Here is a 225,643-nt window from a genome sequence, read left to right as displayed (position 1 = left end):
GCTTCGTCAGGGCAGGCCGCCGACGGCGCTCGCGCCCCGGCCCGGTCCGCCCGGTGCCGGGATCATGCCAAACCGGGGTGCGGTCCGCCCACCCCCCGGTCCGGCCGGCTTCGCCGACTACCCGCTCAGCCGATGGGGCTGACGATCCATTCGCCGCGCCGCATGACGCCCTTCAGGTCGAATTCGGCGTCCAGCACGACCAGGTCGGCGTACTTGCCCGGTTCCAGGGAGCCGACCTGGTCGTAGAGGCCGAGGAGCCTGGCCGGGTTCGCGGAGATCGCCTGGACCACCGATTCCACCGGCAGCCGGTCGATGGTGACGGACCGTTTGAAGGCGGTGTCCAGGGTGAGGGTGGAGCCGGCGATGGAGCCGCCCTCGACCAGCCGGGCCACCCCGTCCTTGACCTCGACCTCCAGCGGGCCGAGGTGGTAGGTGCCGTCGCCGAAGCCGGCCGCGTCCATCGCGTCGGTGATCAGCGCGACCCGCTCGGCGCCGGCGTGGTGGAAGGCCAGTTCCAGGGCGGCCGGGTGCAGGTGGGTGCCGTCGTTGATGAGCTCGACGGTGACCCGCTCGTCCTCCAGGAGCGCGGCGATCGGGCCGGGCTCGCGGTGCGCCAGGCCCGGCATCGCGTTGTACAGGTGGGTGGCGACGGTGGCGCCCGCGTCGATGGCCTGCCGGGTCTGTTCGTACGTGGAGTCGGTGTGCCCGATCGCGGCGATCACCCCGTGGTCGGCGAGCAGCCGTACGGAGTCCAGGCCGCCGGGGAGCTCGGTGGCGAGGGTGACCATCTTGGCCGTTCCGTGCGCGGCGTCGACCAGCTTGCGGACCTCGGCCGGGTCGGGGTCGCGGAGCAGGGACTCCTTGTGCGCGCCCTTGCGGCAGGGGTTGATGAACGGTCCCTCGAAGTGGACGCCCGCGATGTCGCCCTGCTGGGTCAGTTCGGCGAGCAGGCCGGCCCGGCGGGCCAGTTCGTCGAGGTCGCCGGTGACGGTGGAGGCGATCAGGGTGGTGGTGCCGTGCGCGCGGTGGGTGCGGACGCCCCGGAGGACCTCCTCGGCGGTGCCGGAGGTGAAGGAGGCGCCGCCGCCGCCGTGGTTGTGCATGTCCACGAAGCCGGGGACGAGCCAGTGGCCGGAGAGGTCGAGGTGCGCCGCGCCCTCGGGTGCGCTGCCGGCGATCCGCTCGCCGGTGACGATGACCCGGCCGCCTCGGACGGTGCCGGTGGGCAGCACCACCGTGGCCCCGGAGAGAACGGTGCTGTGTGCGCTTCCGGACATCAGGCAGGTACCTCCGTGGCGAGTAGGTCCCAGGCGAGCAGCCCTGCGCCCAGGCATCCGGCGGTGTCCCCGAGGGCCGCCGGCACGATGTGGGGGAGCCGCTGGAACGTCACGCGTTCCCTGACGGCCGTCCGTAGCGGTGTGAACAGGGTTTCCCCGGCCTCGGCGAGTCCGCCACCGATGATCAGCGTGCGCGGGTCCAGCAGGGTGAGGGCGGTGACCAGGCCGTCGGCGAGGGCGTCGACGGCGGTCTGCCAGACCCGTGCGGCCGCCGGGTCGCCGGAGGCGACGGCCTTCGCGCAGTCCGCGGCGTCCGCGCCGGGGGCGCCGGAGGCGGCCGCCCAGGCGCGGGAGACGGCGGCGGCGGAGGCCAGGGTCTCCAGGCAGCCGCGCTGGCCGCAGCCGCACTCGGGGCCGCCGGGGCGGACCACGATGTGGCCGATCTCGCCGGCGTACCCGTGGGCGCCGGCCTCGATGCGGCCGTCGATGCCGATGGCGCCGGCGATGCCGGTGCCGAGCGGGACGAACAGGAAGCGGTCGGCGTCCCGGCCGGCCCCGATGCGGCCTTCGGCGAGGCCGCCGGCGCGTACGTCGTGGCCGAGGGCGACCGGGATCCCCGCCAGGCGCGCGCTGAGCAGCTCGCGCAGGGGGACGTCACGCCAGCCGAGGTTGGCGGCGTAGACGGCGATGCCGCGGTCGGCGTCGACGATGCCGGGGACGGCGACGCCGGCCGCCGCGGCGGCGGTGCCGTACCGCTCGGCGCCCAGGGCGCGGAGGTCGGCGGCGAAGCCGAGGATCGACTCGACGACGGCGTCGGCGCCCCGGTCGCGGCCGGTCGCGCGGCGCGCCTCGTGCAGCAGGGAGCCGTCCTCGGCGACGAGGGCGGCCTTCATCCCGGTGCCGCCCACATCGAGGGCGATGACGTGTTTCACGGGTTTCACGGTGGACAGTCTCGCGTGCCGGAAGGGGAAAGGTCTAGTCCATTGAGGGGGTTTGTTGAGCGGCCATACAAAAGGACCGCTCCGGTTGTGGGTGAACGGCCGAAGTGGTGTAGACCTTATGAGCATCGTACGGACAACCTGGGGTGGATCGAGAGCTGTGCAGGGCCGTTACCGAAAGGCCGCCGCGACGGCTGCCGCGCTGTGCCTGACCATGACGCTGACGGCGGGCTGCGGAGCCCTCGCCTCCAGTGGGGACAACGAGGTGACCCTCCGGGTCGTGGCGGCCGACTACGGCGACAGTCCGCAGAATTCCTCCGCCGCCTACTGGAAGACCCTCGCCACCGACTTCGAGAAGGCCAATCCGGGCGTCAAGGTCGACGTCAGCGTCTACTCCTGGTCGGAGGTCGACGCCAAGGTCGCCGAGATGGTCGAGGCCGGCAAGGCCCCGGACATCGCGCAGATCGGCGCCTACGCCGACTACGCGGCGGACGGGAAGCTCTACCGGGCCGACGAACTGCTCTCGGTCCGCACCGAGGCGGACTTCCTCGGGCCGCTCGCCGACGCCGGCATGGTCGACAAGGTCCAGTACGGCATGCCGTTCGTGGCCAGCACACGACTGCTGTTCTACAACCGCGCGCTCTTCGCCGAGGCGGGCATCACCGGCAAGGGCGAAGGCGCCGAGTGGCACCCGAAGACCTGGGCGGACCTGGAGTCGGCGGCGAGGAAGCTCAAGGCGAAGGGCGTGAAGACGCCCTTCGCGCTGCCGCTCGGCCGCGAGGAGGCCCAGGCCGAGACCATGCTGTGGCTGCTCGCCGGCGGAGGCGGCTACACCGACACCGAGGAGCGCTACGCCATCGACTCCCCGGCCAACGTCCGCACCCTCGAATGGCTCCGCGACAAGCTCGTCGAGCCCGGCCTGACCGGCCCCGTCGAACCCGGCAAGCTGGACCGGCAGGCCGCCTTCGCCGCGTTCACCCGCGGCGAGGCCGGCATGCTCAACGGGCACCCCGCCCTGATGAAGCAGGCCGAGGCCAAGGGCGTGGCGTACGGCATGGTGCCGATGCCCACGGTGGACGGGGAACCGCACTCCACGATGGGCGTCGCGGACTGGGTGATGGCCTTCCGCAACGGCCACCGCAAGGAGGCCGGCAAGTTCCTGGACCACCTGTTCACCACGGAGAACGTCACGAAGTTCACCGAGACCCACGGCCTGCTGCCCGCCACCACCAGCGGCTACCACGCCATGGAACGCGGCACCGGAGTCCACAGCGGGCGGCTGCGCACCTTCCTGCCGGCCCTGCCCACCGCCCGGCTCTACCCCGTGAACAAGAAGTCCTGGGCCGCCGTCAGCGAGGACGTCAAGCAGAACATCGGCTCGGCCCTGCGCCCCGCCCCGGCCTCGCCGGCCAAGACGCTGGAGGAGCTCGCGGCGAAGGCCCACGCGGCGGACGGCGGCCGCTGACCGGCCGCTGACCGGCCGCTGACCGGCCGGCGGCCGGCCGCCGGGGTCGGCCGCCGGGCAGGGCCGTCCGGGTGTCGGAGCCCGGCGATATGTTGGACCGTATGACCGCCGACGACCAGCCGCCGCTCTCGGAACGCGAAGCCGCCGTGCTCGCGTACGAGGGCCGCAGCTGGCCCGGTCCGGGCGCGAAGGAGCGGGCGATACGCGAGGGCCTCGGCCTGACCCCGGTCCGCTACTACCAGCTGCTGAACGCCCTCATGGACGACCCCCGCGCCCTGGCCCACGCCCCGGGCACGGTCAACCGCCTCCGCCGCATCCGCGACGCCAGACGCGCCCGGCGCTGACCGCCCCGGCGCGGGCAACCCCGCCGCCGTGTGGGCAGTCGTCCCGCCCCGGTGTGGGCAGGCGTCCCGCAGGGCGGGACGGGTGGGCACACCGGGACACCCCCGCCCGGCGGCTTGTACCCCGCCCAGCCGGAGCCCGGCTCGGGCCTGAAGCCCGCTCCGCGAGCCAAGCCCCCCTTCCCGCGAACCCTGGGCGGAGCACATGGCCCCCCGGTAGGGTCAATCGCATGGGGAGCCATCCGCACGACCTGCCGATGCCCGTCACCGCCGCCGGACGCGAGGGCCTGGAAGCCCTGCTCCGCGCACCCCGCCGTTCCGTGGTCGCGCTCGACTTCGACGGCACCCTCGCCGACATCGTTCCCGACCCCGACCAGGCCCGCGCCCATCCCGGCGCCGTCCCGGCACTGTCCGAGCTCGCGCCGAAGGTCGCCTCCGTCGCGGTGATCACCGGCCGTCCGGCCGGGGTCGCCGTCCGCTACGGCGGCTTCGCCGGCGCGTCCGGCCTGGAGCACCTCGTCGTGCTCGGCCACTACGGGGCGGAGCGCTGGGACGCGGTCAGCGGCAGTGTGCAGGCCCCCGCCGAGCACCCGGGCGTGGCCGCGGTCCGGGCCGAGCTCCCGGGCTACCTCGACTCCATCGGCGCCTGGCAGGGCACCTGGATCGAGGAGAAGGGCCGGGCCCTGGCGGTCCACACCCGCCGCACGGAGGACCCGGCCGCGGCCTTCGCGGCCCTCCGAGAACCGCTCGAAGAGCTGGCGCGCAAGCACGGGCTGATGGTCGAGCCCGGCCGCGCCGTCCTGGAGCTCCGCCCGCCGGGCACGGACAAGGGCGTCGCCCTGACCGAATACCTCGCCGAGGTCGACGCGGAGGCCGTCGTCTACGCGGGCGACGACCTGGGCGACCTCGCGGCGTACGCGGCAGTGGAAAAACGCCGCGCCGACGGCCGGCCCGGCCTCCTGGTCTGCAGCGGCTCCGCGGAAGTGCCCGAACTGGCCGCCCGGGCCGACCTCGTCCTGGGCGGCCCCGCGGATGTCGTCGCCTTCCTCTCCGCCCTCGCCGCGGCCGTCGTCTGACCGACCGCGCCCCCCTAGGCCCTACACCGCGCGGAGCGCGTCCAGCTGGGCCTTGAACCAGGCCGAGGGCGGGAGCGCGGTGGCGGCGGCAGCCAGCCGTTTCGTACGGTCCGCGCGTTCCGCGGCCGGCATGGACAGGGCTCGGTGGAGGGCCTCCGCCGTCGCCGAGACGTCGTACGGGTTCACCCCGAGCGCGTCCTCGCGGAGCTCCGCGTACGCGCCCGCCTCCGTCGACAGCACCAGCGCGCAGCCCTGCTCGGAGACCACGGGGATCTCCTTGGAGACCAGGTTCATCCCGTCCCGCAGCGGATTGATCAGTGCGACGTCGGCCAGCCGGTAGGCGGCCAGCGACCGCGCGAAGTCGTCCTGCACGGAGACCAGCACCGGCTGCCAGTCCGCCGTGCCGAACTCCGCGTTGATGTCCAGCGCCAACCGGGAGACCGCCGCCGTGTAGTCCCGGTAGACCGCCAGGTCCTGCCGGGAGGGGTAGGCCGAGGCCAGGTGGACCACCTCGCCGCGCCACTCGGGGTGCGCGGCCAGCAGCTCCCGGTAGGCGAGGAGGCCGCGGACGATGTTCTTCGAGAGTTCGGTGCGGTCGACGCGGACGATGGTCTTCCGGTCGCCGATGTCGGCCCGCAGCGCGGCCAGCCGGTCGTCCACCTCCGGCCGGTGGGCCAGCCGGCGCAGTTCCTCCCCGTCCACTCCCAGCGGGTACACCGCCACCCGGGTGCTGCGCCGCGGCCCGCCGGCCCGCCGGTGGTGCACCCCGCGCCAGGGGTCCCCGGTCGGCCAGACCCCGTCCGCCGTGCCGCTCGCGCTGTCGATGTGCGCGCCGCGGATGAACGCCGCCGACCATCCCCAGGTGTGGAAACCCAGCTCGTCGGCGCCCAGCAGGCCCCAGAGGAGTTCCTCGCGGATGTCGTCCGGGAGCATCCACAGCTGGTCGGCCGAGGCCCACGGCGTGTGCGTGAAGTGGGAGATCCGCAGGTCCGGCCGGAGCTCCCGGAGCATCCCCGGGACCAGGGACAGCTGGTAGTCCTGGACCAGCACGGCCGCGCCCTCGGCGGCCTCCGCCGCCAGCGCCTCCGCGAAGGCCCGGTTGTACGTGCGGTACGAGGCCCAGCGGCGCCGGAACTCCGCGTCGAAGACCGGCGCGTGCGGGATGTCGTACAGCCCGTGGTGGGTGAACCAGAGCACCGAGTTCGAGATGCCGTTGTACGCCTCGTGGTAGACGTCCGGGTCGATGACCAGCATGCGGACGCCCGGCTCGGACACGCCCCGGCGGACCGCCTCGCGGTCGCCCTCGCTCAGCGCCGCGCAGATCCACAGGGCGTCCGGCTGCCCGTCGAGCGCGGCGGACAGGCCGGAGACCAGCCCGCCTCCGCCGCGCCGGGCGCCGAGTGTGCCGTCGGCGGAGAGGTCGTACGAGAGCGGGCCACGGTTCGCTGCGACGAGGAGCTGGGAAGCCATGCGGCGAACCTAGCCCGGCCCGCGCTCGCTCAAACGTCCGTTGCGCCGGGTTGTGGGTGGTGTGGCCGTCCTCACGCGACGCGGCGGGACGGGTACTCCTCGATCTCGCACATCGGCGGCCGCTCCTCCGTGTCCACCGGGTAGGTGTGCGGAACGAAGCCGTCCGGGCCCCGCTCGAACTGGGTCAGGACCGGCCGGACCAGATGGCCGCGGGACAGCCGTACCTGTGCGGTGCGGTAGATCGCGGCGGCCATCCGGCCCAGCGCACGGCCGTCCTGGTGGCGGTGCAGCCGGACGCCCACGTCGACCTGCGCGAGGGCGTCCAGGCCGACCGTGTGCAGTGCGTCGACGAGCAGTCCGAGCTCCACGCCGTAGCCGACCGGGAAGGGGAGGCGTTCCAGCAGGGACCGGCGGACGGCGTACTCGCCGCCCAGCGGCTGCACGAAGCCGGCCAGCTGCGGCCAGTGCAGGTTGAGCAGCGGGCGGGCGACCAGCTCGGTCACCCTGCCCCCCTGTTCGGCCGCACCGGGACGGCCGCCCGCCGCACCGGGACCGCCGCCGGCGAGCGGGCGGTCGTACATCGCCTTGACGAACTGGATCTCCGGGTCGGTCAGCAGCGGGCCGAGGATCCCGGAGACGAAAACGGAGGAGAAGTCGCGCAGATCGGCGTCGACGAAGCAGACGATGTCGCCGGTGGTCGCGAGCAGCGAGCGCCACAGCACCTCGCCCTTGCCGGGCAGGGCGGGTATCCGGGGCAGGATCTCGTCCCGGTGCACCACGCGGGCGCCCGCCTTGGCGGCCACCTCGGCGGTCCGGTCGGTGGAACCGGAGTCGATCACCACCAGCTCGTCGACCAGAGGGACCGGCAGCCCGTCCATCAGGTCCCGCCGGATCACCTCGACGATCTCCCCGACCGTGGGTTCCTCGTCGAGTGCGGGCAGCACCACGCTGACCGTCGTCCCGGCCGCCCGCTTGGCGGAAAACAGCTGGTCGAGCGGCCTGTCGGCGGCGGACCAGGAGCGGTCTGCCAGCCAGCGCTCCACCTCTTGCAGCACTCCGGTACTCCCCAAACGTGATCCATCTCGCGGTTCGGACAGCTGTCTCACCCGCCCGCACCTTCGGTTACAGTCTTGAACAACGCGCTGGACCTCCGCATGCCGGGGTACGGCGCAGACAAACGCCCGGGTGCGCCATAGAGCGCGCGGCCCGGAGCCATACCGCTCATCCAGAGGGGCAGAGGGAAACGGCCCGTTGAAGCCCCGGCAACCCTCCAGTCGGTCTCGCGATGCGTCACGCAGCGAGGTCCCCGGCTAGGGAAGGTGCCAAATCCGTCTCGTGGCGAAGTGCGTCACGAGGAAGATGAGGAGAAAGGGCCTCGCCATCATGGCTGCACAGACTGTCGCCACCTCTGTCGATCTCGGACCCGCCGCCGCGCTTTCCTGTCGCGAGTGCGGCACCCGCTTCGACCTCGGCCCCATCTTCGCGTGCGCCGAGTGCTTCGGCCCGCTCGAGGTGGCGTACGACCTGCCCGTCGGCACTGGATCTCCTGAAGACGTCGAGGCCCTCCGCGCCGCGATCGAGGCCGGCCCCAACAACATCTGGCGGTACGCCCCGCTGCTGCCCGTCCCGGCCGACGTGGCGGAGAAGCCGAACCTGAACCCGGGCTTCACCAAGCTGGTCCAGGCCGACAACCTGGCCAAGGAGCTGGGCGTCACTGGCAAGCTCTACGTCAAGGACGACTCCGGCAACCCGACGCACTCCTTCAAGGACCGCGTCGTCGCGATCGCCGTGGAGGCCGCCCGCGCCTTCGGCTTCACCACCCTGTCCTGCTCCTCCACCGGCAACCTGGCCGGCGCCGTCGGCGCCGCGGCCGCCCGCTCCGGCTTCCGGTCCTGCGTGTTCATCCCGCACGACCTGGAGCAGGGCAAGGTCGTCATGGCCGCGGTGTACGGCGGCGACCTGGTCGGCATCGAGGGCAACTACGACGACGTCAACCGCTTCTGCTCCGAGCTCATCGGCGACCCGCTGGGCGAGGGCTGGGGCTTCGTCAACGTCAACCTCCGCCCGTACTACGGCGAGGGGTCCAAGACCCTGGCGTACGAGATCTGCGAGCAGCTCGGCTGGCAGCTGCCCGACCAGATCGTGATCCCGATCGCCTCCGGCTCGCAGCTCACGAAGATCGACAAGGGTCTGCAGGAGCTCATCAAGCTGGGTCTGGTCGAGGACAAGCCGTACAAGATCTTCGGCGCCCAGGCCGAGGGTTGCTCGCCCGTCTCCACCGCCTTCAAGGCCGGTCACGACGTGGTCCGCCCGCAGAAGCCGAAGACCATCGCCAAGTCCCTGGCGATCGGCAACCCGGCGGACGGCCCGTACGTGCTCGACATCGCCCGCCGCACCGGGGGTTACGTGGAGGACGTCAACGACGAGCAGGTCGTCGAGGCCATCAAGCTGCTCGCGCAGACCGAGGGCATCTTCGCCGAGACCGCGGGCGGCGTGACCGTCGGCGTCACGAAGAAGCTCATCGAGAACGGGCAGATCGACCCTGCGCTGACCACCGTCATCCTCAACACCGGTGACGGCCTCAAGACCCTGGACGCGGTCGCCGGGGACACCGGCCAGACCGCCGTCATCCGCCCCAGCCTGGACGCGTTCCGCGCCGCCGGCCTGGCCTGACCACCCCCTACGCACTACCGGAAAGGCAGTGTCGCCATGAGCGTCAACGTCCGCATCCCCACCATCCTGCGCACCTACACCGGCGGCCAGGCCGAGGTGCCCGCCGAGGGCACGACCCTCGCCGAGGTCATCGACTCCCTGGAGCAGAACCACCCGGGCATCGCCGCGCGCGTCCTGGACGACCAGGGCAAGCTGCGCCGCTTTGTGAACGTCTACGTCAACGACGACGACGTGCGCTTCGAGGGCGGGCTGGAGACGGCGACGCCGGACGGTGCCGGAGTTTCCATCATCCCGGCCGTCGCGGGCGGCTGCTGAATCCCGGCGCCATTACGGCGACCTGATGCCGGCTCGGCGGTGAAGCCTCGGTGACCCGTCGGTAGCTGACACGCGCAACCCCTGAATTGCCCCTTCCGCAAAAGCGGAGGGGGCAATTCTGCTTGATTGGGCGCGGTAGAGTTGGGGAAGCCCCCTCCGCTGTTCTTGCCCGCCGCATATGAACGGGCGCTTCCATGGTCGACATCGGGCCAATGTGCGTGTGCGATATGGGGCATTGGCGCCTTCTGTCAGGCCCGTGTTGCCCAGGAGTATGGCAAATTTTCCGACTATTTCGGCCTTTCCGCATGTCCAGATTTCTCGTCGGAATGACCTGTTGCAGACAGCTCCGGTCCGGATACATTCAGCCGCGGTCGACGCGTTCCGACGCAAGTTATGACCCGGGATCGCGAAGTGTGATCCTGCGCAAGGGCCAGTAATAGGGGAGTTAGGCATGGCTCAGGGCACCGTCAAGTGGTTCAACGCGGAGAAGGGCTACGGCTTCATCGCGGTCGACGGTGGTGCGGATGTGTTCGTCCACTACAGCGCCATCCAGATGGACGGGTACCGCACCCTTGAAGAGGGTCAGCGGGTCGAGTTCGAGATCTCGCAGGGCCAGAAGGGCCCGCAGGCTGACATGGTCAAGCTCGCGCAGGTCTGATCCAACGGCGTTCGACCACCGACAGACGTACCCGCGAGGGGCCCGTATCCCGGACAGGGATGCGGGCCCCTCGCGCGTCCGCCGGTGTCCGCCGGCGCTCCTGCCTGAGTCTTGTCCGGGCGATGTCCACAGCTCGCCTGACTCGCTTGCGCCCACCCGTCGCCCGACCGCCACCCCTCAATGAGCCTGCTTCGCAGGCGCTTGCACTCGAGGGGGTCGAGTGCTAATCATTGGCGTTAGCACTCTCCGGGTGAGAGTGATAAAGACGAGGACCGAGTCGGTGAGGCTCGCGGGCCGGGCGGGAAGGAACCGTCAGGTGCGCAAGCCGTCCGTCGCGGGCGCCGGGCGCGGTCCGAAGGCAATCCACCCCAGTCCGGGAGGACCACTTCACATGGCCAAGATCATCGCGTTCGACGAGGAGGCCCGGCGCGGTCTCGAGCGCGGCATGAACCAGCTCGCCGACGCCGTCAAGGTCACGCTTGGCCCCAAGGGCCGCAACGTCGTCCTCGAGAAGAAGTGGGGCGCTCCCACGATCACCAACGATGGTGTTTCCATCGCCAAGGAGATCGAGCTGGAGGACCCGTACGAGAAGATCGGCGCCGAGCTGGTCAAGGAAGTCGCCAAGAAGACGGACGACGTCGCCGGTGACGGTACGACCACCGCGACCGTTCTGGCCCAGGCCCTGGTCCGCGAGGGCCTGCGCAACGTGGCCGCCGGCGCCAACCCGATGGCCCTGAAGCGCGGCATCGAGAAGGCCGTCGAGGCCGTCTCCGGCGCCCTGCTGGAGCAGGCGAAGGATGTCGAGACCAAGGAGCAGATCGCTTCCACGGCCTCCATCTCCGCCGCCGACACCCAGATCGGCGAGCTCATCGCCGAGGCCATGGACAAGGTCGGCAAGGAAGGCGTCATCACCGTCGAGGAGTCCAACACCTTCGGTCTGGAGCTCGAGCTCACCGAGGGCATGCGCTTCGACAAGGGCTACATCTCGGCGTACTTCGCGACCGACATGGAGCGCATGGAGGCGGCGCTCGAGGACCCCTACATCCTCATCGTCAACTCCAAGGTCAGCAACGTGAAGGACCTCCTTCCGCTGCTGGAGAAGGTCATGCAGTCCGGCAAGCCGCTGCTGATCATCGCCGAGGACGTCGAGGGCGAGGCCCTGTCGACCCTGGTCGTCAACAAGATCCGCGGCACCTTCCGCTCCGTCGCGGTCAAGGCCCCGGGCTTCGGTGACCGCCGCAAGGCCATGCTCGGTGACATCGCCATCCTCACCGGCGGCACGGTCATCTCCGAGGAGGTCGGCCTCAAGCTGGAGAACGCGGGCCTGGACCTGCTCGGCCGCGCCCGCAAGGTCGTCATCACCAAGGACGAGACCACGATCGTCGACGGTGCCGGTGACAGCGACCAGGTTGCCGGTCGCGTCAACCAGATCCGCGCCGAGATCGAGAACTCCGACTCGGACTACGACCGCGAGAAGCTGCAGGAGCGCCTGGCGAAGCTCGCCGGTGGCGTTGCCGTCATCAAGGCCGGTGCCGCGACCGAGGTGGAGCTCAAGGAGCGCAAGCACCGCATCGAGGACGCCGTCCGCAACGCGAAGGCGGCCGTCGAGGAGGGCATCGTCGCCGGTGGTGGCGTGGCCCTGCTGCAGGCCTCCTCGGTCTTCGAGAAGCTGGAGCTCGACGGTGACGAGGCCACCGGTGCCGCCGCCGTCAAGCTGGCGCTGCAGGCCCCGCTGAAGCAGATCGCCGAGAACGCCGGCCTCGAGGGCGGCGTCGTGGTGGAGAAGGTCCGCAACCTCACCCCGGGTCACGGCCTCAACGCCGCCACCGGCGAGTACGTGGACCTGATCGCCGAGGGCATCATCGACCCGGCCAAGGTGACCCGTTCCGCCCTGCAGAACGCGGCCTCCATCGCGGCCCTGTTCCTGACCACCGAGGCCGTCATCGCCGACAAGCCGGAGAAGGCCGCGGCCGCTCCGGGCGGCATGCCGGGCGGTGACATGGACTTCTGATCGACGCCTCCGGGCCCGATCAGCCGTTCCTGATCCGAGGGCGGTATCCCCATCCGGGGATACCGCCCTCGGGCGTTCCGGGTGTCCAGGCGGGTGCGTTCAGCTAGCCTTGGCATAAAGAATCGCTCCATTCGTATGCCTGGAGGTCCCGATGTCGCGCACCATGGTCGACCTTGATGACGCATTGCTCGCGGAGGCCGCCGAAATACTGGGCACCACGACAAAGCGGGCCACCATCAATGGAGCACTGGCGGAGTTCGTGGCGGCGGCCCGTCGGCGCCGCTTCGTGGAGATGCTGGAGGAAGGCGCGCTCGACGACCTGGGAAACCCCGCGGTGATGGGGGAGGCATGGCGGTAACCCGGTACCTCGTCGACAAGAGCGCCTGGGCGCGCTTCAAGCATCCCGAGGTGAAGTCCCGGCTCCTTCCACTCATCGAGCGGGGGCTGGTGGCTACCTGTGCGGTCGTCGACCTGGAAGTCCTCTACAGCACGCGGAACGCCGAGGACCATGCGCGTGCCCGTTCCGCCCGGCTGGGATTCGAGTGGCTGCCGCTCACGGACGAGATCGGAGCGCGCTCGGTCGAGGTCCAGGCGCTGCTGGCGCAGAAGGGGCACCACCGTGCGGCCTCGGTGGCGGACCTGCTCATCGCGGCCACGGCGGAACAGCACGGTGCGACCGTGCTGCACTACGACGCCGACTACGACACCATCGCGGCCGTCACCGGACAGCGGGTGGAGTGGGTGGCCCCGCCCGGGTCCGTACCGTAGCGCCCGGGCGGGCGACCTGGCCCATTGTGAGACGGGGGATGCAGGGGCTGGTGGTCACCTGGTTGACTCGGGGTATGAGCGAGCACACCCCGACCCCCCTCTTCGTCAAGATCTGCGGGCTGAAGACCGAGCTGGACGTCGACACCGCCGTCGAGGCCGGGGCGGATGCCGTTGGGTTCGTGTTCGCGCCGGGCGGCCCCCGGGCGATCGACACCGCCACCGTGCGCCGGCTGGTCGAGCGGGTGCCGGAGCGGGTGCTGACCGTCGGGGTGTTCCGCAAGCAGCCCGTCGAGGAGGTCCGCCGGCTCACCGAGGAGAGCGGCGTCCGTGCCGTCCAGCTCCATGGGGACGAGGGGCCCGAGTACTACGAGGCGCTGCGCGCCGAAGGCCGGACCCTGCTCCGCGCCACTGCCGAGCGGGTCGGCAAGGCCGGCGAGTACGGCGAGGACCTGCTGCTGATCGACGCCCCCGACCCGGGCTCCGGCAAGCCCTGGAACTGGGGCGCGGCCGACTTCACCGCCCCCGAGGGCCACTGGCTGCTGGCCGGCGGCCTGAACCCGGGCAACGTCCGCGAGGCCGCCGAGACCACGGGCGCCTGGGGCGTGGACGTCTCCAGCGGCGTCGAGAGCGAGCGCGGCGTGAAGTCCCCGGACCTGATCCGCGCCTTCATCACGGCCGCCCGCGGTCACTGACGGAGCCGCCCCCCGCCGCCGGGCCGGCACAGGTTCACGCTGATCCACTGCCCTCCGGTGGGCAACCTCGGCTACGACGATCCGTCCCACGCATCGCTCAAGGCGCGGCCCCCCGAGGGCTGCACGGTCAAGGAAATGGACGGGTATCTCGGGCTGCGCTGCGAGCGCCCGGGGGCCCGCTTGCCGGACGCCGTTGCCGACACCTGCCGGGAGGTCAGGTCCGAACACGGCCTGCTGCTGAACGACCTCGGCATCGAGAAGCTGTGGGAGTGGTCCGAGGACGGGACGGACGGATGGGGCGCGGAGATCGTGGGCCAGCTCCTGCTGATGGCCGCCGAGCGCGGCCCGCGGCTGGGCTACAGCTCGGACGACCTGGTGCGCTTCCTGCGCGATGTGACCACCGGACACTGATCCGGGCCCACAGACCGGTGCGCCCTGACGGCCGGCGGAGTTCGGTACAAGAGGGCATGGCGGCCCGAGGCAGCAGGGCCGAGAAGGATTCGGTGGTGGTACGGCACGGGGCCGTGGACGGCGGCGCGGTGGCGGGTCACCCGGTCCTGGACAGCTGCCCTGCAGGAGCAGCGGTCGGTGGAGGAGGTGCCCGGCAGTGGGCCTGCCGGAAGATCGGGGTGTGATGCGCTCGGCCCTCAGGCCGAGGCCAGACCGGTATCGGATCGGTTGAATCGGTCGGACCGGTCAGGTCAGGTCAGGTCAAGTCAGGGTCAGCGGGGTGACGGAGTAGCCGTTGGCTGAGCTCGACCGGAGTGCCTGCGAGAGCAGGGCGGAAGCTTTGGCGCGGGCTTCGGCGTTGGTTGCGGCCCGTACGAAGAGGACGACGTCCATTCCCTGCCGTGCGGCACGGACCCGTACGTGTTCCAGACCGTGTTGTGGGCCGGCGTGCGCCCAGAGGGCGTCCTGGAGGAGAGAGGCTTCGCCCTCCGTGCCAGGCGCTCCCGACGAGTGGTCAGGGGCAGGTGGACGAGGAGCATGGACTCAGTCCCAGCCGAGGCCGTTGCTGACGGCCGAGGTGTGGGTGGAGGCCGCCGAGGCAGGGGCCACGTCCCAGCCCAGTCCCGTGTTGATGTAGAGGGCGCCGCCCAGGAGGGTGGTGAGGAAGGCGGCGGTGAGGTTGCGAGAGGTCTTGGACATGGCTGTGCCCCCGGGTCGGTGAGAAGAGTTGATTCAGGACGGTCGGGCGGGCGCCCGTCCGGGCCCTTTTCTGGGGCCCGGCCGGGGAGTTGAACAGCGAGACGGCGGCACGGGCGGCCCTGGACGAGTTGGCCGATCTTGAACTCCTGCGGGCCTCGCGGGACGTCCCGGGCACGATGCGGGCGGTCAGTCCGGAGGTGGGCCTCCAGCTGATCCTGCGCCGCCAGGAGGAGGACCTGCTGCGCCGCCAGCAGGAGCTCGCCCGGAGCAAGGCCGCCGCGGCGCGCGCCGTCGCCGAGTACGCCGATCTCCGGCCGAACACGACGGTCGACAACACGGAGCGGCTCGTCGGGCTCGACGCGATCCGGAGCAAGCTGGAGGTGCTCGGCAGGGAGGTCTTCCGCGAGTGCCTGTCCGTGATGCCCGGCGGCGCGCAGTCAAAGGCCAGCCTCGACGCATCGCGTCCCCTGGACGAGGACGCGATGAACCGGGGCGTCTCCCTCCTGACCCTCTACCAGGACAGTGTCCGGAACGACCCCGCCACCCTCGCCTACGCCCGGTGGATGACCCGCGAGGGCGGACTCGTCCGCACCTCCCCGGTCCTGCCGCCCCGCATGCTGGTCCTGGACCGTGAGGTCGCCCTTCGTCCCGGTCGATCCGGCCAACACCAAGCTCGGAGCCCTGTGCACCCGGGAGCCGGGCATCGTCGCCACGATGACCGCCCTGTTCGAGCAGGCATGGCACAACGCCGTCCCGCTCGGCGCCGACCGGACGGAGCCGGCCGAGACCGGGCTGACCCCGGGCGGGAAGGAACTCCTCAGTCTGCTGGCCGGCGGCCTGACCGACGAGGCCGCGGGCAAACGCCTCGGGCTGTCCCTGCGCACCGTACGGCGCCAGATGGCGGCCCTGATGGAACGCCTCGGCGCGTCCAGCCGCTTCGAGGCCGCCCTCCGGGCGGCCCAGCGGGGCTGGCTCTGACGGAACGGCTCAGAGGCTTGTGACGAACGCGGTCCAGGCGGCCGTACGGAAGGTCAGGTGCGGGCCTTCGGGCTGCTTGGAGTCGCGGACGGGGACGATGTCGGGATGGCCGTCGGCGACTTCGAGGCAGTTGCCGCCGTCGCCGCTGTGGGTGGATTTCCGCCAGGTTGCCATCTCGACGCAGCTGCCGCCGCTGCCGTCGCTGTAGCTGGACTTGTGCCAGGTGGCAGTCGACAGGTCGTACTCAGGCTTGTGCGTCATGCTCGTACCCCTCCACCACGGACTCGATCAGGGCCAGTGATTGCGCGGGAGGCAGCGAACCGGCCGTGAGGAGATCGTAGGTCAGGGAGTGACGGGAGACCGTGGCTGGATCGTCGAACAACTGGCCTGTTCCGTTGCCCTGGATGTATGCGAGCGGCGCAGCGTCGTCAAACGACATCAGCTGCAAGGAGCCGCCCATGGCCGCGTGTGCGCCAGCACTGAACGGGAGTACTTGCACGATGATTCGACGGGAGCGGGCGAGGTTGACGATGTGGCCGAGGGCCTCTGTCATCACAGCCGCGCCACCGACCTTGCAGCGGAGCACGGTCTCGCCGAATACGCACCACAACAGTGGTGTTGTTGGGTCGGAAAGGAGAGCGGCGCGTGCGAGTCGGTGTTCCACCAACTCGTTGATGGCTGCCTCCGGCGCGGTCGGCTGGTAGGCGCGGAACACCTCGCGTGCATACGCCTCGGTTTGGAGCAGCCCAGGGATCAGCAGGGGCGCGTACTCGCGGATGGTGTTCGCCAGTGCCTCCGCCTCCGCCGCAGCCGCGAAGTGGTCCGGGTACTTGGACTTCGCGGCCGCGCCGCAGTTGCGGGCGAAGAAGCCGCCCGTGTCGAGGATGTCGTCGATCTGGCGGGCGAGTTCGAGGTGCATCCGGCGGGTGCCGGCTTCGAGCTGACCGATGAACGAGCCGCTGACGAAGAGCGGTTCGCCGAGTTCGGCCTGGCTCTTCCCGGCGCGTTCGCGGGCGACCCGCAGCTCGGAGCCGAGCAGGGCGCGTGGTGAGGAGGAGGGATCCAGGTTCTTGCTTGCCATGGCAACTCCCGGGCCAACATCTGCCGTTGTTGTGTGGCCGTCCTTGAAAGGCTACCGAGCCCATCGCCACGCTGTGTGCGGAAGTCGGATACACAGAGTTGAGAGGTGGTACGTCGTGGTGCTGACGCCGAGGGAGCGGGTCCAGGCGGCCGAGGAGGCCGTGGCTCAGCTGAAGGGTGCGCTGGACGGGGTGGGTGTGGTGTTCCCGTCGCTGGGGGTGGAGCCGGTCTCGGCCGCGGGCTCGTACGGGCTGCCGCTGGTCGAGCTGGGGCGCTGCAATCTGGACACGGCGCTCAGGCTGGCGGCCGTACTCCACGAGCGGGCGCACCCGAGTCCGCACCCGGCCATGTGACGAGAACGTCCGGATCGCCCATTCGGGAAGCGCGCAGACGTTTCTTCCTGAGCCGGGCGGGTGACGGGGCGGATCACCGTGCGTGAGCGGGGAAGTCCGGGGCTGTCCCGGACACCACTCGCTCCAAGGAAGGCAGGCGTGAGGCCACGGCCGTTGCCTACGCGGAGTGCACCCTTCCCTAGGCGTCCACGCGGCTCGTTGCGGGGCTCGCCGTTCCCTCGGCGGAGGGGGCGGCGGGCGCCCCGGCCGGGTCGAGAGCGTCGAGTTCGGCGAGCATCTGCCGGGTGAAGCCGAAGAAGTACGTGGCGAGGAAGCCCACCAGGTAGCCGGTGAGCAGGCCGCCGATGTAGATCGCGAGGGTGGTCAGCGGGCCCGGGCTGCCGTCCAGCAGGGGGAACAGGGCCCAGCCCGAAGGGCCGATGGCGGTGGCGCCGAAGGACGCGCCGAGCTGGTGGAAGAGGCCGATGAACGCGCCGCCCGCCGCGCCGCCCGCGCAGGCCGTGACGAAGGGGCGGCCGAGGGGGAGGGAGACGCCGTAGATGAGGGGCTCGCCGATGCCGAGGAAGCCGGCGGGGAGGGCGGACTTGATCGTGCTGCGGATGGAGCCGTTGCGGGGGAGGCGGAACCAGATCGCGACGGCCGCGCCCACCTGGCCGGCGCCGGCCATGGCGAGGATCGGGAGCAGGACGGTGTGGCCCTGTTGCTCGATCAGGGTGGTGTGGATGGGGATCAGGGCCTGGTGGAGCCCGAGCATCACCAGGGGGAGGAAGAGGCCGCCGAGGACCAGGCCGGCGAGTGCGCCGCCGGTGGAGAGCAGCCGGTCGGCGGCGGTGCCGATGGCGGTGGAGACCTCGCCGGCGACGTACATCAGGCCGAAGAGGGTGACCAGGCCGGAGAGCAGCACGGTGAGGGTGGGGGTGAGCAGGACGTCGAGGGCCTCGGGGACCCAGGTCCGGCACCACTTCTCCACGTACACGGCGAGCAGGGCGGCGGCGAGCGCGCCGAGCACGCCGCCCTGCCCGGGGGAGAGGGACAGGCCGAAGGCGGTGATCTTCGCGACGCCCGGGAAGACGATGACGGCGGCGACGGCACCGCCCAGGACCGGCGTCCCGCCGAATTCCTTCGCCGTGTTGTAGCCGACGAAGACGGCGATCAGGGACATGAAGCCGGAGGCGATCGCGGCGAGGGCGGGGACGATCTCGGGCAGCAGGCCCGCGTTGGCGAGTACGCCGTTCAGGCCCGCGATGATGCCGCAGCCGATCAGGGCTGGGATCAGGGGGACGAAGACGTTGGCGATGCGGCGGAGGAGGAGTTTGACGGGGGTGGCGTTGCGTGCCTTCCGGGCCGCCTTCAACGTGGCGCCCCGGTCGGCCAGTTGCCCGGCGGTCAGGGGGTGGGGCGCGTTGCTTCCGGCGCGGGCTTCGGTGACCAGCGCTTCGAACTCGGGGGTGACGCGGGCGACGGTGCCGGGACCGAGGACCACCTGGTACGTGTCGTCCTCTACGACGCCCAGCACGGCGGGGAGGGCCTTGAGGGCTTCGTCCTGGACGAGGGAGCGGTCGTGGAGGGTGATGCGGAGGCGGGTCATGCAGTGGGCGACGGCGGCGACGTTGGCTGCGCCGCCGACGAGGGGGAGGATCGCTTCGGCTGTGGCGCGGTGGGGGGTGTCTGTGGACATGGCGGTGCCTTGCTGTGTGTGGGGGGCGGAGGGGAGCGGGCTTCGGCTGGGCGGGGTGTGGGGTGGGCCGCTGGGCGGGGTGTTCCGGTGTGCCCACCCTCCCCCAAGCTCTCGACTTCGCTCGAGCAGGGGGGACCCCCATCGCCCTGCGGAGCGCCTGCCCACACCGGGGCACCTCCGGGGTCAGCGGGCTTCGGTCAGGGCCAGGGCGAGGGCCGGGCGGAGGTGGCCGGCGCTGGCGGTGAGGAGGTCGGCGGCGGTCTTCGCGTCCACGCCGCCGAGGACGACGAGGATGGCGTGCTTCACCTCGCCGCCGGTGGCGGTCAGGGCGGCCTCGATCTCCTCGTCCGGTGCGCCCGTCGCGAGGGCGACGATGCGGCGGGAGCGGGCGCGCAGCTTCTCGTTGGTGGCCCGGACGTCGACCATCAGGTTCCCGTAGGTCTTGCCCAGCCGGATCATCGTGATCGTCGAGAGCATGTTCAGCACCAGCTTCTGCGCGGTACCGGCCTTCAACCTGGTCGAGCCGGTGAGGAGTTCCGGGCCGGTGACCACCTCGATGCCGTGCTCGGCGGCGGCCGCGAGCGCGGAGCCGGCGTTGCAGGACAGGCCGACCGTCAGCGCGCCGAGGGCGCGGGCGAACTCGACGGCGCCGACGGCGTACGGGGTGCGGCCGGAGGCGGAGATGCCGACCACCGTGTCCTGCGCGGTGAGCCCGAGGCGGGTGAGGTCGGCGGCGGCGAGTTCCGCGGAGTCCTCGGCGCCCTCGACGGCGGTGACCATGGCGGCCGGGCCGCCCGCGATCAGCCCGACCACGTCGGCCGGGTCGGTGTTGAAGGTGGGCGGGCATTCGCTGGCGTCGAGCACGCCGAGGCGGCCGGCCGTACCCGCGCCCGCGTAGACGAGCCGGCCGCCGCGGGCCATGCGGGCGGCGATGGCGTCGATGGCGGCGGCGATCCTCGGGAGTTCGGTGGCGACGGCGGCGGGGACGGCGGCGTCCTCGGTGTTCATGGTGCGGGCGATGTCGAGGGTGGGGAGGCGGTCGATCCCGGCGAGTTCGGGGCGGAAGGCCTCGGTGGTGAGGACGTCGAGCTGGGCGCGGAGTTCGGCGTACGCGGGGGCCGGCGGAGGGCTGCCGGGGGTGCCGGGGGTGCCGGGGCTGCCGGGGGTGCCGTTCATCAGGGGTGGGCTCCTCGTGGCTCGGGGACACCTCGGATACGGAGAGCGACGCATCGCGGCTTCATGGTGACAGTGCCGGGCCGCCGGTGCGGGTGGGCCTGCCGGGCGGCTGTCCAGGTGCCGGGCTTTGTGCGCCGGGAATCCCCCATTGGGAGGGGGTAGGGGTCAAAATGGCCACATGGACCACGCGACCCCCTTGGAACAGGCGCTTCACGCCGCCCGCGCTCTTGTACTCGCCGATCTCGTCGCGGGCGAGGTCGCCGAGGCCGATGTCGTGTCCCTCGTCGAGGACTCGGTCGTGCACCGCCGGTGGTGGGTGGAGCAGTGGCCCGAGGGCGCCGGCTACCTTCCCGGGCTGATCGCCCAGGACGTGCAGGACGCCCTGCTGGAGAAGTACGGCCGCTGGCCGCTCTGTCCGGTCTGTTCCCACGGGGATCCGCACGCGCTCGACGTGGAGCCGGAGTTGGGGCCGGATCCGCACTGGGTGTGCGGGAAGGCGGGTGTGAAGGTGGCGTCGGTGGGCGCGCTGGGCCCGGTGATGGGCGGGTTCGGGCGGTTCTCGGAGTGACGCTCTACATCGACCCGCCGACTTGGCCGGGCCACGGCCGCATGTGGTCGCACCTGGTCAGTGACGTCTCGTACGAGGAACTGCACGCCTTCGCGGCGGGCATAGGCTGCCCGCCGAAGGCGTTCGAGCGGGACCACTACGACGTGCCGTCCCATCGCTACGCGGACGCGGTGGCGGCGGGCGCGGTCGAGGTCGGCAGCAAGGAGCTGGTCCGCCGGCTGACGGAGGCGGGACTGCGGCGGCCGAAGGGCCGTCCGGCGGCCTGACGCCGGCGGCCCCATCACCCCTGCGAGGGAAGGAACGCCTTGAGTGACGGGCCGGACGCTACGGTGGAAGACATGACTGCCATGCCCGAGTGGATGAGCCCGCCGCGGGCCGAGGGCTGGTTCGCGGAGGATCTCGACCACCTCCCGGAAGCCCCTCGGCACACCGAGCTGATCGACGGAGCACTCATCTTCATGATGTCTCCCCAGCGGTCGTGGCACGGCCGCCTCGTCACCTCGCTCACCCACCGCCTCATGGCCCAGGCCCCGGACGGGTTCGAGGTGGAGCGGGAGATGACGATAAGGCTCGACAAGCGCAACCGCCCCGAGCCCGACCTCCTGGTGACGACATCCGCGTACGACCCCGACCGGACCTGGTTCGCCCCGGAAGACGTCCAGCTCGTGGTCGAGGTCGTGTCTCCTGAGTCCGCGCACCGCGACACCACCGTCAAGCTCCGCAAGTACGCGGAAGCGAGGATCCCGCACTACTGGTGCATCGAGGACGACCACGGCGCGCCCGTCGTGCACGTTTACGAGCTCGACGTGCCCACCGGTGTGTACGCCCCGGCAGGGATCTTCCGTGAGGTCCTCAAGCGCCCGGTCCCGTTCGGCATCGAGCTCGACCTGTCCACGCTGACCCCCTAGGACTGCCGACCGCCGCCGCTACGCCAGTGCCTTGCGCCACTCCTCGACCGCCGCTGCCGAGACGGGGCCGGACCAGCCGTCCGGGCGGGCCGCGCCGCCGATGTGGAAGGCGTCGATGCCGGCGTCCCGGAGCACCGGCAGGTGGTCGAGGGCGAGGCCGCCGCCGACCATGATCTGCGCCTGGTAGCCGGGCTCGCCGGTGCGTGCCGCCTCCGCCAGGAGGACCGGCAGGCCCGCGGTCACGCCCTGCGCGGAGCCCGCGGTCAGGTAGGTGTCCAGGCCGGGGAGGTCCGCGAGGGCCTTGCGCAGCTGGTCGCGGTCGGCGGCCCGGTCGATGGCCCGGTGGAAGGTCCAGCGGCAGCCGTCCAGTTCGGCGAGGACCTCCTCCACGGCGGCCAGGTCGGGGGCACCCTCCGGGTCGAGGAAGCCGAGCACGAACTGGTCGGCGCCCTCCGCGCGCAGCGCCCGCGCCTCGGCGGCGAGGGCGGCGACCGCCGCCGCGTCGCCGGCCGCGAAGCCGTCGGACATGCGGAGCATCACGCGCAGGGGGATGTCGACGGCGGCGCGGATCGCCGCGAAGACCGCACGGGGCGGAGTGAGCCCGTCCGCAGCCATGTCCGTGACCAGTTCCAGCCGGTCGGCTCCACCGGTCCGGGCCGCGACCGCGTCCTCCGCGTCGAGGGCGATCACCTCCAGGACTGCACGGTTGCTCATCTGATCCCGTCCTTCGAAGTAGGGACAATAGGTCTAGTCCAATCTCCAGAGTACGGGGCCCCGCCCAGGCTTCACCAGCACAATCACGCCACCGCCACAGGGAGACCACAGGCGCACAGCACAATGACCGCATGCACACCGACACCGCGCAGCTGGAGCGGCAGCTGGCAGCCGCCTGGAACGAGGCCGCCACCGCGGCCGGCGCCCGGCGCGACCCCGCGCCCTACGCCGCCCGACTGCTCGCCGCCTGGGCGGAACCGCAGCGGCGGTACCACACCACCGCGCACCTCGCCGCCGTCCTCGCGCACGTCGACACGCTGGCCGGGCACGCCGCCGACGTGCACGCCGTACGCCTCGCCGCCTGGTTCCACGACGCCGTGTACCGGCCGGACCGGTCCGAGAACGAGGAGCGCAGCGCGGTCCTGGCCGAGCGGGCCCTGCCCGAGCTCGGCATCGACGAGCAGCGGACCGCCGAGGTGGCCCGCCTGGTCCGGCTCACCGTCACCCACCACCCGGCGCCCGGCGACACCAACGGCGAGGTGCTCTGCGACGCCGACCTGGCGGTGCTGGCCGGGGACCCGGACGCGTACGCGGCGTACGTGGCGGCCGTACGCGACGAGTACGCCTTCGTACCGGAGGACGCCTTCCGGTCCGGCCGGGCGGCCGTACTGCGGCAGCTGCTGGACCTGCCCCGGCTGTTCCGTACGCCGTACGGGACCGCCCGCTGGGAGGCCGCGGCCCGCCGCAACCTGGCGGCCGAGCTGGCCACGCTCATCGAGCCCTGACCGGGCCGGGCCGGCCGGGCCGGGCCCGGCCCCGGGAGCCGCCACCGAGCTGACGGACCAGGGCGAGGGCGGGAATGGGACGGGCTTCGGCGGGGTTGATCGCCTTCATGCCCACACATGCCGAACGCCCCCGAATGCCCGTGGCCGTCTACGTCCTCGGCCTGTCCGTCTTCGCGCTCGGCACGAGCGAATTCATGCTCTCGGGGCTGCTGCCGCCCATCGCCGAGGACATGGACGTCAGCATTCCGCGGGCGGGCCTGCTCATATCCGCCTTCGCCATCGGCATGGTCGTCGGCGCGCCGCTGCTGGCCGTGGCCACCCTCCGGCTGCCCCGCCGGACCACTCTCATCGCCCTGATCAGCCTCTTCGGGCTGGGCCAGGTCGCGGGCGCCCTGGCGCCGACGTACGAGCTGCTCTTCGCCTCACGGGTGGTCGCGGCCCTCGCCTGCGCCGGCTTCTGGGCGGTCGGCGCGGCCGTGGCCATCGCGATGGTGCCGGTCGACTCCCGGGCCCGCGCCATGGCCGTCATGATCGGCGGCCTGTCCATCGCCAACGTGCTGGGCGTCCCGGCCGGCGCCTTCCTCGGCGAGCACCTGGGCTGGCGCTCCGCGTTCTGGGCCGTCGGCGCCGCCTCCGCGGTCGCCCTGGTCGGCATCCTGCTCCGGGTCCCGCGGATCCCGCTCCCCGAGACCCGCCCGCGCCTCGGCCGCGAGCTGGGCATCTACCGGGACAAGCAGGTCTGGCTGTCCATCGGCGTCACCGCGCTCGGGGCCGGCGGCGTGTTCTGCGCCTTCAGCTACCTCGCCCCGCTGCTCACCGACGTTGCGGGGCTGGAGTCCGGGTGGGTGCCGTGGGTGCTCGGGCTGTTCGGCGTGGGCGCGCTGATCGGCACCACGGTCGGCGGGCGGGTCGCGGACGCCCACCTGTTCGGCGTGATGATCTGGGGCATCGTCGCCTCCACCGCGTTCCTGACCGCGCTGGCGTTGTTCGCTTCCGCCGCGGTGGCGGCGGTCGGGCTGTCCTTCCTGCTCGGCGTCTCAGCCTTCTTCACCGCGCCGGCGCTGAACGCCCGGATGTTCAACGTGGCCGGTGCGGCGCCGACGCTGGCCGGTGCGACCACGACGGCGGCGTTCAACCTGGGCAACACGGGCGGGCCGTGGCTGGGCGGCACGGTGATCGACGCGGGCCTCGGCTTCGCGGCTACCGCCTGGGCGGGCGCCGCCATGACCGTGACGGCCATCGCCCTCGCGGTGGCCGCGATGCGGCTGGACCGCGGCAGTGCCTCCCGGGTCGTCACCGGCTCCCGCGAAGCGGCGGTGGCCACCGAGGGCGTACGGGCGTCGGGGTAGTCCCTGCCCCCTCGGTGTGGGCAGGCATCCCCCCCGGTGTGGGCAGGCGTCCCGCCCCGGTGTGCGCAGGCATCCCCCCCCCGGTGTGGGCAGGCGTCCCGCAGGGCGATGGGGGTCCCCCTGCTCGAGCGAAGTCGAGAGCTTGGGGGAGGGTGGGCACACCGGGACACCCCGCCCAGCTCGCCCCAGCCCGCCCGTAACCCCGCTCCGGGGTTACGGGCGAAGCCCCGCGACAGGGCAGGGGCTCGGCCCGGCCCCCGCCAAGGCGGCCCCGGGGCCGAAGCCCCGCTCAGCCCGCCAGCGCCGCAGGCAGTGGCGCCGCGTGGACCGCAGTCAGCCCCGACACCGCCCGGGTCAGGCAGACGTACAGCCGGCGCAGTCCGGTCCGCTCGTCCGGCTCCCCGTCGACCACCGCGGCCGGCTCGTCCAGCACCACGTAGTCGTACTCCAGGCCCTTCGCCAGCGAGGCCGGCACCAGCGTCAGCCGGGATTCGGCGGTGGTCTCCTCGCCGGGGGAGAGGTACGGCAGCCCGGCCGCGAGCAGCGCCTCCCCCAGCAGCGGGATCCGCGCGTCCGCGGCGATCAGCCCGATCGACCCCTCGTGGCGGAGAGCCGCGCGGCAGGCCGCGACCACCGTCCCGGTGAGCCCGTCCGCATCCGGGACCGCGGTCACGACCAGCGAACCGGGCGTCTCACGCACCGAGGAGACCGCCGTCAGACCGGGAGAGATCGCCGGGAGCAGGCGGGAAGCGTACGCGATCACCTCGCGCGGCACGCGGAAGCCGGCGGTGAGTTCCTCCAGCACCGCCTCCGGCTTGCCGAGGTGGGTGAGCGCCTCGGACCAGCTGCGGGTGGCCCACGGGGTGGTGCCCTGGGCGAGGTCGCCGAGGACCGTTGCCGAGCCCGTGGTGCAGCGGCGGCCGACCGCCCGGTACTGCATGGGGGACAGGTCCTGGGCCTCGTCGAGCACGACGTGGCCGAGGGAGGGGGTGCGTTCGACCAGGTCGGCGGCCTCGTCGATGAGGACCAGGTCGGCCGGGGACCATTTGGCGGACTTCACGCTGCGGAACGGCTTCGGCCACAGCAGCAGCTTCTGCTCGTCGGCGGTGAGGATCCCCTCGGCGTGCTCCGCGAGGAAGTCGGCGTCCGAGAGCAGCCGCAGCACCAGCTTGGCCGGGTCCACGGCCGGCCAGATCTGCTTGACGGCGGCCTTCACGGCGGCGTTGCGGGCCACCGCGTCCTGGACCCGGTCGTCGGGGGCCTCGCCGGCCTGTTCCATGCGGACCAGCACGGCGTGCGCGATGCGCTGCGGGAGGGCGTCGCGGGCGGCTCCGTAGCGGATCTCGCGTTCGCGCAGCTCGGTGACGATCTCCTCCAGCTCGTACGCCGGAACGCGCCAGCGGCGGGAGCCGCGGACCACCATCAGGGCCTCGGCGGGCGGGCTGACGTGCGAGCGGACGGCGCGGCGCAGCACCTCGGCCATCCGGGCGTCGCCCTTGACCACGGCGGTCTCGGCGGGGTCGGTGGCACGGACCGGTGTGTCCTCGCGGCCCACCAGGTCGTCCACGGTGGCCTGCTTGACCTCCAGCTCGCCGAGGGCGGGCAGGACCTGCTCGATGTAGTGCAGGAAGGAACGGTTCGGCCCGATGACCAGGGTGCCGGTGCGGGCCAGCCGCTCGCGGTGGGCGTAGAGGAGGTAGGCGACCCGGTGCAGGCCGACGGCCGTCTTCCCGGTGCCGGGGCCGCCCTGCACGCAGACGGAGCCGGACAGGCCGGAGCGGACGATCTCGTCCTGCTCGGGCTGGATGGTGGCGACGATGTCGCGCATGGGGCCGACGCGGGGGCGTTCGATCTCCTGCTGGAGCAGCTTGGAGACGGCGGCTGCCTCTTCGGGGTCGGAGAGGTGCTCGTCCTCGTAGGCGGTGAGGTCGCCGCCGGTGTAGCCGAAGCGGCGGCGCAGTGCGACGTCCTGCGGGTCCTTCTTGGAGGCGCGGTAGAAGGGCTGGGAGACGGGGGCGCGCCAGTCGATGACCATGGGGTCGCCGTCGGCGTCGTGGACGTGCCGGCGGCCGATGTAGAACTGCTCGCCCTCGGCGCCCTCGGCGAGGTCGGCTCCGGGGGCGTGGAGGTAGTCCAGCCGGCCGAAGAAGAGGGGCGTGTGGGCGAGGTCGGCGAGAGCCTTGATGCGGTCGTCGATCTGCGCCTGGAGGACGATCGCGTTGACCCAGTTCGCCGTGACGTCGCGGATGTCGAGGGCCTCGACGTCCTCGCGCATGGCGCGGAGCGCGGCGCGGGAGGCGGCGAGGTGCGCGCGCTCGCGGCCGAGGGGGCCTGCTGGGCCGACGGTGTCGGCGGTGTCGGCGGTGTCAGCGGGGCCGGCCTGCCGGTGGACATCGGCGGCGGGGGTGGCTTCGGGGACGTGCGCGGGCACGGACTGCCTCCTGCTCTCCTGCTCCTGGACGTGCGCGTTCGGTCGTTCGGCCGTCCGGTTCCGACCGGACGGCGGCACTCCCCGGTGATGGCGGCGGTGGGGGCCCCTGCTCGAACGAAGCCGAGAACTTGGGGGGAGGGCAAGAGCGGAGATTCTAGTGGGGCGGGTCGTGGGGCGCGAACGGATTTCCCGGCGTACCCCTAGGGGACCGTACGGGTGTAGTACCGGAGGACGTCAGACCTGGGAGTGACAGCGGGGGGTGGAGATTAGCTCCGAGGACCGATGTGCGGGGCGGCCGGGCGCAGCACCATGGATTCATGAGCACCGCAACTCTTACCCCGAACCAGGGCGCCCGCCCGAGCGGCGCCACCGCCCTCTCCGACTCCCACCCGCGGCACCGTTTCGGCAACCTGCTGCGCGCGGCGAAGGTCTTCGCCACGAGCGCGTTCAGCGTCGCCCTTCTGGGCGAATACGGCGAGGAAGCCGGCGTCATACGCCGATGAAGCCGGCGTCATACGCCGATGACGCCGGCTCCGGCCACTCGGGAACAGGAGGAGAGGGCCCGGCGACCCCGTCGTGCGACTACTCCACCGGCGTGCAGTAGACGGCGACGTTGGCGGTCAAGTCGCCGTCGGTGGGGTTCCGGAAGACGACGACCCACGTGTTTACGTCTTCGCGGATGTCGCCGTCCACTTCGAGCGGGCTGCTTTTGACCCAACCGCCGGAGATCGCGATCTCTCCCGGCTCGCACGACGCGGTACCTTGCGTGCTGCCCGAGCGCGCCGGCACCGTGACCAGATCTCCGAACCTTTGCCTCACATCGGCGATACCTGGCGAACCCGTAGGGCCGGTGGGGCCAGTCGGCCCCGCGGAGCCGGTGGCTCCTGCCGGCCCGGGGGCGCCTGACGCACCTGTCGGGCCGACGGGCCCTGTCGGACCTGTGGCGCCCGTAAAACCCGCGGGTCCCTGACCCCCGGTCGGCCCCGTGGCTCCGGCGGTCCCGGTCGCTCCAGTCGGCCCTATCGCTCCAGCCGGCCCCGTAGCTCCGGCCGGCCCGGTCGGCCCGGTGCCACCCGGTACACCTGGCTCGCCCTGCGGCCCGGTCGGTCCGGCGAGGCCGGGCTCACCCGTGTCGCCTCGGGGTCCGGGCGGTCCGGGAGGGCCGATCGGACCTGTCGGCCCGGTGGGCCCGACGCGTCCGTGCACGCACTGATCCTTGTCCCCACCCCCGCCCTCGGGCAGGGCCCTCGGCGTGGTGCGGGACGGCTTGCAGTCGTCGCCGCCTCCGCGCGCCGACACGACCGTATCCGTTGCCGGCCGGGCGTACCCGGCGGCGACTCCCGAGGTCGCCGTCGCGAGCACGACGGCGATCGACGCCATGGTGCCGCCCAGCACGACCGCTCTCTTCGGGAGCGGCCCGAGGACCGGTCCCTTCCGGCGTTGGTGATCCATGCAGTCTCCCGTGGGATGAATCTTGCGATGATCCGACAGGCAGACTGCGCGGTCCCCGATTCACACCATGCGCAGGACACCCGGAATCGCCCGAAGACCAACCATCCGGCGGGCATCGCATCGCCGGACGGCGTTGGTCGCGGGAGGCCGTCCGAGCCGGTCAGTTCTCCTTGAGGACCTCGTCGGCGTCCATGATCCGGTAGGCGTAGCCCTGTTCCGCCAGGAAGCGCTGGCGGTGGGCCGCGAAGTCCTGGTCGATGGTGTCCCGGGCCACCACCGAGTAGAAGCGGGCCTCGTGGCCGTCCGCCTTCGGGCGGAGGACCCGGCCCAGACGCTGGGCCTCTTCCTGGCGGGAGCCGAAGGTGCCGGAGACCTGGATGGCGACGGTCGCCTCCGGCAGGTCGATGGAGAAGTTCGCCACCTTGGACACGACCAGGACGCTGATCTCACCCTGGCGGAACGCGTCGAAGAGCTTCTCGCGCTGCGCGTTGGAGGTCTCGCCCTTGATCACGGGTGCGTCCAGGTGCTCGCCGAGCTCGTCGAGCTGGTCGATGTACTGGCCGATGACCAGCGTCTGCTCGCCCCGGTGCTTGCGGACCAGGGCCTCCGTCACCTTCCGCTTGGTGGCGGTGGTCGCGCAGAAGCGGTACTTCTCCTCGGTCTCGGCGGTCGCGTAGGCGAGCCGCTCGCTCTCGGTGAGGTTCACCCGGACCTCGACGCAGTCCGCGGGCGCGATGTAGCCCTGTGCCTCGATCTCCTTCCAGGGGGCGTCGAAGCGCTTGGGCCCGATGAGGGAGAACACGTCGGACTCCCGGCCGTCCTCGCGCACCAGGGTGGCGGTCAGTCCGAGCCGCCGCCGGGCCTGGAGGTCGGCGGTGAACTTGAAGACCGGCGCGGGCAGCAGGTGCACCTCGTCGTAGACGATCAGGCCCCAGTCCCGGGAGTCGAACAGCTCCAGGTGCGGGTAGATGCCCTTCCGCTTCGTCGTCAGCACCTGGTAGGTGGCGATGGTGACGGGACGGATCTCCTTCCGGGTGCCGCTGTACTCGCCGATCTCGTCCTCGGTCAGTGAGGTCCGCTTGACCAGCTCGTGCTTCCACTGGCGGGCCGAGACGGTGTTCGTCACCAGGATCAGCGTGGTCGCCTTGGCCTCGGCCATCGCGCCCGCGCCGACCAGGGTCTTTCCGGCGCCGCAGGGCAGCACGACCACGCCGGAGCCACCGTGCCAGAAGCCGTCGACGGCCTGCCGCTGGTAGGGGCGCAGCTGCCAGCCGTCCTCGGCCAGCTCGATGGCGTGGGCCTCGCCGTCGACGTACCCGGCGAGGTCCTCGGCCGGCCAGCCGAGCTTGAGCAGGGTCTGCTTGATCTGCCCGCGCTCGGAGGGGTGCACCACGACGGTGTCCGCGTCGATCCGCGCGCCGACCAGCGGGGCGATCCGCTTGGACCGGAGGATCTCCTCCAGCACCGGCCGGTCGGTGCTGGTCAGCACCAGCCCGTGGGTGGGGTGCTTGGACAGGGTCAGCCGCCCGTAGCGGGCCATCGTCTCGGCGACGTCGACGAGCAGCGCGTGGGGCACGGGGTAGCGGGAGTACTCCACCAGCGCGTCCACGACCTGCTCGGCGTCGTGCCCGGCGGCCCGTGCGTTCCACAGGCCGAGCGGCGTGATCCGGTAGGTGTGGATGTGCTCGGGCGCGCGCTCCAGCTCGGCGAACGGCGCGATGGCGCGGCGCGCGGCCTCGGCGAGTTCGTGGTCGACCTCCAGGAGGAGGGTCTTGTCACTTTGAACGATGAGAGGCCCGTTCACTCACGTACCTTCCTGCGTGGGGTGGCCTCCCGGGTGCGGACGGCCAAACCTCCAGTCTGCCGCATCCGCGACGGTTCGGTGGGGGTGGTGGCCTCCCGGCCCCACAAGCCCCGCTACCGCACGACCGGCCCGCTCCCGGCCCGCCAGTCGTCGAGGCGCCTGCGGAGGGCGGCCACCATGGGCTCCCGGCCGGTGTTCTCCCGGCCGGAGTCTTCCCGGGAGCGCCGCCGGCGCCCTCGGCCGCACCGTCATCCGGAAATGGCGGTATCCGGACACCGTTTCCGGATAGTGCCGGTGACCGGTCCCGGGGTTCACTGGTTGCGGTGCGTGGTGTGCGTGCGGCGTCGGGGGACGGCACGCCCACCACGCACCGTCTGTGACGGGGTCTCCCCGTACGCCTTGCGGTAGTGGCCGGTGAAGCGGCTCAGGTGGGTGAAGCCCCGGCGCAGGGCCACGTCCGTCACCGTGCCGGTGGCCCGCCCGGCGGCGATGGCCAGGAGGTCGTCGCGCGCCAGGTCCAGCCGGACCCGCCGCAGGTAGGCCAGCGGGGTCGTGCCGAGGTGGGTGCGGAATCCGTCCCGCAGGCTCCGCGGGCTCACCCGGGCGGCCCGTGCCATGTCGGCCACCGATATCGGCTCGTGGGCGTGCTCGGCGCAGAAGTCCGCGGCGCGGCGCACCGCGCCCGGCAGGACGGCCGGGCCGAGGCCGGCCACCGTGCCGGTGAGTTCGTGGGGCTGGGCGTCGAGCAGGCCGTTCACCAGCAACTGCTCGAAGTGCCCGGTCGCCAGCGGGGAACGGGCGGCCAGGCCGGAGGCGGCGAACTCGGCGAAGGCCCGGACGAGGTTCAGCCAGGCGCCGACCGTGCCCAGCCGGTGGTCGAAGACCGGGGCGAAGAAGAGTGGCGCCCGCGGCCGTTCGCCGAGCCGGACGGCCAGCGCCCGGTCGAGCACCGGCCGCGGGATGATCAGGACCAGGTTCACCGTCCCCGCGTTCCGGTGCATCGCCGGACGCCGGCCCGGCCCGATGACGCCGTGCGCCGACGAGGGCAGCGCCATGCTGTCCACGGTGACCTCGCCGGCCCCGACGAGGAGGACGTGGACGTTGTAGAAGTCCGGCAGCGCCCCCGGGGTGGCGCCGGTCCCGCTGCCGTAGCCGAGTTCGTACAGCGCGATCGCGCCCTGGTGGAGGCACCGGAAGCTGCCCTTGACCGGGTGGTTCTCCTGCAGGGACATCCGGTGCAGCGCGAACCGTGTGCTCACCAGCTGGTGCAGTTCCTCTGCGTCGCCGCCGTGGAAGAGGAGGCCGCGGGCCTCCGTCACTCCGCCCGGACCGACTGTGCTGATGGTGGACATGTCCTCGCCGCCTGGTGCTTCTCCGTCGCGGGCGGGAATCTACCGGATTCTTGGATTCCGGGTTACTCCGGCCGATCCACGGGACGGCGGATCACGCAGGGTGCCACGAGGGCAACTCGGCCGATACCGGCTATACCTGATCCTCCGCCAGTTCTGCGACGCCCGTGATGCGGTGCAGCGCGTACGTGCGCACCTCGTCGGCGGTGTGGTCGTAGCCGGTGACGAAACCGCCCTCCACCCGGACCGGGGCGATCACCCGCTGGCTGGCCGCACCTTCCGCGTTCACGTAGCCGATCCACACCGCCGAGCCTGTCAGGGCCGCCGCCTGGACCGTGGCCAGGGTCTCCGCGGCGGTGGTGCGAGGCAGTTCGCCCGACCCGGACCCCGACGCGGGGGCGGAGGAGGAAGAGGACGCGGATGCGGAGGCGCCCGAGGCCGCCGCGCCGGTGCCCGCCGGCTCCTTGCGGACCGCCGTCGCGGCCGCGTCCCCCGCTCGGATGGCCCGTACGGCCGCCCCCAGCAAGACCGCGTCGGGCACCGGCGGTCCGTCCGGGACCGGCACCGGCGCGGTGCGCGGCGGGGTGCGGTGCACCTCGGCCCGGGCGACCAGCACGTCGCCGGTCACGGACTCGGCGGCCGGGGCGTAGCCCATCGCGCGCAGGCCGTCGAGCAGGGTGGTGGGGTCGGCCTGGGCGGCCAGCACGGTGGGCGCGAGGCGGCGCAGCCCGAGGGCCGCGGACCGCTTGTCGGCGAGGATCTCGTTCAGCATGCCGTCGTCGTCGCAGCGGACGTAGGAGGAGGCGGCGCCCACCCGCAGGTGCCCGTGCCGCCGCGCCACGTCGTCGATCAGGTAGGCGAGCGGCTGCGGGACCGGGGTCCGGCTGTGTTCGGCCAGGAACGCGTGCAGGTCGGACGCGGTCCGTCCGGCGTCCAGGGCACGGCGCACCGAGGCCGGGGTGAACCGGTACACGGTCGCCCCGCCCTTCGACTCCACCACCGCGAGCACCGCGAGGGTCTCGGCGAGCGGCCGGTTCAGCGGGCCGGGCGCCACCGCGGTCAGATCGGCCTGGAGCAGCACGTGGTCGACGGGCTCGGGCAGCAGCGGCGCCAGCAGCGGGGCGGGGTCCTCGCCGGCCAGCAGGGCCCGGCCGGGCGCGGCGAGCGCGCCGCGGCCGGTCACGCCGAGCAGTTCGGCCTCGTCGAGCGTGAACCGGGCCAGCCGGCCGCGGAGTTCGCTGGTCGCGCGGACGGGGCGCTCCCAGGCGAGCCGCTCCAGGAGCGCTTCCGGGGAGGCGGCGGCGCCCTCCGGGAGTGCGGCGAGGAGGTCCAGCACCCGGTGCCGGACCTCGGGGGCGGCGGACCGGTCCAGGTCCGGGCCGAGGGCGGACAGCGTACGGCCCTTGGCGTCCTGTTCGCCGACCACGCCGGCGGTCCGGGTGGCGGGCAGCCAGGCGGTGGCGAGCACGGCCCAGCGCTCGTGGGGCGGGAGTTCGGCCCAGTCGTCGTAGGCGGGGGTGGGCGCGTACCGCTCGTCGGCCTCGCCGTCGCTGGCCAGCAGGCCCGCCGCGTGGGCCAGTTCGATCCAGAAGGCGGCGACGGACTCGGAGGTGTCGAGGGCGGCGGCGGTGCGCTTGAGATCACGGACGGCGAGGCCGCCGGCCCGCAGGACGGCGGGGCCGTTCCCGTGTTCCCAGGAGGCGAGCAGTTCGTCGACGGTGGCGAGGGAGGTGAGGGCCTGGCCGGCGGCGTTGGCGTCCACAAGCTGTGGACGGTGGGTCTGCGCGGGCTCCACCGGCGGCGGTACGGGCTCGGGGCTGCGGTGCGCCCGCCCGCCGCGCAGGTGCAGGGCGACCTCGCGGGGCAGTACGACGGTCCGGGCGGTGGCCGGCAGCAGCAGGCCGCGGTCGCGCAGCCAGCGGACGGGCGGCGCGGGGTTCGGGGTGACCTCCCCGTACGGCGGTCCCCAGACCAGGCGGTCCAGGACGTGGTGCGCCTCGGCGGGGGCCTCGTCGAGCAGTGCGGACATCCGGACGGGGTCGGTGAACAGCGCGGTGAGGGCGGCGACGGCCGACACCGGGTCGTGGGTGGCCGGTAGTCCGGCGGCGGCGACGATCTCCTGCACGCGGGTGGGCGACATGCGGGCGGTGGCCTCGGCGACGGTCGGTCCGAGTCCGGTGGGCGAGGGGCGGGAGGGCCCGGGCGCGAGCAGCTCGCGGGCGGTCCGCACGAGCCGGAGCCGGTCGTCGCCGCCCCAGACGACGGCCTGGGTGCGGAGCAGCTCCAGGGCGGCGGGGAGGGCGGCGCGGATGGCCTCGGGGAGGGCTGCGGGCTGCTCGGCCTGTTGGGCCTGCTCGGCCTGTTGGGCCTGCTGGGCCTGTTGGGTCGGGCCGGCGGGTGTTGCCGGGTCGGTCGGGGCCGCCGCGCCGGTTCGGTCCGCCGCGTCCGTGTGGTCGGCCGGGGTGGCGTCGGCGGCGTGTTCCGGGCCGTAACCGGTCAGCAGGGTTTCGAGGGTGGCGTAGTCGCACGGATCCGGGGCCACGGCCAGGGCCTCCGCCACCTGGAGGGCGAACCGGTCCAGGCGGTCCAGCGCACGGACGACCGAGGCGCGGGTGCCGGCGCGCGTGGCGAGCTGCGTCAGGTCGCCGGGGACCGGGTTCAGCAGGTCCGGGCGGCTGTGCAACAGGGCCGCGAGGCCCGCGTCGTCACGGGCGCGCAGCGCCTCGGCGAGGGAGCGCGGTGCGGTCCCTGCGGTGCTTGCCTCGGGCACGTTCGCCTCCTGGTCGCGTCGACCGGTCGTGCCGGTTCCCATCCGGCCAACTTATCCGCTGTGCCCCGGCCGACTCCACGCCCGCAGACGCTACGGTCGGTGCGGGGGGCCGGGGTCGGGGTCCGGGAAGGCAGTGAGGGAGGAGCCGGGGCATGGGGATGGAGAGCGAGCATCTGGTCTACGAGTACCTGAGCCGGGTCGGGGACCTGGCGCAGAGCCGACAGCTGCCCTCCGCGGACCGGATACGGCTGGTGGCCCGGCTGCGGGACGAGATCGACAAGCACCGCGCGCGGTACGAACCCGAGAGCCCGGTGACGGTACGCCACGTCCTGGAGCGCATGGGCACCCCCGAGGAGGTGCTCGCCACGCACGCGGGCGGGCCGGGGCCCGAGCCGTGGCCGCCGGGCGCGGCGGGTGCGGCGGGCTCGTCGGACTCGTCGGGTGCCGTGGGTGCCGCGGGGCGGACGACGGCGGTGCCCGAGCAGCGCAGGCCGGAGGCGGCCGAGGCAGCCTCCCCCTCCCCGCCTTCCGCGCAGGCCCCGCCCGACCGGCCCGCCGCGGGTGCGCCGCCGCACCTGGCGGGGCTGGACGAGCTCGGTCCCTCGGGCGACGCGGAACCGGACTGGTGGCGGATGGGCCCGAGCCCGTACCGGGACGGGCCGGAGGTCGAGGGCTTCGTCGGCGGCATCGAGTACCCGGCGCGCCGGGTACTCGACCCGGACCGGGAGGACCCGGACGCGAGGGCCCTCACGAACGGGGCCGATCCGGCGGCCGGGACATCGCCCGGGGGCGCGGAGGGCAGGCCTGGCGCCCTGGCCGTCGTACGGGCACTGCTGAAGCGGCGGGCCGGGACGGCGGAGGCGGCGCCCGCACCGGGCAAGGCGACGGCGTCGCCGGGTCCGAAACCGAAACCGCACGGCTTCCTGCTGCTGGCCGCGGCGGTGCTGGTGGCAGGCGTGGCCACCGGGCACTGGATGCTGCTCGCCCTCGGCTGGCTGTGCGCGTACGGATCCCGGGTGCTCGGCCCCCGCGAGCGGAAGGCGGTGGTCTTCGGGCTGCCCGGCGCGGTGGTGGCCGGGGCGATGGTCTGGCTCTGGGGGAGGGCCGACGGCCGCTGGGGCGAGGCACTCGCCGAGGGCGAGGCGGGACCGGCGTTCCACGCCCTGCTGCCGTGGATCGTCCGCGGCGCGGCCGTCGCCTCGGCGCTGTACCTGATCTGGCGCTCCCGCCGCCGCTGACCGGCCCCTGGGGCCGATCCGGCGGTGCTCCTGCGCTCTGCGCTGCGGTGGGTCGGGCCGCCCCGCGCCGCCCGTGCCGGCTGCGGCGTTCCCGCTGCGCGGAGCCTTGCCCCCACCCCGCCCCTTCCCGAAACCGGGGCCTGCGGGCCCCGGCCCCCGCCTGCGGGGCTCCGCCCCACACCCCGAGCGCGCTGCGCGCCCGCCCCGTCGCCTGCGGCGCGGGGCCCCCGGCCCCGCCCCCGTTGGCGGCTTCGTCCCGTCCCGGCGCCTGCCGCCGGGCACGCGCCGGGCCCGCGGCCCGCGGCCTCCGCCCGTGGGGCTCCGCCCCCGCACTCAGAGCGCGCTGCGCGCCCGCCCCGGCGCCTGCGGCGCGGGCACGCGTGCCGGGCCTGCGACCCGGGCCCCCGCCCATGGGGCTCCGCCCCCGAGCCCGTGCTGGCGGCTGCGTCCCCGCCCCGGCGCCTCCGGCGCGGGGAAAGTGCCGGGCCTGCGGCCCGGGCCCCCTCGTGGGGCTCCGCCCCACACCCCGAGCGCGCTGCGCGCCCGCCCCGGCGCCTGCGGCGCGGGCACGCGCGCCGGGCCTGGGGCCTCGGGGCCCCGCTCGTGGGGCTTCGCCCCCGTAGCCCGTGGGGAGCCGCTCCCGTCCTCGTGGCCTGCGGGGCAGGGACGGGCAGGAACGGACCCCGGTCACCGCGCCCCGAGGGCGCTGTGCGCCCGCACCCCGTTGTTGCCCGGTGGCCACCCGGGCGTCATCCGGGCGCGGCCGGGGGCCCTGTACGGGGCGGCACAATGGCTGGCATGACCCTTACCGTCGGCTTCGACCTCGACATGACCCTCATCGACTCCCGGCCCGGTATCAAGGCCACCTACCAGGCGCTTTCGGCTGAGACGGGCAGGTTCATCGATGCCGACCAGGCCATCAGCCGGCTCGGGCCGCCGCTGGACGAGGAGCTCGCGTACTGGTTCTCGGCCGACGAGATCCCGGCGATGGCCGACCGCTACCGGGAGATCTATCCCACGTACGCGATCGAGGCGACCCCGGCCATGCCGGGTGCCCGCGAGGCCGTCGAGGCGGTGCGGGCGCTGGGCGGCCGGGCCATCGTGGTCACCGCCAAGCACGAGCCCAACGCCCGTCTGCACCTGGAGCACCTCGGCATCGAGCCGGACGCGGTCATCGGCTGGCTGTGGGCGGAGGCCAAGGCGGGGGCGCTGCGCGAGTACGGCGCCCGGGTCTACGTCGGCGACCACGTCGGCGACGTGCGAGGCGCGCGCACGGCCGGAGCGGTGTCGGTGGCGGTGCCGACCGGCCCCTGCCCCGAGCCGGAGCTGCGTGCGGCGGGCGCGGACGTGGTGCTGCCCGACCTCACCGCCCTGCCGGGCTGGCTGAAGGAGTACGTCGCCGAGCAGGTCGTCTGATCACGCGCTCCACCGCACCTGCCTTCGCGGGTGCGTCCTATGCCTCCTGTGAGGCCCGGGCCGCCTTTCGCTGGGCCGCCGCCGAGCGGAGCACCCCGGCGCCGGCGAGGGCGAAGCCGACGCCCATCAGCATGCACAGCGCCCATGCGTACGGCGGCAGCGGATCGGTGCCCAGGAAGAGCGGGGCCATCGTCGCCAGGGTGGCCACGGCGCCCAGGATGAACACGATGCCGCCGGCCTTGACCAATGCGTCGCCGGGCCGCGCATCGTCGGCATGAGGAGTAGCAGTCACCCCACCAGGGTAGTTCCCTGGCCGAAGCGGGCCTCCAGGAAGGACCGGGCGACGTCTTGTCAGTGGCTCCGGGACCATTAGCCTGGTGGTTGGCGGGTCACCATGACCCGCTGCACTGCTATCCGGAGCCAGTCAACGGCGATTCGGACCCGACGAGCACAAGGACAGAGGACGGACGTGCCTACCGGCAAGGTCAAGTGGTTCAACAGCGAGAAGGGCTTCGGCTTTCTCTCCCGTGACGACGGCGGAGACGTCTTCGTCCACTCGTCGGTGCTCCCTGCCGGGGTCGATGCCCTCAAGCCCGGCCAGCGCGTGGAGTTCGGCGTGGTCGCCGGCCAGCGTGGTGACCAGGCGCTTTCCGTGATCGTGCTGGACCCGGCGCCGTCCGTCGCGGCCGCGCAGCGGCGCAAGCCCGACGAGCTCGCCTCCATCGTCCAGGACCTGACGACCCTCCTGGAGAACATCACCCCGATGCTCGAGCGCGGCCGCTACCCCGACAAGATGCACGGCACGAAGATCGCCGGCCTGCTGCGCGCGGTCGCGGACCAGCTCGACGTCTGATCCCCGCCCGGACGTTCAAGGTCAAACGACTGCGCCCCGTCGCTCGAAAGAGTGGCGGGGCGCAGTCGTTCGTACGTAGTACGGGGCGGGGGCCTACGGGAAGTCGAGAGCGCCCGGCGCGATCGGCGGCACCAGGCCCTCCGCCGCGGCCCGGGTCAGCAGGCCGCGCACCGCCGCGTACCCGGCGTCGCCCAGGCCGGCCGTGAACTCGTTCACGTACAGCCCGATGTGCTGGTCGGCGACCTTCGGGTCCAGCTCCTGCGCGTGCGCCCGTACGTACGGCCGGGAGGCCTCCGGGTCGTCCCAGGCCATCCGGACCGAGGTCCGGGCCGCCTCGGCCAGCGCGTGCAGGGTGCCGGTGCCCAGCGAACGCTTCGCGATGATCGCGCCGAGCGGGATCGGCAGCCGGGTCGTGGCCTCCCAGTGCTCTCCCATGTCGGCCAGCGAGTGCAGCCCGTAGTCCCGGTACGTGAAGCGGGCCTCGTGGATCACCAGACCGGCGTCGACGCGACCGTCCCGGACCGCGGGCATGATCTCGTGGAACGGCAGCACCACGACCTTCCCGACCCCGTCGGGCAGCACGTCGGCCGCCCACAGCCGGAAGAGGAGGTAGGCGGTGGAGCGTTCGCTCGGTACCGCGACCGTCTTCCCGGTCAGGTCCAGCCCCGGCTCGCGGGTCAACACCAGCGGGCCGCACCCGGTGCCGAGCGCGCCGCCGCAGGGCAGCAGCGCGTACTCCTCCAGCACCCACGGCAGGACGGCGTACGACACCTTCAGCACGTCCAGCTCGCCGCGCTCCGCCATGCCGTTGGTGATGTCGATGTCGGCGAAGGTCACGTCCAGCGCGGGCGCGCCGGGGACCCGGCCGTGGGCCCAGGCGTCGAACACGAAGGTGTCGTTGGGGCAGGGCGAATAGGCGATCCGCACGCGGTCGCGCACGGCACTGGCACTGGCACTGCTACTGCTACGGGCACTACCGGTGGTCATGGCGTTCTCCCCAGTTCGCGATTACGGGTCCCAGCACGCGGAAGGCCGCCGACAGCGCGGCCAGGGCCTCGCCGATCCGCCAGGCGTCCCGGTCGCGGGGGCCCACGGCGTTGGACACGGCACGGACCTCCAGGACCGGCAGTCCGTACGCGGCGGCGGCCTCGGCCACCCCGAAGCCCTCCATGGCCTCGGCACCGGCCATCGGGTGCCGTTCGCGGAGCTCGGCGGCGCGGGCGGCGGTGCCGGTGACGGTGGAGACCGTGAGGACGGGTGCGAGCAGCGCGCCGGTCGCCTCGGCGGCGCGGGCGGCCAGCTCGGCGGGCGGGAGGTGGGTGTTCCGGCCGAAGCCGAGCGCCTCGACGGTCAGGAAGCCCTCGGGGGTCTCGGCGCCCAGGTCGGCGGCGACCAGGGCATCGGCGACGACGAGCGAGCCGACCGGGGCGTCGGGCTGGAACCCGCCGCCGATCCCGGCGGAGACGACGAGCCCGTACGGCGCGCGCAGGTCGGCCACGGCCAGGGCGGTGCCGGTCGCGGCGGCCGCGGCGGCCGGGCCGACGCCGCCGACGAGGATGTCGACGGCCAGGGCCGGCAGGTCCCGGCGGACCACCCGGTAGCCGGCCGGAAGCAGGCGCGGCTCGTCGTCGTGCATCGGATGAGGGTCGATGCCGGAGGCGACGGAGTCTGCCTCCGCCGCCACCGCGGTCACGACGAGCGCGCGCACGTCCCCGTTACTTCAGCTTGAGCGTGTACGACCAGACGGCGAGGGGCTTGCTGTCCTCGGAGAGCTGGACGATGCTCAGCCGCTTCGAGGCCGGGGCCTCGCCCTGGCCGCCGGTGGCGAAGATGTCGGCGTTCGGGAAGCTGCGGTAGGTGTTCGACGACGGGTCGGTGATCGGCTGGCCGTCGAGGACCGCCTGCCAGCGCTTGCCGTCCTCGACGACCTCCGGGTCGACGCCGAGGCGGAGCGTGTCACCGCGGGCGTACTCGATGTCCTTGGGGCCCTTGATGTCGGTCAGGCACTGCTGGACCTCCTCCAGGGGCAGGTCCTTGCCCTTCTTGCCCGCGCAGAGGGCTTCGGTGGAGACCGACGACGTGCCGACCGTGACGGTCGCCAGGGGCGTCGGCTTGTCGCAGGCGGACAGGACGAGGAGGCCGGCGGACACGGCCCCGAGGGCCGCGACGCTGCGGCGGGCCCTACCCGAGATAAGCGGTGCGGTCATGAGCCGAAGGCTATCGGTCCCTTCGGGCGCGCCGCCGCACGGGGTGGCCCGCCCCGCCGAGACGTGGCGCTGCCTTCGCCGTCCGCGGCGTTCCGCGGGCTGTGCCTTCCCGCGCCCTCCGCCGAGGCGTGGGCGGGCGTTCCGCAGGGCTGTGCCCTCCCGCCCCGGTGGGGCGGCTCCACCGAGGTGTGGGCGGCCGGACGGGGGCCGGTACGCACGCCCCACACGGCCGGCGGGACGGGGCCGCCCGCCCTGCCCTCACGGCCGAGGTAACGGCCGCCCGGCGGGGCAGGGGTCAGGCCAGGCGGGGGGAATGGTGGGGGGAGAGGCGGAGGCCGCGGAGGGCCATGGTGGTGCCCGCGGTCAGGAAGGCGGCGGCCACCGACATGCCCAGGGCGCCGTTCAGGGGGAGGGATATGCCGATCGCACCGCCGAGGACCCAGGCCATCTGCAGGGCGGTTTCCGAGCGGGCGAAGGCGGACGTGCGCACGCGCTCCGGCACGTCCCGCTGGATCATCGCGTCCAGCGACAGCTTCGCCAGCGCCTGGCAGAACCCCGCCGTCGCCCCCAACAGCGCCACCATCACCCCGCTGAAGAACACCGCCGCCAGCACCGCCACGCAGAACGTCAGGCACAGCACCGTCGCCACGATCGCCTCCGGTGCCCGTGCCCGCAGCCACGCGCCGACCGCCGTCCCGCAGGCGTTGCCCACCCCCGCCGCGACGCCCACGATGCCCAGCGACACGACCGCGCTCTGCCCGGCGAGCGGCTGCTCCCTCAGGAGGAAGGCGAGGAAGAAGATCAGGAAGCCGGAGAGGCAGCGCATCGCCGCGTTCGCGCACAGGCCGCAGAGGACGGACGGGCCGACCGTCCGCAGGCCCGGTCTGCTCCGCCCCGGCGGCCGGGACGTCGGCGGCCCGGCCGCAGGCTCTCCGGGCGCCGGCTGTCCGTTCCGGTCCGGGTCCGCCGTGCGGTCGCCGTCGCTCGGGGCCGGGTCGAGGCCGGTCCGGTCGTGCGCGGTCAGCCGGGCGCGGCCCTCGCCCTTCGCCTCGTCCACCCCGTGCGGCAGGTGGAACGCCGCGAAGGCCCCGGCCAGGAAGATCACACAGGCGCCGTACAGCGGCCACTGCGGCCCGATCCGGTGCAGCAGCGCGCCGGCCGGCGCCGCCGTGCCGGTGGCCAGCAGACCCGCCAGGGTCACCCGCGAGTTCGCCTTCACCAGGGAGAACCCCCGCGGCAGCAGCCGCGGCACCACCGCGCTGCGCACCACCCCGTACGCCTTGGATGCGACCAGGACCCCCAGCGCCTCGGGGTACAGCTCCAGCCCGCCGGTGGCGACCGCGCCGGACATCAGCACCGCGAGCAGGGCCCGCGCCAGCATCGCCGCCGCCATCGCGGCCCGCCGCCCGTGCGGCAGCCGGTCCAGCAGCGGCCCGATCACCGGGGCGAGCAGCACGAAGGGGGCCATCGTGATGGCGAGGTACAGGGCCACCCGGCCGCGTGCCTCGTCCGTGGGCACCGAGAAGAACACCGTCGAGGCCAGCGCCATGGTGATCATGACGTCCCCGGCGCCGTTGATCGCGTGCAGCTCGATCAGCCGGCCCAGGCCGGACTCCCCGGCGCCCTGCGCGTGCGTCGCCCGGCGGATCCCCCGCGCGGTACCCCTGATCGGCCGCTGCAGGGCGCGCCCGACCGCCCGGCCGGCCCGTCGGACCCGGCCCGGCCCGTCGCCGGACGACGACCGTACGGGTGCCACCCGGCCATACTGCCCCAGCGGAACGCCGCCGACCCTTCCCTTGCTGCGCCGGGGGGACCCCCGTCCGGCACCGGGGCGCCGGGTTCCGGGCTCCCGCGCGGCGCGGGCGAGGGCGCGGAGCGCCGGACCGGATGTCCGCGAATCGGACTTGCATGTGGGCGCAGGGCTTCGGACCAGGTAGCGTGCCTAGCGCGCCACCGGCGGTTGCTCCTGGCCGCGCGCCTCTTCGGCATCCCGCAGAATGGATGACAGAAGGTGCGCCCCGGACCCGACGGGCGTGGACGTCGACGCGGCCCTCTGGTCCGCTCCGCCCGCGCCACGCTGGGAAACGGAACCGACGGGTCGTTGAGAACGACAAGTACGGACGGCGCACTCGTGAGACGGCGTAGGAGAGAACGAGACAGTGAGTGCTGCGACGACGCGAAGCCGTACTAGCCGTACCCCGCGTACCCCCGACCGCCTGTGCGCCGAGGCGGTGGACCTCGCCCGAGCGGCGGCCGAGGAGGTGGCGGCGCCCGGCACGATCGGGGAGCACGTCGAGGTGGTCACCGAGGGTGACCGTGTCGTCACTCACTTCTTCGAGTGCGGGGAACCGGGCTACCGGGGCTGGCGCTGGGCCGTGACGGTCACCCGCGCCTCCCGCGCGAAAACCGTCACCCTCGACGAAACGGTGCTGCTGCCGGGTCCGGACGCGCTGCTCGCCCCCGAATGGGTGCCGTGGAGCGAGCGCCTGCGGCCCGGTGACATGGGCCCCGGCGACCTCCTCCCCACCGACGCCGAGGACCTGCGCCTGGAGCCCGGCTACTCGGGCGAGGACGCGCCGCCGCCGAACTCGGTGCTGTCCCAGGACATGGCCGAGCTCGCCGACGCCGAGGACGCCGCACTGACCGACCGGGTCGTCGTGCCGGAGCGCGGCTCCATCAGCTCCGTCGCCGAGGAACTCGGCATGCGCCGCGCCCGGGTGCTGTCCCGGTACGGTCTGCACACCGCGGCCGACCGCTGGGACGAGGCGTACGGGGCGAAGACCCCGATGGCGCAGGCGGCGCCCGCCAGCTGCGTGTCCTGCGGCTTCCTGGTGAAGATCGGCGGCTCGCTGGGCCAGGCCTTCGGCGTCTGCGCCAACGAGTTCGGCCCGGCCGACGGCCGCCTGGTCTCCCTCTCCTACGGCTGCGGAGGCCACTCCGAGGCCGCCGTCATGCCGAAGCCGCCGCGGCCCGCGCCGCCGGTGCTGGACTCCATGCGGGCGGACGAGTTCGCGCTGCGTCCGGCCCCGGACGAGGGCTCGGTCCCGTCGGGCGACGTCGCCGCCGCGGACCTCGGCCACAGCTGACCCCGCCGGTCCCGGCCCTCCGCCGGGTCCCGGCCGTCCTCGGGGGCCCGGTTGCCCGCCCGGGCCCGTCCGCGGCCCCGCCGGGTGCGCGCGATCAGTGCGTCCAGCGACAGCTCGGGCGTGCCCGCGAGCACGAGCGGCAGCCAGGCCATCAGGTACACCAGGTCGTTGCCGAAGTAGTACGGCGTGGCCGACCAGCTGACGGTCAGCCACAGGCTGAGCGATATGAGCGCGCCGCCCGCCGCGGCGGCCCGGCCCAGCAGCCCCGCCAGGATGCCGAGCCCCGCCGCGAGCTCGCCCAGCGCGATCGCGGTGCCGAAGGCGACGGGGGAGTCGAGCGCCAGGTCGACGAGGCCGGGCACGGCGGCCGCGTCCCGTACGGCCTCCATCTGCTGCCCGATCGAGCCGTCCCCGGCGGCACGGAGGAACGCGGAGTCCGTCAGCTTGTCCAGGCCGGCGTAGACGAAGGTGATGCCGAGGAACAGGCGCGGCGGCAGTAGGGCGAACTGGGCGGCGCGTTCGCGCAGCCCCGGTGTCGTCGAGGTCATGCATGTGACACGGTGAGCGGCGCCCGCCGGTTCGGCCGCGGGACCGGAATGTCGAGACGGGTTGTCGGGACGGAATGTCGAGACGTATTTCCGTCAGGTGTGAACCGGCCCTCCGGGTGGGACGTGTTGGCTGCGGGGCCCATGGGGCCCCGGGGTCACAGGCAGACGAGAAGGAGACATGGCATGGGTGACACGACGCGCCGCCGTACCGTGCTCGCCGCGGGCGCCGCGGCCCTGGCGGGCACCGCGCTGACCGCGTGCGGCAGCGAGGACAAGGCCGGAACGGCCGGGGAGGGCGGGGAGGCCGGCGGCACCACCCCGCAGGCGGCGGCCCCGGAAGCCGGACAGGCCCTCGCGAAGACCTCCGAGATCCCCGTCGGCGGCGGCAAGGTCTTCAAGGACCAGAAGGTGGTCGTCACCCAGCCCGCCGCCGGCGAGTTCAAGGCGTACTCCGCGGTCTGCACCCACCAGGGCTGCGCGGTGACCGGGGTCAAGGACGGCAAGATCGTCTGCCCCTGCCACCAGAGCTTCTTCAAGGTGGAGGACGGCTCGGTCGCGAGCGGGCCGGCCACCCGCCCGCTCCCGGCCGCCAAGATCGCCGTGACGGGCGATCAGATCATCCTGGCGTAGGACGGATTACCGCTCCGGGCGCAGCGGACGCGAAGCCGCGGCTCAGGGGACGTCCTCCGTGATCGGGACGGGCGTCCCCGGGCCGGACCCGTTGAGCCGGTTCCCCTCCCGCGCGGCGCCGGCCGTACCTCCCCCGTCGTCCATCGAGGCGAGCAGCTTGCGTGCCAGCCCCAGGCCCGTGCCGCCCATCGTCAGGGCCTTGGCGAACATGTCGGCCATGCCGTCGGCGCCGTTGAGCAGCACCATGTGCTCCACGTTGCCGAACGCGGACGCGCCGGCCTCCACGATCTTCGGCCAGTTCTCGGCGAGTTGCTGCGCGACCACCGCCTCCTGGTTCTCCGCCAGCGCGGCCGCCCGCGCCTTGATCGCGTCGGCTTCCGCGAGCCCCTTGGCCTTCGCCGCCTCGGCCGCGGCCAGGCCCTTGGCCCGGGTCGCCTCGGCCTCGGCCTCACCGGTGGCCCGGGTCGCCTTGGCGTTGGCCACGCCGCGCGCCTCGGTGGCCGCGGCCTCCGCCTCGGCCGCCGTCCGCACCGACGTGCCCTCGGCCGCCGCGGCCAGCTCGGTCTCCCGCGCCTTGGCCTCGGCCGCCGAGATGCGGGCGTCCCGCTCGGCCTCCGCGAGCGTACGGGTCTCGTACGCGAGGGCGTCCGCGGGCTTCCGTACGTCCGCCTGCAGCTGCTGCTCCTTCCGCCGCGCCTCCAGCTCCGCGACCCGGGTCTCCTGGACCACGACCTCCTGCCGGGCCGCCGCGTCCGCGAGCGGGCCGGCCTGCCGGGCCGAGGCCGACGCCTTGTCCCGTTCGGCCTGGTAGCCGGCCTGCAGGATCTCCGAGTCCCGGGTGGCCTCCGACATCCGTGCCGCCGCGGCCTGTTCGGCCTCCGTGGCCATCCGGTTCGCCTCGGCCTGCGCGATCCGCGCGTCCCGCTGGACCGCCGCCGCGTGCGGCATCGCCATGTTCTTGATGTAGCCGGTCGGGTCCTCGATCTCGTGGATCTGCAGCGAGTCGACGATCAGGCCCAGCTTCTCCATCTCGGTGCCGCAGGCCCCCCGGGTCTGGCCGGTCAGCTTCTCCCGGTCCCGGATCATGTCCTCCACCGTCAACCCGCCGACGATGGCGCGGAGATGACCGGCGAACACGATGTGCACCCGCTCGGGCATGATCTTCTGCTGGTCCAGGAAGCGGCGCGCCGCGTTGGCGATCGACACGTAGTCGTCGCCCACCTTGAAGATGACCACGCCCTTCACCCGCAGCGGGATGCCCTGCTGGGTCACGCAGTCCACCGACAGCTGGGTCTCGTTGAGGTCCAGGGAGAGTTTCCGTACCGCCTGGACGCCGGGCAGGACGAGGGTTCCGCGTCCGGTGACGATCCGGAACCCCATGCCCTCGCCCAGCCCCTCCGTCTTGTGGGTGGAACCGGAGATGATGAGTGCCTCGTTCGGTTCGGCCACTCTCCACATCAGCTTGAACAGGCCGATCAGGCCGAGAACGGCTGCGAGCACCAGGCCCGCCACGACGCCGATCGTCATCGGCATTCGCCCCCTTAGTGCGGTGCCGTACGGTTCGGCACCGGTGAAGGGGAGTGTGCGACCTGTCACGCGCCGGGACCAGATGCCGGGAGCACCTTGTCGCCGTCCTGATACGCACCGCACGCGACCGCAACACGGCCGGTCACGCGCCGGAGCGAGCGCCGGGGCCAGCGCCTGGAACCGACCGTGCCCCTCAGCGGTCGTACGCGGCCGTCACGTAGACCGTCCGCGGCGGCAGGTACTCCACCACCGTCACCACCCGCCCGGTCTCGATCCGCTCCTCGCCGAGTGCCGGGTAGGCCAGGAAGTGCTCGGCCCCGCCCCGGATCCGCACGATGACCTCGCCGACCAGCCCCGGCCCCACCGTGCCGGTCACCCGGCCGGTCAGCCCCACCATGTCCTCGTCCATGCCCCCGCCCCCACCCGCTCCCGCGCCCCCGCCCAAGTCGGCCGCTCTGTGCGGAGGTTACCCCCGTGACCGGCGGAACAGCCGCCGTCCGCCCAGCCAGAGGGCGACCGCCCCGCCCAGCACCAGCGCGCCCAGGGTGAGGTTCCCGCTGCCCGGGTCCTCCGCGGCCTGCCCGCCGCCGGGACCGGCGCCGCCGGGCTTGGCACCGGGCCTGGCGGCGGGCTTCCCCGAGGCGCCCGGGGAGCCCCCGGCCGACGGCGGCACCGGGACGGCCACGACCTCGCTGCGCGGGCCCTCCGCGCCGAACATCAGCGCCGAACCGTCCGCCGAGTACGTCACGGACTCCGCCTGCCCCTGCCAGGGCGCGTCCACCCGGTCCCCCTCGCCCACCGGCCTGCCGCCCTCGAAGCGGTACGTACGGGCGAACAGGTAGCCGCGGACGGCCAGGCGGGTGCCGTCCGGGGAGAACGCGCCGTCCGTCACCCACGGCAGGGCCGCGACCCGCCGGAACACGTTGGAGCCGCCCGTGGCCAGCTTCGCCGGGCCTTCGTAGAGCCCGCCCTTCTCCTTGTCCTTGCTGGCGATGTAGACCCGCCCCGTCTTCGGGTGCACCATCAGGGCCTCGGCGTCCCGTGGGCCGTCCGCGTACGTCACGGTGAACTGGGTGGCCTTCACCGTGGAGTCGCCCAGCTGCTTGGGCTCCGGGAAGCGGTAGATCCACACGTGCTTCCAGGTGCCGTTGCGGTTGTCGCCGATGTCGCCGACGTACAGCTGCCCGTCCGGGCCGAGGGAGATCGCCTCGACGTCGCGCGGCTGCCCGATGCCGGTCAGCGTGACCCGGGCGACCGTACGGCCGGTGGCCGCGTCCACGCCGTAGACGTAGGGGCCGTCCTCGCTGTCGTTGTGCGTCCAGTACACGCCCGGGTGGATCCGGCTGGCGGCCAGGCCGCTGGACTCGGTGATCCGCGGGTCCTCTATCACGAAGGTCTGCGGCGCCCCCTCCGCGAAGGCCGTCGACGGGACCAGGGCGAGGGCGGCGGCGGCCACGGCGGGCACCACGGCGGCGGGCAGGGCGGCGGCGGACGGAAGACGCATGCTCCCAGCGTGCCAAAGTGTCCGGTCGCACGGCGGCAGGGCCGGAGGCGTTTCATGTCCGTCGGCAGCTTCGTCGGCAGCTCCATGACCATCGGACGCGGTGCGCGGTGCGCGGGGCGTGTGCGCCGGGGTGTCCGGCATCACAGCGGCACGGCCGGTCCGATCCACGATGATGTCGGGATGCGTTTCATGTTCGTCGGCGACTCCATGACCATCGGACGCGCCGGCGACTACACCTGGCGCTACCGGATGTGGCAGCACCTCAACACCACCTTCGGTGGCCCGTACAAGATCGTCGGACCGCGCACCGAGCTGTACGACACCTTCGCCGACGCGCCGGTCTCCCACGACTACGCCGACCCCGGCTTCCCCTCGCACGCCCGCCGCCACCTGGCCGGCTGGGGCGAGGGCTGGCAGCACATGGCCCCGGTCGCACGGGACACGGTCGCCGCCCACAAGCCGGACGTCCTGCTGATCTCCCTGGGCCTGATCGACCTCGGTTTCTACACCGACGCCCAGCAGACCGCCGCCAACGTCCGTGCCTTCGTCGCGGCCGCCCGCGAGGCCCGCCCGTCGGTCCGGATGGTGCTGCTGCCGGTCATCCCCAACAGCCGGGCCGAGGCGGACGCCGAGTTCGCGGCCGAGGTGGCCCGCTTCAACGAGCTGCTCGCCAAGGCGGTCGCCGACCTGTCGACGGACGCCTCCCCCCTCCTCCTGGCGGCCCGCCCCGAGGCGTACGACATCCACTACGACACCTACGACGGCACCCACCCCAACGCCTCCGGCGAACACCGCCTGGCCGGGGAGTTCGCCGCGGTGATGCACCAGGCGTGGGGCATCGGAGGTGTGTACGAAGCCCGCGTGTCCTGACGGCCGGTCGTATCGTTGTACGTGGCGACTGCCTGCAACCACGCGGCTGCGGGGAGGAGCGCCACGATGACCGTCGTAGAGAACGACAGGATCGAGATGGCCATGAGCGACACGGAACCGACCCTCGATGAGATCTTCGAGTGGATCGAGAAGGCGTTCCCCGAGGGATATCGGATCGACGTTGTCGAGGGGAACATTTTCATGTCGCCGCAGCGCCAGACCCACTGGCAGATCATCTTCGACGTTTGCCGGCAGCTGGCGACCAAGTACCCGATGAAACGGATCCTGTCCGACGTCCGGATCGACTACCCGGGCTATCTCAACGGGTTCTGCGCGGATGTCGTACTGCTTCGTGAGGGTGCGGCGCTGGGTGAAGACGGGCGTTACCCCTATGAGGACGTCATGTTCGTCGGGGAGGTCGTCTCGAAGCGGACCGGGATGAACGACTACGGGCCGAAGAAGGAGGCGTACGCCGAAGCAGGCGTGCACGTCTATCTGATCGCCGACCCGTACACCGGAAGGTGCAAGGTCTACTCGAACCCCAAGGACGGCGAATACATGAGCGAGTTGAAGTTCGACTTCGGCGACGCCATCGACCTCACCGATACGGACCTCGGGGTCACCCTGCGGACCGACGAGTTCCCTCGCGACTGAGCCCTGGCATCCACTTGCCTCGAGTGGACTCCAAGCAGTTGGCTTGGGAGGCATGGAGTACACGCAGCTCGGACGCACCGGACTCAAGGTCAGCCGCCTCGTCCTCGGCACGATGAACTTCGGTCCCCAGACGGACGAAGAGACCAGCCACGCCATCATGAACGCGGCCCTCGACGCCGGTCTGAACTTCTTCGACACCGCCAACGCCTACGGATGGGGCGTCAACAAGGGCCGTACCGAGGAGATCATCGGCTCCTGGTTCGCGCACGGCGCGGGCCGCCGCGACAAGACGGTGCTCGCCACCAAGGTCTACGCGAACATGGCGGCCGACGGGGACGCCTGGCCCAACCACGACCGCCTCTCCGCCGTGAACATCCGGCGCGCCGTGGAGGCCAGCCTCCGCCGGCTGCGCACGGACTACATCGACCTGTACCAGTTCCACCACATCGACCGGCTGACGCCCTTCGAGGAGATCTGGCAGGCCGTGGACGTCCTGATCCAGCAGGGCAAGATCCTCTACGCCGGTTCCTCGAACTTCCCCGGCTACAAGATCGCCCAGGCGAACGAGACCGCCGCCCGCCGCGGCATGGTCGGCCTGGTCAGCGAGCAGTGCCTGTACAACCTCCACGAGCGCCGCGCCGAGATGGAGGTGATCCCGGCCGCGCAGGAGTACGGCCTCGGGGTGATCCCGTGGTCCCCGCTGCACGGCGGGCTGCTCGGCGGAGTGATCAAGAAGGAGGTCTCGGGCGGGCGCCGCGCCGAGGGCCGGACCGCGGAGGCGCTGGCCGACACCGCGGTGCGGGCGAAGGTGCAGGCGTACGAGGACCTGCTCGACAAGCACGGCCTGGAGCCGGGCGAGACGGCCCTGGCCTGGCTGCTGACCCGGCCCGGGGTGACCGGCCCGATCGTGGGGCCGCGTACGCCGCAGCAGCTGGAGAGCGCGCTGCGGGCGCTGGAGCTGGAGCTGGGCGGGGAGGTGCTGGCCGGGCTGGACGAGATCTTCCCGGGCCCGGGCCCGTCCCCGGAGGCCTTCGCCTGGTGACGTGCGCAAGAGTGACCTGCACCGGGTGACCCGCACCGGGTGACCTGCGCCGGGGCTCCGTTCCGGGCCGGTTCGCCGGCCCGGAACGGGGCTACTTCAGGGCCGATGTGAACGCCACGAGGGCGAACATCAGCACGAGCACACCGGCCATCACACGGTTTCGGGTCTTGGGATCCACGCATCGAGCGTAACGAATGGCGTGGACCACACCCCACCCGCCCGGTGGCCGGGGCCCTCCCCGTCCGGCGGACGGCTGCCTCACCCGACCAGCGGCCAGGACCGCAGGACCTCGTAGCGGGGCCTCTCGCCGGGAACGCCGCTGGTGGGGAGGTTGCTGCGGACCAGGTGGAGCTGTTCGACCCGCCACGGGGTGCCCTCGAAGCCGTCGAGGGCCTCCAGGTAGGGGTGCAGATCGGTGTGCTCGCCCTGGATGCCGCGGGCGAGGGTGAGGTGCGGGGTGTAGCGGCGGTGCTGCTCCATGGCCACACCGGCCCGCCGGGCCGCGGCGTCGGCCCGCTCGGCGAGCATCCGTACGCCGTCCAGCGAGCCGGCCGCCCCGATCCACAGGGCGCGGTTCCCGAAGTGCCCGCAGCCGTGCAGCCGGAGCCGGAAGGGCGCGGTGTGGTGGGCCGCGCGTTCCATGCGGGTGTCCAGCTCGGGCAGGAGCCGCTCCTCCACCTCGCCCATGAAGGCGAGGGTGAAGTGCCACCCCGGCTCGCCGGTCCAGCGGAGCCGGCCGGCCCGGGGCAGCGCGGCCACGGCCGCGCGCAGTTCGGCGATGGCGGCCTCGGGGGGCAGCACGGCGGCGAACAGTCTCATGCCGCGAGCGTAGCCCTGCGGGGGGCCGGTACGAAGGCCACGCCGTGCCGGGTGACGCTCAGCCGCAGGTCGCCGACCCGGGCCAGGACCAGGCCCACCACCACCGCCGCGGCCAGGGCCACCGCGCCGCCGGCGGCCATGCCGACGCGGGCGCCGTAGTGGTCGGTGACCCAGCCGACGAGCGGTGCGCCCACCGGGGTGCCGCCGGTGAACACCATCATGAACAGGGCCATCACCCGGCCCCGCATCTCAGGGTCGGTGGCCAGTTGCACGCCGGAGTTCGCCACCACGTTGACCGTGAGGCCGAACATCCCGATCGGCACCAGCAGGGCGGCGAACAGCCAGAAGCCGGGCACGAAGGCGGTGACCACCTCCAGGGCGCCGAACAGCGCGGCGGCCGCCACCAGCACCCGCAGCCGGGACGGGCCGCGCCGGGCCGCCAGCAGGGCGCCGGCCAGGGAGCCGACGGCGATCAGGGTGTTGAACAGGCCGTAGGTGCCGGCGCCGCCGTGGAAGACGTCGTCGGCGAAGGCGGACAGCCAGATCGGGAAGTTGAACCCGAAGGTGCCGATGAACCCGATCAGCACGATCGGCCAGACCAGGTCGGGGCGGCCGGCGACATAGCGCAGGCCCTCCCGGAGCTGGCCCCGGGCGCGCGGCTGGACGGTGCTGCGGTGCAGCTCGGCGGGGCGCATCAGCAGCAGTCCGGCGACCGGGGCGGCGTAGGACAGGCCGTTGAGCAGGAAGGCCCAGCCAGATCCGAAGGCGGTGATCAGCACACCGGCGACGGCGGGGCCCACCAGGCGCGCGGACTGGAAGTTCGCGGAGTTCAGGCTGACCGCGTTGGGCAGCTGTTCCGGGCCGACCATCTCGGCGACGAAGGTCTGCCGCGCGGGGTTGTCGACGACGGTGACCAGGCCGAGCAGGAAGGCGGTCAGGTAGACGTGCCACACCTGGACGTGACCGGTCAGGGTCAGCACGGCGAGGGCGACTCCGGTGACGCCCATCGCGGCCTGGGTGGCGATCAGCAGCGGCCGTTTGGGCAGCCGGTCGGCGAGGACGCCGCCGTAGAGGCCGAACAGGAGCATCGGCAGGAACTGCAGGGCGATGGTGATGCCGACGGCGGAGGCCGAGCCGGTGAGGGAGAGGACGAGCCAGTCCTGGGCGATGCGCTGCATCCAGGTACCGGTGTTCGAGACGACCTGTCCCGTCGCGAAGAGCCGGTAGTTCCGGACTCTCAGCGAGCTGAACATCGAGTGTTTGGTGGTGGATATCGGCCCGGGTGCGGAGTCTGCTCCGTTTCCCGTACTCAAGGGCTTTCGCCTCCTCGCGTCGTGCTTCCTACAGGTGCGCGAGCTTTTCCAGGACGGGCGCTGCCTCTCTCAGCTTCGCCCATTCGTCCTCGGTCAGCTCGGCCGCGAGCCCGGCCAGGAAGGCATTCCGCTTGCGGCGGCTCTGTTCGAGCATCACCTCGGCCTGCTCCGTCTGGGTGACGACCTTCTGTCGGCGGTCGTCCGGGTGCGGTTCCAGCCTGACCAGACCCTTGGCCTCCAGCAGCGCGACGATGCGGGTCATCGAGGGCGGCTGGACGTGCTCCCGCCGGGCGAGCTCACCGGGGGTGGCCTGTCCGCAGCGGGCGAGGGTGCCGAGGACCGACATCTCGGTCGGGCTCAGCGATTCGTCGACGCGCTGGTGCTTCAGGCGCCGGCCCAGCCGCATGACGGCCGAGCGGAGATCGTTCACGGCGGCAGCATCGTCGCCATGGGAGAGATCAAGCATGTTCTTTAGAGTAACTCATTACCCTGCCTAAAGAACAATCGGTTCCCCAACCGGAACACGGGCGTGCGTCCGTCACACCCGCAGTCACTCGTACGAGTGAGACGGCTGCTGAAAGCGGCCCGCGCCCGCACCCCGTGCCCCGACGCTTTCGCCATGGGGACACATGTGCTGAGCATGCGCATAGACGGGGAGCTCCTGGACCGCCTCCGGACTCATGCCGCCAAACGCGGAATGAGCGTCCAGGACTACGTGGTCCGGACGCTCATTCGCGACGACTTCGACGAGCGCTTCAAGGCGGCGGTCGACGAGACGGAGAAGTTCTACGGCCTCACCTGAGGCCCGGCCGGGTCAGGTCAGACCCAGCGCCGGCATCGCGTAGTAGAAGACGAACACCGCCGACACGACGTACATGGCCGCCGGCACCTCGCGGCCGCGGCCGGTGGCCAGCCGCAGGGCGCTGAAGGCGATGAAGCCGATGCCGATGCCGTTGGTGATCGAGTAGGTGAAGGGCATCATCACCATCGCCAGGAAGGCCGGGACGGCGATGGTGAAGTCGCTCCAGTCGATGTCCTTCACCGAGCCCGCCAGGATCAGGAAGCCGACGGCGACCAGCGCCGGGGTGGCGGCCTGGGACGGAACCATCGTCGCCAGCGGGGTGAGGAACAGCGCGACCGCGAAGAGGCCGCCCGTGACCACGTTGGCCAGACCGGTGCGGGCGCCTTCGCCGACGCCCGCGGTGGATTCCACGAAGCAGGTGGTGGCCGAGGAGGAGCTCGCGCCTCCGGAGGCCACGGCGAGGCCGTCGATCAGCAGGACCTTGTTGATGCCGGGGAAGTTGCCGTCCTTGTCGATCAGCTTGGCCTCGTCGCCGACGCCGAGGATCGTGCCCATCGCGTCGAAGAAGCAGGACAGCAGGACGGTGAAGACGAACAGCAGGCCGGTCAGCAGTCCGACCTTCCCGAAGCCGCCGAACAGGCTCACCTGGCCGATCAGGCCGAAGTCGGGCGCGGCGACCGGGTTGCCCGGCCACTCCGGCACGGTCAGCCCCCAGGCCTGGCCCGGCAGTGCGGTGACCGCCTGGACGGCGACCGCGGCCACGGTCATCACCACGATGGAGATCAGGATCGCGCCCGGCGTCTTGCGGATCAGCAGGGCCAGGGTCAGCAGCACGCCGAGGACGAAGACCAGGACCGGCCAGCCGTGCAGGTGCCCGTTGCCGCCGAGCTGGAGCGGCACTGTGGTGTGGGCGGCGTCCGGGATGCGGGTGACGAAGCCGGAGTCCACCAGGCCGATCAGCATGATGAACAGGCCGATGCCGATCGCGATGCCCTTGCGCAGACCCAGCGGGACGGCGTTCATCACCCGCTCGCGCAGGCCCGTGGCGACCAGCAGCATCACCACGAAGCCGGCCAGGACGACCATGCCCATCGCGTCCGGCCAGCTCATCCTGGGGGCGAGCTGGAGGGCCACGACGGTGTTCACGCCGAGGCCCGCCGCGAGCGCGATGGGGACGTTGCCGATGACGCCCATGAGGAGCGTGGTGAAGGCGGCGGTCACCACGGTGGCGGTGACCAGCTGGCCGCCGTCGAGCTGGTGCCCGTACATGTCCTTGGCGCTGCCCAGGATGATCGGGTTCAGCACGATGATGTACGCCATCGCGAAGAAGGTGGCGAAGCCGCCGCGGACCTCGCGGGCCACGGTCGAGCCGCGCTCGGAGATCTTGAAGTAGCGGTCCAGTGCGGAACTCTGCTGCCCGGCGGGTGCGGGGGAGTGCGACGCCGGGGCGGTGGGGGCCGTGGTGCTCATCCGGTCCTCAAGGGGGTTCGTTTTGTGGGTTCGCATGAGCGAAACCCTTCAGACGCAAACCGTTTCAGTATGAACACATGAACGAAGTGACGTCCATCTCCGCGCGTAGAACCTCTCATGGCGCACCTAGACTGGCCTCATGGCCGGATTTCTGAAGGCGCCCGTGAGGCACGAGGCGCCTGAGCCCCTCGAAGGGCCCGTGGTGGCGACCATCGTCGGCGGGACGATCCTGTGGTTCGCCATGTTCCTGGTCCAGCTCCCCTTCTACGGCTGGTTCGCCGACCGGGACCTGCTGTGGTGGGTGTGGACCTGCGCCGCGGGCGCCGGGCTCGGCCTGATCGGCATCTGGTACGTCCGCAAGCGCGACGCGGCGATCAAGCGGGACGCGGCGCAGCGGGCCGCCGACCCGACCGCCGAATGATCCCGACCGCCGAATGATCCCGGCCGCCGAAAGGTCCCGGCCGCCGAAAGGTCCCGGCCGCCGAAAGGTCCCGACCGCCCAATGATCCCGACCGCCGGATGATCCCGGCCGGCGGGCCGACCGGCGAATGATCCGGCTCATCCTGAAGTCGGATCTTCAGACATTTCGGCGGGTGGGCGGTCGCCGACGCGCTTAACGTCGGATGCATGACGCAGCGGGCAGGAATCGACCACGAAGGCCCGGACCGGGGTCCCGCCATCGACGCCGGGGCGGAACTCGACCCCGTCCACCCGGTGGCCCTGCCCGCGCCGCGCTTCAAGCCGGACGGCCTGACCACCGCCGAGGTCGCCGAACGCGTCGCCCGCGGCGCCGTCAACGACGTACCCGTCCGCAGCAGCCGCTCCACCGCCGACATCGTCCGCGGCAACGTCTTCACCCGGTTCAACGCCATCATCGGCGTCCTCTGGGTGGTCATGCTGTTCGTCGCGCCCATCCAGGACAGCCTCTTCGGCTTCGTGATCATCGCGAACACCGGCATCGGCATCGTCCAGGAACTCCGCGCCAAGAAGACCCTGGACGGCCTGGCCGTCATCGGCGAGGCCAAACCCAGCGTCCGCCGCGACGGCACCACCGCCGAGATCTCCACCTCCGGGATCGTCCTCGACGACGTCATCGAGCTCGGGCCCGGTGACAAGGTCGTCGTCGACGGCGTGGTCGGCGAGGCCGACGGCCTGGAGATCGACGAGTCCCTGCTCACCGGCGAGGCCGACCCCGTCCTGAAGAAGCCCGGCGACCAGGTCATGTCCGGCTCCTTCGTGGTGGCCGGCGGCGGCGCCTTCACCGCCACCAAGGTCGGCCGCGAGGCCTACGCCGCCCAGCTCGCCGAGGAGGCGTCCCGGTTCACGCTCGTCCACTCCGAGCTGCGCTCCGGCATCTCCACCATCCTCAAGTACGTCACCTGGATGATGATCCCGACCTCCATCGGCCTGATCATCAGCCAGCTGATCGTCAAGGAAAACAACCTCAAGGACTCCATCGCCCGCACCGTCGGCGGCATCGTCCCGATGATCCCCGAGGGCCTCGTCCTGCTCACCTCCGTCGCCTTCGCCATCGGGGTCATCCGGCTGGGCCGCAAGCAGTGCCTGGTCCAGGAGCTCCCCGCGATCGAGGGCCTGGCCCGGGTGGACGTGGTCTGCCTGGACAAGACCGGCACCCTCACCGAGGGCGGCATGGACGTCACCGAGGTCCGCACCCTCGGCGGGGCGGAACCCGCGTACGTCAAGAAGGTGCTCGGCGCCCTCGGCGAGTCCGACCCCCGCCCCAACGCCAGCCTCCAGGCCATCATCGACGCCTACCCCGACAGCGAGGAGTGGCGCTGCACCGAGTCGCTGCCCTTCTCCTCGGCCCGCAAGTACAGCGGGGCCAGCTTCACCGAGGGCGACGGCGAGGGCTCCACCTGGCTGCTCGGCGCCCCCGACGTCCTCCTCCCGGCCGGGGACCCCACCCTGGAGGAGATCAACCACCTCAACGAGCAGGGCCTGCGCGTCCTGCTCCTCGCCCGCTCCGCCCGCGAACTCGACGCCCCCGACGACGGCCCAGTCGCCGCCGGACTCCGGCCCACCGCGCTGGTCGTCCTGGAACAGCGGCTGCGCCCGGACGCCGCCGACACCCTGCGCTACTTCGACGAGCAGGACGTCCAGGCCAAGGTCATCTCCGGCGACAACGCGGTATCGGTCAGCGCGGTCGCCGGGAAGCTGGGCCTGCCCGGCGCGGAGAACACCGTCGACGCCCGGCGGCTGCCCGCCGAGCAGGACGCCATGGGCGAGGAACTCAGTCGGAACGCCGTGTTCGGACGGGTCACCCCGCAGCAGAAGCGCGACATGGTCGGAGCGCTCCAGTCCCGCGGCCACACCGTCGCCATGACCGGCGACGGCGTCAACGACGTCCTCGCGCTGAAGGACGCCGACATCGGCGTCTCGATGGGCTCCGGCTCGGAGGCCACCCGCGCCGTCGCGCAGATCGTGCTGCTGAACAACTCCTTCGCGACTCTGCCCTCCGTGGTCGCCGAAGGCCGCCGGGTCATCGGCAACATCACCCGAGTCGCGACCCTCTTCCTCACCAAGACGGTCTACTCCGTCCTGCTCGCCGTCCTGGTGGTCTGCTCACAGGTGGAGTACCCCTTCCTGCCGCGCCACCTGACCCTGCTGTCCACCCTCACCATCGGCGTCCCGGCCTTCTTCCTGGCCCTGGCCCCGAACAAGGAGCGCGCCAAACCGCACTTCGTGAAACGGGTGATGCGGTACGCCATCCCCGGCGGAGCGATCGCCGCCGTCGCCACCTTCGTCACCTACCTGGTGGCCCGTGCGCACTACAGCGGCGAAGGCGCCCTGGAGGCCGAGACCAGCGCGGCCACGCTCACGCTGTTCCTGACCTCCATGTGGGTCCTGGCGATCATCGCCCGCCCGTACACCTGGTGGCGGGTGGCCCTGGTCGCCGCGATGGGACTGGCCTTCCTGATCGTGCTCGTCGTGCCCTGGCTCCAGGACTTCTTCCAGCTCAAGCTGGTCGGCACCACGATGCCGTGGACGGCGGTCGCCATCGCCGCCGGCGCCTCCGTCCTGATCGAGGCCGCCTTCCACTGGGTGGACCGGAAGTTCCCGGCCTGAGAGGTGCCCCGCGGACGTACGGGCGTACGTCCGTACGGGCCCACGGGCATGCGTACGGGCCGGCGTAAGCGCAGGCGTGCGGACGGCGGGATTCCGCTGGGCCATTGGAAGGCGGGCGCTGTGTGTCGGCGTTCCCGGCCCGACCCGACGACGATGTTCCGCACCCCCGCGGCCGGCGGCACGTTCCGCTCGATGGCGGCCGACTGGACCAAGGCCTTCTGACCCGGGAGGCCGGTCTGCCGGTCGCCGCAGTGCGCGGGGCCGCCCCCAGGTGCGGCCCCGCGCCCGCGCACGGCCGGCCCGGGAGCGCCCTTCGGATCAGGCCGGCGGGGCGGGCAGGTTCCAGCGCTGCCAGGAGTTGTTCCCGCAGTCGCGGACGTTGACCCCGGCGTGGTTGCTCGGGTCACCGTTGTTCTGGACGCCCACGCACTGCCAGTTCACCTCGCTGCGCAGCCAGTCGCCCTCCTTCTTCCAGCGCTGGTTGGCCAGGCCGTGGCAGTCGCCGACCGCCTGGATCGCACCGTTGAGCTCACCGTGCCGCAGGTCCAGGCAGTGCAGTTCGGCGACGTTGACGAGCTTGCTGCCCTCCCAGTACCAGAGCTGGTTGCCGGTGCGCCGGCAGTCCGCCACCTCGACGTTGTCGCCGTTGGTGGCCAGACACCTGCCGTTCAGCTGGGTGGGGATCTGGAAATAGCCCTGCGCGTGCGCGGGCGGAGCGGTGGTGAGCAGCGGCAGCGCGGACAGGGCGAGCGCGGGAAGCACCCGCTTCAGGTTCTTGATCATGTGCATCGGTGTAGTGGCCGAGCCCCGGCCGCCGACAGGGCGGGTTGCGCTCCTTCACCCGTCCGGACCAGTGGATTCACCGCAGAAACGATCACCGGCCGGCTCGGGGCGGGGCCCGCCGTACGGACCGGCCCCCTGCCCGCGACGCAGGGCGGGGAGGCCGGCCGAACCGGCGGGAACCGGCGGCCGGGTCAGTCGAACCAGCGGTCCCGGGCGAGTTCCGCCGTCCGGGACGGGTCCTCCAGCAGGGCAGCCACCTCGAAGCGCCGCGGCCACTGGCCGGCCGCCCAGGCCAGGCCCGCCGCCACCCCCTCCAGGGTGGCCGCGTGGAGCACCCCGTCCCGGGTGAGGCGCCAGTCCAGCTCCACACCGCCCGCCACGAGCTCCTCGTGCTCCAGGTACGCCGCCGGGGTCGCCGGACCCAGCAGCACGTGCACCGACTCCGGTACGTCGTGCTCCTCGCCCGGGGTGGTGACCTCCGCCGGGACCGTCTCCGAGAGGCGCCGCACCTGGAGCAGATCGGCCAGGTCGGCGGCCCGGGCCGGGGCCACCGGCAGCAGCGGCAACCCGGCCGTGAGCGGAAGCAGGTCCGGGGCGTCCGCGACCACCGCATCCGCCGCGTCGGCCACCACCACCTCGCCGTCCACCACCGCGCGCAGCTCGTCCGGGAGCGTGACCTGCTCCGGGTCCAACTCGGCCAGCGCCCCGTAGAGGGCGTGCAGCTGCCGTCCCGTCACCTCGCGGTCGGGGTCGGCGAGCCGCCCCAGCAGCTCGGCCGCGCCGCCCGGTTCGTCGAGCAGCGCCGCCACCGAGGTCCGTACGCCCAGCGCGCGCAGCACCTGCTCGTCCTCAAAGCCCGTGGCGTCCGCCGAGGTGTACAGCCCCTCCAGCAGGGGGTCGCCGCCCGCCGCCCGCAAGCCCGCCGGACGGCGCCCGTCGAGCACCGGGTGGTCGCGCAGCCACCACGCCGTGTACGGGCGGACCGTCTGCGTGGTGCCGTCCGGCAGCAGCACCCGCACCGGCTGGGTCAGCGCGTCCCGCAGCGGCGGCTGGGCGAGCATGGCGAGCGCCTGCGGCCAGCGGTCGTCGTCCACCAGGTCCAGGTCCCGTACGGCCACCAGCTCGGTCGCCACCGGCGGCACCGATGTCTCCGGCAGCTGGTCCAGCACGTCCTCGCACCACACGTCGACCGCGTCCAGCAGGCCCACGTCGTCCGGCTCGGCGAAGTCGCCGTCGCGCGGCTCCAGTTCGTCCGGGTCCAGCACCACGTCGGCGGCCCGGACCAGCTGGAACCCGGCCAGCACGCCGACCGCGGTCAGCGGCTGCTCGCCCCAGCGGTCCGCCAGCTCCTGGTCCACGTACGGGAGTTCACCCTCCCGGATGACCGACGCGAACGGCGAACCCGGCAGCAGGAGCTCACCGGCCGGGGTCGGCTCCCCGTCCTCGTCGGGCAGCGCCAGCGCGCCCAGCCACGGCTCGTCGCCGGGCATCAGGTCCGCGTCCCGGACCAGGCCCAGCACGACCTCGGCGAGCTCCTCCGGGTCCGGCGCGTCCTCGTCCCAGATCTCACCGGCGTCCAGCGAGGCCGCGACCGCCGCCCGCACCTGCGGGGTGGTCAGCACCGCCCGCGGGTTCGCCGGGATCGCGCCGAGCTTCTCCAGCAGCGGGTGCGCCGCGTCCGGGTGCGCGATCTTCAGCCCGAGCCGGGCCAGGCCCGGCGGGGTGTCCGGGCCGGGCAACAGGATGTGCCGGGGGCCGATCGCCGTGCGCGGCCCGGCCGGGACCTCGCCCTCCTCGACGGCGAGCGGCACCGGAAGCCCGCTCAGCCGGTCCGGGTCCACCCCGGCCAGGCTGTCGTACAGCCGGTACCACCACTGCGGGGACCGCTCCACGCCCGCGATGCGCTCGATGGCGTCCCCGAGCGGCAGCCGGCCCACGCCCAGGGTGCGCAGCTCGGGGCGGCGCTCCAGCCCGGCGGGCAGCAGGGTCGGCAGCACCTCGGCGAGCACCGCGACGGTGTCGGCGCCCGCGCCCTCGACCACCTCGGCCTCGAACGGGCGCAGCGCGGTGAGCTCCTCCGACGGGGCCGCCGGAGCCAGGAACGCGGTCCGCGGCAGCCGCTCCAGGACCGCCGCGCGCAGCGCCCCGTCCAGCTCGCCCTTGCCGAGCCGGCCCGGCACCAGGTCGATGAGCGCGGTGCTCACCGGCTCCCAGCCGCCGAGGAGTTCGGCGTAGGCCTCGGCCGCCCGCGCCACCAGGAAGTCGGTCAGCGGGCCGGGCGCCGGGTGCCGGCGGGTGGTGTCGAGCGGGAGCGAGGCGATGAGCAGCGCGGGGATGCCGAGGGGCTCGTCGGTGGGGGTGGGGGCGTGCACCACCGGCGCGGTGTCCGGCCGTACGGGCGCGCCCTGCGCGTCCACGGGCACCGCCCACGACACCGTCCACGCGGGCCGGAGCCGTTCCTCGACGGGCCGGTCGGCGAGCAGCCCCCGGTCGAGGGTGCCGGTGTGCCGGACGGTCCGCCAGCGCCGGACCTCGGTGCCCTCGGCGGTGCCGTCGCTGATCTCGGTGTACGGGCCCTCGGTGCGGCGGCGCAGGGTCCGCACCCCGGACGGGGTCTCCACGACCACCTCGGCCAGGCCGGGCAGGGTCAGCAGCAGCGCGTCGTCGATGCCGGCGAGCAGGCGCTCGGTCAGGTCGGCGGCGGCCGTGTCGCGCAGCGGCAGCACCACCACGGTGTCGTAACCCTCGGGGGCGGTCCCCTCGGCGGGCAACGGCAGCCGGAGCAGCGGAACATGGCCGTCGCGGCGGCGCAGTTCGTCGCCCAGGCCGGGGCTGGCCTTCGCGGTGTCCGCGGCCAGCTCGCGGGCCTCGGCCAGCGACCAGCGGACCCCGCCGTGCCGGCCGATCACGGCCGGCTCGTCGGTGACGGCGAGCACCGCGGCGAAGCCCACGCCGAACCGGCCGACGCTCTCCGCCGCGGTCTCCCGCTTGGCGGAGGCCCGCAGGGTGCTCAGCGACTCCACGCCGGCGGCGTCCAGCGGGGCACCGGTGTTGGCCACGGCGAGCGCGCCGTGCGGGTCGTCGCCGTCGCCGGGGTGCAGGGTGAGCCGGAGCCGGCCGGGCACCCCGGCGCGGGCGGCGGCGTCGGCGGCGTTCTGCGCCAGTTCGACGACGAGGCGGTCCCGGTAGCCGCCGAGCGCCAGGTCCTCCTCGGCGTTGGCGTCCTCGCGGAACCGGGCCGGGCCCGCACCCCAGGCGTCGAGCACCCCGCGTCGCAGCCGGGCCGTGCCGAAGGGGTCCGTGCCACTCCGGGCCGCCGTCACTCGTACGCTCACGCCGATGCCTCCTGTCGTACCGGGACCCTGAAGGTATCGTGCGCGGGCCGGGCCCTTCCGCGGGGGAGTGCGCCCTGCGCCTTGCCGGTGGGATGGGCGAAGACCACCGCGTTGGAGTCCCTTCGGGGGCTGCCGGGCCGAGCCGGTGATCAGACGGGATCCGCCTGCCGGGGCGCGGGGGTGCCCGCCTCGGTGGCGAACCTGACGGTGTCGAACTTCCGGCCGCCGGCGAAGGCGTCCACGCCGTAGTGGCCGGTCCGTACGTCCCGGGCGACGACGGCGGTGCCGGTCCACGTGCCGGCACCGGTCTTCCTCGGGTCCACGTGTCCGCCGGCGAAGGCGGCGGAGCTGACGAAGGCGTTGTGGCGGGAGGTCCGGTCGGTCCGGTCGGTCCGGTCGGTGCTGACGACGACGGTCACCCGGTCACCGGGCCGTCCGAAGTCGGTGGACAGCCACAGCCGGTCCTCGGCCGGCTGGGCCGCGCGGGCCTGCACGTTCAGCTGGGCGGAGGCGCTGACGGGGGTGCCGTCGGCGGTGGTGCCGGTGACGGTGACGCTGTAGGCGCCGTCCCGCACGCCCTTCACCTTGACGGCGGCCGTCCACAGGCCGGGTCCGGCGGGCCGGAACGCGGTGCCGTCCAGAGCCTGGGAGGAGAGGGCCAGTCCGGTGGTGCCGCGGGGCGCGCCGACCGTCAGGCGGACCTCCTCACCGGGCGCGGCCGTACCGCCGGACAGCCGCACCTCGGCCGGCGCGGTGCGCGCGTGCGGGACGGCGGGGGCGGCAGGGGCGATGGGGGCAGGGGCGATGGGGGCGGCGGGTATTCCGGCGGCGAACGCCGCGGTGGAGGCCGCGACGGAGAGGCCGAGGGACAGCGTCGTGACGAGCGCGGCAGCGGGGACGGCGAATGCCTTGCGCATGGAGTTCCTCCTGTACGGGCGAGCCGGGCCGATTTCCCGACACATCAGACATGAGGGACATCCCGCCCCGGTGGTTGCCCGGACCCGGACATTCAGGACCAAAGTCCCGACCGGCATCCGACCGCCTTGAGAGCTCGGGCGGGGGCGGGCACACGGGACGGCGCCGCCCGGCCGGCGAACGGGGAAAGCGCGAAGCCCCCGTCCCGCGCGGGACAGGGGCCTCGGTGCCGCTCGGCGGGAGCGTCGGAGCCGCTCGATCGCCTGGTCGAGGATCAGAGCCGCTCGATCACCCGGTCGAAGGTCGGAGCGGCTCCATCACCCGGTCGAAGGTCAGAGCCGCTCGATCACATAGTCCACGCACGCCGTGAGCGCGGCCACGTCCGCCGGGTCGATCGCCGGGAACATGGCGATCCGCAGCTGGTTCCGGCCCAGCTTCCGGTACGGCTCCGTGTCGACGATCCCGTTCGCGCGCAGCGCCTTGGCGATCGCCGCCGCGTCGATGTCCTCCGAGAAGTCGATCGTGCCGATGACCGAGGACCGCTTGGCCGCGTCCGTGACGAACGGCTCGGCGTACTTCGACGCCTCCGCCCAGCCGTACAGGTTCGCCGCGGAGGCCGCCGTACGGGAGGTCGCCCAGTCCAGGCCGCCCTGGTCGTTGATCCACTCCAGCTGCTGGTTCAGCAGGAAGAGGGTGGAGAGCGCCGGGGTGTTGTACGTCTGGTTCTTCAGCGAGTTGTCGATCGCCGTCGGCAGCGAGAAGAACTCCGGGACGTGACGGCCGGACGCGTGCACGCGCGCGGCGCGCTCCAGCGCGGCCGGGGAGAACGCGGCCAGCCACAGGCCGCCGTCCGAGGCGAAGGACTTCTGCGGGGCGAAGTAGTAGACGTCGGTCTCGGTGATGTCCACCGGCAGACCGCCGGCCCCCGAGGTGGCGTCCACCAGGACCAGCGCGCCCTCGTCGGCACCCGCGACCCGCTTCAGCGGGGCGGCGACACCGGTGGAGGTCTCGTTGTGGGTGAACGCGTACACGTCCACGCCCGCCTCGGCGACCGGCTCCGGGTGGGTGCCGGGGTCCGAGGAGATCACGGACGGGTCGGCCAGCCACGGCGCGAGCTTGGCGGCCTTGGCGAACTTGGAGGAGAACTCGCCGAAGGTGAGGTGCTGGGACTTGTTCTCGATCAGCCCGTGCGTCGCGATGTCCCAGAAGGCGGTGGAGCCGCCGTTGCCCAGGATCACCTCGTAGCCCTCGGGAAGGGAGAAGAGGTCCCGGATGCCCTGGCGCACGGAGCCCACGAGGTTCTTGACCGGGGCTTGGCGGTGGGAGGTACCGAGCAGGGAGGTTCCGGTGGCGGCCAGCGCGTCCAGCGCTTCCGTCCGCACCTTGGAGGGGCCCGCGCCGAAGCGTCCGTCGGCGGGCTTGATGTCAGCGGGAATCTGGATCTCAGCCACGAGCGGAGCGTATCGGGTCCGCGCAGGCCAGGCCGCGTGACGTCCAGCGGGTGAGACGGGAACCATCAGGTCGTGAACAGCGGACCGGCGCGGCGGGCCGGGGGGATGATGGCGGGATGACCGGTCTTGAGACGGCCCTGCGAGCGGCAATACGGGGCGAGGTGGACTTCGGTACGACCGCCCGGGCCCTGGTGACCATGGACGCGTCCAACTACCGCCGGGTACCGCTGGGCGTGGTGGCCCCGCGCGACGCGGAGGACGTCGCGGCGGTCCTGGCGGTGTGCGCGGAGGCGGGGGTCCCGGTGGTGCCGCGCGGCGGCGGTACGTCCATCGGCGGCCAGGCCACGGGCGTCGGCGTGGTGCTCGACTTCACCCGCCACATGGCCGGGCTGCTCTCCCTGGACCCGGAGGCGAAGACGGCGGTGGTGCAGCCCGGCCTCGTCCTGGACGCGCTCCGGGCGGCCGCCGCCCCGCACGGACTGACTTTTGGACCGGACCCGTCCACGAAGTCCCGCTGCACGCTGGGCGGGATGATCGGCAACAACGCCTGCGGGCCGCATTCGGTGGCCTGGGGGACCACGGCGGACAACGTGGCCGAGCTGTCGGTACTGACGTACGGGGACGGCGGGGGTGGTGGGAGCGGCGGCGTACGGCGGATCGGCACCGGTTGGGCGGGCGCCCCGCCGCGCCTGGAACAGCTCATCACCTCCCACCTGGCCCTGCTCCGCACCCGCATGCCCGCCGACTTCGGCCGAAGGGTCTCCGGCTACGCGCTGGACGCACTGCTGCCGGAGCGGGGCGTGCGGCTGGCGCGGGCCTTCTGCGGGAGCGAGGGCACCCTCGGGGTGGTGACGGAGGCGGTGGTCCGCCTGGTGGAGACGCCGCGCGCACCCGCCCTGGCGGTGCTCGGGTACGCGGACGAGAGCGCGGCGGCGGACGCGGCGGCCGGCCTGCTCCCGTACGGGCCGCTGACCGTCGAGGGCATGGCGGCGGACCTGCTCGGCGGCGACCCGGTGGGCCTGCCGAAGGGCGGGGCCTGGCTGTTCGTGGAAATGCCGGACGCGGGGGCGGCGCGGGCGCTGGCCCGGGCGGCGGACGCGGTGGAGACCGTGGTGGTCGCGGACCCGGCGGGGCAGCGGGCGCTGTGGCGGATCCGGGAGGATGCGGCGGGCACCGCCACCCGGCTCCCGGACGGCACCGCCGCCTGGCCCGGCTGGGAGGACTGCGCGGTCCCGCCGGCCCGGCTCGGGGCGTACCTGCGGGAGTTCCGCGCCCTGACCGCCCGCTACGGGCTGCGCGGAGCGCCGTACGGGCACTTCGGCGAAGGCTGCGTCCACGTCCGGCTGGACTTCGACCTGGCGGGCGCGGACGGCGTGGCCCGCTACCGGGCGTTCTCCTCGGACCTCGCGGACCTGGTCGTCGCGCACGGCGGCTCGCTGTCGGGCGAGCACGGGGACGGGCAGGCCCGGGCGGAACTCCTGCCGCGGATGTACGGGCCGGAGGTCGTGGCCCTCTTCTCCGCGTACAAGGACGTGTGGGACCCGGCGGGCGGCATGAACCCCGGCATCCTGGTCCGCCCGGCCCGCCTCGATGAGAACCTCCGCTTCGCCGGCCTGCCGGAACTCCCCCTCGCCGAGGAGGTGGCCCGCTGCGTGGGCGTCGCCAAATGCCGTACGCCGACGGCGCCGGGCGGGGGCGTGATGTGCCCGTCGTACCGCGCGACGGGAGAGGAACGCCATTCCACGCGGGGGCGGGCGCGCCTGCTCCACGAGATGCTGCTGGGCGCGCCCGGCGCGCCCGCCGTGGACGGCGCACATGGTCCGGTGATCGGGGACGGATGGCGCTCGGAGGAGGTCCGGGAGGCGCTGGACCTCTGCCTGAGCTGCAAGGGCTGCCGCAGCGACTGCCCGGTGGGCGTGGACATGGCCGCGTACAAGGCCGAGTTCCTCCACCACCACTGGGCGGGCCGTGTCCGCCCGCTCGCCCACTACGTGCTGGGAGGCCTCCCGGCCTGGCTGCGCCTGGCCGCCGCGCTGCGACTGACCCGCCCGCTGAACGCGCTGTCGCGCATCCCGGGCATCGGCCGCCTGGCCGGCCTCACGCCTTCCCGCCCACTCCCGCCCCTGGCCGCGACCCCCTTCACCCAGTGGTGGCACCGCCGCCCCACACCCCTTCCCACCGCGTCCGATGACCCGACTCCGCCGCGTGCCGGGGAGGGGCCGGGGGCGCAGCCCCCGGAGGGGCCGGGGCCGCGGCCCGCGGGGGCGGGGTTTGGGGCGGAGCCCCGAGGTGGGTCCGGGGCGGAGCCCCGGGAGGGGGCTGGGGGCGGAGCCCCCGGTTTCGGGAAGGGGCGGGGAGGGGAGAGCCGCCCGCAGGGCACGCGCGTCGCACTGTGGCCGGACACGTTCACCGAGTACCTCGCGCCCGAGGTCGGGCGGGCCGCGGTGCGGGTGCTCGAGGCGGCCGGCCTCGACGTCGTCCTGGCCGGAGATCAGGGCCGGGGCCGGGGCCGGGGCTGGGGCCCGGGCCGGCACCAGGGCCAGGGCCAGGGCCAGGGCCGGAGCCAGGGTCACGGCGAAGGCCATCGCCCCCGCCCCGGGCACATCTGCTGCGGCCTGACCTACGTCTCCACCGGCCGCCTGGACGCCGCCCGCAGGGCAATGCGCAGGACCCTCGACACCCTCGGCACCCCCCGGCACCCCCTCATCGTCCTGGAGCCCAGCTGCGCCGCCGCCCTGAGGGACGACCTGCCGTCCCTCCTCCCCGACGACCCGCGCGCCGCCCGCCTCGCCGCCTCCGTACGCACCTTCGCCGAGGCCCTCGAAGAGTTCGCCCCCGACTGGCAGCCGCCCCGTGTCGACCGCCCCGTGGCCGGCCAGACCCACTGCCACCAGCACGCCGTACTCGGCGACGCCGCCGACCGCCGCCTGCGCGAGCGCGCCGGTCTCACCGGCGAACTCTCCGGCGGCTGCTGCGGCCTCGCCGGGAACTTCGGCTTCGAGCCCGGCCACCACGAGGTCTCGGTCGCCTGCGCCGAGGAACAGCTGCTCCCCGCCCTCCGCGCCGCACCGGACGACGCCGTGATCCTCGCCGACGGTTTTTCCTGCCGTACCCAGGCCGCGCAACTCGGCCCCCGCCGCGCCCGCCACATCGCCGAGGTCCTGGCGGATGCCCTCGACGGCACGTTCGACGGCACGTTCGACGACATGCCCATGTAAGGCAAAACACGGCCGCATGCTCCTTACCGTGGGCTTAGGCTGGATGAATGACCAGCACCACCCCCGCCGCGAGCACGGCCCCCGTTCCCACCCCCTCCGGACCCGCCCCCGCGACCTCCGGCCGCCCCGGCGGGTCCGCCCTCGGGCCGGTGGGGCTGGTGCTCGCGGCAGGCGTGTCCGTGCAGTTCGGCGCGGCGCTCGCGGTCATGATCATGCCGAAGGCCGGCGCCGCCGGGGTCGTCTCGATCCGGCTGGCCGCCGCCGCTCTCGTGCTGCTGCTCCTGTGCCGGCCGAAGGTCCGCGGCCACTCCCGCGCCGACTGGGGCACGGTCCTCGCCTTCGGCGTGGCGATGGCCGGCATGAACGGGATGTTCTACCAGGCGGTGGACCGCATCCCGCTCGGCCCCGCCGTCACCCTGGAGGTGCTCGGCCCGCTCGCGCTCTCGGTCGTGGCCTCCCGCCGCCTGGTCAACCTGCTCTGGGCGGCCCTCGCGCTCGGCGGGGTGGCCCTGCTGTCAGGCCACGGCGGCGGCTCCGGTTCCGGTGCCGGCCTCGGTTCGCTCGATCCGGTCGGCGCCGCGTTCGCGCTCGGCGCGGGCGCGATGTGGGCGGCGTACATCGTCTTCAGCGCGCGGACCGGACGGCGGTTCCCGCAGGCCGACGGCCTGGCGCTGGCGATGGCCGTCGCCGCGGTGCTGTCCCTGCCGATCGGCGTGGCGGACGCCGGCTCGGCCCTGCTCGTGCCGAGCACGCTGGCACTGGGCGTCGGAGTCGCCGTGCTGTCCTCCGTACTGCCGTACACGCTGGAACTGCTCGCCCTGCGCAGGCTGCCGGCCCCCACCTTCGCGATCCTGATGAGCCTGGAACCGGCCATCGCGGCCACCGCCGGCTTCCTGGTGCTGCACCAGGCGATGTCCCTGACGGACGCCGTCGCGATCGCGCTGGTGATCGGGGCGAGCATGGGCGCCGTACGCGCGCAGACCCGGGTCAAGGCTCAGGCCGGACTCCCGTAGCGCGCCGCGAGGATCCGGACCGCCGCCGCGATCCGCTCGCGCAGTTCGGGCGGGCCGAGGACCTCGACCTCGGGGCCCATGGCCAGGAACCGGCGGGCCGCGTCCTCCACCGACTCGATGGGAAGGGTGGCCCGCACCCAGCCCGGATCGCCGCTGCCGCTGCTGCCGTCGCCGCCACCGTCGCTGCCGCTGCCGCTGCCGCCGCCGTCGTCCGGCGCGCCGTGCGCCAGGGCCCGTGCCTGCGCCCTGGTCAGCTGTGCCGCTCCGCGCGGGGAGATCCGTACGACCGCCTCCGCCTGGTGCAGCCTGCTGTGGAAGTCGCGCTGGGCCGCGCCCCAGTGCGCCGCCAGGTCGAACTCCTCGGGGACGTCGAACGCGGCGCCGGTCTCGGTCAGCGCCAGGATCTGGTCGACCCGGAAGGTGCGGGGCGCAGCCGCGGCGGGCGCGGCGGGCATGTCCGGAGCGTCGGCGGCGTCGGAAGAGCCGGGGGCGTCGGGGGTGTCGGGGGTGTCGGGAGCGTCCGGAGCCGCCACCAGGTACCAGCGGCCCGCCTTCAGCACCAGCCCGTACGGCCGGATCCGGCGGTCCACCTCGTGCGGCTCCCGCCAGCGGCGGTAGCGGATCTCGACCACCCGGCTCTGCCAGACCGCGTCCGCGACCTGCGGCAGGTACGGGACCTCCACGTGGTCGGCGTACCAGCCGGGCGCGTCCAGGTGGAAGCGCAGCCGCATGCGGTCGGCCTGCGCCCGGAGCTCGGGCGGGAGCGCCGCCCGCAGCTTCAGCTGGGCCGCGGACAGGGCCCGGCCCAGCCCGAGTTCGGCGGCGGGGCCCGGCAGACCGGTGAGGAAAAGGGCTTCGGCCTCGCCGGTGCTGAGGCCGGTCAACCGGGTCCGGTAGCCGCCCAGCAGCCGGTAGCCGCCGCTGCGGCCGGCGTCGGCGTAGAGCGGGACCCCGGCCGCGCCCAGAGCCTCCGCGTCCCGGTAGACCGTACGGACCGACACCTCCAGCTCGGTCGCCAGCTCGGTGGCGGTCATCCGGCCCCGGGTCTGGAGCAGGAGCAGCATCGAGAGGAGTCGGCCGGCCTTCACTGACACATGATGTCAGTGGACCGTCCGTAGCGTGCCGGGCATGAACGATTTCGACTTCCTCGCCGGTGAGTTCGACGTGGTCAACCGCCGGCGGACCGACTTCCTCGACCCGAAGAGCGCGTGGGAGGAGTTCCCGGCGGTCACGCGGGGCTCCCGCCACTTCGGCGGCGCCGCCAACTTCGACGAGATCGAGTTCCCGACGGAGCGGTTCGGGGGGCTGACGCTGCGGCTCTACGACCCGGTGCGCGAGACGTGGTCCCTGTACTGGGCGTCCGGACGGACCGGGACCCTCTTCCCTCCGGTGACCGGGCGGTTCCGGGACGGGCGCGGGGAGTTCCTCGGCGATGACACCCACGACGGCACGCCGGTGCGGGTGCGGTTCGTGTGGAGGGACATCACGGAGACCTCGGCGCGCTGGGAGCAGTCCTTCTCCACCGACGGCGGGGAGACGTGGCTGCTCAACTGGACGATGGACTTCACCCGAAGGGTCTGAGTCCTGCGGCCTTGGGCCCGGTACCCAGGACCCAGGGCCGGCACGAACGGCGGTGGTCGTGCCGGCGGCGGTGGCGGTGGTGATGCGGTGGCCATGGCAGCGTTCTTCCGCCAAATCATGCAAGCGTGCTTGATTGTTTTCCGGTGCGCTGCCAGTCTTCCCCTCACGCCGCAGTCGTCCCCGAGGGGAGCGCACCGTGCTCGACCCGTTCGTTGCCGTCCGGTCCGACCTCCGAGAGGAGGGGCGTGAACTGGATCTCCTGGTAGGCGAGTTGGGAGAGGGAGGCTGGGCCGCGAAGACTCCGGCGCCCGGCTGGACCGTCGCCCACCAGATCGCCCACCTGGCCTGGACCGACCGGGCGGCGCTGCTGTCCCTCACCGACGCCGCGGGCTTCGCCGCGCTGACGGAGGTGGCGCTGGCCGCGCCCGGCAGCTTCGTCGACGACGGCGCGGCCGAGGGCGCCGCGCTGCCGCCCGCCGCACTGCTGGCCCGCTGGCGGTCCGGGCGCGCCGAGCTGGACGCGGCCCTCGAAGCCGCCGCGCCGGACGCCCGGTTCCCCTGGTTCGGGCCGCCGATGAAGGCCGCGTCGATGGCCAGCGCCCGGCTGATGGAGACCTGGGCGCACGGCCAGGACGTGGCCGACGCGCTCGGCGTCCGCCGTACGCCGACCGACCGGCTGCGCCATGTCGCCCGGATCGGCGTACGGGCCCGTGACTACGCCTTCGCCGTCCGCGGACTGCCGGTGCCGGAAGCGGAATTCCGGGTGGAGCTGACGGCTCCCGACGGGGTCTCCGTATGGGCGTACGGACCGCCGGACGCGGTACAGCGGGTCAGTGGGCCGGCGCTCGACTTCTGCCTGCTGGTCACCCAGCGCGCGCACCGCTCCGACGTCGCCGTGACGGCGGCGGGGCCGGACGCCGGCCGTTGGCTGGACATCGCCCAGGCGTTCGCCGGACCGGCGGGGCAGGGCCGGGAGCCGGGAGCCCGCTCGTGACCGGGCCGGATCCCTCCGGCCCCGGGGACCGTGACCCCGGCCCCGGGGACCGTGACCCCGGCCCCGGGGACCGCGACCCCGGCCCCGGGCGCCGGCCGCTCCGGATCGGCAATGCCTCCGGTTTCTACGGTGACCGGCTCTCGGCGATGCGCGAGATGCTGGCGGACGGGCCGCTGGACGTGCTCACCGGCGACTACCTCGCCGAGTTGACGATGCTGATCCTCGGCCGGGACCGCCTGAAGAACCCGGACGCCGGGTACGCCAAGACCTTCCTCCGCCAGCTGGAGGACTGCCTCGGCCTGGCGCACGAGCGCGGCGTACGGATCGTCACGAACGCGGGCGGGCTCAACCCGGCGGGCCTCGCCGCAGAAGTCCGCGCCCTGGCGGACAAGCTGGGGATCCCGCTGGCGGTGGCGCACGTGGAGGGCGACGACCTCATGCCGTACGGGGCCGGGGCCGGGGTGCTCACGGCCAACGCCTACCTGGGCGGCGCGGGGATCGCGGCCTGCCTGCGGGCGGGCGCCGACGTGGTGGTCACCGGCCGGGTCACGGACGCGGCGCTGGTGAGCGGGCCGGCGGCATGGTGGTTCGACTGGGCGGCGGACGACCACGACCGGCTGGCGGGGGCGGTGGTCGCGGGACACGTACTGGAGTGCGGCGCGCAGGCCACCGGCGGCAACTACTCCTTCTTCACCCGGCACGACGTGCGCCGGCCGGGGTTCCCCCTGGCGGAGATCGCCGAGGACGGCTCCTCGGTGATCACCAAACACCCGGGAACGGGCGGGGCGGTCACCACGGGCACGGTCACGGCACAACTCCTCTACGAGACCCAGGGAGCCCGGTACCTCGGCCCGGACGTCACGGCCCGGCTGGACACGGTCCGGCTGTCCCCGGACGGCCCCGACCGGGTCCGCGTCGACGGGGTCCGCGGTGACCCGCCGCCCGATTCGCTCAAGGTCGGGATCACACGGCTGGGCGGGTTCCGCAACGAGGTGGTGTTCGTCCTGACGGGGCTGGACATCGAGGCCAAGGCGGCGCTGGTGCGGGAGCAGCTGGCGGGGCCGCTGGCGGGGGTCGCGTCGGCGGAGTGGACGCTGGCCCGTACGGACCACGAGGACGCGGCGACGGAGGAGACGGCCAGCGCGATGCTCCGGCTGGTGGTGCGGGATCCGTCCGCCGAGTGGGTGGGGCGCGTCCTGACGTCCGCGGCGGTGGAACTGGCGCTGGCCGGCTACCCGGGCTTCCACGTGACGGCTCCGCCGGGGGCGGGGCAGCCGTACGGGATCTTCGAGAGCGGTGCCGTGCCGGCGGCTTCGGCGCGTCATGTCGCGGTGCTCCCGGACGGCACACGGGTCGCGGTCGTGCCGCCTGCCGCTGCACGGCTGGATTCCCCCACCCCGCCCCTTCCCACTGCGCTCGATCACGCGGCTCCGCCGCGTGAGTGGGCCGTGCCCCCGCCCCCCTCCGGGGGCTCCGCCCCCGAACCCCTTACGGGGCTGCGCCCCGAGCCCCCGGCGGCCTCCGCGGAGCCGGGGGATCGGGACAGCGGGGGCTTCGCCCCCACACCCCCACCGGGGCTGCGCCCCGACCCCCAGCCGGGGCTGCGCCCCGACCCCGCCGCGGGGCTCCGCCCCGCTCCCCGACCCGCTCCGGGGTCGGCAGCGGAGCCCCGGCAAGGGGGGCCGGGGGCGGAGCCCCCGGTTTCGGGAAGGGGCGGGGAGGGGGAAAGCCCCGCAGGGCACAGCAGCGCGCCGCACGCCCACGCCCCGCACGCCCAAGCCCCGCAGGGCCAGGCACGGAACACCCCCGCCCAAGCCCGGCAGGGCAAGGTCCCCCACACCCGCGCCCCCCTGGGCGCCATCGCCGGGGCCCGCAGCGGCGACAAGGGCGGGGACGCCAATGTCGGCGTGTGGGTGGAGAGCGACGAGGCGTACGCATGGCTCGCGGACACGCTCACCGCCGCCCGCTTCCAGGAGCTGCTGCCCGAGACCCGCGGGCTCGTCGTCACCCGGCACGCCCTCCCCAACCTCCGCGCGCTCAACTTCACCGTCGCCGGTCTCCTCGGCGCCGGCGTGGCCGCGGGCCACCGCTTCGACCCCCAGGCCAAGGCCCTCGGCGAATGGCTGCGGTCCCGCCACCTCGACATCCCCCGCCACCTGCTCGCCCGGACCCAGGAGGTCAGCGCATGACCCGGCTCGGCACCCGCGTCGACCCCGGCGACCCCGATCACCTCGCCCACCGCGAGGCCGCCCTCGGCCGCCTCGCCGAGCTCGACGCCGAGCACGCCAAGGCGCTCGCCGGCGGCGGTGAGAAGTACCGCGACCGCCACCGCGGCCGGGGCAAGCTCCTCGCCCGTGAGCGGGTGGAGCTGCTGCTGGACCCGGACACCCCCTTCCTGGAGCTGTCCCCGCTGGCCGCGTACGGCAGCGACCACCCCGTCGGCGCCTCCGTCGTCACCGGAATCGGCACCGTCGAGGGCGTGGAGTGCCTGGTCGTCGCCAACGACCCGACCGTGCGCGGCGGCGCCAGCAACCCCTGGACCCTGCGCAAGACCCTGCGCGCCAACGAGATCGCCCTCGCCAACCGGCTGCCGGTGATCAGCCTGGTCGAGTCCGGAGGTGCGGACCTGCCCTCCCAGAAGGAGATCTTCATCCCGGGCGGTGCGGTCTTCCGCGATCTGACCCGGCTGTCCGCCGCCGGGATCCCCACCGTGGCCGTGGTCTTCGGAAACTCCACCGCCGGTGGCGCGTACATCCCCGGCATGTCCGACCACACCGTGATGATCAAGGACCGTTCGAAGGTGTTCCTCGGCGGCCCGCCGCTGGTGAAGATGGCCACCGGCGAGGAGAGCGACGACGAGTCCCTCGGCGGCGCCGACATGCACGCCCGGACCTCCGGTCTCGCCGACTACCACGCCCTCGACGAGCAGGATGCGATCCGGCAGGCCCGCCGGATCGTCGCCCGCCTCAACCACCGCAAGGCGCAACCCGATCCGGCCCCCGCGCCGGAGCCGCTGTACGACGCGGAGGAGCTCCTCGGTATCGTCCCCGCGGACCTGAAGACCCCGTTCGATCCGCGCGAGGTCATCGCCCGGATCGTGGACACCTCGGACTTCGACGAGTTCAAGCCGCTCTACGGGCCGAGCCTGGTCACCGGCTGGGCCGCCCTGCACGGCTACCCCGTCGGGATCCTCGCCAACGCCCAGGGCGTGCTGTTCAGCGCCGAGTCGCAGAAGGCCGCGCAGTTCATCCAGCTCGCCAACCAGCGCGACATCCCGCTGCTCTTCCTCCACAACACGACCGGCTACATGGTCGGCAAGGAGTACGAGCAGGGCGGCATCATCAAGCACGGCTCGATGATGATCAACGCGGTGTCCAACTCCCGGGTGCCCCATCTGTCCCTGATCATCGGCGCCTCCTACGGCGCCGGGCACTACGGGATGTGCGGCCGCGCCTACGACCCCCGGTTCCTGTTCGCCTGGCCCAGCGCCAAGTCCGCCGTCATGGGCCCCCAGCAGCTCGCCGGGGTGCTGTCCATCGTGGCGCGGCAGTCGGCCGCCGCGAAGGGGCAGCCGTACGACGATGAGCAGGACGCGGGGATGCGCGCCTTCGTCGAGGCGCAGATCGAGTCGGAATCCCTGCCCATGTTCCTCTCCGGGCGGCTGTACGACGACGGGATCATCGACCCGCGCGACACCCGCACCGTCCTCGGCCTGTGCCTGTCGGCCGTCCACAACGCCCCCGTCGAGGGCGCCCGCGGCGGCTTCGGCGTCTTCCGGATGTGAGCCCGTCCATGACCACTGCAGAGAGCACCACCCCCACCCCCATCACCTCGCTGCTCGTCGCCAATCGCGGCGAGATCGCCGTACGGGTGTTCCGCACCGCCCGGGCCCTCGGGCTGGACACCGTCGCCGTCCACTCCGATCCCGACGCCGGGGCCCTGCACGTACGGGAGGCGGACGCGGCCGTCCGCCTGCCCGGCGCGGCCCCCGCCGACACCTACCTCCGGGGCGAACTGGTCGTCGCGGCCGCGCTCGCCGCCGGCGCCGACGCCGTCCACCCCGGCTACGGCTTCCTCTCCGAGAACGCAGGCTTCGCACGCGCCGTCACCGAGGCCGGCCTGGTCTGGGTCGGCCCGCCGCCGGAGGCCATCGAGGCCATGGCCTCCAAGACCCGCGCCAAGGAGCTGATGCGCGCCGCCGGGGTGCCGCTCCTCGAACCCGTCGACCCCGAGAAGGCCGGGCCGGCCGATCTGCCGCTGCTCCTCAAGGCCGCCGCGGGCGGCGGCGGGCGCGGCATGCGCGTCGTACGGGACCTGGACCGGCTGCCCGCCGAGCTGGACGCGGCCGCCGCCGAGGCCCGGTCCGCCTTCGGCGACGGGGAGGTGTTCGCCGAGCCGTACGTGGAACGCGGCCGCCACGTCGAGGTGCAGGTGCTCGCCGACGCGCACGGCACCGTCTGGGCGCTCGGCACCCGGGACTGCTCCCTGCAGCGCCGCCACCAGAAGGTCATCGAGGAGGCCCCGGCCCCGGCCCTGCCCGCCACCCTCCGCGAGACCCTGCGCGAGGCAGCCGTCGCGGCCGCCCGTGCCGTCTCCTACCGGGGCGCCGGCACCGTCGAGTTCCTGGTCACCGCGGACGGCCGCCCGTACTTCCTGGAGATGAACACCCGCCTCCAGGTGGAACACCCGGTCACCGAAGCGGTGTTCGGCGTCGACCTGGTCGAGCTGCAGCTGCGCGTGGCAGAGGGCCACGCCCTGCCCCCGCAGCCGCCCGCCCCGTCCGGTCACGCCGTGGAGGCCCGGCTGTATGCCGAGGACCCCGCCCGGGACTGGCGGCCGCAGACCGGAATCCTGCACACCCTCGCCGTGCCCGGCACCGTCCGCGTCGACACCGGGTACGCCGACGGCGACCCGGTCGGCGTGCACTACGACGCCATGCTCGCCAAGGTCGTCGCGCACGCCCCGACCCGCGCCGAAGCCCTTCGCGCCCTCGCCCACGCGCTGTCCCGGGCCAGGATCCACGGCCTCGTCACCAACCGCGAGCTCCTCGTCCGCAGCCTCCGGCACCCGGAGTTCGCCGCCGCCCGCCTCGACACCGGCTTCTACGACCGCCACCTCGCCGAACTCACCCGCACCGCGGACGCCGCGAAAGCCGAAGGACCGGCCGGCCCCGGCCTGGCCGCCGTGGCCGCCGCGCTCGCCGAGGCCGCACCCACCCCCGGAGCCCCGCTGGCCGCCCGGCTCGGCGGCTGGCGCAACCTCCGCTCGCAGCCCCAACTGCGCCGCTACCGGGCCGCGGACGGGACGGCGTACGAGGTCCGCTACGTCCAGACCCGGACCGGCCCGCCCGTCCTCGTCGACCATCCCGGTGTTCGAGTGTCCGCCGTCGGTCCGGACGCGGTCACCCTCGAAGTCGACGGCGTCCGGCGGGTGTTTCACGTGAAACGCAATTCGAACAACGGTGAGGGATCCGAGATCTACACCGACTCGGCCCTCGGTGCCCACACCCTCACCCCGCTGCCCCGTTTCGAGGAACCCGGGGACCACACCGAACCCGGCTCCCTGCTCGCCCCCATGCCCGGCACCGTCGTGCGCGTCGCCGAGGGCCTCGCCCCCGGCTCCGCCGTCACCGCCGGAACGCCCCTGGTCTGGCTGGAGGCCATGAAGATGGAGCACCGCATCCTCTCGCCCGCCACCGGCACGCTCACCGCGCTCCACGCCGTCCCCGGCCGGCAGGTCGAGGTCGGCGCCCTGCTCGCCGTCGTCCAGGAGGAACCGCAGTCATGAGCCCCACCAGCCCCACCAGCCCTGCCGGCCCTGCAGCTCACACTCTGGAATCCGAAGAGCACAAGGCCCTGCGCGCCGCCGTCGCCGCCCTCGGGCGGCGCTACGGGCGCGAATACCTGGCCCGCATCGCCCGGGAGGGCGGCCGCCCCGACGAGCTGTGGGCGGACGCCGCCAAGCTCGGCTACCTCGGGGTGAGCCTGCCCGAGCAGTACGGCGGCGGGGGCGGCGGCATCGCCGAACTCTCCCTCGTCCTGGAGGAACTCGGCGCGGCCGGCAGCCCGCTCCTGATGATGGTGGTGTCCCCCGCCATCTGCGGCACGGTCATCGCCCGCTTCGGCACCGAGGAGCAGAAGCGCACCTGGCTCCCCGGCCTCGCCGACGGCAGCCGCACCATGGCCTTCGGCATCACCGAACCCGACGCCGGCTCCAACTCGCACCGCATCACCACCACCGCCCGCCGGGACGGCGAGGACTGGATCCTCACCGGACGCAAGGTGTTCATCTCCGGTGTGGACCTCGCCGACGCCACACTGATCGTCGGCCGGACCGAGGACGCGCGAACCGGCCGGCTCAAGCCCTGCCTGTTCATCGTCCCGCGCGACGCCCCCGGCTTCACCCGGTCCGTGATCGACATGGAACTCCAGGCGGCCGAGAAGCAGTTCGAGCTGGTCCTGGACGAGGTACGGCTGCCCGCGGACGCGCTCGTCGGCGACGAGGACGCCGGACTGCTCCAGCTGTTCGCCGGACTCAACCCCGAACGCATCATGACCGCCGCCTTCGCGATCGGCATGGGCCGCTACGCGCTCGCCAAGGCCGTCGACTACGCGAAGACCCGCCAGGTCTGGAACGAGCCCATCGGCGCCCACCAGGCGATCGCGCACCCCCTCGCCCAGGCGCACATCGAGCTGGAACTCGCCCGGCTGATGATGCAGAAGGCGGCCCACCTGTACGACAGCGGCGACGACCTGGCCGCCGGAGAGGCCGCCAACATGGCCAAGTACGCTGCCGGAGAGGCCTGCGTACGGGCGGTGGACCAGGCGGTCCACACCCTGGGCGGCAACGGCCTCACCCGCGAGTACGGACTGGCCGCCCTGATCCCCGCCTCCCGGGTGGCCCGGATCGCCCCGGTCAGCCGCGAGATGATCCTCAACTTCGTCTCGCACCAGACCCTGGGCCTTCCCAAGTCGTACTAGGCCGCATCAGGCGGCACACCGCACCCGGCAGTACGCCGTACCGGAAAGGACGGGCCTTGAACCCGATCGTCGGATCCGCGCACGAACGCGGCGTCACCACGCTCACGCTGGACTCACCGGCCAACCGCAACGCGCTCTCCGCGGACCTCGTCGGCGAGCTGCGCGCGGCGCTGGCCGCGGCCGGCGCGGACCCGGCGGTCCGGGCGGTGGTCCTCACCCACGCCGGGGGCACCTTCTGCTCCGGCGCCGACCTCAAGTCCCCGTGCGACCCGGCCGACTTCCTGGCCCTCCTCGACCAGGTCACGGGCCTGCCGAAGCCGGTCGTCGCCCGCGTCACCGGACACGTCCGGGCGGGCGGCCTCGGCCTGCTCGGCGCCTGCGACATCGCCGCCGCGGGACCCGGCTCCACCTACGCCTTCACCGAGACCCACCTCGGGGTGGTGCCGGCCGTGATCTCCGCGCCGCTGCTGCCCCGGCTCGACCCGCGCGCCGCCGCCCGCTACTTCCTGACCGCCGAGCCCTTCGACTCCGCCGAGGCCACCCGGATCGGCCTGCTCACCCTGCACGCCCAGGACGTGGACGAAGCCCTCGCCCCCGTCCTGGAGGGGCTGCGCAAGGCCGGTCCGGAGGCCCTGGAAGCGACCAAGCGGCTGCTCGCCGCCCCGGTCCGGGCCGCTCTGGCCGAGGACGGCGAACGCCTCACGGCCCTGTCCGCGCACCACTTCGGCTCCGCCGAGGCCCGCGAGGGCATCACCGCCCGCTTCGAACGCCGGAGTCCGTCGTGGGCGCTTTGACCGAAGGGCCCAGGCAGGCCCGGACCGAGGAGCCCAAGCAGGCCCGCAGCCGCACCACCCGCCGCAGACTCCTCGAATCGGCGGTCTCCTGCCTGGCCGAACAGGGCTGGGCGGGCTCCACGGTCAGCGTGGTCGCCGAGCACGCGGGAGTTTCGCGCGGGGCCGCCCAGTACCACTTCCCCACCCGCGAGGACCTGTTCACCGCAGCCGTCGAGTACGTCGCCGAGGAACGCTCCGCCGCACTCCGCGGCCTGTTCCGGCCGGCCCCGGCCCCCCGCCCGGAGGTCGTGGCGGCCTTGGTCGACCTCTACACCGGCACCCTGTTCCGGGCCGCCCTCCAACTGTGGGTGGCCGCCTCGTACGAGGAACAACTGCGCCCTCGGGTCACCGAACTGGAGGCCCGCGTGGGCCGGGAGACCCACCGCATCGCGGTGGAGCTGCTCGGCGCCGACGAATCCGTGCCCGGGGTGCGGGAGACCGTCCAGGGGCTGCTGGACATGGCCCGCGGCCTGGGCCTGGCCAATGTCCTGACGGACGACACCGCCCGGCGCACCCGCGTGGTCGCCGAGTGGGCGCGGATCATCGATTCGGCCCTGGGCGACGGAGGGGCACCGGTCTAGGCCGGGGCCGGAGCCGGAGCCGGAGCCGGAACCGGAACCGGAACCGGTCCGGGGGTCCTTGACGGCCCGGCTATTCGGCCGGCGGCTTCGTGTGCAGGACTTCGCGGGCCTGGTCGGCGGCGCGGGCGATGCTCTCGGAGACGAAGGCTACGAAACGGGCGATGTTTTCGAGACGGGTGGCGGCCGGGGTACCGGGGAGGAGGACGCCGACGCCCGCCCGTGCGGTCTCGGCGAGATGGGCGGCGCCGCGGGCGCTGGCCATCATCGACTGGTACATGACGTCGTCGTCGACGACGTAGCGCTCGCGGCGTCGTTCGTCGCGTTCCCGGCGGACGAGGCCCTGACCGTCCAGGAACGCGATCGCCTTGGAGACGGACGCCGGGCTGACCTGCAGGCGCTGGACGAGTTCGGACGCGGTGAGGCTGCCCGCGTCGGTGGTGTAGAGGCAGGTCAGGACGCGGGCCATCATCTTGGGCGTGCCCGACTGTATGAGGACGGTGGTGAACAGCTCCTCGTACGCGCGCACCGCCTCGGGGTCGCGCCCGTGGGCGGGCGGAGGCGTCGTGGCGTCCCGGGGCGCGGCCTGCTTGCGGCGGCGGGCGCGGTGTTCGGTGGCCCGGTGGGCGAGTTCGGCGCGGTAGGCGGTAGGCCCGCCGTTGCGCATCACCTCGCGCGTGACGGTGGAGGTCGGGCGTTCCAGGCGCCGGGCGATCTCGGCGTAGGCGAGCCCGTCGGCGAGTCCCAGCGCGATCTGCCGGCGCTCGGGCTGGGTGAGTCTGCCTCCCGGCATCGTGGTCTCCTTCACGGTGTTGCACGGCCCCTGGCGTGTCCAGCATAGCGTTCGCCCTCATTTCATTGCAACGAGCGAAGAGGTTTCGTTGCGTTAGATCGCAGAACCGTTGCAATGATTACCCGTCATCTACCTGCACTGATACAGATTCTGCGCATCGAGCCTGTTGCTCGTACCGCGAACGCAACTTAGCTTTTCTCCTGTCGGAAACGCCGACGGCAAGCACCGAAGACCAGGAGAGACACCATGCAGAAGTTCGCCACCACCGCCGCCATCGCCGCCGTCCTGAACATCCCCGCCGGCCGCGTCCAGTTCATCGCCGCCGACCGCGCCGACGCCACCGTCGAGGTCCTCCCCGTCAGCAGCTCCAAGAGCGCGGACGTCAAGGCCGCCGAGCGCACCGAGGTCTCCTACGCCGACGGCGTCCTGCGCATCACCACCCCCGAGGCCGAGAACAAGATCCTCGGCCAGTCCGGAGCCGTCGAGATCACCGTCCAGCTCCCCACCGGCTCCCGCATCCAGGGCAGGACCGCCGCCGCCGAACTCCGCGGCGTGGGACGCCTGGGCGAGGTCGACTTCGAATCCGCCCAGGGCACCGTCACCCTCGACGAGACCTCCGGCGCCCGCCTCACCCTCCAGGCCGGCGACATCACCATCGGCCGCCTCACCGGCCCCGCCCAGATCAGCACCCAGAAGGGCGACCTGAACATCACCGAGGCCACCGCCGGCACCCTCACCCTGCGCACCGACCACGGCGACATCACCGTCGGCGCCCCCCGCACCACCTCCGCCACCCTCGACGCCGGCACCACCTACGGCCGCATCCACAACACCCTCACCAACACCCAGGGCCCCGACGCCGCACTCACCATCCACGCCACCACCGCCTACGGCAACATCACCGCCCGCAGCAACTGAACCCACCCCCAACACCACCCACCTCAAAGCCCCGAGAGAGGAAGACCACCATGAGCGAGTCCCTCCGCACCGCCGCGAACCACCCCGGGCAGGACCGCCCGGAGCTGCAGAAGGCCATCCAGGAGTTCGTCGATTCGGGTTTCGCCGGGATACAGATGCGTGTCCGTGACGAGCGGGGCGAGTGGGTCGGCAGCGCCGGGGTCCGCGAGCTGGGCGAGACCGCCGTGCCGCCGACGGACGGAAGTTTCTGGGTGGGCAGTTGCACCAAGACCTTCACCGCGACCCTGGTGCTGCAACTGGTGGCCGAGAACGCGGTAGGACTGGACGCCCCGGTGGCCGACCACCTGCCCGGGCTCGGGCTGGACCGGCGGATCACCGTACGGATGCTGCTGGGCCACACCAGCGGTGTGTTCAACTACACCGGCGAGTACTACGCCGACGGGACGGTCGTACCGGGCATCCCCGCCACCGGCAAGGAGTGGGTGGACAGCCGGTTCCGCGACTACCGGCCGGAGGAGCTGGTGAGGCTGGCGCTGGCCAAGCCGCCGCGGTTCGAGCCGGGGGCGGAATGGAGCTACTCGAACACCAACTACACGCTGGCGCAGTTGCTGATCGAGGCGGTCACCGGCCGCCCGTACGCCCAGGAGATGGAGCGCCGGATCCTGCGGCCGCTCGGCCTGCGCGGCACGGAAGTGCCGGGCACCCGGACGGAGCTCCCCGGCCCGCACGCCCACGGCTACTGCCGCTACGAGGACGCCGGTCAGTGGAAGGTGGCCGACGTCACCCGCCAGAACCTCTCCCTGCTGCCGGCCGCCGGCGACCTGATCTCCACCACCGCGGACCTCGGGACCTTCTTCTCCGCGCTGATGGGCGGCAAGCTCCTGCCGGCCCCACTGCTGGAGGAGATGCGCACGCCGGACCCCAGGAGCGGCGGCCTCGGCTACGCCCTCGGGCTGTTCGAGCAGGACCTGGGCCCGGAGTTCGGCGGCACCGTCCACCACCACAACGGCAGCGCGCCGGGCGGCTACGGGGCGCTGATGTACGGCACCCCCGACGGCAGCAGGACCCTGACCGCCTCACTGACCATGGGAGATGCCGACATCGACCCGGTGCAGGTGTTCCCGACGGCCTTGGACGCGCTGCTGAAGACGGTGTTCCGCGCCGGACGGGCAGCGGGCTGACCGGCCCGGCGCCGGACCCCGCTCAGCGGTAGACGTGGGTCACCACCAGGCCCGCGGCCGTCACCGCCGCCAGCCCGAGCAGGTCCACGCGGGCCCACGGCGGGCGGCCCGGGGCCGCCCCGGCCCCCTGGGTGCCACCCGCCCCCGGACTGCCCTTGACGAGGACCACACCGGCCCGTGGCCGGGACCGGCGCCACAGCGCGTGGAGCACGATCCCGACCAGCAGCAGGGCGAGGAGGTCCCAGAACAGGGCCCTCATGAGCACGGCGGCGGCCAGGTCGCCGAACCACCGGGCCGCCGCCCTCAGTGCACGGCTCACGCGCCGCCCACGATGTCGGCGTAGCCCTCGATGTCGCGCGGGTCACGGCGGCCCGGGCCGATGTAGCGGGCCGACGGGCGGACCAGACGGCCCGTCCGCTTCTGCTCCAGGATGTGCGCCGACCAGCCGGCCGTACGGGCGCAGGTGAACATCGAGGTGAACATGTGCGCCGGAACCTCGGCGAAGTCCAGCATGATGGCGGCCCAGAACTCCACGTTCGTCGCCAGCACCCGGTCGGGGCGCCGCGCGTGCAGCTCCTCCAGCGCGGCCTTCTCCAGCGCCGCGGCCACCTCGTAGCGGGGGGCGTCCAGTTCCTTGGCGGTACGGCGGAGCACCCGGGCGCGCGGGTCCTCGGCCCGGTACACCCGGTGCCCGAAGCCCATCAGGCGCTCGCCCTTGTCGAGGGTCTTCTTCACGTACGCCACCGCGTCACCGGTGCGCTCGATCTCCTCGATCATGCCGAGCACGCGGGACGGCGCACCACCGTGCAGCGGGCCCGACATGGCGCCGACGGCGCCCGACAGCGCGGCCGCCACGTCGGCGCCGGTGGAGGCGATCACGCGGGCCGTGAACGTCGAGGCGTTCATGCCGTGCTCGGCCGCCGACGTCCAGTACGCGTCCACCGCCTTCACGTGGCGCGGGTCCGGCTCGCCCCGCCAGCGGATCATGAACCGCTCGACCACCGACTCGGCCTTGTCGATCTCGCGCTGCGGCACCATGGGCAGGCCCTGCCCGCGAGCGGACTGGGCGACGTACGACAGCGCCATGACCGCGGCGCGCGCCAGGTTGTCCCGGGCCGTCTGCTCGTCGATGTCGAGCAGCGGTTTCAGACCCCACACCGGGGCGAGCATGGCCAGCGCCGACTGCACGTCCACGCGGATGTCACCGGAGTGGACCGGGATCGGGAACGGCTCGGCGGCGGGCAGTCCGGGGTTGAAGGCACCGTCGACCAGCAGGCCCCACACGTTCCCGAAGGACACGTGACCGACCAGGTCTTCGATGTCGACGCCCCGGTAGCGGAGCGACCCGCCTTCCTTGTCGGGTTCGGCGATCTCGGTCTCGAACGCGACGACCCCTTCGAGTCCGGGTACGAAATCGGACATCAGGCGGCTCCCTTATAGGTAGTGCGAACACGCGCGGCTCCCGGCGTGGTTCGCGGTCCGGCGCGGTCATCCCCGTTGATGCCCGGAAACGGCCGTCGGTCACCCACTCGGGTACCAGCGGACCGGCCCCAAGATTTTGGCGGCTCCCGATGGCCTGTGGAAGCGTGACATACGGCACACCCGCCTGGCCACCACGATGCCGCACGGCGATGTCCCGGCGGATGCACGGGGGATGCGCGGCGGATGCCCGGCGGATGTCCGGGCGGCCACGGCCGGGCCCGGAACGCCCGGAGACGCACTGGGGCAAGATGGCCGGGTGACCGACCAGGACCTTGATCCCGCCTCCATGCGCAAGCAGTACCGTTCGGAGATCGTCACCGAGGACAGTCTCGCGGCCGATCCGATGGACCAGTTCGCCCGCTGGTTCCAGGACGCGGCCGACGCGCACGTCTTTGAACCGAACGCGATGGTCGTCTCGACCGCGACGCCCGACGGCCGTCCCAGCTCGCGGACGGTGCTGCTGAAGCAGTTCGACGAGCGCGGCTTCGTCTTCTTCACCAACTACGGCTCCCGCAAGGCGCGGGAGATCGCCGAGAACCCGCACACCGCGCTGCTGTTCCCCTGGCACCCGATCGCCCGGCAGGTCGTGGTGACCGGCACCGCCGCGCGGGTCGGCCGGGACGAGACGGCGGCGTACTTCCGGTCCCGTCCGCACGGGTCCCAGCTGGGTGCCTGGGCCAGCGAGCAGTCGCGGGTCGTCACCTCTCGCGCCGAGCTGGACCGCAGGTACGCGGAGCTGGCCGCCCGCTACCCGGAGGGCGAGCAGGTGCCGGTGCCGACGGAGTGGGGCGGTTTCCGGGTCGTGCCGGAGATGCTGGAGTTCTGGCAGGGTCACGAGAACCGGCTCCACGACCGGCTGCGCTACGTCCGCGAGGACGGGGGCTGGCGCGTCGAGCGGCTCTGCCCCTGACCGGCACGGGCGCCCCGGAAACGCAGACGACCCGCGGGCTCGGAATCCTCTTCTGCAGTAAGAGGAGCCGGTCGGACGTACCGGCGAGCCCGCGGGTCGGGTGACTGCTAGGGATTGGGCCGGCGATCGAAGCCGGCACCGCACTGGGTGCGTGCGACGACGGGCGCTAGCCCGCAGTCACCTCACGCGTCCGGATTTCATACATTTCCGGGATCACCTCCTTTCAGTGTGCGGCCACTGTAGGCACGCCCCCGCGGCCGGTTCAACGGAATTAACGGGGGCACTCCGCAGCGTTCCCGGATCGCCACGGATCGCTTCCGCGAGGTCCGTGCGCACGGCCGACCGGGTGCGTCACGACCGGGGGCGGCGCAGGCGGCGCAGGCGGAGGCGGCCGGTCCGGGCGGTCCCAGGGATTTCCTCCGACGGAATCCCGGGAATGCGGTGTGGGCTGCGTCACGTTCCAGTTGAATGATCTGACGTGCCGCACACGCGAACACCTGCAGGGGGTGCCAGGTGAGTGCTTCCGGACGTGGTGAGACCACCGACGATCTTCTAGCCGCCTTGCTCGACGGCATGGACGCGGCGCTCTGCGCCTTCGACTCCGGAGGGGTGATCACCCACTGGAACCGCGAGGCGGAACGGATCCTGGGCTGGACCGCCGCCGAGGCGGTGGGCCGCCGCGGCTTCGCCGGCTGGGCGGTGCGGGAGGCCGACGCCCCCGACGTGGAGACCAGACTGATGTCCGCGCAGGACGCGCCGGGCCGCCAGGTGCACGAGTTCGCCCTGCTGACCAAGGACGGCGGACGGGTCCTCGTACGGACCCAGTCGGCCGGGGTGCCGGGCGCCGACGGCAAGCCGGCCGGGGTGTACTGCGCCTTCAGCGAGGTGCACGCGCAGATCGACCTGGAACGGTCCATCGCGCTCAGCGAGGCGCTCATGGACGACGCGTCCTGGGGGGTGGTGCTGATCGACGTGGACCTGCGCCCGGCCGTGGTGAACGCGCACGCCGCCCGGGCCTTCGGGACCGGCCGGACCGCGCTGTTGGGGCGGCCGCTGGGCGAGCTGCTCAACCAGGGCGCGGAGGAACTGGAAGGCGCGCTGCAGCACGTGCTGGCGGAGGGCGCGCCGCCCGCGCCGGTGGAGCTGTGGGTCTCCGTACGCGCCCCGGAGGGCGACCGGCGGCGCTGCTGGCGCTGCGGGTTCCTGCGGCTGGCCTCGCCGCTCGCGGAGGAGCCGGTGCCGCTCGGCGTGGGCTGGCTGTTCCAGGACATCACCGAGGCCCGGCAGGTCGAGCTGGACGCGGCGCAGCTGCGGTTCCGGTCCAATCAGTTGCACCGGTCGGGGCGGGCCGCGGCGGAGTGCGAGGACCCGGCGGAGGCGGCCGCGGTCCGGCTGGAGTTCGCGCTGGCCGGGTTCGCCGACCACGTGCTGGTGGACCTCGCGGTGGGGGAGCGGCTGGTACGGGCGGGCGAGGCGCCGTCCGGGACGCCCCTGCCGCTGCTGCCCGGACCCGGGGCGATCCCGCTGCGGTACGAGGAGGGCCACCCGGCGCTGCGGGCGCTGGACCGGATCGGCCCGGTGCGGGTGACCGCGCCGCGCGCCGATGGCGCGGCGCCGGCCTGGGCGGTGGCCCGGCACTGGCCGGAGGGCGTGGCGCACGCCCTGTGCACGGTGCTGCGGAGCCGGGGGCGCAGCCTGGGTGTGCTCACGTTCCTGCGCGGGCCGTCCCGTCCCGCCTTCGAACGCGCGGACGCCCTCTATGCCGAGGAGATCGCCTCCCGGGTGGCGGCCGACTTCGCCGCCGCGACCGCTACCGCGCCGTAGCCCCGGCAGAACCGGCACGGCGTACCGGGAGCGGGCGGCGCCGCGGGGTGCCGAAGGGCGCCGAGGGGTGCTGCGGGGCGCCGAGGGGTGCTGCGGGGTGGCAGAGGCACCGATGGAGGCGCCGACGGAGGCGCCGACGGAGGCGCCGACGGAGGCCGACGGGCGCCCGAGGCTTCAGTGCCGGAAGAAGATCCGGTCGCCGTACTGCGCCATGACCCGGCCGTTCCACTCGTGGCCGCCGTCGACGTTGCCCGAGCGCAGCATCGGCGGTTCCAGGCCGCGCGCGGCCAGCTCGCCGGCCGCGGTGGCCATCACCGCCTGCATGATCGCGCTCGTGACCACCGTGGACGCGGGCCCGAACGGCGCGTCGATGCCGTCCGCGGTCAGTTCGGCGTCCCCCACGGCGATCTTGCTGTCCAGCACGATGTCGCAGTGGTCCTTGAGGAAGGTGCCGGAGGCGTGCCGCGAGCTGGTCTCCGTGGCGTAGGCGACCGAGGTCACCCCGATCACCGTGAGCCCGAGGGCGCGGGCGCTCTGGGCCATCTCCACCGGCAGCGCGTTGCGCCCGGACAGCGAGATGATCACGAGTACGTCGCCCGCCGAGGCCGGGCTGTTGTCCAGTACCGCCCCCGCCAGGCCGTCCACGCGCTCCAGCGCGCTGCCCAGCGTCGCGGGCATGACGTCCACGCCGGCCGTGCCCGGCACGGCCAGGAAGTTCATCAGCGCCAGGCCCCCGGCCCGGTACACCACGTCCTGGGCGGGCAGCGAGGAGTGTCCGGCACCGAAGGCGAACAGCCGGTTGCCGGCCGCGACGGCGTCCGCGATCGCGGCTCCGGCGGCGGCGATGCCCGCGGACTCCTCGTCCCGGACGCGCTGGAGCAGCCCGATCGCGGCGTCGAGGAACTGACCGGCCAGCTTGCTCTCGCTCATGCGCCCAGAGCCCTTCCTGTCGGTGGGTGGCGTGGTGTCCGCCGCTCACCGTGCGGTCTGGACCAAGGGCGTGTCAATACGGGCGTCAATCGCGAAACCCGGGGCACCCGGCGGAGTCGGCGCGCACACTTGAGTGGATGCCCGGCGTCTTGCAGTTTGGCGGCACGGGACGGTTGTCGGCGCTCTCCGGCACAATTGGGGGCAGGGCCAGCGCACGCTATCCGAGGGGCACGAATGTCCGGACTGATCGACACCACGGAGATGTATCTCCGTACCATTCTTGAGCTCGAAGAGGAAGGTGTTGTCCCCATGCGCGCCCGGATCGCCGAGCGGCTCGACCAGAGCGGCCCGACGGTCAGCCAGACGGTGGCGCGGATGGAGCGCGACGGCCTGGTGGCCGTCGCGAGCGACCGGCACCTGGAGCTCACGGACGAGGGCCGCCGCCTGGCGACGCGCGTGATGCGCAAGCACCGGCTCGCCGAATGCCTGCTGGTCGACGTGATCGGCCTGGAGTGGGAGCAGGTGCACGCCGAGGCCTGCCGCTGGGAGCACGTGATGAGCGAGGCGGTGGAGCGGCGCGTGCTGGAGCTGCTGCGCCACCCGACGGAGTCGCCGTACGGCAACCCGATCCCGGGCCTCGAGGAGCTCGGCGAGAAGGCCGAGGCGGACCCGTTCCTCGACGAGGGCATGGTCAGCCTGGCGGAGCTGGACCCGGGCAGCGAGGGCAAGACCGTGGTGGTGCGCCGGATCGGCGAGCCCATCCAGACCGACGCCCAGCTGATGTACACGCTGCGGCGGGCGGGCGTGCAGCCCGGTTCGGTGGTGAGCGTGACGGAGTCGCCGGGCGGTGTGCTGGTCGGCAGCGGCGGCGAGGCCGCCGAGCTGGAGGCGGAGATCGCCTCGCACGTGTTCGTCGCCAAGCGCTGAGCCGTCCGGTCCTGCGCTGAACGGATGCCCTCGGACGGGGGCGGCCCCGGCGCCTCGCGGCGCCGGGGCCGGTCCTCCCCTGTGCTGACCCGGAGCCCCGAGCTCCCAGGGTCATCCCCTCGGACCGTCTTCCCCGAGCGGCCCGCCTCCCTGTAGAAGATCTCCCCTCGGCAGCGGCGGCCAATCCTTGAGCAAGGTCACTCGAAAGAGGGGTCTTGCGGGCGGGACGGGCATTTTCGAATACGGGTTCGATACGCTGGCGGCGGGCACGAAGGGGGTGCATCTGCGGTGGTACAGCGCTTCGATGTGACAGGAGCCGACGGCGTACGCCTGGCCGCCTGGGAGTTCCCGGAACCATCCGACGGCGTCGGCGGGCCACGCACGGAACGCGACACGGGCCAGGGCTCCGGACCGGGCTTCGGATCGGACCCGGGACAGGCCGCCGGCGCGCGGGGCGGCACCCACGACGCCGGGCCGAGCAAACCGGCCGCACTCTTACTCCACGGCCTGATGGGCCGCGCCCTGCACTGGGCCGGCACCGCCCGCTGGCTCTCCGCCCGGCACCGCGTGATCGCCCTCGACCAGCGCGGCCACGGCGACAGCGAGGCCCCCGTCCACGGGCCCTACACCCGCGAGGCCTTCGTCGCCGACGCCGAAGCAGTGATCGAAGGGCTCGGCCTCGCCCCCGTCACCCTCATCGGCCACTCGATGGGCGCCCTCACCGGCTGGCAGCTCGCCGCCCGCCGGCCCGACCTGGTCGGCGCCCTGGTCATCTGCGACATGCGCGCCTCCGCCCTCGGCGCCTCCTCCCAGCGCGACTGGGAGGAGTGGTTCCACCGCTGGCCGCTGCCCTTCCCCAGCCAGGACGCCGCCCGCCGCTGGTTCGGCGAGGACGACCCGCGCGTCGAGCGCCCCGACCCCGGCCGCGGAGCCTTCTTCGCCGAGGTCATGCACCAGACCGAGGACGGCTGGCGCCCGCGGTTCTCCCGCCACCAGATGCTGGTGGCCCGCGAGACCTGGGTGCACGACGCGCACTGGGAGGAACTCGCCCAGGTCAGCTGCCCCACCCTCGTCGTCCGCGGCCTCGACGGCGAACTCGGCCGGGCCGAGGCCCAGGAAATGGTCCGCGTCCTCCCCGCCGGCCAGTACGCCGAGATCCCCGACGCCGGCCACTACCTCCACTTCGACCAGCCGGCCGCCTGGCGGGCCGTCCTCGAACCCTTCCTGGCCGGCGTCCCGGCCGGCACCTGATCCACAAAGACTCCCAACACTGGGGAAAGCAACCGTGGTTGACCTAGGCTGCTGCGGTGGGTGGCATAGATGTGGGCAACGGTGTGGTCGGAGCGGTCCTCGGCGTGGTCTTCGCGACCCTGTTCCAACAGGGTTTACAGGACGCGTGGTTCAGGCTCCGGCGGAAGTCGGCCGGGAAGGTCCGCAGCATGACCTTCCGCGAGGAGCAGAGCCGGGCGTGGTCCACCTTCGCCCTCGGCCCGCTGCGGACCTCGGCCCTGATCATCGAGGGCGACGGCGACCGGGCCATCGCCCCCGAGGCCGTCCACATCCAGGTCCTCGGCGAGGAAGTCGAGCTCCCCGACGGAATGGCCGCCTGGCGGGACGAGATCGCGGCCGAACGCCACGACCCGCCGATCTGGAACGGCGCGCGCTACGCCGTGGAGTCCGTCGATGTGTCCCGTACCCCACTGGAAGAGAATCCGGAGGTCCACATCCGGCTCCGGCCCACGGACTACCACACCTTCCTCGCCGCCCAGCAGCTCGACCGGCGTCTCCCGGACGGCACCACCCCCCGGACCCGCTACCTCGACCCCGAGCAGCCCCTGACCGCCCCCGCCTTCCTCCACTGCAGCTTCGCCATCAACGTCGCCGTGGTCACCAGCGATCACCTGCTGGTCGTGAGCCGCCGCAGCGAGCGGGTCCGGATGGCGCCCGGAGTCTGGAACTCCTCCGTCAACGAGGGGCTCGCCCGGGGGATCGACTCGGCCGGCCGCAACGCTCCCGACCTGCACTCCGCCGCCCGTCGGGGCATGCGCGAGGAACTCTCGCTGGAGCCGCACGAATACGCGCTCGAACTCCTGGCCATCGCCCTGGACGTCGACCGGCGGCACTGGAGCGCCCATTTCTACGCCCGGCTGACCGAGCTCACCGGCGACCGGCTCCGGGACCGGATGAGCCGCGGGGTCGCCGACCGCTGGGAACACCAGACCATGGAGTACGTCCCGTTCCGCCCGGCCGACGTCACCCGGTACCTGCTCCGCCCGGACCGTGTCCACAACTGGGCCCCGCTGGCCCCGGCCCTCTTCCACCTCGCCCTGGTCCACGTCCACGGCCGCACCTCGGTGGAACGCGCCGAGGCCCAGGTCCTCCGACGGCTCTGACCCGGACCGCTCAGCCCTTGCTGACCGCGGCCAGGATCTCCGGCAGGTCCCGTGCCACCTTCGGCGCGGCCATGCGCAGACCGGCCCAGGCGAGCAGCGCCCCCCAGGCGATGCCCGCCGGGAGCACCAGCCACAGCAGTTCGTGGTGGTCGGACATGCGCAGGCCGACCACCAGGGCGATCAGCGGCGCGCACAGCAGCGCGGACCCGAATATGCCGCCGAAGATGCTCGACACGGCCAGACCCGCCTGGCCCGGGACCACGCTCTTGAACGCGCCCTCCTGCGGGATGGAGTACGGGGCGTACGCCGAGGACAGCGCGCCCGTGCCCAGCATCGTGCCGAGCAGGCCCAGGGCCAGTCCGAGCGCGTCCGGCAGGGTCGCCCAGTCGTCGAGCAGCCAGGCGGTCACCACGGTGATCAGCACCGTGTACGGGAGGGTGACCAGCAGCAGCGCCGCCGCCCGGGCCCGCAGTTCGGCGTAGGCCTCGCGCGGGGTGGAGATGGTCTGCGCCACCATCCAGAACGCCGAGGTGTCCTGCCCGAACTGGTTGTACATCAGGGCCCCGAGCATGCTCGCCCCGAAGCAGCAGAAGTACACCGAGCCCGTGCCCTGGAGGGCGTTGAAGACCGGCACGATCGCGCCGATGGCCAGACCGCTGATCCAGCCGGCCTTGGTCTTCGGATCCCGGAAGCCGTAACGGAGGGTCCGCTGCATGACCGCGCCGGACCGGCCGCCGGGCAGCAGCCGCCACAGGCCGCTGCCCGCCGCACGGTCCCGGGCGGGTGCCGCGGCCGCGATCGTCGACCCGTCCGGCGTGACCATCAGACGGGTCAGGCTCCGCTCCCAGGAGACGAGCAGCGCGAACAGCGCCAGCAGGGTCACCGCCAGCTGGGCCGCGGCCTTGCCGTACGCGCCCTCGCTCGCCGAGTCCACCATGCCGAGCGCGGTCGCCGGAGGCAGCCAGCCCACCACGGCCGCCGCCGGCCGCAGCGCCGTGAGCCCGCCGGGCTCGGTCAGCCGCTGGACGGCGAAGTTGATGAACTGTGCCCCGATGGCGATCAGCAGACCGCTCAGCACGGCCAGGTCGCGGCCCTTGCGGCTGCTCAGCAGCCGCACGTTGGCGGCGGCCACCGCCCGGGCCAGCCCCACACAGCCGAGCAGCAGCAGCGGGACGGCGAGTACCCCCGCCGCGACCCCGGCCGGGCCGTCCGCCACGGCGACGACCGAACCGACCGCCAGGCAGGCGGTGAACAGCGGACCGATGCCGACCAGCGAGGAGACCAGCAGCGCCCGCACCAGCGGCCGCGGCCGCAGCGGCAGCATCACGAGCCGGCTCGGGTCCATGGTCTCGTCCGCGCCGCCGAACAGCAGCGGCATGACCGCCCAGCCCAGCCCCATGATCCCGGCGAGGACGACGACGACCGTGGCGGCGTGCGCACTGCCCCGCAGCACGGACAGGACCAGCACCATCAGTGCGGCGACCACGAGCGCGGAGGTCAGCGAACCGATGAAGGCGGCCTTGCGCTTCGCGGAGCCCTTCAGGCCGTTCCGCAGCAGCGACAGCTTGAGCCGGACGAAGATCCGGGTCAGCGGGACGGCGGGCAGGCCCGCGCCGGCCGTGGCCGGGTGCGTGCTCATCGGGCCGCCGCCGTTCCGCCGCCCAGCCAGTCCAGGGAGTCCCCGGGGGCGTGCCCCTGCGCGCCCACCAGTTCCAGGAACGCTTGCTGCAGCGAGGGTGCCGCGCCGCGTACGTCGGCCAGCGGGCCGGCCGCACGGATCCGTCCGGCCGCCATCACGGCGACCCAGTCGCACAGCGACTCGACCAGTTCCATGACGTGGGAGGAGAACACGACCGTGGCCCCGGAGCGGGTGTAACGTTCCAGCACTCCGCGGATGGTCTGCGCGGACACCGGGTCCACACCCTCGAACGGCTCGTCCAGGAACAGCACTTCCGGGTTGTGCAGGAGCGCCGCCGCCAGGCCGATCTTCTTCCGCATGCCCGTCGAGTAGTCCACCACCAGTTTGTGCTGGGAACCCGCCAGGTCCAGCACCTCCAGCAGCTGGGTGGCCCGCTTGTCGGTCTCCTCGCCCGGCAGGCCCCGCAAGCGGCCCGTGTAGCCCAGGAGTTCCCGGCCCGACAGCCGCTCGAACAGCCGCAGCCCCTCCGGCAGCACGCCGATCCGCGCCTTCACCTCGGCCGGGTCCCGCCACACGTCGTGGCCGGCCACCTCGACCCGCCCCTCGTCCGGCCGCAGCAGGCCGGTCACCATCGACAGGGTGGTGGTCTTCCCCGCGCCGTTCGGGCCGACCAGGCCGATGAACTTCCCGGCGGGCAGCTCCAGATCCACCCCCGCGACTGCCGTCTGTTCCCCGAACCGCTTCCACAGTCCGGTGGTCCGTACCGCGGGGACGGCGGTCGTCGCCGCCGTCCCGTCCGTCGCAAACGCCTGGTCAGGCATGCGCCGCCCTGCCTCTCGTACTGTCCCCCGTGGTCACGTCTCACGATACGAGCGGGAAACGGGGCGAGCGCATGACGAATGTCATCGACCTGCGCGGACGGTCAGGCCTGCCGGGCCCGCGCCGCGGACGCCTCCCGCCCGCACGCGTACGCCAGCGGCGAGATCAGCTCCTCGATGTCCGGCAGCCAGCGGTTCGCCGGAGTGGGCCGCCGCGCCCACTGCACCGCACCGCGCCCGCCGTACCGGGTCGGCGGCGCGGCCACGAACTCTCCCTCGCCGCGCGTCAGCAGGTCGATCGCGGCCGGTGACCAGCCGAGCCGGCGCACCAGGTCCGGGACCTTCACCCCCGCGCCCGGCAGCACGAAGAACAGCATCCGGCGGTCCGGCGTCAGTGTCACCGGCCCCAGGGTGAGTTCCATCCGCTCCATCCGCGCCAGCGCCAGGAACCCGGCGGACTCCGGCACGTCGATCGCGTCGAAGGTCCGGCCGGTCGGCAGCAGGATGGACGCCTTGGGGTGCTTGGCCCACATCCGGCGGGCCTGCACGGCACTGCCGGTGGCCTGCGCCGCCCAGTCCTTCACGGCGGGGTGCGCACCGGGGGCCGGGCAGTCCGGCTCCCCGCAGGAGCACAGCTGTCCGCTGTCCCCGGCCTCCAGCCAGGTTCCGGGGAACACGTCCCAGTGCCGCTCTTCCGCGTACCGCACGGCATGGTCGAGCAGCGGCTCGCCCCGCTGCGTGGGGATGGCGGCGGCGTCGGACTCCGTGACTGTCATGGTCTCTTCCACGACCATCACAACTGTGGCTGTCACGGGGGGTTACGGTCCCGAAACGGCCGGGTGACGGAGCATCGATCCTGCATGCGGGGCGCACCGGTGCACGGGTGGGGGCGCGCGGGGGGCCGGGGAGCCGGGGCTGGGTAGCGACACAGCGCAGAGCGGAAGATTCCCCGGCATTCTCCGCAGACCGCCGGGAAGTGATCAATGGAACGATCACCCGCGGCCACAGGGGGTTTCTCATGGCAGCCAGGCCACTCGTCGCCCGTCAGCCGAACGAACGGCTCCAGGCGCTCATCCAGGAAGCCGGGTGCTCCAACGCCGGGCTAGCCCGGCGGGTCAACATGTGCGGCGCCGAACACGGCCTCGACCTCCGCTACGACAAGACCTCGGTGGCCCGCTGGCTGCGCGGCCAGCAGCCGCGCGGCCGGGCCCCGGGGATCATCGCCGAGGCACTGGGCCGAAAACTGGGCCGGACCGTCACCATCGACGAGATCGGCATGGCCAACGGCAAGAACCTCGCATCCGGGGTGGGCCTGCAGTTCTCCCCGACCGTGGTCGGCGCCATCGAGCAGGTCTGCGAGCTGTGGCGCAGCGACGTCGGCCGGCGGGACTTCCTGTCCGGTTCGACGGTCGCGGCCTCGGCCCTGGTCGAGCCCAGCCGGGACTGGCTGATCACCGGTGCCGACGTGGCGGTGGCGCGGTCGGGCGGGTCGCGCGTGGGCATGTCCGACGTGGAGGCGGTACGCGCGACCACCGCGGCCCTGGTCGACCTCGACCACCGGTTCGGCAGCGGCCACGTCCGCCCGGTCGTCGTCCACTACCTCAACAGCGTGGTGTCCGGCCTGATCGGCGGCTCGTACCGGGAGCCGGTCGGGCGGGCGCTGTTCGCGGCCGTGGCCCGGCTGACCGAACTCGCCGGCTACATGGCGGTGGACACCGGCCAGGCCGGCCTGGCACAGCGCTACTACATCCAGGCCCTGCGGCTGGCGCAGGCGGCCGGGGACCGGGCGTACGGCGGTTACGTGCTGGCCGCCTCCATGAGCCACCTCGCGGCCGAGCTGGGCAACCCGCGGGAGATCGCCCAGCTGGCGCGCGCGGCCCAGGAAGGCACCCGGGGCCAGGTCACCCCGCGTGCCGAGGCGATGTTCTACGCGGCCGAGGCGCGGGGACACGCCCTGCTCGGCGACGCGCGGGCGGCCGCGGTGCTGTCCTCGCGGGCGGTGAGCGCGCTGGAGCGGGCGGAACCGGAATCAGGGGACGATCCGGAGTGGATCCGGCATTTCGACGAGGCCTACCTGGCCGACGAACTGGCGCACTGCCACCGGGACCTCGGGCAGGCCGAAGCGGCCGCGCGGCGGGCGGAGGAGGCGTTGCGTGCGCTGCCCGCGACGAAGGCCCGCAGACGAGCCATCGGCCTGCTGCTGCTGGCCTCCTCGCAGGTCCAGCAGCGGGAGGTGGAGCAGTCCTGCGCGACGGCCACCCAGGCGGTGGAGCTCCTGTCCGGGCTCCGCTCGAACCGGGGCGCGGAGTACCTGGACGACTTCCGGACCCGCCTCGATCCGTTCCGGGACGAGGCCGCGGTTCGCGAGTTCAGCTCCCGGCTGGCCCCCGCCGCCTGAGGCGCGGCCGGCCCGCGCGGACCGGGGCGGAAACACCCCGCGGGGCCGCTCGGCGACCGGGTTCTCCCCGGCCGCGGGCGGCCCCCGAGGGCCGCGCGGTCCGCGCGCACCGGGTAGCGTGACCCGACGGTTCCGAAGGTTCGGGCAGTCGGAGGAGGATCCCGGTGACGCAAGGCACACAAGGCGGGTACCCGCACGAGGGTGCGCCGTGGGGCCCGCCGCCCGCCGCCGCCGATCCCCAGGCGTACGGCCATCCGCCCGCGCACGAGGCGGCCACCCAGTACATCGCGCCGGTCCCGGACGGGACGCCGGGGTACGGCCATCCGCCGGCCGCGCACGAGGCGGCCACGCAGTACATCGCGCCGGTCCCGGCCGAGGCGCCGGGGTACGGCTATCCGCCGGCCGCCCACGAGGCGGCCACCCAGTACATCGCGCCCGTCCAGGACGGCGCGCCCGGGTACGGCTATCCGCCGGCCGCCCACGAGGCCGCCACCCAGTACATCCCGCCCGTGCCGGCCGCGCCCGCCGGGCCCGGCGGTGCGGACGCGGCGGCCACGCAGTACATACCTCCGGTGCCCGCCGGCCCCGGGGGCGCGGACGAGGCGGCCACCCAGTACATACCTCCGGTCCCGGCCGGCCCCGCCGCGGCGGACGAGGCGGCGACGCAGTTCCTGCCGCCGGTCCCGGCCGGTCCGGACCCCGGGCACCACGAGGCGGCCACCGCGTTCCTGCCGCCGATCGAGGAGCCGGTGCTCCGGCAGCAGCCCCCGCAGGCCTACCCGCCGCCGCGGCCGGAGCCGAACCGGCAGCGGTTCCAGCCGCCGGGGCAGCTCCCCCAGCAGCACCAGCACCCTCAGCAGCACCAGCCGCCGTACCCGCAGCAGCAGTACGTCCACGAGGAGGCCGAGCCCCCGCGCCGCGTCTCCGGCGGGATCATCGCGGCCGGGGTCATCGGGCTGGCCGTCGCCGGTCTCGGTGTCGGCGCGCTGCTGAGCGAGCCCGGCAAGGCCCAGAACAACGACCCCGCAGCCGTGTCCTCCGTACCGTCGCCCACCGGCTCCGCCGCGAGCGCCGCGGAGGCCCCCGTCGACCCGGCCCGCTCCCAGGCGGTCCAGCTCGACAAGCTGCTCGCCGACAGCAACGACAGCCGGGCCTCCGTGATCAAGGCGGTGGACGACATCAAGGGCTGCCGGAACCTGGACCAGGCCGCCGTGGACCTGCGTGACGCCGCACGGCAGCGCGACGAGCTGGTGACCCGGCTCCAGGACCTCAAGATGGACGAGCTGCCGGACCATGCGCGGCTCTCGGCCTCGCTCACCAAGGCATGGAAGTCCTCCGCCGCGGCCGACCGTTCGTACGCGGACTGGGCCGAGGACGTCGCCGACGGCAAGGGCGACGACGGCAGGGGCGACAAGGACGACGACAAGAGGATGTGCAAGGACGGGAAGGCCCGTGGCACCGCGGACGCCGCCGCCGGCAACAAGTCGAGCGGCGAGGCCACGAAGGCCAAGGAGCAGGCCGCCGTCCTCTGGAACCGGATCGCCGCCAAGTACCAGCTGACCAAGCGCGACAAGACCCAGCTCTAGCCCGGCCGCGCCTGCCGGATCGTGCCGGGCCGGGTTCCGTCGCGGGTGGGTCAGCCGGTGGTCGGGGCCTGCTCCATGGTCTCCGTCATGTCCAGCGCCTGCTGGCCGGGCTGGGCCACCAGCCGGCCGGCCTGCACCACCTGGAAGGTGACCTGTCCGTTGACCAGCCTCGGGTAGCCGCGGACGGCCCGCATGTCCTGGAAGCGCCAGCGCAGGTCCGGGGTGAGGCCGCCGGTGCTCATCCCCTCGGAGTTGTTCAGGACCCGGGAGAGCCGGCTCGCGGTGACCTCCTCCTCCCCGATCCGCTTCACGGCCTCCGTGAAGACGGTGTACGCGATCCAGGTGGTCTGCGTCCCGACGTCCGCCGGGTCCACGTCGTCGTCGCCGAAGGCGTGCTGGTCGATGACCTTCCGCATCGGGTCCCACAGCGGGTCGGTGGCCACCGGGTACCAACCGGTGACGTACGCGCCCTCGAAGGGGCTGTCGGTGCCGCCGGTACGGTCGACCAGGCCCTGGCTGACGCTGCCCTGGACGGAGGAGATCTGAGGCCGGCGCTTCTTGTCGGTCTTCTCGTCGAGGCGGCGGAAGGAGTCGAAGAAGGTCTCGGTGCGCTCGCCGAGCGCCGCCGTGACGCAGCCCTTCTCCTTGCTCCCCTCGGCGTGCGCCAGCGCCTGGCGCGCCTGGGTCGCGTAGTCCGCGGAGTCCTCGGCGGCCCGGATGTCGACGGCCTCGTTCTGCTTCGACGGCTTCAGGCCGGCGTTCAGCAGGATCGGCAGGGAATCGGCCGCGAGGGTGTCCGGGCGGACCAGGGCGACCTGCCGGCAGGAGGACTGGGCCAGCTGGTGCCCGGCACCGGCGAGCAGGGCCGGCGTACCGCCGTTCACGGGGTAGGACAGGACGCTCTGGAACTCCTCCTGGGAGACCCCGAAACCCCCGATGAAGGGGATGCCGGCGTTCTCCAGCGGGGTCATGAAGGCGCGGCCGTGCTGGCTGTACGAGCCGACCACCGCGACCGCCTTCTCGGACACGGCCTGGCGGGCGCAGTCGGCCGCGCCGGTCGCCGTGTTGTGCTCGTTGCAGGTGATCACACGCAGCTTGCGGCCGTTGATGCCGCCCTTGGCGTTGACCCATCGCTCGTAGGCCCGGGCCATGGCGGGCATGCCGGCCATGTTCGTGGCCTTGGATTCCTCGGGGGCCCAGGTCATCACGGTGAGGGTCCCGCCGGAGTCCTCGCCTCCGCCGGGCAGTACGCCGCATCCGGCGACCAGACACGCACCCAGTACCGCGGAGAGAAGGGGCCGGGCAGGCTGGGTGCGTCGCTTGGTGGTCATGACCACGCAGAATTGCGGGCCCGGGTAACCGTGGCGTGAGGGGTTCACAACATCGGGTGACGCGAGGGTGAATTACAGGGGAGTAATACGGAACGGGAAGATCCGGTTTGCTCCCGGGGGTCGTCAAGATCGCGCCGGAGGGGAACGTACGATCGAAAGCGTGACATTCGTCGAAGGTTCGAAGAACTCTTCCCGCCGTGGCCGCCGCTCCTCCACCATGGGCGGCATGCCGCTGAACGACATGCCGTGGTGGCGCTGGCGCAGCAACGTGCGCTCGGCGCTGCACATGCTTTCCGACCCGGTCTTCCAGGAAGACACCTGGCTGGCCGGCGCCGAGGGCTACGGAGACGTCACCGACGCCGTGTACCGGCTGGTCGAGGACACCTGGCTCGACAACTGGTCCGCCGAGAAGTACGTCGGGACGATCTTCCGGGACTCCCAGGAGGCCGCCCTCGTCGACGTCGCCGTCCTGCGGGTGCTGCGCATCCTGCACCAGGTCGGTCCGGACGCCCCGGTCACCGCGTACCTGGAGCACCACGGCTGGCCCGAGGCGGTGCGGGCGGCCCGCGAGGCGCACGTACGGCTGGCCTCCTCCGACGGCGAGGACCCGGACGTCCGGCCGCGCTCGCTGGAGGTGCTGCGGATCCTGACGCGTTCGGCCTGAACCGTGTGAAAGGCTGTGCTGCCATGAGCGACGACCCGCACCAGCAGCCCCAGCAGTACGTACTGACCCTCTCCTGCCCGGACAAGCAGGGCATCGTGCACGCCGTGTCCAGCTACCTGTTCATGACCGGCTGCAACATCGAGGACAGCCAGCAGTTCGGAGACCGCGACACCGGTCTGTTCTTCATGCGGGTCCACTTCACCGCCGAGCCCCCGCTGACGGTGGAGAAGCTGCGCGCGAGCTTCGCGGCGATCGGCGACACCTTCCAGATGGACTGGCAGATCCACCGCTCCGACGAGCGGATGCGGATCGTGCTGATGGTCTCCAAGTTCGGCCACTGCCTGAACGACCTGCTGTTCCGGTCCCGGATCGGGGCCCTGCCGGTGGAGATCGCGGCGGTGGTGTCCAACCACACCGACTTCGCCGAGCTGGTCGGCTCCTACGACATCCCCTTCCACCACATCCCGGTGACCAGGGACACCAAGGCGGAGGCCGAGGCGCAGCTGCTGGAGCTGGTGCGCGCCGAGAACGTGGAGCTGGTCGTGCTGGCCCGCTACATGCAGGTGCTGTCGGACGCGCTGTGCAAGGAGCTGAGCGGCCGGATCATCAACATCCACCACTCCTTCCTCCCCAGCTTCAAGGGCGCCAAGCCGTACCACCAGGCGCACGCCCGCGGCGTGAAGCTGATCGGTGCCACGGCGCACTACGTCACGGCCGACCTCGACGAGGGGCCGATCATCGAGCAGGAGGTCGAGCGGGTCGGCCACGAGGTCACCCCCGACCAGCTGGTGGCCATCGGCCGCGACGTGGAGTGCCAGGCGCTGGCCCGCGCGGTGAAGTGGCACAGCGAGCACCGCGTCCTGCTCAACGGCTCCCGCACGGTGGTCTTCGCCTAGACACGGAGTGCGGCCCGGCAGCCGGAGTCGACACCGTCGAGGGTGTCGTCTCCGGTTGCCGGGCCGCGCCCGTCGGCTGTCAGACGTGCGTCTGCCGGGCGGTCCGCCGCCGCCAACCGCCGTGTATCGCGAGACACACGAGGACGGCGACGGCCAGTGCCGCCACGACGCGCGTGGCATCCCACGTGGTCGTGGTCAGCGCTTCCTGCAGGGGGGCTTCGCTCCGAAGCCGCATGGACGTCTCGACCAAGGCCACGAGCGGGACCGAGAGCCGGCAGAGCAGGCCGTACGGCCGCGTGCTGCGGGACATGTTTCCGGCCACTCCCAGGAGCGGCCCCGTCAGGGCTGCGAAGAGACACCACATCGCGGTTTTCGAGAGAAAACCGCCCCAGGCGAAATAGGTCGTCTGCCCTGAGGTGTCACTGAGGTCGGCCTGCAGGAATTCTCCTTGGCCGGCCTTCGTCACGTAGTAGGCCAGCACCGCGACGACGAGTGCCGCGGCCCCCATTCCGGCGGATCGCCGTTTCGACGTGCCGGGTATTCCGGCACAAAAGGCCAGAGCGGCGTAACTCCATCCGGCGCTCAGGACCAGGTGCGCCACGTGCCCGAATTGACCGCCGGTCGAGACGAGCAGGGGACCGCATATTCCGACTGCCGCGCCGGCCGCCACCGCGGAGGCGTAGGCGACGAGCGAAGAACGCATGGGAGTAGATCCTTCGGGGGGTGGATTTTAGTAGACGCCCCAGTAGGTGTAGCAGGTGTAGGCACCGCCGGAGACCGCGGCGGCCTTGGCCCAGATGTCCTTCTCCCGGGTGTCCTTGTCGGTCTGGGAAGCGATCGCGACGCTGGCCGAGTGCTTCTTGGTGGGGTGAATGTAGTTGGAGTAGCACTGCTTGCCGGATATGACGGCCGAGGTGCCGTAGCTCCAGGTTCCCCCGCCGACGCGCTTGCTCGCGTACGTGGCCTTCGTCGGCTTGGACGAGTTGAGCGGAACCGCGGCCACGAACGCACAATTGTCAATTCAACTACCCATGCCGCCAAGCGGATTTACTCGGGCATTCCCGTATGTACCCGCCGCTCGTGGCGGGAGCCCGGCGGGGAGTGCCCCCCGCCGGACGGCTACAACCGGCTGAGCGAGGCCGCGGCGAAGAGGACGTCACGGATCGCCTCGCGATCGCCGTGCTGGCCGGCGGCCGCTTCCTCCGGGGTGACCCGGCCCGCCGCGAGCTGGCAGAACTCCACCCCGTCCAGCGCGATCTGCGCCACCGTGTGTTCCGCGGAGGTCGCCGCCGCCGGCGAGTCCAGCGCGATGTCCCAGGAGCCGCCGCCCGCGCCCTCGATCTCCAGGTGCAGGGTCCGGCCCGGCGATCCCGCCGAGACCAGGCTGCGCGGCGGCGAGGCCAGGCCCGAGCGCCGCCGCTCGGCCAGCGCGGCCGGCAGCTGCCGCGCCGCCAGGTCGATCATCCGGTGCAGGTGCGCTCCGGACGGCGGCTCGTAGGGGTAGTCCACCGCCTCCGCGATGTCCCACGCGTGCACCCAGCACTCGAAGGCCCGTTCCAGGAAGGCGTCCCCCAGCGGCAACCGGAAATCGCCGTAGTCCACGGAGAGCTCGGCGACCCCGCGCCCCGCGAAGGACACCGTGCGGACCAGCGTGTGCCCCTGCTCCCGCCAGGGCTCGCGGACCTGCCGGGTGGTCGGGTACGGGGAGGACTCCCAGAACTGCTCGGTCCGGGCGGCCGGCGCGGTCGGCGCGTCCGCGCCCAGCGGGTCGTCCAGTCCGAGGGCGGTCGCGACCAGCCCGTCCACGGACATCAGATGGCCGATCACCCCCGCCACCGTGGTCCGGCGGGTCTGCCGCCGTTCCTCCTCGAACCACTTCAGCCGCACCGGGGTGTGCCACTCGGAGTCACCGAAGTCCCGCAACAGCGCGTCCAGCCGCGCGGCCTCGGTGTCGTACGGGCTCGCCCACGCCGGCACCGGGATCCGGGCCGGCCGCTTCCCCAGACAGCCCTCCAGCACCCGGGACCGCAGCAGCGGGTTCAGGTCCAGGCTCTCCTCGGGGTGCAGCAGCCCCACCGCGTCCCGCAGCCGCAGCGCCTCCTCGGCGCACGGCGCGCACTCCGTGAGGTGGTCCTCGACTGCCTGGGTCTCCTCCGCCGAGCACGCCGCCAGCGCCCACGCGCCCAGCAGGGACTTGAGCACCTCGTGCGTGGGCGCCGGGGCCGCCAGCTCCGGCGCCGCCTCCGGCGGCAGGTCGTCGGCGGCGCCCCGCGGACCCGGTATCCGGGCGGGACCGGGGAGGTCGCGGTCGTCGTCGCGGAACTCGGCGGGGCCGTTCATCGTGAGCTTCCGTATCCGGGCGGGCCGTAACCGGGCGGGGCGGAGCCCTCCCGCGGCAGGACGTTGGCGGTCGACAGCAGCTGCAGGCCCAGGCGCAGCCGACGCCGGGCCTCGTCCTCGCTGATCTGCAGGTCGGCGGCGGCCTGCCGGTAGTCACGGCGTTTGAAGTACGCCAGTTCCAGAGCGGCCCGCAGCGGTGCGGGCATGGAGGTGACGATGTAGTCCGCGCGGGCTGCCGCGTTGGCGCTGCGCACCTTCTGCTCCAGCTCCTCGCGGGAGCCCCGGCCGTGTTCGGCCTGGCGCAGCCGGGCCACCGCCTGCCCCTGGGTGATCCGGGCGACCCAGGACCGCATGGAGCCCTGCTTCGGGTCGTACGCGTCCGGGTTCTCCCAGATGTACCCGAACACCTCGCGGGTGACCCGGTCCGCGGCCTGCTCGTCGCCCAGCACCCGGTGCGCCAGGCTGTGCACGAGCGACGCGAACCGGTCGTACAGCTCCCCGAGCGCCGCGGCCTCGCCGCGGGCGAGGCGTTGCTGCATCTTGCGGTCCCAACGGGGTGGTGCGTCCTTCGGCATTGAAGCCCCCAGCCCTTGTCGACCTTTCCGAATGTAGTGTCACCCGGCCGTCGTGTGCCCGTTTTGCGGGAACCTCCCCCCGGAAGAGCGGGTTCTGCTACCGACGGGTCAACCCTCGTACGGGCTCCGGCGGGCACGCGCCCCGTCGCGCTCCTCGTGCGCGGGTTCGATGCGGCCACCTGCTTGCCCGCTTCGCTTAACGTGCAGGCCACCGAGGCCGTACGCTCCTGCCTTGTCTTGAACTGCACACCACCGCACATGTGAAGGCGGATCCCGTATATGGACAGCGCAGAGTACGAGCGCAAGATCGCCGCCCGATTCGCCCTCTTCGACCAGGACGGCAACGGCTATATCGACCGCGAGGACTTCAGCAAGGCCGCGCGCGCGGTGATGGCCGAATTCGGCATCACCGCCCGCTCCGACAAGGGGCAGGCGGTCTTCAGCGGGGCCGAGGCGTTCTGGCAGGGCATGGCCGGCATCGCCGACGTGGACGGCGACCAGCGGGTCACCCGCGAGGAGTTCGTCACCGGGGCGGCCAAGCGGCTGCAGGACAGCCCCGAGCGGTTCGCCCGGATCGCGGAGGACTTCCTGCACGCGGTGATCGCGGTCGCCGACGAGGACGGCGGCGGCGTGACCCCGCCGGCCGCGGCCCGGGTGCTGCGGGTGCTGGGCATCGAAGGGGACCTGGCCGTGACGGTGGCCGCCGCGCTGGACGACGACGGGGACGGCCGGATCTCGGAGGCCGGGATCCTGACCGCCTTCGCCGCCTACTGCGGGGTCGACCCGGACGCGTGACCGCCCACGCCGTCGTCCCCGGCCCCGCTCAGCGCGCCGCGGCCGGGGACGACGGCGGGCTGGACGGCGGGTTGGACTGCGGGCTGGACGGCGGGTTGGACGGCGGGTTGGAGGGCCCGGCGGGATGGGCCTCGGCCGGCAGCTCCCACGCGTGCTCCGGGGTGATGACCTTCGTGACCGCCGCGGCGATCTGCGAGCTCAGGTTGCCGCCCTCGTCGGTGTCGGCGTTGACCAGCACGACGAGCGTGGCCCCGGCCGAGGGCAGCCGTACGGCGACGGCCTCGTAGCCGGGCAGTTCGCCGTTGTGCCCGATCCACCCGTCGATCTCGGCGATGCCCAGCCCGTAGCGGATGCCGGGGTGACCGGTCGGTCCCATGCGCAGCCGCTGGGCCTGGGTGCCCGTCTCCAGGAGCGGCTCGCCGCCGGGAAGCCTTCCGGAGACCAGGACGGGCACCCAGCGGTGCAGGTCCTCCAGGTCGGAGACGACCGCTCCGGCGGCCCACGCCCAGGAGGGGTTCCAGTTGGAGGCGTCGGCGGTCTTCCCGTCCGGCGTGAAGTTCGTGTACCCGTGGGCGTAGGGCGAGGGCATCGCGCCGGTGTCCGGGAGCGAGGTGTCGTTCAGCCCGGCCGGTCCGAAGACGTGTTCTTCCAGGTACGCGTCGAGGGGCTGCCCGGTCACCTTCTCGATCAGCATGCCCAGCAGGACCGTGTTGGTGTTGCTGTACTCCCATTTCGTCCCGGGCGGGAAATCGGGCGGATGCGCGAAGGCGGTGTCCACCAGCTGCCGCGGCGTCCAGGAGTGCTGCGGATCGTCTTTCATGGTGGTCAGCAAGCCTTCGTCCTCGGTGTAGTTGTAGAGGCCGCTGCGCATGTCCGCGAGCTGCCGGACGGTGATCCGGTCGCCGCCGGGCACCCCGTCCACGTACCGGGAGATCGGGTCGTCCAGGCCGACCTTGCCCTCGTCGACGAGCCGGAGCAGTGCGGTGATGGTGAAGGTCTTGGTGACACTTCCGATCCGGCTGTACAGGTCGGCCTTCATCGGAAGGCCCAGGGTCTTGTCGGAGGTGCCGAAGGAGCGCACGTAGTCGCCGCGGCCGTCGATCCACACCCCGACGTTGGCGCCGGGGATGTCGGCCTCCTCCATCACGTCCTCGATGGCCCGGTCGAGCCGTTCGACGGTGACGGGGTCGAGGTCCGCGCGCAGCGCCGCTGCCGGGGCGGGGGCCTGCGCGGTGCCGAGCACGCCCAGCACCAGTGCGGCGGCGGCACAGGCCGTACGGCTTCGGAGTCCTGGCATGGGGAGATCACCTCAAGGTGCCGGTCCCCGAGAGCGACGGGCATGCCCCTCCCATCCTAGGAAGGGCTCCCGGCGACGGCGACCGGGCGCGGCTCGCTGCCAAGCGCAGCCTGCTGCTCGGTCCCGGGCGCCGGGTGGACCGACTGCCGGCGGACGCTGCGGGCGCTCAGTCCGCGTAGCGTTCGCGCAGCTTGTACTTCAGGACCTTGCGCAGCGTGTCGTTGCGGGGGAGGGCCTCGACCAGCTCCAGCTGTTCGGGCAGCTTGTGGGTGGCGAGGCCCTCGGCGCGCAGGTGCGCGGTGACGGCGGACAGGGTCAGCGGTTCGGCGCCGGCCGGCTGTTCGACCACGGCGCAGACCCGTTCGCCGCGGTCGGGGTCCGGCAGCCCGATGACGGCCGCGTCGGAGACGCCGGGCAGGCCGTGCAGCAGGTCCTCGATCTCCTTGGCGGAGATGTTCTCGCCCTTGCGGATGATGACGTCCTTGCTGCGGCCGGTGAGGACCAGGTGGCCGTCCTCGGTGAGCCGGCCGAGGTCGCCGGTGATCAGGTAGCCGTCGGCGTCGAACACGGCGGCGGACTGGGCGGGGTCGAGGTAGCCGCGGCAGACGGCCTCGCCGCGCAGCCGGACCTCGCCGTCCGTTCCGGCCGGGAGGGGTTTGCCGTCCGGGTCGGTGATGCGGACGGACATGCCGGCGGGGGGCCGGCCCTCGGTGTTCGCCAGGTTCTCGTCGGTGTCGTCCGGGGAGCCCATGGTGATCATCGGGACCTCGGTCATGCCGTAGCCGTGGGTGAGCCGGCAGCCCAGCTCGCGCGTGACGGCGTGGTAGAGCTCGGGGGGCTTGGGCGCCCCGCCGCCCGCCAGCAGCCGCAGGCTGGGGATCAGCTTGCCGCCGGGCGGCAGCTTGCGCTGCTCGGCCAGGAACATGGAGTAGAAGGCCGTGGAGCCGCCCGCCACCGTGACCCCGTGCCGCCGGTAGCCGTCCAGGGCGTCGGGGAGCGCGAACTTCTCGAAGAGGACCGCCGGGAAGCCGTAGAGGAGCAGCATCACCAGGTAGTCGGGGCCGCCTATGTGGGCGTAGGGGAAGGCGATGGAGCCGACGTCGGACCCGCTCAGGTGGAGCGCGTGAGCCAGGCAGGAGCCGCCGGCGATGAGCGAGCGGTCGGTGTGCAGCACGCCCTTGGGGTCCGAGGTGGTGCCGGAGGTCCAGTAGATCCACCGGACGTCCGTGCCGGACTCGGGGGGCGCGGGCAGGACCGCGGGGTCGCCCTCGGGCAGGTCCTCGTAGGCCTCGAAGACGCCGCGGGCGCCGAGCCGCAGGGCCATGGCGGTGTGGTCGAAGCCGCGCCAGGTGCCGGGTACGGCGAAGAAGGCGGCCCCGGCCGCCGTGAGGGCGAAGCCGACCTCGCGGTCCCGGTAGAAGGGGATGACGGGGGACTGGACGGCGCCGAGCCGGGCCAGGGCGACGGACAGCAGCACCGTCTCGATCCGGGTGGGCAGCTGCCAGGCGACGACCGTGCCGGGGCGCACGCCGAGGCCGTACAGGCCGGCGGCGACGCGCTCGGCGCGGTCGCGCAGCCCGCCGAAGGTGAGGGTCCGGCCGGTCTCCGCCTCGATCAGCACCGGCGCGTCCGGCGTGAGCGCGGCCCGGCGGGCGATCAGTTCCCAGAAGGTGGCCGACCGGTCCAGTTCGCGTGCGGTGTCCGTCATGCCCGGCCTCCCGTGGCGTCGCGACCTGACGTTGTGTCAGATCGACGCAGAGCGTAGGCCGGGAGCGCTTTACGGTCCAGGGTGCGCGGGGCTAGCTTGTTTCTGACGGGTCATCAGAAAAGGCTCTCGAAGCCGGCGAGGGGACTTCATGGAACTGCCTCGGATCATCAGCGTCGACGACCACGTGATCGAACCCGCCCATCTCTTCGACCGCTGGCTGCCCGCCAAATACCGGGACCGCGGCCCCAAGGCCGTCACCGCGGGCATCGGCGAGCTCGCGTACGTCGGCGGCAAGTACCAGATCACCATGGACCCCGACGGCCCGCCCACCGACTGGTGGATCTACGAGGACCTCAAGTTCCCGTACAAGCGCAACATCGCCGCCGTCGGCTTCGACCGGGACGAGATGACCCTGGAGGGCATCACCCGGGAGGAGATGCGGCGCGGCTGCTGGGACCCGGCGGCCCGGCTCGCCGACATGGACCTCAACCACGTCGAGGCCTCGCTGTGCTTCCCGACCTTCCCGCGGTTCTGCGGCCAGACCTTCGCCGAGGCCCACGACAAGGAGGTCGCGCTCGCCTGCGTCCGCGCCTACAACGACTGGATGGTCGAGGAGTGGTGCGGGGACAGCGGCGGCCGGCTGATCCCGCTGTGCATCATCCCGCTCTGGGACATCGACCTGGCCGTCGCCGAGATCCGCCGCAACGCCGCCCGCGGGGTCAAGGCCGTCACCTTCTCCGAGATCCCCACCTACCTGGGCCTGCCGTCCATCCACTCCGGCTACTGGGACCCCTTCTTCGCCGTCTGCCAGGAGACCGGCACCGTCGTGAACATGCACATCGGGTCCTCCTCCCAGATGCCCGCCGCCTCCCCCGACGCCCCGCCCGCCGTCCAGGCCAGCCTGAGCTTCAACAACGCGATGGCCTCGATGATGGACTTCCTCTTCAGTGGGGTGCTCGTCCGCTTCCCCCGGCTCAAGCTCGCCTACAGCGAGGGCCAGATGGGCTGGATCCCGTACGCCCTGGAGCGCGCCGACGACGTGTGGCAGGAGCACCGCGCCTGGGGCGGGGTGCGCGGACTGATCCCCGAGCCCCCCTCGACGTACTACTACCGGCAGATCTTCTGCTGCTTCTTCCGTGACAAGCACGGCATCGCCTCCCTCGACGTCGTCGGCCGCGACAACGCCACCTTCGAGACCGACTACCCGCACGTGGACTCGACCTTCCCGCACACCAAGGAGGTCGCCCTCGACCACGTCGAGGGCCTGGACGAGGAGACCGTCCACAAGCTGATGCGGGGCAACGCGATCCGGATGCTCGGACTGGACCTGGTCTGAGCGGCCATGGACCTCACCTACACCGAGGCGGAAGAGGAGTTCCGGGCCCGGCTGCGCAAGTGGCTGGCCGAGGTGCTGCCCGGGCTCCCGGCCGCACCCCCGCCCGGCGACTGGCCGGGCCGGCGGGCGTACGACGCGGGCTGGCAGCGCATGCTGCACGACGCCGGGTACGCCGACGTGCACTGGGACGCGTCCCCGACCCGGCGGCTGATCTTCCTGGAGGAGACCGAACGGGCCGGCGCCCCCTACGTCGGCGCCAACTTCGTCGGGCTGCTGCACGCCGGGCCCACCATCGCCGCCGAGGGCACCCGGGCCCAGCGCGAGCGCTGGCTGCCCCCGGTCCTGCGCGGGGACGAGATCTGGTGCCAGGGCTTCTCCGAGCCGGACGCCGGCTCGGACCTGGCCTCCCTGCGCACCCGGGCGGTCCGCGACGGCGACCACTACGTGGTCACCGGATCGAAGATCTGGACCTCGCACGCGGAGGTCGCCGACTGGTGCGAGCTGCTGGTGCGCACCACCCCCGTCAGCGCCGCCACGCCCAAGCACCGGGGGATCACCTGGCTGGCGATGCCGATGGACGCGCCCGGGGTCACCGTCCGGCCGCTGCGGACGCTGGCCGGGTCCACCGAGTTCGCCGAGATGTTCCTCGACGAGGTCCGGGTGCCGGTGGCCAACCGGGTCGGCGAGGAGGACGACGGCTGGCGGGTCACCATGGTCACCCTCTCCTTCGAGCGGGGGACGGCCTTCGTCGGGGAGGTCGTGGCCTGCCGGCGCACCCTGGGCCGGCTGGCCCGCGAGGCGCGCCGCAACGGCCGCTGGGACGACCCGGTGCTGCGGCGGCGGCTGGGCCGGCTGCACGCCGAGTTCGGCGCGCTGTGGCGGCTCACCCAGTGGAACGTCAGCGAGGCCGAGAAGTCGGGCGGGGTGCCGGGGGTGGGCGGCTCGGTGTTCAAACTGCGCTACTCGCACGCCCGGCAGGAGCTGTACGACACGGCGGCCGAGGTGCTCGGGGCCGGGTCCCTGTCCCTCGACGGGGAATGGACCCTGGACCGGCTCTCCTCCCTCTCGTACACGATCGCGGCGGGCACCTCGCAGATCCAGCAGAACATCGTGGCCGAGCGGATCCTCGGCCTTCCGAAGGGCCGGTGAGGATTGTGGAGGTGTGGCCGTGGACTTCCGGCTGACCGAGGACCAGCGCGACCTGCGGGCGGGCGTACGGGAGCTCCTCGCGGGCCGCTACGGGAGGGAAGCCCTGCGGGCCTCGCTCGACACCGGGACGGCGGTGGACCGCGGGCTGTGGCGGGAGCTGGGCGGGGCGGGGTTCTTTGCCCTGCGGCTGCCGGAGGCGGAGGGCGGGGTCGGGCTCGGGCTGCCGGAGGCGGTGCTCGTCTTCGAGGAGGCCGGGCGCGCCCTGGTGCCCGGTCCGCTGGTCGCCACGCACCTGGCGGCCGGTACGGTGCCGGGCGCGGCGGAGGGCCTGGCGGTGGTCACGGCGTACGACCTGGCGGACGGGCTGGTGACCCACCTCGCCGAGGCGGACGCGGTGCTGGGGGCCGCCCTTCCCGACGGGGCGCGGCCGGCCGGCACCCCGACCGCCTCGGTGGACCCGCTCACCCCGCTGCACCGGGTGGCCGGGGCCGGCGTGGCCGGGGCGTACCGGGCGGAGGGCGCGCTGCTGACCGCGGCGCTCCAGTCGGGCAGTGCGCTGCGGACGGTGGAGCTGGCGGTGGCGTACGCCGGGGAGCGTGAGCAGTTCGGGCAGCCGATCGGCGCCTTCCAGGCGGTCAAGCACCTGTGCGCGCAGATGCTGGTGCGGGCCGAGCTGGCCCGTACGGCGGTCTACGCGGCGGCGGTGACGGGCGCGCCGGCGGAGACCGCGGCGGCGAAGCTGCTGGCGGACGAGGCGGCCGTGCGCAACGCCCGGGACTGCCTGCAGGTGCACGGCGGGATGGGGTTCACCTGGGAGGCGGACGTGCACCTGCACCTCAAGCGGGCGTGGTTGCGGGCCGAGCAGTGGTGCACGGCGGCGGAGGGGGAGGAGCTGCTGGCGGCGGACCTGCTGGCCGCCGTGTGACGGCAGAGGACGGCAAAGGTCGGCAGGTAGGACGGCAAAGGCCGGCAGGGTACGGCAAAGGATGGCAGGGGACGGCAGAGGACGGCAGAAGACGCGTAACGCGAGTCACGGGTGGGACGGGCGGGGACGCGTGTCTGATTACGGAGAGTTGATATCGGTTTGTGTCCTTCGCCGGGCTCATTACGGACCGCAGTCGGTGGCCGCTCCGGTACGCTCCCGTCAATGCGAGCGGCCCGGCGGCGTGAGCGTCGCACAGTATGCACCACGCCTACTCCTTCGCGCTGGAATATGCCCGAAGCGCTTGTTGTGGTGACTGTATGTCAACCATGCTGCTCTGCAAGGGGGTCACGGTCGGTGATCCCATCGTCCTTTCGCGAGGCGAAGTGTCCGCCGGTTCGGATGGTGTGAGCGGTGCAGGTGCTTCAGGTTCAGCTGGAGGTAGGCCCGGATCCCGCGGAGGTCGGCCGGGCGCGCAGATGGGCGCGCTCCCGGCTGGCCGGGTCCGGCATAGGGGACGACGAGCCGCTCGCCGAAACGCTGATCCTGCTGATCTCCGAGCTGGTCACCAACGCCGTGGTGCACACGGGCTGCCCCGCGGTGCTGCGCATGCTGTTCGGGGGCCCGGGCGTCCGGGTGGAGGTGGCCGACGCCAGCGACCGGCCGCCGGCGCCGCGGCGCGCGGCGGGGGACGATACCGGAGGGCGCGGGCTGGAGCTGGTGGACGGCCTGGCGGACCGCTGGGGCTGGCAGCGCGAGGGTGCCGGCAAACGCATCTGGTGCGAGATCGACCGTTCGGACAAGGGGAGCGCGGACGCTGCAGGGGAAGATTTTGCCGTGTCGCGGGAACCGCGCGTGTACCTCTAACGAGGTGTTGACGGTTCGTCATGTGTTGATCACCCTGGAGTGGAGCGGTTCGTCGCGAGGGGACGCCAAGGGATCACCTTGACGAGTGCGGGTCGCGGGGTGGCGGCTTGCCGTGCGGCGCTCGGGGCGTGCACGACCGTACGCCGCCACCCGCAGTACCTCCGGGACCCTCCCGGGGTGTCCGGGACCGGGGACCCGTGCAGGGCGACCGTACTGGTGCAATCCTGGACACATGATCGCTCAAGGGATGTCCCGTGCGGAGATCGTCGTCGCCGTCGACGGCTCCCAGCACAGCCTGAAGGCCCTGGACTGGGCGGTCGACGCCGCCCGGGCCGGAGGCCGGCAGCTCGTCGTCGTCCACGTGCTCTCCGACGAGACGCAGCTGTGGCGCGCCCGGCGGGACGCGGTGCTCGGCGCGCCGGAGCAGGAGCCGCCCGACCCGGTCACCGAATACGCGCGCAGCCACCTCTACGGACAGGAGGCGCTGCCGGAGATCCGGTACGAGTCGAAGTGGGGCGAGCTGGAGGGGGTCCTCCAGGAACGCGGGGCGCGGGGCTCGCTGCTGGTGCTGGGGTCACGCGGCCGGGGCGGCTTCACGAGCCTGCTGCTCGGCTCCACCAGCCGCGTGGTGGCGACCAAGGCGACCGTGCCGGTGGTGGTCGTCCGGCACACCGCCGAAGCCGCGGCGCCGGACGCGCCGGTCCTGCTCGGGCTCAACCCCACCGAAACCGCCGACGAGGTCGTCGCGTTCGCCTTCTCCTGCGCCGAGGAGCAGGGCCGCCCGCTGGTGGCGCTGACCGCCTTCCCCAGCCCGGTGGCGCCGCTGCCCCTGTTCGGCGCGCCGATGGCGGGCCTGCCGGAGGAGGACAGCGCCCCGCTCACCCGTGAGATCGAACGAGCCCAGCACGAGCGCCTGGCGCCGTACGTCGGGAGCTTCTCCGCGGTGCGGGTGCGGAGCGAGATCGGCGCGGGCGACGCGGCCGGACAGCTGGTCGCCCGCTCGGAGAGCACCGCCCTGCTGGTGGTCGGACGGCACCGCCGCCGGCTGCAGGCGGACTCGCTGATGATGGGTTCGGTCACGAACGCGGTCCTGCACCACGCCCACTGCCCGGTGGCGGTGATCCCGGGCTCGCAGTGACGGATCCCGGCGGCGAGGGCTTCGGAGCGCCCGCCCCGGCGGTGTGGGGAGCACCGGCGGGGCGGACGGGAGGGCGTTTCAGACCGTCGGGGCCGGCTGCCCGCCGAGGAGCGCGAGCAGCTGGTCGCGCTCCTCGCGCCAGATCCGGTGGACGTTCATCCGGGTCGGCCCCTGCTGGTTCGGGAGCTGCATCCGGAAGTCGCTCCAGATGGTGTTGATGCTGACGCCCGAGATCAGGCCGACGGCCTGGGCCCGCGGGATGGCGAAGGCTATCTCCTGCGGGCGGTTGCTCATCCGGCTGGCCCGGTGGATCACCACGGCCTGCTCGGTGACGGTGATGAAGTAGTAGGTGAGGAACGCCTGGCCGATCAGGCCGAGCATGCTCATCAGCCAGACGCTGGGGCCGGCGACGGCCTGGATGGTGACGAGGGGCCGGTCGGCCGGGTTGGCCTCGGCGAGCGCAGCGGTGACCTGCTGCGTGATGGTGGCCTTCTTCATGGCCATGGGGGACTCCTGAGCGGTGGAAACGCGGCCCCCGGGGCTCGGGGGCACCGCAGAGTACCGGCTCGGGAAAGACTGCGGCAGCGCGAGGTGCCTGCGGGCCGGAAGGTCCCCAGTTCCCTCCGGACCGCAGGCGGCCGAGGACGTTCGACGTCCTTGGGTGACAGCCCGCTCTGCCGTCCCCCAGCAGGGAGCCTATGGGGCCGTCGGACGCGGGAGTGTGCGGGGCGTGCGCGGTGTTTCGACTTTCCGTGCAGGCATGTTTGGGGCGCGCAGGGCCGTTTCCGCGGTCTGCCGCCGGTGCTGGGTCGGGGTGGTGCCGTAGGCCTCGCGGAAGGCGCGGGCGAACACGGTGGCGCTGGTGAAGCCCCAGCGGGCGGCGATGGACTGGACGGTGTGGTGGCGCAGTTCGGGGGAGGACAGGTCCTGCCGGCACCGCTCAAGGCGGCGCCGGCGGATGTCGGCCGCGATTCCGGTGGTGCCGGTGGTGCCGGTGGTGCCCGCGGTGGTGCCGGCCGCCCCGGGGGTCGCGTCCTGGCCCTCGAACAGGGCGTACAGCGTGCGCAGCGAAAGGGAATGGTGCTCGGCGATGGCACGCGGGGTCAGCTCCGGGTCGCCGAGGTTGTACTCGACGAAGCGCTCGATCCGCTTCCGCAGGGCGCGGTTGCGGGCCTCCGGCGACAGGTCCTCCGGCGCGTCCGCCTGCTGGGCCAGGCAGGCCGCGGTCAGGTCGACGGCGATGTCGGCCAGCCGGGCCAGGTCCTGCGGCCGGCAGTCGGCCCCCTGCTCCTGGAGGGAGACCATGAACTGGGCCAGGATCGCCGCCATACCGGTGCGCGCGGGAATGCGCCGGGCGAGCAGGGCGTCCAGCCGTTCGGGGCGCAACGGGATGGCCGTACGGGGGAATTGCAGGACGATCGCCTCGACGTGGCCGGACGCGTCGGGGACGCCCGCCTCCCAGGGGTAGGAGGAGTCCCAGAACACCAGGTCGCCGGGGGACAGCGCAGAATCGTTCCGCCGCTGTGTGATCCACTCGCTGCCCGAGGTCACCAGGGCGAGCTGGTACTGCTCGGGGTCACTGCGGCGGATCAGCGCCGGGGTGCGGCGCGAACGCAGCGGGGAGTAGCTGAACTTCGCCACCTGGACCGGACCGAGGTCCAACGCGGACACCGCGGCGTCGAAGGAGTCCGGGGTGTCGGTACTGAGCGCGGTGGGCATCAGCTCGCTCGCCACCACATCACTGAACCAGTCGAACCGGTCCCCGCGCGCAACGGCGTCCCCCGAGATGTTCACCCACATCGGCTCCGTACCCTCCCCTTGGCCGGCCGCTTTCCAGGCTAGCGTTTTCGCTCTACTTGATGGGTTTCTTGTCGTACGTGCCGTCGACGCAGATGAACTGTTCCTTCGGAGGGTCGTACACCACTACTCCTCCACCCTCCTCGCAGGTCTGCGCATCGACGCTGGGCGTGGGACTCGGCGCGGCGGCCGCCGTGGTGCCGAGAGCGGAGGGAAGGGCCAGTATCGCGGCCGTGGTGAACCAGAGAAGTCGTGTGCGCATCGGAAACCTCCGCGCGGGGACGAGCGAAACGGTCAGGACCAGCTTGACCCCACACGTTGGGATGCGCACCCGGGATGTGCGCTGCAGGTGCGTTACCCCAAGTACGGCGGCAGGCTGGAGTCATGAAGAGGACGCCCGCGGTAGTCGTCAAGCCTCCGGACAGCCTCGGCTTGCGGCAAGTCGTGATCCACGGCAAGTCGGTCGAAAAAGTGTGGAGCCCCCGCGAACTGCACAAGGTCCTGGGGCGGGTGGGCCTGGAATTCGAGACCGGCATCCAGTGGCTTGGCGGAGACAGCACCGTCTGGCCGGACCGTCGGTGGAGGCGGCGAACCATCGGCGCCTGCATGGCGGTTGGCCTCCTCGCGACCGCGTGGGTGTGCCTCTTGATTGGGAAAAGGGACACGGTTGACGCCCTCACCTTCGCCGGGCGCGTAACTGGGATGATCTTTATTTTCATGGTGGGGGCGGAGCTGTGCGCGGCGGCGGCCACTCTCGACTATTGGCGCAAACGGAAGCGCAAGTACTCGGGGCCGACCGTCTTGCTCGGCACCCTGATCGCGCTTCTGGTCAGCTTGTTGCTGATCTACATGCACCTCGTCAGTCAGCCGTACACGACCGAATTGCTGCGCTGGATACTCCTTGCGATCTGGTCGCTGTGGGCTGTGGGGACACTCGTCCGCGACCGAGCGTGGAGGGGACTTCGATATCCCGCACGCGTTGCGATCGGGGCGATAGTCTCCACCCTCCTCGTCATCTCCAATCTGGCGTACACCCAGATCTATGTCCCCTCCGTGATTACTCCGCTGGTGCTGGGTACGGCCGAATTCGGGACGCCGAGTCTGGGCGAGAAGGGGCGGGTGATGTACCTGCCGGTGCGTCTGAGTATCAAGAATGCCGGCGAGGTTCCGGTCTATGTTCTCGGCAGCATCTACTGGATCAATGGCGTCCAGAGGATCGCGGGTGTGGCGGAACGCAATTCCGATCTGCTCCAACCCGGCGAGTTCATCAGGCCGCCGGGGCGGCCTTTGAGTCCGAAAGAGGAATTCTCGGAGGATGTGGTCGTCAAGGTCCCGACGTCCGGCAAACCTCGGTATGAGGCAGTCACGGCCCAGATGGACGCCTGTGTGATCAGGAAGGACAGGGTGAAGATACTCGGCGCTTACGAGGAATCAGGGAAGTGGCGCAGTCGACTCAAGAGGGAGGGGAAAGATGTGGATCCTCCGGGACCCGCGTCCGAGTACCTCAGATACCAGTCCCAAATCGCCAACAGCAGTGAACTCCTGAATTTGACGAGAGGTCGGGAGCGGGTGACGTTGTGGTGGGTGCTTGGGGAAAGCCAGTCACCGGATCCCTTCCTGGACGTCGACGTGTCGCCACCGGGCGAGAAGAAGACCTATCGCCTCAAGGACCCCGGCGCGAGGAAGCGCGCTGAAGAGCTGTACGGCCTCCAGTTCGTCCAGGGCTCGATGGCGCAGGCCCCCACGACGGGGCTGATCAGGGAGGCGCAGGCTTCTCCGCGTCCGCGCCGGCCCTGACCGGTCGTCCCCGCCTCAGAGAATCGCCACCGGCGCCACCGGGGTCCCCGTTCCGCCCACGAAGGGCTCCGGCATGGCGGACAGGAAGAAGCTGTGGCGGCCCTCTTCTGCACAGGCTGTGGACAAGGTTTCGAGGTTCCAGTTCTGGCCCTGGTGCATGCCCATCTCGACCAGGTCGAGCGCGTGCACCGGCAGCCACAGGTCCTCGATCTCCGGGGGGAAGATCTCGAAGGTCAGGGTGTCGTTCGCGACCGCCGCCACGTCCCGGGCGTGGAACCACTCCGGTGTGCGCACCGAGAGCCCCGGGGACGGGAAGCCGTAGCCGTGCTTGTCGCCCGCCAGGTAGCTCCGGATCTGGCCCGTGCGGACCAGCACGATGTCGCCCGCCCGTACCTTCACCCGGCCGAACTCCTCGGCCTCGGCCAGGTCCGCCGGGGTGACGGCGTGGTCCCCGGGCAGCCGCTCCAGGCCCTTGGCGCGGGCGACGTCCAGCAGGACCCCGCGCGAGGCGATGGGGGTGGCCTTGTCGATGCCGCTGAACTCGGCCCGGTTGTGCGCGGTGATCGAGGAGGCCGGGCGTCCGTTGTAGATGCGGCCCGAGTGGGAGACGTGCGTCAGGGCGTCCCAGTGGGTGGCGGACTGGAGGCCCATGGTCACCGCGTCGTCGTTGCACGCCACCGTGCCCGGCCCGAAGATCTCCTGGTTGATCTGCACCATCGTGTGCAGCGGATTGATCCGGCCGGGGATCAGGCCGGCCTGGACGCCGTCCTCCCTGAGCGGGAGGGCGAGCGGCACGCGGAGCCCGCTCCGGACCTCCCGCGCGGCCTCCCGCACCACTTCGGGCGTGATCAGGTTCAGGGTGCCGATCTCGTCCTCGGCTCCCCAACGGCCCCAGTTGTTCACGCGCTTGGCGATCTCGTGGAACTCGGCCGGCAGGGACATGGCTCCTCCTCGGGGCTTGTGCGCGCGTATCCGACTGCCCATAGAATCTAACGGTCCGTCAGAAACCGCGGGAAGGGGCCGGACGTGGGGAACTTCTTGGCAGGCAAGGTCGTCGCCGTCACCGGCGCGGGGCGGGGCATCGGCCGGGCCGTCGCCCTCGCCGCCGCCGCCGAGGGCGCACGGGTCGTGGTCAACGACTACGGGGTCTCCATCGAGGGCGGGGAGCCCAGCAGCGAAGTAGCCGAGTCCGTGGTGAAGGAGATCACCGCGGCGGGCGGCGAGGCGGTGGCCGTCGCCGACGACGTGTCCACCATGGAGGGCGGGCAGCGGATCGTCGACACCGCGCTCGCGCAGTACGGCCGTATCGACGGAGTCGTGTGCGTGGCCGGGATCCTCCGCGAGCGCATGCTGTTCAACATGAGCGAGGGGGAGTGGGACCCGGTCGTCGCCACCCACCTCAAGGGCACGTTCACCGTGTTCCGGGCCGCCTCCGCGGTCATGCGGAAGCAGGGCACCGGCACCCTCATCGGGTTCACCAGCGGCAACCACCAGGGCAGCGTCGCCCAGGCCAACTACTCCGCCGCCAAGGGCGGGATCATCTCGCTGGTCCGCAGCGCCGCCCTCGGCCTGCACCGGTACGGGGTGACCGCCAATGCCGTCGCACCCGTCGCCCGTACCCGGATGTCGGCCAACGTGCCCATGGAGCTCAAGGAGATCGGGGAGCCGGAGGACGTCGCCGCCCTGGTCACCTACCTGCTCAGCGACCGGGCCCGGGAGGAGGGGATCACCGGCCAGGTGTACACCATCGCCGGGCCCAAGATCGCCGTATGGGCGCAGCCGCGCGAACTCCGCGCCGGATACGCGGACGGCGCCTGGACCCCCGAGCGGATCGCCGACTTCCTGCCCGGCACCGTCGGCGTCGATCCGATGCCGATGCTGGCGCAGCTGGAGGCCATGGCCAAGGCGGCGGCCGCCAAGGACCGCCCCAACGCGTAGGGGCGCGGCGGTGGACTTCGGATTCGGCGCGGCGGACCGGGAGTTCCGGGCGAGCGCGCGGGACTGGCTCGCCGGACACCTGGTCGGGCCGTACGCCGAGGCCGTCGGGCTGGGCGGGCCGGGCAGCGAGCACCAGGGGGTCGCTGCCCGGCGCGCCTGGGAGCGGGAACTGGGGCGGGGCGGCTGGATCGGCCTGGGCTGGGAGGCGGAGGCCGGCGCGTACGGGCAGCAGCGGGCCTCGCTCACCCAGCAGGTGGTGTGGGCCGAGGAGTACGCGCGGGTCCGCGCCCCCGGCCGGGTCGGCCACATCGGCGAGAACCTCCTCGCCCCGACCCTGATCGCGTACGGCAGCCGGGAGCAGCGGGACCGCTTCCTGCCGGGCATCGCACGCGGCGAGGAGCTGTGGTGCCAGGGCTACAGCGAGCCGGAGGCCGGCTCGGACCTGGCGGGGGTCCGTACGACCGCCGTGCGCGAGGGGTCCGGGCGGACGGGCTACCGGGTCGCCGGGCAGAAGATCTGGACCTCGCTGGCCCAGGACGCCGACTGGTGCTTCGTGCTGGCCCGCACCGAGGCGGGGTCCCGGCGGCACCAGGGGCTGTCCTTCCTCCTGCTGCGGATGGACCAGCCGGGCCGGATCGAGGTCCGGCCGATCCGGCAGCTGTCCGGCACCAGCGAGTTCAACGAGGTGTTCTTCGACGGCGCCCTCGCCGAGGAGGTCGTCGGTGGCGAGGGGAACGGCTGGACCGTGGCCATGGGCCTGCTGGCCCTGGAGCGGGGCGTGTCCACCCTGGTCCAGCAGATCGGCTTCGCGGCCGAGCTGGAGCGGGTGGTCGCCGACCACCTGCGGGCCACGGGCGCCGTTCCCGCCGACCCGGTGCTGCGGGACCGCCTCGTCAGGCAGTGGGCGGAGCTCCGCACCATGCGCTGGAACGCGCTGCGCACCCTCGGCGGCACCGGCGATCCGGGCGCCCCGAGCGTGGCCAAGCTGCTGTGGGGCGGCTGGCACAAGCGGCTCGGGGAGCTGGCGGTGGCGGTCCGGGGCGCGGAGGCCGCGGCCGGGGTGCGGGACTGGGCCCCCGGCGAGCCGTACGAGGAGGGGCTGGACGAGGCGCAGCGGCTGTTCCTGTTCACCCGCGCCGACACGATCTACGGCGGTTCGGACGAGATCCAGCGGAACATCATCGCCGAGCGGGTGCTCGGCCTCCCCAAGGAGCCCAGGAGGTTCAGTTGAGAGGCGTCGTGTTCGACGGCAAGCGGGCGCAGGTGGTCGACGACCTGGAGGTGCGCGACCCCGGGCCGGGCGAGGTACTGGTGGCGATCGCGGCGGCCGGGCTCTGCCACAGCGATCTCTCGGTGATCGACGGGACGATCCCCTTCCCGCCGCCGGTGGTGCTGGGCCATGAGGGAGCCGGGGTCGTGGAGGCGGTCGGAGCGGGAGTGACGCACGTGGCGCCCGGTGACCACGTCTCGCTGTCCACCCTGGCGAACTGCGGGGCCTGTGCCGACTGCGACAGGGGCCGGCCCACGATGTGCCGGAAGGCGATCGGAATGCCCGGCCGGCCGTTCTCACGGGGCGGGCAGCCGCTGTTCCAGTTCGCCTCCAACTCGGCCTTCGCGGAGCGGACCCTGGTCAAGGCGGTGCAGGCGGTCAAGATCCCGTCCGATATCCCGCTGACCAGCGCGGCCCTGATCGGCTGTGGGGTGCTGACGGGCGTGGGCGCGGTGCTGAACCGGGCGAAGGTCGACCGCGGCGAGAGCGTCGTCGTCATCGGCAGCGGCGGCATCGGGCTGAACGTGCTCCAGGGCGCCCGGATAGCGGGCGCCTCGGTGATCGTCGCGGTGGACGCGAACCCGGCGAAGGAGCCCGTGGCCCGGCAGTTCGGCGCCACCCACTTCGTGGACGCCTCGGCGGTGCCGGACTCCGCCGCGGCGGTCAAGGAGATCCTGCCGACCGGTGCCGACCACGTCTTCGAGTGCGTGGGCAACGTGAAGCTGATCCGGCAGGCCATCGACCTGCTCGACCGGCACGGGCAGGCGGTGCTGCTGGGCGTGCCGGGATTCACGGAGGAGGCGGCCTTCCAGGTCTCCTCGCTCTACCTGGACAAGACCATCATGGGCTGCCGGTACGGATCCTCCCGCCCGCAGCGCGACATCGCCCTCTACGCGCAGCTGTACCGCGAGGGCCGGCTGCTGCTGGACGAACTGGTCACCGAGGTCTACCCGGTGGAGGACTTCGCGAAGGCGGTGGACGACGCCCACCACGGGCGCGTGGCACGGGGCGTCCTGACCTTCTGACGGCGGCGGCACGACTCGGGGCCGGGGCGTCCGCCCCCGGCCCCGGCTTCGGCTCTGCCCAGGCAGTGCTGTGGCTTGCGGCCTTGCGGCCTTGCGGCCTTGCGGCCCCGGGCCCGCGGCCGGGCCGGCACGCGCCCGCGGCCGGGCCGGCGCACACGCGCGGCCGGGGCGGGCACGGGCCGGGCCGCTCAGCCGGCGAAGCGGCCGAAGCGTCCCTTGTGGAAGAGCAGCGGCTCGCCCTCGCCGGCTGCGCCCATCGCCTCGACCCGGCCGACGACGATCAGGTGGTCGCCGCCCGTGTGCACGGCGTGGATCCGGCAGTCGATCCAGGCCGGTACGTCGGCCAGCCGGGGCGAGCCGGTCACCGGCGCGGGGGTGTGCTCGACCCCCGCGAACTTGTCGGCGCCGCTGACCGCGAAGGCGCGGCACAGCTCGCCCTGGTCGGCGCCGAGGACGTTCACGCAGAAGACCCCGGCGCGCGCGATGCGCGGCCAGGTGGTCGACGTACGGGACACCATGAACGTCACCAGGGGCGGGTCCAGGGACAGCGAGGCGAAGGACTGGCAGGCGAAGCCGGCCGGCCCGGCCGCGCCCGCGGAGCCGCTGTCGTCCTCGGATCCGTTCTCGGATCCGTCCTCGGCCCGGTCCCCGGCCCCGTCCTCCGGGGCGGCGGGTGCGGTGATGATCGTGACCCCGCTGGCGAAGTTGCCCAGTACGGCGCGGAACTCGGCGGGGCTGATCGGGGCGCGCTCGTCGTCGCCGACGGCGCGGAGATCGGGACGCGGATGCGCGTCGACGGGCGCCGGCTCCGCGGCGGTGGGGGAGCCGACTGACCTGAGGTATCGGACGACGGTGGCCGCCATCCCTGCGTGTCCCATCACCCTCCCGATTGAAACTGACGGAGCGTCAGATGTGAAGCCCCGTGCGCCCGCAACGCCATCCGGCCACCCCGCCCGAAGGGGCTCCCGGCCGGGTGTACGCTCCTGCTTGCTTGAACGTGTTCAAACATGGCTGGGGGGATGCGTGATGTCCGAGCCGTCGAACGCCCCGGAGGGGCGCGGACCGGGAGCGGGGCATGGGCCGCGGCAGACACCGGGGCCGCCACCGGGGCGGGTACCCCGGCCCTGGCCGTACGGCGGCCTGCCGCCGCACCCGATCTCACCGCCACAGGCGGTGCCGGTGCCCCGCGGGCCCCAGCGGGACGGCTACTTCGCGGTCGCCCCCGGCGCCGAGGTGGTGGCCTTCGCCCAGCTGATCCTGCTGGGAGCGGTCGAGCTCGTGCTCTCCGTCACCCGGGACGACTACGGGGCCGCGCTGTACCATCCGCTGGGGCTCTTCTTCCTCCTCCCCGTCGCGCTGGTGGTCCTGCCCGTGCTGTGCCTCCTGCACAGCGCCTTGCTCACGACGCCGGTGATGGCCATGGCCCGGGAGTTCGCCGGGCGCACCCGGCTCCCCGAGCTCCTCTGGGCCCTCGGCTTCCTCGTCGCCGGCGGAACCCTGTACGCCGGACTGCTCGCGGTCGTCGTCGAAGCGCCGTACGGCACGGCCTGGCTCTGGATCACCGGCAGCGGCCTGCTCCCGGTGGCCGCGGCCCGCCACGCCCACGCCAAGGGCATCCGCTGGGCGGGCATGCTCGGACGTACCGCGGCCCTGACACCCGTCGCCGTCGCGGTCATCGCGGCCGGCGGGATCACCGCCTACGAAGCCGGGCTGCTCACCGCGTACGAGCCGCCGCGCCTGGAACGTGCCGCCTACGTGGGCACCTGGAAGGGGAACGGCGGGACGCTCCGGCTGGACGCCGACGGCCGCGCGACCGCCGAACACCTCGACCAGGACGACGGGTTCGAGCGGGTACCCGACTGCGCCGGCACCGGCACCTGGAGGACACGGCCGGCCACCGACTTCCGGCGGGCGGGCGTCGAGGTCCGGATCGACGGCTGCGTCCTCCTGGACGGGTGGGAGACCGCGGGCACGGCGGCCCGGCCGGAGCTCTTCGTCCTGCTCGGAGACCCGGACGCGGGCGACGTCCGCATCCTGACCAGGCACCCCTGAGAGCGGTCCGGAAGAGAAGGCCTAGCCCCACCGGGTGAATGCGGCGCCCCGAACAGGTCAGCCGTACGGCGGAGCGCAGCCGGACTGGGCATCGTGTCGGGGGTCGACGCGGGGGACGGCCCCGACGGCCCGACGGCCCCGAGGGACCCTACGGCCCCGGCCCGCCCCGAACAGCCCCGACAGCCCCGACAGCCCCGGACCGACCCTGGAGGACAGACAGCATGCTCGGCACCGACTTCCGCACCGGATCGCCCAACTGGATCGATCTGGGCAGCCCCGACACCACCGGCGCGGCAGCCTTCTACGGTCTCGTCTTCGGCTGGGAGTTCGTCTCGGCCGGGCCCGACGCCGGCGGGTACGGATTCTTCAGGAAGCACCACAAGACCGTCGCCGCGCTCGGGCCGCTCATGGACGAAGGGTCAAAGAGCGCCTGGATGGTGTACTTCCAGTCCCCCGACATCCAGGCCACCGCCAAGGCCGTCGAGCAGGGCGGCGGCACGGTGCGCGCCGAGCCGATGGACGTGATGGGGGAGGGCTGGATGGCCCAGTTCACCGATCCGCAGGGCGCCGATTTCGCCGCGTGGCAGCCCGGAAAGACCAAGGGGCTCGAAACGGCATCCGCCGACGACACCCTGTGCTGGGTGGAATTGCACGTCGGCGACCCGGCCGCCGGCATCGCCTTCTACCGGACGCTGTTCGGCTGGCGCTCGCAGGAGATGAACGTACCCGGGATGACGTACCGCGTGCTCAGCGTCGGGGAGGGGGACCAGGAGGACGGGTCCTTCGGCGGAGTGGCGCCGCTGCAGGACCGCGATGCCACCCGCTGGGTGCCCTACTTCGCGGTGGCGGACGTGGACGCCACCGAGACGGCGGTGGTGGAGAACGGCGGCTCGGTGCTGATGCCGGGCGTGGACGTGCCCGACGTCGGGCGGATCGCGTGGCTGGAGGACCCGAGCGGGGCGGTGTTCGCCGTACTGAGGCCGAACCCGCAGCAGTAGCGGCGGCCGCGGGGCGCGGGGGCGGTGCGGGCGGGGCCGGGCGCGCCCCCACCCCCCTGCCTCCCCCCCCTGCCTCAGCAGCCCCGGTACTTCGGCGTGCGCCGCTCCACGAAGGAGGCCACGCCCTCGTTGGCGTCCGCCGTGGTCATGTTGATCTCCACCGCCGTGGCCTCGGCGGCCAGCGCCGAGGCCCGGTCACTGTCCAGGGAGGCATTGACGAGCTGCTTGGTCAGGGCGAGCGCCCGGGTCGGGCCCTGGGCGAGGCGCTCCGCCCAGGCACGTGCCGCCGGCTCCAGTTCCTCCGCCGGGACCACCCGGTTGACCAGGCCGAGGCGCTCCGCGTCGGCGGCGGGCAGCGCGTCACCGAAGAACATCAGCTCCTTGGCCTTCTGCGGGCCGACCAGCCGCGGGAGCAGGTACGCGCCGCCGCCGTCCGGGATCAGGCCGCGGCGGACGAACACCTCGATGAACCTGGCCTGTTCGGCGGCGATGACCAGATCGCAGGCGAGGGCGAGGTGGGCGCCGATGCCGGCGGCGGTGCCGTTGACCGCGGCGATCACCGGTTTCTCGCAGTCGAGGACCGCGGTGACCAGGCGCTGCGCGCCGAGGCGGATCATGCGGGCGACGTCCCCTGCGACGCGCTCGCCGCGCTCCGCCGCGGGCCCGCCGCGGAGGTCGGCGCCCGCACAGAACCCCTTGCCGGTCGCGGTGACGACCACGGCCCGCACGGCCGGATCGGCGCTCGCCGCACCGAGCAGCGCGATGACGCGCTCCCGCTGGTCCCAGGTGACGGCGTTCATCGCCTCGGGGCGGTTGAGGGTGATCCAGGAGACACCGTTCTCGGTCCGGTGCAGTACCGAAGTGTCGGGCTCGGGCTCGGACTCGGGCATGGTGCTTGTGCTCCGCTTCTGTCGTGGGTGCTGACGGCTGTGCGACGGTGCGCGGGCGGTCCGCTGCGCGGGGCTTTCCCCCACCCCGCCCCTTCCCGAAACCGGGGCTGCGCCCCGGCCCCCTTTGGGAACCGGGGGCGAGCCCCCGAGCCCCCGGGGCTGCGCCCCAAACCCCCTTGGGGCCCCGGGCCCCTGGGCCCCCCGGGCTCCCGGGCCCCCCGGGCTCCCGGGCTCCCGGGCTCCCGGGCTCCCGGGCTCCCGGGCTCCCGGGCTTCCTGGCTCCCGGGCTTCCGGGCTTCCGGGCTCCCGGGCTCCCGGGCTCCCGGGCTCCCGGGCTTCCTGGCCCCCGGGGCTGTGCCCCAGGCCTCTTGGGGCTGCGCCCCCTGACCGGTCCGGGCTGGGTACCGGACCTTTGGGGCGCAGCCCCGACGTCCCTGGGGGGAACCGGGGGCGAGCCCCCGAGCCCCCGGAAGCTCGGGGCTGCGCCCCAGCCGCCCCGGCGCAGTCCGGTCGGGGCGGAGCCCCGCATTCTTGCCAGCCCCGCCGGCGCTTGAGGCGTGGGTGGGAGGGTGGGGGCACGCCCGGCCGGGGCCGGTCAGCGGCAGACTGCCAAGGCGTCCAGCGCGACAGCGCCCTGGCCGCGCGGGAGGACCATCAGCGGGTTGATGTCCAGTTCCGAGAGTTCGGTGCCCAGTTCCAGGGCCATCCGCTGGACCCGGAGGACCACCTCCACGAGTGCGTCCACGTCCGCCGGCGGGGCGCCGCGGACGCCTTCCAGCAGGGCGTGGCCGCGGAGTTCGCGGAGCATCGCGCGGGCCTGGTCCTCGCCGAACGGGGGCACCCGTACCGCCGCGTCGTGCAGGACCTCGACCAGGACACCGCCCAGGCCCACCGTGACGGTCGGGCCGAAGAGGTCGTCCTGGGTGACGCCGACGACCATCTCCACCCCCCGCTCGACCATCTGGCAGACCAGGATCCCGTCCAGCGGCACGTTCTCGTACCGCGCGATGTCCGTCAGCTCCCGGTACGCGTCGCGGATCTGGCTCGCCGAGGTCAGCCCGATCTTCACGAGTCCGAGCTCGGTCTTGTGGGCCAGCTGCGGGCCGGACGCCTTCATCACCACGGGATAGCCGACCAGGCCGGCCGCCCGTACCGCGGCCGCCGCGCTGGTCACCAGCTGCTCCCGCGGCACCCGGATCCCGTACGCGCGCAGCAGTTGCTTCGCGGCGTGCTCGCTGAGCTGCTGCCCCGGCCGCATCAGGGCCTGCGCCTTCCGGTACGAGGGCGAGGGCGTGCGCGGGGCGTCGTCGAAGGGGGAGCGGTAGCCGGTGGTGAAGCGGTGGTGGTCGAGGTAGGCGCGTACGGCGGTGATGCAGTTGCCGAACGTGCGGAACGTGGCCACCCGGGAGGAGCCGAGCAGGGTCGTGCGGTAGGCGTCCTCCGTGCCCACCGGGGACCCCCACACCACACAGACCAGCTTGTCCGTCGCCTCCGCCGCGTCCACCAGGTCCTGCGCGAGCTTGTCGCTCATCGGCGGGAACGGCCCGGTGATCGGACAGATCAGCACGCCCACGGACGGGTCGGCGAGGATGGCGTCGATGATCTTCCGGCCGCGCCAGTCGCCGACCGGATGGCCGCCGTTGTCCACCGGGTTGGCGACGTTCAGGTACTCCGGTATCCACTGGTGCAGCTCGGTCTGCTTGGCCGCCGAGAGGGTGGGCAGCGAGAGCCCCGCCTCCGTCGCCAGGTCGGAGAAGTGCGCACCGGTGCCGCCGGAGATCGAGTAGACGACCACCCCGTCGGCCTGCGGCCGCCGCGCGCGGGCCAGTAGGGCGGCGGTGTCCTGGAGCTCGTCCAGGCCGTCCACCCGGATCACGCCGAACTGCCGCATCGCGGCGTCCACCACGGTGTCCGCCCCGGTGAGCTTGCCCGTGTGGGAGGCGGCCATCCGGGCGCCGGTCTCGGTGCGGCCGACCTTGACGGCGACCACCGGCACCCCGTTGCGGGCCGCGCGGTCGGCGGCCAGCAGGAAGGAGCGGCCGTCCTTGAGTCCCTCCACGTAGCAGGCGATCGCCCCGACCTCCGGCCGCTCGGCGAAGTAGGAGATGAAGTCGGAGGTCTCCAGGTCGGCCTCGTTGCCGGTCGGGGCCCAGTGCGAGAGCCGGATGCCCAGCTCCTGCAGGGTGTAGACGGGCCGGCCCTGGTGCCCGGACTGGGTGATCAGCGCGATCGCCGGACCGTCGAGGTCCTCGCGGAACTCCTCGAAGGCGTTGAGGTTGGTGTTCGGGCCGAGCAGGCGCATCCCGGAACGCCGTACGGCGGCCGCGAGCCGGGCCTGCGCCTCCTTGCCCTCGTCCCCGGTCTCGGCGAAGCCGGAGGCGAAGGCCACCGCGAACTTCACCTTGGCCTCGGCGAGTTCCTCGATCACCGGCAGCGGGTCGCCGACCAGCAGCACGGCCAGGTCCACCTGCTCGGGCAGGTCCGCGACGGACGCGAAGCAGGGCAGCCCGAAGACGCTGGTCCGGGTGGGGTGCACGGGGTGCAGCCGGGCTCCCACGCGCTCCGCCCAGGCGATGAGCTGGCGGGTGATGCCGGTGTTGGGTCTGCCGTCGGCGTCGGAGGCGCCGATCACGGCCACCGACTCCGGCCGGAAGAACCGGTCGAGGTCGGGCACGTCGGCGTGCAGCGGCCGGCCGCTGACGTCCCGGGCGCCCGCGCCCGCCTTGTCGGTGGTGGGGTCGGCCGTCGTGGAGTGGACGGCGTTGCGGGCATGGTCCCCGCAGGCCTCGACCCGTGCGCGGAAGTCGGTGGTGAGGGTGCCGTGAGTAGATCCAAGCATCGTTCCGCCCGCTCCTGCTCGATGACGCGGATAGGCGTCGAATGATCCGAATGGCCCGTGGCGTCGGACCATTGAACTGACGCCTTGTCAGATTACTGAACTGACGCGCCGTCAGGAACAGGGCTGCGGAAGAATAAGCGCGGATGTTACGGGGCGGTACGGGAGCCACCCGGTCCTTCAGTCCGCCGGGGTGGCCCCGGCGGTCCTGGCGGCGCCGGGGTTCGGCGTCGCGGTGTGGGGCGTACGGGACGTGCGGGGCGTAGGGGACTTGCGGGCTGTGCGGGCTGTGCGGGCTGTGCGGGTCGTGCGGCGCTTGCCGGGCGTACGGGGCTTGCGTGAGAGGGCCTTGGCGATCCGTTCGGCGTCCAGGGCCATCTCCCGGAACATTCCGCTGATGGGGTTCGTGAAACCGGTGAAATACAGCCGTGGCGCGTTCGGGTCCGTACGGGAGCCGTGCACCACCGGCCGGCCGCGCCCGTCCAGCACCCCCAGGTGCCCCACCAGCCCCTCCAGCCCCCGCCGGTAGCCGGTGGCCGCGACCACCGCGTCCGGCGTGATGCGCGAGCCGTCCGCCAGGACGACCCCGTCCCCGTCGAAGGAGTCCACGGCGGCGACCGGTTCCACCTTCCCGGCCCGTACGGCCGCGATCAGCCCCACGTCCTGCACCGGGATCGCCCCCTCCAGGACCCGGCTGTACAGGCCGGTCTCCGGACGCGGGAGGCCGTACGCCGACAGGTCCGGCACGGACACCTTGGCCTGGATCGCGCCGATCCGGTCCACCAGCCGCACGGGCAGCCTGCGCACCAGGATCCCGCTGCGCTGGGCCGGCCAGCCGGCCGTGGAGCGGCGCACGATGTGCGGCGCCGTGCGTACGGCGAGCCGCACCCGGGCGGCACCGCCTTCGGCGAGGTCGACCGCTATCTCCGCGCCGGTGTTGCCGCTGCCGATGACCAGCACGTCGCGGCCCGCGAAGGGGGCCGGATTGCGGTAGTCCGCGGCGTGCAGCAGTTCCCCGGTGTACCCGTCGGCGCCCGGCCGGGCCGGGAGTGCCGGGGTGTGGTTGAAGCCGGTGGCGATGATCACGGCCCGGGCGGCGAGCCGGCGCCCGCCGGTGGCGTGCAGGACCCAGCCGTCGTGGGGGTCGCTGCCGTCGGCGTCCGTGGCGCGCTCGATGCGCGTCACCTCGACACCGGTGACGATCTCCAGCTCATGGTGCTCGGCGTACTTCTCCAGGTACCGCACCACGTTGTCGCGGGACACCCAGCGCCCGAATCGGCGCGGGATCGGGAGTCCCGGCAGCCCCGAGAGGCGGCGGGTGGTGTGCAGGTGGAGCCTGTCGTAGTGGCGCCGCCATGACGCGCCCACGGCGTCGGACTTCTCGATGACGACCGCGCGTACGCCGCGCCCGCGGAGCGCGGCCGCCGCGGCGAGACCACCGGGGCCACCGCCGATGACGTACACGGGATGCGGTTCGGTGGCGGTCAGGTCAGGCGCTTCAGGCATGAAGGGTGAGCGTAGCGTCACGCAGCGTTCATGGGTCTCGGTCGGGCGGGGAATCGATTGCGGATCGGTCACGACGATGGCCGGCGGGCGCGTCGGCTGCCCCGCGTCCGGTCCGGGCTCTTGCGCGGATGCGCCGGATCCGCTGAACTGACGTACCGTCAGATATGGGAGCGGGAGGGTGGGAGGGGTGGCCGCATGCAGACCATCTGGCTCAGCGGGGCCGAATGGCTCGCCGTGCTGCGGATCGGCCTCGGCCTGTGGTGGCTGGAGAGCTGGCGGCACAAGGACAAGAAGGGCTGGTTCGAGCGCGGTACCGGCATCGCCTGGGCGGCCGACGTGGCGAACAAACACCGGTGGCCGTTCGTGAAGACCGGCTTCGTGTCGGTGGTGCAACCGCGGCCGAAACTGATGGCGTACGTCGTCGTCTACGCGGAACTGGCCCTCGGCCTGGGGCTCGTCCTGGGGTTCCTGACCCCGGTCGCGCTCGTCGGCGGCCTGCTGCTGAACCTGCTCTACCTGGTGCTGATGATCCACGACTGGGCCGAACAGGGCCAGAACTCGATGATGGCGCTGATCTCGCTCGTCGCACTGTTCGCGATGAGCTGGCAGACCTGGTCCCTGGATTCGGCGATCGGACTCTTCTCATGACCGCGGCCCCCGCCTCCGGCGGCCCCCGTTTCGACCTGCCCGAGACCGACGATTTCACCCGCCCCTACTGGACGGCGGCCGCCGACGGACGACTGCTGCTCCGCCGCTGCGCGGCGTGCGGCCGCGCCCACCACTACCCGCGCGAGTTCTGCCCGTACTGCTGGGCCGGCGAGGACCGCGTGGCCTGGGAGCAGGCCGGCGGCCGGGCCGTCCTGTACACCTGGTCGGTGATCCACCGCAACGACCTGCCGCCCTTCGGCGCCCGGGTCCCGTACGTCGCCGCGGTCGTGGACCTCGAGGAAGGGCCGCGGATGATGACCGAGATCGTCGACTGCGAGGAGGCCGAGCTGCGCATCGGCATGCCCCTGGAGGTCACCTTCCGCAGGGAGACGGAGGAGATCGCGGTGCCGGTGTTCCGGCCACGGGCGGAGGACTGAACCGGGAGCCGTAGCCGGAGGTTGTAGCCCGAGGTTGTAGGCGGGCAGGAGGTCGCGTGGCGGCGCGGGCGGCGCGGAGGGTGCGGCGCGGAGGGTGCGGCGGGGAGGGTGCGGCGCGGCAGGCCCGGCTCAGGGCCAGAGCAGCTCGCGCAGCCAGCCGTCGGCCGCGCCGTCGTCCGCTCCCGGGCGGCGGTAGCGCAGCCGGACGTGGCGGCGCATCGCGTCGCCCTGGAAGAACTCGACCTCGTCGGCGACCAGCGTGTACGCCGTCCAGGTCGGGGACACGGTGTCCGGCTCGGCGCCCGCCCGCTCCCAGGCGTCGGCAGACGCCCGGACCAGGGCGTCACGGCTGTCCAGCACATCGCTCTGCCGACCGGTCAGGGCAGCCGCGAGCGCCCCGCGCGTCCGGATGGCCCCCGGACCGTCGGCGCTGACGCGCCCGCGGATGCGGATCTGCCGCGCGACGGCGGGCCAGTAGAAGTGCAGGGCCGCCGCGGGGCGGGCGGCCAGCTGCCGCCCCTTGGCGCTGGTGACGTGCGAGGCGAAGTGCCACCCGCGCTCGTCCGCGTCGTGCAGCATCAGGGTCCGGACATCGGGCAGCCCGTCGGCGTCCACGGTGGCGAGCGCCATCGTGTGCGCCTCCGCCTGCCCCGCCGCGACGGCGTCCAGGAACCAGGAGTGGAACAGGGCGAGCGGTTCCGCGGGAGCCGCACCGGCGTCGAACCCGGGCAGCTCCCGGTCCCACACGCGCTGCGCGCGCAGCGCCTCGGTGAACTCGTCGTAGGTGGTCACACGGCCCTCCTCGGTATCGCCCGATGCTCGTCGCCCGGAACGTGGCCACGATAGGCGGGCCGGTACGCCCCCACGACCCCGGCCCGCTACACCCCCTGAGCCCCACCGGGCCCGGCCGGGGGCAGGGGTCGGAGCAGCAGCCGGACTACGTGCCAGGGGGACTGGACGGCGGGCGGGGTGAAGGGTGGTTGTGCTTCGCCCGGACGGCGTCTGGGAGGTGCCCGGGGGCTGCCCGTCAGTCCCAGTGTCATTACGTGCCGGCCGTCGGCGTCAAGGGCGCTCCCGTTGGTCGCGTCGGCAAGCCGATGGCCCTTTGGGCCACCCTTGACGCCGACGACCGTCACGCAACGACAAGGACTGTCGGGCGGCCCCCGGGGGATGGCATGGGAGGAGCCTTCGGATCCTTGCGCTGTGGCGTTGGCGGGCACGGGCAGCGGCTCCCGCTCGGCCAGCCGCCCTCCGGGCGGGGGCGGCGGTGAAGTGGATCAGATCTACGTAATTTAGGCCGGTCCGGGCGCATCAAATCGCTACGCGCTCCTGTCGGACGGCGGGTGCGGGCGGCCGGTGGCCGGACATAGACCGCCACGGATCGCTACGCGCTTCGGTCTGTCGGCGGGTGCGGGCTATCGGGGGGTGCGGGCTGTCGGGGGTTGCTCGTCGGGCGCTCGTGCGCTGACTGTCTGCTTCAGCCCCACCGGCCTGCCTGCCGCCGCTCCTTCCGGAGCGTGTAGTGATCGGTGGCGCTTGTTGCCGCGTGATGGTCTCGGCCCCGGGCGGGCCGCCTGCCGCCGACACGGACAGGAGCACGTAGCGATCGTTGGCGGTCTATGTCCGGGCACCGGCGGCCCGCATCCGCCATCCGGCAGGAGCGCGTAGCGATCGGTGGCGGTCCGGCCCCTGGCGGCCCGCATCCGCCGAGAAAGAGGAGCGCGTAGCGATTTGGTGCGCCCGGACCGGCCCAAATTACGTAGATCTGATCCACTTCACCGCCGCGTCCGCCCGGAGGGCGGCTGGCCGAGCGAGAGCCACCGCTCGTGCCCGCCAACGCCACAGCGCAAGGATCCGAAGGCTCCCCCATGCCATCCCCCGGGGGCCGCCCGACAGTCCTTGTCGTTGCGTGACGGTCGTCGGTGTCAAGGGTGGCCCAAAGGGCCATCGGCTTGCCGACGCGACCGTAGGGAGCGCCCTTGACGCCGGCGGCCGGCACGTAATGACACTGGGACTGACGGGCCGCCCCCGGGCACCTCCCAGACGCCGCCCAGGCGAAGTCCGGCAACACTTGGCGTCGCTCCACTGGCCGATTCCGTCCGGCCGGAGTCCCCTGCTCCTTACCCGGCCAGCCCAGCCCAGCCCCCGCCCGGAACCCCCGCCCGGCCCGGCCCACCCCGCCCCACCCCCGAAGCCGATCAGCCGCGACCCAGGACGACCGTTCCCGATGAGCAGAACCAGCCGCCCATGCCCGAGGCGACAGCCAGTTCCGGGAGGCGGCCGTCGCGTTTGCGGACCTGGCCTTCGCCCGCCTCGCCGCGGAGTTGGCGGACTGCCTCCACCAGGAGGAACAGGCCGCGCATGCCCGGGTGGCAGGCCGACAGGCCGCCGCCGTCGGTGTTGACCGGGAGCTCGCCCTCGCGCAGCAGGCGGCCCTTCTCCACGAACGCGCCGCCTTCGCCCTTCGCGCAGAAGCCGAGGTCCTCCAGGGTGACCAGGGTCATGTAGGTGAAGGCGTCGTAGATCTCCGCCAGGTCCACGTCGGCGGGGCGGACGCCCGCGCGTTCGAAGGCCAGGCGGCCCGAGACGGCGGCCGGGGAGACCGTGAAGTCCGCCCATTCCGACATGGTGGTGTGGGAGACCGAGGTGCCGGTGCCGAGGATCCAGACCGGGGACTTGGCGGTGTCCGGGACGTACTCCTCCGCCGCCAGGAGCACCGCGCAGCCGCCGTCCGAGCGGATGCAGCAGTGCAGTTTGGTGAAGGGGTCCGCGATCATCTCGCCGGACAGGACGTCCTCGACCGTGATCGGGTCGCGGAACATGGCGTCCGGGTTGGTCGCCGCGTTCGCGCGGGCCTGGACGGCGACCTCGGCGAGCTGTTCGAGGGTGGTGCCGTACTCGTGCATGTGGCGGCGGGCGGCCATGGCGTACTTGGAGATCAGCGTGTGCCCGTACGGGACCTCGAACTGCAGGGGTCCGCGCGCGCCGAAGGAGAGGTTCGAGGTGCGCCGGCGGGCCTTGATGTCCGCGCGTGCCGTCGAGCCGTAGACCAGGAGGACGGCGTTCACGGAGCCCGCCGCGATGGCGTCCGCGGCGTGCGCGGCCATGACCTCCCAGGTCGAGCCGCCGACCGAGGTGGAGTCCACCCAGGTGGGGCGCAGGCCGAGGTACTCGGCGACCTCGACCGGTGCGAGCGTGCCCAGCCCGGCCGAGGCGAAGCCGTCGACCACCGAGCGGTCCAGGCCCGAGTCGGCCAGGGCGCGGCGCGCCGCCTGGGCGTGCAGGGCGTACGGGGTGGGGCCGTCCACCCGTCCGCAGTCCGAGAGGGCGACGCCGACGACGGCCACCTTGCGGCGTTCCTTGACCTTCTTGGGGTCCCTGGGGTTCCCCACGATGCTTCCCGCCATGAATCTGACGGTACATCAGAAACTGGAGATCGGTACATCCGTCGTGCGTGCGGTACCGCGCGGTCCGGTTGTCGTAGGGCTCTGGGCATCTCCTGCCCCCGGCTCTAATATGACGCGCCGTCAGATGGGGAGGAGCCCGCCGATGGACGCAGCCTTCACCGCGGAGCAGGACGAGATGCGCCGCACCCTGCGCGAGATCCTGGGCAAACGCTGCGGTCCGGACGAGGTCAAGGCCGCCGTCCGGACCGCCGCAGGCTACGACCGCGACCTGTGGCAGCAGCTCGCACGGCAGCTGGGGCTGCCCGGGATCGCGGTCCCGGAGGAGTACGGGGGCGTCGGCTGCACCCCCGCCGACCTGGTCCTGGCCTGCGAGGAGAGCGGCCGGGCGCTGCTCCCCTCGCCGCTGCTCGGCACGGCCGTACTGTCCGCCCCGCTGATCGCCGCGCTCGGCACCGCCGCCCAGCGGTCCGAGCTGCTCCCGCCGCTCGCGACCGGCGGGCTGACCGCCGCCCTGGTGGTTCCCGGTACCGCGCTCGCCACCGCCCTCGCCCTGACGGGGGACGACGTGGCGGCGGAGTGGTCCGGCGGCGGGCGGGCCGGCGGGGTGCAGGCCCGGCGGGACGGCACCGGGAACTGGCGGCTGTACGGCGAGGCCGCGCAGGTGCTGGACGGGCACAGCGCCGGGGTGCTGCTGGTCGCGGCGCACACCGGAGGGTTCGCGCGCAGCCGCACCCTGCTGTTCCTCGTGCGGGAGGGTGCGCCGGGTCTCGTCCGTGTCCGGCAGGCCGTCCTGGACGAGACCCGGCCGCAGGCGCGCGTACAACTGCGGGACGTGCCAGCCGAGTTGATCGGCGCGCACGAGGAGGACGGGGCGGACGTGCGCGGCGCGCTCGCCGCGGCCGGGCGTACCGCCGCCGCGGTGCTCGCCGCCGAGGCGGTCGGCGCGGCCGACCAGGCGTTGGCCCGGACCGTGGAGTACGTCCGGGCGCGGGAGCAGTTCGGGCGGCCCGTCGGGTCCTTCCAGGCGGTCAAGCACCGGCTCGCCGACGTGTACGTACAGGTCCAGGCGGCCCGCTCGGCGGCCTACTACGCGGCCTGGGACCCCGAGCAGGGCGGGCTCGCGCTCGCGCAGGCCCTGGAGGCCCTGCGGATCACCGCCGGCGAGGCCATCCAGTTGCACGGCGGCATCGGCTTCACCTGGGAGCACGACGCGCACCTGTACTTCAAGCGCGCCGCCGCCGACGAGTTGATGTTCGGGCCCGTGCACCGGCTGCGCGCCCACGCGGCGCTCAGGGCCGGGCTGTTCGCCCCCGCTCCCGAGCCCGCCGTCACGCATCGGCCCGCCGACGCGTCCCCGACCGCCACACCGCCCGCCGTCACGCCACAGGAGAGGGCAGCCGTCCGATGACACCCGGTCTCAAGCTCATGCAGAAGGTCTCCTCGACGAGGCTGTTCGCGAGGATCGCGCCGCACTTCATCCCGGCCATGGACAAGGCGGTGCACCGGCTGACCCGCGGCAAGGTCATGCTCAGCGCGCAGATGCTGCCCGGAGTGATCCTCACCGCGAAGGGCGCGAAGAGCGGCGAGCCGCGGACCACCCCGCTGGCCTGCATGCCGGAGCCGGGCGGGGCGACCTGGCTGCTGATCGGATCCAACTTCGGGCGGCCCGGGCATCCGGCGTGGACCGCCAACCTGCTGAAGCACCCGGACGCGCGGATCAGCTGGAAGGGGCAGGACATCGACGTCCGGGCCCGGCTGCTGGCGGGGGAGGAGCGCGCAGCGGCATGGCAGGCCGTGCTGCGGTTCTGGCCGCCGTACGCGACCTACCAGGCGCGGATCGACCGCGAGATCCGACTGTTCCGGCTGGAACGGCGCTGACCGGCAGGGCCGGCCGGGCCGGCGGGCCGGCGGGCCGGCTGGCCGACGCTCGGCACGGGTCGGCGCGGGTCGGCGCTGACCGGCCGGTGTGCGGTGACGGCGGGCGGCGACGGCGGGCGGACCCCGGTCGGGCCCGCCGCCTACTTGGTCGGCTTCTTGCCCGTGATGCCGAGGTGCACGAGCAGCGCCAGGTTCGGCTTCAGCTCGGCCTGCTTGACGCCCCAGGTCTGGAAGCCCTTCTGGTGCGAGGCCACCGCCGCGAGCATGGCGACCAGCGAGCCGGAGATCGCGGCAGGGCTGACGTCCTTGTCGACCTTGCCCTTGGCCTGCAGCTCCTTGACCGAATCGGTGAGGGAGTTGGTGACCGAGTTCAGGATCTTCATGCGGATCTTGTAGAAGCGCTTGTCGCCCTCGGCCGCGCCGAGGTCGACGACGCGCAGGATCGCGTCGTTGCTCCGCCAGAACTCCAGGAAGCCGTCGACGAGTTCCTCCGCCGCCTGCCAGCCGGACTTGCCGACCCACGAGCGGCCCTCGACCAGCGCGGTCAACTGTGCGCCCTCGGTCGCCATTTGCTCGGCGATCTCCAGGACGGCGCCCTCGACGTCCGGGAAGTACTGGTAGAAGGTCGCGGGGGAGGTCCCGGCCTTCCGGGCGACGTCGATCACCTTCACGTCGCGGTACGGCGAGCTGCTGAGCATCTCGCTGAGGCAGTCCAGCAGCTTCTGCCGCGTCGCCTGTCCGCGCCGGCCGGCAACGCGGCCGTCGACGGTGCGTACTTGTCCTGTCATGCCGTCAGCTTACCGAGGGGTGATCGGGGCGCGATTCGGCCGCCTGCAAATGGGGTTACGGGGTGGTTGGCCTGCGATTCCCTGGCGGGGCTGGGGCGTGACTGGGGGCTCTGCGGTGCGGGTCCGGGCCCTGAGCGGGGTCGGGGTGCGGGACACGCTGCGCGACCGGCGCGGGCCGGTGTGCCGTGTGCCCACCCTCCCCCAAGCTCTCGGCTTCGCTCGAGCAGGGGGGACCCCCATCGCCCTGCGGCACGCCTGCCCACACGGCGGCACGCGTGGCCACACGGCGGCACGCCTGCCGACGCGGCGGTGGGGAGGGTGCGAGGGCTGGGGCGGAATCGCCCGAATAGTCTTGTCAACAGGCTGTGGACAACAGGTCCGATGGATCATGGGTGGGCGTACACAGCACGCCAAAACGGAAGGAAAGGCCCGTGGCCGCATTCGCAGAGGGCACCCCCTGCTGGGTGGACGCCTCGCTTCCGGACGTCGAGGCGGGCAAACGTTTCTACGGTGAGCTGTTCGGGTGGACCTTCACCGCCCCCTCCGCCCGGTACGGCGGATACACCCAGGCCTACAGCCGCGGCCGCAACGTGGCAGCGCTCGCGCCCAAGCCCGACGGCCGGATGCCCACCGTCTGGGGGGTCTACCTCTACACCTCCGACGCGTACGCGGCCGCCCGGCGGATCCGGGGCGCCGGCGGCCAGATGGTCATGGAGCCCATGCCGGTCGGCCCGTACGGCGCCGCCGCGATGGCCGCGGACCCCGGCGGCGCCGTCTTCGGCCTCTGGCAGCCCGGCACCCACCACGGCTTCGAGGCCAGCATGGAGCCGTACACGTACTGCTGGACCGAGGTCTACACCCGGGCCCGTGACGCGGTCGACACCTTCTACGCGCAGGTCTTCGGCTACGTCGCCCAGGACCAGGAGGACGCCGGCATCGACTACCGCATCTGGTCGCCGCCCGGCAGCACGCCCGGCCCGGACACCGCCGTCGTGGGCCGCACGCTGATCACGGAGGCGTTCCCGGAGTACATGCCGGCGCATTTCCTGGTGTATTTCGCGGTGCCCGACGTGGACGAGTCGGTGGCGACCGTGCGCCGCCTCGGCGGCCGGGTCAGCGCCGACCCGTTCGACACGCCGTACGGCCGGATCGCCGTCGTCGCGGACAATCAGGGAGCGGCCTTCGCCCTCCTCTCCGAGCCCGAGTCCGGCCCGGAGGCGGGATCGGCTGCCGAACCGGGCGCGGAGTCGGAGCCGGGGCGGCCCGGGGCCTGACAGAATCGGGGAGCGCGGGCCCGGACCTGGGCCCGTACGGGGAGGTGTGAGGCGAGTGGTGGAGCAGCTGACGCAGCACGACCCGAGACGGATCGGCCCCTTCGAGGTGCTGGGCCGGCTCGGGGCCGGCGGCATGGGGCTGGTCTATCTCGCGCGGTCGGCGTCCGGCCGCCGGGTCGCGATCAAGACGGTGCGCACCGAGCTGGCGGAGGACCAGCTGTTCCGGGTGCGGTTCACGCGCGAGGTGGAGGCGGCGCGCGCCGTCTCCGGCTTCTACACCGCCGCCGTGGTCGACGCCGACCCGCGCGCCGCCGTGCCCTGGCTGGCCACCGCGTACGTCCCGGCGCCCTCCCTGGAGGAGATCGTCAACGAGTGCGGGCCGATGCCCGCGCAGGCCGTACGGTGGCTCGCGGCCGGCATCGCGGAGGCGCTGCAGTCCATCCACCAGGCCGGCCTGGTGCACCGCGACCTCAAGCCGTCCAACGTCCTCGTGGTCGAGGACGGGCCCCGGGTGATCGACTTCGGTATCGCCAGCGGTGTCTCGAACACCCGGCTGACCATGACGAACGTCGCCGTCGGCACCCCGGCCTACATGTCGCCCGAGCAGGCGAAGGACTCGCGCAGCGTGAAGGGCGCCAGCGACGTCTTCTCGCTCGGCTCCACCCTGGTCTTCGCGGCCACCGGGCACCCGCCGTACCACGGGGCGAACCCGGTGGAGACCGTGTTCATGCTGTTGCGCGAGGGGCCGAACCTGGAGGGCCTGCCGGACGAGCTGCGGCCGCTCATCGACTCCTGCATGCAGATGGACGCCACGCTCCGGCCCACCCCGGCCGACCTGCAGGCGCAGCTGGCCCCGCACCTGTTCGCCGCAGGGGACGACAGCGGTACCGCCTCGGCCTGGCTGCCGGAGCGGGCGGTCGCGATGATCGAGGCGCGGCGGGCGGGGCAGCGTACGAGCGGTGGGGGTGCTCCCGGTCACGGCCAGGGCAACGGCCAGGGCGGTCAGGGCCCCGGTCAGGGCCCCGGTCAGGGCCCGACGCACCGCCGTGAGCGCCCGGCCGCCGACAGCCGGCCCGCTCCCGGGGACCCGTGGACGGACCCGCGCACCGGGCACGCCGCACCGCCGCGGCCGCAGCACCCGCCGATCACCCCGCCGCCCGGCCAGGCCCCCCTGCCCGTGCCCGCGCCCGCCTCCGCGCCGGTTTCCGCCGAGCCGGTCCGGCTGGGTGCCTCCCCGGTGCCGATCGGTCCCGGCCCGCGCCCGGTGTCCACCGCGCCCGGCTCGGCCGACTCCGCCACCGGGTGGATCCGCCCGCCGGGCGGAGCCGCCGCCTCCGCGCCCGCCACGCCCGCCCCCGCACTGCCCCGGCCCGGCCCGGCGCCGGACAGCGGCCGCTGGCGGCCCTGGCGGTTCCGGATGTCCAACGAGGTCTGGGGCACCCCGACCGTCGCCGGGGACCTCCTCTACGTCACCTCCTTCGAGGTCCACGCGCTGGACGTGGGCAGCGGCCGCCGCCAGTTCAAGACCCGCGACGTGGCCTGGGCGATGGCGGTCGCGGACGGCCGGATCCACGCCTCCGACGGCCCGTCGCTGTACGCGCTCGACGCCGCCGACGGCAGCGAGCGCTGGCGGCTCGCCTCCGACGCCTGGGTGTACGCGCTGCGCGCGGACCGGGGCACGGTGCTCACCGCCACGCGCGGCGGCGGCGTCCAGGCGTACGAGGCGGCGAACGGGCAGCAGCTGTGGTCGCTGACCGGCGCCCAGACCGACTTCGAGACCACCGACGGAGCCCCGGTCCTGCACGAGGGCTACGTGTACGTCTGGCAGGACGCCCGGCTGCGCGCACTGGACGCCCGTACCGGCCGGGAGGCCTGGTCCTACCCGGTCGGCGACGCGGCTTCCTGCGGCAACGTCCCGGTCCGGGTGACCCCGGCGTCCGACGGCAACGTCTATGTGGCGGCCGGCACCCGGGTCCTGTCCGTGGACCGGGCCTCCGGCCGGGTCCGCTGGCACTTCGAGGCCCCGGCGGCCTTCCTGGCCCCGCCGGCCTTCGCCCCCGGACCCGCCGTCACCGGCGGTGGCGTGTACCTGGCCGACTACCTCGGCACCGTGTACGCCATCGACGCCGCGACGGGCAAGGACCGCTGGCGCATCGCCACCGAGCCGCGCCAGTCCACCGAGCCGGCGGTCATCGCGGACGGCCACGTCCACCTGGCCTCGGGCAGCGCGCTCTACACCCTCGACGCGGTCACCGGCACCCCGAAGTGGCGGTTCGCGGCGGGCGCGGAGATCACCGGTGCTCCGGTGGTCGCTGACGGCCGCGTGCACTTCGGCTCCGCGGACCACTGCCTGTACACCCTGGACGCGGCGGGCGGCCAGCTCCGCTGGAAGCTGGCCACGGGCGGCGAGATCACCGGCTCCCCGGTCGCCCGCGCGGGCGTGGTCTACGCCTGCAGCAAGGACCGCTGCGTGTACGCCCTGGACGCCTCGAAGGGGACGGGGACGAGGACCGGGGGCTGACCCCGGGGCCCGCTCGCCGTCCGCTCGCCCCTCCCCGTCCGGGAGGGGCCGCGGGTGGCGTCCGGGGCCGAGAAACGGCCCCGCCGGGGTGCGCATGGCACCGGGAGTGACAGGATGGGACCCATGAGCAACGAAAACGTCTACTTCGAGATCACCGCCGACGGTCAGTCGCTGGGCCGCATCGAGTTCCGCCTCTTCGACGACGTCGTGCCGAAGACCGCCAGGAACTTCCGCGAGCTGGCCACCGGCGAGCACGGCTACGGCTACAAGGGTTCGCCGTTCCACCGCGTCATCCCGAACTTCATGCTGCAGGGTGGCGACTTCACCAAGGAGAACGGCACCGGCGGCAAGAGCATCTACGGCGAGAAGTTCGCCGACGAGAACTTCACCCTGAAGCACGACCGTCCGGGTCTGCTGTCGATGGCGAACGCCGGCAAGAACACCAACGGCTCGCAGTTCTTCGTCACGACCATCGTCACCGACTGGCTGGACGGCAAGCACGTCGTCTTCGGTGAGGTCGTCTCCGGCATGGACGTGGTCAAGGCCGTCGAGGCCCTGGGCTCCTCCTCCGGCAGGACCGCCAAGGACATCCGCGTCTCCGACTCGGGCATCGTCAAGGGCTGACCTGCCTGTCCGGCACAGCAGGCCGAACGGCCCCCTTCCCCGGTCCGGGGGCGGGGGCCGTCGCCGTCCACGGGGACGGGGGGCGTCCGGGGCGGGTACGGCGAGTACGGTGCGTGGGGCGCGTAGGGTGCGTCCATGCCGACCTACGTGAGGTTCCAGGGCACGGTCCGAAGCCCCCGCGGGCATTTCCCGGGTGTGTTCGCCCTCGCCAACGGGCTCGCCCGGGAGGGGCGGCTCACCGAGGAGCAGTACCGGTTCTGGCGGTCGGCCAACGACTGGTACGACGCCGCCTACCCGAACCCCGCCGACCACGACCCGGCCGTCTACGACCCCGTCGTGAACCCCGGCGCGGTGGCGTGGTTCAAGGACACGGCGGGGCACCTCGTCGAGCGGGTGGCCGACTACCTGGAGCTGCTCGCCGCGCACGGCGTCCCGTGCGAGCGGGTGGAGTCCGCCGATCCCGGGCGGATCGTCTACGAGGACGACGTGCAGGTCGTCGTCGTTCCCCTGCCCTGACCGGGACGGCCGTCGTACCGCACACGGAAGGGGTCGGACGGCGGCCGTCGTCCGTGGGGGCGGTGGCCCCGGGCGGCGGGTCGGCCGCCTCTGGTCCGAACCTACGCCCGGCGCCGTGGGGGCGCACGTCGGTGCCCGCCGGTACCGTCACCGGCCGTGGACCAGGGGGAACGGACCGGGTCGGTCCGCGGCCGTTCAGCGCACGCGGAACCCCGGTGACGCGCGCCGGCCGGTGAAGAGCGCCGCCTGGCGTTCCGCGGGCAGGTTGCCCAGGGTGATCAGGGACGGGGCCTGGGACAGGGCCTGGTGCAGGGCGGCCTGTTTGGCCGACCACAGGGCCCGTACGGTGCCCTGGACCGCCTCCGTGGGGAAGCTGGCCAGGGTTTCCGCCGTACGGAGGACGGACGGCAGGAGGCCGGCCGGGTCGGTCAGTTCCGAGACGAGCCCGATGTCGTACGCGCGTTGCGCCCCGACGCGTTCCGCCGTGCCCATCAGGGCCATCCGGGCCGCCTCGCCGAAGGGCATGCGCTGGGCCATGTACACCGCCTCGTAGGCGCTGACCATGCCGTAGGAGGTGTGCGGGTCGAAGTACGTGGCGGTGGTCGAGGAGACGATGAAGTCGGCTTCGCCGAGCAGGTAGAAGGCGCCGCCGCAGGCCATTCCGTTGACGGCCGCGATGACCGGCTTCCACAGGTCGTTGGCCTTGGGGCCGATCGTCGCGAGCGGGTCGTCCACCGAGTACGGCGAGGCCGGCTGGGGCACCTCCGCCTCCCGGTCGATGCCGGTGCAGAACGCCGCCGTGCCGGCGCCGGTCAGGACGACCGCCCGGACGTCCTGGTCGAACCGGAACTCCCGCCAGACCGAGACGAGCGCCTCCGCCGTCGGCAGGTCGATCGCGTTGTGGCGGCGTTCCCGGTCCAGGGTGACGACGGCGACGCCGGCGTCCTTGTGCCGTTCCACGGTCAGGGTCGTGGCGGTCATGACGCCGCCAGCAGCCAGCGCGGCAGGGTCATCCCGTCCTGCTCGGTGAAGGCGACCTGCACCTTCGCGCCGATGCGCAGCCGGGCCGGGTCCACCGAGTCCAAGGGCGCGTCCGGGGCCGACACCAGGTTGCCCGCCAGCCGGATGTGCGGGGCTTCGGCGAGTTCCACGAGGACGACGTTGTACGGGGCCTGGGCGGCGTACGCGGGCAGCAGGGGCGGGTGCGGGCGGACCCAGGACCAGATGCGGCCGCGGCCGCTCATCGGCTCCCACCGGGAGGAGAAGGACTGGCAGTGCGGGCAGCAGGGCCGGGGCGGGAAGCGGAGCCGCCCGCAGTCGGCGCAGGCCTGGACGCGGAGTTCGCCGCGGGCCGCGTACTCCCAGAAGGGGGCGCCGTCCTCGTCCGGGACGGGCAGCAGGAGGCCTCCGGGGCCTTCGGCGGTGATGGTCATCTGGCGGCGTTCCCTTTCAGTTCCGGAGGAGGATCGCGGACGTGGGGACGCCCTCGCCCGCCGTCACCAGGCAGGTCGAGGCGTCCGGGACCTGTGCGGTGCTCGTGCCGCGCAGCTGTTTGACGCCCTCGTTGATCAGGTTGAAGCCGTGGACGTACGCCTCGGAGAGTCCGCCGCCGCCGGTGTTGATCGGCAGCCGGCCGCCGGTCTCCAGGGCGCCGCCCTCGGTGAAGGCGGCGCCCTCGCCGCGTCCGCAGAAGCCGTAGCCCTCCAGGGAGAGCGGGATCAGCGGGGTGAACGCGTCGTAGATCTGGGCCACGTCGATGTCGGCGGGGCCGAAGTCGGCCTGCTTCCACAGGTGGCGGGCGGCGGTCCAGGCGGGGCCGCTGAGCGGGTCGTCGTTCCAGTAGTTGACCATGCCGTGGTGCTGGGCGGGCAGGCCCTGGGCGACCGAGTGGACGTAGACGGGTTTCTGCCGGCAGTCACGGGCGCGTTCGGCGGAGACGATCACGCAGGCGAGTGCGCCGTCGGTCTCCAGGCAGTTGTCGAAGAGGCAGAGGGGTTCGCTGATCCACCGGGCGGTCATGTACATCTCACGGGTCAGCGGGCGTTCGTACATCATCGCGGCCGGGTTCTGGTTGGCCCGGTTCCGGCAGGCCAGGGCCACGTTGAAGAGGTGGTCGCGGGTGGCGCCGTACTCGTGCATGTAGCGACGGGCCAGCATGCCGATCTCGTCGGCGGGGCGGAGCAGTCCGAAGGGCCGGGTCCACTGGCCGGGGGTGGGCAGCTGGACGGTGGTGTTCTTCCAGGGGCGGGGGCCGGAGCCGCGCTTGCGGGAGCGCCAGGCGACGCCCACGGACGCCTGACCGGTGGCGATGGCGGCGGCGAGGTGGCCGACGGTGGCGCAGGAGCCGCCGCCGCCGTAGCCCACCTTGGAGAAGAAGGTGACGTCGCCGGCTCCGATGGCCTTGGCGACCTCGACCTCGTCGGTCTCCTCCATGGTGTACGAGGCGAAGGCGTCGACCTCGGCCGGTTCGATGCCGGCGTCGGCGAGTGCCGCGAGGATGGCCCGGCAGGCCAGTTCCTTCTCGGTCTGCGGCAGTCGCTTGGCGAAGGCGGTCTGCCCGATCCCGACTATCGCCGTGGCGTCCTTGAGTCCTGCGGCCATCGCCCCACCTCTTCACGCGTACTGCACCGGTGTGCTGACAGCCGCGAAGGCTACAGCTAATCTGACGGATAGTCAGCTACTGGCGACCGTGAGGGTGGTGGGCGATGGCCGAGGACGAGCGGGGCGATCTGCGCTGGGGCAGCATCCCGGGCCTGGTCCGCGCGGCTGCGGAAGAATACGCCGCGTCGGAGGCCGTCGTCGACGGCCGCAACCGGATCCGTTACGCCGAACTCGGCGAACGCGTGGAGCGGGCCGCGGCCGCCTGCCTCGCCGCCGGAGTGGAACCCGGCGACCGGGTCGCCGTCTGGGCGCCCAACTCACTCGACTGGATCGTCTCCGCGCTCGGCGCGGTCAGCGCCGGAGCCGTCCTCGTCCCGCTCAACACCCGGTTCAAGGGCTCCGAGGCCGCCTACGTGCTGCGCCGCAGCGGGGCCCGGCTGCTGTTCGTCACCGGCACCTTCCTGGGAACCTCCTACGTCGCCTCCCTGCGCCGGGCCGCCGCCGAGGGGCCGAGCACCGGCCCGCTGCCCGGCCTGCCCGGGCTGCGGGACGTCGTGGTGTTCGCCGAGGACGCCCCGGAAGGCTTCCGGACCTGGACGGACTTCCTGGCGGACGGCGCGGACGTGCCCCGCGCGGCCGTCCGCGTCCGCGCCGACGCGATCCGCCCGGACGACCCCTCCGACATCATCTTCACCTCCGGCACCACCGGCAGCCCCAAGGGCGCCGTCATCACCCACGCGCAGACCCTCCGCTGCTACGAGGTGTGGAGCGAGCTGGCGGGGCTCCGCGAGGGCGACCGCTACCTCATCGTGAACCCGTTCTTCCACACCTTCGGCTACAAGGCGGGGATCATCGCCTGCCTGATGCGCGGCGCCACGATGGTCCCGCAGCCGGTGTTCAACGTGGACACCGTGCTCGCCAACGTCGCCGCCGAGCGGATCTCCGTACTGCCCGGACCGCCCACCCTCCACCAGTCCGTCCTGGACCACCCCTCCCGCGACCAGCACGACCTGTCCGCGCTGCGGCTGGTGGTCACCGGGGCGGCCGTGGTGCCCCTGCAACTGGTGGAACGGCTCCGGGCCGAACTGAAGATCGCGACGGTGCTCACCGCCTACGGGCTGTCCGAGGCGAGCGGGATCGTCACCATGTGCCGGCGGGGCGACCCGGCCGAGACCGTCGCCGCAACCTCCGGCCGGGCCATCCCCGGCACCGAGGTACGGGTCACCGGCCCGGCGGGGGAGGCCCTGCCGCCCGGCGAACCGGGCGAGGTGCAGGTGCGCGGCCACAACGTGATGCGCGGCTACTACGAGGACCCGGAGGAGACCTCCCGCGCCATCACGCCCGAGGGCTGGCTGCGCACGGGCGACATCGGCGTCCTCGACGAAGCGGGCAACCTGCGCATCACCGACCGCATCAAGGACATGTTCATCGTCGGCGGGTTCAACGCCTACCCGGCGGAGATCGAACAGCTCCTCGGCCTGCACCCGGACATCGCCGACGTCGCGGTCGTCGGCATCCCCGACCCGCGGCTGGGCGAGGTCGGCAAGGCCTACGCGGTCCGCCGCCCCGGCTCCACCCTCACCTCGGACGACCTGATCGCCTGGTCGCGGCGGGAGATGGCGAACTACAAGGTGCCGCGGGCGGTGGAGTTCGTGACCGAACTCCCGCGCAACGCCGGCGGGAAGGTCCTCAAGACCGAACTGCGGGCGCGCCGCCGGACCTCGTAGCGGGCGCGCCGCCGGACCGCGGGGCGGGCCCGCCGTCACCCCTCCGTCACCGCGGGCTCACTGCGGGCTCACCTCTGCCCCCGCCCGGGACGCCCGCGGCGGGGCTGCCTCCGGATGCGGTTAGCCTGCACGCGTGACCAGGCAAAGATCAGTCGTTCGGTTCCGGTGGGAGATACCCGTCTTCGGGGGGATCCTCGCCCTCGCCCTCCTCATCGTGGGCATCGTCGTGCTGTGGGGAAACGGCGACGACGGGGACACCGCGGAGAAGAAGCCGACCGGCCCGCTGCGGCCCGAGGTGTCCACCCCCTTCCGGGCCTTCTCCGAGGGCTACGACTGCTTCCGCATCCCCACGCTGACCAGCGCCAGGAACGGGCACCTGCTGGCCATCGCCGAGGCCCGCACCAAGGGCTGCTCCGACGTCGGTGACATCGACCTGGTCATGAAGCGGTCCACCGACAACGGGCGGAGCTGGGGCAAGCTCCAGGTGATCCGCGGCGCCGACGACTCCGGCGGCTTCGGCAACCCCGTGCCCATGGTCGACGCCAACTCCGGCCGCCTCACGCTGATCTACGCCTACAACGACTGGAGCGCCGGACCCAAGGGCGACCGGGTCCGCGCCCCCCGCGAACTCCGCATGGCCCACAGCAACGACAACGGCGGCACCTGGACGGCCGCCCTCACCCAGCTCGACCAGCTCAAGCAGAGCGACTGGGACTGGGTCTCGGTCGGCCCCGGCCACGGCATCCAGCTACAGCCCACCAAGCAGGGCAAGCCCGGCCGCATGGTCGTCACCGGCGACTACCGCAAGCGCGGCAACGCCCACGGCGCGATGCTCTACTACAGCGACGACGGCGGGCTCACCTGGCAGCTCGGCGCGAGCTGGGACGCGCCCGAGGGCCAGGCCGCCCCCGGCGAGCCCGCGCTCAGCCAGCTGCCGGACGGCCGCGTCTACGTCAACGCCCGCTCGCTCCAGACCTGCGGCACCAACGACCACCGGGTCTCCGCGGTGATCGACGAGGTCGCCGACCCGAGGTTCCCCGACCCCGGCTTCGTACCGGTGCCCAACCTGCCCGCCCCGCCGGTCTCCGGATCCCTGCTGCAGCTGCCCGACGGCGGCCCGCTGCTGTTCTCCTCGCCGGCCCGGCAGGGCGCCGAGTTCTCCGACCGCTGGACCCTGGCCGTCCGCACCTCCGCGGACGGCGGGAAGACCTGGTCCGCCAAGGGCGCGGTGGTGGCCCGCGACCGGGCCGGCTACTCCGACATGACCCTGCTCCGCACCGGGGACGTCGGCATGCTCTACGAGACCGGCACCACCGCCTCCACCGGCTCCCTGGTGTTCACCTCCTTCGCCCCCGGCGCGGTCGAGGGCGCGGCCGAGGACCTCACCCCGCGCCGGACCAGCGACAACACCCCGAACAAGAACCACGCCCTGCTGCACGGCGACCCGCAGCTGGTGCCGCGCGCCGACGGCAACGCGGTGTCCCTCAACGGAAGTTCCGACTTCCTCCGGATCGGCTGCGCGGATTCGCTACGGGTGGCCGGCGGCGACTTCGCCGTCACCGCCTGGGTGAAGTTCAGCGGCCAGTCCGGGCGCCGCCCGCTGATCTGGGCGTCCGGGCAGAACGCCGCCACCAAGCAGCTGGTGGTGGAGGCGGTCGACGGCCGGATCGAGGCGCGGACCAACAGCGGCGGCCGGCCGGTCTCCGTGTCCACCATGAGCCGGTTCGACGACGACCGCTGGCACCACGTGGCGTTCCAGCGGCTGGGCAGCCAGCTCCAGCTGTCGGTGGACGGCGGCTACAGCCAGACCGCGGACCTGCGGCCGGAGGACATGGACATCCAGCCGGGCGACGCCTTCACCGTCTACCTCGGCACCCAGCCCGACCAGAAGGTCTTCTTTGCCGGCGCGCTGGACGACGTCCGGATCACCGGGCGTGCCCTGACGAAGGAGGACCTGGGACGCATCCGGGCCGACGAGAACGCCGAGGATCCGCAGGAGCGGGTCCGGCTCCCCTTCGCGACGATCTGGTGAGCGCCGCGCCGGGCGGCCGCGGACCCGTTCCGGAAGGGACGGCCTACGCCCGCCGGGCCAGCACCAGGCGCCAGCGCGGGGTCAGGTCGGGGCGGCGCCCGAAGTGCTCCAGCGGGAGGGTCTCCACCGTGAAGCCGGCCCGGCGCAGGTCCTCCCGGACCCCGCCGAACGGGAAGGTCCGGTAGTACATCACGAAGCTCGGCCGCCAGACCGCGTTCCGGACCCGCATGACCGCGTCGAAGCCGGCCGTCATCCAGTAGTACGGCGAGGCCATCGACAGCGGGGCCGGCACCGGGAAGGCGAAGACCCCGCCCGGCCGCAGCGCCCCGTACACGCTGCCGAACAGCGCCGGGCGCTCCTCGGGGAGGAAGTGGCCGAAGGCCCCGAAGCTCACCGCGAGGTCGTAGGAGGACCCCAGCGCCGGGGGCAGGGCCCGTGCGTCGGCCCGTACGAAGTCCACGGCGGGGCCGGGAGCGGCGGTGGTGCCGTGGGCCTGCTCGGCCTCGGCGAGCATGCCGGCGCTGAAGTCCACCCCGGTCACCCGGTCCCGGCACAGCCGCCGGAGCACGGGGATCGCGGCGCCGGTCCCGCAGCAGACGTCGAGGCCGGCACCGAAGCCGTCCCCGTGGCGGGCGAGGGTGTCCTCGACCGCGTCGAGCATCCGGTCGGGGGTGCGGAAGGGGGTCAGGTCGAACTTGGGGGCGAGCAGGTCGTAGCCGTGCTCGGTGGACGACATGGCCTGTACGGCCAGTTCACGCAGGCTGGGGCCCTTCGGAGCGAACATGGCCCCAGCCTAGGTCCTGTCGTCAGAGTGGCGCCGGTCAGGCACGGTCGCCCCGGAACACGCATGCGGCGGCCGCGGTGGCTCCCCCTCCGGGCCACCGCGGCCGCCGTTCCCCCGTTCACCCGGTGGGTCCCCGTCCCCCGACGGACCTCCGAGCCTTCCCCCCTGTGGTTCCCCCGTGCCCCCCGTGCCCCCGTGTCCCCCGTGGGCTTCCCCGTGTCCCCCGTGGGTTCCCCCGAACCCCGCGGGTTCCCGTGCCCGGGAGGGCCGGGCTTACCGGGCCGTGCCTTACGGGCGCGGGCCGGTCGCGTGGTTGTCCATCGTCTGGAGCTCCTCGCCCGCCGGAACGGCGCCGGTGCCCGCGGCCGGGGCGGTGCCGGTGCCCGTGGCGGGCTCGCCCTGCGGCTTGATCTCGATGCCCGTGGCGTGGTTGTCGAGCGTCTCGATGTCGCCGTTCTCCGGCGTCGCGTTCTCGGTCGTCGTCATCGTCGTCACTCCTGAATGGGCGGGGCTTGGCCATTCCCGTTCGGCGATTCCCCCGCGGACCGCCGAACGGGCCTTCCGTCCGACCCGCCTGCCCCCCGGCGCGGCGAGTCGATGTGTTCATCATGTAGGACGGCGATAAACGAACGATGAACGCCCCCGTTCACGCCCCGCTCAGGCCGCCAGCTCCGATGCCAGCAGCGCCCTGACCTCGGCGAGTTCGGCCGAACCGAGCTGCTCGAAGACGACCTCCGCGTCCATCCAGCAGGCCCGTGCCCGGTCCCGCTGCCCCATCCGGTGCAGCGCCCGGCCGAGCACCATCACCACGCAGGCCCGCCGCCATTCTCCGCCCATCACCCGCAGGGCGATGGCCTGTTCGGCGTGCGAGGCGGCCAGGGTGGCCCGCCCGGCGGCCAGATGGGCCTCGGCGATGCGGTAGTGGGTGATCCCTTCCCACAGCGGCTGCCGGTTGTCGTGGAACAGGGCCAGCGCGGCGGTCAGCTGGTCGAGGGCCTCACCGAGCCGGCCCGCCTGGACGAGCACGATGCCCAGCGCGTAGCGGCCGTTGGCCAGGCGCAGGGTCAGGCCCATCCGGTCGTAGATGGCGATGCCCTCCCCGGCCAGCTCTATGGCGCTGGACAGCCGTCCCAGCGCCGCGTGGACCCGGGACAGGTTGCACAGCGCGCTGGCCTCGCCGACCTTGTTGCCGTCGGCGCGGAAGCGGTCGATGGCCTCCAGCAGGTGCTGCTCGCCGTCGGCGTGCCGGCCCTCGTAGAGGGCGATGATGCCCCGGTCGTTGGCGGCCCAGCAGCCGGACAGCGCGTCCCCGATGGACCGGGCGAGCAGTCCGGCCCGCCGGGCCTCGTCGTCGGCCTCGGCGAACCGGCCGGCGACCAGGTGGACGTTGGTGAGGATGGTCCGGACCCGGCCCTCGGCGTACGGGTCGCCGGACGCGCGGGCCGCCTCGCACAGGGCCTCCGCCGCGGACGCGTACTGCTTGGAGTTCGCACCGGACTCCAGCAGGTCCTTGGCGGCCAGCAGCAGGTCGGCGGCCCGCCGGAGCGCGGCCACCTCCGCCCCGGCGGGCGCGGCCGCCTGCCGTACGCAGGCCAGCAGCGGGTTCGCCTCGGCGTACTGCCAGTCCAGTGCGGCGTGCCGGTCGGGGAACTCCAGCCCGGGGTAGCGGGTCGGCGCCAGGTGGGCGACGAGGCGGTCCCCGGGGCGCTCCAGCGCGTACACGGCGGCGGCCGTGGCCAGGTAGAAGTCGAGCAGCCGGGAGAGCGCGGCTTCGCGCTCGGCCGGGGGCTGCTCGTCGCGTTCGGCGCAGGCACGCGCGTAGAGCCGTACGAGGTCGTGGAAGCGGTAGCGGCCGGGCGCGGCCGATTCCAGCAGGGAGCAGTCGACCAGGGCTTCGAGGAGGTCCTCGGTGTCGTGCTCGGGCAGGTCCAGCACGGCCGCGGCGGCGGCCAGCGAGATGTCGGGGCCGTCGGCGAGGCCGAGCAGCCGGAAGGCGCGCTGCTGGGCGGGTTCGAGCTGGCCGTAACCGAGTTCGAAGGTGGCCTTCACGGCGAGGTCGCCGGCCTGCAGCTCGTCCAGCCGGCGGCGTTCGTCGGCGAGTTTCGCGGCGAGGACGGAGACCGTCCAGGTGCGGCGGGCGGCCAGCCGGGAGGCGGCGATGCGGATCGCGAGCGGCAGGAAGCCGCAGGCGCCGACCACGTCGAGGGCGGCCTGGCGCTCGTGCCCGACCCGCTCCGTGCCGACGATCCGGGTGAACAGCTGGAGCGCCTCCTCGGGGGACATCACGTCGAGGTCGACGAGGTGCGCCCCGGCGAGGCCCGCCATCCGGACCCGGCTGGTGACGAGGGCGGCGCAGCCGTTGGTGCCCGGCAGCAGCGGGCGGACCTGGGCGGCGTCGCGGGCGTTGTCGAGGAGGACCAGGACGCGGCGGCCGTCGAGGGTGGAGCGGTAGAGCGCGGCCCGTTCGGCGGCGGAGTCCGGGATGGCGGTGTCGGGGGTGCCCAGGGCGCGCAGGAAGGACCCGAGGACGGCGGCCGGCTCGGCCGGGCGCGGGTCGGTGCCCTGGAGGTCGACGTAGAGCTGGCCGTCGGGGAAGTGCGGGCGGGCGGCGTGGGCGACGTGCACGGCCAGGGTGGTCTTGCCGACGCCGCCGATGCCGGCCACCGCCGAGACGGCCATGACCTGGCCGTCGGCGCCGGCTCCGGCCAGGACCTCGGACAGTTCGTTGACGAAGGCGGTGCGTCCGGTGAAGTCGGGGACGGTGGCGGGCAGCTGGGCGGGCCGGACCTGTACGGGTGCGACGGCCGGGGCCGGTTCGGCGGCGCGGGCGAGTTCGGCGTCGCCGCGGAGGATGCGCTGCTGCAGGGCGGCGAGTTCGGGGCCGGGGTCGACGCCGAGCTCGTCGGCGAGGAGGCGCCGGGTGTCGGCGTAGACGGCGAGGGCCTCGGCCTGCCGGCCGCTGCGGTAGAGGGCGAGCATGAGGAGCTCGCGGAGGCGTTCGCGCAGCGGGTGGGCGGCGGTGAGGGCGGTGAGCTCGGAGACGGCCTCGGCGTGCTGGCCGGTCTCCAGGTCCAGGTCGAGCCGGTTCTCGAGCAGGGTCAGCCGCCACTCGCTGAGCCGGGTGCGTTCGGTCTCGGCGTAGGGGCCGGGCACGCCGGCCAGCGGTTCGCCCTCCCACAGGGCCAGGGCGCGGCCGAGCAGGGTGCGGGCCATGGAGCGGTCGCCGCCGGCCCGGGCGGCCTCGGCGTCGCCGGCGAGGCTGCGGGCCACCCCGAGGTCGAGCGCGGCGAGGGCGCCCAGGCGTATGGCGTAGCCGCCGGACTCGCTGACCAGGAGGTTGGGGTCGAGGATCTTGCGCAGCCGGGAGGCGTAGGTCCGGATCGTGGCCAGGGCCTGCGGTGGCGGGTCCTCGCCCCATATGGCGTCGATGAGCTCGGGGGCGGTGGCGGTACGGCCGTCGCGCAGCAGCAGGGCGGCGAGCAGGGCGCGCTGCTGCGGGCTGCCGGAGGCGAGGGGCTCGTTTCCGCGCCAGGCGCGGATGGGCCCGAGCACGGCGAACCGGGAGCCGGTGTCGGCCGGTTCGGCCTCGGATGTGCCTTCCATGGTGTCTGTCTCCCCCTCCCTGGGCCGGTGGCGGTGGCGGTGGCGGTGGCGGTGGCGGTGGCGGTGGTGTGGTCGTGACGGTAACGGAGCGGTTGTGGAGTGCAACGGTCAGTCTGCCCTGTTTGGGGCGAGCACGGCAGCCCGCCAGGGGCCTGCTGTGTACCGAGCACGTCTCAAGTAGCTGACGGTTCGTCAGATCAACGCTACCGTGGAGGACATGGAGACCTTCCCGAAGATCATCTCGGTGGACGACCACACGGTTGAACCCCCTCACGTCTGGCGGGACCGGCTCCCGTCCAAATACCGCGACACCGGCCCGCGCATCGTCCGCGCCCCCCTCAAGGAAATGACCTTCCTGGGTGGAAAGTTCGCCCCCGTCATGGGCTCCAAGGGCGACGACGGGCCGATCGGCGACTGGTGGGTCTACGAGGACCTGCACCGGCCGCTGACCCGGCTGGACACGGCGGTCGGCTACGACCGCGACGAGATCCGGCTGGAGGTCATCACCTACGAGCAGATGCGCCCCGGCTCCTTCTCCGTCCCCGACCGCCTCGCCGACATGGACGTCAACCACGTCCAGTCCGCCCTCTGCTTCCCCACCTTCCCGCGCTTCTGCGGCCAGACCTTCACGGAGGCGAAGGACCGCGAGCTCGGGCTGCTCGGAGTCCGGGCGTACAACGACTGGATGGTGGAGGAGTGGTGCGGCCCGGAGGCGCACGGCCGGCTGATCCCCCTGACCCTGATCCCGCTCTGGGACGCGCACCTGGCGGCGGCGGAGGTGCGCCGCAACGCGGCGCGCGGCGTCCGCGCGGTCGCCTTCTCGGAGATCCCGCCGCACCTGGGCCTCCCGTCCATCCACACGGACGACTGGGACCCCTTCCTCCAGGCGTGCGACGAGACCGGGACGGTCATCGCCATGCACATCGGGTCCTCCTCGCGGATGCCCTCCACCTCGGCGGACGCGCCGCCGGCGGTCGGCTCCACGATCACCTTCGCCAACTGCTGCTTCTCCATGGTCGACTGGCTGATGAGCGGCAAGTTCGAACGCTTCCCCAACCTGCGGATCATGTACGCGGAGGGCCAGATCGGCTGGATCCCGTACATCCTGGAACGGGCCGACGTGGTGTGGGAGGAGAACCGCGCCTGGGGCGGTGTCGCCGACAAGGTCACGCGCCCGCCGTCGGAGCTGTTCGCCGAGCACGTCTTCGGCTGCTTCTTCGACGACGCGTTCGGCCTGCGGAACCTGGACGCGATCGGCGTGGGCAACGTCCTCTACGAGACGGACTACCCGCACTCGGACTCCACCTGGCCCAAGTCCCGCGAGGTCGGCGAGGCCCAGATGGGCCACCTGCCGGCGGAGGACGTGGACCGCATCGTGCGCGGCAACGCGATCTCCCTCCTGGGGCTGACCGAGGACGGCCTCTGGGCGGGGCCGGGGGCGTAGGAGCCCGGCCGGGCGGGGCGGGCGCGGGTGCATGGCCGCGGCGGGGCGCAGGGCGCGTACGGGCACGGGAACGGGAGCCGGAACGGGAACACGGTGGAGCCCGGCGGGCGGCTCCAGCGGTTGTGGCTACAGCGGTTGCGGCTACAGCGGTTGTGGCTACAGGGGTTGCGGCTCGACCGATGCCCAGCCCGAGCCGGACGGGGTGAAGACGACTCCGCCGGCCACCAGGAACCCGGCGGGGGCCTCGGACCCGGACCGCGCCGGGGCGGTGAAGCGCTTGACGGCCCTGCGCGCGGCCAGGTCGACGACGCGCCCCTCCGCCCCGCACCGGACGTACGCCAGTCCGTCCGTCACCACCAGCGCGTTCGCCTGCTCCGGCCGGTCCGGCGCGGCACACGCCGCCGGCAGCGGAACCCGCCACAGGCTGCCGCCGGAATCCTGGTTCAGCTCCATGAAGGCCGGCTCACCGCTGATCGAGGCGGCCACGAAGTACACACTGCCCGCGGCGGCGGCGAGTCCGGAGAGGGCGTGGCTGCCGAACGGGATGTCCACCGCCGTGTTCTTCCCCGCGTCCACCCGCAGCACGCCCGGACCGGTCTCCTTGTGGCACAGGAACACCGTCCGCTGCGTGTCGGGTGCCGACGTCACCGCCAGACCGCCGGGCGCGCACGGGCCGGGGAGGTTCGAGCGGCCGGCTGCCCGGCCGTCTCCGGCGTCCAGCGTCCTGACGGAGCTGTAGAAACCCGTGTCGTCGTCCAGGGCCTGGCCTTCGAGGAAGACCAGCCCGCCGAGCGCCCGCACCGTGGGGTAGCCGTTCTGGGACACCTCGGGGGCGGCGGGCAGGGCCGTCACCCGGCCGGCCGCCACGTCCAGCACCACCGGGGCCCCGTTCTGGCCGACGGCATAGGCGCGGTCGCCGTCCGCCACCAGCCCGCGCAGCACCGAGCCGGCTGCCGGGGCCGTCGAGAGCGGCTTCGGCCAGCGGCTCTTCCCGTCGGACAGGGCGAAGCCCTGGAAACCCCCGAGGCCGGCCACGACCACGGTGTCCTTGACCACCGCCGGGCTCTCCGCCATCAGCACGTCGGCCTTGACCGACCACCGGACCTTCCCGGTCGCCGCGTCGAGCCGGGTCAGGGTGCCGCCGCTGCCGGTGGCCTGCGAGGTGCACAGCAGGGACGAGGCGGCGTACGCGCACTGGCCCAGCCCCTGGGCGCCGCTCCAGGGCCGCCAGCCTGCCGGGCGCCGGGCCCGGGAATCCGCGTAGGCGTGGGTGCCGGCCGGGCTGCCGCCGGCCGTCGCGACGTAGGCGGGGAGCGGGTCCCCGGCGGTGGCGCCGGTGCTCTTCGGCGCGGCCGAGGAGGCCGTGCCCGGGTTCCCCTCGGCACGGCCCTGGGACGTGAAGGGCGAACCGGGACCGAAGTAGAGCCCGGCTCCCGTGAGCAATGCCACGGCGGCGGCGCCGGCCAGGACCGTACGTCGGCGGGCGCGCCGACGGGGGCGCGCGGACGGGCCATCCGGTGCACCCGGTGCACCCGGGGAGCCGGGAACGGCGGGGCCGGCGGCGGCTACCCGTGGAGCCGGTGCGGCCGATCCACCCGATCCGCCCGATCGGGCCGGGGCGACCGGATCGGTCGGCGCCGTCGGCGGGCCGCTGGGGCGGGTCGGGAGGCCGGCCTGGGAGCCGGCCTGGGAGCGGTCCCCGGAGCCGGCCTCGGCCTCGGCCTCGGCCCCGGCGGACCCGGACTCCGTCCCGGCGGACCCGGACTCCGTCCCGGCGGACTCGCCGGAAGCGGGGGCGGGTCCGGGGGCCGTCCCCGCCGGAGCCGCGGAGGCGGTTGCGGGCAGCTCCCACTCCGCCGGGCCGACGGCGGCGAACGCCGCCAGGAGCTCGTCCGGATGCGGCCGGTCCGCGGGATCCTTGGCCAGACACCACTCCACGGCCTGGCGCAGGGAACCGGACAGCGGTCCCAGCTCCGGCGGGTCCGACACCACCCGGTAGGCGGTCAAGTAGTGGGAGTGGTCGTCGAACGGTCCGCGGCCGGTCGTCGCGAACACCAGCACCGACCCGAGGGAGAACACGTCCGAGGCCGGGGTCACCCGGCCCGGCGTCGACAGCTGCTCGGGGGGACATGTACGGCGGAGTGCCGAGGATCTGCCCCGTCGCGGTGAGCGTCTGGTGTCCGGCGGCCCGCGAGATGCCGAAGTCGATGACCCGCGGTCCGTCCTCGGTCAGCATGACGTTGTCCGGCTTGAGATCGCGGTGCACCACCCCCGTGGTGTGCAGCTCCCGCAGGGCCTCCACCAGCCCGACCGCCAGCATCCGGAGCTCCCCGCCGGACAGCGGGCCGCCCTCCTTCACCCGGGAGCGCAGGGTGCTGCCGGGCACCAGCAGGGTCGTCATCCACGGGCGTTCGGCATCCGGGTCGGCGTCCAGTACGGGGGCGGTGAAGGCTCCGCTGACCCGGCGGGCCGCCGCGACCTCCTGCCGGAACCGGATGCGGAACTCGGCGTCGTCCGCGAACTGCTGGTGCACCAGCTTCACGGCGACCATCCGGCCGGACGCCGACCTGGCCGAGTAGACCGTTCCCATGCCGCCGGAGCCCAGCCGGTCGATCAGGACGTATCCGCCGATCGAGCGCGGATCGCCGTCCCGCAGTGCCATTTCCCGCCGTCCCCCCGGGCCCGAGCCCGCGCTCGTGCCAATGCCCGTGCCCGCGCCTCTGCCCCGCGCCTGTGCCGTGGGCCGTGCGCGGCCCGGCGGCAGCCTACCGGCCCTGCCGGGCCGGGCCGTCGACGCACGTCCCGCACCCGCGCGGCCCGGCGCCGGAGACGGCTGCGGCCGGGGGCCGGGCGGCCCGGGGACCTGTCCGGCGGTGCCCCCGCCCGGCCCGGCCGACGTCGAACGGGGTGGCCGGAGCCGGCTGTGGACCGGCTCCGGGAGGCGTCAGGGGCGACCCAGCAGGGCGACGCCCGCGACCGTGTCCGTCCGGGCGGTGAAGAAGTCGGCGAACGCGGCGGCGAACTCGTCCTCGCTGATCCGCCCGTCGCCGTCGGCGTCCAGCTGCCGGAAGCCGTCGTTGAGTTCGGCCGGGTGGACGCGGGAGCCGCCGAACAGGGTGCGGTACTCGTCCGCGCACAGATGCCCGCTGGCATCGGTGTCGGCCGCCCGGAACAGCGCCCGCATCGCCGGCGCCAGGCCCCGCTCCAGGTACTCGGGATCCCCGTCGATGCCCTTGAGCATCGCCGACACGAACTCGGCGCACTCCACCACCCCGTCGCCGTCCGCGTCCATGGCCGCGCACAGCTGCTTCCACCAGGTTTCGAAGGCGGCGTAGAGGCGGTCCTCGCGTTCAACGGGCAGCTCCAGCTGCCAGCAGACGTTGTGCACCATCGCCTGGAGGTCGGCGGAGTCGACCCGGCCGTCGCCGGTCTGGTCGAGCACCTGGCGGAAGAACGCCTCCAGCCGGGCCGGCCGGGAGTCGGCCGTACGGGGCTTCGGCAGGCGCGCGGTCCGGGAGGGGCGGGCCCCGGACTGGCGGCCGGCCTCCCCTTCGCCCGTTCCCCCGGCCTCGCCGTGGCTGCGGTAGCGCAGGTGGTCCGGCAGCCGGGTCATGATCTGGCGCATGCCGCGGTGCACCGTCCACGACAGGGCGGCGGCGGTACGGGTCCGGGGCATGCCGAAGCGTTCGTGCCAGGCCGGGGGCAGGTCGGCGACGGTGAGGTTGGTCAGCACGGCCGCGGCGACGGTGCGCAGCAGCGGCCAGGCGGGCCGGAGCCTGCCGAGCCGGCGCGGCGCGGGGGCCTCGCGGAGCATCTCGAAGAGCAGGTAGCGGACCTGCTCGCCGCATTCGAGCACCTCGCGGACGGTCCGGTCGACGTAGGCCGGTACGTCGGCGGCGGTCGGCGGGAGGACCTCCTCGGGGATGCCGAGGGCGTCGCAGACCTCCTTGAACTCGGCGTACAGCGCATCCAGTTCGGCGGGCCCGAGGGGATCGCCGGACAGCTCGCGCATGGCCGTCATCGCCTCGTACAGGGTGACCATCACCCAGGCGCGGACCTCCGGGTCCTCCGCGCTGTACGGGCGGCCGGCGTCATCGGTGCCGCGGATCCGGCGGTGGGTGCGCTCCAGGCGGGCGATCTCGCGCTGCCGGTCCTCGGGCCCGGAGAAGAACAGCCGGCTGCCGCTGTCCATGGTGTGCTCGATGCGCCGCCAGGGGTGGGCCCGGTAGGTGGAGTAGCGGGCGGTCCCGGCCGCGACGGCGGGGTGCGCGGTCTGCAGGACGAGCAGCCGCCAGGCCACCAGCCCGATGCGCCATTCGCCGAGGGTCCGGCGCAGGGGGCTGTCGGGTGCCGTGCTTAAGGGGGCGGGCGGGGGTGTGGGCGTGGGCGTCACGTGGTGCTCCTGGGGCTGCGGGGGCCGGGGCCGACAGGACGTACAACGCCCGCACCACGCGCCCGGGGCGGGATCACGACGACGATCACCCTGACGTGCGTCGCTGCGAACGACCGCACGCATGGTGGCGGGAGCCGCTCGGCTAGCGCACCAGGCCGAGGTGTACCGGGCCCTGCTCGGCCGGCCCGGCCAGGAGGTTCGACAGGCCCGGCGGCCAGGTCGGCTCCGTGAGCGCCGAGAGGGCGGGCCGGTCCAGCCAGCGCCACGTGCCGCGGCCGTTCTCCGTCTTCTTCGGGGCCCGGGCCGGCCCGTCGGTGACGTAGATGTGCTCGTGCTGCCGAACCGGCACGCCCTCGTGCGTGAAGTCGTGCTCCCAGGTGCAGAGCAGCCGCTTCGGGGTGAGGTCCGTCCAGCCGGTCTCCTCGCGCAGCTCCCGTACGACGGTCTGCTCGGGGCTCTCGCCCGGATCGATGCCGCCGCCGGGCGGCAGCCAGTGGATGCCCACTTCGACGTTGTCCTCTCGGAAGAGGAACACCGATCCGTTGGGGGACAGGATGACAACGCGGGCGGCACGCCTGGGAGTTCGCATCAGACCAGCGTACGACGCGGATGCCGGTCCGGACCCGGGGATTTCGCCCGGTCCGGACCGGCGGCGCTACCCCGTCGCCAGGGCCAGCGTCGGCGAGAGGCGGGCCGCGCGGACCGCCGGATAGAGGCCCGCCGCCGTGCCGATCGCCAGGGTCGCGGCGAAGCCTCCGCTCACCGACCAGAGCGGCACCACCCACGGCAGGTCGCCGGTCCGTGCGTAGACACCGGTCACCGCCGCGCCCAGCGCGATGCCCGCCAGGCCGCCGAGGCCGGACAGCAGCAGGGACTCCGTCACGAACTGGATCCGGATCTGCCCCTTGGTCGCGCCCAGCGAGCGCCGCAGACCGATCTCGTGGCGGCGCTCCAGCACCGAAATGATCATGGTATTCGCCACGCCCACTCCGCCGACCAGCAGGGCGATCCCGCCCAGCCCCAGCAGCAGGGTGCTGAAGGCGCCCTCCGTCGCCGCCTTCGCCTGTAGTGCCGCCGACGGGTCGGTGACCGAGACGGCGTGCGGGGAGCGCGGGTTGGCGGCCCGCGGGACGGCATCCCGGACCGCCGCCACCGCGTCGTCCGCCGACCGCTCGTAGATCGCCGTGGGATGCCCGTCGAAGCCCAGCAGACCGCGCGCCGCGTCCCAGCCGACCAGCGCCGAACGCTCGATCTCCGGTGCCAGCGGCACCGGTGCCAGGACGCCCACCACCGTGAAGTGCCGGCCGCCGATGAAGACCTGCTGCCCCGGTGCCGTGATCCCGAGCCGGCGGGCGGCGACGTCCCCCAGCACCACCGTCGGATGGCGGCCGGTGGCGGCGTTCAGCCAGGTGCCCCGGGACACCTCGGCCCGGAGGGTGCCCAGCAGGTCGTCCCGGACGGCCTGCACGGAGATCCCGCCGGTCTCCTCCTTCGGGATGTGCTCGCTGCGCCGCACCGAGTGCTTCACCTCGCCGGTCGCAACGACCGACCGCACGCCCTCGATCCGGGAGACCATGCCCGGCGCCTCGGGCGGCAGCCGGGTGTCCTGGCCGGAGAACATCGTCTGCCCCGGCGTCGCCACCAGCAGGTTGGTGCCGAGCCGGTCCAGTTCGCGGAGCAGCTTCGCCTGGCTGGAGGAGGAGATGCCGACCACCGCGATCATCGTCGCGATACCGATGGCGATGCCCAGCGCGGAGAGGACGACCCGCACGGGGCGGGAGCGCAGCCCGGCCGAGCCCACGTGCAGGACGTCACGCGGCGAGAGGCGCGGCGGCCTGAGTCGGGGCGGTCCGAGTCGGGGCGGTCCGAGTCGGGGTGTCCTGAGCGCCGTACGGGCTCTCGTACGCCCGCTCGTACGCGCTCTCCTACCGGCCATCACCTGGCTCCCGCCGACGCGTGCCGGGCGGTGTCCTCGACGACCATCCCGTCCCGGACCCGGACGGACCGGGGCAGGCCCGCCGCGATCTCGTTGTCGTGGGTGATCACGGCGATCGTCGCGCCCTCCCGGTTGAGTTCGTGCAGGAGCTCCATGACGGACTGCCCGGACGTCGTGTCCAGGGCGCCGGTGGGCTCGTCGGCGAGCAGCAGGTCGGGTCCGCCGGCCACCGCGCGGGCGATGGCCACCCGCTGCTTCTGGCCGCCGGAGAGCTCGTGCGGCCGGTGGTCCATCCGATTGCCGAGCCCGACCCGGTCCAGGGCCTCCTCGGCCCGCTGCCGGCGCTCGCCGCGGGACAGCCCCGAGTACAGCAGGCCCTCGGCGACGTTGGCGCGGGCGCTGATGCCCGGGACCAGGTGGAAGGACTGGAAGACGAAGCCGACGTGCCGGGACCGCAGGGCGGACAGCGCCCGGTCGGAGAGCGCGGCGACGTCGTGGCCGGCGATGACCACCCGGCCGGCGGTGGGCCGGTCCAGGGTGCCGATGACGTGCAGGAGGGTGGACTTGCCGGAGCCGGACGGGCCGACGATGGCGAGGAGTTCGCCGGAGGCGATGGTCAGGTCGACGCCGCCGAGGGCGGTGACACCGCCCGGGTACTCCTTGGTCACCCCCGCCAGTTCCACGACGGCCGGGGGCGCGAGCGCGGATGTGGGCGCGGGTGCGTAGGGCGGCCCGACTGCGGGTTTCTCCCGGTTCATGTGGCGGGGACCCCCACTTCCATCCCTTCCTTCAGGCCGCCGCCGGTGACCTCGACCCGGCCCTGGCCGAACATGCCCGGTTCGACCTTCACCTCGCGGACGGTCCCGTGCTCGACGACCTGGACGCCGAACCCGCCGCCGGTCAGCGCCAGCAAGGCGCTGACCGGCACCGAAAGGACGCCCCGGCGGGTCTCGCCGGTCAGCCGCACGGAGACCGGGGACCGGTCGGGGGCCTTGACCGCGGCCGCGTCGTCGAAGACGACGGAGACCTCGACCTTCGCCTTGCCGTCGCTCCCGCCCCCGCCCCCGCCCCCGCCCCCTCCGCCTCCGTTTCCGCCGGAACCGCCGCCCCCGTCGTCCGGGCCCGCGGCCGTGCCGACCGCGTCGACGCGCCCGGCGGCCGTGCCACCGCCCGGCAGGGACACCGACACCTGGTCCCCGGCCCTGGCGGTGCCCGCCTGCGCCGCGTCCAGCGCCAGGCGGACGATCCGCTCGGTGCCGGTCACGCCGAGCACGGGCCGGTTAGGTCCCGGCTCGTCGCCGACGGCGGCCTGGGCCTTGCCGATCCGCTGGGGTCCGGCGGCGAAGGCCACGTCCTCGCGGGCGACCTCGCCGGTCTGCTTCATGCCGTGGGACTTCTGCCAGTGCTTGACCGCGGTCACCGTGCCCTCGGTGAACTTCCCGTCCTCCGGGTCCAGTCCGGCCCCGTGGCCCAGCGCCCGCAGGTTCCGCTTGAGCTGCTTGACGTCCTCCCCCTTGTCCCCGGCCTTCAGCGACCGGTACATCGGCGAGGAGCCGTACATCAGCCGCACCGGGCGGCCGTTGAGCTCGTACAGCTTCCCGTCCCGCTCGACCGCCGCGCCCTCGGCCGCGATCCAGGTCAGCACGCCCGGACCGGCCGCGTTGAGCCTGCGCTCCCCGGCGTAGCCGAGGACGCCGTCGACCTGCACCCCGGCGCTGAGGTCCCCGCGCACCACGGGGGCCGTGGCCGGGGGCAGCCCGTCGGCGGACCGTTCGTTCCGCGTGCCGTCCGTCGTCCGGCCGTCGAGTACGAGGTACCCGCCGCCGCCCACCGCCAGAAGTCCGGCCAGCCCGGCCATGAGCCACGCGCCGCGCCGCGGGGTCACGGGGTCTCGCACTTCGCGGAGGCTTCCTCGAACGCCTTCTCCTGCCCCTTGGGTATCTCGGTGGCGGAGCGCATGCCGCCCTGCCACTGCGGGTCAGGGAGGTTGACCCCGTTCTTGCGCATGCACTGGACCCACTTGAGCTGCTGGTCCTTCTCCGCCTGGGTGGGGCCGCCACCCGCGCCGGGCCCCTTCATCCCGCACGCCTCCATGGCCTTTTGCATCTTCTGCGGGTCGGCGTCACCGCCCAGGGTCATGGCCCGCGGATCCTGGCCGGGCTGCGGGTCGGGGGCGTCCAGGCCCTGCTCGCGCAGGCACCGGCGGAGCTTGAGGGCGTCGTCGGCGGTCTTCCCTGCGTCACCGCCGGAGGTGCCCGGGCCGCCCGGACCGCCCGTGCTCCGGCCGGCCGTGGAGCCGTCCGCGGCGGAGTCCTTCCCGCCGTCCCCGCTCGTACAGGCGGTCGCGGTGAGGGCCAGCACGGTGAGCAGCGCGGCCGCCGCCGCAGTCATCGTCGTGGTCCTGGTGGTGGTCGTGGTGAGGGATCGATTCATGCGCCCGAGCCTGCTCCGGGACCGTGTTTCGTCTCCTTCACAGCATCCGCTTACAACGGCGAAACCCCGGTTTCGGATAGAGAGGGACCCATGCGGGTGCTGGTGGTGGAGGACGAGGAATTCCTCCGGGAGATGATCGCCGAGGGGCTTCGGCGCGACGCGATCGCCGTCGATGAGGCGGCCGACGGCCTGGAGGCGCTGCGCCGCCTCGGGCTCGGCGAGTACGACGTCCTGGTTCTCGACCGGGACCTGCCCGGTCTGCACGGCGACGAGGTGTGCCGGCAGGTCGTACGGGACGGCCTGCTCACCCGGGTGCTGATGCTGACGGCCTCCGGCACGGTCCGGGACCGGGTGGCCGGGCTCGGCCTCGGGGCCGACGACTACCTCACCAAGCCGTTCGCGTACGACGAGCTGCTCGCGCGCGTCCTGGCGCTGGGGCGGCGGGCCCGCCCCGCCCTCCCGCCGGTGCTGGAACGGGCCGGGATCGCGGTGGACACGGCCGCCCGCTCGGCGAGCCGGGACGGGCGCCGGCTGGCCCTGTCCCGCAAGGAGTTCGCCGTGCTGGAGGCGCTGCTGCGCGCGCACGGCGCGGTGGTCAGCAACGAGGACCTCATCGAGCAGGTGTGGGAGCAGGACACCAGCTACCGGACCAACGCGGTCCGGGTCACGCTCAGCAAGCTGCGTTCCAAGCTGGGCGAACCGCCGCTGATCGAGACGGTGCCGGGCGCGGGCTACCGCATCCCGGCACCGGTGCCGGGCCCCCGGTGACTCTGCCCGCCCGGCTCTCCGGCCCCGGGCACATGCCCCGCCTGCCCCTGCCCCTGCCCCGCAGCGAGCGTGCCCGTCTCACCGCCCTCTACGGCTCGCTGCTGGTGCTCGCGGGCGGCGGTCTGGTCGCCCTGGTCTACGTACTGCTTCGCAAGGGCCTGCTGGCGACGATCAACGGCGCGCTCACCACGACCGTGATGCCGGGCAAGCAGGTGGACCTCAAGGATCTCGACGACCTGCCGAAGGGACTGAAGGAACCGGTCCCCGCCATGCCGCTGCCCCCGGGCGCCGGGCTGTCCCCCGAGGAGCTGAGCCGGTACCGGGTGACCCAGAACCTCTCCGCGGCGGCCGAGCGGGCCACCCTGCACGACCTGCTGACCGTCTCCCTCCTCGCGCTCGCCGTGTTCGCCGTCCTCTCGGTGTGGCTGGCCTGGTGGATGGCCGGGCGGGTGCTGCGCCCGGTCGGCGTGATCACCGAGACGGCGCACCGGCTGTCGGGGGAGAACCTGCACGAGCGGATCGGGCTCAAGGCTCCGCCGGGTGAGCTGAAGCGCCTCGCGGACACCTTCGACGGGATGCTCGACCGGATGGAACACCTGGTGTCCGCGCAGCGGCGGTTCGCGGCGAACGCGGCGCACGAACTGCGCACCCCGCTGGCCGTGCAGCGGTCTGCGGCGGAGATCGGGCTGGCCGGTGATCCGCCGCCGGAGAAGGTGGCCCGGATCCGGTCGAAGCTGATCGACACGGTCGTGGCCGGCGAGCACCTCATCGAGTCCCTCCTGCTGCTGGCGGTCTCAGAGGAGGGCACGTCCGCGACGGAGGAGGTGGACCTGGCGGTGCTCGCGGCCGACGGACTGGCCGCCGTGGAGGCAGGGGAAGGGGAGGCCGTGGCCCGTTTGAGGGTGGAGCGGGCCCTCGCCCCGCTGCCGGTGACGGGTGACCGGCAGCTGCTGGGGCACCTCGTGGGCAACCTCCTGGCCAATGCGGTCCGGCACAACCGGCCGGGCGGCCGCATCACGCTCCGCACCTCCGCCGACGGCCTGCTGACCATCTCCAACACCGGCGCGGTGATCGGCCCGGCGGAGGTCCCGGCCTTCCTGGAGCCCTTCCGGCGCCGCGCGGAACGCCGCCACCTGCCTGGTGAGGGGGCCGGCCTGGGGCTGTCCATCGTCGCGTCGATCGCCCGTGCGCACGGCGCGGAACTCTCCGCGGAGGCCAACCCGGCGCCGGACGGCGGCCTCACGGTGCGTGTCCGCTTTCCGGCTGCCCTGCCGCCGACGCGTGCGGCGGGCCCGGACCGTTCGTCCTGACCCCGCCCTCCCCACCCCTTGCCTGACGGTCAGTCAGCCACGACGATGACCCCGAACTGATGTGACGGATCGTCAGGTCTCGGCGGAGCCGTCTCGGGTTCGGGCGGTCGGGTGTTCGGATGTTCGGGTGAAGGGGGCGTCATGGGACGCGTGTTTCCGGAGGGGCGGCTGGTCTACGGGATGCAGCTCCCGGTGCAGTCGCAGAGCACCATCTACGCCGAGCCCTGGGAGGCCTCGGCCACCGCGGCCGATCTCGCGGAGGTCGCCCGGGCCGCCGACCGGGCGGGATTCGGCTATCTGGCCTCCTGTGACCACGTGGCCATCCCGCGTCGGCTCGCCGCCGCCATGAGCACCGTCTGGTACGACCCGGTCGCCACCCTGTCCTTCCTCGCCGGGGTGACCGAGCGCGTCCGGCTGCTCAGCCACGTGGCGATCGTGGCCCTGAGGCACCCGCTGATCAGCGCCAAGCAGTACGCGACCCTCGACCACCTGTCGGGCGGGCGGCTGATCCTCGGGGTCGGCGCCGGACACGTCCAGGAGGAGTTCGAGGTCCTCGGGGTCGACTTCGAGCGGCGCGGAGCCGTGCTGGACGAGGTGCTGGACGCGCTGCGCGCGGCGCTCGGCCCCGAGGAGTTCCCCGAGTTCGAGGGGGAGTTCTTCCGGTTCGAGGGGCTCGGCCAGCTGCCCCGCCCGGCCCAGGAGCGGATTCCGGTGTGGGTGGGCGGCTCCTCGCCGGCCGCCGTCCGGCGGGCCGCCGTACGCGGGGACGGCTGGCTGCCCCAGGGTGACCCGCGGGACCGGCTGCCGGCCCAGATCGCCCGGATACGTGCCCTGCGGGAGGCCGCGGGGATCGCGGAGCCGGTCGAGATCGGGGCGATCACCGAGGCCCTGTACGTCGGCGAGCCCGGCTGGGAGACCGGCCGCCGCACCCTGACGGGCAAGCCGGAGCGGCTCGCCGAGTCGCTGCGCGAGTACGCCGCGCTGGGCGTGGACCAGATCCAGGTGCGCTTCCGCAGCCGGGACCGGGCCGAGCTGTGCGACCAGATCACCGCCTTCGGGGCCGAGGTGGCCCCGCTGCTCAACGACTGATGCGACCGCCGCGACTTCGCGGCCGTCACGGCGAAGGTGAAGGAGACAGGCAGTGGGGAAACTGGACGGGCGCGTCGTCATCGTCACCGGGGCTGCGCGCGGCCAGGGCGAGCAGGAGGCCCGGCTGTTCGCCGCCGAGGGCGCGAAGGTGCTGCTCGGTGACGTGCTGGACGAGCAGGGCGTGCGGGTCGCCAAGGACATCGGCGAGGAGAACGCCCGCTACGTGCGGCTGGACGTGAGCCGGGAGGAGGACTGGGCGGCGGCGGTGGCCGCCGCGAAGGAGGCGTTCGGCGGCCGGATCGACGGGCTGGTCAACAACGCCGGCATCCTGCGCTTCAACGAGCTGGTGAACACGCCGCTGGACGAGTTCCAGCAGATCGTGCAGGTCAACCAGGTGGGCGCGTTCCTGGGGATCAAGAACGTGGCCCCGGAGATCGAGGCGGCGGGCGGCGGCACCATCGTCAACACCTCCTCCTACACCGGCCTGACCGGTATGGCCTTCGTGGGGTCGTACGCTGCGACGAAGGCGGCGATCGTCGGGCTGACCCGGGTCGCGGCGCTGGAGCTGGCCGCCAAGAACATCCGGGTCAACGCCATGTGCCCGGGCGCGGTGGACACCCCCATGGCGAATCCGGCGCTGCTGGACCCGGAGGGGCCGTCCGCCGAGGCCACCGAGGCGATGGCCGAGCTCTACCGGAAGGTGGTGCCGCTGGGCCGGGCCGGCCTGCCGGCCGAGGTGGCCCGCCTGGCCCTCTTCCTGACCAGCGAGGACTCCTCGTACATCACCGGTCAGCCGTTCGTCATCGACGGCGGCTGGATGGCCGGGGTGAGCATTCTCTGACGCAGCGTCAGGTATTGACGCGGCACTCCGTGAATGGAACAGTCGAACCATCAATCTGACGATGCGTCAGAAATCAAAGGACGGTGAGCCCCCTTGGAATTCGGCATCTTCGTGCAGGGATACGTGCCTGAAGCGCGGTCCAAGGTCGACCCCGAGGCAGAGCACAAGGCGCTGATCGAGGAGACCGAGTACGTCATCCAGGCCGACAAGTCCGGCTTCAAGTACGCCTGGGCGTCCGAGCACCACTTCCTGGAGGAGTACTCCCACCTGTCGGCGAACGAGGTGTTCCTCGGGTACCTCGCCCACGCCACCGAGCGCATCCACCTGGGCTCCGGCATCTTCAACCCGCTCGCCCAGGTCAACCACCCGGTCAAGGTGGCCGAGAAGGTCGCCATGCTCGACCACCTCTCCAAGGGGCGCTTCGAGTTCGGCACCGGCCGCGGCGCCGGCAGCCACGAGATCCTCGGCTTCCTGCCCGGCATCACGGACATGAACCACACCAAGGAGATCTGGGAGGAGACCATCGCGGAGTTCCCCAAGATGTTCCTCCAGGAGGAATACGAGGGGTTCCAGGGCAAGCACTGGTCCCTGCCACCGCGGAAGGTCTTCCCCAAGCCGTACGGCAAGGCCCACCCCGCCATGTGGTACGCGGCCGGCTCCCCGTCCTCGTACGCCATGGCCGCGAAGAAGGGCCTCGGCGTCCTCGGCTTCAGCGTCCAGAAGGTCTCCGACATGGAGTGGGTGCTGGAGCAGTACAAGACGGCGATCCAGGAGGCCAAGGCCGTCGGCGCCTTCGTCAACGACAACGTCATGGTGACCTCGACGGCGATCTGCGCCGAGACCCACGACAAGGCCGTCGAGATCGCAGTGAACGCCGGCATGAACCGCTTCCAGTCGCTGGTCTTCCGCTACCACGACACCTTCCCGCGCCCCGAGGCCATCCCGCAGTGGCCCGAGACGCTCCCCGAGTACAACGCGGAGATCATCGAACTCCTCATCGCCGAGGAACTGATGATCTGCGGCGACCCGTCCGAGGTGCTCGCCCAGTGCAAGCGCTGGGAGCAGGCGGGCGCGGACCAGCTCTCCTTCGGCCTGCCGACCGGGGTCTCGCGCGAGGACACCATGAACACCATCAAGCTCCTCGGCGAGCACGTCATCCCGAAGATCGACACGGACCCGGTGCACCGCACGACCCGCTTCCGCGAATCGGCGTAGCGGCGGAGCCGGGCGGCGCGGCGCCCCGTCAGGGGCGCGGTGAACTGCGCGACCAGCCCCCACCGGCCGACAGGCGAAGGAGGTGGCCGGGGCCTTGGTCCCGGTTTTCGGGAAAGGGCGGGGTGGGGGAATTCCCGGTCCGCGTGAACGGGGACGGCGTCTTCCCGGACCGCCGTCCCGAACCGGCCCCGGCCGGAGGTCAGCCCAGGGCCGCGGCCGGCCCGGCCGACCCCGGCCGGGGCGCACGCACGCCGTGCGGGAGCACACGGCCAGGCGGCCAGGCGGCCCGGCGGCGCAAGGCAGTCCCGAGGCAGCAAGACAGCCGCGAGGCAGCAACGCAGCGAGCCGCCGGCCCCGCGCAAGCGGAGCGCATCGGCAACCGGCCGGCCGGGAGAGACGACCGGCCAGGAGAAGGGACGTCATGCTCGACCACATCATCAAGGGCGCGACCGTCGTGGACGGCACCGGAGCCCCCGCCCGCGTCGCGGACATCGGCATCAAGGACGGCCGCATCGCCGTCATCGCCGAGCCGGGCGGTATCACCGAGGAGGCCCGGACCGGCGAGGACGCCACGGGCCTGATCCTCACCCCCGGCTTCGTGGACCCCCACACCCACTACGACGCCCAGCTGTTCTGGGACCCGTACGCCACCCCCTCCATGAACCACGGGGTCACCACCATCGCCGGCGGCAACTGCGGCTTCACCCTCGCCCCGCTCAACCCGGACCGCCCCGAGGACGCCGACTACACCCGCCGCATGATGAGCCGGGTCGAGGGCATGGCCCTCGCGGCCCTGGAGGAAGGCGTCGACTGGACCTGGTCGACCTTCGGCCAGTACCTCGACGCCCTCGAAGGGCGGATCGCCGTCAACGCCGGCTTCATGGTCGGCCACTGCGCGCTCCGCCGCCACGTCATGGGCGAGGCCGCGGTCGGCGGACAGCCCACCGAGGAGCAGCTCCAGCGGATGCTGGACCTGCTGCACGAGGCCATGGACGCCGGCGCCTGGGGCCTGTCCACCACCCAGTCCGCCACCCACTCCGACGGCGACGGCGCCCCCGTCCCCTCCCGGCACGCCCGCCCCGAGGAACTCCTCGCCCTCTCCCGGGCGGTCGCCGACCACGAGGGCACCCAGCTGGAGGCCATCGTCGCCGGCTGCCTCGACCAGTTCTCCGACGAGGAGATCGACCTCTTCGTGGAGATGAGCGCCGCCGCCGGCCGCCCCCTCAACTGGAACGTCCTCACCATCGACGCCGCCGTCCCCGAACGCGTCCCCCGCCAGCTCGTCCCCAGCGAACGCGCCCGCAAGGCCGGCGGCCGGATCGTCGCCCTCACCATGCCGATCCTCACCCCCATGAACATGTCGCTGGGCACCTTCTGCGCCCTCAACCTCATCCCCGGCTGGGGCGAGGTCCTCGCCCTGCCCGTCCCAGAGCGGATCGAGAAGCTCCGCGACCCGGACGTACGGGCCGAGATGCTGCGCCGCGCCGACAGCAAGGAGGCCGGGGTCTTCCGCCGCCTCGCCAACTTCGGCCGGTACGTCATCGGCGACACCTACAGCGCGGCCAACGAGGGCCTCACCGGCCGGGTCGTGAACGACATCGCCGCCGAACGCGGCCAGGACCCCTTCCACTGTCTGGTCGAGATCTGCGCCAACGACGAGCTGCGCACCGTCCTGTGGCCGATGCCCACCGACAACGACCCGGCCACCTGGGCACTGCGCGCCGAGACCTGGCAGCACGAGGACGTGATGCTCGGCGGCTCCGACGCGGGCGCCCACCTGGACCGGATGTGCGGGGCCCCGTACACCACCCGCTTCCTCGGCGACTGCCTGCGCGGCCGCAGGCTCGTCCCGCTGGAGCAGGCGGTGAAGATGCTGACCGACGACCCCGCCCGGCTCTTCGGGCTGCGCGAGCGCGGCCGGATAGCCGAGGGCTACCACGCCGACCTGGTCCTCTTCGACCCCGAGCGGATCGACGCGGGCCCCGCTACCCTCGTCCACGACCTCCCCGGGGACAGCCCCCGCCTGGACTCCCGCGCGATCGGCGTGGTCTCGGTCCGCGTCAACGGCGTGGAGACCATCCGCGACGACGAGGTCACCGGAGCCGTCCCCGGCATCGTCCTCCGGTCCGGCCGCGACACGAGGACGGTGAGCACGCGATGAGCCGGCTGTTCATCGGCGGCGAGTGGGTGGAGCCGGACGGCGGCACCTACGAGGTCGTCAACCCGGCCGACGAGTCGGTCGTCGGGCTGGCCCCGGAGGCGTCCCGCGCCCAGGTCCACGAGGCCGCGCGGGCGGCCCGGGAGGCGTTCGAGACCTGGTCCCGTACGAAGCCGGAGGAGCGCGCCGCGATCCTGGACCGGGCCGCGGACATCATCCAGCGCGAGTACGAGCCGTGGGCGGAACTGGCCCGGTCGGAGACCGGAGCCCCGACCGGGATCGCCCGCGGCATGCAGGTGGGCGTCGGCGTCTCCCGCTTCCGGCGGTACGCGCGCGGGGCCCTGGAACCCGTGGAGAAGGGCCTGCCGCCCCAGGTGACGGAGGCCGGCCCGATGGGCGGGGCCTCGATCCTGGGAGCGCTGGAGGTACGCCAGCCGGTCGGCGTGGTCACCTGCATCACCTCCTACAACAACCCGTGGGCGAACCCGGCTGGCAAGGTGGCACCGGCCCTGGCGATGGGCAACACGGTGGTGGTCAAACCCGCCCCGCAGGACCCCCTGTCGGTGTTCAGGATGGCGGAGGCCCTGGCCGAGGCGGGTGCCCCGCCCGGCGTGGTCAACGTCGTGAACGGCCGGTCGGTGGAGGTCGGCGAGGCGGCCGTCGACTCCCCGGACGTCGACATGGTGTCCTTCACCGGCTCCACCGCCGTCGGCCGGCGCATCGCCGAGGTCTGCGGCCGCGACATGAAGCGGCAGCTGATGGAACTCGGCGGGAAGGGCGCGGCGATCGTCTTCCAGGACGCCGACCTCGACGCGGCGATGATGGGCATCGGCACCACCTTCTCCTTCTACTCCGGGCAGATCTGCACCGCCCCGACCCGCGTCCTGGTGCACCGCGCGGTCCACGACGCGCTGGTGGAGAAGCTGACCGGCTACCTGTCCTTCATGAAGGTCGGCGATCCGGCGGTCCAGGGCACGGTGGTCGGCCCGGTGATCTCGGAGGTCCACCGCGACCGCATCGAGTCGTATGTCGAACTGGGCCGGAAGGAAGGCGCGCGGATCGCCTCGGGCGGCGAACGCCCGCAAGTCCGCCCCGACGGCAAGGGCTTCTACGTGGCCCCGACCCTCCTGGTGGACTGCACCAACGACATGCGGGTGGTTCGCGAGGAGATCTTCGGCCCGGTCGTCGTGGTCGTCCCCTTCGACACGGAGGAAGAGGCCATCGCCCTGGCCAACGACTCCGACTACGGCCTGATCAGCTACGTCTGGTCCGGCGACGCCGCCCGCGCCTTCCGCGTGGCCCGCCGGCTCCGCGCGGGAGGCGTGGGCGTCAACACCATCGGCCGCAACATGGAGGCGCCGTTCGGCGGCTTCAAGAAGTCGGGCGTCGGCCGCGACGTCGGCTCGTACGCACTCCACGCGTACAGCGAGATCCAGTCGATCGTCTGGACGACCTGACCCCCGGCCCCGCCGCCCCGTCCCGCCCCGCACCCCGGAGCCGGGCTACGGCGCTCTGCTCCGAACCGGGTTGGGGCGGAGCCCCCGAGGGCTCAGGGCGGATCCCGGGCCGGGCCCGGGCGTGCCGCCCGGGCTGGGCCTTTGCCGGGCCGGCGGGCGCCGCCCGGCCAAGGCCGGGGCACCGCCCGGGACGGGGGTCCGGGGCTTTGCCACGGTTTCGGGATGGGGGTCCCCCGGACGGAGTCTGGGGGAGGGCGGGGTGGGGAAGGCGCCGCGCAGCGGAACCGCCGGCCCCCGCCCGGCAGCCCGGCCCTCCCCTCCCGGGCCCCGGACAGCTCCGCCCCGCCCGCCGGCCCGGGGGGCCGTGGCCCGCCCCGCCCGCTACGGTTCTTCCGGCGGCCAGGAATGGCCGAGGGACTCGGCGAACTCCTTGCTGCCCCCGCACATCCGGGCCCACGTGCGCGGACTCGCCTCCGCGAGCCGCCCGAGGGCCGCGCGGGCCTGTTCCTCCGGCGGCGCCCCGTCGTCCGGGATCCGCCACTCGAACTGCAGCCACCGCTGCTCCCCGCCCGGCAGGCCGGGCCCCTCGCCGGGCCCCCCGTCGGGCGGCGCGCCGATGCCGGGCGCGTACGTGAAGAACAGCACCGCCGTCTCCGGCTCGTTCCACACGGTGCCGGCCCAGCCCGGTCGGCAGTCCCACGTTTCGAGCAGCTCAGGACGTTCCCGCAGCCCGTCGCGGACCAGCCTCGCGGTCTCCCGGGCCGGCCAGGACCAGCCACGGTCGTTCTCGGCCCGCTCGACCTCCGCGTCGTACGCGCCGGCGTCGAACCGGTACGCGGGCGGCCGTACGCCCCCCTCGGCGCCGCGCCAGCCGTCCCACACCACCTCGTCCCCGTCCCGGCGGACGGTCACGTACAGCGCGCCGCAGCAGCCCTCGGTGCAGTACGCCTCGGCGAGCTGCACCTCGCGGGGTTCCGGTCCGGCCCGCAGCCGCCCGGTGTCGAGCAGTTGCTCGGGGGAGTTCGGGCTGCCCGAGGCGAACAGGGCGGGCACCACCGGGCGGCCGTCGAGCAGGATCCGGGTCTCCACCAGGTTGCGGACGGCCGGGTCTGCGGCCACGACCTCGATGCGGAACCGCTCCGCCTCGCTGGGCCGGGTGAACGGCCGCCGAGCGGTGCGCAGGATCCATGCGGCCCTCCGGCCGCTCGGGTCCATGCCGCGGCCACGGCCACGGCCCTGGCCTGCGCTCGCGGCGTCGGCGGCCGCCTGTGCCGGAACGGCCGCCCAGGTGGGTCCGGCGAGCAGCCCGCCGAGGGTGACGAGCAGTTCCGTACGCCGGCCGGGCGGCCAGTCGAGGACCGCGCCGGCCCCGCTGTGCAGGTCCTGGGCGAGCGAGAGCAGCAGGGCGTACGCGTCCGGGGACGGGGCCAGCCGGTGAGCCCCGCCGACCACGGCCTCGTACACGGGACGGGCCTGCGCATAGTCGAGGATCTCCGGCCGGTACTGGTGGGTGTGGGCCATGGCGAGCAGCAGCCGGCCGGCCGACACGGTCACCCCGGTGTCCTCCGGGTACGCGCGGAGCAGTTCGTCCAGCCGGGCGGCCTCGGCCATGCGGCGGGACAGGCCGGGCGGCTCCTCGGCGGTGGCGTCGGACAGGGTGGCCCGGACGGCGTCCAGGTCCCTGCCGGCCAGGGCGTCGATGAAGGCATTCAGGTCGGCTACGAGGCCCACTTCGAACTCGGCCGCCGCCTTCCGGTCGATCGCGTCGAGGGCGGCGATGGCCATGCGGGAGAACCCGCGCAGCATGCCGAGGGTCCGGACGGTGGGCACGTCCTCGGGTGTCCCGAGCCGGATCAGCAGGGCCAGTCCGGCGCTCACCGCGGACGGTGTGGTACCGGTCCTGGTCAGCCGCCGGGCGATGCGCCCGGCGGCGCCGGTGTACTGCGGCTCGGGAACGATCCGGCGGACGGCCCGGTGGACGGTCCCCGGCCCGACGGGGATCGCGGCCAGTCGCGCATGGACGGCTTCGGCGGCGCGGTCGCTCCGCCTGTCGGTCAACAGTGGTGTCAAGGCCGCGGTGACCGCTGCTTCGGCGGCGCGCCGGTCGAGCTTTTCCCTCTTGTCGGCGTGGGTGGCCGCGTCGGGCAGCGGGTACCCGCCGCGCGGGATCCGGCCGTCGGGCTCGATGCCGTGCCGGAAGAGGGCGTAGTCGTGGAGTGAGGTTCCGGGGATGAGCGCCGTGCGCTCCTCGCGGGCGCTCACCGGGCGGGGTGGGACTCGATTCCGTAGGTCATGCGGGGAGCGTGCCAGCTGTGATCACCCGGCGTCCAGCGAAAATGCGGCCTCTCCCCGGACCTGCCCGTTGACCTGTAGCTGCACCAGGTGTTCCCCGGAGTGGTAGCGGCGCGTGGTGATCGGTTTGAAGGAGTGGCGCTTGGTGCCGGCGAGGGTCTCGCCGGGGGCCAACGCCCGCGTGACCAGCTTGAAGACCTTCGGCGTGCGGCTCCCGTTGGCCTTGACGTGCTGGATGACGTAGTCGAGGACCAGCTCCGCCGGACCGGCGTCGTCGTTGGTGACCTCGTACGCGAAGACCAGGTACTCGCCGACCGCGACCCGCGGAGTCGCGATCACCGGCCCCCGCACCGTGACCGGCGCGTCCGGGGCGTGGCCGAGGACGGTGAGCGCCTCGGGCCGTCCCGCCTTGACCAGCGTGCGAAGTCCGTGACGGACCACCCGGTCGGTGGTGGGCACGGCCTCCGTGAGCCAGCGCCCGGCGGTGGCGACGGCCAGCTCGGGGTGGTCCCGGCTGATGTCGTTCAGGTGGTTGGCGACGGAGCGGCGTACGTACTCGGACTCGTCGCGGTACAGCGCGTCCAGCACGGGTACGGCCGGCCGCGGGTCGGCGATGAAGGCGGGCAGCTGCGCCGCCCATGGCAGGCGCGGCCGGGTGCCCTCGCTGGCCAGGCGGCGTACGTGCGGATCGGGGTCGGCGGTCCAGTCCCGTACGACGGCCAGGGCGCGGGCGGGGTCGGCGCGGAGGAAGGGGCGTACGGCGGACTCGGCGGTGAGCCGGGGGGTGAGGTCGCGGAGGAGGGCGAGGCCGGGCTCGAAGACCTCCAGCCCGCGGACGGCGACGGCCTCGTTGACCGGGAAGGTCATCCAGCCGTCGAAGCCGGGCTCGTCGAGCGCGGTCCGCACGGCGGTCTCGAAGCGGGGCCAGTCGGCGGGCAGGTCGGCGAGGACGGCGTCGCGGACGGCGGCGACCCGGCCGCTGTAGGAGAGGCCGTCGAGGGCGGCGGCGCGGGCGAGGAGCGCCGGGGCGGGGGACCGGCGGCCGGAGGCTCTGCCGAGCAGCCGGGCGAGTTCGCTGACGGTTTCCGCGCCGATGAGTTCGTCTGCCGTGGGCACGGCCCCAGTCTGCCGGAGGAAGTCCGCTCCCCGGGCCTTGGAAAACTTCCACGGGAAAGTTTTGAACCGGACAAAACGGGTACTCCTGCGGTTTCCGCATTCCGGAACCCCGGTCGCGGCGCCTGTTGAACCGTGGATGGATGCCTAGGTGAACCTTTCATTGCGGGTGTGTGAATGAATTTGATCTCGCCAATCCAAGGAATTTAGCTCTATGGAGTTCCGGACTTAAGTCTTCCGGATAAGGAAACCGCAGCATCTACCGTCCTGTCCCATGACACAGCTGGACATGCGGCCCCCGGCCGGAGACACGGTAAGCAGCGTCGCCGAGGGCGGCGGCGTTCGCGGCAAGGGACTCGGCAAGGGCTCCGTCGGCCTCCTGGGCAGCGCCGTGATCGGCATCTCCACCGTCGCTCCGGTCTACTGCCTCACCTCCACCCTCGGCGGCACCGCCGGCGAGGTCGGTGTCCAGATGCCCGCCGTGTTCCTGGCCGGCTTCCTCCCGATGCTCCTGGTCGCCTTCGCGTACCGCGAGCTCAACAAGGCCATGCCGGACTGCGGCACCTCCTTCACCTGGACCGTGAAGGCCTTCGGCCCCCGCGTCGGCTGGATGTGCGGCTGGGGCCTGGTGATCGCCACGATCATCGTGCTCTCCAACCTCGCCGGCGTCGCCACCTCGTACTTCTGGCTCCTGGCCGGCGAGATCACCGGCAATCCGTCGGTGGCGGCCCTGGACGACAACAAGCTCGTCCACATCACCACCTGCCTGACCCTGATCGCCGTGGCCACCGCGATCAGCTACCGCGGTATGACCGCCACGAAGGGCGTCCAGTACACCCTCGTCGGCCTCCAGCTGGTCGTCCTCGCGATCTTCGTGGCCATGGCCTTCCAGAAGGCCTCCGCCGGCACCTTCGACACCGGCCTGGACTTCTCCTGGTCCTGGATGAACCCCTTCGCGGTCGAGTCCATGGGCGCCTTCACCGCCGGACTCTCGCTCTCGATCTTCATGTACTGGGGCTGGGACGCCTGCCTGGCCACCAACGAGGAGACCAGCGGCTCCGAGAAGACCCCCGGCCGCGCCGCGCTCCTCGCCATGGTCGTGCTGGTCGGCTCGTACCTGGCCACCGGCATCGCCGCCCAGATGGCCGTCGGCTCCGGCGGCGCGGGCCTCGGCCTCGCCAACGAGGAGACCTCGGACAACGTCTTCGCCGCCCTGGCCGGCCCCGTGATGGGCCCGGCGCTCGGCATCCTGCTCTTCGTCTCGGTGCTCGCGTCCGCCGCCGCCTCGCTGCAGACCACCTTCATCCCGGTCGCCCGCACCGTGCTGGCCATGTCGACGTACGAGGCGCTGCCGCCCTCGTACGCCAAGGTCCACCCCCGCTTCAAGACCCCGGGCCGCGCCACCGTCATGGCGGGCATCGCCACCGGCGCCTTCTACGCGATCATGACCCTGGTCAGCGAGAACGTCCTCACGGACACCATCTTCGCGCTCGGCCTGATGATCTGCTTCTACTACTCGCTGACGGCCTTCGCCTGCACCTGGTACTTCCGCGGGGAACTCCGCCGGTCCGCCCGCGACCTGTTCCTCAAGGGCGTGTTCCCGGTGCTCGGCGGCCTGCTCCTGGCCGCGGTCTTCTTCAAGACCCTGTTCGACACCTTCGACCCGGCCTACGGCTCCGGCTCCGGCATCCTCGGCGTCGGCAGCGTGTTCATCATCGGCGTGGGCCTGCTGCTCCTCGGCCTGGTCATCATGCTGGTCACGGCCCGCCGCAGCCCGGCCTTCTTCCGCGGCGAGATCCTGACGAAGGAGACCCCGTCCCTGGTGGTCCAGGACTGACCCCGACCCCGCCGGGCACGGCGCCGTAGCCGCCGCGCCCCGCCCCCGTAGCCGCCGCGCCCCGCCCCTGTGTCATCGGGCCCCGGATCGAGAACCCCCGGATGCGTACCAACAGCATCCGGGAACCCCCGATCCGGGGCCCGCGGGCTTGGCGCACACGACGGCGCACACGACGGCACCCAGGACGGTCGCCACGGGACGGTCGACACGGGGCGGTCAACACGGGACGGTCCCGGAAGTGACCCGCGCCACGATGGGGTCGTTGGTCGAGGCATGAACATGAACGCGAACGTCATGAAGCGCACTCTCGCCGCCCTTGCCCTCACCGGTGGCGCCGCCATGGGCCTCCTGCCCGGCGTCGCGCACGCCGAGGCGCCGGCCTCCGCCACCGCCGACGAGTCCACCACCATGAGCGGCGTCGGCCCGGTCGTCGAGCGCGTCACCGGCGTCGTCGACAACCCCTCCGGAGCGGTCAAGGACACCCAGACCGCGATCGGCGTGGCCGCCCAGGCCACCGGCAGCGCGACGAAGGCCACCCAGACCTCCCTGTCGGGCGCGGGCGGCGCCCTGGAGAGCGGCCTCCCGAACGCCCCGACGGTCGCTTGACCCCTCTGACCCCTCTGCCCCCTCTGAACGACCGGCCCGCGCCGGACCGCCTCCTGCTGCTCCTCACCCGGACGGGGTGAGGAGCAGCAGGGGGATCTCGCGGGTGGTGGCCTCGCGGTAGGCCGCGTACGACGGCATGGCCGCCACCACCTCCGGCCACAGGCGGGCCGCTTCCTCGGGGGTCGCCGGGCGGGCCGTCGCGGGGAAGGACGTCCGTGCCACCCCGAGGGTGGCACGGGGGTTGGAACTGCTGGCTGCTGTGTCTGTATGAGCGTGTTCTGGCGTGTATGAGTGAGCGCCTCCTCCACGGTGGCGAGGCGACGCCCGGCAGGAACGGGCGTTCTCGTATCGAATGGGCGACCTTTATGGTCGACGGCCGTTGGGTGGGGGGACGGCTTCTTCGATACCGGGGTGGGTGACGGGTGGTGGATTTGCTGCGGGAGTTGTCGGCGCCGTTCGTCGCGCTCGGCCCCACGGGTGTGGCGGTCCGGACCCGGTTGAAGGGTCTGGTGCCGTGGGACGAGGAGGTGCTGGCCCTGGTGGGCGCGCACCTGGGTTCACTCGCTTCGAAGGATCTCGCGGTCCGTTGCCGTGACGGTCTGGAGCACTCCACCGATAGGTGGGCGGCTCGGAAGCGGGAGCTGACGGCGGTGTCGTCGTCCCGGGTGGGCGGGCAGCATCACCAAGGCCACGCATGATGGCACCACCTCAACGCCGCGCGGCTCACCGAGGAGCAGTGGCGGCAGCGGTGGGAGGCGGCGCGCTGGTTCCTCCAGGCCGACGGCGAGTCCGGCAAGAGGTTCGGGAACGAGACGATCCGTGTCACTCCCGACGGCGAAGTGTCGGTCAAGCTGCCCGCTCCGCTGGCACACCTGGCCAACAGTCGGCACGGCCGGTACGTCCTGGCCTGCCGGATCACGTCCCGCACCGGGGCACGGAGTGGACCGACCGCGTGGAAGCCAACCGGGCGGTTGCCTACCGCATCCACCACGACGTCGACCGTGGCCGTTGGTACCTGATCGCATCCTGGCACTATCCGCCCACCCCGACCATCCCGATCGATGCCGCGCTCGCGCGCGGGGTGATCGGGGTGGACACCAACGCCGACCACCTCGCCGCCTGGCGCCTGGACGTCCACGGCAACCCCGTCGGCGATCCACGCCGGTTCTTCTACGACCTCACCGGCACCACCGGCCACCGCGACGCGCAGGTGCGCCACGCCCTGACCAGGCTCCTGCACTGGGCAAGATCCTGCAGCGTGAAAGCGATCGCCATCGAGGACCTGGACTTCACAGCGGAGAAGACCCGGGAGAAGCACGGCCGCAGGAAGCGGTTCGCAGGTGATCTCCGGCATGCCCACCGGCCGCCTGCGCGCCCGCCTGACCTCCAGGGCCGACGAGGCCGGCATCGCGGTCATCGCCGTCGACCCCGCCTACACCTCCAAGTGGGGGGCGAACACTGGCTGAAGCCCGTCACCACCACCCACCGCAAGACCAGCCGGCACGATGCCGCGAGCATCGCGATCGGCAGGCGCGCCCAGGGACACCCGGTCCGGCGACGGACGACACCGCCCCCGCAGCACCGGACCGCGCACACGATGCGCCCGGCCCGGACGCGGAGCGAAAGCGGGAGACCAGCGTGCCCAACACCGTTCGGGGCACACGGCTGAGCACGAGTCCTGGCTACAGGACTCACTCCCGCTCAGTCTTTAGGAACGGTCGGCCAGCAGGTTGAGGTACCAGGCCGGGTGCCGGTCGGACCCCCGGTTGGAGGCCGTGAGGACGTACGCCTCCCCGTCCCGTACGTACGCCAGAGCGGTGCGGCGCAGCACGCCCGAGGCGCGGCCGCGGGTGGTCAGCAGCAGGTCGTCGAAGCCGGGCCGTGGGAATCCGCCGGTCTCCTCGAAGCGCCGGATGTGGGCGGCGACCCAGGGATCGGGGCTGTCGACGACCGCTTCGGCGAGGGCCGTCATGCCGTCCCCTCGGGAGTGAGTTCGGCTGTGACCCTGGTTGTGTTTCCGGCCGTGTCTCCGCCCGTGGCTCCGGCCGTGACCCCGGCGTGCGTGGCGTGCAGGGTGGGGGTCTCGATCTCGTCGAGCAGGGCGCGGGCGAAGTCGGCCGGGGTGATGCGCGCCGCCGCTTCGGCGGGTGCGGACGCGTGCCGCCCCACCGGCGCGCCCTCGTGGTCGAAGTCGCCGGACGGGCTGAGTACCGCCCAGTCGAGCGCGGCCGGGGCCGCCGCGCGGAGCGCTTCGGTGCCGGCGGCGTGGGCGACGTAGAACGGCCTCCACTCCTGGGGGTAGCCGTCCGTGTCCATGAGGAGTTCCCCGCTCGCCGTCGGCAGCACGGACGCCAGCCCGACGGAGACGAGCCGACGGACCCCGGCAGCCGGCAGCCCGGCGGCGAGCGCCCGCCCGACGGCCGGGAAGAACTCGGCGGGCGCCGCCGCCGGGTCGTACACGGCGACGATCGCGGCGTCATGACCGGCCGCGGCCCGCGCGACACCCTCGGGTGAGGTCACATCGGTGCCGGGGCGCAGGGCTTCGGTGACGTGGTGGCCGCGGCGCCGGGCCTCGGCGACGGCCGCACGGCCGACCCGCCCGGCGGCACCGAAGATGATGATCTTGTGGCTGCTCATGGGGTGAGCGTAGAGAGGAGGGCGGTATCCGATTGGATACCGCCGGACCCCGCCTTAGGGTGAGGCGAGGGCAACGGGGTGGGGTGGGGTGTTGGAAGCGTTGAATGCGCTGTATCCGGTGGAACCGCTGAATCTGCTGGATCCGCTGGACCCGGAGATGTTCGATCCTGTCTGCCCGTCCACACTCGTCCCCTTCCGGGTCGGCGACAAGTGGGCGCCGATGGTCCTGCGCTGCCTGGAGGGCGGACCGAGACGCTTCTCCGAGCTGAAGGTGCCGCTCCGCGGGATCACCTCGAAGTCGCTGACCCAGTCACTGCGGGGGCTGGAACGGGACGGCTTCGTGACCCGGGTCGGGCGCGACGGGGCAGGTGGTTACGCCCTCACCGCTCTCGGGCGCGGACTGCTGGGACCGCTGGACGCGGCGTGTGAGTGGACCCGCGAGCACTGGGACGAGCTGATCGACGCGCGGGAGGCCGGACAGGGCTAGGGCCGGGGCGCACAGGGGTGACCCAGATCCCGGGGGACGTCCGGTCGTTGATCCGGTCATGGCTCTTTGGTTGCTCAATCACTTCAGCACCTTCACCCTCGGCGTCCTGATGGTCGGCGGGGTGGTCGGCTTGGCGGTGGCGGGAAGCCTTGCCGCCCGGCGCCGTTTCCCGCACCTCGCGGGCGGCGAGCACAACGAGATGGTCGGGGTCGCGCTCGGCATGTTCGGTGCGATCTACGGGATCATCCTGGCGTTCGTGGTCGTGACGCTGTGGACCCAGGTGGAGAACACCCAGACCATCGTGGCCTCGGAGGCGACGGACCTCGCGCTGGTCGTCCGGAGCGCGGAAGCGTTTCCGCCGGCCGACCGGGCGCGGATCGTGAATGCGGTCGGAGAGTACGCGCACGCGGTCGTCGAGGAGCAGTGGCCGCTGATGCGGGAGGGACGGCCGAGCTTCGCCGCGACGGCGCGTCAGACGGAGGCGATGTACGCGGGCCTCCAGGCGTACGAACCACAGTCGGCCCGCGCCCAGACCTTCTACGACGAGGCCGCCGCGCAACTGAACGACGTGGCCGCCCAGCGCCGCGCCCGCATCACGATGGCGGAGACGTCACTGCCGACACTGCTGCAGGTACTCGTGTACGGCGGAGCGCTGGTGATCCTGCCGCTGACGTTCCTCTTCGGACTCCGAAGCCTCCGGATGCAGCTCCTGTTCGTCTCGGCGGTGGCAGCACTGATCGGCTTCAGCCTGCTCCTGGTCCTCGTCCTGGACCGCCCCTTCGCAGGCGAACTGAGCGTGAGCTCGGCCCCGTACAAGGAGGGAGCCCTGTCGAGGTTCTGGACGGGGGAGTAGACAGAGTGGCGTCGTGCACGGAGCCCACTCCGGCTGGGCGGCATCTGGGAGGTGCCCGGGGGCTGCCCGTCAGTCCCAGTGTCATTACGTGCCGGCCGCCGGCGTCAAGGGCGCTCCCGTTGGTCGCGTCGGCAAGCCGATGGCCCTTCGGGCCCCCCTTGACCCCGACGACCGTCACGCAACGACAAGGACTGTCGGGCGGCCCCCGGGGGATGGCATGGGAGGAGCCTTCGGACCCTGATGGTCTGGCGTTGGCGGGCACGAGCAGCGGCTAGCGCTCGGCCAGCCGCCCTCCGGGCGGGGGCGGCGGTGAAGTGGATCAGATCTACGTAATCCAGCGCGGTCCAGGCGCACCAAATCGCTACGCGCTCCTCATTTCTCAGCGGATGCGGGCCGCCGGGGGCCCAGCGTCCGGCTGTGCGGCCACGGCGTTCCGGCCGACTTCCTGCCCGCCGTCGGCGAACTCGGGCGCTTCGACCTGGGACGCCGATGCCGTTACGGGATCTGCGAGGGTCAGGACTTCAGGTCTGGGCTGGGACTCCGGTCGCCGGGGACGGCGACCGGGGCTGGTGGCAGCGTCAGCGGTCGCGGCTCAGGCGACCGGGTGGTGGTCGGCTTCCCGGGGCGCTGTGCGCGGGGCCGGGATGCGCTGGATGGGCGGGCGGAGGGTCGCGTCGCGGCGTCGCCTGCGCCATGCCGACAGCCTCCGCTTCAGCGAGATCGCCATGGGCGCCAGCAGCAGGCCGCCGAGGACCACGATCAGGACGGTGTAGGCGATGAACGGGCGCGGCTCGGGCGCGACCTTCCGGCCACCGGCGGCCCGCATCCGCCGAGAAAGAGGAGCGCGTAGCGATCGGTGGCGGTCTATGTCCGGCCACCGGCGGCCCGAATCCGCCGAGAAAGAGGAGCGCGTAGCGATTTGGTGCGCCTGGACCGGCCTGGATTACGTAGATCTGATCCACTTCGCTTCCGCGCCCGCCCGGAGGGCGGCTGGCCGAGCGGAGCCGCTGCTCGTGCCCGCCAACGCCACAGCGCAAGGGGCCGAAGGTTCCTCCCATGCCATCCCCCGGGGGCGGCCCGACAGTCCTTGTCGTTGCGTGACGGCCGTCGGGGTCAAGGGGGGCCCGAAGGGCCATCGGCTTGCCGACGCGACCGGAGGGAGCGCCCTTGACGCCGGCGGGCGGCACGTAATGACACTGGGACTGACGGGCAGCCCCCGGGCACCTCCTCGCTTCCGTCCAGGCGAAGCCTCCGTGCTGCCCGGGATGGCGAGGGTGGTTGCACGTTCCGGGAGCGTGGTCAGCCCCACGTCCGGGAGCAGAGCACCAGGCGGTAACCGTCCGGGTCCTCGACGGTGACGCCGTACTCGTCCCAGTAGGGGTTGTGGGAGGGAACGCGGGTGCCGCCCGAGGCGATCAGGCGGTCGACGAGTGCCTCGTCGGGCTGTTCGCCCAGGTAGACGACGAAGAGGTCGTCGACCGTGGGGGTGGGCGTTATCGGGTTGTCCGGGTCGACGGTGAGCTCGAAGTGCCAGCCGCCGTCCTTCGGGCCGACCATGAGGAGGTCGTGCTCGCCCGGGACGTGCTCGGCGCTCCGCCACAGGACGTCCAGGCCGAGGCCGTCGACGTAGAAGCGCTCGGCGGCGGCCAGGTCGCGGGAGGGGCGGGCGACGCGGATGTGGGTGGAAGTGTTGATCATGGCCCGAGGGTACGGGACGGGCCGGGTGTCGCCGCGCGGAAAAGGCTGACCCGGTAGCTCGTCGGGTGGACGAGGCGGCCGCAGAGCATGTCGATGCGGAGGAGGTCCGGGTCGACGATCAGGCCCTCTCTGCGCAGCCGGTCGAGGAAGGCCTTCAGCTCGTCGTGTTCGTGCGTGGAGAAGACGACTTCCCACTCGCCGTCCCGCGTCTTCCCCGCCTGTTGCCGGGCTGCTGCCTCCGCCCGCTTCTTGCGTTTCCGCTGCCCTGGCACGTTGCCGCCCCCCGCCCCCTGGTGGCTCAGATCGCCTTCGCGCTCGCCAGAATACGGTCGACCTCCTCGCGTGCCGCCTGGTTTACCGGCTGGGCGATGCCGAGGAGGAAGGCGGAGCGGTTGTCGGCGAGCGTCATCACGGTGAGGCGGAGGTGGGCGGTGCCGCCCTCGCCGTCGTTGATCCTGAGGGTCACGGTGTGGGCGGGGCGGCCGCTGACCTCGGTCGGACGGGACTCCTCGATCGCGGAGCTGCCGTTCGGGTAGAAGAACGTGGCGTTCGACTTGGCGGCACGTTCGGTCTTCTGCTTCAGGTCCGCCTCCGCGATGGAGCCGCCCCGGCCCGCCAGGACCGTCGCGAAGGACTTGGACGCGCTGCCGGAGTGCGTGTTCTTCTCGCCCTCCTTGCCGATCGTCGAGGTGAAGGCGTTGATCAGGCCCTTGTCCTCGGGCTGCTTCCACCCTTCGGGGATCCCGTACGAGATGCCTGCCGCCCGGTCGGTGACGCGGGGGCGGCCCGCCAGCGGGTTGGCGTCCCCGTTCCCGTCGCGCAGCAGCCACCAGCCGGCCGAACCTGCCACCGCGAGCAGTACGGCCGCCAGGGCGCAGAGCAGTGCGATGCGGCCGGTCCGCGGCCGGTGCACGGGCGGCGGCGGACCGAAACCGTCAGGTGTGGACGGATGCGCGGACGGGGGCACGGGCGGCAGGGGCGGCGGCGGTGGGGTGCTCATGGGGCGAGTCTTGCGCGGCCTCGGCCCGGGTGCCTGAGTACCGCCACTCAGGCAGGTACTCAGATCACCTCCCGGGCCGCCACGGATACCGCGGCGACAACTGCCGCGGCGTCTGGTCCTGCGACGACGAGTACTGCGACTACGAGTACCGCGACTATCGAGAACTGCGACTACGAGTACTGCGACTACAGGTACTGCGCGAACTCGTCCAGCACGCGCAGGACCTCCGCTTCGCCGGCCGACGGGAATTGGACGACGACTTCCTCGATGCCCAGGTCGGCGTAGTGGGACAGCTTGCCGGGCGTCGGCTGGACCGCGTACGGGACCACATGGAGGGTCTTCGGGTCACGGCCGGCGCGTTCCCACGCGGTGCGGAGGGTGGGGAGGGTTTCGCTCAGGCCGCGGCCGCCGATGGGGATCCAGCCGTCGGTGAACTCTGTGATGTGGGTGAAGAGTTTGGGGCCGGGCGCGCCGCCGAGCAGGGTGCGGGGACCGTGCAGCGGGACGCCTTCGGCGAGTTCACGGGGCGGTTGGGCCGGCTTGGGGTGGGCCTGGCTGGCCCGGACCGAGCCGAACTCGCCGATGTAGCCCTCGGGTTCCGGGGCCCAGAGGGCGCGCATCAGGGCCATGCGGTCGCGGACCAGTTCGCGGCGGGTGCTCCAGTCCACGCCGTGGTCGGCGGCCTCCTCGACGTTCCAGCCGTAGCCGATGCCCAGGGTGAAGCGTCCGCCGGAGAGGTGGTCCAGGGTGGCGATCCGCTTGGCGAGGTCGATGGGGTCGTGCTGGGCGACGAGGGTGATGCCGGTGCCCAGGCGGAGGCGTTCGGTGACGGCGGCGGCCTGGGCGAGGGCGACGAAGGGGTCGAGGGTACGGCCGTACTGCTCGGGTAGGTCACCGCCCATCGGGGCGCCGGTGTCCCGGGAGACGGGGATGTGGGTGTGCTCGGGCAGGTAGAGGCCGTCGAAGCCGCGTTCCTCCAGGACGCGGGCGATCCGGACGGGGGACGGGGTCCGGTCCGTGAGGAAGATGGTGGCGGCGATCCGCATGGGCGCTTGCACCTCCGGCGAGCGGCGAGCCTGGACGGCTGGCGGGACGGGGCCTGTTCGGGCGGCCGGACCGCCTGTTCGACCGGTCGGCCTTCGCGTGATGCCCCACCGTACGGGCTGCGCCCTCGAATGTTGAGAGGGCGCAGCCTGTTGTTCCGGGTGGCGCCCGCCGTCTCCTCAGCCACGCGGGTACGTCGTCTCAGCCCCGCGGGTACCGCGCCAGCCACCCCGGCGAGGACAGCGCGGGGCCGTGCAGGGTGGGGCCCTGGGTCATCTCCAGGGCGAAGTCGTCGGAGAGTTCGAGGATGGTGGCCCGGCCCTCCAGTTCCGCCAGCCACGGTGCCGGCAGGGCGGTCTCGCCGTGCAGGGCGCCCAGCAGGGCCCCGCAGAGCGCGCCCGTGGCCGTGGAGTCGCCGCCGTGGTTCACCGCCAGGCGCAGGCCGTGCCGGACGTCCTCGGCGACCATGGCGCAGTACACGGCCACGGCGAGGGCGTCCGCGGCGTCCCGGCCGTCACCCGGGGACAAGGACTCGACCACCTTGGGGGAGGGCGATCCGGTGGTCACGGCGGCGGCGGCCCGCTCCAGGGCGTCGGTGACCGGCTGCCGCCCGGGCCGCGGCTCCAGCAGGGCGATCGCCCGCTGCAGCGAGGTGTCCAGCGAGTCGCCGCGGGTCAGGCCGTGCACGATCACGGCGAAGGCGCCGGCCGACAGGTAGGCGGTGGGGTGGCCGTGGCTCTGTACGGCGCATTCCATGGAGAGCTGGAGGACGAGGGAGGGGTCCCAGCCGACCAGCAGTCCGAAGGGGGAGGAGCGGACCATGGCCGCGGCGTCGCGCGCGGTGGGGTTCTTCGGCTTCGGCAGGGTGCCGAGGATGTCGTCCCCGAAGCCGGTCAGGCAGGCGCGGTCCGGGGCGCGGCGGGCGTACAGCCATTCCTCGTGGGCGAGCCAGCCGTTGTCGCGGCGGCGTTCGTCGGGGCCCCAGTCGTGCTGGGTGGCGGCCCACCGCAGGTAGGCGCGGTGAACGTCGGTCGGCGGGTGCCAGGCGCCGGTGTCGCGGCGTACGTGGGCCCGGATCAGCCCGTCCACGGTGAACAGGGTGAGCTGAGTGGAGGCGGTGACCGTCCCGCGGCGCCCGTACGCGGGGGCGGGTTCGGTGAGGCCCTCCAGACCGTGGGTCTCGCGGATGCCGTCGAGGGAGAGGCCGGCCACGGGCGCGCCGAGCGCGTCGCCGAGGGCGGCGCCGAGCAGGGTGCCGCGGACCCGGCTGCGGAAGTCCTGCTGCTCGGCGCGGCCCCACAGGCCGGTGGTGAGGGCGCTGGTCCGTACGGCGCCGGTCGTGACCACCGGGTCCGGCGCCGGGGTCGTGGGCGGGGTAGTGGCTGGGGTCATGGCTCGGGTCGGGGCCGCAGTCGGGGCCGGAGCCGGCGCGGCGTGCGCGGTCGTGCCGCCGCCCTCCCCCACGGTCCCTGGGCCGGTCCCCGAGCCGGTCCCCGCGCCGATCACCGAGCCGGTCCCTGGGCCGGTCCCCGCGCCGATCACCGAGCTGTTTCGAGCCACGGTCGCCGAGTGCTCCTCGCTGCCGTGCGTCGTGTTCCGAGCCGCGCTTCGCGCCACAGCGTCCATGCGGTATTCCCCCCACCCCTAGCTCTGGCGCGCACTGTAGTGGACATGCCCGGTCCGAACCGGAAGGAGCCAGTCAAGCAGCCGGTCGGCAAGGGAGAACGGCCGGAAAGCGAATGTTTCCGGGCCGGGAGGCGCCCGTCGGGCCTCACCGGCTCCGACAGGGCGCCCGCGAGCCGCCCGCACCGCTCGTCCGCACCGCACCCGCACGGTGCCCGCGAGCCGCCCGCGCCGCACCCGCACGGCACCCACAGGGAACCTGCGAGACGCCCACAAGATCGGCACGGTTCGCATGCGTGGCATGTTTTGTCACTTGTCGACGGCAGGGCCGGTTCCGGCCATTCCGTGTTCACAGGAGGTTTCCCGCCACCGCAGAGCCTCACGGGCATGAAGAAGGCAACCCTCGCCGCGACCGCCGTCGCCACCGCCCTCACCGTCTCCCTCGCAGTCGCCCCGGCCGCCACCGCCTCCGGCTGGGACTGGCCGTGGAGCGGCCACCACCAGTCCTCCGACGCCATCCCGTTCACCGCCGCCACCGTCACCGCCGGTGCCGACGGGTCGTACACCCTCAAGTGGCAGGCGAAGGGCGTCAAGCGGGTCGAGATCCGGGCCAACGGCAAGGTCGTCGCCCGGGGCGGCGCCACCGGCGAGGCCGTCGTCACCGGCCTGCCCTCCGCCGACCGCCAGTGGTTCTGGTTCCAGGCCGACCGCGGCCAGGGCCTGCGCCTCGCCGACCGCCTGGTGAAGCTCTCCGGCGCGGTCAACTTCCGCGACGCGGGCGGCTACCGCACCGCGAACGGCCAGTGGGTCAAGATGGGCGAGGTCTACCGCTCCGACGCCCTCAACAAGCTCACCGCCGACGACCTGGCCAAGCTGCAGCGCCTGCGCGTCAAGACGGTCTTCGACCTGCGCATGGCGGAGGAGCGCGCCAAGGACCCCGACCAGGTCCCCGCCGGTGCCCGCCACGTCGTCGCCGACGTGTTCGCCGGCTCCGGCTCGTTCCAGACCATGCCGCGCACGCCCGACGAGGCGGTCAAGGCGATGGTCGACGCCGAGAAGGCCATGGTCAGCGGCGAGGGCGGCAAGAAGGCGTACACGCAGGTCTTTGACGGGATCGGCGACGACGACGCCCGCTCGGTGCTGTTCCACTGCACCGCGGGCAAGGACCGTACGGGCTGGTCGAACGCCGCCCTGCTGACCGCGCTCGGCGTGCCGCAGGAGACGGTCATGGCCGACTACCTGGCCAGCAACGACTACCGCAAGGCCGCCAACGACGCGATCCTCGGCCACCTGCCCCCGCAGCAGGCCGCCGTCTACAAGCCGCTGCTCGACGTGCGCCCCGAGTACCTCAACTCCGGCTTCGACGAGGTCACGGTGAAGTTCGGCTCCTTCAACGGCTACCTGGAGGACGGGCTGGGCATCGACGCGCGCGAGCTGAAGCGACTGAAGAAGGACCTCCTCGTCGGCTGATCCCCGGTCGGCCGTACGGCTGCCCTGGCCCCCGGTCGGCCGTAGGGGCTGCCCTGGCCCCCCGGCCGGCCGCACGGGCTGATTGTTGCCGTGTTCTGTTTACGTCCCTCTTATGTCCAGGACACGTCACGAAAGGGCTCCCGGCCTGGCCGGGAGCCCTTCGCATCCCCTATCAAGATCACAGAGGCGTCGTGCCGCACCTCGCGACGCGCAATCCATGGGGGAGAAGAACAGTGAGCAACAGCAGCATGCGCAAGACCACCCTGGGCGCCGTGGGCCTGGCCGTCGTCGGAACCCTCGTCCTGACCGGCTGCAAGGACGGCAACGAGGAACTGATATCGGAGCAGCCGACGGCGGCCACTCCGTCCGCGACGGCCCCGCAGCAGTCCGAGAGCCCGAGCGCCGCTCCGGTCAGCCCGGGCACCCCGGCCGCGAGCGAGGCCCCGTCCGGCGGCGGAACCGCGGGCGCCGCCAAGGACGGCCAGGAGTTCAAGCTCGGCGAGGCGGCCACCTTCCCGTTCACGTACGGGAGCACCAAGGGCGACATCGCACTGACCGTCACCAAGATCGAGCAGGGCAAGCCCGCCGACCTGGACGTGCTCAAGATGGGTGACAAGATCAAGGGGAAGGTCCCCTACTACATCCACTACACCGTGAAGAACGTCGGCACCACTGACCTCGCGTACTCCTCCGTCGGCCACATCCGCGGCCTGCTCGGGGACGGCACGGAAGCCCAGGACCTGTCCGTCATCGGCACGTTCGCCAAGTGCGACAGCGAGTCCCTGCCGAAGGGCTTCACCAACGGCAAGACGCAGACCTCTTGCGCCATCGCGCTGGCGCCGTCCGCCGACACCAAGGTCACGGCCGGCCAGTACTGGGGCGAGCCCTTCCTCATGGGCAAGGGCCTCACCTGGAAGTAGGCGCCAGGTCCGGGGTCCGTGCAGCCACGGGGGGCTGCACGGACCCCGGTTCCCCGGTTCCCCGGTTCCCCGGTTCCCCGGTTCCCCGGTTCCCCGGTTCCCCGGTTCCCCGGTTCCCCGGTCCCCAGTCCCCGGTTCAGTCCGCGAGCGGCAGCAGCTCCGGCAGGTGCCCGTCCGAGGCCGCCGCCGCGCGCCGCCGTTCCTCCGGCACCTCCCCGTACAGCGTGGTCCGCGCGCGCGCCGGCCGTCCGGCCGCCTCCGCCACCGCCACCAGGTCCTTCACCGACTTGTACGAGCCGTAACTCGACCCGGCCATGCGCGAGATGGTCTCCTCCATCAGCGTGCCGCCCAGGTCGTTCGCCCCCGACCGGAGCATCTCCGCCGCACCCTCCGCGCCCAGCTTCACCCAGCTGGTCTGGATGTTGGTGATGTGCGGGTGCAGCAGCAGCCGGGCCATCGCCGTCACCGCCCGGTTGTCGCGGACCGTCGGCCCGGGCCGGGCGATCCCCGCCAGGTACACCGGCGCGTTTGTGTGGATGAACGGCAGTGTCACGAACTCCGTGAAACCACCCGTCCGTTCCTGGATCCGGGCCAGGGTCCGGAAGTGCCCGAGCCAGTGCCGCGGCTGGTCCACGTGCCCGTACATCATCGTCGACGAGGACCGGATGCCCAGCTCGTGGGCAGTGGTGACGACCTCGATCCAGTCGGCGGCCGGCAGCTTCCCCTTCGTCAGCACCCACCGCACCTCGTCGTCGAGGATCTCCGCGGCCGTCCCCGGGATCGAGTCCAGCCCGGCCTCCTTCGCGGCCGTCAGCCAGTCCCGTACGGACATCCCGGTGCGCGTCGCCCCGTTCACCACCTCCATCGGAGAGAAGGCGTGCACGTGCATGCCCGGCACCCGCTCCTTCACCGCCCGTGCGATGTCGAAGTACGCCGTGCCGGGCAGGTCCGGGTGGATGCCGCCCTGCATGCACACCTCGACCGCGCCGACGTCCCACGCCTGCTGCGCCCGGTCCGCTATCTGCTGCAGCGACAGCGTGTACGCGTCGGCGTCCGTCCGCCGCTGCGCGAACGCGCAGAACCGGCAGCCGGTGTAGCAGACGTTGGTGAAGTTGATGTTCCGGGTGACGACGTACGTGACCTCCTCGCCGACCACGTCGCGCCGCAGCTCGTCGGCGATCCGGCACAGCGCGTCCAGCGCCGGCCCGTCGGCGTGCAGCAGGGCGAGGGCCTCGGCGTCGGTCAGCCGCGTTGGGTCGTCCGCGGCCGTCGACAGGGCCGCCCGTACGTCGGCGTCGACGCGCTCCGGCGCCGCCCCCGCCCGCCCCGGATCGGGGGCCATCCCCGGCGCCGCGGCCTCCCGCAGCGCCTCCCAGTCCCCGTAGACCTCGTCGAAGTCCTCGCGCCGGTCGCCGGTCCGGCCCTCGCTGTCGATGGTCCGGTGCAGGTCCGTCCGGCCGGCGGCGGTGAACGCCTCGTCGGGCTCCTGCCAGGGGCGGCCGGTGACCTCGGCGTCCGCGACGGCCAGCCCGGTCTCCGGATCGGCCAGCGCCCGTACGTGCGGCAGCACGCGCGGGTCCAGCCACGGCTCGCCGCGCCGGACGAACTCCGGGTACACGCAGAGCCGCTCGCGGAGCTCGAAGCCGGCCGCGGCGGACCGCTCCGCCAGCAGTTCGATCTGCGGCCACGGCCGCTCGGGGTTGACGTGGTCGGGGGTCAGCGGGGACACCCCGCCCCAGTCGTCGATGCCCGCGCCGATCAGCCGTGCGTACTCGTCGTCGACCAGGTTCGGCGGGGCCTGCAGACAGGCCGAGGGGCCCATGATGTGCCGGGCCACGGCCACGGTGGCGACGAGGTCGTCGAGCTCGGCGTCCGGCATCCCGCGCATCGCCGTGTCCGGCTTGGCGCGGAAGTTCTGGATGATCAGCTCCTGGATGCCGTGGTACGCGCGGGACACCCGGCGCAGCGCGAACAGCGACTCGGCGCGCTCCTCGTACGTCTCGCCGATGCCGATCAGCAGCCCGGAGGTGAAGGGCACGGAGGACCGGCCGGCGTCCTCCAGCACCCGCAGCCGCAGCGCCGGCTCCTTGTCGGGGGAGCCGTGGTGCGGGCCGCCGGGCTCGGACCACAGCCGGGTGGCGGTGGTCTCCAGCATCATGCCCATGGAGGGTGCGACGGGCTTGAGCCGCTGGAAGTCCGCCCAGGACATGACGCCCGGGTTGAGGTGCGGCAGCAGGCCGGTCTCCTCCAGGATCCGGATCGACATGGCCCGTACGTAGGCGAGGGTGTCGTCGTACCCGTGCGCGTCGAGCCACTCGCGGGCCTCGGGCCAGCGGTCCTCCGGCTTGTCCCCGAGCGTGATCAGCGCTTCCTTGCAGCCCAGCTCGGCGCCGCGGCGGGCGATGTCGAGGACCTCGTCCGGGGACATGTACATCCCGTGCCCGGCGCGGCGCAGCTTGCCGGGCACGGTCGCGAACGTGCAGTAGTGGCACTTGTCGCGGCACAGGCGGGTGAGGGGGATGAAGACGCTCTTGGAGTACGTGATGACGCCCGGCCGCCCGGCGGCGGCGAGGCCCGCGTCGCGCACCCGGCCGGCGGAGGCGGTCAGGTCCTCCAGGTCCGCGCCGCGCGCCTGCAGCAGGACGGCGGCCTCCGTCACGTCGAGCGCGACGCCCTCGCGGGCCCGCCGGAGCGCGCGGCGCATGGCGTTGTCGGTCGGAGCTGCGTCGGCCGGCAGATTCCCCGTATTGGTCATGAGCCGAGCATACGAGTGGCCGTCATCGCATCAGCTCTCCGGCGTTGACCAGCAGGGATTGGCCGGTTATCGCCCGGGCCCGGTCGGAGGCGAGGAAGGCCGCGGCATCGGCGACGTCACCGTCGGTGGCGAGCTCGGGCAGGGCCATGCGCTCGGCGAGCCGGGCCTTCACCGTCTCCTCGGGGACGTTCTCGCTGTGCGCGCTGAAAGTGACGAACGCCTGCACCGGCGGCCCCCACATCCAGCCGGGCAGCACGGTGTTGACGCGGATCCGGTGCGGGCCGAGCTCGCGGGCCATGGAGTACATGGCGGAGGTCAGGGCGCCCTTGGAGGCGGCGTACGCGGCCTGCTGCACCTCGTTCGGCGCGGCGACGGCGGACTGCGTGCCGATGATGACCACCGAGCCGCCGTTCGCCTTGAGCGCCGGCAGGCAGGCGCGGGTCATACGGAGCGTGCCGAGCAGGTTGACGTCGATGATCTGCTGCCAGGTCCCGAAGTCGGCGTCTTCCAGACCGCCGAAGTACGAGTCCCAGGCGGCGACGTGGACCACGGCGTCGATACCGCCGAACCGCTCGACGGCGAGGTCAGCCAGGGCCCGGCACTGCGCCTCGTCGGTGATGTCGGTGGGGCGGTGGGCGGTGTGGACGCCGTCGGGGTCGATCTCGGCGGCGGACTTCACGAGGTTGGCCTCGGTGCGCGCCCCGAGGACGGCGTTCCCGCCGTCCCGGACGACGGTCGCGGCGACCTGGTGGCCGAGTCCGGCTCCGACGCCGGAGACGATGACGGTCTTCCCTTGCAGCAGCATGTCGCCTCCCGGCGGAGCCAGTTGTCTGACGGCGGGTCAGATTAGGGTGCGGGCGCGCAGGAGGGAAGGGGGCGGGGGTGTGGGGGTGGGGCCGTGCCGGGTGTCGGGTGCTGGGTTCGGGCCGGGTTCGCGCCGGGTTCGGGCGTGGGTTCGTGTCGGGTCCGGACGTGGCTTCGTGCCGGGTTCGGGCCGGGTTCGGACGTGGGTTCGTGTCGGGTTCGCGTCGAGAACGGGCGCGTGTTCGTGTCGGGTTCGTTCTCGGCCGCGGCTGAAATGTCATGGTTGGCCCCGTCAAACACCGGGACGGTCAAGATCACCGTATCGAGGTAATCCTTCCGGCTGGACAGAGGCTTCCGGGGGTTCAGGCCGTTACTGTGCTCCCGGATCTGGACGGATTGCCCGGATATTCGCCCCCCCTTTTTTCTTCTTTCCCCGGTGAGGTGCGCCCGCGCGCCGATCACCGCCCTTACGAAGGAGAGCCCGCCCGATGACCGTGGACACCAGCCCGGAGGCGCAGCCGGCGCCGCGTCCGCAGAGCAGCCTTGCGACATCGGCCGCCCGCAACCTTGCCACCACGACCAAGTCCGCCCCGCAGATGCAGGAGATCACCTCCCGCTGGCTGCTGCGGACGCTCCCCTGGGTGGAGACCAAGGGCGGCACCTACCGGGTCAACCGCCGCCTGACCTACACCGTCGGCGACGGGCGCATCGAGTTCGTCCAGGACGGCGGTACCGTCCGAGTGATCCCGCGCGAGCTCGGCGAACTGGCCCTGCTGCGCGGCTTCGAGGACGAGGGCGTGCTCATCGGGCTCGCCAACCGGTGTGTCCAGCGCGACTTCCAGGCCGGCGAGGTGCTGGTCCGGCGCGGTACCCCCGCCGAGCAGATCCACCTGATCGCCCACGGCCGGATCGGCCAGACCTCCGTCGGCAAGTACGGCGACGAGGTCCGCGTCTCCGTACTGGCGGACGGCGAGCACTTCGGCGAGAACGCCCTGCTGGACGCGGACGCCACCTGGGACTACACGGCCACCGCCGAGACGGCGGGCACCCTGCTCACCCTCTCCCGCGCGGACCTGGCCGCCGTGATCGCCCTGGCGCCCGGCCTGCAGCAGCACATCGAGCGGTTCAGCACCCTCCCCCTCCAGCGGCAGAACAAGCACGGCGAAGCCGAAATCGCCATGTCCGCCGGCCACACCGGCGAGCCGGAGATCCCCGGCACCTTCGTCGACTACGAGCTCAACCCGCGCGAGTACGAGCTCTCCATCGCGCAGACCGTGCTCCGGGTCCACACCAGGGTCGCCGACCTCTACAACGAGCCGCACAACCAGACCGAGGAACAGCTCCGGCTCACCATCGAGGCCCTGCGCGAGCGCCAGGAGCACGAGCTGATCAACAACCGGGAGTTCGGCCTCCTCCACAACGCCGCGTTCAAGCAGCGCATCCAGACCCACTCCGGCCCGCCCACCCCGGACGACATGGACGAACTGCTGTGCCGGCGCCGCGGCACCAAGTTCTTCTTCGCCCACCCCAAGACCATCGCGGCGATCGGGCGCGAGTTCAACGCCCGCGGCCTCTACCCGGACCACGTCGACCTCGGCGGACAGCAGGTCCCGGCCTGGCGCGGGGTCCCGATCCTGCCCTGCAACAAGATCCCGATCAGCAAGGAGAACACCAGCTCGATCCTCGCCATGCGTACCGGCGAGGACAACCAGGGCGTCATCGGCCTGCGCCAGACCGGCCTGCCGGAGGAGTACGAGCCGGGCCTGTCGGTGCGCTTCATGGGCATCAGCGAGCAGGCGATCATGTCCTACCTGATCACCACCTACTACTCCGCCGCCGTCCTGGTGCCCGACGCGCTCGGCGTGCTGGAGAACGTGCAGATCGCCCGCAGGCACGACTGACCGGCCGGGGTCGCCGCCCCGGGGGACCGGGACCCGTGGTCCCTGCCCCCGGGCAACCGGGCCTTCCCGGCTTGTCCGGGCCGCCCCCGGCACCGGCCCCGCCGGGCCCTGCCACTGCCCCTGCCCTTGCCCGTGCCCTCCCGGACCACCACCGGCCCGGGACTCTGCCCGGCCCCACCCTCGGCCCCCCGGCCTCCGCTCTCGGCCGCCACCCCCCGAACCCGGGTCCTTCACCGACCCGGTCCGGCTCGCGCCGGGCCCGCCCGGTCTCCCGGACCGGGGGGCCGATCCGCGCACACGGCCCGGGCAGCCGGGCCACGAGGTCGGGACCGGTAGCGGTTCCGGTTGCGGTTCCGGTTGCGGACCTGGGTCCGGGGTCCCGGTCCTGAAGTCCGGGACCCGTGACCGGGACTCGTGACCGGACCCGCTGTCGGCACGAAGGCCGGAACTCCCCGGAGACCAGGGAGAGCCCGGAGAGCCGCGGGACGGGGCAGCCCCGGAAAGGGACAGCCCCGGAACCGGACAGCCCACCCACTTCACAAGGAGCCTTGGATGCCCGAGCCCGGGCTTTCCCCCCTGCAGTCGAGCCTGCCCGGCGCCGCAGCCCACTTCGGGGCTCACGGCCACGGCCGCGGAGTCGACGCCCTCCCGGCGGGCGATGCCGTCCAGGACGCGCTCGCGGCGGTCGCCGCGGTCGCGGCCGCGGTGGGCGCGACCACCCCGGGGGCGTCCACCGCGGGCGCCTCCACCGCGGGTGAGACCGCCGCCGGTGCAGCCGCCCGGAGCGGTGCCGTGGCCCCGAGCGGTGCTGCCGCCCGTCGGCCCCTGCCGACCGGGCCCGCACTCCCCTTCGGACCCGCGGCCCGGCCGTCCATCCCCGAGATCGTTCCCGTGTCCGCCCCCGTGTCCGCCCCCGTGTCCGTTCCGACCACGGGTGCCGCGCCCGTACCCGACCTGGACGCGCACCCCGTGGACGGCCCCGGCGGCGACCTGGTCGCCGAACCGCCGCGGGGGGCCGCCGCCGGTTCGCTGACGGAAGCGAACCCCGCCCTGGAGCGGATCATGCGCGGCCCCAGCGGGGTGGGCACCGAAGGGCTGTACTTCACCCCGCGCGCGGAGCCGCCGGCCCCGCCCGTCGCAGCGGCCCTGGCGGCAGCCTCGGTCGCACCGCCGGAGCAGGCGCCCGCCCCGGCCGGAGGCCGGCCGATCCCCGGCCTCTACTACCACCCGGTCCCCGAGCCCGACCCCGCACGGGTCGCGGAGGTCAGCCGCCGCATCAAGCGGTGGGCCGTGGACGAGGTGGAGGCGTACCCGCCGGAGTGGGAGGACCAGTTCGACGGCTTCTCCGTCGGCCGCTACATGGTCGCCTGTCACCCGGACGCCCCGACCGTCGAGCACCTGATGGCCGCGACCCGGCTGATGGTCGCCGAGAACGTGGTCGACGACTGCTACTGCGAGGACCACGGCGGATCGCCGATCGGCCTCGGCGGCAGGCTGCTGATGGCCCACTCCGCCCTGGACCCCGTCCACACCACCGGGGAGTACGCCCCCGCCTGGACGGAATCGCTGCTCTCGGACGCCGCCCGGCGGTCCTACCGCTCCGCCATGGAGTACTTCGGGCAGCTGGCCACCCCCTCCCAGGCCGACCGCTTCCGGCACGACATGGCCCGCCTGCACATGGGCTACCTCGCCGAGGCCGCCTGGGCCCAGACCGAGTACGTGCCGGAGGTCTGGGAGTACCTGGGAATGCGGCAGTTCAACAACTTCCGCCCCTGTCCCACCATCACCGACACCGTCGGCGGCTACGAGCTCCCGGCCGAACTCCACGCACTGCCCGCCATGCAGCGCGTCATCGCGCTCGCGGGCAACGCCACCACGGTCATGAACGACCTCTACTCGTACACCAAGGAACTCGAAGCCCGCGGGAAGCACCTGAACCTGCCCGTGGTGATCGCCGAGCGGGAGGGCCTGTCCGACAAGGACGCCTACCTGAAGGCGGTCGAGGTCCACAACGACCTCATGCACGAGTTCGAGGCGGCCTCCACCGAACTGGCCGCCGCCTGCCCCGACCCGCGCCTGCTGCGCTTCCTGCGCGGCGTGGCCGTGTGGGTCGACGGCAACCACTACTGGCACATGACCAACACGTACCGCTACAGCCTGCCCGACTTCTGGTAAGAGGATTGGATATATACGTGACCACCGAGATCACCCCCTCCACCGCCGCGTTCATCCCCGCCCCGGCGACCCCCTACCAGGGCGACATCGCCCGCTACTGGAACGCCGAGGCCCGGCCGGTCAACCTGCGCCTCGGCGACGTGGACGGCCTTTACCACCACCACTACGGCATCGGCGAGATCGACCACGCGGCCCTCGGCGACACCGAGGACAGCACGTACGAGAAGAAGCTGATCGCCGAGCTGCACCGCCTGGAGTCGGCGCAGACCGACGTCCTGCTGGACAACCTGGGCTCCATCGGCCACGACGACACCCTGGTCGACGCCGGCTGCGGCCGCGGCGGCTCCATGGTGATGGCCCACCAGCGCTTCGGCTGCAAGGTCGAGGGCGTCACGCTGTCCTCCAAGCAGGCCGACTTCGCCAACAACCGCGCCGGCGAACTGGGCATCGCGGACTCCGTCCACGCACGGGTCTGCAACATGCTCGACATGCCCTTCGAGACGGGCCAGGCGGCGGGCTCCTGGAACAACGAGTCCAGCATGTACGTCGACCTGCACGACCTGATGGCCGAGCACTCCCGCGTCCTCGCGGTCGGCGGCCGCTACGTGACCATCACCGGCTGCTGGAACCCCCGTTACGGCCAGCCCTCGAAGTGGGTCTCCCAGATCAACGCCCACTTCGAGTGCAACATCCACTCCCGCCGCGAATACCTCCGCGCCATGGCCGACAACCGCCTCGTCCCCCAGGCCGTCATCGACCTGACCCCGGACACCCTCCCCTACTGGAAGCTGCGGGCGACCTCCTCCCTGGTCACCGGCATCGAGGAGGCCTTCATCAAGTCCTACGAGGACGGCTCCTTCCAGTACGTCCTGATCGCGGCAGACCGCGTCTGACGTGTGTCTGAGAAGGGCCGGGACCGAGGTGAACGGGTCCCGGCCCTTCCGCACGTTCGGGGTGGGTGCGGGTGTTGCCGGGGGCTCAGATGCGGTGCACCGGGGCCGTGCCGTCCACCCAGTGCCAGTTCAGTGGGGCGTACTGGCGCTTCAGGGCGTTGCGGCCGGGGCCGTAGCCCTTGAGGGCTGTCCGGACCGCGACTTCGAGATCGCCGAGGTCCTCCGGGACCGGCACCCGGAGCAGCAGGTGCTGGGTCTGGTGGACGAGGAGCAGCTCGCCGGCGGGGGAGCAGCCCATCAGGGAGAACTTGGTGAGCGCCGTGAACGGCTTGTCGGAGGTCGGGATCCGGGAACGCATCTGCCCCTCGGCGTCCCACGCGTACAGGCCGTAGCGGTTGAGGTGGAAGGCGCGTGCACGGTACGGGTCACCGACCACGGTCCAGTGGAGCCCGGTGAAGGGGCTGTCCTCGTAGCGGTGCATCCCCTCCAGGCGGCCCCGTTCCTTGCCGTCGCCGTCGAGCAGCAGGAACGAGAACACCTGCCCACGGCTGCCCGACCGGTACGTCTTCCCGAAGACGGGGACGACGAACAGGTCGTCTCCCATCGCCGTGGGACGGCCCATCTTGCAGCCGGTGTAGTCGAAGCGGGTGCGGTCGTCCGTGGACACCATCTCGGTCAGCGTGGGCGACGGCCGGTTCTTCCCGCCGACGGGGGCGCCGTCGTGGATCACGTGCGGGTACAGGTCGGCATCGGTCTGCCGGTCGGTGCGCGCGTCGTGCGTCGCGATGGCCCGCAGAGTGGCCTTGGAGCCGGGGCCGAGCGTGCTGCCGGGCTCGGAGAGCGCGACGAGGTTGGCGGTCTGCCCCGCCCAGTTGCTCACCCCGTACTCGGCGACCGCGCACAGCAGCCGGCCGGAAGGCGTCACCTCGATCGAGTACGCGTACGGGTCGCCGTTGCGCTCCTTCTCCTCCTCCCAGCCCCAGGGCGAGCGCCAGGACTCCACGAGCCGGCTCAGATCGGCCGAGAAGAGGTGGGTGTTCCCCGGCTTGGAGCTCACCGCCACCGTGCCGTCCGGGAGGACGGCCAGGTTGAAGTCCGATCCCTCGGTGAGCCCCGTCGGGACGTTGCCCCGCGTCGCCCCGCCGAGCAGGGCCGTCGCGGTGGGCGTCCCGTCGCGGTCGTACCGGGTGAGCAGGTGGTACGTGAAGTCCATCTGGAAGGGGTCGGAGGGCTCGGCGGCCCGTCCCCGGTAGCGCATCGCACAGGAATACGCGTACGTGTCACCGGCGGCGCTCGCGGCGACGGCGTACGTCCTGAACCCCCATCCCGCGGTGGGGGCGCCGGTCAGGTCGACGCGGTGATCGCCCACGACGGAGGCGGGCAGGGTCAGGGGAAGGGTCGTCGCAGCCATGATCACCATCCTGCCCCTGACCACTGACAGTGGCTACGCGCCCTGTGCGCTCGCGCTCCCGATGAAACCGCCCCAGGCGGAAGGGGAGAAGGTGAGGTGGGGGATGGTCGTGTCCTTGGAGTCCCGGACGTGGACGGCGGCGGAGCTGCTGGCAACCTCAACGCAGTCGTTGATGTCGCTGGAGCTGCTATAGCTGCTCTTGAACCATACGAGCTCGGGCTTGCTGCTCATGTCTCTCCCAGCACTTGCTCAATGAAGGCCAGCGACTCCCGTGGCGTGAGAGCCTGGGCTCGGATCATGCCATAGCGCAGCTCAAGGACCCGGAGGTGTTTCGGGTCGGTGAGCGGACGCCCGCCGATCTGGCTTTCGTCCCGGCCGACGGCGGCACCGTCCGGGAACTTCAGCACTTCGGCATACCCAGTCATTCCCGCATGCCCTCCCTGGGCAGTCGGCATGATCTGGATCGAGACATGGCGGAGCCGTCCCACATCCAACAGCCGCTCCAGCTGTCCCCGCATCACCGTTGCACCACCGATCGGACGGCGCAGCGTCACCTCTTCCTGCACGAAGGTGAGGGCCGGAGCCGGATCACGGTCGAACACTGTCTGCCTGGCCATGCGTGCGGACACACCCCGCTCCACCGCCTCCGGGGAGTAGGCGGGCCACCGCGTCTCGAAGAGGGCCTTCGCATACTCAGCTGTCTGTAGAAGCCCGTGTATGGCGTGGATGCTGTACACGCCGATCTCGACGGCGTTGGACTCCATCTTGGCCAGATCCCGCACCCGCTTCGGGTAGCGGGCCTGCTCGACGTCACGCTTCATCGCCGCCAGGCGGCCTCCGGCCGCCAAGACCTCGTCCGCCTTGTCCATGTACTCCGGGCGGGGAATCCGTTTGCCCGACTCGACCTTGCGGACCAGGTCTTCTCCGTATCCCATCCGGGTCGCGAAGTCCGCTACGCGGAGGCCGGCCGCCTCGCGCCAGACCTTCAGGTTGCGGCCGACCGAGGCCACGACCGCCGCGCCCTGTTCGTCCTCCGGGTCCACTTCCCAGCCCGGCTCTTCCCTGCCGTCGCTGTCCACGCTCATGCGCACCCACTCCCGACGTGCCCGACATCCTCAACGCCCGGTACCCACAAGGTCACTGCGGACAGGCAGGACAAGGCCGGACAACGTCCGGACAGTCTCGGTACACACGGGCGCCGACGCTGTTCAGCCTATGCACGTGCGGCCACGCTGAGTGACGTGAATGACGAACTCCTCTTCTGTGTCCAGCTGTCGTCCACACCGCGCGGCGCACGTCTCGCGCGGTTGTTGGCGGTGGAGCAACTCCGCTCCTGGGGGCTCCCCTTGGACGCTCCGGCGCAGATCGTGGCGGAGCTGGCCGCCAATGCCGTCACCCACGGGCGCGTTCCCGGGCGGGACTTCCGGCTCGTCCTCACCGCCGGCGGGTCGGCCCCGCTCCGGATCGAGGTCACCGATACCCGGGGTGACCGCGAGCCGGGGGCGGCGGGGCACGGGCTGGCGATCGTCGGGGCCCTGGCCGACCGTTGGGGAGTCGACCGGGGGCCCGTGCCGCGCAAGACCGTCTGGGCGGAGATCGGTCCGCGTGCCGATCGGCCCCACCCTTAGGCCGTCGTGGTGCGGGCGGCGGCGATCTCGCGTGCCGCGTCCGCGACGGCCCGGAAGTCGTTGCGCAGGATCTTGGAGTGGTTGCTCGGGACCTTGGCGCTGACCTTGATGTTCGCGTTGCGGGCGCAGACCGGGTCGAGGTTGGCGCGGATCTGCTCCATCAGCTTCGGGTCGCCGCCGAGGTTGCCGCCGGTGGCGAGGACGTAGCGGACGGGCTCGGCCACGCCGTCGAGGACCGGGATCAGGGCGCCGGGGGCGCAGAGCTCGTTGGCCTCGATGTTGATCTCGGCGTGCTGCTCGGCGCTCATCCGGGCGGCCAGGCCGAGCCGGCGGGCGAGGGGGAACAGCGGGCTGAGGCGGCGGAACAGCTTGCGGATCTGGGCGCGGGCGGCGTCGTCGAGCCATGAGTGGGGGAGGGCGCCGTCCACGGAGACCACGCCTGCCGCGCGGCCGGGGTTGCGGGCGGCCCAGTGGAGGGCGAGTGCGGCGCCGTACGACCAGCCCACCAGGATCGGGCGCTCTATGCCACGTGCTTCGAGGACGGCGTCCAGGTCGCGCAGGCACGCCTCGAAGGAGTAGTCGGCGGAGCGTCCGGACTTTCCGCGGGCGCGCTCGTCGTAGGTGATGTGCCGGTAGTCGCCGCCGAGTTCGGAGATCACGCGCCGCCAGTGCGACTGGTCGGCGTAGGAGCCGTTGAGGTAGACCACGGCCTGGCCGGTCCCGCCGGTGTCGGTCACGGCCAGGGCGGTGTCTTCGACGGACACCATGCCGGTCCAGGCGGACTGTGCGACGCGGGTGTTGATGCTCATGGTTTGCCTCTTTCAGGGCTCTGAAGTGGGTGGGTTCAGTTGCTGCGGGCGGTGATGTTGCCGTAGGCGGTGGTGGCGGTGATCTGCAGAGCCGCGTCGGGGCCCTGGGTGTTGGTCAGGGTGTTGTGGATGCGGCCGTAGGTGGTGCCGGCGTCGAGGGTGGCGGAGGTGGTGCGGGGGGCGGTGACGGTGATGTCGCCGTGGTCGGTGCGCAGGGTGAGGGTGCCGGCGATGGCCTCGGTGATGTTCAGGTCGCCCTTCTGGGTGCTGATCTGGGCGGGGCCGGTGAGGCGGCCGATGGTGATGTCGCCGGCCTGGAGGGTGAGGCGGGCGCCGGAGGTCTCGTCGAGGGTGACGGTGCCCTGGGCGGATTCGAAGTCGACCTCGCCCAGGCGTCCCACGCCGCGGAGTTCGGCGGCGGCGGTCCTGGCCTGGATGCGGGAGCCGGTGGGGAGCTGGACGGTGATCTCGACGGCTCCGGACTGGCCGAGGATCTTGTTCTCGGCCTCGGGGGTGGTGATGCGCAGGACGCCGTCGGCGTAGGAGACCTCGGTGCGCTCGGCGGCCTTGACGTCCGCGCTCTTGGAGCTGCTGACGGGGAGGACCTCGACGGTGGCGTCGGCGCGGTCGGCGGCGATGAACTGGACGCGGCCGGCGGGGATGTCCAGGACGGCGGCGATGGCGGCGGTGGTGGCGAACTTCTGCATGGTGTCTCTCCTGGTCTTCGGTGCGTGCCCGTCGGCGTTTCCGACAGGAGAAAAGCTAAGTTGCGTTCGCAGTACGGGCAACAGGCTCGATGTGCAGAATCTGTATCAGTGCAGGTAGATGGCGTGTAATCATTGCAACTGGCCTGTCGCTCAACGCAACGGGCGAGGTTTATTCGTTGCAATGGATTGAGGTTGAACGCTACTTGGGAACCGGTCCGCGGTCACCGCGATGCGAGTGGGGGCGTTGCGGTAGCAGCACGGCGAACCGTGCGCCGACTGCGGGCTCATTCACGTGACGCCCGACGGTCCGCGCTACGCCACGGAGGCTTGGCGGACGGCCTGCGGACCCGGCCGCCGAAAGGCCGTGGGGACCGTGGGCCGGTAGGATGGTGGTATCAGGCCCGCGCCGCGCTGTTCGGCCGGCAGGAGTGCACCGCCCGGTCCCGGGCGGGCCTCCGCGAGAGTGCCGGGTGCATCTTTCCCCTGACCCCGTCGCGTGGACATCGTTACGCCGGAGACGGGCCATTCCCTTCGCTGACACAGGAGTTGGCGCCATGAGTCATGTCCTGACCCGGGCGGCGGTCGTCGCTTCCGCAGCCCTTCTGGCCTTCACCGGCGCCTCGCTCGGCGCCACCTCGGCGTCGGCCCTGCCGCAGGCGCCGGCCTGCCGTCTCGCCGACCTGGACGTGGCCGTCGGTGAGCCGGACGGCGCCGCGGGCTCGCTGTACTACCCGATCCTGTTCACCAACACCTCCACCCGCACCTGTGTGTTGCGCGGGTACCCGGGCGTCAGCGTCGTGGACGTACGGCATCGCCAGATCGGTACCTCGGCGATCCGCACCGGCGAGTCGGTGGACACGGTGTCCGTCTTCCCGAGCGAGACCGTGACCGCGGTCCTGCGCACCAACAGCCCGGGCGTGGTGTCGGGCTGCCGCCCGACGTCGACCTACGTCAAGGTCTTCCCGCCGAACAGCTTCCAGGCCGAGCAGATCCCCTACCGCCTGAGGGTGTGCGGAGCCTTCGAGATCAGCCCGGTGACCTCGGATTGACCGGGGTCTAGCCGAGGCCCGCGCGGGACAGCCGGTGCAGGCCCTCCGCGATCTCCTCCGGGGTGTGGGTGGTGAAGGACAGGCGGAGGGTGCGGGGGTCCGGGGCCGTGATGAAGAAGGGGGCGCCGGGGACGAAGGCCACGTCGTGGGCGACCGCCGACTTCAGCAGGGCGGTGGCGTCGTGGCCCTCGGGGAGGCGGGCCCAGACGAACATGCCGCCCTCGGGGCGGTTCCACTCGGCGCCGGGCGGGAGGGCGTCCGGCAGTCCGTAGAGCAGGGCGTCGCGGCGCTCGCGGTAGGCCGTGCGGATGCGGGACACGTGGGTGTCCAGGTCCGAGGCCGCCAGGTAGTGTGCCGCCGCCAGCTGGTCCACCGTCGAGGTGTGCAGGTCGGCCGCCTGCTTGGCGACCACGGCCGCGCGGCGCAGCGCCGCCGGGGCGCGCAGCCAGCCCAGCCGCAGCCCCGGGGCCATGATCTTGGAGAAGCTGCCGAGGAGCGCCGTACGGTCCGCCGCGCCCGGGTGCGCCGCCACCCACGGCAGTTCCGTGCCCTCGTAGCGGAGTTCGCCGTACGGGTCGTCCTCGACCAGCCACAGGCCGAGGCGGGCGGCGATCTCCGCGACCGCCGCGCGCCGGGCGGCCGGCAGGGTGCGGCCCGTGGGGTTCTGGAAGGTCGGGACGGAGTAGAGGAGCTTGGGGCGTTCGCGGAGGACGAGTTCCTCCAGGGCCTCCGGGAGGATGCCCTGCTCGTCGCAGGGGACGGCGACGATCCGGGCGCCGGCCAGTCCGAAGCACTGGAGGGCGGCGAGGTAGGTCGGGTTCTCGACCAGCACGACGTCACCCGGCTCGACGAGGGTTGCCGTGATGAGGGTGAGGGCCTGCTGTGAGCCGGTGGTGACGAGCAGGTCGTCCGCCGAGGAGGGGAGGCCTCGCGCGGTCACCCGGGCCGCCACCGCCTCGCGGAGTTCGGGTGCGCCCTCGGTGGTGGAGTACTGGAGGGCCCGGCGGGGTGCGGCCGCGAGCGCGGCGTCGTACGCGGCGCGCAGTCCCTCGGCGTCGAACAGCTCGGGCGCGGGCAGGCCGCCGGCGAAGGAGATCACCCCGGGGCGTTCGGTCAGCGCCAGGATCTCCCGTACGGGCGACCCTCCGACCGAGGTGGCGCGGGCGGCGAACGCGGGCGGCGGGTTCTGGTCGCGCATGCGGGCTCCTTGGCCGGAACGGTGTGGTTGGCGGACACCCTAGTGAAGGAACGTGTATCCGCCAACTACTTGTCCGCACTCCGGACTCCTCCGCTAGAAGGCGCCGTTGAGGCCGAACCACTGGCGGTCGCGGATGACGGCGGAGGTGAACGTGCCGTCGCCGCGTCCCGCGTGCAGCAGCAGGCGGCCGTCGGGCAGGGTCGTCACCAGGTCGTTCCGGCCGTCGCCCGAGCTGTCGCCGTTCGCGACGAAGCCGCTCATGGCGTTCCAGCCGGTGCCGATCGACCGGCGCGGCGAGAGTGCCGAGGACCCGCCCGGGTAGAGCCACAGCCGGTCGGTGGCGGCCTCCCGGGCCAGCAGGTCGGGGCGGCCGTCGCCGGTCAGGTCCCCCGCGCCCACCAGGGCGTTCATCGCGCCCCAGCCGCTGCCCCCGATGAGGATGCGCGGGGCGAGGCCGCCGGCAGCGGTGCCCGGGTAGAGCCAGAGCCGTCCGGTGGCGGTCTCGCGGGCCACCAGGTCGTTGCGCCCGTCCCGGGTGAGGTCGCCGAAGGAGGTGAGCAGCGACATGCCGTTCCAGCCGCTGCCGCCGATCAGCCGACGGGCCAGGAAGTCGCCCGCGCCGGTGCCCGGGTAGAGCCACAGCTTTCCGGTGCCGGGCTCGCGCGCGATCAGGTCTTCGCGGCCGTCCCCGGTGAAGTCCCCGTGCCGGGTGAAGGCGTCCAGCGCGTTCCAGCCGCTGACACCCACCAGGCGGCCGGTGCCGTCACCCGGCAGGAACCAGAGCCGCCCCGCGTCGTCGCGCACCAGGACGTCGGCCCTCCGGTCGCCGTTCAGGTCGCCGAAGCCCGATGCCCGCGGAGCCGTCGTGGCCCGCCAGACGGGGTAGGCGGGGAGGGTGCACTCGCGGGCGGTGCGCACGAACTTCAGGGAGCTCTTGTCCAGTTCCGTGGCGCCGGAGTGCCCGTCGGCCGGAAGGTCGGGGCGGGCGACGGTGTACGTGCCGGTGAGTGGCTCGACCCGGAAGTCCCGGCCGGAGTAGAGGCAGGCCACCGAAGTGGTGCGGTTGATGTACGAGCGGATCCGGTTGTCGAAGGTCGCGCTGAACGAGGTCAGGTCCCGGCTCGTCTGCAGTCTGCTGCCGGTGCCGTTCGCCCCGGTCCAGGCGCAGAAGTAGCCCGCCGGGCAGTCGTCGTACGAGGTCGTGCCGGCCTGGGCGGCGGGGGCGGCGGCCAGCCCGAGGGCGGTGAGTACGAGTCCGGCGGCGACGGCGCTGCCGCGTCGCAGAAGTCCCTTGCGCATGGTGGTGTTCCCTTCGCGGTGGTGGCGTGGCACAGGCGAGGGATGCGTGAGTGGACGGTGTGGGTTCCCGTCGCGGCCGTGTGGTGCGCGGCTGTGGCGGGATCCGCACATTGTCCGTGCCGGGATCCGGATTCGGTCTTCGTCTCCGGGTGACGCGTTTCCGTCCCGTGCCCGAGTGCTGCCGACCCCTCCCCATCTGATGCTGCATCAGTTACACCGGTGCCATGACGAGCGAAGAGCAGGAGAGCCGGGCCGGGCGCCGCGTCGACGACTACGCCGAACTCGCGGCCGTGGGCCCGTACGGCGTGCGTCCCGGTCACGCGCTGATCACCATGGTCGAGCCGCATCCGGGGCACGAGTACGCCTACAACCGCTGGTACGAGGACGACCACTACTACGCCGGGGCGATGGCCATGCCCTGGATGTACGCCGGGCGCCGCTGGGTGGCCACCCGGGACCTCCAGGAGCTGCGGTACCCGGAGAAGTCGGCGGTGGCCCAGCCCGTCACCGCCGGGTGCTACATCTCCACGTACTGGATCACCGACGGCCGCTACGACGAGCACATGAAGTGGACCGTCGGCATCAACAAGCGGCTCAACCGGGACGCCCGGGTCTACCAGGACCGGACGCACGTCTTCACGTCCTTCCAGGACCACGAGGCCACTGTCTACCGGGACGGTGCGGCCGGCCCCCGCGACTTCCACGCGCTGGACCACCCGTACCAGGGGCTCGTCGTGCAGGTCATCGACGCGGACGGGCCGGAGCAGCGGGCGGAGCTGCTGGAGTGGCTGCGCTCCCGGTGCCTGCCGCGCCGGCTGGCCGGCGGCCCGGCGGCGATGGTGACGGTCTTCCGGCCGACGCCGCTGCCCGGGGACCGGATGACCTACGTGAAGCAGGTCGAGGGGGTCGACACCCGGCTGACGCTGCTCTGGTTCCTGGAGGCCGACCCGCGCACCTGCTGGGACCGCTTCCGGGGCCTGGACACGGAGCTCGCGGAGTCCGGGCCGGGCGGCCGGGTGGAGCTGGTGGCGCCGTTCGTCCCGACCGTGCCGGGGACGAACACGTACGTCGACCAGCTCCGCTGACGGAGGCCCCGGGGCAAAGGCCGAGCCCCCTCGGCCGGGACGGCGGACCAGTCGAGAGGGCTCTGTCGGTGTGACTCTTCGGATTCGGTTGGCGAACCGGACCGCGAACGGTGCCGGTGGTGCCCGCCGGGTGGGGCGCTCGTCGTGCTGCTCAGACGAGGCGTCCCAGCCGGCCGGAGGTGACCTCGGTGACGAAGGAGGTCCACGAGGTGGGCGCGAAGGTGACGGCCGGGCCGTTCTGCACCTTCGAGTCCTGGACCGCGATGGCCTCCGTGACGGGGGACTTGACTTCGACGCACGCGCCGTTTCCGCCGGAGTAGGAGGACTTCATCCAGTTTTCCGTTGCGCCCAGGCGAATGGCCATGTTTCTTCTCCGGTTCAGCGAGTTGTTCCGATTGCTGCCGGCCTTTTGTCTGGCCCGGCGTGATCGACGCTACCGGCACCACCTGACGGGTGAAGAGGTCATTCACCCGACCGGGTGGCATATTCCATCGGGGTCTTCTGCGGCCGGGCGGTGACGGTGTACCGTACCGGCCGCCTTGCCCGGTGGTCTGTTTTCGGCCTTCTCTGCCCGCCTCTGCCCGTCTCTTCCCTTCTCTGTGCTTGTCGGCGCTTGTCAGCCCTTGTTCGCGTATTCGGCGATGATGTCGGAGATGAACTCGCGGGTCTGCTCCACATTGTGGGCCTGGGCACGCAGGTGCTCGTACATCACGCTGTACTTCTGGACGTCGTTGGCCTTCTCCAGGTACAGGTCGCTCGTGACGCCCTCGATGTAGACCACGGTCGAGTCCGACGCGTCCGGGAATTCCAGAATGGCGTACTGGCCGTTGACCCCCGGATGCGCGCCCATCGAGAAGGGCATCACCTGGACCGTGACGTACGGCCGCTCCGACTGCTCTATCAGGTGCTCCAGCTGCCGGATCATCACCTGGGCGTCGCCCACGCGGCGGCGCAGCACGGCCTCGTCGATGACGGCCCACAGGCGCAGCGGGCCGACGTCCGGATTGCTGTTGTCGGTGTCCGAGAGCCGCTTCTGGCGGTGCATGCGGACCTGCACCCGCTTGTCGATGTCCGCCGGCGAGGTCTCCGGAAGGGCGCCGCGGACCAGCGCCTGGGCGTACTCCGCGGTCTGCAGCAGCCCCGGGACCATCTGCGGCTCGTACACGCGCAGGCTGGCGGCGTCGGTCTCCAGTCCGATGTAGACGCTGTACGGGATGTCGCCGAAGGCGTGCCACCAGCCCTGCTGGCGGGACTCCTTGGCCATCTGCATCAGGGAGTCCACTACCCGTGGGTCCTGCACCTCGTACACCTCGCACAAGTCGCGTACGTCCCGTTGGCTGATGGAGCGGCGGCCGTTCTCAAGCCGGCTGATCTTGGACTGGGAGACCAGCAGGCGCTCGGCGACCTGCTCGGCCGTCATGCCTTTGTCCTCACGGAGTTTGCGCAACTCCATGCCGAGCCGGCGCCGCCGGACGGTGGGATTGACATTGGACGCCACGGAAACGGCACCTCCGCCTTCTGTTGCTGTGTCGCTGCTCTGGGAGCTCTGCGTATCTGATGGTGAGCAGACTGCCACCGAAGACGGCCCTGGCGGGCGGGAATGCGCCATCGCGCGGTGATCTTGCCCGGATCGCGCGGCAGTTCGGGCACGGAAGGCGCGGAAACGGGTGCGCGGGGCGGTGGGGCCGGTGTACCGGCCCTCACCACCCCGCGCGACACGGCGGCTCTCCCATGGACGTTGCGGATCCTCAGGGTGCTGCTGTGTGTCGGTGCTGCTGTGCTTCGGCGCGTCAGTGCGCCGCGCCGGCCCGGGCCATCGGGGCGCCCCGGCGGGGTTGCAGCGGAACGCCCGCCGCCGTGGCGCGCGCGGCCGGCGCGGCGGCGCGTTCCCGGCGCGGCTGTGCGGCCACACCGTTCTGGACGTCCATCACGGCGTGCGCCACGAGACCGCCCATGGGGTCGTGCCGGATCAGGTCGCGCAGCCTGGAGCGGGACGACCGTCCTTCGTTGCCGGGGTACAGGTGCTTGCCGAGCCCGACCGCATGGGCCAGGGCGGCGAGCGCCGCGGTCCGCGGGTCCGGGGGTACACCGGTGCGGATCGCACTGTCGAGCCGGGCGCGGATCTCCCGGCTGATTGCCGTGTCGGTCGCCTGGTAGCGAGTCGTCGGCAGCACCCCGCACATCTGTCCGGCCACGGCATGCACCATGCCGCACCGCTCCAGATGCGAGAGGTACGTCTGGCGGAGCCCCAGGCGGGGCCCGCCGATCCAGTGGACGGCCCTCACCGGGCTGCCACGACGGCGCAGCAGCTCCAGTGCGGAGTCCAGGGTCGGATCTCCTGTCGGCCGTGGCATCACCACGGCGATACGATCCCCATCAGGGGCTATCCGTCCGGCCAGAGCCAGCTCCACGAGCTGTGCTCCGGCCAGTCCGAGGTCGAGCGATTGCGGCTGCGCCGTGGTTCCCGTGGTCGGGTCCAAGGCGAGCAGCAGAAGCTCCTCGGGAATTGTTCTGCGGCTCCTGCCCATCCATGCCTCCCCGCGTGGATGAGTGACAGGGTGACCCCTCTCACATTCATCTGTCGAGAGTGCCTGTCTTCTTTGTGGGGGAACCGGCAGACATGTCGTTCTCGTCTAGCACGGGGGCGATGCCCCCGAGACGGGACACTGGTAGACGGTTCGGACAGCGATGGAGGAGGAACTGGTGGCGGGCGAGTCCCCCGACAAGTCGGTAGAGCAAGGTTCGTCGGGCGCGGCGGCCTCCACGGAGCAGGAGCGCGAGCGCGACCCCCGCCTGTCGGTGCTGCGCCCGCGCGACCCGGAGCCGCAGCCGAAGCCGGATGCGGCGTCGGACGCGGCGTCGGACGCGGCGGACGACCCGCTTCGTGCCGCGGTCGCGGCGTGGGTGGCGACGGCCGATACCGATGCCGACGCCGATGCTGATGCCACCGGTGAGCCTGACGCCGAACCGGCCGGAGCCGCGCCCGCCGCGGACCCCGACGAGCGTTCGGACGCGGCCGGGGCCGCCTCCGGTTCCGCCGATGCCGATGCCGATGCCGATGCGGGCGTCGATGGCGATGGCGATGGCGATGGCGGCGCCGGGGCCAAGTCCGAGTCCAAGTCCGAGTCCGGGGCCAAGTCCGAGGCCGACGCCGCGGCCGAGCCGGCGGGCGACGCGGATGCGCGCCAGGATGATTCCGCCCGGGACTCGGAGCGCACGGCCGTGTTCCGTGCCGCCAAGCCGCCCGTGAAGGCGGACGCGGCCCCCGCTCCGGCCGGCGCCGGGCGCAAGGAGGCCGCCGACTCGGCTTCGGCCGGTTCCTCGGCGGATTCCGCTCGGGACTCGGAACGCACCGCCGTGTTCCGCGCCTTCGAGCGGCCCGCCCGCGAGAACAATGCTTCCGCTTCGGCCCCGGCCGACAAGCGGCCCGCGGCCGGTGGCTCGGACGGCGAGTCGGCGGACTCCGATGCGGGCGTGGAGCGTACGACGGTCTTCCGCGCGGTCGAGCGGTCCGCCGCCGATAAGACGGCCCCGGCCGCCGAGGACGGTGTGCCCTCGGATCCGGCCCCTGCCTCCGCTTCCGCTTCCGCTTCCGCCTCGGACGATGCCGCTCCGGACTCGGAACGGACCGCCGTGTTCCGCGCCTTCGGGCGGCCCGTGGACCGCGCTGCGGCCCCGACCCCGGACAAGGACTCCGGCGCGGACCCGGAGCGTACGACGGTGTTCCGGGCGGTCAAGCCGTCCGCGACCGCCGAGGCGGATTCCGCTTCGGGTTCGGGCAGGGCTCCGGCCAAGCCGTCCGGTGCCGCGGCCTCCGCGGCCTCCGCAGCGGATGCCCAGAAGCCGGAGAGCGCCGGCGAGGAGTCGGACTCGGAGCGGACCACGGTGTTCCGGGCGGTGAAGCCCGGGGCGGCGGCTGCCGCCGAGAAGCCCTCCGGGAACGCCGGAACCGGTTCCGGTTCCGAGCGCGGGCGGGGTGACTCCGAGGGTGGCGACCGCGTTCGCCAGGGCATGCGCGACGACTCCAAGGATTCCGCTTCCGCTCGGGGCGGCAGTGGTGGCAGCGAGGTCGACGGCGGTGGCGACAGCGAGAAGACAGCCGTCTTCCGTGCCGTGCGGCCGGCCGCCGCCCCGGCCGTCACCGACGAGGACTCCGGCTGGTTCCGGCAGAAGGACACCGACGCAGGCACCGGCACCGGTGCCCCCGCGCCGCGGTCCGAGGCCGACGGCGAGCGCGGCAGTACGTTCGTACCGCTGCGGACCGACGAGGACCTGCCGCGTCCGGCACAGGCCGGGCAGCAGCCCAAGCTGGCGCCCAAGGGGCCCGGGGTGCACCCCGGGGACCGGGCCGCGGCCCAGGCACCCAAGAGCCAGGCCCCGGCCGCTCCGGCCCCGGCCGCTCCGGCTCCGGCCGCACAGGCTCCCGCAGCCCCAGCCGCCCCGGCCGCCGCCCCGCCCGCCCCGCCGCTCCTGCGCGACGGCACGGAGCGGACCACGCAGCAGCCGCTGCCGCCCCGGCCGCCGCTCGACATGCTCGCCGAGCTCACCAACAACCCGCCCCCGCCGCCCAGCCCGATGCGGACCACCGTGCGGCGGGTCAAGATCTACACCCCGCTGGTGCTGCTGGTCGTGGTGATCCTCGGCATCGTGCAGCTGGTCCGGCCGCTGCCCGAGCCGCAGCTGGTCATGACCGCCAGGACGAGCTACACCTTCGAGGGCGAGAAGCCGACGCTCCCGTACCCGAGCCAGGGCCAGTCCTTCATGGCGGCCGCCGGCCTGGGCACCGTCGGTTCCTCCGGCGAGCAGAAGCCCGTCCCGATCGCCAGTGTCACGAAGTCGATGACGGCGTACATCATCCTGCGCGACCACCCCCTCAAGAAGGGGGACCACGGTCCGATGATCAACATCGACAAGACCGCCGAGACCGAGGGCCAGAAGGACAAGTCGGACAACGAGTCCACCCTCAACACGGTCAAGGCGGGCGACAAGATCTCGGAGTACGACGCGCTCGCCGCGCTCATGCTCCCGTCGGCCAACAACATCGCGCGGCTCCTCGCGCGCTGGGACGCCGGCAGCCAGGAGGCGTTCGTCAAGAAGATGAACGACACCGCCAGGGAACTCGGCATGACCAACACGACGTACACGGACCCCTCGGGTCTGGACGCGACGACGGTCAGCACCGCGGAGGACCAGGTCAAACTCGGCCTGAAGCTCGTCGAGATCCCGACCCTGGTCGAGATCACCAGCAAGCCCGAGTGGATCGACCCCTCCGGCAAGAAGTGGCGGAACTGGAACGACCTGGTCCCGTACAACGGTTCGCTCGGCATCAAGACCGGCTCCACCACCAAGGCCGGCGGCAACCTCCTCTTCGCCGCCGAGAAGAAGGTGGGCAAGACCAACCAGCTGATCGTGGGCGCCGTCCTCGGCCAGCACAAGCCGCCGATCCTCGGCACCGCGATCGGCGCCAGCAAGCAGATGATGCTGGCCACGCAGAAGCTGCTGACCGGCGCGAAGGTGGTCCAGAAGGGGCAGGTCGTCGGTTACGTCGACGACGGCCTCGGCGGCCGAACCGAGGTCGTCGCCACCGCGGACGTGGAGGCGGTCGGCTGGTCCTCCGTCACCGTGACCATCAAGCTGGCCGACGGCGGCAAGCTGCCGCAGTCCGCCAGGGCCGGGACCGAGGTCGGCATGCTGACCGTCGGGGAGGGCGCCAGCCAGGTGAAGGTGCCGGTGGCGCTGAAGACCGATCTGGCCGCGCCCGGCTTCGGCAGCAAGCTGACCCGCGTCGGCTGAGGCGGGCGACAGGAACAGGGCAGCTCCGGCGCCCCGGGCAACCCCGGGGCGCCGGTGCGCGTCTTCGGGGCAGGTGCCCGGGACGGGACGCAGTGGGAGAGGGCGCAGGTTGACCACCGTCGAACAGCACAAGCAGGGTCCCGGCATACGGGACACCGGGCTCGCCCCGGAGCCCGGTCACGCCCCGCGCCGGGGTCCCCTCGGGCGGGCCCCGGCCGGCGCCCTGGAGTGGGTCCGTCACCACCCCGTCCTCGTGTCCACCGCGCTCGCCGCCGTGCTGCACGTGCTCTGGGTCTACTGCTTCGCCAACAGCGGCGGCGACCTCGCGGCCCAGGACGCCTGGGCCGAGTTCGTCGGCCGGCACCCGGACTCCGCGTACAACCTCGCCTGGTACGGGGGCATGCACCCGGTCTCGTACAGCGTGGTCTCGCCGTACCTGATGCACATGCTCGGCGTCCGTACGACGCTGATGATCGCCGGGACGGTGTCCGCGGGCCTGCTCGCGCTGGTCCTCACCCGCTGCCGGGGGGCCGTCCGACAGCCGGTCTGGCCCGCGCTGGCCGGCGTGTACGGGCTGTTCTGCAACGCGCTGTCCGGCCGGGTCACCTTCGGCCTGGGCGTGATGTTCGCGCTCGGCGCGGTCGCCGCCGCGTTCTGCTGGCCCCGCAAGTGGGCCGGGCGGCGCTGGGCCAAGGCGGCCGTGGCCGCGCTGCTGGCCGGGCTGGCGACGGCGTCCAGCCCGGTCGCCGGCCTGTTCCTCGGGGTGATCGCGGCCGCGCTGTTCCTGAGCGGGCGCCGCCCGGGGGCGTACGCGCTCGGGCTCGCGCCGGTGGCCGTGGTCGGGCTCTCGGCCTGGCTGTTCCCCTTCTCCGGCACCCAGCCGATGAAGTTCGGCTCGGCCTGGCTGCCGTTCGCCTCCGGGCTGGCCGTCCTCTTCCTCGTGCCGAAGAAGTGGAAGACCGTCCGGATCGCCGCCGCCGTCTACGCCCTCGGCGTCTTCCTGACCTGGGCGATCGACTCCCAGGTCGGCTCGAACGTGACCCGTCTGGCGATGCTCTTCGGCGGCGCGGTGCTGCTCGCCGCCCTCGCCCACGAGGCCCCGCGCACCCGGCGCTGGTACGCCGTGCTGATCGCGTTCGCCGGCGTCAACATCTGGATCACCACCAACAGCATCACCGACATCGTCCGCACCACCCCGATGGCCGCCTGGAACCGGGAGCTGGCACCGCTGGTCGACCAGTTGCAGAAGGCGGGCGCCGAGCGCGGCCGGGTCGAGGTGGTCCCGGCCAGCAGCCACCGCGAGTCCTCGGCCTTCCCCTCGTACGTGAACCTCGCGCGCGGCTGGAACCGGCAGGCGGACCTGGAGCGGAACCCGCTCTTCTACGACGACACGCTGGACGCCGACAACTACCGGACCTGGCTGGACCGGTGGGCGGTGCACTACGTCGTCCTGCCCGCCGACAAACCCGACTCGGGCGGTGAGGACGAGGCCGTCCTGGTCCGGGAGGGGCTGCCCTACCTCCAGCAGATCTGGGGCGACGCGAACTGGCAGCTGTTCAAGGTGCTGGAGCCGGCGCAGCTGGTGAGCGGCCAGGCCGAGGTGGTGCGGGCCTCCGCCGGGGAGATCGTCATCGACGTGAAGGCGGCCGGCCCGGTCCTGCTGAAGGTGCCGCACTCGCCGTGGCTGGGTCTGGTGGGCCAGGACGGCAAGTCGGTGGAGCCGCCGCGGGAGACCGAGGAGTCCAAGGCCGCGCTCGGCGCGCACGCGCAGAAGGAGTACGAGAACGTGGCCGGCTGCCTCTTCAAGGCGGAGCCGGACCTGGAGGGCGACGTGTGGACCCGGCTGCTGGCGCCGGAGCCCGGACGGTACCGGCTGGCCGCGAAGTACCAGCTGCCGCGGGGCACGCCCTGCCCGGAGGAGCTGATCACGGAGGCGCTGGGGAAGCCGGACCGGGTGGGCCCGGACCGACCGGGCCCCAGGCGGCCGGACACCCCCTGAGCCCTCCGTGGGCGCCAGGGGGCACGGGACGCCCTAGAGGCGCTTGGCGCTCCGCAGCGTGGTCGCGTAGTAGCCGTTGCCGTCCAGGCGCGAGGTGCCGCCCTTGTCACCGATGGTCGGACCGTTGGCCTCCTCACGGCTGGAGATGAAGATCTTGTGGCCGTCGGTGTCGGTGCCCAGGTAGATGCCGGTGTGGTCCAGGCGCTCCCCGGTCCGGGCGTCCAGCTTGAAGAACAGCAGGTCGCCGGGCTGCAGCACGTCGATCGAGGACGGGCGGCCGGCCGCGCCGACCCCCTTCAGCGGGATCACGTTCACGCCGGTCTTGGAGCGGGCCATGCCGTTCGCGGTGCGCGGCAGTCCGTCGCCGGACGTGTCGTTGGCCATCAGCGGGAAGCGGGCCCGGTAGCCGAAGACGGTACGGACGAAGCCGGAGCAGTCCATCGACCGGGCGCGGATCTTCTCGGGCTGCTGGGTGGTGCCGTTGCGGAAGGTGTACGGGATGCCGAGGTAGTCGTAGAAGTCGGACTCCTCCAGCCGGTAGTCGTTGCCGACGGAACCCTTGGGGTTGATCGGCCCGAAGCTCGCGTCGCCGGCGTAGGCGACCCCGCTCGCGTCCTTCTTCACCGGCGCCTGGTCGCCGTACTGGAAGGCCATGGCGAAGACGTCGTCCTCCTCGCTGCGGAAGTACTTCTTGAACCAGTCCTTGAACCACTGCTCGCGCTCGGCGCCCTGCCGCCACTCCTCGGGCATCAGCCGCACCCAGTCGGTGGTCACCACCCGGGTCTTGGTGGTGGCGGGCTCGGTGAAGGTGCGGCTGGGGCCGGTCAGCGTCGCCGTGCGGGCGCCGTCGGTGAAGGTGGCGAGGATCGCGCCCTTGCCGTCGCGCAGCACGGAGCGCTCGGGGTTCTTCAGCCGTTCCCACTTCTGCGCGCCGTCGCCGCCCTGGGCCCCGCCGCCGTTCGGGGTGTCGGTCACGGACATCACGGCCGGCGCCTTGGCCTGCTCCTCCTTGCGCAGCTCGACGGTGAAGTACGCGCTGCCGGCGATGAGCGCGGTCAGGACGACGGCGTGCAGGACGGGACGGGTACGGCGTTTGGCGGTCATCGGTCGCTTCCGGAGGCGTGAGGTCGGGGAGGTCAGGCGTGCGGCATGACGCCGAGCAGGATTCCGGCGGTCAGCACGATGTACGTCATGAGGGTCGCGGAGCCGGTCGCCAGCAGGGTGGCGCCCTTGGGCTGGCGGACCAGCTGGTAGGCGATCAGGCCCGGCACGATGAAGCCGAGGGTCTGGTTCGCGTAGAGGAGCGGGAACTCCATCTGGAGCACGATCACCACGGCGCCCTGGAGCAGGACGCCGATCAGCACGACCGCCGCGAACAGCCGCTTGCCGTAGAGGATCACGAAGCGCTGGACGAGGAGGGTGAGCACGTAGGTGAGCGCGGTGACGCCGACGACGATCGCGGCCCGCTGGAGGTCCTCGATCAGGGTGAGGGCGAGCCAGCCCGGTGTGATCATGCCGCCGGGGGACAGGTTCGTCGTCAGGTAGCAGACGAGCGAGAACAGGAGCCCCAGGGCGATGCCGATCGCGGCGATCTCGGGGGTGAGGACGGCGGGGATCAACGGGGTTCTCCTGAGCTGGGCCACTGCGGGGCCGGCGGGTTGTCGTGGTGCGGCTCGTACGGGCGCACGTACTGCTGGGGAGCGTCCTGCACGTACTGCTGGGGAGGCCGGGGCGGTTGCGGGACCCGGGGCTGCTCGGGCGGTCGCGGCTGCTGCGGCGGCCGGACGGGCCACACCTCCGGCTGCAGCTGCTGGGGGTGGGGCTGGGGCTGCGGCCGGGGCGGCAGTTGCGGCAGTTGTGCCTGCTGCGGCTGCACTTGCCGTTGCGGCTGTTGCGCCGGTTCCTGGTGGGTGGCCGGCCAGAAGGCCAGGTGCGCGTAGTCCTGCGGGATGCCCGGCCGCTGCTCCGGCATCCGCGGGGGTCCGTACTGGCGGCGGCGGGCCTCCTCGGCGGCGCTCAGCTCGGCGTACGGGTCCAGCGGGCGGGTGTAGAGCGGCACGGTCTGGTCGTGCCGCGGTGCGGGAACGCCCTGGAACGGCGCGGCCGTCGCGGGCTGCGGGGCGGCCGGCCGGGCGGGGGCCGGCGGTGCCGGTTCGCCGTCCTCCTCGAAGGACGGCAGTTCGGCGAGGTGCTCCAGCAGGATCTCGCCCTGGCCGTGGATGTTGCCGATGGCGACCAGGGAGGACTCCGGCCCGAGGTGGCCCAGCAGCTCGTGCATGAACTCCTCGCCGTCCCGGCCCTCGCCGCCGAGGTCCACCGCCCGGTCCCGCCACTGCGCCGGGATGGCGTCGATGGCGCTCTTCGCCGGGTGGCCGATCACGAACACCTTGTCGGGCTGCAGGTCGGGCACGATCTGGCCCATCTGGCCGTTGCGCTCGACGCGGTCCGGGCGGCAGTTGATGACCACGTTCAGCGGGCGGCTGATCGCCCCGAGGTCGAGCAGCTGGTTGATGTTCATCAGCGTCGACTCGGGGTCGTTGGCCGCGAAGACGTTGGCGAACCGCACGCGCTTCCCGCCCGGGGCCACGTACCGCTCCACGGACAGCACACCGGGGTCCGGCGGGGCGTCGTACATGCCCTGGAGGGCGGTGTCCCGGTCGATGCCCAGCAGTTCGGCCACGGTCAGCGCGATGGCCACGTTCTCCTTGAACGTGAACCAGCTGAAGCCGCGCAGCTCCTCGTCGCTGACCGTCTCCGGGTCGGCGTAGATGAGCCGGCAGTCCCGCGCGTCGGCCTCCTCCTGGAGGATGTGGAAGCGGTCCTTCTCGGCGGTGACGCAGATGCCGCCGTGCGGCATCGAGCGGGACAGCGAGCGGCCGATGTCGTCGAGGGTCGGGCCCATCTCGGCCACGTGGTCCTCGCGGACGTTGCACAGCACGCCGATCGTGGACTGGATCAGCTTCGCCTGGTTGAGCTCCTGCAGCGGCGGCATGACCGCCATGCACTCCATCACCAGCGCGTCGGGCCGGTAGGCCGCGGCCCGCCGCACGATGCCGATCTGCTCCACCACGTTGGCGATGCCGAACTTGCGGTAGACGGGCTCCTCGGTGGCGTCGGGGTGGATGAACCGGGCCGCGGTGCCGGTGGTCTTGGCGACCGTCACCAGCCCGCCGCCGCGCAGCGCCCCCGCACACAGGCGGGTGATGGAGCTCTTGCCGCGGATGCCGTTGACCAGCACCCGGGTGGGTATCTCGTTCAGGTTGGCGAAGTGCCGCCGCTGTTCGACGACGCCGGCGACCAGCATGATCAGGCTGCTCACGAGGAGCACGATGTAGAGGAAGAGCACGCTGATCAGTTCCTTCCGGCCCGGTGGGCCCGGTCGGCGTGTGCGGTCTGCTCGGGCTGCCCGGTCTGTCCGTGCTGCCCGTGCTGCTCGGGCTGTCCGTGCTGCCCGGCGGCCTCGCGCTTGCGGAGCTCCACCAGCTGCTGCCGGATGACCTCCAGGCTCCGGGTGACGGCGCCGACCTCGTCGTGGTGCCGGGGGAACAGCACGGTGCGGCGGTCGCCGTCGGCCAGGGCCTCGGCGCGCGCGGTGAGTTCCCGCAGGGCCCGGACCACGATGATGTGCAGCCAGCCGAGGCAGGCCACCGCGGCCGTGAGGCCGAGCAGGCCGGCCAGCACCGTGCGGTTCTGCGCGTTGTACTCGGGGATGGCCAGGCCCTTGGCGGGCTGCCAGCTCACCACCGTCCAGGCCAGCGGCTTGGCGGCGCCGCCGCCGGCCATCGGGACGGCGGCGGCGACGGTGATGTCGTCGCCGCCGCCGCCGCGCAGCAGCACGCTGCTGGGGCGCGGGCCCATGCCGACCTTCTGGTTGGCGCCGGAGACCAGGGCGCGCAGGCTCTCGTTCGGCAGCTTCTCGAAGGCCAGGTAGCCGTTGTTGCCGGCGATGACCCGCTGCTCCTCGTCGAGGACCCGGATCTCGCCCAGGCCCGGCCGCTTGAGCAGCGAGTTGAGGAAGTCGATGCGGAGCTCGCCGACGACGTACGCGCCCTTGAGGCCGGGGGCCGGGGCGTATTCGACGATGACCGGCTCGTTGCCCGATTCGAGCAGCACCACCGGGGTGGCGGAGGGGCCCTTGCCGCTGGGGTGGTGCGGCTCGGCGCCCGCCCGTGCGGTGATGCCGCCGTCGGCGCGCAGGACGTAGAGCGAGGCGTAGCGCGGGTGCTGGGTGAGGGTGCGTTCCAGGACCGTGGTCACGTCGGCAGGGCTGCTGCCCTCGCTGATCAGCAGGCCCACGGAGGTGAGGTCCGCGTGGCCCTCGTTGAGGGCGCGGCGGATCCGGTCGGCCATCGTGTCGGTGCGTTCGCGCTGGTCGTGGATGATCGACTGCGGTACGGCGACGTGCTCGCCGGCCCGGTTGAGCAGCAGCACCAGCGGCGCGGACCACAGCAGCAGGAGGGCGCCGCAGGCGGCGACCAGGGCGCGGGCGCCGATCCGGCCGCGGCCGCGGCCCGGGTCGTGGCCTTCCTGGTCCTCGGGGGCCTCGCCGAGCAGCTGCCGGCGAAGCCGCTCCAGAGCGGTGCCGATGCGGGCGGCCTCGCCGTAGCGGGGGCGGTTGACCGGGCGCCGGAGGTCGCCGCGGCTGATCCGGCGGCTCTCCAGGAAGAGGGCGAGCAGGGGCCGCTGGACGGTGCCGATGAGCAGGGCGACGGCGAGCAGGCCGACGAGGAGCAGGGCGCCCGCGGCGGCGATGCCGAAGGACGCGTCGAGGGCCGCGCCGCTCTCCTCGGTGACGGTGAGGAGGGAGACGACGGTCAGCCCGAGGGAAGTGGCGTCGGTGCCCTTGCCGGCTTCGGGCCCGGCCAGGGACGCGTAGCCGACGACGGCGCGTTCGCCGTCCTCACCGGGACCGAGCAGGCTGCCGCTGACGCCGAGGAAGCCGCCGCCACCGGGCTCCTTGGTGGTCAGCGGATGGGCCTTGGTCTTCTTCGCGGCGTTCTTGGCGAACTTCTTGAGCTGCTTGCGGGCCTGTTCGGTCTCGGCCTTGACGTCGTCGGACTGGATCTGTTCGTCGTTGGCGAGGCCGTCACTGCTGAGGATCTGGCCGGAGGAGTCGGCGACGGCGATGGCCCGGAACTTGCCGAGGCTGATGCCGGGGAACTTCAGGCTGCTGGAGGCGACGAGCAGCATCTGGGGCCGTCCCGGCCAGGACAGGACGGCGAAGGTGAGCAGACGGGTCTCGCCGTTCTCCAGCCGGACCATGCGGGGGGCGAGGCCGCCGGGTTCGCCGAGCTTGCCGCGGTCGATGACGGTGAGCGGGAGGTTCTCGCCGCGCTGGGCCTCCAGCCGGCCGGAGTTGATCTCGATGACCGCCGTGCCGCGCCACTTCTGGTAGACGTTGCCCAGTTTGTCCAGGACGGTGTCGGCGGTGACGGGCGGGCCGGCGTTGAAGAGGGTCGCGGTGCGCGAGAGGTCGGTGATCGACTCGTCGAGCGAGGCGCGCAGGGCGATCGCGCCGTCCTCCGCGAAGTGCTGCTGGGAGGTGCGGACGGCTTCGCTGACCGGGGCCGTGGCCACCTTGCCGAGCAGGGCGGTGAGGGCGGCGACGGCGAGCAGCAGTGCTGACAGCGCGGCGATCGGCGGGCGGATGCCGCCGAGCAGCGACATGTCCGCTCTTCGGCGGGCTTTCTGCTGCCGCTTCGTGCGCGACGCGGACAAGGAGCGCTCCTGTGGTGTGTACGGGCTCGGTGAGGGCGGGGGCGGGGGACGGCGGTCGGGCGGCGGGGTCCCGGCCCGGGGGAGGAGGCCGGGCCGGGGGCCGCGGGTCAGTCGGGGATGCGTTCGAGCGGCTCCAGGCCGTCCGCGCCGGCGCCGCGGTTGAGCAGGGTGCCCTGGGTGCGGTCGTAGGCGAGGCGGAAGCGGGCGCGCCGCTCGTCCGAGAGCTCTCCCTGGTTGCCGGAGCCCTTGAGCGCCGCCGCGAGGTCGATCAGGCGGTGGTCCTTGACCTGGCCGGGCTCGGGGAGCTTCGGCCCGTTCGCCGTCTGCTCGGGGTCCGGCGGGAGTTCGACGAAGGTCGGCACGTAGCGGGGCCGTACGTCCCACTTGCCGTTCTTCTCGGTGAACTCGAACCAGCCGATGACGCCCTCCTCGGACAGTCCGCTGGGCACCTCGTGCCGGGCGAGCTGGTTGCCGAGCCCGTACGCGATCCAGGTGTCGCCGACCTTCTCCATGGGCTGCACCACATGGGCGTGGTGGCCGATGACGAGGTTCACGCCGGTCTTCTTGGCGATCTTCTTGCCGAGGCTGAGCTGGAGCGAGTTGGGCGCGGGCTGGTGTTCCTTGCCCCAGTGGATGCTCAGGATGACCACCTCGGCGCCGGCCGCGCGGGCGGCCTTCTCGGCGGCGGAGATGGAGTCGAGCGAGGTCTTGTTGACCAGCCAGGGCTTGTCGGCGGGGACCTGACGTCCGTTGAACCCGCCCGCGAAGGAGATCTGGGCCACCTTGACGCCCTTGACGTCCATGATCAGCGGCTTGCCGCCCTCCTGGGCGTCGCGCGCGGACCCGGTGTGCTTGAGGCCGGCCTTGTCCAGGGCGTCCAGGGTGTTGCGGACTCCGCCCTCACCGTGGTCGAGGGCGTGGTTGGAGGCCGTCGAGCAGGTGTCGTAGCCGATGTCCTTGAGGGTGGTGGTGATCTGCGGCGGGGCGAGGAAGTCCGGGAAGCTCCGGAACGGTCCCTCGGGCTTGCCGAGCACCGGCTCCATATGACATATCGCCAGATCTGCCCTGCTTATGACCGGTTTGATCCCCGCCATGATGGGGCCGAAGTCCATGTCCTTCTTGCCGGCCGCCTTCGCGTCCAGTTGGGCCTGGGCGGTCAGCTCCGGGTGGATGAGGACGTCACCGGCGGCGGCCACGGTGAACGACCGGCCGCCCGAACCTCCGGCCTTGCCCATGTCTCCGTCGGTGTCCGCGCCGCCGCCGAGCAGGCTGCAGCCCGTGAGGGCGCCGGTCAGCAGGAGCGCGATCATGCCGATGCGGAGTCGGTGGGGTGAGGGTCTGGTCGTCACCACGATAGTTTTATATGGCCATGACTTTCTTTCGCCCTTCGTCGCCCCCGAGACGAATAACGATTTCAGCAATTTTGGTGGTGGCGGCCGTCCTCACCGGAATTGTGGTGTATTTCATGCTCCCGGCTGCGCAACCCTCTGGCGGATCGGCGAAGGAACCGTCCCGCGAGACGGCCGCCGCCGCAGTTGATCTAGAAAAGCGTATTGCCGAGTTCACGCAGAGTTTCGGTGAACGGGGTGGCTACCGCATTCCCACGGAGCGTGAACGGCGCGCCGTGGTCGGCGGGGTCGCCCTGGTGCTGGACGGCCGCTTGGAGGAGGCGAGGGCCAGGCTGGCAGAGGTCGATTTCGGCGTGCAATCGATCAAGGATTCCGTCACCGGTCGGCAGTACGCCGAGGTGGCCGACGCCGCCGCCCGCTCGGACGGCGCCAATCGCGGATGGGGCCGGGTGTACGTCCACCTGGAGGCCAAGCCCGCCTGGATCGTACAGGTGCCGCACCCCGTGGCCGACCAGAACACCGAGCGCCTGGGCGCCCAGGTGCTGCGCGGGGCCCCCGGCGGGGTCCTGGTGCTGGCCGGGGCGCACCGCAACGCGGTCGAGGGGGGCGCCGCGGACGTGGCCCACCGCACCGACTCGGTCTTCCACGACGTGATCGGCGAGCTGATGAACCGGCGCCTGCCCGGCGTGCAGCTGCACGGGTTCGCGAACTCCTCCATCCCCGAGTACGACGCGGTCGTCTCCACCGGTGCGGGGGACCGGGCGGTGAGCGAGGCCAAGCTGCTCTCCCGCGAGCTGGACGAGCGGGGGCTCGACGTGTGCCGGGCCTACGCCCGCAAGTGCCGCCTGGCCGGGGCGTCCAACGAGCAGGGGCTGCTGGCGGCCGAGGAAAAGCTGGGCTTCCTCCACCTCGAGGTCAGCAGGCGCAACCGGATCCAGGACGGGCGGCTCGACGAGGTCGCGGAGGCGATCGGCGTGCTCACCCAGCGGTGGGCCAAGGACTGACCGGCCGGGCCACCGGGTGCACATACGCCGCGCTCTGCCTAGGATCCCAAATAGTCCGATTGGATGCGATTGGATGCGATTGGGTGCCCGATGGGCGCTTTCCCTGAAGGAGTGACGACGGGATGAGCCAAGAGCAGAAGAGGCCCGACCTCCGGGAGGCCCTGGGGGCCGGCGAAACCCGCCATGCCCCCCTGCCGCCCGGCCACCACGGCTTCGACGGCCCCGTCCGGACCAAGGTCAAGGGCGGACTGCACACAAAGGCGGACCTCAAGCGGGCCGGCACCCCGCAGGGCGACCGCATCGGCGAACGCACCAGGGGCCTCAGCTAGCCCGGGGCGGGAGCCTGCGCGCGAGGACTCCGGTTCGAGGAGATCGGCTCTTCGGACCGGCCCTGCCGGTACACCCGCCGTGGGGCCGGTCGAACGTCAGGCCCGGCGGCCCCCGTGCACAGATGCCGCCACCGCAGATGCCGCCACCCCGGGGTGGCGGGCCCCGAGGGCCGAGAACGCAGGCCGGCGCAGCGCCTCGGCGAGTGATTCGCGCCAGTCGGGGAGTGCGGGCAGACCTGCCGCGGCCCAGCGGGTCTGGCCGAGGACGCTGAAAGCCGGCCGGCGGGCGGGGCGCGGGTAGGCGGCCGTTGTGGTCGGGCGTACGCGGTCCGGATCCAGTCCGCTGAGTTCGTAGGCCGCGCGGGCCAGGCCGTACCAGGTCGTGCGGCCGGCCGCGGTCACGTGGTAGACGCCGGGCGGAGCCTGACCGGAGCGTCCGAGCACCACCAGCTGCCGAGCCAGATCGTGCGTCCAGGTGGGCTGCCCGTGCTGGTCGTCGACGACGTCCACGGTGCTCCTCAGACGGGCCAGGCCGAGCACGGTGGCGACGAAGTTCCGCCCGTGCTCGCCGTACAGCCACGCCGTGCGCACGATGTAACCCGTATCGGGCAGGAGATCGACGACTGCCCGTTCGCCGGCCAGCTTGCTGCGGCCGTACGCGTTGACCGGACCGGTCGGGGCCGACTCCGGGTACGGCTCGGTGCCGTCTCCGGGCAGGACGTAGTCGGTGGAGACGTGCAGCAGCCGGGCGCCGGTCTCCCGGCAGGCGAGAGCCAGATTGCGCACCCCCGTTCCGTTGACGGAGGTGGCGGCCGCCTCGGCGGTTTCGGCGCCGTCGACGTCCGTCCAGGCCGCGCAGTTGACCACCACGTCGTGGCCGGCCACCGCGGCGCGTACCGCCTCCCGGTCGGTGATGTCGAGCCCCGCCCGGTCCGGAACCGTGACCCTGGCACCGGCCAGCGCGGCGTGCACATCGCGGCCGAGCATCCCGCCGGCACCGGTGACCAGCCAACGCGTCATGAGAGCGCCGCCCGGGCCTGCAGCGGCTCCCACCAGGCACGGTTCTCGCGGTACCACGCGACGGTGGCGGCCAGCCCCTCCGCGAACGGGACCTCCGGCCGGAAGCCCAGCTCCCGCTCGATCCTGCTGAGGGCGAGGGAGTAGCGCCGGTCGTGTCCCGGACGGTCCGGTACCTGACGGACCGTCTCCCAGCCGCGGCCCGTCGCTTCCAGCAGCATGCCGGTGAGTTCCTTGTTGGTGATCTCGGTACCGCCCCCGATGTGGTAGACCGCGCCGGCCCGGCCGCCGCGGAGCACCATGCCGATGGCCCGGCAGTGGTCGGACACGTGCAGCCAGTCGCGGACGTTGCCGCCGTCGCCGTAGAGCGGGACCGTCCGCCCGTCCATCAGCCGGGTGATGAACAGCGGAATGACCTTCTCCGGGAACTGGTGGTGCCCGTAGTTGTTGGAACAGCGGGTCACCACCACGTCCATGCCGTGCGTGCGGTGGCAGGCCAGGGCGAGCAGATCCGAGGCGGCCTTGGACGCGGCGTACGGGGAGTTGGGGCTCAGCGGCGCGTCCTCCGCCCAGGCGCCCTCTTCGATCGAGCCGTACACCTCGTCCGTCGAGACGTGCACGAAACGGCCCACCCCGTGCTTCCGCGCGGCGTCCAGCAGGATTTGAGTGCCCATCACATTGGTCCGTACGAACGGCACCGCCCCGGAGATCGAGCGGTCGACATGGGACTCCGCGGCGAAATGGACGACCGCGTCTTGGCCCGGCATCACGGAATCCACCACGTCGATGTCACAGATGTCGCCGAGGGTGAAGGCGTATCCCGGATGGCCGGCCACCTCGTCGAGGTTTTCGAGGACACCCGAATAGGTGATTCTGTCGAGCACCGTAATCCTGCAGTCGGGATACGTCGCGAGCGTCGAGCGGACGAATTCCGAGCCGATGAAACCGGCACCGCCGGTGACGAGGATGCGCATAGTCCGCGAATTCTAGCGGCGATTGGCGTGCGGCACGGGCGCCGCGACGTACTACGCTCGCCTCCGTGAGAGGAATTGTGCTGGCCGGTGGCACCGGATCACGGTTGTGGCCGCTCACCCGATCGGTGTCCAAACAACTGCTGCCGGTTTTCGATAAACCGATGATCTACTATCCGCTTTCCACTCTGGTGATGGCGGGCATCACGGAAGTCCTCATCGTCACCACGCCCGGCGATCGGCCGCAGTTCGAGCGCCTGTTGGGCGACGGCGACCAATTGGGACTCCGCCTCGAATACGCAGTCCAGGAGCGCCCCGAGGGCATCGCCCAGGCCCTGCTCATCGGCGCCCCTTTCCTCGGCGACGAGAGCGTCGCCCTGATCCTGGGCGACAACGTCCTGCACGGCAGCGGACTCGGCACGAGACTCGCCCAGCAGACCGACGGCAAGGGCGGCAGGGTGTTCGCCTACCCCGTCGCCGACCCGTCGGCCTACGGCGTGGTGGAGTTCGACGGGTCGGGCCAGGTGCTGAGCATCGAGGAGAAGCCCGACCGCCCGAAGTCCAGATACGCCGTCCCCGGCCTCTACTTCTACGACAACCGCGCGGTGGGGATCGCCCGGGAGCTGAAGCCCAGCGCACGCGGCGAGTTGGAGATCACCGAGGTCAACCGCGCCTACCTGGAGATGGGGGAGCTCCACGTCACCCGCCTGGACCGCGGCACGGCCTGGCTGGACACCGGCACCTTCGGCTCCCTGGTCCAGGCTTCGGAGTTCGTCCGGGTCATCGAGGAGCGGCAGGGCTACAAGATCGGCTGCATCGAGGAGACGGCCTGGCGGTCCGGGCTCATCGGCGACTCCCAGCTGCGGCGACTCGCCCAGCCCCTGCTTCCCAGCGGCTACGGCCGGTACCTGCTGGGCCTGCTGGAGGAGGGCGAGCGGTGAAGGTCCGCGAACTGACGATGGCGGGCGCCTACGAGATCGCCCCACAGCTGCACGGAGACCCACGCGGACTGTTCACCGAGTGGTACCGCTCCGACCACCTGGCGGAGGCGGTGGGCCGGCCCTTCCACCTCGCCCAGGCCAACCTCTCCGTCTCCGCCAAGGGCGTGGTGCGCGGCATCCACTTCGCCGACGTACCGCCCGGCCAGGCCAAGTACGTGACCTGCGTCCGCGGGGCCGTACTGGACGTCGTCGTGGACCTGCGCAACGGCTCACCCACCTTCGGCCGCTGGGAAGGCGTCCTGCTCGACGACACCGACAGGCGGGCCGTGTACCTCGCGGAGGGGCTCGGACACGGCTTCTGCGCACTCACCGACGACGCGACGGTGTCCTACCTCTGTTCGTCGACCTACCGACCGGCCGGGGAGCACGCGGTCCACCCCCTCGACCCCGATCTGGACATCGAGTGGCCCGCCGACGCCCCGCTGCTCTCCGCGAGGGACGCGGCGGCGCCGTCGCTGGCGGAAGCCGCGGACCGGGGGCTGCTGCCCTCGTACGAGACGTGCGCCGCGTACTGCGATACGCCGAAAACCGGCATGCGCCAAAGGAATGAAGAGCGGTGAAAAGCGGCGAGACCGCGGCTGTGCATACGTGATCTGGAATTCGCAGACTATAGGGTCGAATTGGACCGCTGCGGGCTGAAATCCATACCGCCGCGGCACGTATGCGCAGCATACGGCCGTGCGGATCCCGTGCCCACGCGGTACACCCCAGCGTACGCATGAGATCGGGTCATGCCTGCGCATCAGCTTCCAGTTCCGCAGGAAGGTTCACTGATGAAACCTGAGTCACTCCGCAGATCCTGGGTCAGGAACGCCGCAATGCTTTCGGCGGCGGGAGCCCTCGGCCTGGTCGTCAATTTCGCCTCGACGGCGGTCGCGGTGGCGGATGCGATCGAGAGGGCCGGCACTGATTGTGCCCTCAGCGTTCCGGGCCCGAACGGTGCCATGCGCGAGGACTTCCGTCCGGTCGCCTGGTGGGAGGGCAAGCCGGGAGAACGCGGCGGCGGCGGACCACGGGACCCGTGGTGCGAGGACGACGACCACGACGACCACCACCACAAGCCCGGAGAGCAGGGCCCGCAGGGCGAGCAGGGCTTCCAGGGAGACCGGGGCGAGCAGGGCTTCCAGGGCAACCAGGGCAACCAGGGTGTGCCGGGCCAGGGCGGTGAGGGCAGCCAGGGGTTCCAGGGTGAGCAGGGCTTCCAGGGCAACCAGGGCGGCCAGGGGAACCAGGGCAACCAGGGTGAGCAGGGGAACCAGGGGAACCAGGGTGTGCCGGGCCAGGGTGGTGAGGGAAGCCAGGGGTTCCAGGGTGAGCAGGGCTTCCAGGGCAACCAGGGCGGCCAGGGGAACCAGGGCAACCAGGGTGAGCAGGGGAACCAGG

Annotated in this window: 199 protein-coding genes, 4 pseudogenes and 1 riboswitch; of the genes and pseudogenes, 101 read left to right on the top strand and 102 right to left on the bottom strand. The window is 72.8% G+C overall.

Features of this window, described 5'->3' with window-relative positions; all coding sequences use genetic code 11:
• Nucleotides 1–125: 125 nt before the first annotated feature.
• Together nagA and AC067U_RS14530 are read right to left on the bottom strand one after the other, a co-directional pair.
• Complete coding sequence (gene nagA, locus AC067U_RS14535; RefSeq protein ID WP_478829994.1) at nt 126–1,277, bottom strand: N-acetylglucosamine-6-phosphate deacetylase; 1,152 nt, start codon at nt 1,275–1,277, stop codon at nt 126–128.
• On the bottom strand, nt 1,277–2,170 hold the full coding sequence (locus AC067U_RS14530; RefSeq protein WP_478830124.1) for an ROK family protein: 894 nt from the start codon (nt 2,168–2,170) through the stop codon (nt 1,277–1,279). The genes nagA and AC067U_RS14530 overlap by 1 nt, the downstream gene beginning before the upstream one ends.
• 205 nt (nt 2,171–2,375) lie before the next feature.
• On the opposite strand from AC067U_RS14530, the gene AC067U_RS14525 reads away from it, so the two are divergent.
• The 3 genes from AC067U_RS14525 to otsB all read left to right on the top strand — a co-directional run bounded on the left by AC067U_RS14525 (nt 2,376) and on the right by otsB (nt 5,097).
• Complete coding sequence (locus AC067U_RS14525) at nt 2,376–3,680, top strand: ABC transporter substrate-binding protein (RefSeq protein ID WP_478829993.1); 1,305 nt, start codon at nt 2,376–2,378, stop codon at nt 3,678–3,680.
• Between the two features lie 101 nt (nt 3,681–3,781).
• Entirely contained in the window at nt 3,782–4,024 is a 243-nt protein-coding gene (locus AC067U_RS14520; RefSeq protein WP_478829992.1) for a DUF3263 domain-containing protein, read from the top strand.
• Nucleotides 4,025–4,251: 227 nt separating this feature from the next.
• Nucleotides 4,252–5,097: a trehalose-phosphatase gene (gene otsB / locus AC067U_RS14515; protein WP_478829991.1), complete on the top strand. Its 846-nt coding sequence runs from the start codon at nt 4,252–4,254 to the stop codon at nt 5,095–5,097.
• Between the two features lie 21 nt (nt 5,098–5,118).
• Here the strand turns inward: otsB and AC067U_RS14510 are convergent, their stop codons facing one another.
• Both AC067U_RS14510 and AC067U_RS14505 read right to left on the bottom strand, forming a co-directional pair.
• On the bottom strand, nt 5,119–6,567 hold the full coding sequence (locus tag AC067U_RS14510) for an alpha,alpha-trehalose-phosphate synthase (UDP-forming) (protein WP_478829990.1): 1,449 nt from the start codon (nt 6,565–6,567) through the stop codon (nt 5,119–5,121).
• A gap of 71 nt (nt 6,568–6,638) precedes the next feature.
• The gene (locus AC067U_RS14505; RefSeq protein ID WP_478829989.1) at nt 6,639–7,622 is read right to left on the bottom strand and encodes a glucosyl-3-phosphoglycerate synthase; all 984 of its coding nucleotides are present in this window, start codon (nt 7,620–7,622) and stop codon (nt 6,639–6,641) included.
• A gap of 163 nt (nt 7,623–7,785) precedes the next feature.
• Nucleotides 7,786–7,933, top strand: a riboswitch (SAM riboswitch).
• A gap of 17 nt (nt 7,934–7,950) precedes the next feature.
• Here AC067U_RS14505 and thrC point away from each other — a divergent pair.
• The 8 genes from thrC to AC067U_RS14465 all read left to right on the top strand — a co-directional run bounded on the left by thrC (nt 7,951) and on the right by AC067U_RS14465 (nt 14,095).
• A complete protein-coding gene (thrC, locus tag AC067U_RS14500) occupies nt 7,951–9,240 on the top strand; it encodes a threonine synthase (RefSeq protein WP_478829988.1) in 1,290 nt (429 codons plus the stop codon).
• A 36-nt stretch (nt 9,241–9,276) separates the two neighbouring features.
• On the top strand, nt 9,277–9,555 hold the full coding sequence (locus AC067U_RS14495; protein ID WP_478829987.1) for a ubiquitin-like small modifier protein 1: 279 nt from the start codon (nt 9,277–9,279) through the stop codon (nt 9,553–9,555).
• Between the two features lie 451 nt (nt 9,556–10,006).
• Nucleotides 10,007–10,213, top strand: coding sequence for a cold-shock protein (locus AC067U_RS14490; RefSeq protein ID WP_365113484.1), 207 nt, complete (start codon nt 10,007–10,009; stop codon nt 10,211–10,213).
• 391 nt (nt 10,214–10,604) lie between these two features.
• On the top strand, nt 10,605–12,224 hold the full coding sequence (gene groL, locus AC067U_RS14485; RefSeq protein WP_365113486.1) for a chaperonin GroEL: 1,620 nt from the start codon (nt 10,605–10,607) through the stop codon (nt 12,222–12,224).
• 151 nt (nt 12,225–12,375) lie between these two features.
• The gene (locus tag AC067U_RS14480) at nt 12,376–12,582 is read left to right on the top strand and encodes a type II toxin-antitoxin system VapB family antitoxin (protein WP_365113488.1); all 207 of its coding nucleotides are present in this window, start codon (nt 12,376–12,378) and stop codon (nt 12,580–12,582) included.
• Nucleotides 12,573–12,992, top strand: a complete 420-nt coding sequence (locus AC067U_RS14475) for a PIN domain-containing protein (RefSeq protein WP_478829986.1) — start codon at nt 12,573–12,575, stop codon at nt 12,990–12,992. The genes AC067U_RS14480 and AC067U_RS14475 overlap by 10 nt, the downstream gene beginning before the upstream one ends.
• A gap of 74 nt (nt 12,993–13,066) precedes the next feature.
• Complete coding sequence (locus AC067U_RS14470; RefSeq protein ID WP_478829985.1) at nt 13,067–13,684, top strand: phosphoribosylanthranilate isomerase; 618 nt, start codon at nt 13,067–13,069, stop codon at nt 13,682–13,684.
• 57 nt (nt 13,685–13,741) lie between these two features.
• Nucleotides 13,742–14,095 (top strand): amidase, encoded by a 354-nt coding sequence (locus AC067U_RS14465; protein WP_478829984.1) that lies wholly within the window; start codon nt 13,742–13,744, stop codon nt 14,093–14,095.
• 582 nt (nt 14,096–14,677) lie between these two features.
• Here AC067U_RS14465 and AC067U_RS14460 read toward each other — a convergent pair.
• On the bottom strand, nt 14,678–14,833 hold the full coding sequence (locus AC067U_RS14460) for a hypothetical protein (protein WP_478829983.1): 156 nt from the start codon (nt 14,831–14,833) through the stop codon (nt 14,678–14,680).
• A gap of 630 nt (nt 14,834–15,463) precedes the next feature.
• Between AC067U_RS14460 and AC067U_RS14455 the strand changes: the two genes are divergently transcribed.
• Nucleotides 15,464–15,811: a response regulator transcription factor gene (locus tag AC067U_RS14455; RefSeq protein WP_478829982.1), complete on the top strand. Its 348-nt coding sequence runs from the start codon at nt 15,464–15,466 to the stop codon at nt 15,809–15,811.
• Between the two features lie 9 nt (nt 15,812–15,820).
• Here the strand turns inward: AC067U_RS14455 and AC067U_RS14450 are convergent, their stop codons facing one another.
• Together AC067U_RS14450 and AC067U_RS14445 are read right to left on the bottom strand one after the other, a co-directional pair.
• Nucleotides 15,821–16,072, bottom strand: a complete 252-nt coding sequence (locus AC067U_RS14450; protein ID WP_478829981.1) for a DUF397 domain-containing protein — start codon at nt 16,070–16,072, stop codon at nt 15,821–15,823.
• Nucleotides 16,056–16,892 (bottom strand): helix-turn-helix domain-containing protein, encoded by an 837-nt coding sequence (locus AC067U_RS14445; protein ID WP_478829980.1) that lies wholly within the window; start codon nt 16,890–16,892, stop codon nt 16,056–16,058. Before AC067U_RS14445 ends, AC067U_RS14450 begins: the two co-directional genes overlap by 17 nt.
• Nucleotides 16,893–17,007: 115 nt before the next feature.
• Here AC067U_RS14445 and AC067U_RS14440 point away from each other — a divergent pair, with 115 nt between their 5' ends.
• Nucleotides 17,008–17,244, top strand: coding sequence for a hypothetical protein (locus AC067U_RS14440; protein ID WP_478829979.1), 237 nt, complete (start codon nt 17,008–17,010; stop codon nt 17,242–17,244).
• A 178-nt stretch (nt 17,245–17,422) separates the two neighbouring features.
• On the opposite strand, the gene AC067U_RS14435 is transcribed toward AC067U_RS14440, so the two are convergent.
• Both AC067U_RS14435 and murQ read right to left on the bottom strand, forming a co-directional pair.
• Entirely contained in the window at nt 17,423–18,922 is a 1,500-nt protein-coding gene (locus AC067U_RS14435) for a PTS transporter subunit EIIC (RefSeq protein WP_478829978.1), read from the bottom strand.
• A 183-nt stretch (nt 18,923–19,105) separates the two neighbouring features.
• Nucleotides 19,106–20,098 carry an N-acetylmuramic acid 6-phosphate etherase gene (gene murQ / locus AC067U_RS14430; RefSeq protein WP_478829977.1) on the bottom strand — a complete coding sequence of 331 codons (993 nt, stop codon included), beginning with the start codon at nt 20,096–20,098 and terminating at the stop codon, nt 19,106–19,108.
• Nucleotides 20,099–20,276: 178 nt separating this feature from the next.
• On the opposite strand from murQ, the gene AC067U_RS14425 reads away from it, so the two are divergent.
• From AC067U_RS14425 to AC067U_RS14415, 3 genes are all read left to right on the top strand, one after another.
• Nucleotides 20,277–20,666, top strand: coding sequence for a hypothetical protein (locus AC067U_RS14425; protein WP_478829976.1), 390 nt, complete (start codon nt 20,277–20,279; stop codon nt 20,664–20,666).
• Complete coding sequence (locus AC067U_RS14420) at nt 20,663–20,932, top strand: DUF4031 domain-containing protein (RefSeq protein WP_478829975.1); 270 nt, start codon at nt 20,663–20,665, stop codon at nt 20,930–20,932. Before AC067U_RS14425 ends, AC067U_RS14420 begins: the two co-directional genes overlap by 4 nt.
• Before the next feature lie 72 nt (nt 20,933–21,004).
• A complete protein-coding gene (locus AC067U_RS14415) occupies nt 21,005–21,574 on the top strand; it encodes a Uma2 family endonuclease (protein ID WP_478829974.1) in 570 nt (189 codons plus the stop codon).
• 18 nt (nt 21,575–21,592) lie between these two features.
• On the opposite strand, the gene AC067U_RS14410 is transcribed toward AC067U_RS14415, so the two are convergent.
• Nucleotides 21,593–22,288, bottom strand: coding sequence for a copper homeostasis protein CutC (locus AC067U_RS14410; protein ID WP_478829973.1), 696 nt, complete (start codon nt 22,286–22,288; stop codon nt 21,593–21,595).
• Between the two features lie 131 nt (nt 22,289–22,419).
• Between AC067U_RS14410 and AC067U_RS14405 the strand changes: the two genes are divergently transcribed.
• Both AC067U_RS14405 and AC067U_RS14400 read left to right on the top strand, forming a co-directional pair.
• Nucleotides 22,420–23,073: an HD domain-containing protein gene (locus AC067U_RS14405; protein WP_478829972.1), complete on the top strand. Its 654-nt coding sequence runs from the start codon at nt 22,420–22,422 to the stop codon at nt 23,071–23,073.
• A 134-nt stretch (nt 23,074–23,207) separates the two neighbouring features.
• Nucleotides 23,208–24,422: a Cmx/CmrA family chloramphenicol efflux MFS transporter gene (locus AC067U_RS14400; protein ID WP_478830123.1), complete on the top strand. Its 1,215-nt coding sequence runs from the start codon at nt 23,208–23,210 to the stop codon at nt 24,420–24,422.
• Between the two features lie 289 nt (nt 24,423–24,711).
• On the opposite strand, the gene AC067U_RS14395 is transcribed toward AC067U_RS14400, so the two are convergent.
• Nucleotides 24,712–26,697 carry a HelD family protein gene (locus AC067U_RS14395; RefSeq protein WP_478830122.1) on the bottom strand — a complete coding sequence of 662 codons (1,986 nt, stop codon included), beginning with the start codon at nt 26,695–26,697 and terminating at the stop codon, nt 24,712–24,714.
• Nucleotides 26,698–27,170: 473 nt separating this feature from the next.
• On the opposite strand from AC067U_RS14395, the gene AC067U_RS14390 reads away from it, so the two are divergent.
• Nucleotides 27,171–27,356 carry a hypothetical protein gene (locus AC067U_RS14390; protein WP_478829971.1) on the top strand — a complete coding sequence of 62 codons (186 nt, stop codon included), beginning with the start codon at nt 27,171–27,173 and terminating at the stop codon, nt 27,354–27,356.
• 79 nt (nt 27,357–27,435) lie between these two features.
• On the opposite strand, the gene AC067U_RS14385 is transcribed toward AC067U_RS14390, so the two are convergent.
• From AC067U_RS14385 to AC067U_RS14370, 4 genes are all read right to left on the bottom strand, one after another.
• The gene (locus tag AC067U_RS14385) at nt 27,436–27,672 is read right to left on the bottom strand and encodes a hypothetical protein (RefSeq protein ID WP_478829970.1); all 237 of its coding nucleotides are present in this window, start codon (nt 27,670–27,672) and stop codon (nt 27,436–27,438) included.
• A gap of 793 nt (nt 27,673–28,465) precedes the next feature.
• Nucleotides 28,466–30,109 carry a DNA repair helicase XPB gene (locus AC067U_RS14380; protein WP_478829969.1) on the bottom strand — a complete coding sequence of 548 codons (1,644 nt, stop codon included), beginning with the start codon at nt 30,107–30,109 and terminating at the stop codon, nt 28,466–28,468.
• A gap of 311 nt (nt 30,110–30,420) precedes the next feature.
• Nucleotides 30,421–31,461 (bottom strand): helix-turn-helix transcriptional regulator, encoded by a 1,041-nt coding sequence (locus AC067U_RS14375; RefSeq protein WP_478829968.1) that lies wholly within the window; start codon nt 31,459–31,461, stop codon nt 30,421–30,423.
• A 130-nt stretch (nt 31,462–31,591) separates the two neighbouring features.
• Complete coding sequence (locus tag AC067U_RS14370) at nt 31,592–34,270, bottom strand: helicase-associated domain-containing protein (protein WP_478829967.1); 2,679 nt, start codon at nt 34,268–34,270, stop codon at nt 31,592–31,594.
• A 110-nt stretch (nt 34,271–34,380) separates the two neighbouring features.
• Here AC067U_RS14370 and AC067U_RS14365 point away from each other — a divergent pair, with 110 nt between their 5' ends.
• A complete protein-coding gene (locus AC067U_RS14365) occupies nt 34,381–35,466 on the top strand; it encodes a hypothetical protein (RefSeq protein ID WP_478829966.1) in 1,086 nt (361 codons plus the stop codon).
• Between the two features lie 789 nt (nt 35,467–36,255).
• Nucleotides 36,256–36,882, top strand: coding sequence for an HAD family hydrolase (locus AC067U_RS14360; protein ID WP_478829965.1), 627 nt, complete (start codon nt 36,256–36,258; stop codon nt 36,880–36,882).
• A 37-nt stretch (nt 36,883–36,919) separates the two neighbouring features.
• Here the strand turns inward: AC067U_RS14360 and AC067U_RS14355 are convergent, their stop codons facing one another.
• Nucleotides 36,920–37,174, bottom strand: coding sequence for a hypothetical protein (locus tag AC067U_RS14355; RefSeq protein ID WP_478829964.1), 255 nt, complete (start codon nt 37,172–37,174; stop codon nt 36,920–36,922).
• A 177-nt stretch (nt 37,175–37,351) separates the two neighbouring features.
• On the opposite strand from AC067U_RS14355, the gene AC067U_RS14350 reads away from it, so the two are divergent.
• Nucleotides 37,352–37,735: a cold-shock protein gene (locus tag AC067U_RS14350; protein WP_478829963.1), complete on the top strand. Its 384-nt coding sequence runs from the start codon at nt 37,352–37,354 to the stop codon at nt 37,733–37,735.
• 93 nt (nt 37,736–37,828) lie between these two features.
• Here AC067U_RS14350 and AC067U_RS14345 read toward each other — a convergent pair whose 3' ends face one another.
• The 4 genes from AC067U_RS14345 to AC067U_RS14330 all read right to left on the bottom strand — a co-directional run bounded on the left by AC067U_RS14345 (nt 37,829) and on the right by AC067U_RS14330 (nt 41,716).
• Complete coding sequence (locus AC067U_RS14345; protein ID WP_478829962.1) at nt 37,829–38,722, bottom strand: 1,4-dihydroxy-6-naphthoate synthase; 894 nt, start codon at nt 38,720–38,722, stop codon at nt 37,829–37,831.
• Nucleotides 38,709–39,443, bottom strand: a complete 735-nt coding sequence (locus AC067U_RS14340) for a futalosine hydrolase (RefSeq protein WP_478829961.1) — start codon at nt 39,441–39,443, stop codon at nt 38,709–38,711. Before AC067U_RS14340 ends, AC067U_RS14345 begins: the two co-directional genes overlap by 14 nt.
• A gap of 7 nt (nt 39,444–39,450) precedes the next feature.
• A complete protein-coding gene (locus AC067U_RS14335; RefSeq protein ID WP_478829960.1) occupies nt 39,451–39,942 on the bottom strand; it encodes a DUF2771 domain-containing protein in 492 nt (163 codons plus the stop codon).
• Nucleotides 39,943–40,237: 295 nt separating this feature from the next.
• Nucleotides 40,238–41,716, bottom strand: a complete 1,479-nt coding sequence (locus AC067U_RS14330) for an MFS transporter (protein ID WP_478830121.1) — start codon at nt 41,714–41,716, stop codon at nt 40,238–40,240.
• Nucleotides 41,717–42,101: 385 nt separating this feature from the next.
• Between AC067U_RS14330 and AC067U_RS14325 the strand changes: the two genes are divergently transcribed.
• Complete coding sequence (locus AC067U_RS14325) at nt 42,102–43,028, top strand: DUF3027 domain-containing protein (protein ID WP_478829959.1); 927 nt, start codon at nt 42,102–42,104, stop codon at nt 43,026–43,028.
• 71 nt (nt 43,029–43,099) lie between these two features.
• On the opposite strand, the pseudogene AC067U_RS14320 reads toward AC067U_RS14325, so the two are convergent.
• Nucleotides 43,100–43,576, bottom strand: a pseudogene (locus AC067U_RS14320) (DoxX family membrane protein); the annotation flags it as partial.
• A 183-nt stretch (nt 43,577–43,759) separates the two neighbouring features.
• Here AC067U_RS14320 and AC067U_RS14315 point away from each other — a divergent pair.
• On the top strand, nt 43,760–44,206 hold the full coding sequence (locus AC067U_RS14315; RefSeq protein WP_478829958.1) for a Rieske (2Fe-2S) protein: 447 nt from the start codon (nt 43,760–43,762) through the stop codon (nt 44,204–44,206).
• 42 nt (nt 44,207–44,248) lie between these two features.
• On the opposite strand, the gene AC067U_RS14310 is transcribed toward AC067U_RS14315, so the two are convergent.
• The 3 genes from AC067U_RS14310 to AC067U_RS14300 all read right to left on the bottom strand — a co-directional run bounded on the left by AC067U_RS14310 (nt 44,249) and on the right by AC067U_RS14300 (nt 47,237).
• The gene (locus AC067U_RS14310) at nt 44,249–45,739 is read right to left on the bottom strand and encodes a flotillin family protein (RefSeq protein ID WP_478829957.1); all 1,491 of its coding nucleotides are present in this window, start codon (nt 45,737–45,739) and stop codon (nt 44,249–44,251) included.
• 187 nt (nt 45,740–45,926) lie between these two features.
• Complete coding sequence (locus AC067U_RS14305; protein ID WP_393573772.1) at nt 45,927–46,130, bottom strand: hypothetical protein; 204 nt, start codon at nt 46,128–46,130, stop codon at nt 45,927–45,929.
• Nucleotides 46,131–46,199: 69 nt separating this feature from the next.
• Nucleotides 46,200–47,237 carry a WD40 repeat domain-containing protein gene (locus tag AC067U_RS14300; RefSeq protein ID WP_478829956.1) on the bottom strand — a complete coding sequence of 346 codons (1,038 nt, stop codon included), beginning with the start codon at nt 47,235–47,237 and terminating at the stop codon, nt 46,200–46,202.
• A gap of 180 nt (nt 47,238–47,417) precedes the next feature.
• Between AC067U_RS14300 and AC067U_RS14295 the strand changes: the two genes are divergently transcribed.
• The 3 genes from AC067U_RS14295 (at nt 47,418) to AC067U_RS14285 (ending at nt 49,803) form a co-directional block, all read left to right on the top strand.
• On the top strand, nt 47,418–48,107 hold the full coding sequence (locus tag AC067U_RS14295; protein WP_478829955.1) for a GDSL-type esterase/lipase family protein: 690 nt from the start codon (nt 47,418–47,420) through the stop codon (nt 48,105–48,107).
• A 66-nt stretch (nt 48,108–48,173) separates the two neighbouring features.
• On the top strand, nt 48,174–48,761 hold the full coding sequence (locus AC067U_RS14290) for a Uma2 family endonuclease (RefSeq protein WP_478829954.1): 588 nt from the start codon (nt 48,174–48,176) through the stop codon (nt 48,759–48,761).
• A gap of 52 nt (nt 48,762–48,813) precedes the next feature.
• The gene (locus AC067U_RS14285) at nt 48,814–49,803 is read left to right on the top strand and encodes an aldo/keto reductase (protein ID WP_478829953.1); all 990 of its coding nucleotides are present in this window, start codon (nt 48,814–48,816) and stop codon (nt 49,801–49,803) included.
• A 258-nt stretch (nt 49,804–50,061) separates the two neighbouring features.
• On the opposite strand, the gene thpR is transcribed toward AC067U_RS14285, so the two are convergent.
• From thpR to AC067U_RS14270, 3 genes are read right to left on the bottom strand one after another with little or no spacing between them, the layout of a single operon-like run.
• Entirely contained in the window at nt 50,062–50,622 is a 561-nt protein-coding gene (gene thpR / locus AC067U_RS14280) for an RNA 2',3'-cyclic phosphodiesterase (RefSeq protein WP_478829952.1), read from the bottom strand.
• Nucleotides 50,619–51,935, bottom strand: a complete 1,317-nt coding sequence (locus AC067U_RS14275; protein ID WP_478829951.1) for an MFS transporter — start codon at nt 51,933–51,935, stop codon at nt 50,619–50,621. Before AC067U_RS14275 ends, thpR begins: the two co-directional genes overlap by 4 nt.
• 28 nt (nt 51,936–51,963) lie before the next feature.
• A complete protein-coding gene (locus AC067U_RS14270) occupies nt 51,964–52,401 on the bottom strand; it encodes a MarR family winged helix-turn-helix transcriptional regulator (protein WP_478829950.1) in 438 nt (145 codons plus the stop codon).
• A 153-nt stretch (nt 52,402–52,554) separates the two neighbouring features.
• Here AC067U_RS14270 and AC067U_RS14265 point away from each other — a divergent pair, with 153 nt between their 5' ends.
• Nucleotides 52,555–52,737 carry a hypothetical protein gene (locus AC067U_RS14265; protein ID WP_030156886.1) on the top strand — a complete coding sequence of 61 codons (183 nt, stop codon included), beginning with the start codon at nt 52,555–52,557 and terminating at the stop codon, nt 52,735–52,737.
• A gap of 12 nt (nt 52,738–52,749) precedes the next feature.
• On the opposite strand, the gene AC067U_RS14260 is transcribed toward AC067U_RS14265, so the two are convergent.
• The gene (locus AC067U_RS14260) at nt 52,750–54,207 is read right to left on the bottom strand and encodes an NCS2 family permease (RefSeq protein WP_478830120.1); all 1,458 of its coding nucleotides are present in this window, start codon (nt 54,205–54,207) and stop codon (nt 52,750–52,752) included.
• Nucleotides 54,208–54,346: 139 nt separating this feature from the next.
• On the opposite strand from AC067U_RS14260, the gene AC067U_RS14255 reads away from it, so the two are divergent.
• Together AC067U_RS14255 and AC067U_RS14250 are read left to right on the top strand one after the other, a co-directional pair.
• Nucleotides 54,347–54,628, top strand: coding sequence for a DUF2530 domain-containing protein (locus AC067U_RS14255; protein ID WP_478829949.1), 282 nt, complete (start codon nt 54,347–54,349; stop codon nt 54,626–54,628).
• Nucleotides 54,629–54,834: 206 nt separating this feature from the next.
• Nucleotides 54,835–57,294 carry a cation-translocating P-type ATPase gene (locus AC067U_RS14250; RefSeq protein ID WP_478829948.1) on the top strand — a complete coding sequence of 820 codons (2,460 nt, stop codon included), beginning with the start codon at nt 54,835–54,837 and terminating at the stop codon, nt 57,292–57,294.
• 318 nt (nt 57,295–57,612) lie between these two features.
• Here AC067U_RS14250 and AC067U_RS14245 read toward each other — a convergent pair whose 3' ends face one another.
• From AC067U_RS14245 to serC, 4 genes are all read right to left on the bottom strand, one after another.
• The gene (locus tag AC067U_RS14245) at nt 57,613–58,077 is read right to left on the bottom strand and encodes a ricin-type beta-trefoil lectin domain protein (protein ID WP_478829947.1); all 465 of its coding nucleotides are present in this window, start codon (nt 58,075–58,077) and stop codon (nt 57,613–57,615) included.
• Nucleotides 58,078–58,268: 191 nt separating this feature from the next.
• Nucleotides 58,269–61,412: a sacsin N-terminal ATP-binding-like domain-containing protein gene (locus AC067U_RS14240; protein WP_478829946.1), complete on the bottom strand. Its 3,144-nt coding sequence runs from the start codon at nt 61,410–61,412 to the stop codon at nt 58,269–58,271.
• 149 nt (nt 61,413–61,561) lie between these two features.
• The gene (locus tag AC067U_RS14235) at nt 61,562–62,329 is read right to left on the bottom strand and encodes a hypothetical protein (RefSeq protein ID WP_478829945.1); all 768 of its coding nucleotides are present in this window, start codon (nt 62,327–62,329) and stop codon (nt 61,562–61,564) included.
• Between the two features lie 330 nt (nt 62,330–62,659).
• The gene (gene serC, locus AC067U_RS14230) at nt 62,660–63,778 is read right to left on the bottom strand and encodes a phosphoserine transaminase (protein WP_478829944.1); all 1,119 of its coding nucleotides are present in this window, start codon (nt 63,776–63,778) and stop codon (nt 62,660–62,662) included.
• A 116-nt stretch (nt 63,779–63,894) separates the two neighbouring features.
• Between serC and AC067U_RS14225 the strand changes: the two genes are divergently transcribed.
• Together AC067U_RS14225 and AC067U_RS14220 are read left to right on the top strand one after the other, a co-directional pair.
• Nucleotides 63,895–66,996, top strand: coding sequence for an FAD-binding and (Fe-S)-binding domain-containing protein (locus AC067U_RS14225; RefSeq protein ID WP_478829943.1), 3,102 nt, complete (start codon nt 63,895–63,897; stop codon nt 66,994–66,996).
• A gap of 47 nt (nt 66,997–67,043) precedes the next feature.
• The gene (locus tag AC067U_RS14220) at nt 67,044–68,009 is read left to right on the top strand and encodes an EamA family transporter (protein WP_478829942.1); all 966 of its coding nucleotides are present in this window, start codon (nt 67,044–67,046) and stop codon (nt 68,007–68,009) included.
• Here the strand turns inward: AC067U_RS14220 and AC067U_RS14215 are convergent.
• On the bottom strand, nt 67,991–69,097 hold the full coding sequence (locus AC067U_RS14215; RefSeq protein WP_478829941.1) for a helix-turn-helix transcriptional regulator: 1,107 nt from the start codon (nt 69,095–69,097) through the stop codon (nt 67,991–67,993). The two genes, AC067U_RS14220 and AC067U_RS14215, sit on opposite strands and share 19 nt — an antisense overlap.
• A 40-nt stretch (nt 69,098–69,137) precedes the next feature.
• Here AC067U_RS14215 and AC067U_RS14210 point away from each other — a divergent pair, with 40 nt between their 5' ends.
• The 8 genes from AC067U_RS14210 (at nt 69,138) to AC067U_RS14175 (ending at nt 78,978) form a co-directional block, all read left to right on the top strand.
• Complete coding sequence (locus tag AC067U_RS14210) at nt 69,138–69,590, top strand: hypothetical protein (protein ID WP_478829940.1); 453 nt, start codon at nt 69,138–69,140, stop codon at nt 69,588–69,590.
• 196 nt (nt 69,591–69,786) lie between these two features.
• On the top strand, nt 69,787–70,584 hold the full coding sequence (locus AC067U_RS14205) for a TIGR03084 family metal-binding protein (RefSeq protein WP_478829939.1): 798 nt from the start codon (nt 69,787–69,789) through the stop codon (nt 70,582–70,584).
• A 146-nt stretch (nt 70,585–70,730) separates the two neighbouring features.
• Nucleotides 70,731–72,773, top strand: coding sequence for an acyclic terpene utilization AtuA family protein (locus AC067U_RS14200; protein WP_478830119.1), 2,043 nt, complete (start codon nt 70,731–70,733; stop codon nt 72,771–72,773).
• Entirely contained in the window at nt 72,770–74,368 is a 1,599-nt protein-coding gene (locus AC067U_RS14195; protein ID WP_478829938.1) for an acyl-CoA carboxylase subunit beta, read from the top strand. The genes AC067U_RS14200 and AC067U_RS14195 overlap by 4 nt, the downstream gene beginning before the upstream one ends.
• A gap of 8 nt (nt 74,369–74,376) precedes the next feature.
• A complete protein-coding gene (locus tag AC067U_RS14190) occupies nt 74,377–76,371 on the top strand; it encodes an acetyl/propionyl/methylcrotonyl-CoA carboxylase subunit alpha (protein WP_478829937.1) in 1,995 nt (664 codons plus the stop codon).
• The gene (locus AC067U_RS14185) at nt 76,368–77,564 is read left to right on the top strand and encodes an acyl-CoA dehydrogenase family protein (protein ID WP_478829936.1); all 1,197 of its coding nucleotides are present in this window, start codon (nt 76,368–76,370) and stop codon (nt 77,562–77,564) included. The genes AC067U_RS14190 and AC067U_RS14185 overlap by 4 nt, the downstream gene beginning before the upstream one ends.
• 56 nt (nt 77,565–77,620) lie before the next feature.
• A complete protein-coding gene (locus AC067U_RS14180) occupies nt 77,621–78,358 on the top strand; it encodes an enoyl-CoA hydratase family protein (RefSeq protein ID WP_478829935.1) in 738 nt (245 codons plus the stop codon).
• Nucleotides 78,346–78,978 carry a TetR/AcrR family transcriptional regulator gene (locus tag AC067U_RS14175; RefSeq protein WP_478829934.1) on the top strand — a complete coding sequence of 211 codons (633 nt, stop codon included), beginning with the start codon at nt 78,346–78,348 and terminating at the stop codon, nt 78,976–78,978. The genes AC067U_RS14180 and AC067U_RS14175 overlap by 13 nt, the downstream gene beginning before the upstream one ends.
• 70 nt (nt 78,979–79,048) lie before the next feature.
• On the opposite strand, the gene AC067U_RS14170 is transcribed toward AC067U_RS14175, so the two are convergent.
• Nucleotides 79,049–79,768 carry a helix-turn-helix domain-containing protein gene (locus AC067U_RS14170; protein WP_478829933.1) on the bottom strand — a complete coding sequence of 240 codons (720 nt, stop codon included), beginning with the start codon at nt 79,766–79,768 and terminating at the stop codon, nt 79,049–79,051.
• A 246-nt stretch (nt 79,769–80,014) separates the two neighbouring features.
• Between AC067U_RS14170 and AC067U_RS14165 the strand changes: the two genes are divergently transcribed.
• Both AC067U_RS14165 and AC067U_RS14160 read left to right on the top strand, forming a co-directional pair.
• Nucleotides 80,015–80,686 (top strand): DUF4097 family beta strand repeat-containing protein, encoded by a 672-nt coding sequence (locus AC067U_RS14165; protein ID WP_478829932.1) that lies wholly within the window; start codon nt 80,015–80,017, stop codon nt 80,684–80,686.
• 50 nt (nt 80,687–80,736) lie between these two features.
• Complete coding sequence (locus AC067U_RS14160; protein WP_478829931.1) at nt 80,737–81,867, top strand: serine hydrolase domain-containing protein; 1,131 nt, start codon at nt 80,737–80,739, stop codon at nt 81,865–81,867.
• Between the two features lie 22 nt (nt 81,868–81,889).
• Here AC067U_RS14160 and AC067U_RS14155 read toward each other — a convergent pair whose 3' ends face one another.
• Together AC067U_RS14155 and AC067U_RS14150 are read right to left on the bottom strand one after the other, a co-directional pair.
• The gene (locus AC067U_RS14155) at nt 81,890–82,186 is read right to left on the bottom strand and encodes a hypothetical protein (protein ID WP_478829930.1); all 297 of its coding nucleotides are present in this window, start codon (nt 82,184–82,186) and stop codon (nt 81,890–81,892) included.
• Nucleotides 82,183–83,289, bottom strand: coding sequence for a citrate synthase 2 (locus AC067U_RS14150; protein WP_478829929.1), 1,107 nt, complete (start codon nt 83,287–83,289; stop codon nt 82,183–82,185). The genes AC067U_RS14155 and AC067U_RS14150 overlap by 4 nt, the downstream gene beginning before the upstream one ends.
• A gap of 346 nt (nt 83,290–83,635) precedes the next feature.
• Here AC067U_RS14150 and pdxH point away from each other — a divergent pair, with 346 nt between their 5' ends.
• The gene (gene pdxH, locus AC067U_RS14145; protein WP_478830118.1) at nt 83,636–84,259 is read left to right on the top strand and encodes a pyridoxamine 5'-phosphate oxidase; all 624 of its coding nucleotides are present in this window, start codon (nt 83,636–83,638) and stop codon (nt 84,257–84,259) included.
• A 513-nt stretch (nt 84,260–84,772) separates the two neighbouring features.
• Nucleotides 84,773–86,083, top strand: coding sequence for a PAS domain-containing protein (locus AC067U_RS14140; protein ID WP_478829928.1), 1,311 nt, complete (start codon nt 84,773–84,775; stop codon nt 86,081–86,083).
• A 174-nt stretch (nt 86,084–86,257) separates the two neighbouring features.
• Here AC067U_RS14140 and AC067U_RS14135 read toward each other — a convergent pair whose 3' ends face one another.
• Nucleotides 86,258–87,013, bottom strand: coding sequence for an SIS domain-containing protein (locus AC067U_RS14135; protein WP_478829927.1), 756 nt, complete (start codon nt 87,011–87,013; stop codon nt 86,258–86,260).
• Nucleotides 87,014–87,247: 234 nt separating this feature from the next.
• On the opposite strand from AC067U_RS14135, the gene AC067U_RS14130 reads away from it, so the two are divergent.
• The 3 genes from AC067U_RS14130 to AC067U_RS14120 all read left to right on the top strand — a co-directional run bounded on the left by AC067U_RS14130 (nt 87,248) and on the right by AC067U_RS14120 (nt 90,333).
• Nucleotides 87,248–87,940 carry an iron-dependent transcriptional repressor DtxR gene (locus tag AC067U_RS14130; protein ID WP_478829926.1) on the top strand — a complete coding sequence of 231 codons (693 nt, stop codon included), beginning with the start codon at nt 87,248–87,250 and terminating at the stop codon, nt 87,938–87,940.
• A 288-nt stretch (nt 87,941–88,228) separates the two neighbouring features.
• Nucleotides 88,229–89,191 carry an alpha/beta fold hydrolase gene (locus AC067U_RS14125; protein ID WP_478829925.1) on the top strand — a complete coding sequence of 321 codons (963 nt, stop codon included), beginning with the start codon at nt 88,229–88,231 and terminating at the stop codon, nt 89,189–89,191.
• A gap of 56 nt (nt 89,192–89,247) precedes the next feature.
• Nucleotides 89,248–90,333 carry a hypothetical protein gene (locus AC067U_RS14120; protein ID WP_478829924.1) on the top strand — a complete coding sequence of 362 codons (1,086 nt, stop codon included), beginning with the start codon at nt 89,248–89,250 and terminating at the stop codon, nt 90,331–90,333.
• 10 nt (nt 90,334–90,343) lie between these two features.
• On the opposite strand, the gene AC067U_RS14115 is transcribed toward AC067U_RS14120, so the two are convergent.
• The 3 genes from AC067U_RS14115 to AC067U_RS14105 form a co-directional block, all read right to left on the bottom strand.
• On the bottom strand, nt 90,344–91,972 hold the full coding sequence (locus AC067U_RS14115) for a transporter (protein WP_478829923.1): 1,629 nt from the start codon (nt 91,970–91,972) through the stop codon (nt 90,344–90,346).
• Nucleotides 91,969–92,793 (bottom strand): ABC transporter ATP-binding protein, encoded by an 825-nt coding sequence (locus AC067U_RS14110; RefSeq protein ID WP_478829922.1) that lies wholly within the window; start codon nt 92,791–92,793, stop codon nt 91,969–91,971. The genes AC067U_RS14115 and AC067U_RS14110 overlap by 4 nt, the downstream gene beginning before the upstream one ends.
• A 101-nt stretch (nt 92,794–92,894) precedes the next feature.
• On the bottom strand, nt 92,895–93,566 hold the full coding sequence (locus AC067U_RS14105) for a bifunctional DNA primase/polymerase (protein ID WP_478829921.1): 672 nt from the start codon (nt 93,564–93,566) through the stop codon (nt 92,895–92,897).
• Nucleotides 93,567–93,808: 242 nt separating this feature from the next.
• Between AC067U_RS14105 and AC067U_RS14100 the strand changes: the two genes are divergently transcribed.
• Together AC067U_RS14100 and AC067U_RS14095 are read left to right on the top strand one after the other, a co-directional pair.
• Nucleotides 93,809–95,188, top strand: a complete 1,380-nt coding sequence (locus AC067U_RS14100) for a transcriptional regulator (protein ID WP_478829920.1) — start codon at nt 93,809–93,811, stop codon at nt 95,186–95,188.
• 164 nt (nt 95,189–95,352) lie between these two features.
• On the top strand, nt 95,353–96,774 hold the full coding sequence (locus AC067U_RS14095; protein ID WP_478829919.1) for a hypothetical protein: 1,422 nt from the start codon (nt 95,353–95,355) through the stop codon (nt 96,772–96,774).
• Nucleotides 96,775–96,824: 50 nt separating this feature from the next.
• On the opposite strand, the gene AC067U_RS14090 is transcribed toward AC067U_RS14095, so the two are convergent.
• Nucleotides 96,825–98,105 carry an ABC transporter substrate-binding protein gene (locus AC067U_RS14090; RefSeq protein WP_478829918.1) on the bottom strand — a complete coding sequence of 427 codons (1,281 nt, stop codon included), beginning with the start codon at nt 98,103–98,105 and terminating at the stop codon, nt 96,825–96,827.
• Nucleotides 98,106–98,322: 217 nt separating this feature from the next.
• Here AC067U_RS14090 and AC067U_RS14085 point away from each other — a divergent pair, with 217 nt between their 5' ends.
• Together AC067U_RS14085 and purU are read left to right on the top strand one after the other, a co-directional pair.
• The gene (locus AC067U_RS14085; protein ID WP_478830117.1) at nt 98,323–98,769 is read left to right on the top strand and encodes an SCO4402 family protein; all 447 of its coding nucleotides are present in this window, start codon (nt 98,323–98,325) and stop codon (nt 98,767–98,769) included.
• A gap of 23 nt (nt 98,770–98,792) precedes the next feature.
• Nucleotides 98,793–99,665 (top strand): formyltetrahydrofolate deformylase, encoded by an 873-nt coding sequence (gene purU, locus AC067U_RS14080; protein WP_478829917.1) that lies wholly within the window; start codon nt 98,793–98,795, stop codon nt 99,663–99,665.
• Nucleotides 99,666–99,744: 79 nt separating this feature from the next.
• Here purU and AC067U_RS14075 read toward each other — a convergent pair whose 3' ends face one another.
• From AC067U_RS14075 to AC067U_RS14060, 4 genes are all read right to left on the bottom strand, one after another.
• Nucleotides 99,745–100,368 (bottom strand): DUF6518 family protein, encoded by a 624-nt coding sequence (locus AC067U_RS14075; protein ID WP_478829916.1) that lies wholly within the window; start codon nt 100,366–100,368, stop codon nt 99,745–99,747.
• A gap of 27 nt (nt 100,369–100,395) precedes the next feature.
• Nucleotides 100,396–100,668, bottom strand: coding sequence for a lactococcin 972 family bacteriocin (locus AC067U_RS14070; protein WP_478829915.1), 273 nt, complete (start codon nt 100,666–100,668; stop codon nt 100,396–100,398).
• A gap of 116 nt (nt 100,669–100,784) precedes the next feature.
• The gene (locus AC067U_RS14065) at nt 100,785–102,005 is read right to left on the bottom strand and encodes a maleylpyruvate isomerase N-terminal domain-containing protein (RefSeq protein ID WP_478829914.1); all 1,221 of its coding nucleotides are present in this window, start codon (nt 102,003–102,005) and stop codon (nt 100,785–100,787) included.
• Entirely contained in the window at nt 102,002–102,580 is a 579-nt protein-coding gene (locus tag AC067U_RS14060) for a sigma-70 family RNA polymerase sigma factor (RefSeq protein ID WP_478829913.1), read from the bottom strand. Before AC067U_RS14060 ends, AC067U_RS14065 begins: the two co-directional genes overlap by 4 nt.
• Before the next feature lie 279 nt (nt 102,581–102,859).
• Between AC067U_RS14060 and AC067U_RS14055 the strand changes: the two genes are divergently transcribed.
• Nucleotides 102,860–103,375 (top strand): EF-hand domain-containing protein, encoded by a 516-nt coding sequence (locus tag AC067U_RS14055; RefSeq protein WP_478829912.1) that lies wholly within the window; start codon nt 102,860–102,862, stop codon nt 103,373–103,375.
• A gap of 28 nt (nt 103,376–103,403) precedes the next feature.
• On the opposite strand, the gene AC067U_RS14050 is transcribed toward AC067U_RS14055, so the two are convergent.
• Both AC067U_RS14050 and AC067U_RS14045 read right to left on the bottom strand, forming a co-directional pair.
• Nucleotides 103,404–104,672, bottom strand: a complete 1,269-nt coding sequence (locus AC067U_RS14050) for a serine hydrolase domain-containing protein (RefSeq protein ID WP_478829911.1) — start codon at nt 104,670–104,672, stop codon at nt 103,404–103,406.
• A 166-nt stretch (nt 104,673–104,838) separates the two neighbouring features.
• Nucleotides 104,839–106,380, bottom strand: a complete 1,542-nt coding sequence (locus AC067U_RS14045; RefSeq protein WP_478829910.1) for a class I adenylate-forming enzyme family protein — start codon at nt 106,378–106,380, stop codon at nt 104,839–104,841.
• Between the two features lie 148 nt (nt 106,381–106,528).
• Here AC067U_RS14045 and AC067U_RS14040 point away from each other — a divergent pair, with 148 nt between their 5' ends.
• The 5 genes from AC067U_RS14040 to AC067U_RS14020 all read left to right on the top strand — a co-directional run bounded on the left by AC067U_RS14040 (nt 106,529) and on the right by AC067U_RS14020 (nt 111,792).
• Nucleotides 106,529–107,716, top strand: a complete 1,188-nt coding sequence (locus AC067U_RS14040; RefSeq protein ID WP_478829909.1) for an amidohydrolase family protein — start codon at nt 106,529–106,531, stop codon at nt 107,714–107,716.
• Between the two features lie 6 nt (nt 107,717–107,722).
• A complete protein-coding gene (locus tag AC067U_RS14035) occupies nt 107,723–108,865 on the top strand; it encodes an acyl-CoA dehydrogenase family protein (RefSeq protein WP_478829908.1) in 1,143 nt (380 codons plus the stop codon).
• Nucleotides 108,866–108,884: 19 nt separating this feature from the next.
• Nucleotides 108,885–109,790 carry an acyl-CoA dehydrogenase family protein gene (locus AC067U_RS14030; protein WP_478830116.1) on the top strand — a complete coding sequence of 302 codons (906 nt, stop codon included), beginning with the start codon at nt 108,885–108,887 and terminating at the stop codon, nt 109,788–109,790.
• A 411-nt stretch (nt 109,791–110,201) separates the two neighbouring features.
• Nucleotides 110,202–110,654 carry an ATP-binding protein gene (locus tag AC067U_RS14025; protein WP_478829907.1) on the top strand — a complete coding sequence of 151 codons (453 nt, stop codon included), beginning with the start codon at nt 110,202–110,204 and terminating at the stop codon, nt 110,652–110,654.
• A gap of 232 nt (nt 110,655–110,886) precedes the next feature.
• Nucleotides 110,887–111,792: a universal stress protein gene (locus AC067U_RS14020; protein ID WP_478829906.1), complete on the top strand. Its 906-nt coding sequence runs from the start codon at nt 110,887–110,889 to the stop codon at nt 111,790–111,792.
• Nucleotides 111,793–111,870: 78 nt separating this feature from the next.
• On the opposite strand, the gene AC067U_RS14015 is transcribed toward AC067U_RS14020, so the two are convergent.
• From AC067U_RS14015 to AC067U_RS14005, 3 genes are all read right to left on the bottom strand, one after another.
• Entirely contained in the window at nt 111,871–112,296 is a 426-nt protein-coding gene (locus AC067U_RS14015; RefSeq protein ID WP_478829905.1) for a hypothetical protein, read from the bottom strand.
• Nucleotides 112,297–112,488: 192 nt separating this feature from the next.
• The gene (locus tag AC067U_RS14010; RefSeq protein ID WP_478829904.1) at nt 112,489–113,592 is read right to left on the bottom strand and encodes an AraC family transcriptional regulator; all 1,104 of its coding nucleotides are present in this window, start codon (nt 113,590–113,592) and stop codon (nt 112,489–112,491) included.
• A gap of 52 nt (nt 113,593–113,644) precedes the next feature.
• Nucleotides 113,645–113,851 carry a hypothetical protein gene (locus tag AC067U_RS14005; RefSeq protein ID WP_478829903.1) on the bottom strand — a complete coding sequence of 69 codons (207 nt, stop codon included), beginning with the start codon at nt 113,849–113,851 and terminating at the stop codon, nt 113,645–113,647.
• A 122-nt stretch (nt 113,852–113,973) separates the two neighbouring features.
• Here AC067U_RS14005 and AC067U_RS14000 point away from each other — a divergent pair, with 122 nt between their 5' ends.
• Nucleotides 113,974–115,386, top strand: a complete 1,413-nt coding sequence (locus AC067U_RS14000) for a hypothetical protein (RefSeq protein WP_478829902.1) — start codon at nt 113,974–113,976, stop codon at nt 115,384–115,386.
• Nucleotides 115,387–115,401: 15 nt separating this feature from the next.
• Here AC067U_RS14000 and AC067U_RS13995 read toward each other — a convergent pair whose 3' ends face one another.
• Entirely contained in the window at nt 115,402–116,328 is a 927-nt protein-coding gene (locus AC067U_RS13995) for a cyclase family protein (protein ID WP_478829901.1), read from the bottom strand.
• Between the two features lie 84 nt (nt 116,329–116,412).
• Here AC067U_RS13995 and AC067U_RS13990 point away from each other — a divergent pair, with 84 nt between their 5' ends.
• From AC067U_RS13990 to AC067U_RS13980, 3 genes are read left to right on the top strand one after another with little or no spacing between them, the layout of a single operon-like run.
• On the top strand, nt 116,413–117,324 hold the full coding sequence (locus AC067U_RS13990; RefSeq protein WP_478829900.1) for an SDR family oxidoreductase: 912 nt from the start codon (nt 116,413–116,415) through the stop codon (nt 117,322–117,324).
• 10 nt (nt 117,325–117,334) lie between these two features.
• Nucleotides 117,335–118,555 (top strand): acyl-CoA dehydrogenase family protein, encoded by a 1,221-nt coding sequence (locus AC067U_RS13985; protein WP_478829899.1) that lies wholly within the window; start codon nt 117,335–117,337, stop codon nt 118,553–118,555.
• Nucleotides 118,552–119,619, top strand: a complete 1,068-nt coding sequence (locus AC067U_RS13980) for a Zn-dependent alcohol dehydrogenase (protein WP_478829898.1) — start codon at nt 118,552–118,554, stop codon at nt 119,617–119,619. The genes AC067U_RS13985 and AC067U_RS13980 overlap by 4 nt, the downstream gene beginning before the upstream one ends.
• 188 nt (nt 119,620–119,807) lie before the next feature.
• Here the strand turns inward: AC067U_RS13980 and AC067U_RS13975 are convergent, their stop codons facing one another.
• Nucleotides 119,808–120,497 carry a flavin reductase family protein gene (locus tag AC067U_RS13975; RefSeq protein WP_478829897.1) on the bottom strand — a complete coding sequence of 230 codons (690 nt, stop codon included), beginning with the start codon at nt 120,495–120,497 and terminating at the stop codon, nt 119,808–119,810.
• Nucleotides 120,498–120,798: 301 nt separating this feature from the next.
• Here AC067U_RS13975 and AC067U_RS13970 point away from each other — a divergent pair, with 301 nt between their 5' ends.
• Entirely contained in the window at nt 120,799–121,671 is an 873-nt protein-coding gene (locus tag AC067U_RS13970; protein WP_478829896.1) for a hypothetical protein, read from the top strand.
• A 221-nt stretch (nt 121,672–121,892) separates the two neighbouring features.
• Nucleotides 121,893–122,669 carry a VOC family protein gene (locus AC067U_RS13965; RefSeq protein WP_478829895.1) on the top strand — a complete coding sequence of 259 codons (777 nt, stop codon included), beginning with the start codon at nt 121,893–121,895 and terminating at the stop codon, nt 122,667–122,669.
• 74 nt (nt 122,670–122,743) lie between these two features.
• Here AC067U_RS13965 and AC067U_RS13960 read toward each other — a convergent pair whose 3' ends face one another.
• From AC067U_RS13960 to AC067U_RS13950, 3 genes are all read right to left on the bottom strand, one after another.
• Nucleotides 122,744–123,559, bottom strand: a complete 816-nt coding sequence (locus AC067U_RS13960; RefSeq protein WP_478829894.1) for an enoyl-CoA hydratase/isomerase family protein — start codon at nt 123,557–123,559, stop codon at nt 122,744–122,746.
• A gap of 595 nt (nt 123,560–124,154) precedes the next feature.
• Nucleotides 124,155–126,398 (bottom strand): acetate--CoA ligase family protein, encoded by a 2,244-nt coding sequence (locus tag AC067U_RS13955; protein WP_478829893.1) that lies wholly within the window; start codon nt 126,396–126,398, stop codon nt 124,155–124,157.
• A gap of 177 nt (nt 126,399–126,575) precedes the next feature.
• Nucleotides 126,576–127,901: a flavin-containing monooxygenase gene (locus AC067U_RS13950; protein ID WP_478829892.1), complete on the bottom strand. Its 1,326-nt coding sequence runs from the start codon at nt 127,899–127,901 to the stop codon at nt 126,576–126,578.
• 195 nt (nt 127,902–128,096) lie between these two features.
• On the opposite strand from AC067U_RS13950, the gene AC067U_RS13945 reads away from it, so the two are divergent.
• Both AC067U_RS13945 and AC067U_RS13940 read left to right on the top strand, forming a co-directional pair.
• Nucleotides 128,097–128,549, top strand: coding sequence for a DoxX family membrane protein (locus AC067U_RS13945; RefSeq protein WP_365118285.1), 453 nt, complete (start codon nt 128,097–128,099; stop codon nt 128,547–128,549).
• The gene (locus tag AC067U_RS13940) at nt 128,546–128,986 is read left to right on the top strand and encodes a Zn-ribbon domain-containing OB-fold protein (protein WP_478829891.1); all 441 of its coding nucleotides are present in this window, start codon (nt 128,546–128,548) and stop codon (nt 128,984–128,986) included. Before AC067U_RS13945 ends, AC067U_RS13940 begins: the two co-directional genes overlap by 4 nt.
• 129 nt (nt 128,987–129,115) lie before the next feature.
• Here the strand turns inward: AC067U_RS13940 and AC067U_RS13935 are convergent, their stop codons facing one another.
• Together AC067U_RS13935 and AC067U_RS13930 are read right to left on the bottom strand one after the other, a co-directional pair.
• On the bottom strand, nt 129,116–129,778 hold the full coding sequence (locus AC067U_RS13935) for a pyridoxine/pyridoxamine 5'-phosphate oxidase (protein WP_478829890.1): 663 nt from the start codon (nt 129,776–129,778) through the stop codon (nt 129,116–129,118).
• A 1,406-nt stretch (nt 129,779–131,184) separates the two neighbouring features.
• Nucleotides 131,185–132,393 carry an acetyl-CoA acetyltransferase gene (locus tag AC067U_RS13930; protein WP_478829889.1) on the bottom strand — a complete coding sequence of 403 codons (1,209 nt, stop codon included), beginning with the start codon at nt 132,391–132,393 and terminating at the stop codon, nt 131,185–131,187.
• 142 nt (nt 132,394–132,535) lie between these two features.
• On the opposite strand from AC067U_RS13930, the gene AC067U_RS13925 reads away from it, so the two are divergent.
• Together AC067U_RS13925 and AC067U_RS13920 are read left to right on the top strand one after the other, a co-directional pair.
• Nucleotides 132,536–133,801 (top strand): acyl-CoA dehydrogenase family protein, encoded by a 1,266-nt coding sequence (locus AC067U_RS13925; protein WP_478829888.1) that lies wholly within the window; start codon nt 132,536–132,538, stop codon nt 133,799–133,801.
• Nucleotides 133,798–134,271 (top strand): nitroreductase family deazaflavin-dependent oxidoreductase, encoded by a 474-nt coding sequence (locus AC067U_RS13920; RefSeq protein ID WP_478829887.1) that lies wholly within the window; start codon nt 133,798–133,800, stop codon nt 134,269–134,271. Before AC067U_RS13925 ends, AC067U_RS13920 begins: the two co-directional genes overlap by 4 nt.
• A 140-nt stretch (nt 134,272–134,411) precedes the next feature.
• Here the strand turns inward: AC067U_RS13920 and AC067U_RS13915 are convergent, their stop codons facing one another.
• Nucleotides 134,412–135,059 (bottom strand): TetR family transcriptional regulator, encoded by a 648-nt coding sequence (locus AC067U_RS13915; RefSeq protein WP_478829886.1) that lies wholly within the window; start codon nt 135,057–135,059, stop codon nt 134,412–134,414.
• A gap of 431 nt (nt 135,060–135,490) precedes the next feature.
• Between AC067U_RS13915 and kbpA the strand changes: the two genes are divergently transcribed.
• The 4 genes from kbpA to AC067U_RS13895 all read left to right on the top strand — a co-directional run bounded on the left by kbpA (nt 135,491) and on the right by AC067U_RS13895 (nt 139,994).
• On the top strand, nt 135,491–136,333 hold the full coding sequence (kbpA, locus tag AC067U_RS13910) for an AfsK-binding protein KbpA (RefSeq protein ID WP_478829885.1): 843 nt from the start codon (nt 135,491–135,493) through the stop codon (nt 136,331–136,333).
• A gap of 55 nt (nt 136,334–136,388) precedes the next feature.
• On the top strand, nt 136,389–138,854 hold the full coding sequence (afsK, locus tag AC067U_RS13905; RefSeq protein WP_478829884.1) for a protein serine/threonine kinase AfsK: 2,466 nt from the start codon (nt 136,389–136,391) through the stop codon (nt 138,852–138,854).
• Between the two features lie 123 nt (nt 138,855–138,977).
• Nucleotides 138,978–139,478 carry a peptidylprolyl isomerase gene (locus tag AC067U_RS13900; protein ID WP_478829883.1) on the top strand — a complete coding sequence of 167 codons (501 nt, stop codon included), beginning with the start codon at nt 138,978–138,980 and terminating at the stop codon, nt 139,476–139,478.
• A gap of 135 nt (nt 139,479–139,613) precedes the next feature.
• Nucleotides 139,614–139,994, top strand: a complete 381-nt coding sequence (locus tag AC067U_RS13895) for a hypothetical protein (protein ID WP_478829882.1) — start codon at nt 139,614–139,616, stop codon at nt 139,992–139,994.
• Between the two features lie 195 nt (nt 139,995–140,189).
• On the opposite strand, the gene AC067U_RS13890 is transcribed toward AC067U_RS13895, so the two are convergent.
• From AC067U_RS13890 to AC067U_RS13880, 3 genes are read right to left on the bottom strand one after another with little or no spacing between them, the layout of a single operon-like run.
• Complete coding sequence (locus AC067U_RS13890) at nt 140,190–140,975, bottom strand: enoyl-CoA hydratase/isomerase family protein (RefSeq protein WP_478829881.1); 786 nt, start codon at nt 140,973–140,975, stop codon at nt 140,190–140,192.
• On the bottom strand, nt 140,972–141,427 hold the full coding sequence (locus AC067U_RS13885) for a Zn-ribbon domain-containing OB-fold protein (RefSeq protein WP_478829880.1): 456 nt from the start codon (nt 141,425–141,427) through the stop codon (nt 140,972–140,974). Before AC067U_RS13885 ends, AC067U_RS13890 begins: the two co-directional genes overlap by 4 nt.
• A 16-nt stretch (nt 141,428–141,443) precedes the next feature.
• Nucleotides 141,444–142,595, bottom strand: coding sequence for a lipid-transfer protein (locus AC067U_RS13880; RefSeq protein WP_478829879.1), 1,152 nt, complete (start codon nt 142,593–142,595; stop codon nt 141,444–141,446).
• 104 nt (nt 142,596–142,699) lie between these two features.
• Here AC067U_RS13880 and AC067U_RS13875 point away from each other — a divergent pair, with 104 nt between their 5' ends.
• Together AC067U_RS13875 and AC067U_RS13870 are read left to right on the top strand one after the other, a co-directional pair.
• A complete protein-coding gene (locus AC067U_RS13875; RefSeq protein WP_478829878.1) occupies nt 142,700–144,322 on the top strand; it encodes a FadD3 family acyl-CoA ligase in 1,623 nt (540 codons plus the stop codon).
• A 133-nt stretch (nt 144,323–144,455) separates the two neighbouring features.
• Nucleotides 144,456–146,354 carry an exo-alpha-sialidase gene (locus AC067U_RS13870; protein WP_478829877.1) on the top strand — a complete coding sequence of 633 codons (1,899 nt, stop codon included), beginning with the start codon at nt 144,456–144,458 and terminating at the stop codon, nt 146,352–146,354.
• Nucleotides 146,355–146,397: 43 nt separating this feature from the next.
• On the opposite strand, the gene AC067U_RS13865 is transcribed toward AC067U_RS13870, so the two are convergent.
• The 3 genes from AC067U_RS13865 to afsR form a co-directional block, all read right to left on the bottom strand.
• Nucleotides 146,398–147,138: a class I SAM-dependent methyltransferase gene (locus AC067U_RS13865; protein WP_478829876.1), complete on the bottom strand. Its 741-nt coding sequence runs from the start codon at nt 147,136–147,138 to the stop codon at nt 146,398–146,400.
• Between the two features lie 288 nt (nt 147,139–147,426).
• Nucleotides 147,427–147,624 carry a hypothetical protein gene (locus tag AC067U_RS13860; RefSeq protein WP_478829875.1) on the bottom strand — a complete coding sequence of 66 codons (198 nt, stop codon included), beginning with the start codon at nt 147,622–147,624 and terminating at the stop codon, nt 147,427–147,429.
• Between the two features lie 171 nt (nt 147,625–147,795).
• Nucleotides 147,796–150,741 carry an SARP-family global regulator AfsR gene (gene afsR, locus AC067U_RS13855; protein ID WP_478829874.1) on the bottom strand — a complete coding sequence of 982 codons (2,946 nt, stop codon included), beginning with the start codon at nt 150,739–150,741 and terminating at the stop codon, nt 147,796–147,798.
• Between the two features lie 217 nt (nt 150,742–150,958).
• Between afsR and AC067U_RS13850 the strand changes: the two genes are divergently transcribed.
• Nucleotides 150,959–152,185, top strand: a complete 1,227-nt coding sequence (locus tag AC067U_RS13850; RefSeq protein ID WP_478829873.1) for an amidohydrolase family protein — start codon at nt 150,959–150,961, stop codon at nt 152,183–152,185.
• 156 nt (nt 152,186–152,341) lie between these two features.
• Here AC067U_RS13850 and AC067U_RS13845 read toward each other — a convergent pair whose 3' ends face one another.
• The 8 genes and pseudogenes from AC067U_RS13845 to AC067U_RS13810 form a co-directional block, all read right to left on the bottom strand.
• A complete protein-coding gene (locus AC067U_RS13845) occupies nt 152,342–154,282 on the bottom strand; it encodes an outer membrane protein assembly factor BamB family protein (RefSeq protein ID WP_478829872.1) in 1,941 nt (646 codons plus the stop codon).
• An 82-nt stretch (nt 154,283–154,364) separates the two neighbouring features.
• A pseudogene (locus AC067U_RS13840) lies at nt 154,365–154,775 on the bottom strand (protein kinase domain-containing protein); the annotation flags it as partial.
• Between the two features lie 354 nt (nt 154,776–155,129).
• Entirely contained in the window at nt 155,130–156,578 is a 1,449-nt protein-coding gene (locus AC067U_RS13835) for an oxygenase MpaB family protein (protein ID WP_478829871.1), read from the bottom strand.
• A gap of 142 nt (nt 156,579–156,720) precedes the next feature.
• Nucleotides 156,721–157,167, bottom strand: coding sequence for an NUDIX hydrolase (locus AC067U_RS13830; RefSeq protein ID WP_478829870.1), 447 nt, complete (start codon nt 157,165–157,167; stop codon nt 156,721–156,723).
• A 66-nt stretch (nt 157,168–157,233) separates the two neighbouring features.
• Nucleotides 157,234–158,379, bottom strand: coding sequence for an ABC transporter permease (locus tag AC067U_RS13825; protein ID WP_478829869.1), 1,146 nt, complete (start codon nt 158,377–158,379; stop codon nt 157,234–157,236).
• Between the two features lie 134 nt (nt 158,380–158,513).
• A complete protein-coding gene (locus AC067U_RS13820; protein ID WP_478829868.1) occupies nt 158,514–159,272 on the bottom strand; it encodes an ABC transporter ATP-binding protein in 759 nt (252 codons plus the stop codon).
• Nucleotides 159,269–160,372: a peptidoglycan-binding protein gene (locus AC067U_RS13815; RefSeq protein ID WP_478830115.1), complete on the bottom strand. Its 1,104-nt coding sequence runs from the start codon at nt 160,370–160,372 to the stop codon at nt 159,269–159,271. The genes AC067U_RS13820 and AC067U_RS13815 overlap by 4 nt, the downstream gene beginning before the upstream one ends.
• Nucleotides 160,373–160,395: 23 nt before the next feature.
• A complete protein-coding gene (locus tag AC067U_RS13810) occupies nt 160,396–160,947 on the bottom strand; it encodes a hypothetical protein (protein ID WP_478829867.1) in 552 nt (183 codons plus the stop codon).
• A gap of 90 nt (nt 160,948–161,037) precedes the next feature.
• Between AC067U_RS13810 and AC067U_RS13805 the strand changes: the two genes are divergently transcribed.
• The 7 genes from AC067U_RS13805 (at nt 161,038) to AC067U_RS13775 (ending at nt 169,785) form a co-directional block, all read left to right on the top strand.
• Complete coding sequence (locus AC067U_RS13805) at nt 161,038–161,715, top strand: response regulator transcription factor (RefSeq protein ID WP_478829866.1); 678 nt, start codon at nt 161,038–161,040, stop codon at nt 161,713–161,715.
• A complete protein-coding gene (locus AC067U_RS13800; RefSeq protein WP_478829865.1) occupies nt 161,712–163,025 on the top strand; it encodes a sensor histidine kinase in 1,314 nt (437 codons plus the stop codon). Before AC067U_RS13805 ends, AC067U_RS13800 begins: the two co-directional genes overlap by 4 nt.
• A gap of 141 nt (nt 163,026–163,166) precedes the next feature.
• Nucleotides 163,167–164,114 (top strand): TIGR03619 family F420-dependent LLM class oxidoreductase, encoded by a 948-nt coding sequence (locus AC067U_RS13795; protein WP_478829864.1) that lies wholly within the window; start codon nt 163,167–163,169, stop codon nt 164,112–164,114.
• Between the two features lie 52 nt (nt 164,115–164,166).
• Nucleotides 164,167–164,955, top strand: coding sequence for an SDR family NAD(P)-dependent oxidoreductase (locus AC067U_RS13790; protein ID WP_478829863.1), 789 nt, complete (start codon nt 164,167–164,169; stop codon nt 164,953–164,955).
• 93 nt (nt 164,956–165,048) lie between these two features.
• Nucleotides 165,049–166,170, top strand: a complete 1,122-nt coding sequence (locus AC067U_RS13785; RefSeq protein WP_478829862.1) for an LLM class flavin-dependent oxidoreductase — start codon at nt 165,049–165,051, stop codon at nt 166,168–166,170.
• Between the two features lie 421 nt (nt 166,171–166,591).
• Entirely contained in the window at nt 166,592–168,331 is a 1,740-nt protein-coding gene (locus tag AC067U_RS13780) for an N-acyl-D-amino-acid deacylase family protein (protein ID WP_478829861.1), read from the top strand.
• A complete protein-coding gene (locus AC067U_RS13775; RefSeq protein ID WP_478829860.1) occupies nt 168,328–169,785 on the top strand; it encodes an aldehyde dehydrogenase family protein in 1,458 nt (485 codons plus the stop codon). Before AC067U_RS13780 ends, AC067U_RS13775 begins: the two co-directional genes overlap by 4 nt.
• A 381-nt stretch (nt 169,786–170,166) precedes the next feature.
• On the opposite strand, the gene AC067U_RS13770 is transcribed toward AC067U_RS13775, so the two are convergent.
• Both AC067U_RS13770 and AC067U_RS13765 read right to left on the bottom strand, forming a co-directional pair.
• Nucleotides 170,167–172,047 (bottom strand): hypothetical protein, encoded by a 1,881-nt coding sequence (locus AC067U_RS13770; protein ID WP_478829859.1) that lies wholly within the window; start codon nt 172,045–172,047, stop codon nt 170,167–170,169.
• 54 nt (nt 172,048–172,101) lie between these two features.
• On the bottom strand, nt 172,102–173,193 hold the full coding sequence (locus AC067U_RS13765; RefSeq protein ID WP_478829858.1) for a DNA alkylation repair protein: 1,092 nt from the start codon (nt 173,191–173,193) through the stop codon (nt 172,102–172,104).
• Nucleotides 173,194–173,464: 271 nt separating this feature from the next.
• On the opposite strand from AC067U_RS13765, the gene AC067U_RS13760 reads away from it, so the two are divergent.
• Both AC067U_RS13760 and AC067U_RS13755 read left to right on the top strand, forming a co-directional pair.
• The gene (locus tag AC067U_RS13760) at nt 173,465–175,027 is read left to right on the top strand and encodes an APC family permease (RefSeq protein WP_478829857.1); all 1,563 of its coding nucleotides are present in this window, start codon (nt 173,465–173,467) and stop codon (nt 175,025–175,027) included.
• A 279-nt stretch (nt 175,028–175,306) separates the two neighbouring features.
• On the top strand, nt 175,307–175,633 hold the full coding sequence (locus AC067U_RS13755) for a hypothetical protein (RefSeq protein WP_478829856.1): 327 nt from the start codon (nt 175,307–175,309) through the stop codon (nt 175,631–175,633).
• A 63-nt stretch (nt 175,634–175,696) separates the two neighbouring features.
• Here the strand turns inward: AC067U_RS13755 and AC067U_RS13750 are convergent, their stop codons facing one another.
• Nucleotides 175,697–175,987, bottom strand: a complete 291-nt coding sequence (locus AC067U_RS13750) for a nitroreductase/quinone reductase family protein (RefSeq protein ID WP_478830114.1) — start codon at nt 175,985–175,987, stop codon at nt 175,697–175,699.
• Between the two features lie 71 nt (nt 175,988–176,058).
• Here AC067U_RS13750 and AC067U_RS13745 point away from each other — a divergent pair.
• Nucleotides 176,059–177,345: pseudogene (locus AC067U_RS13745) on the top strand (IS200/IS605 family accessory protein TnpB-related protein).
• Here the strand turns inward: AC067U_RS13745 and AC067U_RS13740 are convergent.
• Together AC067U_RS13740 and AC067U_RS13735 are read right to left on the bottom strand one after the other, a co-directional pair.
• Nucleotides 177,342–177,605: a nitroreductase/quinone reductase family protein gene (locus AC067U_RS13740; protein WP_478829855.1), complete on the bottom strand. Its 264-nt coding sequence runs from the start codon at nt 177,603–177,605 to the stop codon at nt 177,342–177,344. The pseudogene AC067U_RS13745 and the gene AC067U_RS13740 sit on opposite strands and share 4 nt — an antisense overlap.
• Nucleotides 177,602–178,270 (bottom strand): NAD(P)H-binding protein, encoded by a 669-nt coding sequence (locus AC067U_RS13735; RefSeq protein ID WP_478829854.1) that lies wholly within the window; start codon nt 178,268–178,270, stop codon nt 177,602–177,604. The genes AC067U_RS13740 and AC067U_RS13735 overlap by 4 nt, the downstream gene beginning before the upstream one ends.
• Before the next feature lie 133 nt (nt 178,271–178,403).
• Between AC067U_RS13735 and AC067U_RS13730 the strand changes: the two genes are divergently transcribed.
• Together AC067U_RS13730 and AC067U_RS13725 are read left to right on the top strand one after the other, a co-directional pair.
• Nucleotides 178,404–178,757 carry a winged helix-turn-helix transcriptional regulator gene (locus tag AC067U_RS13730; RefSeq protein WP_478830113.1) on the top strand — a complete coding sequence of 118 codons (354 nt, stop codon included), beginning with the start codon at nt 178,404–178,406 and terminating at the stop codon, nt 178,755–178,757.
• A 58-nt stretch (nt 178,758–178,815) separates the two neighbouring features.
• A complete protein-coding gene (locus tag AC067U_RS13725) occupies nt 178,816–179,610 on the top strand; it encodes a bestrophin-like domain (RefSeq protein WP_478829853.1) in 795 nt (264 codons plus the stop codon).
• 592 nt (nt 179,611–180,202) lie between these two features.
• Here the strand turns inward: AC067U_RS13725 and AC067U_RS13720 are convergent.
• The 6 genes from AC067U_RS13720 to AC067U_RS13695 all read right to left on the bottom strand — a co-directional run bounded on the left by AC067U_RS13720 (nt 180,203) and on the right by AC067U_RS13695 (nt 184,744).
• Nucleotides 180,203–180,436 carry a hypothetical protein gene (locus tag AC067U_RS13720; RefSeq protein WP_478829852.1) on the bottom strand — a complete coding sequence of 78 codons (234 nt, stop codon included), beginning with the start codon at nt 180,434–180,436 and terminating at the stop codon, nt 180,203–180,205.
• Between the two features lie 473 nt (nt 180,437–180,909).
• Nucleotides 180,910–181,308, bottom strand: coding sequence for a VOC family protein (locus tag AC067U_RS13715; protein ID WP_478829851.1), 399 nt, complete (start codon nt 181,306–181,308; stop codon nt 180,910–180,912).
• Nucleotides 181,305–181,580 carry a hypothetical protein gene (locus AC067U_RS13710; protein WP_478829850.1) on the bottom strand — a complete coding sequence of 92 codons (276 nt, stop codon included), beginning with the start codon at nt 181,578–181,580 and terminating at the stop codon, nt 181,305–181,307. Before AC067U_RS13710 ends, AC067U_RS13715 begins: the two co-directional genes overlap by 4 nt.
• A 26-nt stretch (nt 181,581–181,606) precedes the next feature.
• Nucleotides 181,607–182,308, bottom strand: coding sequence for a hypothetical protein (locus AC067U_RS13705; protein ID WP_478829849.1), 702 nt, complete (start codon nt 182,306–182,308; stop codon nt 181,607–181,609).
• Nucleotides 182,309–182,493: 185 nt separating this feature from the next.
• Entirely contained in the window at nt 182,494–183,354 is an 861-nt protein-coding gene (locus AC067U_RS13700) for an LLM class F420-dependent oxidoreductase (RefSeq protein ID WP_478829848.1), read from the bottom strand.
• A 199-nt stretch (nt 183,355–183,553) separates the two neighbouring features.
• Nucleotides 183,554–184,744 (bottom strand): ADP-ribosylglycohydrolase family protein, encoded by a 1,191-nt coding sequence (locus tag AC067U_RS13695; RefSeq protein ID WP_478829847.1) that lies wholly within the window; start codon nt 184,742–184,744, stop codon nt 183,554–183,556.
• A 618-nt stretch (nt 184,745–185,362) separates the two neighbouring features.
• Between AC067U_RS13695 and AC067U_RS13690 the strand changes: the two genes are divergently transcribed.
• Together AC067U_RS13690 and AC067U_RS13685 are read left to right on the top strand one after the other, a co-directional pair.
• Nucleotides 185,363–186,445, top strand: a complete 1,083-nt coding sequence (locus AC067U_RS13690) for a tyrosine-protein phosphatase (RefSeq protein WP_478829846.1) — start codon at nt 185,363–185,365, stop codon at nt 186,443–186,445.
• A 233-nt stretch (nt 186,446–186,678) separates the two neighbouring features.
• A complete protein-coding gene (locus tag AC067U_RS13685; RefSeq protein WP_478829845.1) occupies nt 186,679–187,365 on the top strand; it encodes a hypothetical protein in 687 nt (228 codons plus the stop codon).
• A 136-nt stretch (nt 187,366–187,501) separates the two neighbouring features.
• Here the strand turns inward: AC067U_RS13685 and AC067U_RS13680 are convergent, their stop codons facing one another.
• Both AC067U_RS13680 and AC067U_RS13675 read right to left on the bottom strand, forming a co-directional pair.
• Nucleotides 187,502–190,120: a bifunctional FO biosynthesis protein CofGH gene (locus tag AC067U_RS13680; RefSeq protein WP_478829844.1), complete on the bottom strand. Its 2,619-nt coding sequence runs from the start codon at nt 190,118–190,120 to the stop codon at nt 187,502–187,504.
• Nucleotides 190,121–190,142: 22 nt separating this feature from the next.
• Complete coding sequence (locus AC067U_RS13675) at nt 190,143–190,925, bottom strand: SDR family oxidoreductase (RefSeq protein ID WP_478829843.1); 783 nt, start codon at nt 190,923–190,925, stop codon at nt 190,143–190,145.
• A gap of 487 nt (nt 190,926–191,412) precedes the next feature.
• Here AC067U_RS13675 and AC067U_RS13670 point away from each other — a divergent pair, with 487 nt between their 5' ends.
• The 3 genes from AC067U_RS13670 to AC067U_RS13660 all read left to right on the top strand — a co-directional run bounded on the left by AC067U_RS13670 (nt 191,413) and on the right by AC067U_RS13660 (nt 195,893).
• Nucleotides 191,413–192,825: a family 2B encapsulin nanocompartment shell protein gene (locus AC067U_RS13670; RefSeq protein ID WP_478829842.1), complete on the top strand. Its 1,413-nt coding sequence runs from the start codon at nt 191,413–191,415 to the stop codon at nt 192,823–192,825.
• Nucleotides 192,826–193,650: 825 nt separating this feature from the next.
• The gene (locus AC067U_RS13665) at nt 193,651–195,000 is read left to right on the top strand and encodes a family 2 encapsulin nanocompartment cargo protein terpene cyclase (RefSeq protein ID WP_478830112.1); all 1,350 of its coding nucleotides are present in this window, start codon (nt 193,651–193,653) and stop codon (nt 194,998–195,000) included.
• 17 nt (nt 195,001–195,017) lie between these two features.
• Nucleotides 195,018–195,893, top strand: coding sequence for a geranyl diphosphate 2-C-methyltransferase (locus tag AC067U_RS13660; protein ID WP_478829841.1), 876 nt, complete (start codon nt 195,018–195,020; stop codon nt 195,891–195,893).
• A gap of 85 nt (nt 195,894–195,978) precedes the next feature.
• Here AC067U_RS13660 and AC067U_RS13655 read toward each other — a convergent pair whose 3' ends face one another.
• From AC067U_RS13655 to AC067U_RS13645, 3 genes are read right to left on the bottom strand one after another with little or no spacing between them, the layout of a single operon-like run.
• Nucleotides 195,979–197,304, bottom strand: a complete 1,326-nt coding sequence (locus AC067U_RS13655; RefSeq protein WP_478829840.1) for a hypothetical protein — start codon at nt 197,302–197,304, stop codon at nt 195,979–195,981.
• Between the two features lie 33 nt (nt 197,305–197,337).
• Entirely contained in the window at nt 197,338–197,535 is a 198-nt protein-coding gene (locus tag AC067U_RS13650) for a DUF397 domain-containing protein (protein WP_478829839.1), read from the bottom strand.
• On the bottom strand, nt 197,532–198,389 hold the full coding sequence (locus AC067U_RS13645; RefSeq protein WP_478829838.1) for a helix-turn-helix domain-containing protein: 858 nt from the start codon (nt 198,387–198,389) through the stop codon (nt 197,532–197,534). The genes AC067U_RS13650 and AC067U_RS13645 overlap by 4 nt, the downstream gene beginning before the upstream one ends.
• Nucleotides 198,390–198,545: 156 nt before the next feature.
• On the opposite strand from AC067U_RS13645, the gene AC067U_RS13640 reads away from it, so the two are divergent.
• Nucleotides 198,546–198,932 carry an ATP-binding protein gene (locus AC067U_RS13640; protein WP_478829837.1) on the top strand — a complete coding sequence of 129 codons (387 nt, stop codon included), beginning with the start codon at nt 198,546–198,548 and terminating at the stop codon, nt 198,930–198,932.
• On the opposite strand, the gene AC067U_RS13635 is transcribed toward AC067U_RS13640, so the two are convergent.
• Both AC067U_RS13635 and AC067U_RS13630 read right to left on the bottom strand, forming a co-directional pair.
• Complete coding sequence (locus tag AC067U_RS13635; protein WP_478829836.1) at nt 198,929–199,741, bottom strand: alpha/beta fold hydrolase; 813 nt, start codon at nt 199,739–199,741, stop codon at nt 198,929–198,931. The genes AC067U_RS13640 and AC067U_RS13635 overlap by 4 nt on opposite strands.
• A 35-nt stretch (nt 199,742–199,776) precedes the next feature.
• Entirely contained in the window at nt 199,777–200,448 is a 672-nt protein-coding gene (locus AC067U_RS13630) for a DUF4097 family beta strand repeat-containing protein (protein WP_478829835.1), read from the bottom strand.
• A gap of 554 nt (nt 200,449–201,002) precedes the next feature.
• Here AC067U_RS13630 and AC067U_RS13625 point away from each other — a divergent pair.
• A complete protein-coding gene (locus tag AC067U_RS13625) occupies nt 201,003–201,497 on the top strand; it encodes a DUF4232 domain-containing protein (RefSeq protein ID WP_478829834.1) in 495 nt (164 codons plus the stop codon).
• Nucleotides 201,498–201,504: 7 nt separating this feature from the next.
• Here the strand turns inward: AC067U_RS13625 and AC067U_RS13620 are convergent, their stop codons facing one another.
• Together AC067U_RS13620 and AC067U_RS13615 are read right to left on the bottom strand one after the other, a co-directional pair.
• Nucleotides 201,505–202,695: an aminotransferase-like domain-containing protein gene (locus tag AC067U_RS13620; RefSeq protein ID WP_478829833.1), complete on the bottom strand. Its 1,191-nt coding sequence runs from the start codon at nt 202,693–202,695 to the stop codon at nt 201,505–201,507.
• Nucleotides 202,696–202,788: 93 nt separating this feature from the next.
• Nucleotides 202,789–203,994: an FG-GAP-like repeat-containing protein gene (locus AC067U_RS13615; RefSeq protein ID WP_478829832.1), complete on the bottom strand. Its 1,206-nt coding sequence runs from the start codon at nt 203,992–203,994 to the stop codon at nt 202,789–202,791.
• 224 nt (nt 203,995–204,218) lie between these two features.
• Between AC067U_RS13615 and AC067U_RS13610 the strand changes: the two genes are divergently transcribed.
• A complete protein-coding gene (locus AC067U_RS13610) occupies nt 204,219–205,079 on the top strand; it encodes a hypothetical protein (RefSeq protein WP_478829831.1) in 861 nt (286 codons plus the stop codon).
• 151 nt (nt 205,080–205,230) lie between these two features.
• Here AC067U_RS13610 and AC067U_RS13605 read toward each other — a convergent pair whose 3' ends face one another.
• From AC067U_RS13605 to AC067U_RS13595, 3 genes are all read right to left on the bottom strand, one after another.
• Complete coding sequence (locus AC067U_RS13605) at nt 205,231–205,443, bottom strand: DUF397 domain-containing protein (protein ID WP_478829830.1); 213 nt, start codon at nt 205,441–205,443, stop codon at nt 205,231–205,233.
• 252 nt (nt 205,444–205,695) lie between these two features.
• Complete coding sequence (locus AC067U_RS13600; RefSeq protein WP_478829829.1) at nt 205,696–206,577, bottom strand: helix-turn-helix domain-containing protein; 882 nt, start codon at nt 206,575–206,577, stop codon at nt 205,696–205,698.
• A 292-nt stretch (nt 206,578–206,869) separates the two neighbouring features.
• Nucleotides 206,870–207,607, bottom strand: coding sequence for a GOLPH3/VPS74 family protein (locus AC067U_RS13595; RefSeq protein ID WP_478829828.1), 738 nt, complete (start codon nt 207,605–207,607; stop codon nt 206,870–206,872).
• Nucleotides 207,608–207,767: 160 nt separating this feature from the next.
• Here AC067U_RS13595 and AC067U_RS13590 point away from each other — a divergent pair, with 160 nt between their 5' ends.
• Nucleotides 207,768–210,872, top strand: coding sequence for a D-alanyl-D-alanine carboxypeptidase family protein (locus AC067U_RS13590; protein WP_478829827.1), 3,105 nt, complete (start codon nt 207,768–207,770; stop codon nt 210,870–210,872).
• Between the two features lie 109 nt (nt 210,873–210,981).
• On the top strand, nt 210,982–212,871 hold the full coding sequence (locus AC067U_RS13585) for an MFS transporter (protein ID WP_478829826.1): 1,890 nt from the start codon (nt 210,982–210,984) through the stop codon (nt 212,869–212,871).
• Between the two features lie 33 nt (nt 212,872–212,904).
• Here AC067U_RS13585 and AC067U_RS13580 read toward each other — a convergent pair whose 3' ends face one another.
• The 5 genes from AC067U_RS13580 to AC067U_RS13560 all read right to left on the bottom strand — a co-directional run bounded on the left by AC067U_RS13580 (nt 212,905) and on the right by AC067U_RS13560 (nt 219,938).
• The gene (locus tag AC067U_RS13580) at nt 212,905–213,975 is read right to left on the bottom strand and encodes a C40 family peptidase (protein WP_478829825.1); all 1,071 of its coding nucleotides are present in this window, start codon (nt 213,973–213,975) and stop codon (nt 212,905–212,907) included.
• A 32-nt stretch (nt 213,976–214,007) separates the two neighbouring features.
• Nucleotides 214,008–214,490 carry a poly-gamma-glutamate biosynthesis protein PgsC/CapC gene (locus tag AC067U_RS13575; RefSeq protein ID WP_478829824.1) on the bottom strand — a complete coding sequence of 161 codons (483 nt, stop codon included), beginning with the start codon at nt 214,488–214,490 and terminating at the stop codon, nt 214,008–214,010.
• Complete coding sequence (gene pgsB, locus AC067U_RS13570) at nt 214,487–216,217, bottom strand: poly-gamma-glutamate synthase PgsB (protein WP_478829823.1); 1,731 nt, start codon at nt 216,215–216,217, stop codon at nt 214,487–214,489. Before pgsB ends, AC067U_RS13575 begins: the two co-directional genes overlap by 4 nt.
• A 5-nt stretch (nt 216,218–216,222) precedes the next feature.
• Nucleotides 216,223–218,538, bottom strand: a complete 2,316-nt coding sequence (locus AC067U_RS13565) for a HAMP domain-containing protein (RefSeq protein WP_478830111.1) — start codon at nt 218,536–218,538, stop codon at nt 216,223–216,225.
• A 158-nt stretch (nt 218,539–218,696) separates the two neighbouring features.
• Nucleotides 218,697–219,938, bottom strand: a complete 1,242-nt coding sequence (locus tag AC067U_RS13560) for a CapA family protein (RefSeq protein ID WP_478830110.1) — start codon at nt 219,936–219,938, stop codon at nt 218,697–218,699.
• 353 nt (nt 219,939–220,291) lie between these two features.
• On the opposite strand from AC067U_RS13560, the gene AC067U_RS13555 reads away from it, so the two are divergent.
• Entirely contained in the window at nt 220,292–220,942 is a 651-nt protein-coding gene (locus AC067U_RS13555; RefSeq protein WP_478829822.1) for a hypothetical protein, read from the top strand.
• Nucleotides 220,943–221,064: 122 nt separating this feature from the next.
• On the top strand, nt 221,065–221,271 hold the full coding sequence (locus AC067U_RS13550; RefSeq protein WP_478829821.1) for a hypothetical protein: 207 nt from the start codon (nt 221,065–221,067) through the stop codon (nt 221,269–221,271).
• A gap of 96 nt (nt 221,272–221,367) precedes the next feature.
• Here the strand turns inward: AC067U_RS13550 and rfbD are convergent, their stop codons facing one another.
• On the bottom strand, nt 221,368–222,291 hold the full coding sequence (rfbD, locus tag AC067U_RS13545; protein ID WP_478829820.1) for a dTDP-4-dehydrorhamnose reductase: 924 nt from the start codon (nt 222,289–222,291) through the stop codon (nt 221,368–221,370).
• A complete protein-coding gene (rfbB, locus tag AC067U_RS13540; RefSeq protein WP_478829819.1) occupies nt 222,288–223,262 on the bottom strand; it encodes a dTDP-glucose 4,6-dehydratase in 975 nt (324 codons plus the stop codon). Before rfbB ends, rfbD begins: the two co-directional genes overlap by 4 nt.
• A gap of 65 nt (nt 223,263–223,327) precedes the next feature.
• Between rfbB and rfbA the strand changes: the two genes are divergently transcribed.
• From rfbA to AC067U_RS13525, 3 genes and pseudogenes are all read left to right on the top strand, one after another.
• Entirely contained in the window at nt 223,328–224,200 is an 873-nt protein-coding gene (gene rfbA, locus AC067U_RS13535) for a glucose-1-phosphate thymidylyltransferase RfbA (protein WP_478829818.1), read from the top strand.
• 17 nt (nt 224,201–224,217) lie between these two features.
• On the top strand, nt 224,218–224,820 hold the full coding sequence (rfbC, locus tag AC067U_RS13530) for a dTDP-4-dehydrorhamnose 3,5-epimerase (RefSeq protein ID WP_478830109.1): 603 nt from the start codon (nt 224,218–224,220) through the stop codon (nt 224,818–224,820).
• A 258-nt stretch (nt 224,821–225,078) separates the two neighbouring features.
• A pseudogene (locus AC067U_RS13525) lies at nt 225,079–225,643 on the top strand (collagen-like protein); the annotation flags it as partial.

Source organism: Streptomyces sp. NPDC043853 (assembly GCF_056436025.1).
This window is presented reverse-complemented; position numbering and strand designations above follow the sequence as displayed.

Excerpts from the sequence above, each read along its gene's own strand:
- AC067U_RS14165 (WP_478829932.1), top strand. The coding sequence starts at position 80,015 with ATGCAGAAGTTCGCCACCACCGCCGCCATCGCCGCCGTCCTGAACATC.
- groL (WP_365113486.1), top strand. The coding sequence starts at position 10,605 with ATGGCCAAGATCATCGCGTTCGACGAGGAGGCCCGGCGCGGTCTCGAG.
- AC067U_RS13590 (WP_478829827.1), top strand. The coding sequence starts at position 207,768 with ATGGAGGAGGAACTGGTGGCGGGCGAGTCCCCCGACAAGTCGGTAGAG.
- AC067U_RS14170 (WP_478829933.1), bottom strand. The coding sequence starts at position 79,768 with ATGCCGGGAGGCAGACTCACCCAGCCCGAGCGCCGGCAGATCGCGCTG.
- AC067U_RS13830 (WP_478829870.1), bottom strand. The coding sequence starts at position 157,167 with ATGCGAACTCCCAGGCGTGCCGCCCGCGTTGTCATCCTGTCCCCCAAC.
- AC067U_RS13975 (WP_478829897.1), bottom strand. The coding sequence starts at position 120,497 with ATGGGACACGCAGGGATGGCGGCCACCGTCGTCCGATACCTCAGGTCA.
- AC067U_RS14220 (WP_478829942.1), top strand. The coding sequence starts at position 67,044 with ATGACCAGCACCACCCCCGCCGCGAGCACGGCCCCCGTTCCCACCCCC.
- afsR (WP_478829874.1), bottom strand. The coding sequence starts at position 150,741 with ATGGAAGGCACATCCGAGGCCGAACCGGCCGACACCGGCTCCCGGTTC.
- pdxH (WP_478830118.1), top strand. The coding sequence starts at position 83,636 with ATGCGCAAGCAGTACCGTTCGGAGATCGTCACCGAGGACAGTCTCGCG.
- AC067U_RS13740 (WP_478829855.1), bottom strand. The coding sequence starts at position 177,605 with ATGACGGCCCTCGCCGAAGCGGTCGTCGACAGCCCCGATCCCTGGGTC.
- nagA (WP_478829994.1), bottom strand. The coding sequence starts at position 1,277 with ATGTCCGGAAGCGCACACAGCACCGTTCTCTCCGGGGCCACGGTGGTG.
- AC067U_RS13940 (WP_478829891.1), top strand. The coding sequence starts at position 128,546 with ATGACCGCGGCCCCCGCCTCCGGCGGCCCCCGTTTCGACCTGCCCGAG.
- AC067U_RS14225 (WP_478829943.1), top strand. The coding sequence starts at position 63,895 with ATGACCGGTCTTGAGACGGCCCTGCGAGCGGCAATACGGGGCGAGGTG.
- AC067U_RS13915 (WP_478829886.1), bottom strand. The coding sequence starts at position 135,059 with ATGACAGGACAAGTACGCACCGTCGACGGCCGCGTTGCCGGCCGGCGC.
- AC067U_RS13650 (WP_478829839.1), bottom strand. The coding sequence starts at position 197,535 with ATGAGCAGCAAGCCCGAGCTCGTATGGTTCAAGAGCAGCTATAGCAGC.
- otsB (WP_478829991.1), top strand. The coding sequence starts at position 4,252 with ATGGGGAGCCATCCGCACGACCTGCCGATGCCCGTCACCGCCGCCGGA.
- AC067U_RS14375 (WP_478829968.1), bottom strand. The coding sequence starts at position 31,461 with ATGTCCACCATCAGCACAGTCGGTCCGGGCGGAGTGACGGAGGCCCGC.
- AC067U_RS14210 (WP_478829940.1), top strand. The coding sequence starts at position 69,138 with ATGAACGATTTCGACTTCCTCGCCGGTGAGTTCGACGTGGTCAACCGC.
- AC067U_RS13605 (WP_478829830.1), bottom strand. The coding sequence starts at position 205,443 with ATGGCCATTCGCCTGGGCGCAACGGAAAACTGGATGAAGTCCTCCTAC.
- AC067U_RS13815 (WP_478830115.1), bottom strand. The coding sequence starts at position 160,372 with ATGGCCGGGCTGGCCGGACTTCTGGCGGTGGGCGGCGGCGGGTACCTC.
- AC067U_RS14190 (WP_478829937.1), top strand. The coding sequence starts at position 74,377 with ATGACCACTGCAGAGAGCACCACCCCCACCCCCATCACCTCGCTGCTC.
- AC067U_RS13995 (WP_478829901.1), bottom strand. The coding sequence starts at position 116,328 with ATGTCCCTGCCGGCCGAGTTCCACGAGATCGCCAAGCGCGTGAACAAC.
- AC067U_RS14085 (WP_478830117.1), top strand. The coding sequence starts at position 98,323 with ATGGGCGGCATGCCGCTGAACGACATGCCGTGGTGGCGCTGGCGCAGC.
- AC067U_RS13565 (WP_478830111.1), bottom strand. The coding sequence starts at position 218,538 with ATGTCGCTGCTCGGCGGCATCCGCCCGCCGATCGCCGCGCTGTCAGCA.
- AC067U_RS14415 (WP_478829974.1), top strand. The coding sequence starts at position 21,005 with ATGACTGCCATGCCCGAGTGGATGAGCCCGCCGCGGGCCGAGGGCTGG.
- AC067U_RS14270 (WP_478829950.1), bottom strand. The coding sequence starts at position 52,401 with ATGCTTGATCTCTCCCATGGCGACGATGCTGCCGCCGTGAACGATCTC.
- AC067U_RS14285 (WP_478829953.1), top strand. The coding sequence starts at position 48,814 with ATGGAGTACACGCAGCTCGGACGCACCGGACTCAAGGTCAGCCGCCTC.
- AC067U_RS14345 (WP_478829962.1), bottom strand. The coding sequence starts at position 38,722 with ATGACCACCGGTAGTGCCCGTAGCAGTAGCAGTGCCAGTGCCAGTGCC.
- AC067U_RS14010 (WP_478829904.1), bottom strand. The coding sequence starts at position 113,592 with ATGTGGGTGAACATCTCGGGGGACGCCGTTGCGCGCGGGGACCGGTTC.
- AC067U_RS14110 (WP_478829922.1), bottom strand. The coding sequence starts at position 92,793 with ATGCCTGACCAGGCGTTTGCGACGGACGGGACGGCGGCGACGACCGCC.
- AC067U_RS13595 (WP_478829828.1), bottom strand. The coding sequence starts at position 207,607 with ATGGGCAGGAGCCGCAGAACAATTCCCGAGGAGCTTCTGCTGCTCGCC.
- AC067U_RS13860 (WP_478829875.1), bottom strand. The coding sequence starts at position 147,624 with ATGACGACGACCGAGAACGCGACGCCGGAGAACGGCGACATCGAGACG.
- AC067U_RS14245 (WP_478829947.1), bottom strand. The coding sequence starts at position 58,077 with ATGATCAAGAACCTGAAGCGGGTGCTTCCCGCGCTCGCCCTGTCCGCG.
- AC067U_RS14055 (WP_478829912.1), top strand. The coding sequence starts at position 102,860 with ATGGACAGCGCAGAGTACGAGCGCAAGATCGCCGCCCGATTCGCCCTC.
- rfbB (WP_478829819.1), bottom strand. The coding sequence starts at position 223,262 with ATGCGCATCCTCGTCACCGGCGGTGCCGGTTTCATCGGCTCGGAATTC.
- AC067U_RS14335 (WP_478829960.1), bottom strand. The coding sequence starts at position 39,942 with ATGACCGCACCGCTTATCTCGGGTAGGGCCCGCCGCAGCGTCGCGGCC.
- AC067U_RS14365 (WP_478829966.1), top strand. The coding sequence starts at position 34,381 with ATGGGGATGGAGAGCGAGCATCTGGTCTACGAGTACCTGAGCCGGGTC.
- rfbC (WP_478830109.1), top strand. The coding sequence starts at position 224,218 with ATGGCGGGCGCCTACGAGATCGCCCCACAGCTGCACGGAGACCCACGC.
- AC067U_RS14255 (WP_478829949.1), top strand. The coding sequence starts at position 54,347 with ATGGCCGGATTTCTGAAGGCGCCCGTGAGGCACGAGGCGCCTGAGCCC.
- AC067U_RS13890 (WP_478829881.1), bottom strand. The coding sequence starts at position 140,975 with ATGACCGCCACGACCCTGACCGTGGAACGGCACAAGGACGCCGGCGTC.
- AC067U_RS13670 (WP_478829842.1), top strand. The coding sequence starts at position 191,413 with ATGACCGTGGACACCAGCCCGGAGGCGCAGCCGGCGCCGCGTCCGCAG.
- AC067U_RS14075 (WP_478829916.1), bottom strand. The coding sequence starts at position 100,368 with ATGCGTTCTTCGCTCGTCGCCTACGCCTCCGCGGTGGCGGCCGGCGCG.
- AC067U_RS14100 (WP_478829920.1), top strand. The coding sequence starts at position 93,809 with ATGGCAGCCAGGCCACTCGTCGCCCGTCAGCCGAACGAACGGCTCCAG.
- AC067U_RS13580 (WP_478829825.1), bottom strand. The coding sequence starts at position 213,975 with ATGACCGCCAAACGCCGTACCCGTCCCGTCCTGCACGCCGTCGTCCTG.
- AC067U_RS14470 (WP_478829985.1), top strand. The coding sequence starts at position 13,067 with ATGAGCGAGCACACCCCGACCCCCCTCTTCGTCAAGATCTGCGGGCTG.
- AC067U_RS13720 (WP_478829852.1), bottom strand. The coding sequence starts at position 180,436 with ATGCGGGCCGCCGGTGGCCGGAAGGTCGCGCCCGAGCCGCGCCCGTTC.
- AC067U_RS14480 (WP_365113488.1), top strand. The coding sequence starts at position 12,376 with ATGTCGCGCACCATGGTCGACCTTGATGACGCATTGCTCGCGGAGGCC.
- AC067U_RS14370 (WP_478829967.1), bottom strand. The coding sequence starts at position 34,270 with ATGGGAACCGGCACGACCGGTCGACGCGACCAGGAGGCGAACGTGCCC.
- AC067U_RS14360 (WP_478829965.1), top strand. The coding sequence starts at position 36,256 with ATGGCTGGCATGACCCTTACCGTCGGCTTCGACCTCGACATGACCCTC.
- AC067U_RS14495 (WP_478829987.1), top strand. The coding sequence starts at position 9,277 with ATGAGCGTCAACGTCCGCATCCCCACCATCCTGCGCACCTACACCGGC.
- AC067U_RS14310 (WP_478829957.1), bottom strand. The coding sequence starts at position 45,739 with ATGCCGATGACGATCGGCGTCGTGGCGGGCCTGGTGCTCGCAGCCGTT.
- AC067U_RS14200 (WP_478830119.1), top strand. The coding sequence starts at position 70,731 with ATGCGCGAGATGCTGGCGGACGGGCCGCTGGACGTGCTCACCGGCGAC.
- AC067U_RS13620 (WP_478829833.1), bottom strand. The coding sequence starts at position 202,695 with ATGCGCGACCAGAACCCGCCGCCCGCGTTCGCCGCCCGCGCCACCTCG.
- AC067U_RS13630 (WP_478829835.1), bottom strand. The coding sequence starts at position 200,448 with ATGCAGAAGTTCGCCACCACCGCCGCCATCGCCGCCGTCCTGGACATC.
- murQ (WP_478829977.1), bottom strand. The coding sequence starts at position 20,098 with ATGAACGGCACCCCCGGCAGCCCCGGCACCCCCGGCACCCCCGGCAGC.
- AC067U_RS13735 (WP_478829854.1), bottom strand. The coding sequence starts at position 178,270 with ATGAGCAGCCACAAGATCATCATCTTCGGTGCCGCCGGGCGGGTCGGC.
- AC067U_RS13695 (WP_478829847.1), bottom strand. The coding sequence starts at position 184,744 with ATGACCCCAGCCACTACCCCGCCCACGACCCCGGCGCCGGACCCGGTG.
- AC067U_RS14460 (WP_478829983.1), bottom strand. The coding sequence starts at position 14,833 with ATGTCCAAGACCTCTCGCAACCTCACCGCCGCCTTCCTCACCACCCTC.
- AC067U_RS14130 (WP_478829926.1), top strand. The coding sequence starts at position 87,248 with ATGTCCGGACTGATCGACACCACGGAGATGTATCTCCGTACCATTCTT.
- AC067U_RS14260 (WP_478830120.1), bottom strand. The coding sequence starts at position 54,207 with ATGAGCACCACGGCCCCCACCGCCCCGGCGTCGCACTCCCCCGCACCC.
- AC067U_RS13965 (WP_478829895.1), top strand. The coding sequence starts at position 121,893 with ATGCTCGGCACCGACTTCCGCACCGGATCGCCCAACTGGATCGATCTG.
- AC067U_RS13865 (WP_478829876.1), bottom strand. The coding sequence starts at position 147,138 with ATGTTCGCTCCGAAGGGCCCCAGCCTGCGTGAACTGGCCGTACAGGCC.
- AC067U_RS13615 (WP_478829832.1), bottom strand. The coding sequence starts at position 203,994 with ATGCGCAAGGGACTTCTGCGACGCGGCAGCGCCGTCGCCGCCGGACTC.
- AC067U_RS14475 (WP_478829986.1), top strand. The coding sequence starts at position 12,573 with ATGGCGGTAACCCGGTACCTCGTCGACAAGAGCGCCTGGGCGCGCTTC.
- AC067U_RS13900 (WP_478829883.1), top strand. The coding sequence starts at position 138,978 with ATGAGCAACGAAAACGTCTACTTCGAGATCACCGCCGACGGTCAGTCG.
- AC067U_RS14195 (WP_478829938.1), top strand. The coding sequence starts at position 72,770 with ATGACCCGGCTCGGCACCCGCGTCGACCCCGGCGACCCCGATCACCTC.
- AC067U_RS13810 (WP_478829867.1), bottom strand. The coding sequence starts at position 160,947 with ATGAATCGATCCCTCACCACGACCACCACCAGGACCACGACGATGACT.
- AC067U_RS13625 (WP_478829834.1), top strand. The coding sequence starts at position 201,003 with ATGAGTCATGTCCTGACCCGGGCGGCGGTCGTCGCTTCCGCAGCCCTT.
- AC067U_RS13755 (WP_478829856.1), top strand. The coding sequence starts at position 175,307 with ATGAACGCGAACGTCATGAAGCGCACTCTCGCCGCCCTTGCCCTCACC.
- AC067U_RS13955 (WP_478829893.1), bottom strand. The coding sequence starts at position 126,398 with ATGCTTGGATCTACTCACGGCACCCTCACCACCGACTTCCGCGCACGG.
- AC067U_RS14015 (WP_478829905.1), bottom strand. The coding sequence starts at position 112,296 with ATGGCCATGAAGAAGGCCACCATCACGCAGCAGGTCACCGCTGCGCTC.
- thrC (WP_478829988.1), top strand. The coding sequence starts at position 7,951 with ATGGCTGCACAGACTGTCGCCACCTCTGTCGATCTCGGACCCGCCGCC.
- AC067U_RS13775 (WP_478829860.1), top strand. The coding sequence starts at position 168,328 with ATGAGCCGGCTGTTCATCGGCGGCGAGTGGGTGGAGCCGGACGGCGGC.
- AC067U_RS14185 (WP_478829936.1), top strand. The coding sequence starts at position 76,368 with ATGAGCCCCACCAGCCCCACCAGCCCTGCCGGCCCTGCAGCTCACACT.
- AC067U_RS14115 (WP_478829923.1), bottom strand. The coding sequence starts at position 91,972 with ATGAGCACGCACCCGGCCACGGCCGGCGCGGGCCTGCCCGCCGTCCCG.
- AC067U_RS13635 (WP_478829836.1), bottom strand. The coding sequence starts at position 199,741 with ATGAGCATCAACACCCGCGTCGCACAGTCCGCCTGGACCGGCATGGTG.
- AC067U_RS13795 (WP_478829864.1), top strand. The coding sequence starts at position 163,167 with ATGGGACGCGTGTTTCCGGAGGGGCGGCTGGTCTACGGGATGCAGCTC.
- AC067U_RS13760 (WP_478829857.1), top strand. The coding sequence starts at position 173,465 with ATGACACAGCTGGACATGCGGCCCCCGGCCGGAGACACGGTAAGCAGC.
- AC067U_RS14060 (WP_478829913.1), bottom strand. The coding sequence starts at position 102,580 with ATGCCGAAGGACGCACCACCCCGTTGGGACCGCAAGATGCAGCAACGC.
- AC067U_RS13675 (WP_478829843.1), bottom strand. The coding sequence starts at position 190,925 with ATGCTGCTGCAAGGGAAGACCGTCATCGTCTCCGGCGTCGGAGCCGGA.
- AC067U_RS14090 (WP_478829918.1), bottom strand. The coding sequence starts at position 98,105 with ATGACCACCAAGCGACGCACCCAGCCTGCCCGGCCCCTTCTCTCCGCG.
- AC067U_RS14295 (WP_478829955.1), top strand. The coding sequence starts at position 47,418 with ATGCGTTTCATGTTCGTCGGCGACTCCATGACCATCGGACGCGCCGGC.
- AC067U_RS14490 (WP_365113484.1), top strand. The coding sequence starts at position 10,007 with ATGGCTCAGGGCACCGTCAAGTGGTTCAACGCGGAGAAGGGCTACGGC.
- AC067U_RS13705 (WP_478829849.1), bottom strand. The coding sequence starts at position 182,308 with ATGAGCACCCCACCGCCGCCGCCCCTGCCGCCCGTGCCCCCGTCCGCG.
- AC067U_RS14000 (WP_478829902.1), top strand. The coding sequence starts at position 113,974 with ATGAAGAGGACGCCCGCGGTAGTCGTCAAGCCTCCGGACAGCCTCGGC.
- AC067U_RS14400 (WP_478830123.1), top strand. The coding sequence starts at position 23,208 with ATGCCCGTGGCCGTCTACGTCCTCGGCCTGTCCGTCTTCGCGCTCGGC.
- AC067U_RS14425 (WP_478829976.1), top strand. The coding sequence starts at position 20,277 with ATGGACCACGCGACCCCCTTGGAACAGGCGCTTCACGCCGCCCGCGCT.
- AC067U_RS14160 (WP_478829931.1), top strand. The coding sequence starts at position 80,737 with ATGAGCGAGTCCCTCCGCACCGCCGCGAACCACCCCGGGCAGGACCGC.
- AC067U_RS14435 (WP_478829978.1), bottom strand. The coding sequence starts at position 18,922 with ATGTCCACAGACACCCCCCACCGCGCCACAGCCGAAGCGATCCTCCCC.
- AC067U_RS13930 (WP_478829889.1), bottom strand. The coding sequence starts at position 132,393 with ATGGCGGGAAGCATCGTGGGGAACCCCAGGGACCCCAAGAAGGTCAAG.
- AC067U_RS13550 (WP_478829821.1), top strand. The coding sequence starts at position 221,065 with ATGAGCCAAGAGCAGAAGAGGCCCGACCTCCGGGAGGCCCTGGGGGCC.
- AC067U_RS14530 (WP_478830124.1), bottom strand. The coding sequence starts at position 2,170 with ATGAAGGCCGCCCTCGTCGCCGAGGACGGCTCCCTGCTGCACGAGGCG.
- AC067U_RS13610 (WP_478829831.1), top strand. The coding sequence starts at position 204,219 with ATGACGAGCGAAGAGCAGGAGAGCCGGGCCGGGCGCCGCGTCGACGAC.
- AC067U_RS13925 (WP_478829888.1), top strand. The coding sequence starts at position 132,536 with ATGGACGCAGCCTTCACCGCGGAGCAGGACGAGATGCGCCGCACCCTG.
- thpR (WP_478829952.1), bottom strand. The coding sequence starts at position 50,622 with ATGAGACTGTTCGCCGCCGTGCTGCCCCCCGAGGCCGCCATCGCCGAA.
- AC067U_RS13715 (WP_478829851.1), bottom strand. The coding sequence starts at position 181,308 with ATGATCAACACTTCCACCCACATCCGCGTCGCCCGCCCCTCCCGCGAC.
- AC067U_RS13895 (WP_478829882.1), top strand. The coding sequence starts at position 139,614 with ATGCCGACCTACGTGAGGTTCCAGGGCACGGTCCGAAGCCCCCGCGGG.
- AC067U_RS13885 (WP_478829880.1), bottom strand. The coding sequence starts at position 141,427 with ATGACCATCACCGCCGAAGGCCCCGGAGGCCTCCTGCTGCCCGTCCCG.
- AC067U_RS14065 (WP_478829914.1), bottom strand. The coding sequence starts at position 102,005 with ATGAACGGCCCCGCCGAGTTCCGCGACGACGACCGCGACCTCCCCGGT.
- AC067U_RS14290 (WP_478829954.1), top strand. The coding sequence starts at position 48,174 with ATGACCGTCGTAGAGAACGACAGGATCGAGATGGCCATGAGCGACACG.
- AC067U_RS14510 (WP_478829990.1), bottom strand. The coding sequence starts at position 6,567 with ATGGCTTCCCAGCTCCTCGTCGCAGCGAACCGTGGCCCGCTCTCGTAC.
- AC067U_RS13850 (WP_478829873.1), top strand. The coding sequence starts at position 150,959 with ATGGAGACCTTCCCGAAGATCATCTCGGTGGACGACCACACGGTTGAA.
- AC067U_RS13690 (WP_478829846.1), top strand. The coding sequence starts at position 185,363 with ATGAAGAAGGCAACCCTCGCCGCGACCGCCGTCGCCACCGCCCTCACC.
- AC067U_RS14020 (WP_478829906.1), top strand. The coding sequence starts at position 110,887 with ATGATCGCTCAAGGGATGTCCCGTGCGGAGATCGTCGTCGCCGTCGAC.
- AC067U_RS14135 (WP_478829927.1), bottom strand. The coding sequence starts at position 87,013 with ATGAGCGAGAGCAAGCTGGCCGGTCAGTTCCTCGACGCCGCGATCGGG.
- AC067U_RS14315 (WP_478829958.1), top strand. The coding sequence starts at position 43,760 with ATGGGTGACACGACGCGCCGCCGTACCGTGCTCGCCGCGGGCGCCGCG.
- AC067U_RS14445 (WP_478829980.1), bottom strand. The coding sequence starts at position 16,892 with ATGGCAAGCAAGAACCTGGATCCCTCCTCCTCACCACGCGCCCTGCTC.
- AC067U_RS13960 (WP_478829894.1), bottom strand. The coding sequence starts at position 123,559 with ATGCCCGAGTCCGAGCCCGAGCCCGACACTTCGGTACTGCACCGGACC.
- AC067U_RS14035 (WP_478829908.1), top strand. The coding sequence starts at position 107,723 with ATGGACCTCACCTACACCGAGGCGGAAGAGGAGTTCCGGGCCCGGCTG.
- AC067U_RS14410 (WP_478829973.1), bottom strand. The coding sequence starts at position 22,288 with ATGAGCAACCGTGCAGTCCTGGAGGTGATCGCCCTCGACGCGGAGGAC.
- purU (WP_478829917.1), top strand. The coding sequence starts at position 98,793 with ATGAGCGACGACCCGCACCAGCAGCCCCAGCAGTACGTACTGACCCTC.
- AC067U_RS13875 (WP_478829878.1), top strand. The coding sequence starts at position 142,700 with ATGGCCGAGGACGAGCGGGGCGATCTGCGCTGGGGCAGCATCCCGGGC.
- AC067U_RS14045 (WP_478829910.1), bottom strand. The coding sequence starts at position 106,380 with ATGACGGACACCGCACGCGAACTGGACCGGTCGGCCACCTTCTGGGAA.
- AC067U_RS14250 (WP_478829948.1), top strand. The coding sequence starts at position 54,835 with ATGACGCAGCGGGCAGGAATCGACCACGAAGGCCCGGACCGGGGTCCC.
- AC067U_RS14235 (WP_478829945.1), bottom strand. The coding sequence starts at position 62,329 with ATGCGCAAGGCATTCGCCGTCCCCGCTGCCGCGCTCGTCACGACGCTG.
- AC067U_RS14305 (WP_393573772.1), bottom strand. The coding sequence starts at position 46,130 with ATGGTGGGGCTGACCGGCCGGGTGACCGGCACGGTGGGGCCGGGGCTG.
- AC067U_RS13820 (WP_478829868.1), bottom strand. The coding sequence starts at position 159,272 with ATGAACCGGGAGAAACCCGCAGTCGGGCCGCCCTACGCACCCGCGCCC.
- AC067U_RS13725 (WP_478829853.1), top strand. The coding sequence starts at position 178,816 with ATGGCTCTTTGGTTGCTCAATCACTTCAGCACCTTCACCCTCGGCGTC.
- AC067U_RS14005 (WP_478829903.1), bottom strand. The coding sequence starts at position 113,851 with ATGCGCACACGACTTCTCTGGTTCACCACGGCCGCGATACTGGCCCTT.
- AC067U_RS13780 (WP_478829861.1), top strand. The coding sequence starts at position 166,592 with ATGCTCGACCACATCATCAAGGGCGCGACCGTCGTGGACGGCACCGGA.
- AC067U_RS14105 (WP_478829921.1), bottom strand. The coding sequence starts at position 93,566 with ATGACAGTCACGGAGTCCGACGCCGCCGCCATCCCCACGCAGCGGGGC.
- AC067U_RS14050 (WP_478829911.1), bottom strand. The coding sequence starts at position 104,672 with ATGCCAGGACTCCGAAGCCGTACGGCCTGTGCCGCCGCCGCACTGGTG.
- AC067U_RS13950 (WP_478829892.1), bottom strand. The coding sequence starts at position 127,901 with ATGCCTGAAGCGCCTGACCTGACCGCCACCGAACCGCATCCCGTGTAC.
- AC067U_RS14450 (WP_478829981.1), bottom strand. The coding sequence starts at position 16,072 with ATGACGCACAAGCCTGAGTACGACCTGTCGACTGCCACCTGGCACAAG.
- AC067U_RS14405 (WP_478829972.1), top strand. The coding sequence starts at position 22,420 with ATGCACACCGACACCGCGCAGCTGGAGCGGCAGCTGGCAGCCGCCTGG.
- AC067U_RS13805 (WP_478829866.1), top strand. The coding sequence starts at position 161,038 with ATGCGGGTGCTGGTGGTGGAGGACGAGGAATTCCTCCGGGAGATGATC.
- AC067U_RS14395 (WP_478830122.1), bottom strand. The coding sequence starts at position 26,697 with ATGCGCGAGGACGTCGAGGCCCTCGACATCCGCGACGTCACGGCGAAC.
- AC067U_RS14390 (WP_478829971.1), top strand. The coding sequence starts at position 27,171 with ATGAGCACCGCAACTCTTACCCCGAACCAGGGCGCCCGCCCGAGCGGC.
- AC067U_RS14040 (WP_478829909.1), top strand. The coding sequence starts at position 106,529 with ATGGAACTGCCTCGGATCATCAGCGTCGACGACCACGTGATCGAACCC.
- AC067U_RS13920 (WP_478829887.1), top strand. The coding sequence starts at position 133,798 with ATGACACCCGGTCTCAAGCTCATGCAGAAGGTCTCCTCGACGAGGCTG.
- AC067U_RS14265 (WP_030156886.1), top strand. The coding sequence starts at position 52,555 with ATGGGGACACATGTGCTGAGCATGCGCATAGACGGGGAGCTCCTGGAC.
- AC067U_RS13700 (WP_478829848.1), bottom strand. The coding sequence starts at position 183,354 with ATGCGGATCGCCGCCACCATCTTCCTCACGGACCGGACCCCGTCCCCC.
- AC067U_RS13945 (WP_365118285.1), top strand. The coding sequence starts at position 128,097 with ATGCAGACCATCTGGCTCAGCGGGGCCGAATGGCTCGCCGTGCTGCGG.
- AC067U_RS14150 (WP_478829929.1), bottom strand. The coding sequence starts at position 83,289 with ATGTCCGATTTCGTACCCGGACTCGAAGGGGTCGTCGCGTTCGAGACC.
- AC067U_RS13655 (WP_478829840.1), bottom strand. The coding sequence starts at position 197,304 with ATGGCTGCGACGACCCTTCCCCTGACCCTGCCCGCCTCCGTCGTGGGC.
- rfbD (WP_478829820.1), bottom strand. The coding sequence starts at position 222,291 with ATGACGCGTTGGCTGGTCACCGGTGCCGGCGGGATGCTCGGCCGCGAT.
- AC067U_RS14520 (WP_478829992.1), top strand. The coding sequence starts at position 3,782 with ATGACCGCCGACGACCAGCCGCCGCTCTCGGAACGCGAAGCCGCCGTG.
- AC067U_RS14300 (WP_478829956.1), bottom strand. The coding sequence starts at position 47,237 with ATGCGTCTTCCGTCCGCCGCCGCCCTGCCCGCCGCCGTGGTGCCCGCC.
- AC067U_RS13645 (WP_478829838.1), bottom strand. The coding sequence starts at position 198,389 with ATGAGCGTGGACAGCGACGGCAGGGAAGAGCCGGGCTGGGAAGTGGAC.
- AC067U_RS13880 (WP_478829879.1), bottom strand. The coding sequence starts at position 142,595 with ATGGCCGCAGGACTCAAGGACGCCACGGCGATAGTCGGGATCGGGCAG.
- AC067U_RS13680 (WP_478829844.1), bottom strand. The coding sequence starts at position 190,120 with ATGACCAATACGGGGAATCTGCCGGCCGACGCAGCTCCGACCGACAAC.